At 49.8% G+C, this 214,096-nt stretch carries 156 protein-coding genes and 4 tRNA genes; 78 read left to right on the forward strand and 82 right to left on the reverse strand.

Features of this window, described 5'->3' with window-relative positions:
* Window positions 1-46 precede the first annotated feature (46 nt).
* On the reverse strand, window positions 47-325 hold the full coding sequence (locus VNQ80_RS16835; protein ID WP_325640810.1) for a transposase: 279 nt from the start codon (window positions 323-325) through the stop codon (window positions 47-49).
* A 306-nt stretch (window positions 326-631) separates the two neighbouring features.
* On the opposite strand from VNQ80_RS16835, the gene VNQ80_RS16840 reads away from it, so the two are divergent.
* The gene (locus tag VNQ80_RS16840; RefSeq protein ID WP_325640812.1) at window positions 632-1,204 is read left to right on the forward strand and encodes a hypothetical protein; all 573 of its coding nucleotides are present in this window, start codon (window positions 632-634) and stop codon (window positions 1,202-1,204) included.
* 740 nt (window positions 1,205-1,944) lie between these two features.
* Here the strand turns inward: VNQ80_RS16840 and VNQ80_RS16845 are convergent.
* Window positions 1,945-2,430, reverse strand: coding sequence for a GNAT family N-acetyltransferase (locus tag VNQ80_RS16845; protein ID WP_154194039.1), 486 nt, complete (start codon window positions 2,428-2,430; stop codon window positions 1,945-1,947).
* Window positions 2,431-2,701: 271 nt separating this feature from the next.
* On the reverse strand, window positions 2,702-3,544 hold the full coding sequence (locus VNQ80_RS16850; RefSeq protein WP_325640816.1) for a type II CAAX endopeptidase family protein: 843 nt from the start codon (window positions 3,542-3,544) through the stop codon (window positions 2,702-2,704).
* 394 nt (window positions 3,545-3,938) lie between these two features.
* On the opposite strand from VNQ80_RS16850, the gene VNQ80_RS16855 reads away from it, so the two are divergent.
* The 4 genes from VNQ80_RS16855 (at window position 3,939) to VNQ80_RS16870 (ending at window position 12,320) form a co-directional block, all read left to right on the forward strand.
* Window positions 3,939-4,805 (forward strand): alpha/beta hydrolase, encoded by an 867-nt coding sequence (locus VNQ80_RS16855; RefSeq protein ID WP_325640818.1) that lies wholly within the window; start codon window positions 3,939-3,941, stop codon window positions 4,803-4,805.
* A 270-nt stretch (window positions 4,806-5,075) separates the two neighbouring features.
* Window positions 5,076-6,605, forward strand: coding sequence for a CotH kinase family protein (locus VNQ80_RS16860; protein WP_325640820.1), 1,530 nt, complete (start codon window positions 5,076-5,078; stop codon window positions 6,603-6,605).
* A 274-nt stretch (window positions 6,606-6,879) separates the two neighbouring features.
* The gene (locus VNQ80_RS16865) at window positions 6,880-8,910 is read left to right on the forward strand and encodes a hypothetical protein (RefSeq protein WP_325640822.1); all 2,031 of its coding nucleotides are present in this window, start codon (window positions 6,880-6,882) and stop codon (window positions 8,908-8,910) included.
* A gap of 8 nt (window positions 8,911-8,918) precedes the next feature.
* Window positions 8,919-12,320, forward strand: coding sequence for a hypothetical protein (locus tag VNQ80_RS16870; protein WP_325640824.1), 3,402 nt, complete (start codon window positions 8,919-8,921; stop codon window positions 12,318-12,320).
* A gap of 65 nt (window positions 12,321-12,385) precedes the next feature.
* On the opposite strand, the gene VNQ80_RS16875 is transcribed toward VNQ80_RS16870, so the two are convergent.
* A tRNA-Thr gene (locus tag VNQ80_RS16875) sits at window positions 12,386-12,458 on the reverse strand.
* A gap of 68 nt (window positions 12,459-12,526) precedes the next feature.
* Window positions 12,527-12,943 (reverse strand): OsmC family protein, encoded by a 417-nt coding sequence (locus VNQ80_RS16880; protein WP_325640826.1) that lies wholly within the window; start codon window positions 12,941-12,943, stop codon window positions 12,527-12,529.
* A 72-nt stretch (window positions 12,944-13,015) separates the two neighbouring features.
* Here VNQ80_RS16880 and VNQ80_RS16885 point away from each other — a divergent pair, with 72 nt between their 5' ends.
* From VNQ80_RS16885 to VNQ80_RS16905, 5 genes are read left to right on the forward strand one after another with little or no spacing between them, the layout of a single operon-like run.
* On the forward strand, window positions 13,016-14,203 hold the full coding sequence (locus VNQ80_RS16885; protein WP_325640828.1) for a cysteine desulfurase family protein: 1,188 nt from the start codon (window positions 13,016-13,018) through the stop codon (window positions 14,201-14,203).
* A 48-nt stretch (window positions 14,204-14,251) separates the two neighbouring features.
* Window positions 14,252-15,451 carry a polysaccharide pyruvyl transferase family protein gene (locus tag VNQ80_RS16890; RefSeq protein WP_325640830.1) on the forward strand — a complete coding sequence of 400 codons (1,200 nt, stop codon included), beginning with the start codon at window positions 14,252-14,254 and terminating at the stop codon, window positions 15,449-15,451.
* 9 nt (window positions 15,452-15,460) lie between these two features.
* On the forward strand, window positions 15,461-16,642 hold the full coding sequence (locus VNQ80_RS16895) for a class I SAM-dependent methyltransferase (protein ID WP_325640831.1): 1,182 nt from the start codon (window positions 15,461-15,463) through the stop codon (window positions 16,640-16,642).
* A gap of 43 nt (window positions 16,643-16,685) precedes the next feature.
* Window positions 16,686-17,684, forward strand: coding sequence for an LLM class flavin-dependent oxidoreductase (locus VNQ80_RS16900; protein ID WP_325640832.1), 999 nt, complete (start codon window positions 16,686-16,688; stop codon window positions 17,682-17,684).
* Between the two features lie 30 nt (window positions 17,685-17,714).
* Window positions 17,715-19,553 (forward strand): UbiD family decarboxylase, encoded by a 1,839-nt coding sequence (locus VNQ80_RS16905; protein ID WP_325640834.1) that lies wholly within the window; start codon window positions 17,715-17,717, stop codon window positions 19,551-19,553.
* A 62-nt stretch (window positions 19,554-19,615) separates the two neighbouring features.
* Here the strand turns inward: VNQ80_RS16905 and VNQ80_RS16910 are convergent, their stop codons facing one another.
* The 3 genes from VNQ80_RS16910 to VNQ80_RS16920 form a co-directional block, all read right to left on the reverse strand.
* Entirely contained in the window at window positions 19,616-20,944 is a 1,329-nt protein-coding gene (locus VNQ80_RS16910; RefSeq protein WP_325640835.1) for an ABC transporter permease, read from the reverse strand.
* A gap of 12 nt (window positions 20,945-20,956) precedes the next feature.
* Window positions 20,957-21,874, reverse strand: coding sequence for an ATP-binding cassette domain-containing protein (locus VNQ80_RS16915; protein WP_325640836.1), 918 nt, complete (start codon window positions 21,872-21,874; stop codon window positions 20,957-20,959).
* A 79-nt stretch (window positions 21,875-21,953) separates the two neighbouring features.
* Window positions 21,954-24,962: a TonB-dependent receptor gene (locus VNQ80_RS16920; RefSeq protein ID WP_325640837.1), complete on the reverse strand. Its 3,009-nt coding sequence runs from the start codon at window positions 24,960-24,962 to the stop codon at window positions 21,954-21,956.
* A 243-nt stretch (window positions 24,963-25,205) separates the two neighbouring features.
* Between VNQ80_RS16920 and VNQ80_RS16925 the strand changes: the two genes are divergently transcribed.
* Both VNQ80_RS16925 and VNQ80_RS16930 read left to right on the forward strand, forming a co-directional pair.
* The gene (locus VNQ80_RS16925; protein ID WP_325640839.1) at window positions 25,206-25,679 is read left to right on the forward strand and encodes a hypothetical protein; all 474 of its coding nucleotides are present in this window, start codon (window positions 25,206-25,208) and stop codon (window positions 25,677-25,679) included.
* A gap of 99 nt (window positions 25,680-25,778) precedes the next feature.
* On the forward strand, window positions 25,779-26,624 hold the full coding sequence (locus tag VNQ80_RS16930; RefSeq protein WP_325640841.1) for a 3-hydroxybutyryl-CoA dehydrogenase: 846 nt from the start codon (window positions 25,779-25,781) through the stop codon (window positions 26,622-26,624).
* Window positions 26,625-26,648: 24 nt separating this feature from the next.
* Here the strand turns inward: VNQ80_RS16930 and VNQ80_RS16935 are convergent, their stop codons facing one another.
* Together VNQ80_RS16935 and VNQ80_RS16940 are read right to left on the reverse strand one after the other, a co-directional pair.
* On the reverse strand, window positions 26,649-27,245 hold the full coding sequence (locus VNQ80_RS16935) for a DUF502 domain-containing protein (protein WP_325640843.1): 597 nt from the start codon (window positions 27,243-27,245) through the stop codon (window positions 26,649-26,651).
* A 37-nt stretch (window positions 27,246-27,282) separates the two neighbouring features.
* Window positions 27,283-29,745 carry a bifunctional UDP-N-acetylmuramoyl-tripeptide:D-alanyl-D-alanine ligase/alanine racemase gene (locus VNQ80_RS16940; RefSeq protein WP_325640845.1) on the reverse strand — a complete coding sequence of 821 codons (2,463 nt, stop codon included), beginning with the start codon at window positions 29,743-29,745 and terminating at the stop codon, window positions 27,283-27,285.
* 56 nt (window positions 29,746-29,801) lie between these two features.
* Here VNQ80_RS16940 and VNQ80_RS16945 point away from each other — a divergent pair, with 56 nt between their 5' ends.
* The 3 genes from VNQ80_RS16945 (at window position 29,802) to VNQ80_RS16955 (ending at window position 31,311) form a co-directional block, all read left to right on the forward strand.
* Window positions 29,802-30,290 (forward strand): regulatory protein RecX, encoded by a 489-nt coding sequence (locus VNQ80_RS16945; RefSeq protein ID WP_325640847.1) that lies wholly within the window; start codon window positions 29,802-29,804, stop codon window positions 30,288-30,290.
* A 64-nt stretch (window positions 30,291-30,354) separates the two neighbouring features.
* Window positions 30,355-30,430 (forward strand) — tRNA-Gly (locus tag VNQ80_RS16950).
* Window positions 30,431-30,570: 140 nt separating this feature from the next.
* Entirely contained in the window at window positions 30,571-31,311 is a 741-nt protein-coding gene (locus VNQ80_RS16955; protein ID WP_325640848.1) for a DUF1080 domain-containing protein, read from the forward strand.
* 87 nt (window positions 31,312-31,398) lie between these two features.
* On the opposite strand, the gene VNQ80_RS16960 is transcribed toward VNQ80_RS16955, so the two are convergent.
* Window positions 31,399-32,568 (reverse strand): hypothetical protein, encoded by a 1,170-nt coding sequence (locus tag VNQ80_RS16960; protein ID WP_325640850.1) that lies wholly within the window; start codon window positions 32,566-32,568, stop codon window positions 31,399-31,401.
* 112 nt (window positions 32,569-32,680) lie between these two features.
* On the reverse strand, window positions 32,681-35,422 hold the full coding sequence (locus VNQ80_RS16965) for a TonB-dependent receptor (RefSeq protein WP_325640851.1): 2,742 nt from the start codon (window positions 35,420-35,422) through the stop codon (window positions 32,681-32,683).
* A 270-nt stretch (window positions 35,423-35,692) separates the two neighbouring features.
* Between VNQ80_RS16965 and VNQ80_RS16970 the strand changes: the two genes are divergently transcribed.
* From VNQ80_RS16970 to VNQ80_RS16985, 4 genes are all read left to right on the forward strand, one after another.
* The gene (locus VNQ80_RS16970; protein WP_325640852.1) at window positions 35,693-36,358 is read left to right on the forward strand and encodes an ABC transporter ATP-binding protein; all 666 of its coding nucleotides are present in this window, start codon (window positions 35,693-35,695) and stop codon (window positions 36,356-36,358) included.
* The gene (locus VNQ80_RS16975; RefSeq protein ID WP_325640854.1) at window positions 36,355-37,704 is read left to right on the forward strand and encodes an ABC transporter permease; all 1,350 of its coding nucleotides are present in this window, start codon (window positions 36,355-36,357) and stop codon (window positions 37,702-37,704) included. Before VNQ80_RS16970 ends, VNQ80_RS16975 begins: the two co-directional genes overlap by 4 nt.
* 7 nt (window positions 37,705-37,711) lie before the next feature.
* Entirely contained in the window at window positions 37,712-38,191 is a 480-nt protein-coding gene (locus tag VNQ80_RS16980; RefSeq protein WP_325640856.1) for a hypothetical protein, read from the forward strand.
* Window positions 38,192-38,315: 124 nt separating this feature from the next.
* Window positions 38,316-39,170, forward strand: coding sequence for a universal stress protein (locus VNQ80_RS16985; RefSeq protein ID WP_325640858.1), 855 nt, complete (start codon window positions 38,316-38,318; stop codon window positions 39,168-39,170).
* Between the two features lie 10 nt (window positions 39,171-39,180).
* On the opposite strand, the gene VNQ80_RS16990 is transcribed toward VNQ80_RS16985, so the two are convergent.
* The 9 genes from VNQ80_RS16990 to VNQ80_RS17030 all read right to left on the reverse strand — a co-directional run bounded on the left by VNQ80_RS16990 (window position 39,181) and on the right by VNQ80_RS17030 (window position 48,152).
* On the reverse strand, window positions 39,181-39,918 hold the full coding sequence (locus VNQ80_RS16990; protein ID WP_325640860.1) for a 16S rRNA (uracil(1498)-N(3))-methyltransferase: 738 nt from the start codon (window positions 39,916-39,918) through the stop codon (window positions 39,181-39,183).
* A complete protein-coding gene (locus VNQ80_RS16995; RefSeq protein ID WP_325640862.1) occupies window positions 39,902-41,215 on the reverse strand; it encodes a hemolysin family protein in 1,314 nt (437 codons plus the stop codon). The genes VNQ80_RS16990 and VNQ80_RS16995 overlap by 17 nt, the downstream gene beginning before the upstream one ends.
* On the reverse strand, window positions 41,215-41,766 hold the full coding sequence (locus VNQ80_RS17000; protein WP_325640864.1) for an inorganic diphosphatase: 552 nt from the start codon (window positions 41,764-41,766) through the stop codon (window positions 41,215-41,217). Before VNQ80_RS17000 ends, VNQ80_RS16995 begins: the two co-directional genes overlap by 1 nt.
* A gap of 18 nt (window positions 41,767-41,784) precedes the next feature.
* On the reverse strand, window positions 41,785-42,441 hold the full coding sequence (locus tag VNQ80_RS17005; protein ID WP_325640866.1) for a DedA family protein: 657 nt from the start codon (window positions 42,439-42,441) through the stop codon (window positions 41,785-41,787).
* 105 nt (window positions 42,442-42,546) lie between these two features.
* Window positions 42,547-42,957, reverse strand: coding sequence for an HIT family protein (locus VNQ80_RS17010; protein WP_325640868.1), 411 nt, complete (start codon window positions 42,955-42,957; stop codon window positions 42,547-42,549).
* Between the two features lie 285 nt (window positions 42,958-43,242).
* The gene (gene greA, locus VNQ80_RS17015) at window positions 43,243-43,716 is read right to left on the reverse strand and encodes a transcription elongation factor GreA (protein WP_325640870.1); all 474 of its coding nucleotides are present in this window, start codon (window positions 43,714-43,716) and stop codon (window positions 43,243-43,245) included.
* Between the two features lie 130 nt (window positions 43,717-43,846).
* The gene (locus VNQ80_RS17020; RefSeq protein ID WP_325640872.1) at window positions 43,847-44,542 is read right to left on the reverse strand and encodes a response regulator transcription factor; all 696 of its coding nucleotides are present in this window, start codon (window positions 44,540-44,542) and stop codon (window positions 43,847-43,849) included.
* Window positions 44,543-44,601: 59 nt separating this feature from the next.
* A complete protein-coding gene (locus tag VNQ80_RS17025) occupies window positions 44,602-46,269 on the reverse strand; it encodes a HAMP domain-containing sensor histidine kinase (RefSeq protein ID WP_325640874.1) in 1,668 nt (555 codons plus the stop codon).
* Window positions 46,266-48,152, reverse strand: a complete 1,887-nt coding sequence (locus VNQ80_RS17030) for a S9 family peptidase (RefSeq protein WP_325640876.1) — start codon at window positions 48,150-48,152, stop codon at window positions 46,266-46,268. The genes VNQ80_RS17025 and VNQ80_RS17030 overlap by 4 nt, the downstream gene beginning before the upstream one ends.
* A gap of 159 nt (window positions 48,153-48,311) precedes the next feature.
* On the opposite strand from VNQ80_RS17030, the gene VNQ80_RS17035 reads away from it, so the two are divergent.
* Entirely contained in the window at window positions 48,312-48,608 is a 297-nt protein-coding gene (locus VNQ80_RS17035; protein WP_325640878.1) for a DUF4286 family protein, read from the forward strand.
* 4 nt (window positions 48,609-48,612) lie between these two features.
* The gene (gene rfbC, locus VNQ80_RS17040) at window positions 48,613-49,161 is read left to right on the forward strand and encodes a dTDP-4-dehydrorhamnose 3,5-epimerase (protein WP_325640880.1); all 549 of its coding nucleotides are present in this window, start codon (window positions 48,613-48,615) and stop codon (window positions 49,159-49,161) included.
* Here rfbC and VNQ80_RS17045 read toward each other — a convergent pair.
* The 6 genes from VNQ80_RS17045 to prpB form a co-directional block, all read right to left on the reverse strand.
* Window positions 49,145-49,444 (reverse strand): DUF983 domain-containing protein, encoded by a 300-nt coding sequence (locus tag VNQ80_RS17045; RefSeq protein WP_325640882.1) that lies wholly within the window; start codon window positions 49,442-49,444, stop codon window positions 49,145-49,147. The two genes, rfbC and VNQ80_RS17045, sit on opposite strands and share 17 nt — an antisense overlap.
* Window positions 49,445-49,562: 118 nt before the next feature.
* On the reverse strand, window positions 49,563-49,841 hold the full coding sequence (locus VNQ80_RS17050; RefSeq protein ID WP_325640884.1) for a hypothetical protein: 279 nt from the start codon (window positions 49,839-49,841) through the stop codon (window positions 49,563-49,565).
* Between the two features lie 53 nt (window positions 49,842-49,894).
* Entirely contained in the window at window positions 49,895-50,593 is a 699-nt protein-coding gene (locus VNQ80_RS17055) for an RluA family pseudouridine synthase (protein ID WP_325640886.1), read from the reverse strand.
* A gap of 38 nt (window positions 50,594-50,631) precedes the next feature.
* Entirely contained in the window at window positions 50,632-52,086 is a 1,455-nt protein-coding gene (locus VNQ80_RS17060) for a bifunctional 2-methylcitrate dehydratase/aconitate hydratase (protein ID WP_325640888.1), read from the reverse strand.
* Window positions 52,087-52,136: 50 nt separating this feature from the next.
* Window positions 52,137-53,291, reverse strand: coding sequence for a bifunctional 2-methylcitrate synthase/citrate synthase (gene prpC / locus VNQ80_RS17065; protein WP_325640890.1), 1,155 nt, complete (start codon window positions 53,289-53,291; stop codon window positions 52,137-52,139).
* 87 nt (window positions 53,292-53,378) lie between these two features.
* Window positions 53,379-54,263: a methylisocitrate lyase gene (gene prpB, locus VNQ80_RS17070; protein WP_325640892.1), complete on the reverse strand. Its 885-nt coding sequence runs from the start codon at window positions 54,261-54,263 to the stop codon at window positions 53,379-53,381.
* Between the two features lie 124 nt (window positions 54,264-54,387).
* Here prpB and VNQ80_RS17075 point away from each other — a divergent pair, with 124 nt between their 5' ends.
* From VNQ80_RS17075 to VNQ80_RS17090, 4 genes are read left to right on the forward strand one after another with little or no spacing between them, the layout of a single operon-like run.
* Window positions 54,388-55,125: an electron transfer flavoprotein subunit beta/FixA family protein gene (locus VNQ80_RS17075; protein WP_325640894.1), complete on the forward strand. Its 738-nt coding sequence runs from the start codon at window positions 54,388-54,390 to the stop codon at window positions 55,123-55,125.
* A 44-nt stretch (window positions 55,126-55,169) separates the two neighbouring features.
* The gene (locus VNQ80_RS17080; protein WP_325640896.1) at window positions 55,170-56,144 is read left to right on the forward strand and encodes an electron transfer flavoprotein subunit alpha/FixB family protein; all 975 of its coding nucleotides are present in this window, start codon (window positions 55,170-55,172) and stop codon (window positions 56,142-56,144) included.
* Between the two features lie 55 nt (window positions 56,145-56,199).
* Window positions 56,200-56,811 carry a bifunctional nuclease family protein gene (locus VNQ80_RS17085; RefSeq protein WP_325640898.1) on the forward strand — a complete coding sequence of 204 codons (612 nt, stop codon included), beginning with the start codon at window positions 56,200-56,202 and terminating at the stop codon, window positions 56,809-56,811.
* Window positions 56,812-56,843: 32 nt separating this feature from the next.
* Window positions 56,844-58,091: a nucleoside permease gene (locus VNQ80_RS17090; protein ID WP_325640900.1), complete on the forward strand. Its 1,248-nt coding sequence runs from the start codon at window positions 56,844-56,846 to the stop codon at window positions 58,089-58,091.
* Here VNQ80_RS17090 and VNQ80_RS17095 read toward each other — a convergent pair.
* Together VNQ80_RS17095 and parS (VNQ80_RS17100) are read right to left on the reverse strand one after the other, a co-directional pair.
* Window positions 58,075-58,554: an RES family NAD+ phosphorylase gene (locus tag VNQ80_RS17095; protein WP_325641104.1), complete on the reverse strand. Its 480-nt coding sequence runs from the start codon at window positions 58,552-58,554 to the stop codon at window positions 58,075-58,077. The genes VNQ80_RS17090 and VNQ80_RS17095 overlap by 17 nt on opposite strands.
* Window positions 58,554-59,015 carry a type II toxin-antitoxin system Xre/ParS family antitoxin gene (gene parS, locus VNQ80_RS17100; protein WP_325640902.1) on the reverse strand — a complete coding sequence of 154 codons (462 nt, stop codon included), beginning with the start codon at window positions 59,013-59,015 and terminating at the stop codon, window positions 58,554-58,556. Before parS (VNQ80_RS17100) ends, VNQ80_RS17095 begins: the two co-directional genes overlap by 1 nt.
* Before the next feature lie 202 nt (window positions 59,016-59,217).
* On the opposite strand from parS (VNQ80_RS17100), the gene VNQ80_RS17105 reads away from it, so the two are divergent.
* The 3 genes from VNQ80_RS17105 to VNQ80_RS17115 all read left to right on the forward strand — a co-directional run bounded on the left by VNQ80_RS17105 (window position 59,218) and on the right by VNQ80_RS17115 (window position 62,124).
* Entirely contained in the window at window positions 59,218-59,880 is a 663-nt protein-coding gene (locus tag VNQ80_RS17105) for a hypothetical protein (RefSeq protein ID WP_325640904.1), read from the forward strand.
* A 59-nt stretch (window positions 59,881-59,939) separates the two neighbouring features.
* A complete protein-coding gene (locus tag VNQ80_RS17110) occupies window positions 59,940-60,686 on the forward strand; it encodes a hypothetical protein (protein WP_325640907.1) in 747 nt (248 codons plus the stop codon).
* Window positions 60,687-60,879: 193 nt separating this feature from the next.
* On the forward strand, window positions 60,880-62,124 hold the full coding sequence (locus tag VNQ80_RS17115) for a DEAD/DEAH box helicase (RefSeq protein WP_325640908.1): 1,245 nt from the start codon (window positions 60,880-60,882) through the stop codon (window positions 62,122-62,124).
* Window positions 62,125-62,166: 42 nt separating this feature from the next.
* On the opposite strand, the gene VNQ80_RS17120 is transcribed toward VNQ80_RS17115, so the two are convergent.
* Window positions 62,167-63,645: an acyl-CoA dehydrogenase family protein gene (locus tag VNQ80_RS17120; protein ID WP_325640910.1), complete on the reverse strand. Its 1,479-nt coding sequence runs from the start codon at window positions 63,643-63,645 to the stop codon at window positions 62,167-62,169.
* Window positions 63,646-63,820: 175 nt separating this feature from the next.
* Between VNQ80_RS17120 and VNQ80_RS17125 the strand changes: the two genes are divergently transcribed.
* A tRNA-Val gene (locus tag VNQ80_RS17125) sits at window positions 63,821-63,895 on the forward strand.
* 550 nt (window positions 63,896-64,445) lie between these two features.
* Here VNQ80_RS17125 and VNQ80_RS17130 read toward each other — a convergent pair.
* The 5 genes from VNQ80_RS17130 to VNQ80_RS17150 form a co-directional block, all read right to left on the reverse strand.
* The gene (locus VNQ80_RS17130; protein ID WP_325640912.1) at window positions 64,446-68,309 is read right to left on the reverse strand and encodes a PVC-type heme-binding CxxCH protein; all 3,864 of its coding nucleotides are present in this window, start codon (window positions 68,307-68,309) and stop codon (window positions 64,446-64,448) included.
* A gap of 70 nt (window positions 68,310-68,379) precedes the next feature.
* Window positions 68,380-70,068, reverse strand: a complete 1,689-nt coding sequence (locus tag VNQ80_RS17135) for a DUF4998 domain-containing protein (protein ID WP_325640914.1) — start codon at window positions 70,066-70,068, stop codon at window positions 68,380-68,382.
* A 20-nt stretch (window positions 70,069-70,088) separates the two neighbouring features.
* The gene (locus VNQ80_RS17140) at window positions 70,089-71,360 is read right to left on the reverse strand and encodes a DUF4959 domain-containing protein (RefSeq protein ID WP_325640916.1); all 1,272 of its coding nucleotides are present in this window, start codon (window positions 71,358-71,360) and stop codon (window positions 70,089-70,091) included.
* 33 nt (window positions 71,361-71,393) lie between these two features.
* Window positions 71,394-73,373, reverse strand: coding sequence for a RagB/SusD family nutrient uptake outer membrane protein (locus VNQ80_RS17145; RefSeq protein WP_325640918.1), 1,980 nt, complete (start codon window positions 73,371-73,373; stop codon window positions 71,394-71,396).
* A 38-nt stretch (window positions 73,374-73,411) separates the two neighbouring features.
* Entirely contained in the window at window positions 73,412-76,504 is a 3,093-nt protein-coding gene (locus VNQ80_RS17150; protein ID WP_325640920.1) for a TonB-dependent receptor, read from the reverse strand.
* Window positions 76,505-77,137: 633 nt separating this feature from the next.
* Here VNQ80_RS17150 and hrpB point away from each other — a divergent pair.
* From hrpB to VNQ80_RS17175, 5 genes are all read left to right on the forward strand, one after another.
* Entirely contained in the window at window positions 77,138-79,648 is a 2,511-nt protein-coding gene (hrpB, locus tag VNQ80_RS17155) for an ATP-dependent helicase HrpB (protein ID WP_325640922.1), read from the forward strand.
* A gap of 140 nt (window positions 79,649-79,788) precedes the next feature.
* Window positions 79,789-81,816, forward strand: coding sequence for a M3 family metallopeptidase (locus VNQ80_RS17160; protein WP_325640923.1), 2,028 nt, complete (start codon window positions 79,789-79,791; stop codon window positions 81,814-81,816).
* Window positions 81,817-81,835: 19 nt separating this feature from the next.
* Window positions 81,836-83,422, forward strand: a complete 1,587-nt coding sequence (locus VNQ80_RS17165) for a VCBS repeat-containing protein (RefSeq protein ID WP_325640924.1) — start codon at window positions 81,836-81,838, stop codon at window positions 83,420-83,422.
* Window positions 83,423-83,636: 214 nt separating this feature from the next.
* Window positions 83,637-86,033: an ABC transporter permease gene (locus tag VNQ80_RS17170; RefSeq protein ID WP_325640926.1), complete on the forward strand. Its 2,397-nt coding sequence runs from the start codon at window positions 83,637-83,639 to the stop codon at window positions 86,031-86,033.
* A 61-nt stretch (window positions 86,034-86,094) separates the two neighbouring features.
* Entirely contained in the window at window positions 86,095-86,601 is a 507-nt protein-coding gene (locus VNQ80_RS17175; RefSeq protein WP_325640928.1) for a pyridoxamine 5'-phosphate oxidase family protein, read from the forward strand.
* Here the strand turns inward: VNQ80_RS17175 and VNQ80_RS17180 are convergent.
* The 11 genes from VNQ80_RS17180 to VNQ80_RS17230 form a co-directional block, all read right to left on the reverse strand.
* Window positions 86,596-88,311 (reverse strand): SulP family inorganic anion transporter, encoded by a 1,716-nt coding sequence (locus VNQ80_RS17180; RefSeq protein ID WP_325641106.1) that lies wholly within the window; start codon window positions 88,309-88,311, stop codon window positions 86,596-86,598. The two genes, VNQ80_RS17175 and VNQ80_RS17180, sit on opposite strands and share 6 nt — an antisense overlap.
* A 358-nt stretch (window positions 88,312-88,669) precedes the next feature.
* The gene (locus VNQ80_RS17185) at window positions 88,670-90,619 is read right to left on the reverse strand and encodes a hypothetical protein (protein WP_325640930.1); all 1,950 of its coding nucleotides are present in this window, start codon (window positions 90,617-90,619) and stop codon (window positions 88,670-88,672) included.
* A 1-nt stretch (window position 90,620) separates the two neighbouring features.
* The gene (locus VNQ80_RS17190; protein WP_325640932.1) at window positions 90,621-91,439 is read right to left on the reverse strand and encodes an N-acetylmuramic acid 6-phosphate etherase; all 819 of its coding nucleotides are present in this window, start codon (window positions 91,437-91,439) and stop codon (window positions 90,621-90,623) included.
* A 94-nt stretch (window positions 91,440-91,533) separates the two neighbouring features.
* Entirely contained in the window at window positions 91,534-92,490 is a 957-nt protein-coding gene (locus VNQ80_RS17195; protein ID WP_325640934.1) for a hypothetical protein, read from the reverse strand.
* A 59-nt stretch (window positions 92,491-92,549) separates the two neighbouring features.
* Window positions 92,550-93,743: an AGE family epimerase/isomerase gene (locus VNQ80_RS17200; RefSeq protein ID WP_325640936.1), complete on the reverse strand. Its 1,194-nt coding sequence runs from the start codon at window positions 93,741-93,743 to the stop codon at window positions 92,550-92,552.
* 38 nt (window positions 93,744-93,781) lie between these two features.
* Complete coding sequence (locus VNQ80_RS17205) at window positions 93,782-95,914, reverse strand: hypothetical protein (RefSeq protein ID WP_325640937.1); 2,133 nt, start codon at window positions 95,912-95,914, stop codon at window positions 93,782-93,784.
* 28 nt (window positions 95,915-95,942) lie between these two features.
* The gene (locus tag VNQ80_RS17210) at window positions 95,943-97,181 is read right to left on the reverse strand and encodes a hypothetical protein (RefSeq protein ID WP_325640939.1); all 1,239 of its coding nucleotides are present in this window, start codon (window positions 97,179-97,181) and stop codon (window positions 95,943-95,945) included.
* Window positions 97,178-98,998, reverse strand: coding sequence for a sodium:solute symporter family transporter (locus VNQ80_RS17215; protein WP_325640941.1), 1,821 nt, complete (start codon window positions 98,996-98,998; stop codon window positions 97,178-97,180). Before VNQ80_RS17215 ends, VNQ80_RS17210 begins: the two co-directional genes overlap by 4 nt.
* 11 nt (window positions 98,999-99,009) lie before the next feature.
* A complete protein-coding gene (locus tag VNQ80_RS17220; RefSeq protein ID WP_325640943.1) occupies window positions 99,010-100,824 on the reverse strand; it encodes a RagB/SusD family nutrient uptake outer membrane protein in 1,815 nt (604 codons plus the stop codon).
* 18 nt (window positions 100,825-100,842) lie between these two features.
* Window positions 100,843-103,980, reverse strand: coding sequence for a TonB-dependent receptor (locus VNQ80_RS17225; protein ID WP_325640945.1), 3,138 nt, complete (start codon window positions 103,978-103,980; stop codon window positions 100,843-100,845).
* Window positions 103,981-104,138: 158 nt separating this feature from the next.
* A complete protein-coding gene (locus tag VNQ80_RS17230) occupies window positions 104,139-105,164 on the reverse strand; it encodes a LacI family DNA-binding transcriptional regulator (RefSeq protein WP_325640947.1) in 1,026 nt (341 codons plus the stop codon).
* 242 nt (window positions 105,165-105,406) lie between these two features.
* On the opposite strand from VNQ80_RS17230, the gene VNQ80_RS17235 reads away from it, so the two are divergent.
* Window positions 105,407-107,023: a beta-N-acetylhexosaminidase gene (locus VNQ80_RS17235; RefSeq protein WP_325640949.1), complete on the forward strand. Its 1,617-nt coding sequence runs from the start codon at window positions 105,407-105,409 to the stop codon at window positions 107,021-107,023.
* A gap of 159 nt (window positions 107,024-107,182) precedes the next feature.
* Here VNQ80_RS17235 and VNQ80_RS17240 read toward each other — a convergent pair whose 3' ends face one another.
* From VNQ80_RS17240 to VNQ80_RS17280, 9 genes are all read right to left on the reverse strand, one after another.
* Window positions 107,183-115,972, reverse strand: coding sequence for a neuraminidase-like domain-containing protein (locus tag VNQ80_RS17240; protein ID WP_325640951.1), 8,790 nt, complete (start codon window positions 115,970-115,972; stop codon window positions 107,183-107,185).
* A gap of 33 nt (window positions 115,973-116,005) precedes the next feature.
* The gene (locus VNQ80_RS17245) at window positions 116,006-123,895 is read right to left on the reverse strand and encodes a SpvB/TcaC N-terminal domain-containing protein (RefSeq protein WP_325640953.1); all 7,890 of its coding nucleotides are present in this window, start codon (window positions 123,893-123,895) and stop codon (window positions 116,006-116,008) included.
* 230 nt (window positions 123,896-124,125) lie between these two features.
* A complete protein-coding gene (locus VNQ80_RS17250) occupies window positions 124,126-125,967 on the reverse strand; it encodes a right-handed parallel beta-helix repeat-containing protein (protein ID WP_325640955.1) in 1,842 nt (613 codons plus the stop codon).
* On the reverse strand, window positions 125,964-127,046 hold the full coding sequence (locus tag VNQ80_RS17255) for a hypothetical protein (protein WP_325640957.1): 1,083 nt from the start codon (window positions 127,044-127,046) through the stop codon (window positions 125,964-125,966). The genes VNQ80_RS17250 and VNQ80_RS17255 overlap by 4 nt, the downstream gene beginning before the upstream one ends.
* A 12-nt stretch (window positions 127,047-127,058) precedes the next feature.
* A complete protein-coding gene (locus VNQ80_RS17260; RefSeq protein ID WP_325640959.1) occupies window positions 127,059-128,054 on the reverse strand; it encodes a BT_3987 domain-containing protein in 996 nt (331 codons plus the stop codon).
* 33 nt (window positions 128,055-128,087) lie between these two features.
* Window positions 128,088-129,794 carry a RagB/SusD family nutrient uptake outer membrane protein gene (locus VNQ80_RS17265; protein ID WP_325640961.1) on the reverse strand — a complete coding sequence of 569 codons (1,707 nt, stop codon included), beginning with the start codon at window positions 129,792-129,794 and terminating at the stop codon, window positions 128,088-128,090.
* A gap of 5 nt (window positions 129,795-129,799) precedes the next feature.
* Entirely contained in the window at window positions 129,800-133,051 is a 3,252-nt protein-coding gene (locus VNQ80_RS17270; protein WP_325640963.1) for a TonB-dependent receptor, read from the reverse strand.
* A gap of 221 nt (window positions 133,052-133,272) precedes the next feature.
* Window positions 133,273-134,442, reverse strand: coding sequence for a FecR family protein (locus VNQ80_RS17275; protein WP_325640965.1), 1,170 nt, complete (start codon window positions 134,440-134,442; stop codon window positions 133,273-133,275).
* 68 nt (window positions 134,443-134,510) lie between these two features.
* The gene (locus VNQ80_RS17280) at window positions 134,511-135,101 is read right to left on the reverse strand and encodes an RNA polymerase sigma-70 factor (RefSeq protein ID WP_325640967.1); all 591 of its coding nucleotides are present in this window, start codon (window positions 135,099-135,101) and stop codon (window positions 134,511-134,513) included.
* Between the two features lie 420 nt (window positions 135,102-135,521).
* Between VNQ80_RS17280 and VNQ80_RS17285 the strand changes: the two genes are divergently transcribed.
* From VNQ80_RS17285 to VNQ80_RS17300, 4 genes are read left to right on the forward strand one after another with little or no spacing between them, the layout of a single operon-like run.
* Window positions 135,522-135,866, forward strand: a complete 345-nt coding sequence (locus tag VNQ80_RS17285) for a YciI family protein (RefSeq protein ID WP_188506337.1) — start codon at window positions 135,522-135,524, stop codon at window positions 135,864-135,866.
* A gap of 6 nt (window positions 135,867-135,872) precedes the next feature.
* Window positions 135,873-137,126: an RNA polymerase sigma factor gene (locus VNQ80_RS17290; RefSeq protein WP_325640971.1), complete on the forward strand. Its 1,254-nt coding sequence runs from the start codon at window positions 135,873-135,875 to the stop codon at window positions 137,124-137,126.
* Window positions 137,127-137,165: 39 nt separating this feature from the next.
* Window positions 137,166-137,729 carry a hypothetical protein gene (locus VNQ80_RS17295; RefSeq protein ID WP_325640973.1) on the forward strand — a complete coding sequence of 188 codons (564 nt, stop codon included), beginning with the start codon at window positions 137,166-137,168 and terminating at the stop codon, window positions 137,727-137,729.
* Complete coding sequence (locus VNQ80_RS17300) at window positions 137,726-138,289, forward strand: hypothetical protein (protein WP_325640975.1); 564 nt, start codon at window positions 137,726-137,728, stop codon at window positions 138,287-138,289. Before VNQ80_RS17295 ends, VNQ80_RS17300 begins: the two co-directional genes overlap by 4 nt.
* Before the next feature lie 127 nt (window positions 138,290-138,416).
* Here the strand turns inward: VNQ80_RS17300 and VNQ80_RS17305 are convergent, their stop codons facing one another.
* Window positions 138,417-138,953, reverse strand: coding sequence for a YceI family protein (locus VNQ80_RS17305; RefSeq protein ID WP_325640977.1), 537 nt, complete (start codon window positions 138,951-138,953; stop codon window positions 138,417-138,419).
* A gap of 250 nt (window positions 138,954-139,203) precedes the next feature.
* Between VNQ80_RS17305 and VNQ80_RS20975 the strand changes: the two genes are divergently transcribed.
* The 4 genes from VNQ80_RS20975 to VNQ80_RS17320 all read left to right on the forward strand — a co-directional run bounded on the left by VNQ80_RS20975 (window position 139,204) and on the right by VNQ80_RS17320 (window position 140,939).
* Entirely contained in the window at window positions 139,204-139,323 is a 120-nt protein-coding gene (locus VNQ80_RS20975; RefSeq protein ID WP_414693007.1) for a PH domain-containing protein, read from the forward strand.
* Window positions 139,324-139,446: 123 nt separating this feature from the next.
* Complete coding sequence (locus VNQ80_RS17310; RefSeq protein ID WP_325640979.1) at window positions 139,447-139,665, forward strand: hypothetical protein; 219 nt, start codon at window positions 139,447-139,449, stop codon at window positions 139,663-139,665.
* Window positions 139,652-140,062 (forward strand): putative toxin-antitoxin system toxin component, PIN family, encoded by a 411-nt coding sequence (locus VNQ80_RS17315; RefSeq protein WP_325640981.1) that lies wholly within the window; start codon window positions 139,652-139,654, stop codon window positions 140,060-140,062. The genes VNQ80_RS17310 and VNQ80_RS17315 overlap by 14 nt, the downstream gene beginning before the upstream one ends.
* Window positions 140,063-140,159: 97 nt before the next feature.
* The gene (locus VNQ80_RS17320; protein WP_325640983.1) at window positions 140,160-140,939 is read left to right on the forward strand and encodes a hypothetical protein; all 780 of its coding nucleotides are present in this window, start codon (window positions 140,160-140,162) and stop codon (window positions 140,937-140,939) included.
* 60 nt (window positions 140,940-140,999) lie between these two features.
* On the opposite strand, the gene VNQ80_RS17325 is transcribed toward VNQ80_RS17320, so the two are convergent.
* Window positions 141,000-141,917, reverse strand: coding sequence for a hypothetical protein (locus tag VNQ80_RS17325; protein ID WP_325640985.1), 918 nt, complete (start codon window positions 141,915-141,917; stop codon window positions 141,000-141,002).
* 143 nt (window positions 141,918-142,060) lie between these two features.
* Window positions 142,061-142,648, reverse strand: coding sequence for a hypothetical protein (locus tag VNQ80_RS17330; protein ID WP_325640987.1), 588 nt, complete (start codon window positions 142,646-142,648; stop codon window positions 142,061-142,063).
* A gap of 191 nt (window positions 142,649-142,839) precedes the next feature.
* Between VNQ80_RS17330 and VNQ80_RS17335 the strand changes: the two genes are divergently transcribed.
* From VNQ80_RS17335 to VNQ80_RS17345, 3 genes are all read left to right on the forward strand, one after another.
* Window positions 142,840-143,319 carry a deaminase gene (locus VNQ80_RS17335; protein ID WP_325640989.1) on the forward strand — a complete coding sequence of 160 codons (480 nt, stop codon included), beginning with the start codon at window positions 142,840-142,842 and terminating at the stop codon, window positions 143,317-143,319.
* Between the two features lie 72 nt (window positions 143,320-143,391).
* Window positions 143,392-144,315 (forward strand): alpha/beta hydrolase, encoded by a 924-nt coding sequence (locus tag VNQ80_RS17340; RefSeq protein ID WP_325640991.1) that lies wholly within the window; start codon window positions 143,392-143,394, stop codon window positions 144,313-144,315.
* A gap of 73 nt (window positions 144,316-144,388) precedes the next feature.
* On the forward strand, window positions 144,389-145,357 hold the full coding sequence (locus VNQ80_RS17345) for a hypothetical protein (RefSeq protein WP_325640993.1): 969 nt from the start codon (window positions 144,389-144,391) through the stop codon (window positions 145,355-145,357).
* 36 nt (window positions 145,358-145,393) lie between these two features.
* Here VNQ80_RS17345 and VNQ80_RS17350 read toward each other — a convergent pair whose 3' ends face one another.
* A complete protein-coding gene (locus VNQ80_RS17350) occupies window positions 145,394-145,750 on the reverse strand; it encodes a DUF1801 domain-containing protein (RefSeq protein WP_325640995.1) in 357 nt (118 codons plus the stop codon).
* An 89-nt stretch (window positions 145,751-145,839) separates the two neighbouring features.
* On the opposite strand from VNQ80_RS17350, the gene mph reads away from it, so the two are divergent.
* Window positions 145,840-146,724 (forward strand): Mph(E)/Mph(G) family macrolide 2'-phosphotransferase, encoded by an 885-nt coding sequence (gene mph / locus VNQ80_RS17355; RefSeq protein ID WP_325641000.1) that lies wholly within the window; start codon window positions 145,840-145,842, stop codon window positions 146,722-146,724.
* Window positions 146,725-146,808: 84 nt separating this feature from the next.
* On the forward strand, window positions 146,809-147,843 hold the full coding sequence (gene proB, locus VNQ80_RS17360; RefSeq protein ID WP_325641002.1) for a glutamate 5-kinase: 1,035 nt from the start codon (window positions 146,809-146,811) through the stop codon (window positions 147,841-147,843).
* 51 nt (window positions 147,844-147,894) lie between these two features.
* Here the strand turns inward: proB and VNQ80_RS17365 are convergent, their stop codons facing one another.
* From VNQ80_RS17365 to VNQ80_RS17375, 3 genes are all read right to left on the reverse strand, one after another.
* The gene (locus tag VNQ80_RS17365) at window positions 147,895-148,515 is read right to left on the reverse strand and encodes a hypothetical protein (RefSeq protein WP_325641004.1); all 621 of its coding nucleotides are present in this window, start codon (window positions 148,513-148,515) and stop codon (window positions 147,895-147,897) included.
* Between the two features lie 113 nt (window positions 148,516-148,628).
* Entirely contained in the window at window positions 148,629-149,333 is a 705-nt protein-coding gene (locus VNQ80_RS17370; protein WP_325641006.1) for a hypothetical protein, read from the reverse strand.
* Between the two features lie 9 nt (window positions 149,334-149,342).
* Complete coding sequence (locus VNQ80_RS17375) at window positions 149,343-149,849, reverse strand: sigma-70 family RNA polymerase sigma factor (protein WP_325641008.1); 507 nt, start codon at window positions 149,847-149,849, stop codon at window positions 149,343-149,345.
* A gap of 316 nt (window positions 149,850-150,165) precedes the next feature.
* Here VNQ80_RS17375 and VNQ80_RS17380 point away from each other — a divergent pair, with 316 nt between their 5' ends.
* Window positions 150,166-150,768, forward strand: a complete 603-nt coding sequence (locus VNQ80_RS17380) for a DedA family protein (protein ID WP_325641010.1) — start codon at window positions 150,166-150,168, stop codon at window positions 150,766-150,768.
* Window positions 150,769-150,910: 142 nt separating this feature from the next.
* Window positions 150,911-151,447 (forward strand): GNAT family protein, encoded by a 537-nt coding sequence (locus VNQ80_RS17385; protein WP_325641012.1) that lies wholly within the window; start codon window positions 150,911-150,913, stop codon window positions 151,445-151,447.
* A 192-nt stretch (window positions 151,448-151,639) separates the two neighbouring features.
* Here the strand turns inward: VNQ80_RS17385 and VNQ80_RS17390 are convergent, their stop codons facing one another.
* Complete coding sequence (locus tag VNQ80_RS17390; protein WP_325641014.1) at window positions 151,640-153,784, reverse strand: S46 family peptidase; 2,145 nt, start codon at window positions 153,782-153,784, stop codon at window positions 151,640-151,642.
* 170 nt (window positions 153,785-153,954) lie between these two features.
* On the opposite strand from VNQ80_RS17390, the gene VNQ80_RS17395 reads away from it, so the two are divergent.
* A complete protein-coding gene (locus tag VNQ80_RS17395; protein ID WP_325641016.1) occupies window positions 153,955-155,160 on the forward strand; it encodes a DUF1343 domain-containing protein in 1,206 nt (401 codons plus the stop codon).
* A gap of 33 nt (window positions 155,161-155,193) precedes the next feature.
* Here the strand turns inward: VNQ80_RS17395 and glk are convergent, their stop codons facing one another.
* Window positions 155,194-156,237, reverse strand: coding sequence for a glucokinase (gene glk, locus VNQ80_RS17400; RefSeq protein WP_325641018.1), 1,044 nt, complete (start codon window positions 156,235-156,237; stop codon window positions 155,194-155,196).
* Between the two features lie 173 nt (window positions 156,238-156,410).
* Here glk and VNQ80_RS20980 point away from each other — a divergent pair, with 173 nt between their 5' ends.
* The 4 genes from VNQ80_RS20980 (at window position 156,411) to VNQ80_RS17415 (ending at window position 160,485) form a co-directional block, all read left to right on the forward strand.
* Window positions 156,411-156,578: a DUF488 family protein gene (locus VNQ80_RS20980; protein ID WP_414693008.1), complete on the forward strand. Its 168-nt coding sequence runs from the start codon at window positions 156,411-156,413 to the stop codon at window positions 156,576-156,578.
* A 12-nt stretch (window positions 156,579-156,590) separates the two neighbouring features.
* Window positions 156,591-156,800 carry a DUF2945 domain-containing protein gene (locus VNQ80_RS17405; protein ID WP_325641020.1) on the forward strand — a complete coding sequence of 70 codons (210 nt, stop codon included), beginning with the start codon at window positions 156,591-156,593 and terminating at the stop codon, window positions 156,798-156,800.
* Window positions 156,801-156,998: 198 nt separating this feature from the next.
* Window positions 156,999-160,124 (forward strand): GAF domain-containing protein, encoded by a 3,126-nt coding sequence (locus VNQ80_RS17410; RefSeq protein ID WP_325641022.1) that lies wholly within the window; start codon window positions 156,999-157,001, stop codon window positions 160,122-160,124.
* Between the two features lie 7 nt (window positions 160,125-160,131).
* The gene (locus VNQ80_RS17415; protein ID WP_325641023.1) at window positions 160,132-160,485 is read left to right on the forward strand and encodes a response regulator; all 354 of its coding nucleotides are present in this window, start codon (window positions 160,132-160,134) and stop codon (window positions 160,483-160,485) included.
* Window positions 160,486-160,511: 26 nt separating this feature from the next.
* Here VNQ80_RS17415 and VNQ80_RS17420 read toward each other — a convergent pair whose 3' ends face one another.
* Together VNQ80_RS17420 and VNQ80_RS17425 are read right to left on the reverse strand one after the other, a co-directional pair.
* A complete protein-coding gene (locus VNQ80_RS17420) occupies window positions 160,512-161,792 on the reverse strand; it encodes a hypothetical protein (protein WP_325641025.1) in 1,281 nt (426 codons plus the stop codon).
* Window positions 161,793-161,827: 35 nt separating this feature from the next.
* Window positions 161,828-164,860 carry a ThuA domain-containing protein gene (locus VNQ80_RS17425; protein ID WP_325641027.1) on the reverse strand — a complete coding sequence of 1,011 codons (3,033 nt, stop codon included), beginning with the start codon at window positions 164,858-164,860 and terminating at the stop codon, window positions 161,828-161,830.
* Between the two features lie 181 nt (window positions 164,861-165,041).
* On the opposite strand from VNQ80_RS17425, the gene VNQ80_RS17430 reads away from it, so the two are divergent.
* Together VNQ80_RS17430 and panD are read left to right on the forward strand one after the other, a co-directional pair.
* Window positions 165,042-166,100: a DUF6695 family protein gene (locus VNQ80_RS17430; protein ID WP_325641029.1), complete on the forward strand. Its 1,059-nt coding sequence runs from the start codon at window positions 165,042-165,044 to the stop codon at window positions 166,098-166,100.
* Between the two features lie 27 nt (window positions 166,101-166,127).
* Complete coding sequence (panD, locus tag VNQ80_RS17435; protein WP_325641031.1) at window positions 166,128-166,496, forward strand: aspartate 1-decarboxylase; 369 nt, start codon at window positions 166,128-166,130, stop codon at window positions 166,494-166,496.
* Here the strand turns inward: panD and VNQ80_RS17440 are convergent.
* Window positions 166,493-166,633, reverse strand: a complete 141-nt coding sequence (locus VNQ80_RS17440) for a hypothetical protein (RefSeq protein WP_325641034.1) — start codon at window positions 166,631-166,633, stop codon at window positions 166,493-166,495. The two genes, panD and VNQ80_RS17440, sit on opposite strands and share 4 nt — an antisense overlap.
* A 308-nt stretch (window positions 166,634-166,941) precedes the next feature.
* Here VNQ80_RS17440 and VNQ80_RS17445 point away from each other — a divergent pair, with 308 nt between their 5' ends.
* From VNQ80_RS17445 to VNQ80_RS17515, 15 genes are all read left to right on the forward strand, one after another.
* Entirely contained in the window at window positions 166,942-170,133 is a 3,192-nt protein-coding gene (locus VNQ80_RS17445; RefSeq protein ID WP_325641036.1) for a PVC-type heme-binding CxxCH protein, read from the forward strand.
* Between the two features lie 330 nt (window positions 170,134-170,463).
* The gene (locus VNQ80_RS17450; RefSeq protein ID WP_325641038.1) at window positions 170,464-173,160 is read left to right on the forward strand and encodes a c-type cytochrome; all 2,697 of its coding nucleotides are present in this window, start codon (window positions 170,464-170,466) and stop codon (window positions 173,158-173,160) included.
* 2 nt (window positions 173,161-173,162) lie between these two features.
* Window positions 173,163-174,242, forward strand: coding sequence for a DUF4432 family protein (locus VNQ80_RS17455; protein WP_325641040.1), 1,080 nt, complete (start codon window positions 173,163-173,165; stop codon window positions 174,240-174,242).
* 79 nt (window positions 174,243-174,321) lie between these two features.
* A complete protein-coding gene (locus VNQ80_RS17460; RefSeq protein ID WP_325641042.1) occupies window positions 174,322-175,539 on the forward strand; it encodes a hypothetical protein in 1,218 nt (405 codons plus the stop codon).
* A 202-nt stretch (window positions 175,540-175,741) separates the two neighbouring features.
* On the forward strand, window positions 175,742-176,779 hold the full coding sequence (locus VNQ80_RS17465; RefSeq protein WP_325641044.1) for a sugar phosphate isomerase/epimerase family protein: 1,038 nt from the start codon (window positions 175,742-175,744) through the stop codon (window positions 176,777-176,779).
* Window positions 176,780-176,802: 23 nt separating this feature from the next.
* Window positions 176,803-177,855, forward strand: coding sequence for a ThuA domain-containing protein (locus VNQ80_RS17470; protein ID WP_325641046.1), 1,053 nt, complete (start codon window positions 176,803-176,805; stop codon window positions 177,853-177,855).
* A 50-nt stretch (window positions 177,856-177,905) separates the two neighbouring features.
* On the forward strand, window positions 177,906-178,763 hold the full coding sequence (locus VNQ80_RS17475; protein ID WP_325641048.1) for a sugar phosphate isomerase/epimerase family protein: 858 nt from the start codon (window positions 177,906-177,908) through the stop codon (window positions 178,761-178,763).
* Between the two features lie 118 nt (window positions 178,764-178,881).
* Complete coding sequence (locus tag VNQ80_RS17480) at window positions 178,882-180,120, forward strand: MFS transporter (protein WP_325641050.1); 1,239 nt, start codon at window positions 178,882-178,884, stop codon at window positions 180,118-180,120.
* A gap of 132 nt (window positions 180,121-180,252) precedes the next feature.
* Window positions 180,253-181,407 carry a Gfo/Idh/MocA family oxidoreductase gene (locus tag VNQ80_RS17485; RefSeq protein ID WP_325641052.1) on the forward strand — a complete coding sequence of 385 codons (1,155 nt, stop codon included), beginning with the start codon at window positions 180,253-180,255 and terminating at the stop codon, window positions 181,405-181,407.
* Complete coding sequence (locus tag VNQ80_RS17490; protein ID WP_325641054.1) at window positions 181,404-182,171, forward strand: DUF1080 domain-containing protein; 768 nt, start codon at window positions 181,404-181,406, stop codon at window positions 182,169-182,171. The genes VNQ80_RS17485 and VNQ80_RS17490 overlap by 4 nt, the downstream gene beginning before the upstream one ends.
* A gap of 73 nt (window positions 182,172-182,244) precedes the next feature.
* Window positions 182,245-183,072, forward strand: a complete 828-nt coding sequence (locus VNQ80_RS17495; RefSeq protein WP_325641056.1) for an alpha/beta hydrolase — start codon at window positions 182,245-182,247, stop codon at window positions 183,070-183,072.
* 116 nt (window positions 183,073-183,188) lie between these two features.
* Window positions 183,189-184,199 carry a DHH family phosphoesterase gene (locus tag VNQ80_RS17500; protein WP_325641057.1) on the forward strand — a complete coding sequence of 337 codons (1,011 nt, stop codon included), beginning with the start codon at window positions 183,189-183,191 and terminating at the stop codon, window positions 184,197-184,199.
* An 18-nt stretch (window positions 184,200-184,217) separates the two neighbouring features.
* Window positions 184,218-185,186 carry an FKBP-type peptidyl-prolyl cis-trans isomerase gene (locus VNQ80_RS17505; RefSeq protein WP_325641058.1) on the forward strand — a complete coding sequence of 323 codons (969 nt, stop codon included), beginning with the start codon at window positions 184,218-184,220 and terminating at the stop codon, window positions 185,184-185,186.
* A gap of 113 nt (window positions 185,187-185,299) precedes the next feature.
* A complete protein-coding gene (locus VNQ80_RS17510; RefSeq protein WP_325641060.1) occupies window positions 185,300-186,067 on the forward strand; it encodes a TatD family hydrolase in 768 nt (255 codons plus the stop codon).
* Window positions 186,068-186,102: 35 nt separating this feature from the next.
* A complete protein-coding gene (locus VNQ80_RS17515) occupies window positions 186,103-187,125 on the forward strand; it encodes a type I asparaginase (protein WP_325641062.1) in 1,023 nt (340 codons plus the stop codon).
* Between the two features lie 8 nt (window positions 187,126-187,133).
* On the opposite strand, the gene VNQ80_RS17520 is transcribed toward VNQ80_RS17515, so the two are convergent.
* The 13 genes from VNQ80_RS17520 to VNQ80_RS17580 form a co-directional block, all read right to left on the reverse strand.
* Complete coding sequence (locus tag VNQ80_RS17520; RefSeq protein WP_325641064.1) at window positions 187,134-188,441, reverse strand: folylpolyglutamate synthase/dihydrofolate synthase family protein; 1,308 nt, start codon at window positions 188,439-188,441, stop codon at window positions 187,134-187,136.
* A 31-nt stretch (window positions 188,442-188,472) separates the two neighbouring features.
* Window positions 188,473-189,294 carry an energy transducer TonB gene (locus VNQ80_RS17525; protein WP_325641066.1) on the reverse strand — a complete coding sequence of 274 codons (822 nt, stop codon included), beginning with the start codon at window positions 189,292-189,294 and terminating at the stop codon, window positions 188,473-188,475.
* Between the two features lie 62 nt (window positions 189,295-189,356).
* Window positions 189,357-189,767: a biopolymer transporter ExbD gene (locus VNQ80_RS17530; protein ID WP_325641068.1), complete on the reverse strand. Its 411-nt coding sequence runs from the start codon at window positions 189,765-189,767 to the stop codon at window positions 189,357-189,359.
* A 37-nt stretch (window positions 189,768-189,804) separates the two neighbouring features.
* A complete protein-coding gene (locus tag VNQ80_RS17535; protein ID WP_325641070.1) occupies window positions 189,805-190,503 on the reverse strand; it encodes a MotA/TolQ/ExbB proton channel family protein in 699 nt (232 codons plus the stop codon).
* Window positions 190,504-190,548: 45 nt separating this feature from the next.
* The gene (locus VNQ80_RS17540) at window positions 190,549-191,538 is read right to left on the reverse strand and encodes an SPOR domain-containing protein (protein ID WP_325641072.1); all 990 of its coding nucleotides are present in this window, start codon (window positions 191,536-191,538) and stop codon (window positions 190,549-190,551) included.
* Window positions 191,539-191,607: 69 nt separating this feature from the next.
* Window positions 191,608-193,326, reverse strand: coding sequence for a hypothetical protein (locus tag VNQ80_RS17545; protein WP_325641074.1), 1,719 nt, complete (start codon window positions 193,324-193,326; stop codon window positions 191,608-191,610).
* Between the two features lie 37 nt (window positions 193,327-193,363).
* Entirely contained in the window at window positions 193,364-196,393 is a 3,030-nt protein-coding gene (locus VNQ80_RS17550; protein WP_325641076.1) for a tetratricopeptide repeat protein, read from the reverse strand.
* A gap of 154 nt (window positions 196,394-196,547) precedes the next feature.
* Complete coding sequence (locus VNQ80_RS17555; protein ID WP_325641078.1) at window positions 196,548-197,486, reverse strand: aspartate carbamoyltransferase catalytic subunit; 939 nt, start codon at window positions 197,484-197,486, stop codon at window positions 196,548-196,550.
* 30 nt (window positions 197,487-197,516) lie between these two features.
* Window positions 197,517-198,068 carry a bifunctional pyr operon transcriptional regulator/uracil phosphoribosyltransferase PyrR gene (gene pyrR / locus VNQ80_RS17560; RefSeq protein ID WP_325641080.1) on the reverse strand — a complete coding sequence of 184 codons (552 nt, stop codon included), beginning with the start codon at window positions 198,066-198,068 and terminating at the stop codon, window positions 197,517-197,519.
* Between the two features lie 92 nt (window positions 198,069-198,160).
* Window positions 198,161-198,625: an RES family NAD+ phosphorylase gene (locus tag VNQ80_RS17565; RefSeq protein WP_325641082.1), complete on the reverse strand. Its 465-nt coding sequence runs from the start codon at window positions 198,623-198,625 to the stop codon at window positions 198,161-198,163.
* 2 nt (window positions 198,626-198,627) lie between these two features.
* Window positions 198,628-199,065: a type II toxin-antitoxin system Xre/ParS family antitoxin gene (gene parS / locus VNQ80_RS17570; protein ID WP_325641084.1), complete on the reverse strand. Its 438-nt coding sequence runs from the start codon at window positions 199,063-199,065 to the stop codon at window positions 198,628-198,630.
* A 126-nt stretch (window positions 199,066-199,191) separates the two neighbouring features.
* Window positions 199,192-202,221 (reverse strand): DUF2723 domain-containing protein, encoded by a 3,030-nt coding sequence (locus VNQ80_RS17575; protein WP_325641086.1) that lies wholly within the window; start codon window positions 202,219-202,221, stop codon window positions 199,192-199,194.
* Window positions 202,222-202,338: 117 nt separating this feature from the next.
* Window positions 202,339-205,365 (reverse strand): DUF2723 domain-containing protein, encoded by a 3,027-nt coding sequence (locus VNQ80_RS17580; RefSeq protein ID WP_325641088.1) that lies wholly within the window; start codon window positions 205,363-205,365, stop codon window positions 202,339-202,341.
* Window positions 205,366-205,566: 201 nt separating this feature from the next.
* On the opposite strand from VNQ80_RS17580, the gene VNQ80_RS17585 reads away from it, so the two are divergent.
* The 6 genes from VNQ80_RS17585 (at window position 205,567) to VNQ80_RS17610 (ending at window position 209,868) form a co-directional block, all read left to right on the forward strand.
* Window positions 205,567-205,637: transfer RNA gene (locus VNQ80_RS17585), tRNA-Gln, on the forward strand.
* Window positions 205,638-205,752: 115 nt separating this feature from the next.
* Window positions 205,753-206,697: a ribose-phosphate pyrophosphokinase gene (locus tag VNQ80_RS17590; protein ID WP_325641090.1), complete on the forward strand. Its 945-nt coding sequence runs from the start codon at window positions 205,753-205,755 to the stop codon at window positions 206,695-206,697.
* A gap of 81 nt (window positions 206,698-206,778) precedes the next feature.
* On the forward strand, window positions 206,779-207,369 hold the full coding sequence (locus tag VNQ80_RS17595) for a 50S ribosomal protein L25/general stress protein Ctc (protein WP_325641092.1): 591 nt from the start codon (window positions 206,779-206,781) through the stop codon (window positions 207,367-207,369).
* Window positions 207,370-207,444: 75 nt separating this feature from the next.
* Complete coding sequence (gene pth, locus VNQ80_RS17600) at window positions 207,445-208,014, forward strand: aminoacyl-tRNA hydrolase (protein WP_325641094.1); 570 nt, start codon at window positions 207,445-207,447, stop codon at window positions 208,012-208,014.
* A gap of 179 nt (window positions 208,015-208,193) precedes the next feature.
* A complete protein-coding gene (locus VNQ80_RS17605) occupies window positions 208,194-209,480 on the forward strand; it encodes a citrate synthase (protein WP_325641096.1) in 1,287 nt (428 codons plus the stop codon).
* 22 nt (window positions 209,481-209,502) lie between these two features.
* The gene (locus VNQ80_RS17610; RefSeq protein ID WP_325641098.1) at window positions 209,503-209,868 is read left to right on the forward strand and encodes a DUF2200 domain-containing protein; all 366 of its coding nucleotides are present in this window, start codon (window positions 209,503-209,505) and stop codon (window positions 209,866-209,868) included.
* Between the two features lie 187 nt (window positions 209,869-210,055).
* On the opposite strand, the gene VNQ80_RS17615 is transcribed toward VNQ80_RS17610, so the two are convergent.
* Both VNQ80_RS17615 and VNQ80_RS17620 read right to left on the reverse strand, forming a co-directional pair.
* The gene (locus VNQ80_RS17615) at window positions 210,056-210,331 is read right to left on the reverse strand and encodes a hypothetical protein (RefSeq protein ID WP_325641100.1); all 276 of its coding nucleotides are present in this window, start codon (window positions 210,329-210,331) and stop codon (window positions 210,056-210,058) included.
* Between the two features lie 402 nt (window positions 210,332-210,733).
* Window positions 210,734-214,096: MBG domain-containing protein (locus VNQ80_RS17620; protein ID WP_325641102.1), on the reverse strand; the 3,363-nt coding region annotated here is incomplete at its 5' end.

Consider the following 214,096-nt stretch of genomic DNA (forward strand, 5'->3'; position numbering starts at 1 on the left):
AACTTTTTATAAGGTGGGCAAACAAGCCTGCGCTTTTCTTCCAAACTCATTTGCCCAATACTTTTTTTAAGAAATCCACCTGTATCTGCAATTCCCCGATCTTTGAATACAGTTCCTTCTCCTTGGATTCATCTTTGGCCGAAGCATGATCCTTACTGAATACCGATTCAGCTTTATCCAAAAACTCCCGCTTCCAGGTGTTGATCTGTGTAGCATGGACCTCATATTTGGCGGCCAGCTCATGGACCGTCTGCTGCTCCTTAATCGCTTCGATGGCTACCTTCGCCTTGAAGCCTGCACTGAATTTTCTGCGTTCTTTTTTCATTCTTACAACTGCTAAGTTAAACATTTAAGCAGCTGTCCAATATTTGGGGAGTACTATAGAAACACCGTTTTTCAATTACAGATAAGTGTATTCCTTTTTGCTATTGTTGTATTGCTTCTGAATTTTTATTCCGAATTACCGATACCGCTAAACACATTAACGGTACTGATGGCATTTAAGCTGATGGTTGGTTTTGCAGGGCATTATGGAAAACATCAGATAAAAGACTGACAGATTTAAACGAAAAAGTAAAAATGAAAAAGATACCGGCAATTTGTTTCAAATAGCAACATTACAGCTTAGCCTATGCCATACATCAGTAAAATTACAGATAGCGTTTGTTTCCCGGAAACCACATCTATTGCCAAAAAGGAAATGGAAAATCCTTTATTTGACATTACTGAAGAGGAAATAGGCAAAAATGCTTCATATTGCAAAGTGCTCATTAATAAAATTCTAAATCTTCCATACGCCTTGCTGCCTGACTTTTTCAGTTATCACTGTAATCTTGTTTCCGACCAGGTTAAGTGGCTCAACAAACTGGAAAAACTGATTTCAGAAAATGAAGAATTATTTGCATCTACTACCAATCGAGGCAGAATGATGAAATGCTATACCATTATAGAAAGCAAGCGAAAAGAGATTGAGTTTTCAGGATATAAACATACGGTTGCAAACCTTCCGATGCAGTACGTCAATGCTGAATGTGAGAAAAGGTATTTTTCATTCAAACAAAACCAAAAACAGAGTGGACGAATTACAGGACTACACTCAAAAAATTATTTCGAGTATTACAACAACCAACGGAGGCACCAAAGTCTGGAAGATGAAATCCCCGGCGAGGTCTACCATAGCCCCAAACGAAAGGAGGTCGCATGATGCAGCGGAAAACAGGTGCCTCCGGCGGGCGCTCGCCGCGCGGGCAGGTTAAGGTTGTTGTTTGTGGGTGGGATAACAGAAATATCTCACTTAGTTTATGAAAAATCTGTCCAATGATTGGGGGGAATTATAAAGGACGGTAAAGAATTAAGTCCCGAAACAGTAAAAACAATGCTTACACAGTCAAAGTCCGATAAACGCCCCAAACCCCACAAAAGAATAGACATTGATAAAATACTGTAAAAAAACTTTGTCCCGAAAGACCAAGTACGGACAAATTGACTTTTTTATGTTGCTGTCCTTTGCTTCCATAATCTTAAAAATTAAAGAAAATGGAAGCAATTATTTTATCAAAAGACCAATACACAGAATTGGTAGCAAGATTAGACGAAACTGTGCTATTTCGTTTTTGTCTTTAGTGTCAAAAATGGTTATAAACTCGTTCCGGAGTTCTGGAATGTCGTCAATTTTACCAACAGGTCTTTGATATGCGTAAATGTTCATAGCGCTTTTTATCTTCTTTTAAGAAATGGTTTATGTTTTTTTACTTCATTTCACCGTCTTTACTGTCGTCCAGCTTGCAGCTAACGGTTTCGGGCTTTTCGTTGGTGGGCTTTTGAAACCGTATACTGTCTGCCAGTACCAACGTTTATTAATTGCTCAAAAGTTCATATTTGCACTGTCCGCCCACTAACGCAAAACCTGTGTTATAGGGCGTTTTTCTTTTTGTCAAATCGTTGTCAAGTTAGTTTGTAAATAAATTCTTCTATTTCTGTCTGCCGTGCACTTGCAAAACCTTTGTCTGAACCAATTTTTAAAAATCCGCATTTTTCTAAAACTTTTTGCGAACCAAAATTGTCAAACGCAACTCGTCCAAAAATTGGTCTGGTTGTTTCAATGTAAAGGAAGTGTTTTAGTGCTTTTGTCGCAATACCTTTGCCCCAATATTGTTTGTCAATCCAATATGTTAACTCATTATCTCCAAACATTACAAATTTGGCAATGCTTCCTACGATTTTGTTGTCAATTATAATTGTTTGGTTATTGACTGTTGGGTCGTTTAAGAGTTTTGTAAACTTGTCTAAATAAGCAAGTTTGTTGGTGTGGTCATTAGGCATAAAAGCAGCTAAGTATCCACCTTCTTTGTCAAGTTGAATTTCAAATAAAGTGTCCAAGTCTGCGATTTCTGTTGGTCTTAATATTATGTCAAGTTTGGTGTCTGTCATTTTAGTTATGCCTCGTTGAAATTATTGTCTGTTTTTGTGTCGTTCTAAAATGTCCTATAACGTTTTGGGTATTGCCGAAGGCGGGGAAATCGAAGCGATAAGTTTCGATTTACACACTCATGCCAGTCGTTGTCAATGCCGCACCGGTGGCGCCAATCATACCTTTGCGGATAAATTCCCTTCTTTCCATAGATTAATCAGGTTTAATGAAATGAGTTAGTTGCACTTCGCTTAAACCGTAAAGGTACACCTTTAATGTTATTTATGTTAATTACACGTCCTTTAACCATCCTTGATGGTCTTCCCGCAGGGTTATTTGACGGGAGTTACTGAATTCTTGTCTCAAGAAGAAAATACAAATAATTGAGATCAATATCGCTCCAGCAGTTATTAAGATGAAGTTTGTTAAACCGCCATATAATTCTAATTGCGATTTATCGATCATTGCTTCGGTATCCATAGAATGCATCCCTATAAAAGCAAAAAGATTGTTTACCAAATGAATCAAGATTGATAATGACAATTTTCTAGTTCGGTAATATACCCAACCTGAAAGCAAGCCAATTACCAACGCACTAACAAACTGCCACGGGTTTAAATGAACGATTCCAAATAAAATACTTGATAGAATAATTGATTTAACTGGAGAATATCGTTGTAAAAGTCCCTCTAAAATAATCCCTCTAAAAATCAATTCTTCTATTATAGGCGCGGCAATGACTATCGCCAAGAAAGAATAGATACCTTTTTGATCTGCAAATTCAAGAAATATCTTTTGCACAAACTCAGGCATCGGTATTAAATTAACGATCGGCGAAGTTATGCCTGTCTGAAGCCCAATTGTAGCGAGCAAAACTAATCCCATCACCTTCATTGAACTCAGACTAAAATTATAATTATTTACTCCTGTTCGTTTATTTCTAATGAAGTGAGCAATACCGAATGGAACCCCCATTGCTAATAAATAATAAACTAAAAAAGAAATCTCCTTTCCGATCGCTTTATTGAGCACGAGATTGACGGGACTAAACACCAGTGTTGATAGTATTATTATTCCGACGATTCCCCAACTTTGTCTAATACTAGGGTAATAAGTACGTTGGTCTTCAATCATGTAATTTCATTTTAGCTTAGCGGTATATTATACAATTAGTCCACGTATAGGTAGAGAAACCGGTGATGTGAAGCTGCAGGCAGCAGGCGCCCAAAGTCGAGAAAAAGTAAAGGATAAGCTTTCGTATTGACATTGGGTTTAATGATGTTATGGTCTTTATACCACGCAAGGTAAAACATCCGGTTGAGAATTACAAATTTTGATCGCTCAGAGGTAGGTGGGCCAGGGATGTGTTAATGGCAGTTGGCAGACATCGAAAAAGACATAAATTTGAAACATTCTTCGGACTAAAATACAAAATAGCGGTGACGTGAGCCCGTTAAGAGAAAAGTGAATAATTGTATGTATTTTCGAACGATATGCCAAAGATTGGCCATTCAAGTTGAACACAGCCATGGATAGACAGATTTATAACAAGACGGTAACAGTAGACGGAGTAACCATTTTTTATCGGGAGGCGGGCAACAGTGAAAATCCAACGCTTTTGCTTTTACATGGATTCCCTACATCTTCCATCATGTTTAAAAACCTCATGGTTGCACTTTCCGACAAGTTCCACCTGATTGCGCCTGATTATCCGGGCTTTGGATTCAGTGATGTCCCGTCGATAAACGATTTCGAATATTCGTTTGAAAATATTGCGCTGTATATAGACAAGTTTATCGAAGCAGTAAAGCTAAAGTCATTTACGATATACCTACACGATTACGGAAGTTACATTGGTGCGCGCATCTGTCTGAAAAAACCCGATAGCATAGCGGGAATAATCGTACAAAACGGCAACAATTACCTTGAAGGTCATGGACCGCAATGGGAGGAATCCAAAGACTATTGGAAAAATCCCACGGAGGAAAAAAAGAAAAAGGTATACGCATTTTTGAGCGAGGAAGGAACAAAAGAACAATATTTTGCGGGGGTTCCTGAAAAGCTCCACCAAAACATAAGCCCCGAAAGCTGGATCATCGATTGGGAAAGGCTAAGCAGGCCCGGGAACCTCGACATTCAGTTTAAGTTGAATTGTACCTACCCGACAAATTTTGAGCTTTTCCCGGCAATTCAACAATATTTTCGCGTACACCAACCACCGACACTTATCATTTGGGGGAAATATGATGTATATTTTGATGTCGCGGAAGCGTATTGCTACAAGAGAGATTTACCTCATGCTCAAACCCACGTCTTGGAAGGCGGACATATGGCTTTAGAAACCAACTTTGAAGAAGTGTTAACTAGGATTAGCGAATTTATGGAAAGGCAGTAGCGCATTTGTTTTACGATTTCCTTCGTTCTGATTGTACCGTATCACTGCGCAATGGCTTGTCTGGCTTTTGCCTTAATCGTATGGATGTTCTTCTGGGGGTTTTCTAATTTGAATCGGTTTTTTATCTTGCAGAGAAAATGCGGAATCCGGTGCTCCCATAATATGGAATGGAAAAGACCGTTTTAACTATCGAATGCGTATATCTGCACAGTGAACAAATCGTTTCCGTATAAGGCTGCGCTACCAATGACTTAAAAAATTGAACAATCCATGAAAAAAGAAATTTACGGTTGGCGTTATGGGTATCTGATCGCCTTGTTTGTCGTTACCCTAGCCTGCACGAAAGATCGAACTCCTGACAACCGGTCAGAAAGCAATGATCTAATTAGCTTCGTATTCAAAAAAGAAAAAAATCCGGATTTATGGAACGACATCGAAGCAGAAATAGATGGTGACACCATTTATGCCCACACATTGGTAGGTACAGACATCACCGCCTTGATTCCGGAATTTGAACACAATGGCGTTGAGGTGGTTGTAGATGGGGTAAAACAACAGAGCGGGAACTCAACACAGGATTTCTCCCAATTGGTCACATACACCGTCGCGGCAGAGAACGGCAGCACGCGGCGTTATATCATCAAGTTTGCTGATACCGGCTTACCAGCGATTTATCTTTTCACCGATGGCAAGCCTATTGACAGTAAAGAAACTTATGTAGATGGGCAGATTAAGATTACCAATGGGTTCGAAGGCAAGGTGCTGTTCGAGGGCATCACAGAGGTTAAGGGACGCGGTAACGCCACATGGGGGATGCCCAAAAAGCCCTATCGAATAAAACTAGATGAGAAAGCCTCGCTGTTGGGTATGCCGGCAGATAAGAGTTGGGCACTACTGGCCAATTATGGCGATCAGTCATTGCTCCGAAATGAGGTGGCCTTTGAAGTAAGCCGCAGGTTAGCGCTGGAATATACGCCTCGCCAACAATTTGTCGAATTATTCCTCAATGGTGAATATATGGGCAATTATACCTTGACTGAACATATAAAAGAAGGCGAAAACCGAGTTGCTATCGATGAAGACAACGGCGGCTTTATCATCGAGGAGGACGGCTATGCAGCACAGGAGCCTTCTCATTTTTACACGCCCCGTGGTATGCCCGTCACGATAAAGTTTCCTGATGAGGATGACATCACTACGGATGAATTTCAATACATCAAAAATTATGTCACCACGTTCGAAAACAGCCTATTTATGGAAGGTGATGGGGCCGAAGCAGATTATCAACAATATTTTGATCTAGAGAGCTTTGTTACTTATTATTTGATCAATGAAATTTGTGGAAACCCCGATATGCTATGGAGCATGAGAATGTATAAAAAGAGTAGCCAAGATCCAAAGATATATGTGGGGCCGGTTTGGGACTTCGATCTGGGCTTTAATAATGACAAACGCCTGGGAGACGCCGAGAAGAAATTGATGCTCACCGAAGCCCACAATCCCAGGGTTTGGATGAACCGGCTCATGAATGATCCGGAATTTAAGAAGTTAGCCCGTGATCGTTGGAATGCCGTAAAGGAGACGGTGCAGTCTATTCCGGCATATGTTGACGAGAAAGCCGAACAAATCAAATATAGCCAAATACCCAATTTTCAGCGATGGGATGTCCTTGGCGTTAACGTCAATCAAAGTTGGTATACCGGTGAAACTCACCAAGACTATGTCAACTTTATCCGGAATTATTTGACTATTCGGGTGGCCTGGTTGGATGAAGTGATCAATGGCGAACGATTTGATTGATGTCGTCATTCGAATAAATACCTCCATCGGTTAGTGTGTTCATTCCGGATCCAGTTTAAAGGCTGTTTCTCCCGTAAAAGGAAGTAGCCCAGCTCCGCCTGTGGGCCGCTAACACCCTAAAGTTCACTTCGTGCAAGTTACGCCTTCGATGAGAAGCGATTGGCGCAAAGCAACGGGCGGTGAGCGGATACCAAACCAACGGGTAACAATTTCTACTTCCGGTTGATATACTCATACAAAAATTGGAATAAATAGGATTCTAAACAGTATGATTATGCAACAGGTTAACTATTTAGCATTATTCATGGCCGCTGTACTGCTTTACGCAGGTGGGCTCTTTGCCCAGCATCGCCCAACCGTTTCGCTTGGCGGCACCCTCGCCGGACATGGCGGCCGCAGCGACAGCACCAACCTTTTAGCTACGTCTGGAGCTACCATCGGCCTCTCTATGCCGATAATGACGCGTGAGTCGCTCTCGTTGGGTATCGGTTTGGCCGGTGATTACATGGCTGCAAAACGCGCCCCAACTTCCCCATTCCAACCGATTCCGGTAGCGGATGCCATCACACTATCGGAGGGGCTGGACAATCCCGACATGGCGCAGCGAATGCTGCGACTTGGCGTTGGACCCGAGCTCGATTTTAAACTGGGGAATAGGGTAACATTATCGCCCAAGTTCCATCTGGGCTTTGCACAGATCCAACGTGACGGGTTTTCCGTCCGGCAACGGATCGAATACCGCAAGGAGGTTTTGGAAAAAGAAATCTACGGCCAAGATCGCGTGGCATCCAACGGGCTTTTCTATGCACCAAAACTACGCCTATCCCTCCCCTTGGGCAAACGGCTGTCGGCGTGGGCAGAAGCAAATTACGCGTTCCAGCGTGTCCTCGTGACAACGCGCACGCTCAGGTTCGCGGCTGCGCCCAATGAAGAGGGCCTGTACGAATTTGGAACATGGGCGGAGGCACAAACCCAACAACAACGCCTTTCAAAAGCGTGGAATACGCTGGGGGGCCAAGCAGGCCTGTCGTATGCGATAGGAAAGGCAAAGGAACCGAAGCGAACAAATCCTCAACCTACGGCAGCGCCGCAGACACAGCCGCAACAAACACAGAAGCGACAATTGCTAGCCATGGCGCCCGAGAACAACGCGCAGTACCGTAACGCGGCAGCAATTAAATCCCTGCAGTGGCGCGTCGTTGGTACGCCGATCCCGGCACCCGCTTACGTGGTGGAACTTATCCAGCTGGATGGCAACCGCAAACCTCAACGCACCTATATCGGCAAATCCAGCAAAGCTTCGATTGCTATCACGGATTTCGCAAACGCCGACCTCCAAGAAGGCCAATATCGGTGGCGCATTACGGAAACGACCACTGGATTGGTCTCGGATGTGCGCGCGTTCAATATTTCGAACTGCGACATCAGCTTCACTATCGAAAACGACACCATCGAATGCCTGGGCTACGAAGGAAACGACCGGAAGTACCGGATTTGCTTCGATGCGTCCTATGCATCGGCATCCGGCGACCTTACCTATAATGACCCTACATCTGGATTGTTTGTTTACGACCAGCAATACAATCCCCTTACCTATACGTTGGTCGGCCAAAACACCAACTTGGTTACCCAGTCCGGCGCTTCTGCTTCTACGGAGCATTACTGTATAGAGGTAACCGTCCCTTCCGGTGTCAACACCATTGGCTTGGCGTTGCAGGGCGACGACCTTGACCCCAGCCCCGTGTTGTGCCAGCCGGGTGTCAGCATTTCCATCGACAGCCTGCCGGATTGCTTTTGCGACGATTGTGAAACGATGGAAGTGTCTTTTGAAAACTTCGAGATCAGCGCACAGAATGCACAGGGAACACAATACCTGTTTGACGGCAACATTACGGTAAACCAGCCCATATATGGCATCGAAGTGCAGGTGCTATCCTACCAGTACTCGGCAAACCCGGGTGGATGTACCACGGGCGTCAACAGTGTTGAAACATCAGGCATGATTTTATCCGGTTTATCCACCATCAATGGCTCGGGCAACCTGCAGGTTGCCAATGAATCGGCTTCCGGCAGCCCGCTTTCCAATACCTCGGCCACCAAGGTGGTACGGTACCTCAGCACCAATTCCTTGACCGGTCCAATACCGCTGAACCTGGTTATCGGACTGCCCGGCGCATTACCCGGTTTCGATGCCGATTGCTGTGCCATCTCCTATGAGGTCTGCCTCAAGGTAAATGTTCTGTACGAAGATGGCAGCTGCAAGGCCTGCGCGTTCACCCATTGTTTCCAATTTGACAACCAATAAAAAAAGTCATGAAAAAGTCTATCATATATATCCTTAGGGGCTGCTTTCTTTTGCCTTTGCTCCTTAACGCATTTGCTGGCTATAGCCAGTTGGAGATCGACGATAGTCCCGTAACGGCCTCCTGTAACCTTGGTGGTTATGGGACTGTGGTGATCAGTGCACCCCGCGAAGTACTGACCGGCGATAATATTACACTCACCACGGTGCTGCCGGGCAGCTTGCCCCCCGGCTCCACCAGCAGCATCACCATCACCCGGTCATCCAACCTTTTATATCAGGCGCACGGCGCGGTACCGATGGTGCCGGTAGCCGGCGACCCGCTGTCGCATACCAATGTTGACCCGATTATCGGCAATGATGGGCAAACATTCGATATGTTCTACCGCTTCCCCCCATACATCACGTGCAATGGCAGTGTAGGCACACTAACGGTAACGGTAACCGTGGATACCGGCGACGAACAGCTCTCGTGCACCGTGTCATTGTCCGTTACCGGTCGGGCAGCCAATTACTGGACGGCCGACAAGGCGTTCGTCCGTGGTAACCTGGCTTGTGGTGTTTCGGTATGGAAACTAACGCTGAACCACAACAACCCCAATCCGCCGGGCCTGGGCGATTACAGCATCAGCGGCACGTTTACCGAAGACCCGGCAATGACCGTGGTGAGTGGTGCAACAACCACGATTACCAATTTTCAAACGACTTCAAACGGCAGTTTCCCTTACGAAGTGCATATCCGGAACTGCGGCGAGGTGGGCAGCACCATCACCAATACGGCCGACTACCATTTCACCCTGGGCAATGGTTGCGAAACGATGACTGGAAGCGTATCGGCTGAGTCGCCCATGCTGGCCACACCGAATGTTGTTACCAACTTTGAAAAAACAGTGACCAGTGCTAACGGCGGCCCCTTCGCCCCCGGCTGTATCGGCGAATACGCCATCACGGTCAGCAATATCGGCAATGTGCCCCTAACCAATATCGAAATCACCGACGACATCAACATTCCCGGTATTACCGTCGCTGCCCCAAACATTATCGCCACCGGGTGGACTTGGACAAACAACAACGGAATATACACATTTACCAAAACGGACGGGCCGCTTCCCGTGAACGGCCAGGCCACCTTCCGCTTCCGGTTTACCATAAATCCCAATACGCCGCTGGGTACGGTCATATCCAATACGGCACACCTCAGCTACCAGGCCGAAGGATTGGGGGGCGGCGGCAATAACCCCGGCGGTGGCACCGGCGGGCCATCACCATGTCCGGGCATTAACTGCCCCGAGATAGCTGGCACGGTTGAAACCGACGAACACGAAGCCGAATTCACCGTTGAACAACCAGCGCCTGTGCCCAGCATCCGTAAATGCATCGTAAATCCTCCCAACGCGGTAAACCCACCCATTTACCAAGTAGGCAACGTCATCCATTTCAGGCTATTGATAGGCAATCTGGGTTCTGCAGACATGACAACAGTGGTTAGCGATGCACTAAATGCCAACGGGCAACACCTGCAGTTGGTACCGGGGTCTATCCAGTATGAATACTATCCGGGCCATGCTAAGGTAACTAAATGCAGCAGCCCCCTTCAGGGCGCGCCCGAACAGCCGCCGTTTAACGTCACCGCCAATACCGCCGATCTGCAACACCCGACGTGGACCATAACCAACATGCCGGGCACCTGCCAATGGGACACCGGAAACTACCTAGCCATTTACTTTGATGCGCTCATCCTGCCCCAGCTGCATGGCAATCGAACCAATACGGCCAGCCTTACCTACAACGGCTTGGAACATACCTCGAGTGCAGCCTATACCATCAACCAGTGGGGATACCTGGATGTAAACAAATATGCTGACGTGCAAACCGTTGAAAGCGGGCAGGCGTTCAACTATATTATCGAGGTCATCAACGCAGGCAGCGTACCGCTGGACCATGTGACGGTGACCGATCAATTGCCTGATTGTGCCGTGGTGCGGGGAGCGATTTCGGTGGTCGACGACCTGGGCAACGCCATCACCGCCACCTCGTCGGGCAACCTGCAAATTCAGGTTAATCCGACAGCGGCCATTCAACCGGGCGGCAAATTCATCATTACCGTGCCGGTAACCAAACAAGGCATCGGCACCTGCTGCAACGTGGCCGTGTCGGCCACGGGTAACATGACGACCGACGGAACACTGCTCGACGCCAATGATGGCAGTGAGGCAGAGCCTGCGGCCTGCGTGACCAGCACGGGTTGCTGCGAAATACCTGATTTCGACGCTACACTCGTGTACCGCAACGGCCAGTACGAGGTGCAGCTGCAAGGCGGCGCTACGCCTATACAGGAAGTGGAAATACTGATGGTCGATTACCACGTGGCTTATTCGGCGGCCGATTGCCAACCTGCCGATATGGGTAGCTTTGGGCTGCTTTCCACGAATACGAACCAGCTTGGCAGCCTCACCCTGCAGGCTGGCAGCAACAATAGCACAGCGCTGGTTTGGTCGCCCGGCTCACCAAGCGTACTCAATACCACCGTGCAGCTCGACGTGTCGCAACCGAACGTTTTAGACATCGAATGCTGTGAGGTGGAATTCTATTTCTGTCTGGTGGTGCGGGTGAAAGATGTAAATTGCAACGTGTGTGAACGGACGATTTGCTTCTCGCCCGATGCCGAGGAAAAACCGTGCGACATACGGATTGAACCGATTGGACAAGCTGAACCGCTCTGCGCCGACAGCGCCGTGACCGTAAACTGGACGGGTGGTGTCCCTTCGGGTGAGGTGGACATTATCCTGATCGACGGGCAAACAGGCGTCCCCTATCAGGTGGTGGCTTCCGGCGTCGCCGATAATGGAAGTTACACCTTCACGTTGCCTGCGGGGCTGCCCTGCGATCCGCCACGTCCATGGATCATCGTAGTAAAAGATACCCACGGCGAGTGCTTAGCAAGGAGTAACCGATTTATGGTAGCATGCTGCCAAACAGGAGATTGTGGCTGTGGCACGTGGCTCGACCATACCGTCAATATTTTTGAACATGAAGTGGCACCGCCGCGCGACCCAAGGCAAAAGATCAATGTTTCGCCGATTGCCGGCCATCAGGTTGCCTGCGGTGACAAAATCAGGCTGAAACGGCATAAGACCTATGTATTCAATGCTCCGGCTTATGCGTGCGCTCCCGACGGCTGTGAGGTCAGTTTCCAATGGGAAATCACTGGCCCGGGCGGCACGAGCCTATCGGGCAGCGGCTCATCAGTTACGAGTCATTTCGATCACGTTGGTCGCTACTACATCACTTTCGTCCCGATTTGTGGTGGGGAACGTTGCGAACCCTGTACCGTAGCGGTAGACATTCCGCGCGATTTCATTTCCGTGGACGACGCGATAGCTCCTGGGCTGCCCTTTGATAGGGATTGGTAACCCTATCGGCTATCAAAAAAGGCCGCCCTATTTCGGGGCGGCCTTTTTTACGTGGTTTAATGAAGAGCCGACGATGGGATTCGAACCTACGACCTACGCATTACGAATGCGTTGCTCTACCAGCTGAGCTACGTCGGCATCGGCGGATTTTTGCCGATGCAAACTTACATAAACTTTTTTTTTCTACAAGTATTTTCCAGCGCTCATCACTCCAATGCTGTCGTCAACTCAATTGTGGTGTCCAGTAGTTTTGAAATCGGGCAGATGGCTTTCGCCTTTTCGGCAATCTCACCAAATTCCGATTCGGAAATCCCCTCAACCGTTCCCTTCAAATCCAGCTGTATAGATGTGATGCTTCCATCTTCAAAGGTCACCTTAGCATCGGTATGGAGGTCCGTTGGTTCATATCCTTTTTCACTCAGCAAGAAACTGAGCTGCATGGTGAAACAGCCCGCATGTGCCGCTCCGATCAACTCTTCCGGGTTGGTCCCTATCCCGTCTTCAAAACGTGTTTTGTAGGAGTAAGCAGTCTGGTCCAACACGGTGCTTTGTGTGCTGACGGTACCGCTGCCGTCTTTTCCGGTGCCCTTCCAATGGGCACTCGCCTTTCTGGTAAATTTCATCGCTATCGTGTTTATACGTTAAAGTTATTCAGAAAACACCCATTGCGGTTAAATTGTTTATAAATTCGCAACATGGACAGGTTGATCTACTTTGACAACAACGCAACCACACCGCTTGACCCCGAGGTACTGGAAGCGATGATGCCCTATTTCACCACGCACTATGCCAATGCGTCCAGCCTCACACATCGTGCGGGCCGTGCAGCCGCAGCTGCGGTGGACGCTGCGCGGGAACGGGTTGCGGCACTCATCGGCGCTACACACCAGGAAATCACCTTTACGTCGGGGGCAACGGAAGCCATCAACATGGCTATCAAAGGTGTATTTGAACACTACCAAAGCAAAGGCAAACACGTGATAAGCTGCCGTACCGAACATAAAGCGGTACTGGACACGCTCGCGTACCTGGAAAAAAAAGGTGCTGAGGTTACTTATCTGCCTGTGTCAGCCGATGGCAACATCGACCTGGATGCGTTGGACTCGGCCATCCGCCCAGATACGATAATGGTGGCGCTCATGCATGCCAACAACGAAACCGGCGTACTCCATCCTATTGCACGTATCGCCGAGCTCACCACTAAACACCAGACTTTGTTTTTTTGTGACGCCACCCAAGCGGCAGGAAAAATTGAAATCGACGTGCGCGATACCGGCCCCGACCTGCTTTGCCTGAGCGCCCATAAATTCTACGGCCCGAAGGGAGCCGGTGCACTTTTCGTCCGCCGCCGTAGCAAACGTATACAAACCGGGGCATTATTGCACGGTGGTGGCCAAGAAAACAAGCGACGAGCCGGCACATTGAATGTACCCGGAATTGTCGGACTGGGTAAAGCGGCGGAAATGGCCCGGCAACGGCTTGCCGAAGAGGCACGGCGACTTGCCGCCCTGCGCGACATACTGGAAACCACGCTGGCCAAATTACCGGCCACTGTTGTAAACGGGCAGGGAGCATCGCGGCTGCCACACGTGAGCAACATCACGTTCAAGCACCTCCGTGCCGACCAGATCATGATGAGTGTACCGGATATTGCCCTGGCTTCCGGCTCAGCTTGTGTGAGCGGCACACGCGACCCTTCGCATGTGCTGATGGCCATGGGACTTTCGGCTTCAGACGCCCATGCGTCGCTGCGCTTCAGCATGGGCCGGTTCAACACCGAAGCTGAGGTCCACACCGCTATCAGACAACTCACCTCCGCCGTGGAACAATTGCGGGCTTCCTCCCCCATCTGGCAACTGCATAAAGCTGGATTGGTAAAATAACCTCCGCGTTTAGGTACGAATCTTGTTAACTCTTTTTTATTTTGCGTATTGGCTACTCAAAACCATATCTTAATCATCGGTGCGTTCGATCGTTTCAATTACGGAGACCTGCTGTTCCCGATCGTCATCGAGGCACAGCTGGCCACGTATAGGCAGTCGTTTGATGTGCGCTACTTCGGCATCATTGAAAGTGATCTAAGTGCACTGGGCGGCAAGCCAACGGAGAATATCCAGTCATTTTATCGGGCCTGCCGAGAAACCACCGGACATACCAGTGTGATCGTGGCTGGCGGCGAGGCCGTAGCGGTGACATGGAATTCGCTGCTATTAGCATTGAGCGGCACGTTTAAACGGACCCATCGCTTCCACCATTACCTCAATAAGATTATTGATCTCAACGCATTTGCCAAGTGGAAACTGCACGGCGAAACAGCACTGCCCTTCGTTTTCACGGCGTCGGACTTTGCGGGTGTAGACAGGGTAATTTTCAACTCATTGGGCGGATCGGAAATGGCCCCGGCGACGTTCGACCGGTTCGGCGAACTTCGGGATAAGTTGCGCGGTGTTGACTATTTTGCCGTGCGTGACGAGGCTACACAGCAGCATTTAACCAAGCAAGGCATCGATACGCACCTTTATCCCGATTCGGCCATCCTCATGTCCAACTTTTTTCCGGTAGCACTACTCGCCAAACGCGTATCCGCACAGGTAGCCGAATATGTCGCCGCAAACAGGCACCGATACGTGTTCTTCCAGATTAAAAATAACCACGCCAAAACAAACGAATTACAGATCGCCAAACAACTGGATGCTATTGCCTCGCAAACGGGTCTTGACCTATGCCTGTGCCCCATCGGCAAGGCCCTCAATCACGACGATCACTTGGCCTTGCAACGCATAGCCCCTTTGCTGGAACAACCCAGCACCCTGTTTGGCAAGGTAACCGTCTGGGATATCATGTACCTTATTGCCAATGCCGCTGTATACGTAGGTACTAGTTTGCACGGCGCCATAACGGCTATGAGCTTTGCTGTGCCTTACGTGGGCGTAGCAGTACCAAAGCTTCATAGTTATCTGCAAACCTGGGGAGTAGATAGCATAAACCACACCGTTCCTTTAACGGGAATATACGAGGCAGTCGACCGGGCATTAGCAATCGACCGGAAGGCACTGGAGCAATCGCGCGAAAAGCAATTGAAAGCCGCCGAAGCTTCATTTTCGCATATCCGCCAGTTGGTTTTTCCTTAACAACACGCCATGAATCGACATATCCTAACACCTGAGGTACAACGCTATTTAACCGAGCAAGAACAACGAACCCCAACAGCAATGGCGCTGCAGAAAAGCCCGTTTCCAGCTGTTTCTCCTGCCGAACTGGCGCAACAATTGGATAGCCGACAACGCTGCCGCAAAAAATTGCCGCTGTGGTATGGTACGCCGGGTATTTACTACCCCGAAAAGCTATCCATCGAACAGGCCTCCTCGCAAGTTGCGGCACGCCACAAAGCCACCCTTATTCCCGAAGGTTCCAAGGTCATCGACCTCACCGGGGGCTTCGGTGTCGACACGCTTTTCTTTGCACAACGTGCGAAAGCGGTGACCCATTGCGACACCAATGCTGCACTTTCACAAATTGCTGGCTACAATGCGTCGGTATTGGGCGTGGCAAATAGTACATTTATTGCCGGAGACGGGATCGGGCATGTACAGCACCTTCCTGTCAACACATTTAATGTAGCTTATATCGATCCGTCGCGCCGCGTGGAGCAACGCAAGGTGTTCCGGCTCGAAGACTGTGTACCCGATGTGGTCGCCATCCAGCACGAGTTGCTCCGGAGCGTATCGACGGTAATCATCAAATCTGCCCCCCTACTCGATATCGCCGCCGCCCTGCAGGTACTGGAACATGTAAGTACAGTACATATCGTCAGCACCGGCAATGAATGCAAGGAACTGCTATTCGTAATGGATCGCGGGCATACCGGTGAACCCCACTTAATAGCCACTGCATTGACCGTGGATACCACGGCATTATTCACTTTCACACCATCTGAAGAACAAATGGCCAATCCTACATACGGCTACCCGGCAGGATATCTTTATGAGCCCGATGCGGCCCTGCTCAAGTCGGGCGCATTCAAATTGGTCAGCACACGCTATGGATTGAAAAAAATCCACCGCCATACCCACCTGTATACTGCCGGCGAACCGCGCACCGATTTCATGGGGAAAATTTTCCGGGTAACCGACGTGATGGGATACGGTGATTTTAAGAAGTCGAAAGCCGCGTGGCGGGGAAACGTGAGCACGCGGAACTTCCCGCTCAAAGCAGAGGCACTACGCAAGCGGCACCGCATCGGTGAAAGCAGTGACCGCCAATTATTTTTCTGTACAGGTCTAAACGACGAGCTATTGGTCATCTTTGCATCAAAATGCTGAGTATGGTTTGCCCGTGATACCGTTATTGCGGTACTTTGCATCCATGCATAAACAACTCAAGCTTTCCGCGCTCGATCTTTCGGTTATCATCGAGGGTGGCGATGCCGCCTCGGCCATTGCCCGTACGGTTGAAGCAGCCCAACACATCGAGCAATTGGGATACGCGCGCATCTGGCTCGCCGAGCATCACAACATGGAGAATATAGCGAGTTCGGCCACCTCTGTACTGATTGGCCATGTCGCCGGCAAGACGGATAGCATCCGTGTCGGTTCGGGTGGCATCATGCTCCCCAACCACGCGCCACTGGCGATTGCCGAGCAGTTTGGCACACTCGAATCGCTCTACCCGGGCCGTATAGACCTGGGATTGGGCCGCGCGCCTGGTACCGACCAATTGACGGCTGCGGCGCTACGCCGCAACAACCTGGGCACGGCCTACCATTTCCCTTCCGATATCCGTGAACTCCAACTTTATTTCAGTGATGACAATATCGCGGGCCGTGTACGGGCCTTCCCCGGCGAGGGATTAGACGTCCCAATCTGGATATTAGGTTCGAGTACCGATAGCGCTTATCTCGCGGCCGAGCTTGGGCTACCATATGCTTTCGCCTCGCATTTTGCACCCGCACAATTCCACCGTGCAATTTCCATTTATCGGCAGCACTTCAAACCGTCGGCCAAGCTTGACAAACCGTATGTACTGGCCTGCGTGAATGTCATCGCGGCAGACACCGACGAAGAAGCGCACGTATTGGCAACCAGCATGTACCGCATGTTCCTTGGTATTGTAACCAATACCCGCCGGCCACTGCAACCGCCAGTGCCTTCTATGGATCCTTATTGGACCCCCGATGTGGAAGCGGCGGTCAAGCAAATGACCGCCTGTACGTTTATCGGAGGACCTGAAAGTTTGGCACAACAGCTTACGACCTTTGTTGAGGAGACCGATGTGGATGAGTTGATGACCACGGGCAACATCTATGACCAGGGCGCACGGTTGAAATCGTACCGTATCTTAAACGAGGTGATTAAGAAGAATTAGCCTATCTTTGCGTAAGACAATACAGACACCATGGGATATCGCAGCCTCGCCGAATGCATCAATGACTTGGAGCGCCACGGACACCTTATCCGTATCAAGCAAGAAGTAGACCCCTACTTGGAAATGGCTGCCATCCATATGCGCGTGTACGATGCGCAAGGACCGGCTTTGCTGTTTGAAAATATCAAAGGAAGTCCGTTCCCGGCCGTATCCAACCTGTTCGGTACGTTAGCACGCTCCCGTTTCATGTTCAGGGATACGCTCGAGAAGATTAAGGTACTTGTAGACGTTAAATCTGATCCGATGCGGGCACTGAAAAAACCATTTCGGTATACAAACGTAGCCACGACAGCGCTGTCTGCCCTACCTTGGAAGGTGACGCGGAATTCCCCTATTTCACATGGCACCACGCGCATCAGCCAGTTACCACAAATTGTCAATTGGCCGATGGATGGCGGCCCGTTTGTAACCATGCCCCAAGTTTATACCGAAGATGTGACCAAACCGGGCGTGATGAATGCTAACCTGGGTATGTACCGTATCCAACTGGGTGGTAACGATTATACACCCGATACGGAGGTGGGGCTCCATTACCAATTGCACCGCGGCATCGGCGTCCACCAAACGAAGGCCAACGAGCTGGGCCAACCGCTGAAGGTAAGCATCTTTGTGGGTGGTCCGCCAGCCCATGCGCTGGCCGCCGTGATGCCTTTGCCCGAAGGGCTGTCCGAATTGACTTTCGCTGGCGCACTGGGCAAGCGGCGATTCCGGTATTTTTACGATGCGGAAGGGTTCTGCATTTCCGCCGATGCGGACTTTGTTATCACCGGAACAGTGTATCCGCAAGAGAATAAACCCGAGGGACCCTTCGGTGACCATCTAGGCTATTACAGCCTGGTACATCCTTTCCCACTGATGCGTGTGCACAAGGTGTACCACCGGAAAGACCCCATATGGTCATTCACCGTGGTAGGAAGGCCGCCGCAGGAGGACACCAGTTTCGGAGCGCTGATTCACGAGATCACCGGATCAGCCATCCCGCAGGAAATCAACGGCCTCCATGCGGTACACGCTGTCGACGCTGCCGGGGTGCACCCGCTATTGTTCGCCATCGGCAGTGAACGCTATACGCCTTACATGCAGACACAACGGCCACAGGAAATCCTCACTATTGCCAATCAGATACTGGGCAAGAACCAGCTAAGCCTGGCCAAATACCTGTTCATTTCCGCCCATCAGGATAATCCACAATTAGACATCCACGATGTCACGGCTTTCTTAACACATATGTTTGAACGGATTGATTTGGAACGCGACCTCCACTTCCATACGCAAACAACCATCGATACCCTGGATTACACCGGCGATGGACTGAATGCCGGCTCCAAGGTCGTCTTTGCAGCGGTGGGCAATAAAAAGCGTGAATTGGCCACCGAATTGCCGGGTGGCTTTGCATTGCCGCAACCATTCCAGGCCTGCAAACTGGCCTTGCCGGGTATTGTGGCCGTAGAAGCGCCGGCGTACACCGACGAGGCAACCGAGAGTAGCCGTATCGAAACATGGTGCCACGAAGTCCGTGATGTCGATTTCGGGGGCATCCAATTACTGGTACTTTGTGATGATGCCGCGTTTACTGCTGCAAACGCCGACAATTTCGTTTGGATTACCTTTACGCGTAGCAACCCCTCGCACGACATCAGTGGCGTGGGCAGTTTTACCCGTCACAAACATTGGGGATGTCTTGGTCCGCTGATTATCGATGCGCGGAAAAAGCCGCACCATGCACCGGAACTCATCAAAGATACCGAAACGGAAAAACGGGTGGACGCATTGGGGGCGCAAGGTGGTCCCCTACACGGCATCATATAAAAAAAGCCCTCCACCGAGCGGCGGATGGGCTTTCAATCATATTAACACATTAAATCAAAAAATCAGCCTTTATAACGGAACCACTTGACCAGTTCCTTGTAACTGGCTTTCTTGCCGTACATAAGGATACCCACGCGGTAAATACGGCCCGCCATCCACGTGGTGAGCATGAAGCCACCGACCAGCAAGGCAAAGGACAAAACGATTTCCCATACGGGCACCCCGAATGGCACGCGGACCAACATGGCTATGGGTGATGTGAACGGTATCATGCTCAGCCAAAATGCCAATGTCCCGTGGGGATCGTTGATCAACACGCCAAACGACAAAATATACGTGAATAGTAAGGGGATGGTGATGGGAAGCATGAATTGTTGCGTTTCCGTTTCGCTGTCAACGGCTGAGCCTACCGCAGCAAACAGCGCACTGTATAACAGATATCCTCCGAAAAAATAGAGCAAAAACGTAATGATAATGGTTTGGAAATCGACTTTGCCCAGCTCTTGGGTAACCTTGTCAACCATGCCCATCTCCGAACCGACCACTGCGCTGCCACCATTGCCGGCCACCAGCTCCTGGTTTTCCACCTTCGCCACCATCGCATTGCTCCCCCCCATCAGTCCGGTACCCGCAATACCCATCAATGCCGTTGAAAGCACAATCCAGAGGATAAACTGCGTGAGGCCAACCAACCCAATGCCAAGGATTTTGCCCATCATCAATTGGAAGGGTTTTACCGACGAGATGATTACTTCTACAATCCGACTGTTTTTCTCTTCGATGATACCCCGCATTACCTGCGATCCGTATAAGAAAAGGCAGATATATACCAAAATGGAAAGCGACATAGCAATCCCCATCGCAGCGCCGGCACTGCTATCTTTCTCGCCATCTTCGGTAATCTCCTTTGCAGAAAGGCTTACGCGTGGGCTGATGCTTTCTAACGTTGCACGGTCTATTCCGGCGGCTGCATAAGCCCTATCCCGAAGCACATCTTCCAATTGGTCGGTAATCTCGTCCTGCACGCCAAAACTGGCTGTCTCTTTAGCGAAAAGCTCAACCCGCGATGACGTCGACACGTCAGCCGGGATAATCAGGAGAAAGGTCTTCCCTTCTTCGCTCAGTATCCGTTTCTTCTCGGCGGCAATATCGTCAGAGGCTTCCAAAAAAGTGATTTTTCCCGTATTCGCCATTTTGTTGGCAAAAAGGCCACTTTGGTCAATCGTGTATACGGTAGCCTCGTTACTTTCAAAGCTCTTGGCCGTAAGGTAGATCGTGAGTGCGTAGATGCCGATGAGAAACAACGGAACCAGGAAGGTCACCAATAAAAAAGACTTTTTTCTAACCCGACTCAGGTATTCGCGCTTGATGATCAATAATATCTTATTCATTAGTGGCGTCGTTTATGAATATTTCAGCTTTGCGGTTACGTGCTGTACGAAAATATCATGGATGCTTGGGATGACTTCTTTGAGTTCGTGGATTTGCACCAGTGGAATCAAATAGGCGAGCACATCGTTGATGGTCATACCGCTGGCTATCTGCAGGGTCAGTGTCGTATTATCGCCGGTTATTTCCCGACTGGTAATATCAAACAAGCCTGCCACATCCGTGAGTTGCTTTTCCTGATGGAGGTATTCTAGCCGATAGGTGTTGGTACGGTAAGTATTCTTGATTTCCTTCACCTTACCGTCAAGGATTTTCTTCGATTTATTGATGAGCACGATGCTATCACACAGTTCTTCGACCGATTCCATCCGATGGGTGGAAAAAATAATGGTCGCTCCATTGCGGTTAAGCGCAAGAATTTCTTCTTTGATGATGTTCACGTTTACCGGGTCAAACCCGGTAAACGGCTCGTCGAGGATAATCAGATCAGGCTGGTGCACTACGGTGGCCACAAACTGTACCTTTTGCTGCATCCCCTTGCTGAGATCTTCCACTTTCTTGTGCCACCAACTCTGCATTTCCATTTTCTCAAACCAGTGTTTTATGCGGTCAATTGCTTCTGTCTTTGAGAGTCCTTTCAGTTGCGCAAGGTAAAGCATCTGCTCGCCTATTTCCATCTTTTTATACAGTCCCCTTTCTTCCGGGAGATAACCGATACGGCCGATGTGATTAGGGTTCAACCGCTCGCCATCGAAGTAAATCTCCCCACCATCAGGTGCTGTAATTTGATTAATGATGCGAATTAGCGATGTTTTGCCTGCGCCATTTGGGCCCAAAAGACCGAATATGCTCCCCTGCTCTACGCGGGTGGACACATCATCCAGCGCCCGGTGGTTGGCATATTGTTTTACAATATTTCTAATTTCCAGCATAGCGTGCATTGTGGTTCTGTATATTTGACGCCCATACGCTGCACTTGTTACAAGCCCTTCGGCCGTAGTTCTTGCTTCATCAATTTAACAGCTCGTCAAACAACAGTGAAACATAATACACACCACCAACCGACGGGTTACCCCAACTGGTGGTGTACAGCTTATTGCCAATATTAGTTCCCCCTAGTTTTACAATGGATTTGATAGCAGGGATCTTCTTACTTACCTGTGCATCAAACGTAGAATAAGCAGGGATCATTGAATGCCTGCCGATATTGACGGCCGGTGTACCTATCGAGCCGTTCCATAGGAATTCCGTTTGGTGCCGGAAGGTGAGGCCAAATCCCCAGCCGGTGCGGTTGATGTCGCGATTGGAAAACCCGACATTGAACCGATATTTCGGTGAGTTGAAAAAAGTGATAAAAGCGGGGTCCTCTTCCTGCAATTCGTCGTCATTGAGCAATACATTTTGCGTCACATTGCCTGTGAGCGTGTAACCCCTTCCGATTACATAGTCTAGCCCGATGCCCCAACCGGAGTTTTTAAGCACTTGTGGTGCATTCACCGGCATGCTGTATACGTTGCGACGCGTAGGGTCGGCTAAGTCGGCAACCGATCCGTTCGGATCTTTCAACTGCACCAATACGGTTATGCCCTCGAATGTGAGAAACCGGTTGTAATAGTAGAACAAATCCAAAAATAGGCGGTTATCGATCACACTTTTATAACCTAATTCGTAAGTCTCTACCTTTTCGGGCTCCCAAGCTTTGAATTGGTAGGGCGTGATATCACCGCTTTGGATGTCGGAAAGCGCGTACACCGGGTTGCTCACCATGTTATATCGTTCGCGGAATAGTGGCAGTCCGCCGACCAGCCGCGCCTGAGGCGTCAACAGGTCGATGTATTGGTTCTGGGTGGTCGGTATGCGGAAACCCCGCTGGAATGATGCCCGGAAGTTATGGTTGTCTGCAACGGTGAGTACCCCCGATATACGAGGACTAAACTGCCCCTTGAAATTCTCGTTCTTGTCGTAACGCACGGAAGCCGTCAGCTTGAAAACATCATTGAAATTACGACCCGCTTGGACATATGCACCCCATTCGCGGATGTTGAACTCATCATCGTTATCATCGCGTGCAAAGAGCGTTCCTTCCGAATTAAGGTCGTAGACCCGATAGTTTGCCCCAGCGATCAGCTCAACGATAGCCGGATCAATCTGCTGTTTAAAATTGAACATTCCTTCAGCGTGGTACATATTGGAGCGATCGAGGAAATTGGCTCCGGCCGGGATTGCCCGCGTTTTGATATCGGCTATGGTTGCTTCGAACTCCGTGCCTCCGGGCAGGAACATGCCATCCGCCGCCGCCAATGCAGGCGTCATGGCGTCGGCCATCCACCCTTCGCGACCAGTGCCGGCATAGGTGTTGGCTGCATTTTGGGCTACACCCACCGCCGTGCCATGGTCTGCCCCACCCTGCATAGCCTGTTGGTAGGCCGTCAAAAATGCACCGGCATACTGGGTGTACGCATTTTGCACGAAGGAAGGTGCACCCGCACCGATAGCCGTTTGCAAGTATCGTTGGCTCATCAGGCTTCCCAACACGCCGAGTGCATGGGCGTCGCCCGAATTCTCCCTTGTGGTATACCCCCGCACGAAGAAATTATCACCCCTTAGCTCTGCTTTATACTGTCCCAGCGTAAAATTCTGGATATTGTATCGGTCGGCAGCGGTATACACCGTCGAGCCCTTCCCCCAGTTCGCCTGCAGGATCGCTTCTACCTGATCATTAACCCGGTAATGCAACGATGCATTGAGCTTCAGGCTCTTTGTTGGATAATCCGTCAGCTGCTGTTCGGAATAGCCCGGCGCGGGCTGATAATACTGCGGAACCATGTTCTGAAAGATATCGCGTGCCGCGTCCAGTTGTTGCAACGGATCTGCTCCGGCGATAAACTGCGGTAAGGTGGCGTTCCCAATTTCGGGAATAGCTGTAGTATATATTGCGCCCAACGCCGCAGATGACCCGTCGGAGCCGTCCCCCGGCATGCCATTGGCGTACAGAATATCATAAAGATTGGCACCCACATCGCCATACCAGTTAACCCCGTCGTACGTGGGGTTGCCTTGCGTATTGCCGATGTTGTTTTCGAGGTTGGTATTATTGGTAAGGCTTTGGTCGCGGTAATCCGTAGCCTGCCAATCTTCTGCCTTGAGGTAGGCGATATTGGCTTTAAACGCAAATTTGTCGTTGAATGCTTTTGCGAAACGTACGGCCACGTCATAAAAAGCGGTGTTCGTTTGCGTACGGTTGGATGCACTCATCAATCCGGTTTTCACATAGGCACTCAACCCTTGGTAAGTAAATGGCGATTTGCTGTTCATCAGTAGCAGGCCGTTGATGGCATTCGGGCCATACAACGCCGAGGCAGCGCCTGGCAAGAGCTCTACGCTTTCCACATCCAGCTCAGACATCCCCACCACGTTTCCTACGGCGAAGTTAAGGCCGGGGGCTTGGTTATCCATGCCGTCCACAAGCTGTACCAGCCGTGTGTTGCCGTTAGACCCAAAGCCCCGTGTATTGACCGATCGGAAGGTGAAGGACTGGGTACTCATCTCTACACCTTTCAAATTCTGTAGCGCATCGTAGAAACTGGGCTGTGGGCTCTCACGGATACCCAATACGTTCAATTTCTCGATAGAAACCGGCGATTGCATGACGCTCTCTTCGATCCGCGAAGCCGATACCACGACCTCAGAAGCCATGATAGTCTGTTCATGCAGGGTAATGGACAATGTCGACGACGACTCGGATACGGTAATCTCTTTTGATGCATAACCGATCGACGAAATCTGTAACGTGAGCGGCAATTGGTCATTTACCCGCATGGTAAATTGCCCGGCGTCATTGGTGGTGGTACCGATTACTTTTCCTTTGACCTGGATACTCACCCCGATCAGTGGTCGACCGATTGGGTCAGAAACCGTCCCAGAAACCGTTGTTTGAGCAGAAGCAGGAAGAGAAAACAAATGGAGCGCGAATAGTAACACATACCATTCGAAGCGCTTAACGATCATTATGTGTGTCATAGTGTTGTAGTTATAATGGGTTACTACAATAAGTATAATTGGATTACTACAATAATACGGAAATATTTCAACATATGTCTTAAGTTAACCGATTAACATTTTTTAACACTCCAATCGATTAAACTTTCGTGGCGCTAAACACTCTCATCAATAACAGCGCCCATCCCGTAAACGCCGAACGGCAAACAGCACGGCAAGTGGTGGCCTGCAAAACAAGAACAACAACGAATAAAGGAGGACAAGATGAAAAATGCAGCATTAATTACACTCTTGGTTTCAGCGATGGCTTTTTCAACGGTAGCCCAGGAACGCGAACAACGGATATCCAAAACCGCGGAGGAAATCGCGCAGATGCGTACAGACCGCTTGGCGGAACAACTGACCTTAACCGAGGACCAACAACAGGCGGTGTATGCACTAAGTTTGGAAAACGCAAAAAAAATGCAAGCAGCACATAAGGAACGTACTGCCAAGATGGCCGAGCAGCGTGCTGAAATGAAAGCTTCACAGGAGCGGTTGAACGAAATTCTCACCAACGAACAGCGTGAAGTGCTCAAGCAACAACAAGCGGAGCGGGCGGGGAAGATGAAATCGATGCGGGGTGCCCGGAAAAATGGCATGTTTAAAGAAGGGCGTTCCAAAAGTGGTAAGCACGACTTCCACAAAAAGGCGGACCGCGGCATGACAACGGAAGCATCGCCCGAAACAGCGAAATAACGATTCATATTTTTGGTTAAGTTTGATGATGAGCGCCCACTCCACCTTTTGGTGGATGGGCGTTTTTTACTAAGTTTGTCCAGAACCAACTGAAATACGATGCAACGAATCAGCGTTATCGGGTCGGGCACGATGGGCAGCGGTATTGCCCATACCTTTGCGCAATACGGATTTGATGTCGCCTTGGTAGACATCAGTGCAGCAGCGCTAACGAAAGCGCAGGCGACCATCGCCAGCAATCTGGACCGCCAAATCAAAAAGGAAATCATCGCTGAAACGGAAAGGGAGGATATCCTTGGCCGAATCTCCACGTATACCGATGTGGACAAAGGCGTGCGTGCCGCCGATTTGATTGTAGAGGCCGCCACCGAAAACGAGCAAGTGAAATTGTCGTTATTCGAACAAATTGACAAGCGGTGCCCACAACATACGATCCTTGCTAGTAACACATCGTCCATTTCCATCACCAAAATAGCAGCGGCTACACAACGACCGGAACAAGTGATTGGCATGCATTTTATGAACCCCGTTCCGGTAATGAAACTGGTGGAGGTCATCAAAGGTTATTCAACTTCAAACGATACGACAAACAAGGTAACCGCGCTCGCCATGCAATTGGGTAAAGTGCCCGTGGAGGTAAACGACTACCCCGGGTTTGTAGCCAACCGCATCCTGATGCCCATGATCAATGAAGCGATTTATACACTGTACGAAGGTGTTGCGGATGTAGAAGCCATAGATACCGTCATGAAGCTGGGCATGGCCCACCCCATGGGGCCGCTGCAACTGGCCGATTTCATCGGCTTAGACGTATGCCAGGCCATCTTACAGGTACTTCATGGTGGTTTTGGCAATCCCAAATACGCTCCGTGCCCGCTGCTTGTAAACATGGTAATAGCCGGCAAATTGGGTAAGAAATCTGGTCAGGGATTTTACACGTATTAGTGTGTCCCTAACGTAAGGACTCGCTCACTCCAACCCACTTACACCACCCGATACCACCAATTTCATGGCGTCCGTAGCACTCATGGCCAACGGTGTAACACGTTCGGCCTTTGCGATAACCACTTGCCCTGCAAACGAATAGGAGTAAGGAAAGTAAACAACCACTTCACCTTCCAATCCAATCTTACCCAAGTCACGTTGGGTAAGAAATCCCACTTTTTTCAACCCTGTTTCGTTCACTTCTACCAGCACCGGCTCGTTGAATTTCTTAGCGTCACCCACAAACGCTTCAGTGAAATCTTTGATGGACGAATACAAGGTATTGAACAACGGGATACGGTTGATGAGATCGTTGAACCAATTGTAAATCGGTGCGGTGACCACATTGGTAAATATCATCCCTACAATGACCAACCCTACGATAACCGTTAGTATTCCCAAGCCCGGCACGTAGAGCGGTCTGCCCGATTCGTCTTCCCAAAACCAGCTACTCAGGTTAAGCGCCGAGTCGATACTCGCTACAATCCATACAATCAGGAATAATGCACCAGCGAGCGGTAGTACCACCAGGGTCCCTTTGATCAGGTAGTTGAAAAACAGGCGTATCGTTTTATTTTTCATGCGTTAGTCGTATGTCGTTAGTCTTTTGTCTCAAGTCTCATGTCTCATAATGGTAAACGCGTTTAACACGCTGCGATATGCCGGTAAGCAATTCATAGGGTATCGTACCGATAGCAGTCGCCTGTTTCTCGATGTCATCGAACACAATCACTTCGTCGCCTACGCTGGCATCGATGTTATTCAAATCGAGCATGGTCATGTCCATACAGATATCGCCAACGGTTTGGGCTTTTGCTCCGTTTACCAACATATATCCTACCCCGTTGCCGAAACGCCGATCATAACCATCGGCATAGCCAATGTTAACCGTTGCTATAACACTGTCTTTCGTAATAAGGCCACGCCGCCCATAGCCCACAGTATCGCCTGCCGGCACTTTCCGTAACTGCGTGATGACCGTTTTCAGTACACCCGTGTGTTGCAACGGCAACCCATTTTTACCCTTATCTCCCACCCCATACAAACCAATACCCAACCTCACCATATCCAGGTGTGCCTGCGGCCAACGTTGTATGGCTGCCGAATTAGCAATGTGACGAAGTACGGGATATTCCAATGCAGCGGTCAGCCCGTCTGCAAACGTTCCGAAGGCGGCCAATTGAGCCGCCGTAAACGCATCGTGCTCCGCGTCGCCCGCGGCGGCAAGGTGTGAAAATACGGACTGAACCCTAACGGCTTCAAGTCCGCGGAGCCGCTGGCCCAACCGCACTGCATCAGCGTTAGAAAACCCCAGTCGGTGCATGCCCGTATCCACTTTAATATGGATGGGGTGCCCTTTGATTTTCCGCGACGCCAGTGTATCTACCAAGGCGTCCAGCAGCTCAAAGCTATATACTTCGGGCTCCAACTGATGCGCCAACAGCGCGTCAAAAGAAGCCGGTCTCGGATTCATCACCATAATAGGCATCCAGATACCGGCCCTACGTAGTTCCACTCCTTCATCTGCATACGCTACAGCCAGATAATCCACCCGATTAAATTGCAGCAGGCTCGCAATCTCGAAATCGCCGCTACCGTAAGAAAATGCCTTCACCATCGCCATCAATTTAACATTCCGGGGAAGCAAAGACCGGTATTGGTTCAGGTTGTGCTCCACGGCGCTCAAGTTTATCGCCAGCTCCGTATCATGCACCTTTGCCATCAACGCCGCACTGACTCGTTCAAACGCGTATCGCCTGGCACCCTTCAGCAAAATCGTTTCATCTTGAAAGGCTAAGGTGTGCAACGAAGCCAATAGGGCATCTGTATCGGCAAATGAATGGTGGGTTATCCCGCTGTACTTATCAGTGTACGAATTTAATACAGGACCTACCGTAATCAGCCGATTAATATCACTATCTAGCAGTAATTTAAATAGCTTGTTATAAACATAATCTTCATCAGATACTCCCGGAAGGTCCGACAAGACCAGCGTCCGTTTGGGATGCCGATGTTGCTGCTTCAGGAAATCAAGTGCGATGGCCAATGAAGCGAGGTCGTTGCTATAACTATCATCAATCACCGTGCAATTATTGATGCCTTTCTTCATCTCCAATCGCATCTCCACCGGTTGCAACATTGCCATCCGCTCCGTAATCACCTCCTGCCCGTAACCCATCGCCAACAATACCCCCCAGCAGCAAAGCGCATTGGCCCGCGCGGCGGCATCCGTAAACGGGATATCAATAGCAGCATATTTTCCCGCATACTGCGCCCGGATTAAGCAACGGTTATCAGCGGTCACGCTGTAACCAAGCACGGTTAGCTCAACGTTTTGCCTACCCCACGTAAGCCGTCTCCCACGGCAGGGGACAGCAACCCCGGCCGTATCATCCGGCGAATATACCGCTTGATCCGCGCCATTGAAAAGAATCAGTTTTTCCCGGATTTTCGCCTCACGGGAGACAAAGCCGTCATCGTGAGCCGGGCCCACTGTGGTCAATACGGCAATATCGGGTTGGATCATTCGATGCAGTGCCTCCATTTCACCGGGTCTGCTCACCCCCGCCTCGATGATTGCCAATTCATGCTTATCATCCATCTCCCACAGCGAAAGGGCAACTCCGATCTGGGAGTTATAACTCTTCGGGCTTCGGGCAATCCGATAATCGGGCGCTAGTAGCTGTGTTAACCATTCCTTCACAATGGTTTTACCATTACTGCCGGTGATGCCGATCACCGGATATGCAAACCTTCCCCGGTGACTTGCCGCAAGCTCCTGAAGGGCTACCAGCGTGTCTTTGACGACGATAAAATTGGCATCGCTAAATCGACCGGTGCCGTCCCAGCTGTCCGAAACAACAAAATTCCGTACACCGGCAGCATAGGTTTCGCGGATATACCGATGACCGTCGCGCCTATCCACCAATGCGAAAAAAAGCCCGTGAACCACGTTTACCAACCGACGGCTATCATACAGCAACGTGCCGATGGTTGCCGTCTCATCGGCGAAGGAGACACCTGCCGCTTGCATCATTTCCGAAACCTGCCGGATGGTATAAAATTTCGTATGCTCAGCCATGCCACGAATTTCAACATTTTTTGGGTACTGCGGGAATTTTTTACCAATTTGGTGGCATGGACGATTTATCTGGCCCAAGCCCCAAAAGACTAACGCCCTACCAAGCTAAGAGCAAGGCTGAGGCCTTTTGTGCATACCAGGAGCGCGCGCAGCAGGAGGTGCGCGATAAGCTTTACCATTGGGGGTTGTACCCGGCAGTGGTAGAGCAGGTCATTGCAGACCTGATTACGGAAGGTTTCTTAAACGAAGAGCGGTTTGCGCTGGCTTATGCATCGGGAAAGTTCCGGATGAACGGGTGGGGAAAACATAAAATAAAGCAGGGACTTACTCAAAAAGCCATATCCGCTCCCCTCATCAAGGCTGCATTGAACAGCCTGGACGAACAGGAATACCGCGAAAAACTCCTAAACTTGCTACGGGCAAAAGCCCGATTGGAAAAGGAAAAAGACCCTTATAAACGGAAAAACAAACTGGTGCGGTACGCGCTCGGCAAAGGGTATGAAAGCGAGCTCATCCTTGAGTTGTTGAATGACAACGACTTGTGATTTTTTGCAAAAATTATTTGATGGAAGCCGAAAACTCCACTATATTTGCATCCACAAACAGCAAGCGAAAGTAGCTCAGTTGGTAGAGCGCAACCTTGCCAAGGTTGAGGTCGCGAGTTCGAACCTCGTCTTTCGCTCCAAAGAAAACCCTTTTTATCATCGATAAAAAGGGTTTTTTCTTGACCAAAAATATTTCCTTTAAACATATCGCTATTTCAAAATAAGTTCGTAGTATTGATGCTTAAACGAACTATTACAAAAACATCACATTACTTTAAACATGAAAAATCCGAAAAATTGGTTAACTGTTGCTTTCGCGGTCGTATTCCTGGCTGCATGTGGGTCCGGTCAAAAAAATGAGGACGGGCAAGACTCCACGGCTGCTGAGCCTGTGGCTGAAAACGATGGCTGGGTATCGCTATTCGATGGGCAAACCACCAATGGTTGGCACACCTATTTGCGCGACACCGTTTCCGCAGCCTGGACAGCGCAGGACGGAGAACTGCGCTTCAACCCCGATGTACCCCGCGAGCAACGTGGTGATATTGTAACTGATGGAGAGTATGAAAACTTCGAACTGGAGTTGGAATGGCAGATTTCATCAGGTGGCAACAGTGGAATTATCTTCAGTGTCCATGAAGTCCCAGAATTCAGCGCGACCTACCAGACAGGTATCGAGATGCAGGTATTAGATAACATCGATGCAGGCGACAACCAAATTGAAAACCACCTCGCTGGTACGCTATATGACATGATAGGGAGCAAAGAAGTATCGCAACCCAAACCTGTAGGTGAATGGACCCAAGCGCGTATTCGCAAAAACAACGGACAGATTACCTTATGGCTGAACGGCGTGGAAACTGCCGATGTGACTATTGGAACCCCGGAATGGGAACAGGTAATCAATGCCAGCAAATTCAAGGATTGGGAAGGCTTCGCCAAATACCCCAAAGGTAAGATTGCACTGCAAGACCACGGCGACGTGGTTGCTTACCGCAATATCCGTATAAAAGAACTGTAACCGCCAACCAAACGCAAAAATCCCCAGCTGTTTACACAACTGGGGATTTTTTTTGCTGCTTAAAGCGCAATATGTAGATTCGGACAATTAATCCAACCCTACCGTCCAACCCTTAGCCCACTCCGGCACATCGATACCGGCACCGGCACCAGTGGCATCTGCCTTTTCGCTAAACACTCCGTTTATGCCAGCCTCGCTGCCATCGGTCTTTTTACCCTTGGCTTTCACAGGGACGTCGATAAAGCGAACGTCTTTCACACTCAACGAACCATCGGTTATAAACGCTATACCTTCATCGTGCTCTACGTCAATACCGGTACCCCAGTTAGCCAATACTACGTTTTCAAAATTACCTTTGGTTCCAACCCGTAATTTAAGTGCTTGGTTCTCACCGCCTGCACCGTTCCCAATCAATGTCAGGTTTTTGATGGTCGGGTTAGAAACCGGTGTAGCCGTGTGGTTATTACCGTTGTTATCGGCCTCGATGCCCCTGTTACCGTCGTTTGTGCGGATACCATACCAGTTTTCGCCATTACCGGTCCAACCTTCTGTCCAGTCGAACAAGTCGTCACCTACCAGTTCCGCATCAAAATTTGACACAATGAGGTTCTTGGCATTGACCGTGCCTCCAAACCATTCGAAACCGTCGTCAGAGCCTTCGTGTACCTGTACATTTTCAATAACGGTACCATTGCCCACGCCAAAAAGTGAAAGGCCGTTGAACTCTTTTTCGCTGGTATACGAATAACCGGAATATTCAATCCGCAAGTACTTGATTGAACCCGAATTATCACTTATGTTGTTTCCGCCGTAATCCAAATCACCAACTTCCGATTTCGCTGTTTCCCCCTTATTAATGGGAGCTGCGCCACAGAGCACCAAACCACCCCAAGCACCCGGCTGCTCTTTTTCCGCGGTGAAGACAACGGGGCTAGAAGCCGTACCTTGAACGTCGATTTGCGCTCCACGAGACACCCCGATATAGCGGACCTGATCGATGTCTTTGGCTTCTATAACCACACCTGATTTAATAACCAATTTTGCCCCTTCTTTTACCACGAGTGCACCGGTTAGTTTATACGTTCCCGATTCAAGTACAACCTCACCTTCGGCGATCTCGCCTTTTAAATCGTCACGATTAACTACAAACTCGTTATCATCGGTATCCGGTTGCGGATCGTCCTTGCTACACGAGGTAACAACCACAGCACCTACAAGGGCTGTAATGCCCATCATCCATCTAAATGTCTTTTTCATTTCCATGTTCGTTCTTTTTTTGATCTTCTTAATTTTGATACAAAACTGTATATTAATAGTAACCTAGCTGTTAATCGTATATGATAAAATTGTTAACTGGGTGTGGGGCAAATTAAAGTTGATAAGTTAGCCCTAAGGTGAAAAACCGTCCCTTTCTATACGTGAGGACCGGCACGTGCCCGCCTGCATTCTCCTGTATTCGGCGGTACTCGGGATCAAGGATATTCCGTACTACCAGATTAGCTCCGACCCGCCGGCTCACCTTGCTCCGCACGATAAAGTCGAGCATACTTACCCCTTTGTCAACCAGATTGCCCTTTTGTTCATTGCCCAATGCAAATACCTTGTCGGAGAAATACGAATATGCCACGGTAGCCGTCACATTGCTGTCATTGCGCCAGCGTTTCACATAAGTCAGGTCAGCGTTCACCAATAAATCTGAAGCCCCAGTAAATGTAGACTCGTTGTAAGTGGGACGGATATCGAACACCGTTTCACGCCTAACTTTCTCGACATCGATTTTCTGATCGGTATACATGTAGGCCACGTTCAAACCGGCAGACAGCAAATCCCGCTCCTGGTTAAAATGCACAAGGTCTTTTTTAGCCTCCAGCTCCATTCCGAAAGCGGTACCTACGTCTCCAATATTGACCCATGAAATATCGTTAGCCGTTGCGGCGATGTTGATTTCGTTAATTGGGTTTTGGATATATTTTCCAAAAGCCGCCACAGTGAGCAACTCTGACGAAGAAGGGAACATTTCCCATTTAAGATCCACGTTGTAATTATCCGAAGGGTAAAGAAACGCGTTTCCCTGCTCGGGATTGGAGCCATCATCGTAAACAAACGGCGCACGTTCCTTAAATTGGGGCAGCGTATAGGTTTTGCTGGCACCAAACCGGATGTTCTGCTTTTCATTCAGCTCATATTTCAAATTCAGACTGGGCAGTAACGGGTTTTTAGTCAACGTATTGGAATCGCCGTTGGGATAGAAAACGGTTAACCAATCGACTTTTTGTTGGATGTTTTCATAACGTACTCCGACTACTGACGTCAGCCGGTCGGTTACGTCGTATTCCAGACTCACGTAGCCCGCGTGGATCTGTTGGTCGCCATTGTACTTTTGCGGGCGGGCGCCCGAAAATGCAACCACCGTAAATAGCTGCCCATAACTTTGTGGATTATATAAGGCGTCCAAGTTGTTGGGATTTAAAACCACGGATCTACCCGTCGAAGTATGGTCGAAATTAAACTGTATGGCTTCAAACCCACGCTTTTTGTATCGCCCTTGATAACCCAGTCTGAGCATGCCCTTGGGCGATTCGGCTTGACCGATACGATAACTCCCATTAAGATTAATGGCATATTCCTGCTCATCGAGTCGCATATTGAACCGGTTGTTGTCGGTGTCATCCGTCTGTACAACGACGAACTCATTTTCATTTCGGCGTAGTAAAGTATTTTCAATCCGGTCGGGCATGATATAGCCAACCTTGTTTACCGACGCCCCCCAATCGACATCGATTCGGTCCGTCAGTCGATGTGTGCCCAGCAGTTGGTTGACAAACAACCTATTCTGCGCATAGGAGCCTAGACGCCGCAACCCGGTTCCATCTTCCGTCTTATCCCTTAAATAACCGTCATAGTTATCGTTCCATTGCTCGCTGCTGTTTACATATAGGAAATTGTAGGATAGTTTATGGTCGGTATTAAATCGATAATTGGCGTTGAACAGCGCCGTACTATTGGTATTGTAGCCGTAACGCGCTTGGTCCGTCCACCTTATTCGAGCCCCTTGGGCGCTGACATCCCGGTTAACCCCCTCACGGTATTCATAGCCATTTCCGAAGCCCGCCGTAGCGAACAAGTTAAGCCTTCCTTCACTGCCGATATTAAATGACTTTCCACCAAGCAACCGGACGTTGGCGGGATAGGGATCGCGGGAAATCGGATTCGCACTATTGGTGAAATTAAAACCACCCAGCGGGTTCTGCGGGATGATGTATTCTTTCCTTCCCCACTTGCTTCCGTTGGCCAGTAGCATGAAGTTGTCCGCCTGGGATATCGCATTGGTATTTAATGTTGATGAGAGCGAAACTTCCAGCATTCCGTTGCCCGAATAGTCCTTGGAATAGATATCGATATTGCCCCCTCCGAAGTCGCCCGACATCTCGCTGTTGTAAACCTTATCTACCGCTACGAATTCTATAACGTCCGTGGAAAACAAATCCAATGCTATATTCTTCAACCTAGGATTGTTGGATGGCAATGGTAATCCGTTCAACGATGTGGTATTGTACCGATCGCCCATACCGCGCACATATACCTGCGTACCTCCCTCCTCTTTGGAGATGCCGGACATCTTGGCCACAGCAGCTGCGGCATCGCTTGCGCCGACCCGCGATAACTCCTGGGCGCCGATGCGTTGGATTACCAAGCTAGCTTTCTTCTGATCAGCCAATAGCGCGATATCGCTTCCCCGATGGCGCGCCGTGGTCACCACCACCTCATCCATCACTTCACCCGATGCTTCCAAATTGATGTCTAATATCGTTTCGGATCCATCTTTAACAACCACGTCCTCAACGCGGATGGTGGAATAACCCACGTAACTCACCTGTAAGATGTACTGGCCTGACAGGACGCCATTGAGTAAGAATGTGCCGTTCTGATCTGAAATAGTGCCGTGCGTAGTACCGACTAAACTAACAGACGCTCCAACAATAACCTCATTGGTGGCCGCCTCCTTAATCAGCCCCTTGACTATTCCCTTCGGGACCTGCGCGTTCGCGCCGATGCCGGCCAAAAGAAGGCCGACAAGCAATAAAAATGTGTTGTTTTTGTTACGTTGCATGGTTTGACTAAAATTCTGTTGCAATAATCCTAACTTAACATTACCTGCCTGTTAATCTTAGATGAATGTATGTTTAGTTTTATGTTAAAATAATGTTATAATGCTGACTTATATATAATTACAAATAATACTTAAACTTTAAGCTTAGAATAAGCCCATCTCCCAGTGCCGGCAGATCGATCATCAACTATCACAATAAAGTTGCATTCGCATACCGCCCATTTAAACGGAATAACTTAGGTTTGCGTTGGGCAGAAAATCCAGTGTAATATGATGCAACAACACCTGTTAAAATCAGTCGCTTCCTTGAGCGGCATTGCACACCGTTATCCGGGCGGGGAAACGCTGCGGTTTGCAGACTTGGACATCCCTGTCGGGCAACATACCCTTATACTGGGTAATTCGGGCAGCGGTAAAACCACCTTATTGCATATCCTTAGCGGATTACTCCAGCCGCAAGCGGGCTCGGTGCTGATTGATGGTCAGGAACTCTATGATCTCGCTCCGCGGAAATTGGACACCTATCGTGGCCAGCGTATCGGGTTGATTTTCCAGGAAGCACACTTGGTGAAAAGCCTTACCGTAAAGGAAAATCTGCAAATCGCCCAAAGTTTCGCCGGCGCTGGGGTAGATAATACGCGTATCCAAAACGTGTTGGCACTGCTTGAACTCGGTCATAAAGCCCATAGTTACCCAAACAAATTGAGTCGCGGGCAGATACAACGGGCCGCCATCGCTAGAGCGGTTGTCAATCATCCGGCCATTTTAGTCGCCGATGAGCCGACGGCCTCACTCGACGACCACAATACCGAGCGGGTGTTGGATCTGCTCTTTACGCAAGCGGAGCAACACGGAGCAACACTAATCATTGCCACCCATGACAAACGGGTGAAAGCACGTTTTGAACATACGTATCAAGTGGGAGGTGCAGCATGAATATGCTACAGATCGCGTGGAAGAACATCCGCCAGAATCCCGCAACCTCGGTTTTAGGGATCTTGCTTACGGCATTTGGCACGGGAATTCTCTGTGTATTACTCCTCACTTCTCATCAGATTGAAGAGCAACTCGACAACAACAGCCGCGGCATCGACTTGGTAGTGGGCGCGAAAGGAAGTCCCATTCAACTTATTCTGAGCAGTATTTATCACATGGATAACCCCACTGGCAACATCAGTTTAGCCGAAGCCCAGAAATTAGCAGCCAATCCAATGGTCAAGCTTGCCGTTCCACTATCACTTGGCGACAACTTCCGGGGGCACCGGATTGTAGGGACAGATAGCACTTTCCTACAACTATATGACTTGAAGCTTGCCGATGGTCGGTTATGGGAAGACGATTTCGAGGCGGTGATCGGTGCAGAGGTCGCCCGTAAGCATGGTCTCAAGATCGGCGACACTATCTATGGCGCACACGGCCTCAGTAGTGAAGGGCATACACACGATGAACACCCCTATACCATTACCGGTATTTTAGCGTCGGGGCACCGGGTTGTCGATCGGTTGATTATCTCCAACCTTGCGAGTGTATGGCGTATGCACGGTGACCCCGGTGATTCGCCTGCTAGCGAACACGACGGAGAAATACACGATCATCATGACCATGACCACGATTTGGCAGGTGTTGAAGAGCACGAGCATCATCATGGCGAAGCACATGATCACGACCATCCGCCTGTAGACAGACCAGCCGATGAGCCCCAACTGGTTAAGAGCATGCTTGGCGATATCGGGTCGGGCGAGCGCGAAATCACCAGTATGCTCATCCAATACAGCAATCCAGCGGCCATCGGCATGTTTCCGCGGCTGGTTAACCAGCATTCGTCGATGCAAGCCGCATCCCCAGCCCTCGAGAGCGCTCGTTTATTCTCGCTGCTGGGCATCGGAATCGACTCGCTCCAGGTGCTCGCCTACGTGATTATGCTTATGGCTGCACTTAGTGTATTCATCAGTTTGTATAATGCGCTTAAAAGCAGAAAATACGATCTTGCCATCATGCGGGCACTCGGTGCATCGCAAGCAAAGCTCTTCGGCATAGTGATTGCCGAGGGAATATTGCTTACCTTTGTGGGTGCGGTAGCAGGGATTGCAATTGGACACCTTGCGCTTTACCTGATCGGGGCCAGCACAGGTAGCACGGCCACATTCTTGGAAGCTTTTGCATTGCTACCGCAAGAAGCAGTGTTGGTCATCATCGGTGTTGCGATAGGCTTTGTTGCTGCCGTAATCCCTGCAGTAAAAGCGTACAAAACATCGATATCAGCTACATTAGCAGGAAATTAGACACCCAATGAAGAAATTAATTATAATTGCGTTCATGGCAATCGGCATCCAAGCCGTCAATGCCCAGCAAAACGAGCTTTTCGGGGAAGTACCCGACCACACTCCCATGATGAACGATACGTGGGAAACCATCAATAAGTTGATGTATAAGGTAACCCATAAGGATGACCAGACCATATACACCCCACATTTTCCCGACGAACTGAAAGCGATTGATAAAAAGACAGTCACCTTACCCGGATATCTGGTTCCGTTGAACGGGGGCCGCGACCATGAGACGTTCATGCTTTCGGTTCTTCCGATTATGCAGTGCATGTTTTGCGGACAAGGGGACATCCCTCCAATGGTAGAGATTTTTATGAAAAAAGGTAAAAAGGTACGCTTTACCGAAGAACCTATTAAAATAAAAGGCACGGTACGCCTAAATGCAAACACCCAAGAGGGAAATGCAGAAATCCAAGTCATAGATGCTGAATTAATTCAGTGAACGAAGGCTTTTATAGCCGAATCTGATTACTAGCATTGTTTTAGGTGACTTCGGTCATCCCGTTAGATGTATCTTTTCATTACCATTGTCGGTGATGAAACCAAACACACTAATTAAGAGTACTATGCTTAAAAACATTTTAGTCCCTACCGATTTTTCCCACCATGCGTTAATAGCGGCGCGCTATGCAAGCCATATGGCACAACATTTCGAGTGGTCCATACACCTGATACATGCTTACACGCCGTTTTCGTCGTCTTTCGCTAACGAGAAGTTCAATCAGGAAATACTCGATCATGAAACGGAAAAAGCCCAGTCCAATATGGCGACCTTCCGTGACGAACTGAGCCAGGAGTTCCCGAACTTGGAAATCGTCACTTCATGTCTAACCGGAATGTTGGGCGATGTATTGCCAGCAATAGCAGGTGAAAGCAAAAATGAATTGATTATTATGGGCACAAAGGGTGCATCCGGACTTAAATACACCATATTGGGGAGCAATACTTTTGAAATTATCCGCAAATCCCCTATCCCCGTATTGGCCATACCGGAGACCCAGACAACCTTCCGGTGGGAAACAATCGGCTTACTGTCTAACTTCAAACAATCTGAAATCAGTGCGTTGCAATCAGCCATAGCTATAGCTGGGCTGCCCAAGAAATTACTGTTATTGCATTTGTTTGAAAAAGATAGCTATCGGGACGAAGATGACTTGACATCGTGGAAAGGCCACATTCAAGATCGCTTAGGCATCGATGAAATAGCTTATAAAACAGAAAACCTGGTCAACCGGATGGATGTCCGGGAAGATTTTTCCGACTACGTCTTTGATATGATTGAATCCGAAAACGTCGACGTATTGGTGGTGACGCAGGAAAGGAAAAGCTTCCTCACCAAACTATTTTCCAGGAGTTTGGTGAAAGCGATAGCACACCAATTGACGGTTCCTGTGTTTTTCCACAATATGCATCACCGGTAGCGTATATTTTTTATCCCCGATTTAAAATCGCTACTTCTGCACAGGCCACCAATGCGGCCGTCTCCGAACGGAGACGGGTATTTCCAAGCGTCACGCCTGTATAACCCGCTTGCGTGGCCCGTTGAATCTCAGCAACGCTGAAATCGCCCTCTGGGCCAATCAATACAACAGCCGGTTCTTCCGGCTGTAGCGTATTGCCAAGGTACTCCTTTTCTCCTTCGGCACAATGTGCAATAAAGCGCCTGGCCGAAAAGTCGTGTCCAATAAAATCATCGAATCTAATGGCGGGATTGACCTTCGGCAAGTAGGCGCTCAGCGACTGTTTCATGGCGGCTGCAACCACCTTGCGCAACCGTTCTAGTTTCACTTCCTTCCGCTCCGAATGGTCACAGATAATCGGAGTGATTTCATCCACCCCCACTTCCGTCGCTTTTTCTAGAAACCACTCCACCCGGTCTATGCTCTTTGTGGGCGCGATAGCCATATGCAGGTGGTATGGCCGTTTTCCATGGGCCAAGCTGACCTCAAGGATTTCCAGTACCGTGCGCTTAGGATGGGCATCCGTAATCACTGCCCTATAATACCCACCGTTGCCGTCTGCCAATTGTAGCTGCTGCCCTACCGACAGGCGTAGCACCCGTACCGCATGCTTGCTCTCCTCCTCGCTCAGGATAAAAGCCTTGTGTTGCGGTTGTATATCTGGGGTATAAAAAAGGTGCAAATCGCCGAGGTTATTCATCGTCGTCATCTTCGGAAACCGCAATCAGCTCCAGTTTCACGAACTCGATGTTCTGTTGGGTTTTTTTCATGATGATAAAATTGTATCCATGAAATTCCGTGTGCTCTCCTACATCTGGAATCTTATCGAACAAATCACTCACCAGGCCCGAAATGGTGTCGTAGCCGCTGCTTTCGGGCAATTCCCTAGGCAAAAACTCATTGACGTCGTGCACGTTTGCACTAGCATCCACCATATACTCCGTATCAGATATTTTCTCGACGATGGGTGTTTCCTCATCGTATTCGTCCTGGATCTCTCCTACCAATTCCTCCACGATGTCCTCCAGCGTTACCATACCCGCCGTACCGCCAAATTCATCCAACACAATGGCTATCTGTATGCGCCGCTGCTGGAATTCAGCTAAAAGGTCATTGATTTTCTTGGTTTCCGGAATAAAATAGGGTTTACGGATAATGTTTCTCAACATCAGTTCCTTCCCATTGGCTAGGATAGGCAAAATATCCTTTGTATGCACGATTCCGATGATTTGGTCGATATTATCGTCGTAAATCGGAATCCGCGAATACCCTTCCTTGGTAATGCGCTCAATGACATCTTTACCCGAGCAGTTCATTTCTATGGCAGAAATCTTGGTGCGCGGCACCATGATGTTTTTCACGATACGTTCATTAAAATCAAACACGTTCTTAATCAATTCGTGTTCAACCATATCCAACGCACCGCTTTCCCGACCCTGATCGAGCAAGTACTGCAATTCTTCCGACGAGTGGTGTGCCTCGCCTACGTTTACCGAAAATCCCATCAGCCTCAGCAACAGGTTAGCAAACCCGTTCAACACCCAGATAATGGGTCGAAACAACAAATAGAAAAACCGCAAAGGCAATGCTATGCCCATCGTGGTGCCTACGGGGCGCTGAATAGCGATCGACTTCGGCGCTAACTCTCCGAATACGATGTGCAACACCGTGATGATGCTAAATGCCAGTACGTGGCCCAAGTTCTTGGCGACCGTACCTGTAAGCTCGACATTGAACCAACCGAAGACCGTCGCGACGATATCTGTCATAACGGCTTCTCCAATCCACCCCAATGCCAAAGAAGATATCGTTATACCCAACTGGGTGGCAGCTAAATAGCCATCGAGATGGGTAGTGATGTGTTTGGCCATGAGGGCCACCTGGCTACCGGTCTTTATCTTAATCTCGATCTGGGAGGCCCTAACTTTGACAATCGCAAATTCGGCGGCTACAAAAAAACCATTTGCAAAAACCAGAAAAAATGTCCAAAAAATTTCCCAGCCCATTAGGTCATCGTTAGGTCAGCAAATTCCTTCTGGTACAAATCGATGCTTTCTTGTATAACCTGATACGCATACGAGCGACCAAAAAGACGTTCTATCGTCACATTTTTCCTTTCCAACGCCTTGTAATCCTGGAAAAAACGAACAATCTCTTTCATCGTATGTGGCGGCAGTTCGGATAAATCGTTGATGTAATTGACAGACATATCGTTTTTTGCGACAGCGATGATTTTATCATCTTGCTCGCCGTTGTCAATCATGTGCATCACCCCGATCACCTTGGCCTCAATGATACTCATCGGATACACATCGACCGAGCAAAGCACTAAAATGTCTAAAGGGTCTTTGTCATCACAGTACGTTTTTGGAATAAAACCGTAATTGGCCGGGTACATCACCGACGAAAACAGTACACGGTCCAACTTGATCAGCCCACTTTCCTTGTCGATTTCGTATTTCGCTTTCGATCCTTTGGGAATTTCAATGATGGCGTTAACGGATGATGGAACGTCATCACCGGGAGATACTTCATGCCACGGATGCAATATGCTCATTCTGTGCAGCAATTAAGGTTATTGATTCTTAGTTTCAATGTCTTTCTTGTTGTGTTGCAGCTTCCTCCTGATCAACGCAACCAATATAGGGGTAAATGAAATGATGATGAATCCAACAATAATATATTCGATATAATGGATGATTTGGGGAAATTCACGTCCCAAAAAAAAACCGGACAGCGTTAGTACCGACACCCAAATCGCACATCCAGAAACGTTATACCAAACAAATTTACGGAAATTAAGTTGCACAATACCCGCTAATATAGGAGCAAATGTACGTATTATCGGCACGAAACGACCTATAATCAATGCCGCCCCGCCATACTTATGATAAAACTCTTCGGCCATGACCACGTAGCGCCGTTTAAAGAGCCACGTATCCTTACGTTTGAAAAGCATCGGCCCCGTTCGCCAACCAAACCAATAGCCTGTAAAATTCCCCAGTACGCCCGCTGCAAACAGCCCCAAGCAAAGGGTCGTGATATCCACGCTCAACATACCCGAAGCACAGAATAGACCGGCCAAAAACAGCAGGTAATCACCCGGAAGGAAAAATCCAAAAAAAAGACCCGTCTCTGCAAAAACAACAAATATAACAAGATAGAAGCCTCCAGACATCAGCAATGCTTCCGCATCCAGCAATTGTGAAAAAGAATCCCAGAACTCTTGCATATCTATTAGTTACAAACTTACGTAAATTGCCTTTACCGCCAAAACACTTTATGGCCTTGTAATCGTGTGTTTACAATGCACACTTGTGCCAGTTGGCTTATGGCATTAGCTTTGGGTTATTTCAAGGATGGCTTGCTTTATTGCTTCTGCACTTTCTGCAAAGGCTTCTTGGCTCAGTTTAAGCTTGGGTCGGTTGAAATCGATATCGCCCACATGATCGATGGGAATCAAGTGGATATGCGCATGGGCAACTTCTAAGCCCACCACTGCAACGCCAATCCGTTCGCAGGGGTACACGCGCTTAATGCCCTGGGCAACAATCTTGGCAAAAATCCAAAGCCCCATGTATTCATCGTCCCCGATATCAAACAGGTAATCTGTTTCCCGTTTTGGGATGACCAACACGTGCCCTTTAGCGAGCGGATTGATATCTAGAAAAGCCAAGTAGTCATTGCTTTCGGCAACCTTAAACGCTGGGATTTCGCCGTCGATGATTTTCGAGAATATGGTGGGCATATTTAAATGAATGAAAATGAACAAATCGTCTTTGACAAACTTAGATAAATTATTGATATCTTGTTTGTTTTTTTGGCATCAATGAAATCGCTACGCTGAGTTCACTTTTATATGCAATATGTAATCGCGTTGCATATAAAAGCAATGCAGTGGTCCCTCCGCTGCCATTGAGCGCTTTTTCATAGCGGAAATGTAAAAAAAAGCGGCTATTTATGAAAATAGCCGCCTATGATATAGCTTCGGTATGTGCGGTTATGGCAAACCCGCACATAACCGTTACATTACTTACCTGGAAATATCCAAGATTTCAAGTTCTACCTGACCCGCCGGCACCTGTATCTGCGCCTTATCGCCAATAGACTTACCGAGTAATCCCTGTGCAATGGGCGACTTGACCGATATCTTCCCGGCCTTCAGATCGGCCTCGGTCTCAGACACCAATTGGTATGTCATTACACTCCCATTCTTCACATTTTTAAGCTTTACGATAGACAACGCCAACACTTTCGATGTATCTAAGGTAGATTCATCAATTATACGGGCATTGGCCAGGCTCTGTTCTAGCTTCGCAATTTTCGCTTCATGCAGTCCCTGGGCGTCTTTTGCCGCATCATATTCGGCATTTTCAGACAAATCCCCTTTGTCGCGCGCCTCCGCAATGGCCCTAGCAATCTTTGCCCGGCCTTCCGTTTTGAGATACTGCAACTCTTCTTTGAGTTTTTCCAATCCCTCTTTACTGTAATACGTTAATTCTGCCATAATTATGAATTAAAAATAAAGTCAAAAAAAGAAGCAAGACCATACCGTCGGAGGTATGGCCTTGCTCGAATATTACGAAGATAGGGATTACTTTTTAATAAACAAAAAAATAGTGAATACTTTTAAGCCCTTAGTTGGGATTATCCACAAACTTATACCCCATACCCCTTACGGTCTGCAAATAAGCAGGTTTATCCACATTGAGCTCTATTTTTTTACGTAGGCGCACAATGTGCATATCGAGCGTCCGGGTATTTACATTGGAGCTATAGCCCCACACGACTTGCATCAGTTCGTCCCGGCTGATAACCCTCCCTACATTCTGCAGAAAATAGAGTAAAATCCGATTTTCAAGAATGGTGAGTTCAATTTTCTTGCCATCGCGTATCAGCGAGTGGATATTGGGATGATGTTGGGTTTCACCGAAGGTGTAAAGGTCGGCTCCCTGGCTGTTCACAAAATACTTGACCTTATTCTCGATCATGGCAACAAGTACGTCCATGCTGAATGGTTTGGTGATGTAGTCCGACACACCGAAAGTGTACGCATCGATTTTGTCCACATCCTGCGATTTGGCCGTCATCATGATGATGAGGTTGGTAAATCCCGCCTCGCGCAGATCGGCACATATCTCCGCGCCCTGTTTGCCGGGCAGCATCCAATCCAGCAACACGATATCCGGCTTTTGTTCCAGTATCAACTGTTCGGCCTCATCCCCATTACCGGTTTGTACAACCACATAATTTTCCGATTCGAGGCGGTGCGCTACCAGAAAGCGTAAGTTTTCGTCATCTTCGATGATGGCTATTTTGATGTTCTTATACATATCTTTTATACCATTTCTTTTCAAGTAAAAAACAAAATCGAAAACCGATCACAAAGTAATCAGTCTAACGGAAATACGATACTAAACGTCGTACCTTTACCCAATTCACTTTCCACGGCGATATTTCCGCCCATGAAGTTAACCAATTCCCTGCAAAATGCAAGTCCCAAGCCTACGCTGCCCTTTTGGTTATATTGATTCTGTACCCGGTAAAACTTCTTGAATATATGTTCCTGCTCTTTTTTTGCAATACCGATACCTTTGTCAGAAAACCGCATAGACACCTGCCTCTTCACCTGCTTCACCGTGATATCCAACATCTTACTATCCGGTTTGGAATATTTATAGGCATTATCGATTAAATTTTGAAATATGCTCCCCAATAATACGGGGTCTACATACAACTTCTTTTTTACATCTACTTTGCACCGGATATTCAAATCATTGTACTTAATTCGGGTAGCCGCCAGCACTTTATCACAAAATTCGTGCAAATTCACCGCTTCCCGCTTCATCTTAATCGATTTATTCTCTATTTGCGTAAAAGACAGGAGTGTATTCATGAGGTTGTTCAGCTTGTCGGCTTCCTCATCCAATATCTTCCCGTAATGCCGTCGTTCATTATCCGAAAGCTGCTTAGCACTGTAAATATTGTTGCCTGCAATCTTAATTACGCTTACAGGCGTCTTAAATTCGTGCGTGAGATTGTTGATGAAATCGTATTGCAGTTTGAACATTCGCCTATTCACATAAAGATTGCGGTAAATCAAGTAGGCGACAATAGCCAACAATAGGTATATCCCAATTACCCCCGCCATAACGGGCAGGAAGCGCCTGTTTATTTCCGATCGCAAGAATGGCCGACTGGAACTGAAATAAATCTTATAGTCGGCCAATGCACCAGGCAACGGGGTTTCCGTGGTCAATAAATTCGGATCGGTATCAATCGATTCGTAGACCAAGGGTTGTATCTGTATCCGCTGGTACAACTCGGGCACCGTGTTCGTAAGCAAAAGCTTATTCGGGTTGATAAAATAGGTCAGTACATCCTGCTCGTACACAGCACCGGGCACGTGCTGCCCGTACATCAACTCCTTGTAGGTTTTGAGATCGTCGCGCCGCGGAATATTCATGTATGATATTTTCCCCGGTGTTACCGAATAGAACACCTTAAAAATGTCGTCATCGTGCAATGCTTTGGCCGTGTCTACCCGTTCGATAAAGGCAGCGAATTTCACTGCCATGTTGTTAAAATCGTCCGACAGCGACAGCGGCAATTGCCTATTATGGTTCACTGTGGTCGACAAGCTATCCGACTTACCGTGCGTACTGAACTGATAGACCCCTTTCGGATACACCACTAAGTTATTAGCAGAAAACCCATAATCGATATCCTCATTATTGCTCAACGACACGTCATAAAATACAATCCGCTCCACAAAGGGGTAAGTGAGCAATACACTATCCGCATATAAGGCCACCCCGGCCGAATCCAAATAGCCCTGGTAGAACGATATTTCGGGTATGCGGTTGTGGAAAAACTCATTGAACGGACCTATATTGTATTCGAGTACCTCCACTTTGCGCGACGAAAACTCGTTTTCGACATAGGTTACCGTGAGGTCGCGTGCGAGAAATGTGGCCACGACAAATGACGCAACAACAACGACGATAAAGGCGCTAACCAAGATATAGTTTACGCGGTACGTATTGCGTTGATGTGTCATTTCAAGTACTTTTCGAAAAAGTCGCCCAGCTCACGATAAAGCGCTATCCGGTTTCCCTCGTTGCGAAAATAACGTCCCTCTTCTTCGCGCAACATGTACGTGATGGGAATGTTACGCTTCCTAAGCTTCTGCACGAATTGATTGGTTTCATTTACGGCGCTCCGACTGTCCCGGCCGCCTTGCGCGATGAATACGGGGATATCGATATTTTCAGTATGGAACACGGGCGACATTGCCTTAATCAAGCCCGGCTCCTTCTCGGGGTTACCGATAATCTCATAGTACATTTGCAGGTAAGGTGCGAGGTGCGGCGGAATTTCCTTGAGATATGTAAATAAATTTGTAAAACCGGAGTAAGACGCTGCACAGGCGTAGAGGTCCGAATTAAAACAGGCTCCATGCAACGCAGAGTATCCACCGAAACCGGTGCCATAGATACCGATTCGCTTCGGGTCGGCTATTCCTTCTTCGATCAGCCAGCGCACGCCATCGGTGATATCATCTTGTATCTCGCCGCCCCACTCCTTGAATCCGGCCGACCAAAAGGCCTTTCCATACCCCCTTGAACCTCGGTAGTTGACCTGGAACACCGCAAACCCCCGGTTTGCAAAAAACTGCACAACAGGATTAAACCCCCATTTACTTCGGGCACTTGGCCCACCATGCGGATACACTATTACAGGCACTTTCGTGCCCTTCGCATTTGGCGGCAACGTGAGATAGCCTTGTATTTCTCGGCCATCGCGCGACTGATAAGCAATGGGTTTCATCTCAGCAAGCAAACAATCGCGCAATGCCGGACTGTTATCCGCCAGTTTCACCATTACATTGCCCGACATATCGAAGTAATAGATAGCGCCGGGATCTTCGTCGGTAAATGCCCGTACAATAAACCGATTACGGGCCGTATCGCGATCGAGTACATCGATTTCATAATCGATCAGTTTTTTACTGATAGCGTTATATACCTGTGCTGTTTTCGTGTCGAGAAAATGCCGTTGTTGTTTCCACGTGGCGTAAGTGGCATAGGCCATCTCGCCACGTTCACTGGAGTAACCACCGTGGTCGATATCGACTTCGGGGTGTCCGTAGATCACCTCAACCTCATTGCCCGTCTCCATATCGATCTCAACCAGCGCCAACTTGTCACGGTTCAAATTAGACAATGCAAATACATGACTCCGTTTTCTCGACGAAAAGCCCAGCGGCATGATCGAATTCCGAAAGCTGTTGCTCATCACCGGCCGGAACGGCTCGTTTTCCGTATCGCGGTACAACATTGTTTCCTTCACACTGTCGCTGGCTAATGCCAACCGTAATTCGCCATTCAGGTCGGCGTACCACCTAATGATATTACCGGGGTTTTTTGCAATGAGTTCTTTCTTGCAGGCATCGATGCGGAGCCGATATACGTCAAAAACAGAAGAATCCCGTTCATTGAGTGAAATCAGGAAGCTATTGTCGATAACCTTGGTGGGCAATATCCAGCGTAATTTCACGGTTGACGGGGGCATCAGGTGGCGTACCGCCAGCGTTGACCGGTTTACGGCAAACACCTGCAAGCTATCGTGCCGCTTGTCTTTGGTAAACACGAGCTCATCGTCGTTCGCCCAAAAATAAGAATGAATGCCCCAATCGGTTTCAGACGTAATGCGTTGCGGCTCCCCCTCTTCTCCAACACATATAACATAAATGTTATTCTCATCTCCATACGACCCCAAGTAGGCGATATATTCACCGTTGGGCGATATCTGGAAGTTGGTTTTCTCCGGCGCAGAAAAAAAATCCTCCACAGGAATCAACCGTCTTTTTTTGCCATCGCAACCGTTTAAGAAGCATGAGCCCGCTATAATGGCAGTCAAAAATAAAACAGTGCGCAGCATAATTACAATATTCCCTTCACTGATCAATCAAAGGTGGAAAATTTTGTGGTAAAAGGGCGCTATGCAACCTTAATTTTACACGCTTAAATATCCGCACTTAACTTTAGATATCCAATTGGCTGTTCGATTAGTTTTCTACATATTGTGTATCTTCGCGCCATGTATCTGTACAATGTCACGATCATCGTGGAAAATGACATCCGCGACGCCGTAAAACAACATCTTGACGCTGCGCTGTTTCGCAATCTAGAGCCAAGCGCACCGTTCTCGCTGTTGGAATTATTGGATTCCCCGCACGAGGGGGCTACCTATTGTGTGCAGTTGCGCTGCAACGACAGGGCTGACATTATAGCTTTCCAAACCGGCGATTTAGCCTCCCTTCAAACCGGGCTCAACGGACAGTATCCGGGCAAAGTCGTTTTTTTCGACAGTATCATGAAATACCTCAACAATTAATGGAATGACCTTTAAATCGACACCCATACCTGATCTTATTGTTATCGAGCCGCAAATCTGGCCTGACGAGCGAGGCTATTTTATCGAAACCTACAACGAAAAAGTCTTTCAAGCAAATGGCATCTGCGAAACCTTCGTGCAAGATAATCTCTCCTACTCCCATCGGGGGGTACTGCGGGGCATGCACGCCCAGGCTGGACCCCAAGCGCAAGGCAAGTTGGTCCGGGTGCTACGTGGCAGCGTGTTAGATGTTGTCGTCGATATCCGTAAGCAATCAGAAACCTACGGAAAGTCCTTTTCCATTACACTCGATGCAGGCCAAGCCAATGCCTTGTGGATACCGCCTGGCTTCCTCCACGGCTTTTTAGCACTCGAAGACCATACCGTGTTTGCCTATAAAGTAACCGGGTTTTATGACAAAAGCGGCGAAGTTGGTGTACGCTGGAACGACCCGAGCCTGCATATCAGTTGGCCCATGGCTGTCGATGAGTTAATCGTCTCGGAAAAAGATAGCCAGCTGCCATTGCTAGAAGAGATTACGAGTCCGTTTTAACCAGTTCGTCCTCATATTTAGGATCGTATTTCACCTTTGGAGTAAGGTAATGGAGCAAGATGAGGCGTGAATAGCGGTAGTTAAATGGGGCAGAAACAACGATAGCTACTAACAGCACCGTTAAATATACCCAAGGCGACTCACTTTTAGTTAGCTCGTAAGTCAGTAACCCAATGATGACCAGTTGCGCCATTGAGAGCCCATAACTCACATACATGGCTGCATAGAAATAACCCGGCTCAATTTCAAAGCGGAATCCGCAATGAGGGCATACGTCGTTCATCCGTTGCCGTTTTATCCCATACGCGTTACCTACAAACATGTGTCCAACCCGGCACTTCGGGCATTTGGACCCCATGATCGCCTTGATCCTCGAGGTACGGTGTGTCGGCATAAGCATCTTAATTCAGCACGATGGGCTCATCGTCCATGGTCACCGTCTTCTTACTGCGATATTTTTTATACCACAGCACACCCACGCCAACCGCTGCCAAATAAGGTATGGCCAACAAAAATAAAATTCCCTTATTGAGGCCTTTGCCTTGGTTGTTGCCATTTTGGGTAGCGTTTTCGGCGGTGAGCGTACACATGGCACACTGCGCGTCGGCACGATCGGGGACTACTGCTGTCAGCGTAGCCGCCAACAACATCGCTCCTAAGAAACGCTTCATGAAATTCATAGTGCAAACTTAGTTAAAGTTGCATGGATATGCAAACGATATCGGGTGCCGAATTAGCGATGCTCCTCAAAAACCTCAAATCGGTCCCAAAAGCCATCGCGGGGCAAACGGGCGACCAGCTCTATGGGTTCATCTTTTACGGGGTGTACAAAAGATAACTTCTTCGCGTGCAGACAGATCGTCCGCCGCAGGCTTCCCCTGGGATAGCCATACTTATGGTCGCCCACAATGGGACATCCCATTGAGGCCAATTGTGCGCGAATCTGGTGTGTACGGCCTGTCAACGGGTATACTTCAATGAGGAAATACCCACCCAACTCCCCCAACAATTGATAGTCCAACTCGGCGTATACCCGGCCTGGGGCCGATTCGGCGTGCACCTTGGTAATATTCTGTGTGCGGTCGCGCGACAGCCAATGCACGAGTTTCCCGCTCGGCTCTTCGGGCGGTTGGCGTACCACTGCCCAATAGGTCTTATGGATTTCCCTGTCTTTGAATAGTCGCTGCATGCGCTCCAAACCCTTGCTTGTCTTAGCAAACAGGATCAGGCCACTCACAGGCCGGTCCAGTCTGTGCACCACACCTACGAAAGCACCATTCGGCTTATCGTACTTCTTGGTGAGGTACTTATTTACCATATCTTCCAACGGTTCATCTCCGCCTGGATCGGCCTGCACCAAGTACCCTGCACGTTTGTTTACGGCAAGCAGATGATTATCTTCGTAGACGATGTCTTTATCGGTAATAGGCATATTCCAGTATCTTCACGTTACACGGCAAAGGTAAGGATTTAAGGGGTCACCATCAAGTCCACAAACTCATGCACGGGCGTGGTGGATAGGGCATCGAAATCCAGTGATAGCTCCGCTATCAGTCGCTGCTGCTTGGCTGGGAATACGCGGGCAAGATTGGTTCTGAACTTTGCTACCAACACCGGCATCCCTTCTTCACGCCGCCGTTTGTGGCCAATGGGATATTCTACCACCACTTCATCCAGCACGGTACCATCGGTTAACGTTACAGTAAGTGCGTTGGCAATCGATCGTTTTTCAGGATTGTGATAATCTTGTGTAAAATCCGTGTCCTCCCTAGCTTCCATTTTGTTGCGCAGCACGTCGATCCGGGGGTCCTTGGCGATGTGGTCTTCGTAGTCGGCCGCGGTCAGTCTGCCGAAAATCAGCGGTACAGCGATCATGTATTGGATACAGTGGTCGCGATCAGCCGGATTGTGTAATGGTCCTTTCTTATCGATGATGCGGATTGCAGCTTCATGTGTACGGATACGGATATGCTCGATGTCGGCCGCTGTCTTTCCTAGTTCATTCAGTTTATGATGTAGGGTCATGGCTGCCTCCACGGCAGTCTGGGCGTGAAATTCTGCAGGAAATGATATTTTGAAGAGCACATTCTCCATCACGTATGAACCGTATGGCCGTTGAAACTTGAATGCGCTGCCATTAAACAAAACATCGTAAAAGCCCCAGGTTTTTGCGGTGAGTACCGACGGGTATCCCATCTCCCCTGTTTTGGCTATGAGCGCCAGGCGCACAGCCCGGGAGGTTGCATCTCCCGCTGCCCAAGACTTGCGGCTCCCAGTGTTGGGAGCATGCCGATACGTGCGTAGGGAATGGCCGTCAACAAACGCTAGCGACACGGCGTTGATTAGTTCATCACGGCTCAGCCCCAAAAGTTTACCTACCACGGCCGTAGAAGCCAGTTTCACGAGGAGTACATGATCGAGACCAACCTTATTAAATGAATTTTCGAGTGCCATTACCCCCTGTATCTCGTGGGCACGTATCATCGCATCCAGCACATCATGCATAGTAATGGGGGCCTTGCCGTGGGCTACTGCCGTACGCGATAGCCAGTCCGCTGTCGCCAATATACCCCCCAGATTGTCGGACGGGTGCCCCCACTCGGCAGCTAGCCACGTGTCGTTAAAATCGAGCCAGCGGATCATCGCGCCGATATTGAAAGCGGCATGTACGGGGTCCAACTGATATGCTGTACCCGGCACTTTGGCACCGTTGGGCACCATGGTGCCCGGCACCACGGGACCCAGCAATTTAGTGCACGCCGGATAGGTCAGCGCTTCGAAGCCACAGCCAAGTGTATCCAGTAAGCAGTAATGGGCGGTTTGGAAAGCCTGTTGGCTAGTGATTTCGTAATCCAGTACATAATTAACAAGGTCAACGATCACTTGATCCGTTTCTATCGTTTCTTTCGAATGGTGTAATGACATGGGGTTATCTAATTCTAGTTTATTTCTTATCGAAAAATGTGTTTTCCACATTATCTGTTTTTCAGTGAGATAAAAGGCACGGGCTCCGGGCCGGTATAATTCGCGCTGGGCCGGATAATCTTGCCATCTTCGCGTTGTTCGATCACATGGGCGCTCCACCCCGTAACCCGTGCAATAACAAACAGCGGCGTGAAGAAGGAAGTCGGTATGCCCATGAGGTGATAGGATACCGCAGAAAACCAATCCAAATTTGGAAACATCTTCTTCTCCTCCCAAAGTAGCGTCTCCAGTCGCTCGGCAATCGAAAACAATCCCATATCGCCTGTTTCTTCCGAAAGCCGCCGTGCCACCCTTTTGATAACCGCATTCCGGGGGTCGGAAATCGTATACACTGGATGACCGAATCCAATAATCACCTCCCTGCGTGCGAGCCGTTCTTTGATGTCTTTGGCAGCCTCATCAGCGCTGGTATACCGGCTTTGGATTTCGTAGGCCACTTCGTTAGCACCGCCATGTTTAGGACCCCGGAGTGCTCCAATGCTTCCTGTCACACACGAGTAGATGTCTGACCCTGTCCCTGCGATTACGCGGCCAGTAAATGTCGATGCGTTGAATTCATGTTCAGCGTACAAGTTTAGCGAAATCGCCATAGCTTCTGTCCACGATGCCGATGGGGCCTTACCATGCAGCAAGTGCAAAAAATGGGCACCGATTGATTCATCGGCTGTTTCTACCTCGATGCGTTTGCCATGATGGGCATAATGATACCAATATAACAACGCGGAAGCATACGAAGCCAACAGCTTGTCGGCAATATCCCGTGCACCCACCGCGTTATGATCATCGCGCTCGGGATAAATAGTACCCAACACGGAGGTATACGTACGCAGCACATCCATGGGATGCGCTGCAGGCCGGATCTGCTCCAACACGCTTTTCGCTATTTGGGGCAACCCACGGAGCCCTTTTAGTTTTTGCTGGTATGCCTGCAATTGTGCTTTTGTAGGCAAACGCCCATGGATAAGCAAGTGGGCCACTTCCTCAAAAGAAGCCCCTTCCGCCAAATCGAGGATATCATAACCCCGGTAATGCAGGTCATTGCCACTCCGGCCCACCGTACATAATGCGGTATTACCTGCCGCGACGCCAGATAGGGCTACCGATTTCTTGGGCTTGAATCCCGATTGTTGGTTGCTATCACTCATACGTTATTATTTATATTTTATAATTAGGCCTCTTCCTCAAATCAAACTTACGACTAATGACTTACGACTAAAACCAATGACTTACGACTAACGCCCATACAACTCATCCAGTTTCCGTTCATAACCATAATACCCGATGCTTTCGTACAGTTCGGCACGGGTCTGCATCGTATCAAGTACATCCTTTTGTGTGCCATCTTTACGGATATGGGTATAGACATTCAATGCAGCCTTGTTGGCTGCCCGGAATGCCGACAAGGGATATAACACCAGCCCTACGCCCGCCGCTTCCAGTTCAACGACACTCCACAGCGGGGTCATACCAAATTCTGTGATGTTGGCCAGTACCGGAAGTCCAGTGGCATTTGTAAAAGCGCGGTATTGGGATAGTTCGGTTACCGCTTCGGCGAAGATAAAGTCGGCACCCGCTTTTGCATACGCCACTGCGCGCTCCACTGCCGCTTCCAACCCTTCATTCGCCAACGCATCCGTGCGAGCACCGATCGCGAAGTATTCGTCTGTACGCGCATCCACGGCAGCCTTCAACCGGTCTGCCATTTCAGAGGCGCTCACCAATTCCTTATTTGGACGATGGCCGCAGCGTTTTGCCCCTACCTGATCTTCCATATGTATCGCTGCTGCTCCGGCTTTAATCAGGCTTTTCACCGTCCGTGCCACGTTGAATGCCGACGGACCGAACCCAGTGTCTACATCCACCAATATCGGCGTATCGCATACGTTGGTAACGCGTTCCACATCGATCAGTATGTCGGACAGCTGGGTAATGCCCAAATCGGGTACCCCGAGGGAGCCTGCGGCTACGCCGCCTCCCGAAAGGTATATTGCCTTAAACCCTGCCTGCGTGGCGAGCAAGGCGTGGTTGGCATTGATAGCACCAACAATCTGTAATGGCTGCTCTGCCTGCATGGCTAAATGCCAGCGCATCCCTGCCGAAGAGGTATTTTCATTCATCGTAGCCTATTTTTCGATTTCGGTAAATATAAGGGATACGAATGACCTGGGCAAGCTGCGTCAATAAAATACTATGCTTGCATAATAAAAAAAGTTTGTCGATTTTTGTGAAAAACCAGTTGTCATGAATATATTAGTTTGCATCAGTAATGTCCCGGATACCACATCGAAGATTACGTTCACGGCCGACCACACGGCACTCAACACGACTGGCATCCAGTACATCATCAACCCATACGATGAGATCGCCCTATCCAGGGCCATCGATTTGACCGAAGGCGGCGATGGCAAGGTCACCGTTATCAACGTTGGCGACGCGGCTACCGAGGCCACCATCCGCAAAGCTTTGGCCATCGGCGCCCACGAGGCGGTACGCGTAGACGCGGCACCCCGCGACGCGTGGTTCGTAGCCCACCAGATTGCTGACTACGCTAAGAACCATTCGTTTGACCTCATCCTTACCGGCCGTGAGTCGATCGATTTCAATGGTACCCAAGTAGCTGCTTATGTTGGCGAGTTGTTGGGGATCCCTTCCGTGTCGACCGCCAAGCGCGTGGACATCGAGGGCAACAAGGCTACGGTAGAACGCGAAATCGAGGGCGGCAAAGAAGTCCTTTCCGTGCCGCTGCCGCTGGTTGTCGGTACCGCCGAAGGTGTTGCCGAACCCCGCATCCCGAATATGCGCGGCATCATGAGTGCCCGCACCAAACCGCTGGAGGTCATCCCTCCGGTATCGGTACCCGAACTCTCTCGCATCGTTAGTTACGGGTCGCCCGAACCTCGCGGCAGTGTTACGCTGGTCGATGCTGGCGAGGTAGAAAAACTGGTCGACCTGTTACACAACAAAGCACGGGTAATTTAATGTAGCAATAAACCAAATGTTAACTCACGCAAAAACAGCAGCACATGTCAGTTTTAGTATATACGGAACATACCGAAGGGAAGTTTAAAAAATCGGCATATGAGGTGGTCTCCTATGCAAAGGCAATTGCCGACCTGATGAGCACCACGGTTACCGCCGTATCTATCGGCAACGTGGATTCGGCCGAACTGGCCGCACTAGGCAATTACGGCGCTTCCAGGGTGCTTCACGTATCGTCCGAACAGCTTACACAATTCGTCAATCAGGCCTATGCTTCGGTTATCGCTGCAGCGGCGGAACACACCCAAGCCGACGTGGTGGTCATCTCCAATACGTTTAGCGGCAAAGGGCTTGCTCCGCGCGTTGCCGCCAAATTGGATGCGGCATTGGCCGACGGTGCAGTGGAACTACCCGAGGTCGATGGCAATACGCTCAAGGTGAAGAAAACGGCGTTTTCCGGGAAAGCCTTCGCCGTAACCGAACTGACCGCCCCGAAAAAAGTTGTCGCCCTCAACCCCAATGCGTTTGAGGTACGCGAAACCGGTGGCAGCGCAGAGGTGGATGCATTCACCCCTGACATCCCGACAGACGACCTCCAAGTGGTTATCCAGGACATCGTCCGCGCTACGGATAAAGTCACCCTACCCGATGCCGAGATCGTGGTCTCCGCAGGCCGCGGCCTTAAAGGCCCCGAAAACTGGGGAATGATCGAAGAGCTGGCGGACGCACTTGGCGCGGCTACCGCTTGTTCCAAACCGGTATCTGACGCCGGATGGCGCCCCCATTCGGAACATGTGGGCCAAACCGGAATAGCCGTTAGCCCTAATTTGTACATCGCCATTGGTATTTCGGGGGCCATCCAGCATTTGGCAGGTGTGAGTGCATCGAAAACCATCGTGGTCATTAACAAGGACCCCGATGCTCCCTTTTTCAAAGTAGCCGATTACGGTATCGTGGGTGATGCTTTCGAGGTTGTACCCAAACTCACGGCAGCCATAAAAGCGTATAAAGGCAACTAAACGGTTGATTTTTCGATAACAATTCGCATCTTTGTAATCCTGCATCCAATCAGGTATGAAGAAGATTAAACTAGATATCGTCGGTCTGTCTTACAGCCAAACCCAATCGGGTGCCTATGCGCTCGTGCTTGGTGAAGTGACTGGGCGCCGTCGGCTGCCTATCATCATCGGTGGGTTCGAGGCGCAGGCAATAGCCATCGAAATCGAAAAGATGAAACCCAGCCGCCCGCTTACGCACGACCTGTTCAAGGCCTTCGCCGAAACGTACCATATCCGTATCGATGAAGTTATCATCTACAACTTGGTAGACGGCATCTTCTATGCGAAAATCCTCTTCAACGATGGCCATAAACAAACCGAAATTGATGCACGGACATCGGATGCGATTGCGCTAGCGGTTCGTTTCAAAGCGCCGGTATACACCTATGAATTTATCTTGGCGTCTGCGGGTATCGTCATCGAAGGCAACGATTTTGTTTTTTTGGAAAACATCGAACCGTCCGGTACCGACACGCCGGAGACCATGGTCACGAACGATGTCAAATCTTCTTTCGCATCCATGAGCGATGAACAGTTGCAAGATACCCTGTCAAAGGCGTTGGCGGACGAGCTTTATGAGAAAGCAGCCCGGATAAGGGACGAAATCACGCGCCGAAAATCTTCGTAGATGGTGTGAGAAAGAACCGTTAGCTAGCCACCATGCCGATTAAGACGCGATTGATCGTGATGAATTTCCTCCAGTTTTTTGTGTGGGGTTCGTGGCTCATATCGCTGGGCAGCTATATGGGCGGCCAACTCGGGTTCTCCGGATTACAAATCGGATCGGTCTACTCCACCATGGGCATCGCCTCTGTTTTTATGCCCGGCTTGCTCGGCATCGTCGCCGACCGGTGGGTGAATGCGGAGCGGGTGTACGCCGCAGCACACTTCATTGCGGCTTTTGCGCTGATTGCTGCTGCAAATGTGACGGATTTCCGCGCATTTTACAGTTTCATGCTACTCAACTCACTGTTTTATATGCCAAGCCTGGGGTTGTCCAATTCGGTGTGCTACAATGTGCTTTCGCGGCGGCAGTTTGATGTAGTCAAGGCCTTCCCTCCTATCCGTGTGTGGGGTACGGTTGGCTTCATCGTGGCCATGTGGGCTGTCGACCTTTTGGGGTGGACCCAAAGTAACAACCAGTTGTACGTGTCGGCGGGGGCTGGCCTGTTTCTGGCTGGCTACGCCCTTACTGTTCCGCCATCCCCACCCTTTCTTGACGAAACCCGCAGAAAAACGCTGGTGTCTTCGTTGGGATTGGATGCATTTGTATTGCTCAAAAACCGAAACACCGCGCTGTTTTTCATTTTTTCGCTTTTATTGGGCGCTGCATTACAGATTACCAATGCATTCGGTGGCCCATTCTTAAACGACTTCAACACCACGTATCCCGACTCATTTGGCGTACAGCATCCCAATCTCCTGCTCTCTATCTCGCAGTTATCGGAGACCTTCTTTATTTTACTGATTCCCTTCTTCCTTACCCGTTTCGGTATCCGAAAGGTGATCTTATTCAGCATTATCGCATGGGTGCTCCGGTTCGGATTGTTCGGGCTCGGGAATCCGGCCGACAAACTATACCTATTAGTACTGTCCATGATCATTTACGGCATGGCATTCGATTTCTTCAATATCTCGGGCTCCTTGTATGTAGAGAAAATGGCTGAGCCAAAAATTCGCTCAAGTGCCCAAGGTCTGTTTATCATCATGACCAATGGTTTCGGCGCCATTATCGGCGGTTATGGAAGTGGGTGGGTGGTCGACCATTTCACCGGCGCCGACGGCATCCGCGACTGGCCGAGCATCTGGTTTACCTTTGCCGGCTACGCCCTGGCATTGGCCATCCTTTTCTTATTGGTATTCCGCGACCGGCAAATGGGCACCAAGCCGGCTACTTCCCCATCTTGATGTGAATGAGGCGCCCGTCTACCGGCAACTGTTCTACAGACGTCACCTGTACCAACTCGTGGTAGCCCGGATATAAGGGGTTCAATAAGCAATTGAATTCCTTGGGATTGACGGCTGATCGCACCCGGATGCCCAGGTAATCGGCATTCCGCATCAAACGGTCGCCAAGCCGTTTATTTTCCAGTTGTCCCAGTTTCATCCATTGCTTGGGATAGGCCGAATCGGGCAAGGTATAAATTAATCCCGGCTTCTCCGTCAAATCGATTTCCATGATAAACAACTTCGGTGGAATGATAGTCGCATCGAAATGTACTAGGTTTTCTAGGTAAGCCAACGAGCTGTTTTCGCTGGTGTATAGCATATAAGTACCAGGATTGTTCCAGCGCCCTCCAAATTTGTAGGCACCCATACCGGATAGGTCTGTGGTTCGTTGTTTGGTTTTGGCGATCCGGTAAAGCCGCATCACGAATAGACTCCCTCTTCAATGCGCCCCAGCACGGTATCGACCAACCCGAGACCCGTCGGCAAATGAAATAACTCCAATGGCCGCATACCGTTCATCGATCGATTGGGTGTGATTAACCAGTCGCGCACCTTGTCTTCATCCTCAAAAACAGCCACCGCATGCTCTACCACTTTGGCAATTTCAATAATGTGTGAAGACGTGTGCCTGCCCAGCCGATCGTCAGGCTGCTTGCGCTCAATAGTCTTCACCGATAGATCAAGCACTCCCTCCACAAAGTGTTTCTTTGGCACGCCGAGGAAAGAAATCAATGCATCGAGCGACTCGCGCTTTAACCCCGCGTTACTCAATTCGATGAGGTCGAACTCCGTTTTTACGGTAACGCCAAGGACGTCCTTACCGCCTAATAGCGTTGCGACATCCCAATAAACCTTCGTCTCCTTTTTATTACTCGTTGCCATACGCGACATTTTATCCAAAGGTAGGGATAATTTGTCGTATTTCAAAGTACGCATAACTGGCAAGTACGTTTCGACTCCTCGGTATACTAACCAGCCACCTACACGGCCTCAATAAAAAACTAAAAATATTTGCATTTAATATCTAAAGATACTATCTTTGGTTTAACAAATTTATTTTCTAAACCCTTAAAAAGACCAGACCATGGGAATCCAAAAATTAAAGAGAAGGAACTTCCGGCACCTAACCGACAACGAAATCGAAAATCCGTTGCTCCCCTTAGTAGAGCTGTGCTGTAGCAAAACATCGCTTGACTATGTGGTAGAAGACACGCATCGCTTCATCAGAGCGACCAGCGGAAGCAACATAGGCTTTACCGGCCGCGATTACGGTGAAATGTATTTCTTCTACGAAAGATTCTGCAAACACATCGACCTCCCCTATGTATTGATGAGTCGCTATCCCGACTGGCAACTCGCCAAAGGCAGCCCGCTCTATCGGGTCACCGTTCAAGGCCGGTCAAAAGAGGTTTATGACGGAGATATGTTCGGCGGCACCACCATGCGGTTCGATAAATTAACGCAAACGGAATTCTGGAACCTGCATCAATTCATGAAATCGTTCTTCACCTTTAAAACGCTCTTAGCATGGCAATCGGCATTAGACGACATGATGCGCTGCACATTCGGCGACGAAGCTTTCTCGCAATACAATGAAGAATCCTTCCAACTTTTCGAATACCTCGATAAACTGGGTGAGGCGATGTTCCTCGCTTATCTCATACGCGGCAAAGACTACATGTTGGGCCACTGCGCCGAACGGTATGACAATAAAAAGAAGAAACTGGTGGATGCAGACAGCGTCTGAGCGCCCAAATAGAAACTAAACAATTCATTAAGTTATAATATCCTAAACATTACATCATCATGAAAACCCAGAAAAAACTAAGTCACAAACATTTCCGTTACCTCACGAAGAAGGAGTTCAAGGATCCGCTGTATGCGATTGCTGATTTCTGCCGTTCCACCTGCTCCCTAAGCGGATATAAGGACGATATTAAAGAAATAATATCTACCTCAAACGCATTCCCACATAGGCGGAAGCCAATAGAAATCAGCAACCTTTTATTCTCGTGCAAGCAAATTGTGAAGCATATCGAACTGCTATATGTGCTATCACACAGGAAAGTTGATTGGACAGTCCGTCCCGATGTAACGTATCATAAACAAACCTTTAACCTTCATGCACATTGGGTACATGACGAGACCTTATACAATGGGGCGTACCTGAACTTTGAACGACTTAAGCTCGCTGAAATGAGAGACATCGGCATCTTCATCAAGAAATTCTTTAACTTCAAATCACTAAGAGAGTGGTATAGCACGATGGACGAAATATCGGAAACTTTTTTCGAGGAGTATTCCCTTTCAGGCTTAATTGATTATGCTGAAGACTACCCCAAGATATTTAGCTATTTGGAAAAACTAGCAGACGCTATTTTCCTAATCTACGCTACCAAAGCTAGAGAACGCATCTTCAAATACTATATAAAAGAATTTTCTTTGGAGAAATACCTTGAAAAAGAAGAACCGGAAGTCGGAGACCAACCAATGGGGCCTGCCACTTCGGCCGCGGAAAATCCGGCTACCGATGCGGCCGATGATGATGCTTAGCATCCGAAACCGGTCAATTCAATTTGCAATTATTCCCCGGGCGGCGGGCGTAGGACGTCGCTCGGGGGTGATTGCCTGCTACAAAGTACCTTTCCGGATAATTATGCGTACCTTTGCAGCCATCCGCTCAAAATATCCGTATTAGACCGGGTAGCGATGTTGTTATGTATTCAACATCTTTAATATTAACATTTTGCAATTTACATCATTGAATCTCTCCAAGCCCATTATGCAGGCCTTGGAATCCGCGGGTTATGAAACCCCCACCCCCATACAAGAACAAGCGATTCCCATTATATTACAGCGCCACGACGTATTGGCGTGTGCGCAAACGGGTACCGGCAAAACGGCTGCCTTTTCGCTGCCCATCATCGAGCAATTGTTGGTGAAGAAACATGAAGGAGCATACCGTGGGCCCAAAGCACTCATCCTTGCACCCACGCGCGAGCTTGCCATACAGATTGGTGAAAATATCGCGGTGTATGTCAGTAAGACCCACCTGCGGCATACCGTCGTATTCGGTGGCGTGTCTGTAGTCAACCAAATCAAGGAGTTACGCAGGCGTCCCGAAATATTGATAGCCACTCCCGGCAGGCTGCTCGACCTGATCAACCAACGGGAATTGTCGCTGCAGGAAGTCCGGTTCCTCGTGTTGGATGAGGCCGACCGCATGCTTGATATGGGCTTCATCAAGGATATACAGCGTGTTATTGCGATGATTCCGGCCAATCGGCAAACGTTGCTGTTCTCGGCAACCATGCCCAAAGAGATCGAGAAACTGGCCAGCGACATCCTCCGCAACCCGAAGCATATTGCTGTTGCGCCCGTGTCCTCCACGGTAGACACCATCAAACAGGCAGTCTACCCCGTAGCCAAGCCCGATAAAATCGACCTCCTGGCTCACCTTGTGCACGAGGAGCAAGGCGGTAACGTATTGGTTTTTTCCCGTACAAAACACGGGGCCGACAAAATTGTCCGCAAACTCCGGAAAGCCGGCATCACCGGTGAGGCCATCCACGGCAATAAATCCCAGCAGGCGCGTCAGAAAGCACTGAAAGCATTCAAGGCCGGCACCATCACCGTATTGGTCGCTACCGATATTGCTGCACGGGGTATCGATATTGACAAGCTGCAATTGGTGATCAATTACGACTTGCCAAACGAGCCGGAAACTTACGTACACCGCATCGGCCGTACCGGTAGGGCTGGTGAGCTCGGCACTGCCCTGTCGTTCTGCGATATCGAAGAATGCGAATACCTGTGGGACATCTGCAAGCTTATTAAGCAACAGCTGCCGATGGTAACGGATCACCCTTATGTACCCAAAAACCTAGCGGAATACGAGCAAAAACCAAAGCCGGTGTCGGCAATGGCCAATCCAAATAAAAAGCGGAACAATAAACGCAGGCGGCCGCAACGTTACCGCGCCGCCGTATAACTTCTTGTACGGTTATCGCAACAGCATGTGGAAGCGACTGGTTTAGGTAAACGAAAGCCAGTCGCTTCCATTTACATAGTCGTCAATCACCTTCACGCGATTGTCTAGGTAGAGGTTGGATACGAGGTGTGCTATATCCCGCCGCAGGTGTTCGATGCTACCGATTACCAAATCATTCCGGAAACCTTCGTTGGCGAGGGCCAACACGTAGCTTGCGGCGATAACGCGGCTGATGATTTTTCCCAAGTCAACCAACTTCCGCTGCATAAGCCCTTCGCCCGGCGCAAAGTCCAGCGTGTCTTTCACATGCACCGAGGCGTCGCGGGTAAGGTCATAGGTGGCCAGAAATGCAGCGAGGTTAGGCTCCTTACCTTTCCGCATCTTCTTCAATATCATCTCAGCAATCTGCGTATACAGCATCTCATTAGACCCTTCGAAAATCTGGAATGGCCGGCTATCTACTATACCCCGCCCGGCAATATGGCTGATCTTGTAACCATTGGCACCAGATACCTGCAGGCAGAGCTGCGCGGACTCCTGCATCAGGTCGGTCACCAACGCCTTCATCGCGTTGGCCTCAATACCTTCCATGGCCAGGTTATGGGCGATGCCACTAATCTGGCTGCTGCGGTGGCACATGGCCGAGCAGATGGTGTATGCCGCCTGGATACGCGATAGCTGGAACTGCACCGAATCCAGCGCCAGCAAGTTACTGCTGCCAACCATGCGCTGGCTGCAATGGTTAATCGCTTCGTCAAGCATCCGCTTGATGAAGCCCATCCCCATTCCCGGAAACTGCATCCTGCTGCGATGCAGGATGTCCAGCATCATCTTTATCCCCGTGCTTTCCGGCAGCAAGCGCTGCTGCCCAGGCACGCGGATATCAATCGTATTCAGCCCATAAGGGATCATGTAAAGTCCCAGGTTATTATACAGCCGTTCCACTTTGATTTGTTGGGCTGGGGCAGCGTTGTCACTGATGAAAAAATCGATGTCTCGGGCCAGCTCGCCATTGGGAAGCTGGCCACGCGCCGTCACCAACCAGAAATCGGCCTGCCCGGTAAGCCCTTGCCAGTGCTTGGTACCGGTGATGTGGTAGTCTCCACCTACCGCCCGGTATGACGTGCGCATATTTAGGGCGTCACTTCCATAATCCGGCTCGGTAATCATCAAACCGCCCATGCACTGCTGCGTCAAGAAGCGATCGAATATCGATGCCTTCACCTCTTCACTGGCATATTTGGATACCGGTTCCAAAAACAAAGCGATGTTGATGCCGAACGTGAGCGAGAGTGGTAGCGATTCGTACGAAGCAGCCGAAAGCAGCGCCAAGCATTCTTTAACAATACTCCCCCTGCCGCCGTACTCCCGCGGTATTGCTACCGACAGCGGCACTTCATCCATGATGCGGGTCCAAACTGCCGCGGGAAGCCCCCGCTGTAGGCTAAGCTGGTTGATATCTGCCTGTTCGTAAAAAGCTTCACGGAGCGCCCGCTCGAAACGTTGTATAAAAACAGCCAACTGATTCCCGTCCGCTAATTGATTCTCGTTCGCTATATGAATTGGTGATGATGTCAATGTATATCTGTGTGTTGAGTATTCTACAAATTTACGAAAATAGTTGAGCTAGCCTGCAAGCGATTCGATAAAATGATTTGCATCATCCGTAAAAAAACCTATTTTTGCGACACGTATTGGGAAATTAGCTCAGTTGGTTCAGAGCACTACCTCGACAAGGTAGGGGTCACAGGTTCGAGCCCTGTATTTCCCACGATAGTTGCTAGCCGAGTGTTATTATAGGATAATATTCAATTCGTGCAGCCATATTTGGACAGCCGCGTGTTGAGCGGACTACCTTAGTAGAGGCACCATCGCTCATAAGGCTTACGATCCCGCTTTCTACAATTCCGTTATTCAAATATCCCCTGATCAGTTCAAGCAACCCCTTATCGTCGATGTGCCAGCATAGCAGACCCATCACGTCCTGTCGAAGAACCTCTCTAGGTCAAATTCCACGACACTCGTAAACGCTGCATTCAGGTGTGACGGTATCCGGCGTACGGCTTGGTGAGCATTTTGGGCCTGAAACCGTAATTGTCTGCATTGAATACCGATTCGTAGTACGGAGACAGGTGCTGGTGGACGGCTTGCTATACCATTCTGCTGTTTAAGGCTTCCGCCCTATAGCATGTCCACCATATCTAGCGCACAATTAGGCTGCCAAGAATAGAATGCCCCCAAAAAAGTTAGACGCTTTTTTGGGGGCATTTTTTGTGAAGGTGAAAAAGAAGCACGCTGCGCTATCTGAAAGCATTTTTCTGCTATTCTACTTGTTCATCCGTTTTCAAATAAGCCATAATGTCAACGACCTGTTGCTCATCCAAGTGTTCAAAAAGACCAGGGGGCATCATAGATACAGATGACACCTCCGTTGATAGGATAGTAGACTTGTTTATTAGCACCGGTTCTGTTTGTCCAACGGTGCGAAGCGACAACTGCCGTTCGTCCTCACCAACCACATTTCCAGAATACGTCCGACCGTCACGGGTGTTGATAACCACCATCCTGTAGTCGTCCTGGATTTCTGCACTTGGTTCGAGCACATTCAATAAGATATAATTCACATCTCTTCGGTTGGAACCAGTAAGATCGGGCCCCATCACGCCCCCTTCTCCGTACATCTTGTGACAACTTCCACATGTTTGTTGAAATAAAGTCTTTCCGCGTCTCACATCAGCCTTAGCCAATGCCTCAGGGTTAAGCATCGTTTGGTATCTTTTATAGGCCGCCTTGTCACTAGCGACCGTCTCAATGGGCCCCCATACCTCAATAAAACCGCTACCAACCACGCGGAGGAGTTGTCGGGCAACATTTGCCGGCACTTCTTTTTTAGGAATTCTGTTTGCTTTGATCTCGGCAGTTAGCATGTTTCCAAACCGTGCCCGTGAAGCTAGTGTTTGTATCGCCAAAGTTTTTTCTTCCGGGGAGAAGTTAGTATAGCCGTCGATTAAAAGGCGACCTAACAGGGCGTTATCAAAGGCTGCGATTGCACGGATAGCATCTTTTCGCATGGCCGGTTCCATCAATAGCTCAGGCAAATCAGCGGCTAGCTGCTGTTGCTGCTGGGCGGTTAAGGTCTGGAGTGCTTTTTGTCGTTGTTCTAATGGGGCTTGCTTATCCCTGAGCATTTTAAAGGCCAGTTGAGTAGCCTCCCGATCGCCGAATAAGCCGGAAATTTTCACGGCGAGATTCTGTATATTTTCATTACCGTGCTGTAACTTTTCAGACACTTTCTTCCAATTAGCGGGCATTTTCAAGTCCGTCCGTCCCTCCATTCCACTGAGCATCCCGGTCAGCAAATCTTCTGTATTGCTTCGTTGCATACCTATTAGCGCAACGAGCCGTTGCAATTCGCCCCCGTCCACGGCCCGCCTAGCGATGTATTGCGTAACTACGGGTATACGAGAAACCCCGGCTAGAGCCAAGAACCTGCTAGCGTTTTCTGACATCAGCGGTTCTATACCGTACCAGATCATCTTAGGCAGATTGTGGTCTGCCTCGTCTTCGTTATGCTGCAGGAGGTTATTGGCGATGGCCCATTTTGGTTCGGCATCAATCCGCTGCAACGCAGCGGCCAGATATAGCCGGACCACCGGCGAACGGTCGCGCAGGGCCATGGACCGGAATTTTGCCAATGCTGTGGCAGAGGGCGACCGGTCTTCGCATAGCAGCTGAATAGCCCACGACCGTACATAAGGGTCTTGGTCATCCAATGACTTCTCGAGCTCACCGGGAGTCAAGCCCCCCGTTATGTGCAGCCCCCACATTGCTCTTAACCGCCAATCGGTGGTCTTATTCTTTTTAAAAATAGCCTTCAGCTGATCATAGGTGTGAGTTTGGAGCTCACCAGCAGCAGCCCGTTTCTGCAAGATGCCTCTAGCCCTCCGGGCATGCCAATCGCTGGTATTGGTCTGTAGCGCTACGAGTTGCTCATCAGTTAGGCTATTCAAGTCCTCATATCTTCCTGGAAAATCCTCTGCCAACGATTCAGAAGGCATGACACGAAAAATACGGCCGGTCTCCGAGTTCAGCACCTCCTGTCCGCAGATATCCGCATCGTGCCAATCGAGGATATACAGCCCGCCATCTGGACCGATTTCCATGCTGAAACCCACCCACTGGGCATTGTTTGCCGTCATAAACTCATCTCCGTGTAGGCCTTCATATCCTGAACCTTTGGGCACAAGTACATCGGACAGCACCGCATGCTCATGGATATTAGCCATGAAAATCCGGCCGTGCTCTTCTTTAGGAAAGGCGTCCGACTGGTATATCCTAGCTCCTCCGTGGGCGGAGCTGTGCCTATGGTCAGCAATGGTCTTGATATCTTCGTAAACGTATGGGTTGAAATGCCGCCCGCCCTGGCGGTGATAGATCCCCCCCGGTATTACATGCCATAAATGAGGGATTACACACGCCGTTATAAACAGCTGGCCCTTCGCATCGTAATCGATACCCCACGGATTGCTGAAGCCGTGTGCAACCGCCTCAAAGCGGTGCTTAACGGGATGATAACGCCAGACGCCACCGTTAATATCCACACCATCGGCTTCAAGCAGATCTTCGGGAAATGTATCGTTGTGGAAATATAGTTTGGCATCTCCGTCGGGTTTCCGGATCTTGGATGGTGTTGCAAATCCCTGTAGCCCATAAAGCCATCCATCCGGCCCCCATTGAAGGCTGTTCAGCGTTTCATGCCTGTCGCGTATGCCCCACCCGGTAAGCAAGACCTCAACATCGTCCATGTCGGCTTTATCGTCACCATCCTTGTCCGGCACAAACAACAGGTTGGGAGGGGCGCCCAGATAAAGGCCATCAAATCCCACAGCAATGGCAGCCGGGAAAGCCAGGCCTTCCATGAACACTTTCTGGCTGTCTGCCTTCCCGTCGCCATCGGTATCCTCCAGAATCAGAATACGGCTGGTGCCGGCATTGGAAAAACCGTGTCCGCGCGACTCATAATCTTTGTTTTCTGCTACCCAAAGACGTCCTTTATCGTCCCAACAAAAAGCCATCGGTTGTGTCATCATCGGCTCCGCCGCCCATACGTTCACCTCATACCCTTCTTTAACGGTCATGGCTTCGACCGCGCCCTCCGGCGTTAAAAATTTGGCATTCCGACCCTCCGCCTGTGCCAGCGACCAGAGTTCGGACACACTGTTTACGCCAGCCTTTCCTGAGAACCGGCTCCATGCTTCGTTTATCTCCATTTCCTTCCGTTCGCCCGTATATACCAACAGACGGTGTTTGATGGTCTCGACCTTCCCTTTCTCTAGATTCCAATCTTCATCACGGGTATACGAAGGACCGAGGCCAAGCTGGCTGTCTGCCCGCCATTTGTTGGGAAACCCTCGATTCTCAGGATGGTCAAAAACAGCCACATGTACCCAGTCCTCCCTGCCTTCTATTTCCATTCCGACATCTGCCCACATGGCTGCCCGTCCTTCGGCATGCTCGTTTTTGTTCCGAGCAGCATTAACGATTTCCCCCTCAATTCCCTCCTCCCAAGGCATCCGCACAAACAGGCCGCCGTAATCGTATTTGCCTATAGAAAGGTTTTCCAGCGCTTTACCTTTCCACTCCAGGTCCAGTAAGTACTGACCGCCGATCAATTGAAGGGACCAGGTTTGGGTTTCTTCCATCACGGGTGTACCCTGCTCGTCGATAAGTTGGTAAATGGTTTGCCATTTCACCGCCTCCCCGTCGTCTTCTAAGGTGCTGGATGCTATTCTTTTCCAATAATTGCCCTCCGGATTATGGAAAAAGTCTCTCCCGTTGACGCGCGTAAATCCCCAATACAAACCTGTTTGATGTTTATGGTGCCCCGGGCTGTATTCGGTTATTACGCCCTTGCCGTCAGGCGCAACAATGGGGTGGATGTACGGTCGAAAGTCGGCTTTGGCATGTTGTACCAAGATCGGTTCATCGACACCTTCCCTGAAAACGGCAATCGTTTCGTCAGCGTCATTTTTCACCAATTTCAACGGCACAGGTGTTGCCTCATCCTCGTGATCGGCCGTCTTAGACGCCGGCCCACAGGCATACAGCAAACCGCAGAAGACGGTTAATAGGACGTGTGATACACTGAATGATTGTGTGAATACACTTATCTGTTTTATTTGCATTGTAATTGAATGTTTTATCCGGGCGCATAAGCCGGGTAGCTGCCTCGCCGAAATATGTATTATTCGTTCCTTATCTCATATTGCGCTCACCTAGCTGAGCCACTTCCAGATCGTTCAAAGCCGACCCCCACACTGTTATTCCTGATACATGTGCATCATTTACGTCGTTCCATCCATTATCGTCTTTGAACAATTGGAGTTCAGAACGAAGTGCATAATCGCCATCTTTCCAGCTTGCGTCCGCACTTATGGCTTTGATCAGCTTACCGTCGAGATATATTTTAATGGCTTTTTCCAAATTGACCGAATAGACTACATGGTGCCACGTACCTCGGGTCATATTCGCACTGGCGGAGTTCCACCAGCCATTAAGGCTCAACTCACCGTTAGGGCTAATGAACAATTCGCCATTATTATTGGACTCATTGATGTCTGCTATACTGAACCATCGGAAATCAGACAAGTTAATATTCATTGCTACGGTATATTCATTCACATAATTTTCGCCTATGCCGGGCTGAATCCCATGCCGGCAGGTAAGATAGGATAATTGAGGAACAAATATCGCTTTGTCGTTGGCATGCTGTCCGGCCACTGGTCGAATCGGATTCCCCCCGTCCAAAGAAACTCCAATCAGTGGCTGACCTATGGTCGCCCCAAACAGATCAGACACATCCTCAAATAACCACATCCCAGACAGGATTAACGATCGGTAAATGTTCAAACCCCGTGTTTGGGTGGTTACCGCCGCATTTCCGGACGATGGGACAACAGTCCAATAACAGTTTGCGCTCCCCTCTTTAACAATACCTGCAACCTGAGCGGCACTTAAATCAACCGAAGATACATTTCCTACATTGAGTTCAAAAGTATTACCGCTGGCAAAATTAGAATTGGTCGATACTTTCAAGGTGTAGGATTCTATACCTTCCACCTCTGTCCAAGAAAAAGAATACGACGAAGTTTCAGATGTGTTTAAATCGATAGTGTATGCTGACGCAGGTGCTTTTAAGAAAATGACTTCGCCCGCTGATTCGGGTATCGTAATTGGAACATGCGATACCCAATCGATGGTGTCAAGTATGAACACATCATTCTTCTTTGGAACAATTCGCAACGTTAACCTTACATCAGTCGCGCTTCCCTTTGTTATATTCTCAATAATAAAACTCGGTACGTCTCCCGATTCGTCACCGGTTTGTACAGCGCCGTCCTTATCGGAGTACGCATACGAATAACCCAGGCAATCGAATGATACACCAGATAGCTTCCTTTCCCATTCGATTAGGGCAGCAGCACTTGACGTGGTTATTTTCGGAGACAAAAGTTCCATCTGTTCAAGGTCTTCCGACGTATAGGGCACCAGCGATATCTCTTTCGGGACGGACCTGTTGCCGTCTTCATCTTCCGTATATATTTTGAACGTATACTCGCCAGGCTCGGATAGCCCGGTTATGTTCACCCAAGAACAGACACTGTCTATCACTAATGGCTCATCGAAATACGCACACTCGATGACGGTTTTTTTTGCTTTGGCCAATTTCATTTGGGACGACGGAATGCGCCCATTTCTGGAGAAATCTATTTCGACCCGTTCAAACCCGATTTTCCCAGCGACCGTATCGAAGCTAGCTGGATAAATAGTTTCTTCTGTAGCAAATTCTTTCAGCGAATCGAACATATCCGTACAAGACGAATGGGTCAAAATCACTAAAATCGATAGCATTGCAGATAAGTATTCTTTCGTATGCCTTTTCATGCTATATAATATTAAATTTTTCATGGAGTACTGGTTTTTTTACCATAAAGAGTGATTTCGGACAACACCTCGGGTGTCCCGCCAAAGCCGCTAATGGCCTCATAGCGGAACCACCTGGCTGGCTTTGTAAAAGCTGGGGCCTCGGGATACATCAAAGCCATATCCCCCGCGGCACCCATCTTAGCAATTTCCAGTTCACTGATTCCCGAAGGAACGGGGATGGTATGCTGCGAGATGAACTCCCACGCTCCCGTTTCTTCATCCAGAAAATACATATTGTACCGGTTGACATTCACACCCTGATAATAGTATCCCTTAACATTCGGGTCGTAGGGTACAGCATTCAGGTCGTGCCGTTGATTGGTGACGATCCGGCTTAACTCATAATAATCTCCCAGGTCTATAATAAAGTTCCAAGGCGAATTTCCATCTGCGATTTTCCCGGTACGCCCACGCCCTCCGGTGTGCATGATATCCATAGTCTCACCAATCGAGACGATACCGTTGATCACATTCAGCGATTTTGCTTCAAATGCATCTCCAAAACACATTGGCACCCCTCCTATCATATCGTTGGCATTCGGCAACCGCCAGCCGTCTTTTTCCAGTAGGTGATCGTTCATCACTTGGATTTCTCCCACTTCAATCCCGTCCGTGATGTTACCGTACGCATCGCCGGCACGGATATTTACCGTAAGCGATTCGTCGTCAGCCAAGCGTACGTTGTCTATGATTTCTTCTACAGCAGCTTCCTTGGATGATAGCACCCATGTAACATCCCGCTTCACTCCAGCTTTATCGAAAACCATATCAACATAGATGTTCACGGTTTGTTGAAGTTCGTTCTCCCAGACGACCAGAAAGGAATTAAAAGCAGGTGTGACTTTAACCGACTTTGTGATCTGTTGCAATGCAGACTCAGCGGCCTTGACCGTTATGGATATTGAAGGAGAGCGGTTCCCCGCCCTGTCGATGGCATATAACTGGACCGTGCGTTCAAGGGTATCGGCAAAGCCATATATATCCAACGAGTCGGTAAAATACGATGCCGCAAAAACACTTTTCTTCCCGCTATTATTCACATATTCCGCATTGATGCTGATGATATCTTTATCTGGAGGCAGGCTGTAGAATACCCGTGCACCACCAACTAGCGGTTTAAATGTTATATACTCCGGCGGCGATGGTGCAACGCTATCATCTCCGACGATCTCAAACCGTTTATCTTCCTTACAAGCGACGAACGCCAGCAGGAACAGTATACATAATAAGAAATTTTTTATAATCTTCATGACGATATTCTTGATATTTACTACAAAAATTCGTTACCACCCCGGATTTTGGACCAGGTTATCATTAATGGTGAGCTCTCTCATATCGATAGGCCACAAGTAGTTTTTCCTGAAAAAACTATTCTGCTGATATACTGTCCGTACGAAGAAAGTGCCCGCGCTAGTTCCTTGATTATTCCAACCCACATTTGCTTTGGAGAACTCGGTTATCGCGCGTTTATAGCGAACAACATCCCAATATCGCTGTCCTTCAAACGCCAATTCGTTGTCCCGTTCGCGGAGGATAATCTCCAGCATGCCTTCTTTTGTGGTGTGTTTACCAACAGTTCTCGCCAGGCGGGGATCTGACCAAACCTCCTCCACATCGGGTATTCCGGCGCGCCTCCGGACTTTGTTGATCGCAGCGTAGGCTTCCTCGGTCGGCATATCGGCGTACTGAACCAACGCTTCTGCTTTCATGAGATATAGATCTGCCATGCGTATAACCGGATAGGGGTACCTTACCAACCGCGCGGCATGTCCTGCCTTCGTGTCGGGGTGTACGAATTTCTGAATACCTATTCCGGTAGTAATGTACTGTACACCAAATTTGGCATATCTGCCGCCGGGCTGTTCCGCAAACATCGAGGTAGCAATCCGGTTGGAATGTGAACGGAAATATCCACCTGTAATCCCAAGGTTGGCATAAAATCTCAATTCTCTATTTAAATACAAATTGACAACCTCAGCACCGGGCTGTAGCAGTCCCCGTGTCCGTCCATACCTCGGGTCGTCCATGGTCGGCGTGGTGGCAACATCGTATCTGGCGTTATAGTTATACGTCAGGTCTTCCTCTATCGGGAGGCCGTTGTCCGTATAATAACGTTCTGCAACGGCAAAAGTAGCACCCGAGCTGCCTAGGCACCAGTTTACGTCATAAGACCCCCCGAATGAGTCGTACCCTTCAGGCAGCGGGATATTCGTAATCGATTGCCAGTCGTCGACTCCCGCCGGATTGAGATTCGAAAACCCCCATATCGTCTCGTTGTTCCATGCATCCACAAGAAGCATTCGAAGGTCATAGAGCGTGCTCATGTTTTCAGTATTGGCATCATAGTCTTCACGGTCGTAGGTATAGATATTCTTGTCGTACCTATATAACCCCAAATTATTACGTTCGCATATCTCGATGGCTTCATTCACGGCATCCAATGCATCTTTCCATTTCTGTTTATCGTAAATCTGGGGGAAAAAAGGTCCGCCATCGACATCAAGAAATTGGCTGTAATCCGTGTTACCGTTAAAAAGCGGGCTTGCTCTAAACAATAATATGCGCGCTTTAATGGACTTCGCCACAACCTTGTCCACCTGCCCATACACATCGGCGTTTGCCCGCTCCCTCAAACCGGGGAGGGCCTCATCGATCAACCTGATAATATACTGGAAGCACTCTTCAACCTTCTTTCTACGCGGATACATGTCTTCATCGGCCGCATCGGCGGGGGTCATCTTATCCGCTATCACCACAGGTCCATAATGTTGCACCAACAAAAACGTGTAATAAGCGTGCAAGAATTTGGCTTGTGCCTTCCAGTCTGCCTTTTCTGTTTCAGACATGTCTCCCACCGCATCGATATTTGCCATGAAGAGATTGGTGTCGAATATGCCCTGGTATAAACTCTGTACGCCACCTGTACCGGACCACAACCCCAACAAGGGATTATCGACCGACTGATTCCCGCGATTAATTACATCCGCCAAAGCACGGTTGTTGATTTGATTTTCTAAATAGACCCGGTACTCATCGCCCAACGCATATTCGCCAGTTAAATGGCTATTTATTAAGGGCAACGAGTGATACACCTTTGACAAGGCGTTCCATGCCTGCTCTTTTGTCGAAAAAATGTCTTCCATGGTTACCGTGTTATCCGGAACGACCTCAAGAAAATCAGAACATGAGCCCATTAACACCGACAAATACGCGGCAAAAAATATCCATATGCTTTTCCGTATCATTGAATTTAGCTTCTTCATTTTATTATTTTTTGTCTTCAAGTTGAAGTGCTGATAAATTAAAGGGACAATTGCAGCCCAATGTTGAAGGTCCGGTTGAGCGGATAGTTCAGGCCATTGCTACCTACTTCAGGGTCCCAAAGCTTGAAGGCACTGAGTACGAAAACGTTCTCGCAGCTGAAATAAACGCGCCCGTTAAAAATAGTTTTCGGATTCACATAATTATACCCTATCTCCAACGCTTTCAATCGCAGGAAGCTCCCATCGCGCATCCACCAAGACGATGCGGTGGAATTATTCTGGATGACACCGGTAGATAGACGGGGAAATGCAGCGTGCATATTAGGATTCGTTTCACTCCAGTAACTATCAGCTACGAAAGATAGCGCATTACGCCTGTTCGTAAACGGTGTTACAGCGTTTGCATCGATGAAGAAGGACTTGCGCCCGGTACCTTGGAAGAAGAATGAAAAGTCGAACTTCTTATAACCCATGGAGGCACCGAAACCATACTGGATCTCCGGAACGCCGGGAAATCCCATCGGCACAACGTCATAACTATTGATGATCCCGTCGTTGTTTATGTCTTTGTACTTGATATCACCAGCCATATACATGCCCAAATCCTGGATGGGCGAATGGTTTATTTCAGCTTGATCGATAAACAACCTTTCGGCCACGAGTCCATACAACTGGTTTATCGGCTTACCTGTGTGTCTAAGATAGTCATACGGGTAGTTTGGCTCATCCAAATAAATGTATTCGTTTGTCGCATACGTTAGATTGGCCCGTCCGGTTAACCAGAATTCCGGGCTGAAGGAATGCTGAAAGTCGATAGAACCGTCAATCCCCCGTGATGTTGCTTTGCCCGCATTGCCGGAAGGTGAGACGCTCCAGCCCGACGTAGAAGGGATGTTGGAGCGTATACTATATATCCTGCTCCGGACATCCTTGAAAAAGTCCACATTAAGGTTTAATACGCCGTCTTTAAAAAAGCCGAGTTCCAGGCCTAAATTGACTTTATCGGAGATTTCCCAAGTCATGTCGGGGTTACCCAGACGGTTAACGTTGTAACCGCCGTAAGATGTCTGGAAGGAGTTGCCCCACGTATAAGCACCCCCACTTCCTACCGAAATATCAGAAAGGAACCAAAAGCGACCTGCCCGGCCCGCTATCGCATCATTACCGACCTTCCCGTAGGTAGCCTTCAGTTTGAAATTACTCACGACATCTTCGATAGGTTCCCAGAACGACTCATTGGAAATCAACCACCCGCCCCCCACGGATGGGAAAAAGCCGAATTTGTTCCTCCCGGTAAATTTTTCCGAGCCGTTGTACCCATATACAAACTCAAAAAAATACCGGGTATCATAAGCATAGGTGAAGCGGCCCGAATTACCGAAATTCCGCTCGGGTAATGTCTCGAAGATATCGCTGCTGTTTCCGCCGGTTAACAAGCTCTGTTCGGCCGTTAACACGGTCATCAGGCCAATATCATGCTTGCCGAAGCTATTGTCCCAGTTTAAGCGTCCTTCAAAATAATAATGGTTTGTTGCGTCCCTATACGGCTCCACTCCTCCCAGGTACGCCCGTCCGGTAGTGGGATTTGCACTAAAGAGACTGTACTCATTTAAAATGGGGTTGTATTCGTCCACCACGTAATAATAAGGCGAGTACCTACGCTTTGCCGTGTAGGAGCTCCACGTCGTAGCGGAGGCTTTGGCCTGAAATTTCAGCTTATCCACCAAGAAATCCAGATCCTGGTTCAAGGTCGCCATAGCCGTGATGGTATTATCATCCCGATTTTGGTAGCCCATCACCATTTCGGCATACGGATTCGTCATGAGCGCCCCGGCATTAAAGATGTTTCCAAACAGCGTATGTTTGGTGAAGAGATTGGCCTGGTCGGGCTCAAATACCGCCGGAAAATCGACTGGATTACTGACCATGATCATATTATATATCTCCGTTACCGAGCGATACGGGCCGGTATAACTCTCAAAACGACCACTTATCCGCGTATCGAGCGTCGTCGTTTTCGAAAGTTTAAATACAACGTTGCTTCGGAGGTTGAATCTGTTAATATTGATGTTACTGTTGAAGTTACTACGATTATCCACATTCAACAACCCTGTTTCATGATCGTAGCCCGCCGAAACATAGTACTTAGCCACGTTGCCACCGCCAGACAGGTTCACATTTCCCTTCGTGTTATTGGTGAAGGGCTTAAAGAGTTCATCAAGCCATTGTACGTTAGGATAAACCATAGGGTTCACCTCATTTTCCGTGCCTTGGATTTTTTGCTCACTATAAAAAGGGCTTTCATTAGCTGTCCTGGTTAGGAGTGCTTCGTTGTACATTTTCATATAGGTAACCCCATCAACAAATTCATTCATTCGTGTAGGTGTAGTTACCCGTGAGTCAACCCGCACGTTTATTGCAACAGGCCCCTCCTGACCTTCCTTAGTTGTTACAAGAATAATTCCGTTAGCACCTCGCGGGCCATACATCGCCGTTGCGGTAGCGTCTTTCAATACGGAAAACGACTCGATATCGTCCGGCGGTAGGCGCGCCAGATCGTTAGTTGTTGCTTCGAAACCGTCAATGAGAATTAACGGGTCGGTTTTGTAACCAAACGTTGTCACACCTCGTACAAAGAATTGTGCATTATCATTACCGGGTTCACCTGTGGTCTGATAAGAGATTACACCTGGGATCCTACCCGCAAAAGAGGCTGTCAAATTGCTGTTTGGCCCTTTCAATTCCTTTACATTCACCGTTTGGATCGACGAGATCATACTCGCCTTTTTTTGCTTTCCGAAGGCAACGACCACAACTTCATCGAGCTCTTGCTCATCTTCTTTCATCCGCAATGAAATAACCCGTGATTCCCCGACTGTTATTTTTTCTGTTTTATATCCGGTAAAGGAAAAAACAAGAACAGATGTATCGCTCGGTATCGACAAGCTAAACTCTCCATTCATGTCGGTCTGTGTACTGACGGTAGTCGCACGTACAGCTATGCTCACACCTGCCAGCGGTGAGTCGAAATTATCAAAGACCTTACCTGACACCCTGATATCTTGTGCAAAAAGCGGCAAGAAACAAGTGAGTAAAAATAAGGTTAGCAGACTATGCTTGTGTTTTTTCATAATTAAACAGAATATATTGGCTCGTTATCTATATGCGTGGGCATCTCGCTCGATATTCTTACAGAATCGCGCATAACGTCACCGCTTTTTTAACCTTTGTACTAATTTATCATTGTGAATACTATCAACCGCCAATCTATCATAATCTAGAACTAATCGGCTAGTGCGGTTCTACTAATTCAACACCTTTTCACAATTCGTTGCTTGCTTCTTATGCGCTTAACAGGCCTTGTGTTTAACATCATGTTGCTTATTGGACTTTCATAAAAAATTGTCATAGCTAGTCGTTACGTTTATATGATTACCTAGTTTCCATCTGGTTATATTAGCTAACCATCACTCGGAATTGATATAACTAATTTTAAATTATTGATTAGTAAAGTGAATATGGGTTCAAATATCGTTCGTATTTGCATTGCACCACACCTCTCCGTTAACCAATGTTGACTGTATTTTATCATTAGGGGCCTTAAAAATAAATGTATAAACCACAATTCAGGGGTATTACACCTGTTTTTTAACACAGACTGACTGTATTTTATCCGAACACTTTTAACAACAACGTTGGCCAATAATTTTTTGTTAATGTCTCGAGAGTGATGGTAATTTCTATCTTTGTCGGTTTCTGCGGTTATGCCTGTCGACTTATCACATATCGCACTTCCCATCATGGAGATCGTACCGCAATTGCGGATGCAGGTTGCTGCGCATACCAGCGTTATTGTCGGCTCACCGCCGGGGGCCGGAAAAAGTACCGTTGTACCACTCGCGCTCCTGGACGAACCGTGGTTAAAGGGGCAAAAAATCATCATGCTCGAACCACGCCGGCTGGCGGCCAGCAGCATCGCCCGCCGTATGGCGGCCCTGCTCGGCGAAAAAGCCGGTGAGACGGTGGGTTACCGGGTGCGTTTCGAAAACCAGACGTCATCGCGCACACGCATCGAGGTGGTCACAGAAGGTATCCTCACCCGCATGTTACACCACGACAACGCCCTGGATGGCGTGGGCGTGGTCATCTTCGATGAGTTCCATGAGCGGCGGCTGCATACCGACCTGTCGCTGGCGCTTTGCCGCGAAAGCCAGCAGATCCTGCGGCCTGACCTCCGCCTGCTTATTATGTCGGCAACATTAGATACCAGTGCGCTTTCCGACCTGCTCAACGCGCCGGTAGTGGAGAGCCAAGGGCGTATGTATCCCGTCACCATCATCCATACAGATGAAGTCGGACCCGATAATCTCATTAGCGAATGCGCACGTACCATCATCCGTGCATGGCGCGAACAACAGGGCGACATCCTTGCTTTCCTACCTGGCGAGGCCGAGATCCGGGCTTGTGAGCGGCTGCTCCTAGCCAACCCCGTGGGCGCTGCCATCCATCCGTTATATGGGCAACTATCACTGACGGCGCAGCACGCGGCCATCCAGCCCGACCGGGGTGGGCAGCGCAAAATCGTGTTGGCCACCTCCATTGCCGAAACGAGCCTCACCATCGAGGGTGTTGGCGTGGTGGTCGACTGTGGTTATACCCGCACCATGGTGTATGATCCTCCATCAGGCCTTTCCAGGCTCAAAACCGTACGTATTTCGCGGGATGCGGCTGATCAACGGGCCGGAAGGGCCGGGCGCCTCGGGCCGGGCACTTGCTACCGTATGTGGTCGAATGCCACCGAACAGCGCATGGCTGCTTATCGTACGCCCGAAATCCTGCAGGCCGATCTCACATCGCTGGTACTCGATACCGCCAAATGGGGAGTGCAGGACGCAACTCAGCTCGAATGGGTCACACCACCTCCGGCAAGCAGCGTAGCACAGGCACATGACCTGCTGCATACGCTCGATGCTTTACGGAACGGAAAAATTACGCCCCATGGACGCGCCATACACACCCTGCCTTGCCATCCGCGTATAGCACATATGCTGTTGGAAAGTAAAAATGTGGACCACCTTGGCCTCGCCGCTGATATTGCCGCGCTGCTAGAAGAACGCGATCCGCTGGGACGTGAAGCCGGTATTGACATCAACATCCGCATCGAAGCCCTGCGTCGGCACCGGACATACGGTAACCGTGGCAAGCGCTTCGATAACCTCGAAAAAATAGCATACGCTTACCGAAAGTTACTTGACGCCGAGGCCGATAACGGCACCGTCGATGCCCACGCCACCGGGCTCCTACTCACCTACGCCTACCCCGAGCGCATCGCTAAAGCACGGAACGACAGTCGCGGCACTTTCCAGTTGGCAAACGGCAAACGGGCGGCGGTTCCTTTGGGCGATGACCTTGCCCACGAAACATGGCTGGCCATTGCCTCGCTCGATGCCCGTGATGGGCTGGGCAAGGTATTCCTGGCGTCACCCGTTGACCCTGCAGATCTAATCCCGCGTGCCAACGAAACCGAACGTATCGTGTGGGATACAAAAAAAGGAGGTATCGTCGCCACGAAAGACAAGCGCATCGGCCACATCACCTTGCAATCCACGCCGCTTCCCCAACCCACAGATAACGCCCTGATACCTGTGCTATGCGATGCTATCCGTAACGAAGGGGCACAGTTGCTCGATTTTTCCGATACAGTAGCACAATGGCAAAACCGGGTGAACACGCTGCGGCATTGGTATCCGCGCCAAGACTGGCCCGACGTGACCACGGGAAACCTTCTGCAACACCCCGAAAACTGGCTTACCCCTTATCTTTCAGGTATCCGTAAAACGGAAGCTTTACAAAAGCTGGACATATGCAACATACTCACCCACAGCCTGTCTTACGAACAACAACAGTCACTAAATGGGCTCGCGCCGACGGGGATCGAGGTGCCTAGCGGATCGATCATCAAGCTGCGGTATTCACCCATTGGTGAACCACCCATACTGGCCGTGCGCCTACAGGAAGTTTTTGGTATGCTGGACACGCCGCTGGTAAACAACGGCCAAACACCGGTGGTGATGCACCTCCTCTCGCCCGGTTTCAAACCCGTACAGGTCACCGCGGATCTCCGCAGTTTCTGGCAAACTACCTATTTCGAGGTGCGTAAGGAGCTCAAACGTCGCTACCCTAAACATGCTTGGCCTGACGATCCGCTCCAAGCGGTCGCGGTAAGGGGTGCGCCCCGACGGAGTGGATCCACCAATTATCACCGGAATACATAGGCTCCGAGGAAATCAACACAATAACTTCACCGCGGGCTTGTGGAGTAATACGCCACTCCGTAGCACTCTTCGGCCGATTTTTAGTAAATTTGTCCATTCTTAACCGCTGTCGAGCGTGGCAGCCCCAAATTTTCGAGTACATGAGCAATCCGTTATTGAAGCCGTTTGGCACCCCTTTCGATAGTGTCCCGTTTGAGGACATAAAAACCGAACATTTCAAACCTGCCATTTTACAGTTGATTACCAATGCAAAAACGGAGATCGATGCCATTGTGGATAATCCGGAACCGGCAGACTTTGCCAATACCATTGCGGCAATGGAGTATGCCGGCAAGGCACTCAACATCGCCTCTGCCACTTTCTTTAACCTCGATGCGGCCGAGACGAACGACGAGATTCAGCAGCTGGCGCAGGAACTCTCGCCGATTCTGGCAGAATACAGCAACGACATCATGCTCAACCAGGGGCTCTTCGACCGGGTAAAACAGGTGCACGACAATACTGACTCCGCTAGCCTCACCCCCGAAGAGGAGCGATTGTTGGATAAGACATACCAAGGATTTGCGCGCAACGGGGCGCTACTCGGCGATGAAGGCAAGGAAAAGTTACGCGATATCGATAAGCAACTGGCTACGCTGACGATGAAATTCTCCCAGCACGTGCTACAGGAAACCAATGCGTACCACCTGCATGTGCAGGAAGAGGGGCAATTGGAAGGCATCCCGGAGTCCATCCGTGCAGCAGCCAAAGCGGAAGCCGAAAAGCGCAACCTGGAAGGCTGGGTATTTACCTTGCATTTCCCCAGCTATGTGCCCTTCATGAAATACGCTGCAAACCGTGCGTTGCGCGAGGAACTCTACCTCGCATCGGCCACCCGTGCCCTGAAAGACAATGCAAACAACAACGAAGGCATCGTGCGCGATATTGTCGACCTACGCCGCCGCCGGGCCAACCTGCTCGGGTTCGGCACACACGCCGACTTCGTACTGCAAGAGCGGATGGCAGCTTCTCCGACCATCGTATTGGATTTTCTGAATGAAATGCTGGTGAAAGCCAAGCCCCACGCCATTCGAGAGGTAGACCAATTGAAAGCCCTCGCCGCAAAAGACGGCATCAGCGAGATGATGCCCTATGACCATGCGTACTATGCCGAAAAGTTTCGGGAAGCGAAGTTCAACCTCTCGGAAGAGGCGCTGAAACCGTATTTTCCACTAACGCGGGTGCTCGATGCCGCCTTCGACGCGGCCAATAGGCTATACGGGCTTTCGTTTGCGGTGCGGACCGACATCCCCACTTACCATCCCGAAGTTACCGTGTACGAAGTGCTCGAAAACGGTCAGCACAAAGCACTGCTTTATACCGACTGGCATCCGCGCGAAGGCAAACGTGCCGGAGCCTGGATGACCGCCTACCGCGGCCAGTGGGTGGAAAACGGCCAACAGATACGGCCTCACATCTCCATTGTCTGTAACTTTGCCCCGCCCGTTGGCGATACACCCTCGCTCCTAACGTTCAACGAAGTGACCACGCTCTTCCACGAATTTGGCCACGCTCTGCACGGTATCCTGGCAGACACGGCCTACGAAAGTTTATCGGGCACCAACGTATACTGGGATTTCGTGGAGCTCCCTTCGCAGTTCATGGAAAACTACTGCTACGAAAAGGAATTTCTGCACTCGTTTGCCCGCCATTACCAAACCGGCGAGGTACTGCCCGAGACAGAAATCGATAAAATCGTGGCCGCGGCCAACTTTATGGAGGGCTATCAGACCATGCGGCAGCTCAGCTTCGGCCTGCTCGACATGGCCTACCATACCGGCAAACTGGCCACTGACACCCGCATCGAGCAGTTCGAGAAGGCAACCATACGCGACACACAACTATACCCCGATGTGCCCGGCACGGCGCAGAGCCCTTCTTTCTCGCATATTTTCGCTGGTGGGTACTCCGCTGGATACTACTCCTATAAGTGGGCCGAAGTGCTCGATGCCGATGCCTTCGCCTATTTCAAGGAAACCGGTATCTTCAATGCTGATACCGCCGCCAAGTTCAAAATCCTGCTCAGCAGCGGCGGAACGGTAGACCCCATGGAATTGTACATTCAATTCCGGGGGCGTAAGCCCGAACCCGACGCACTACTGAAGCGCGCCGGATTAATCGCTTCTTAACAGTAAGCACTTGCCGATTATGAAAGCCGGATTGGTCATCGTTGCGCTGTTCGCCGGGGTCGCACTGCTGGCCCTTCGGCCGATAAACCCAACGCAGACCGTAGCAGCAGCAAAACTGGCCGGGCAACCCGCCGATTCGCTGCTATCTGGCGCACAACTGGCCCTTCGGTATTGCGGGCTTTGCCATCGCTTCCCCGAGCCGGCTCTCTTAGATAAGCGCACGTGGACGAACAATGTGTTGCCGAACATGGCGCTGCGGCTCGGTATACGTGAAAACGGGCACGACCCCTATGAAGACATCGTGGCAGAAGAGCGGCCCATTCTCCGGGCGTTGAACAGTTTTCCGGACGAACCAATGCTGACCGAGCACGAATGGAAAAAAATCGTCAAATACTACCAACAGGAAGCCCCTGCGCGGCCCCTGCCCCAAAAGGAGCACGCCCCCATCCAGCCAAAGGCGCCCCTTTTTGACGTGAAGAAACTGTCGTTCGACGAAAAGCCGATGCCCCGTATCAGCATGCTTCGATACGACGCCGATACGCGCCAGCTATACGTAGGCGATGCCCAGCACATGCTGTATATCCTCAACAACGAGTTCGTATTCCAATCGGCCTGGACACTTGAAAGCACACCCGTGGCGATGGATTTTCCCAAAAATGCCCCGCCAAGATTGCTAACCATCGGTAGCTTCTCCCCTTCAGACCAGCGGCAGGGACGTCTGCTCTCCTTGGATACCGCCGGAACCGCACCACCACCGTCGTTGATCAATCTCCCCGCCTTACCACGCCCGGTACATTTCGCCAGTGCAGACCTCAACATGGATGGGAAAGAAGATTTGGTGATATGCGGCTTCGGTAACCGTGCCGGTAAACTATCGTGGTACGACGACGCTAAAGCCGACCGGGAGCATGTGTTGAAAGAGATGCCGGGCGCACTGAAGGTGGAGATAGGCGATTTCAATACGGACGGCCTACCCGACCTGATGGTGCTGATGGGCCAAGCTTGGGAACAGCTTTCCATCTTCTACAATTTGGGCGGCGGCAAGTTCCGCGAAGAACCGGTGTTGCAATTCCATCCTGCTTTTGGAGCCAGCTGGTTTGAACTTGCCGACTTCAATGGCGATGGCTATCCGGATATCCTATTAGCCAATGGCGACAATTGGGACTACTCGCGCATCAACAAAAGCTACCATGGCGTGCGCATATACCTGAATGATGGCCACTACCAGTTTGCCGAACGTTGGTTCTTCCCGCTCTATGGCGCATCGAAAGCAGTGGCAGGCGACTTCGATGGCGATGGTGACCTTGACATTGCTGCCATTTCATTCTACGCCGACAAGGGGCAGCTCCAAAACGGATTCACCTATTTCGAGCATACCAAGAAACTCGATTTCATCCCTTACGCACTACCCGATGCCATATATGGCAAATGGCTAACCATGGAAACCGCCGATTTCGACGAAGACGGCGACCTCGATATCGTACTGGGTTCATATTTGCACAATCTGGCCGAATTGGGCCTCTTCACAACCCACGGCGCTTCGGCCTTTCCTCAACTACTGGTATTGACCAACCAATTGGACAAACAACCCAACCCATATAAATAAATCACCGCAAATCAAACCGCAACTTCTCCTGTTCGCTTACGGACACCAAGTGTTCGATATCGAACACTACTTGTGTATTACGCCGGCGCATTGCGCACACAATCAACCACTTATTTTTTTGGCGTGGTTGATGCACACTTATTATCAGGATAAATGAGATAATGAAGAATCGTCTCCGCAGATTGGCAGCAACCGGAACGAAATAATGCTCCATATGATAACGAATTTTTTCAAAACCGCGTGGCGAAATGCCTTTCGGTCGAAACTGTTTACCACACTCAACATCCTTGGGCTGAGCTTGGGTTTCGCAGGGTTTATACTAGCCTACCTGTACATCAACCGCGAAACAAGCTATGACCAGTGGAATCCCCATTACGACGACATTTACCTCATCGGGTTATCTTATCAAGGAAACCACACGGATTTAACGTCTCCAGCATTAGCGATGGCCATCAAGGAGAAATTGCCCGAAGTCGATGCTGTGGGCCAGGTCGCCTACTTCCCGTGGGAGGTACCTTTTATCAGCGATGATGGCCAGACCTATGTCAAAGACTGGAAGATAGCCGACCTATCCATTGTCCGGATGTTTGGCATTGAAGCGTATAACATACCGCTAAACGACACCAGCTCTCAAATAAATCTGTTGGCTCCCGGGATCTTCAGGAAGGTCTTCCCGAAAGCTGACGAAGGCGCCTTTGAGCCCCAGCAAGTTGTACTCGATCCCTGGGGAATGACCGCGTATGATATTCACGGAGCAACGAAGTCCCGCGGGTTGTCCAACCTGACGTATGAAGCAATATTTTTAATGCCGGCAAGCCACAACAGTTCACTGGGTCAAGAAAACAAATCACAATACCAAACGTATATCCAGGTAAAACCGGGCGCGGATATTACCCAACTAAACCATAAAATTGACGAAATTTATCAGCATGAGGTTGCCAAACTCCATGAAAACAACACGATGGCTTTCGCCAAAGGCCAAACCTATCTCGACCCGCTAAAAAACCTCCATTTAAGACCACGGCACGGTTCGAATACCGGATACCTCACGGTTTGGGCATTGGGGATACTCTCCGGCGTCATCCTCCTACTGGCCGGCATTAACTTTGCCAACTTGATGATTGCACAGGCAAACAAACGTGCCAAGGAAATCGGCATAAAAAAGGTGTTTGGTGTAAGCCGTAGCCAGCTTGCCCTCCAGTTCCTGGGCGAGGTATTATTCCAGTGCCTCCTCGCTTCCGCTATAGCTTGGGGGTTGGTAGTCGGCTGCCAGCGCGCGCTACAGCAGTGGTTGGGTTATGATCTGGCAGTCTCTTCCTGGTCAGGGCAGGTTGCATGGCAATTGTTACTGGCCGCATTCGTTACCGCATTGGTGTCCGGCATCTATCCCGCCACTATCCTATCGGGTTATCACCCGGTCAACATCCTAAAGGGCAGCTTCCAGACCAGCTACCGAACGGCTTGGTTCCGTTACGCCCTGTTGACCTTCCAGTTTGTCATTGCCATTGTGTTCATCACCGGCATGTTCATCCTCCATCGGCAGCTGGATTATATGCGCCAAGGGGATAAAGGTTTCGAGCCCGAACAGGTGGTGTATATCAAGAATCTCGCGCTGTTAAACAAACCATCCGATTTCAAAGTCTACCGCGACCGGATGGCGAGCTATCCGGGTATCGCATCGATGACCGTAGCTAGCCACGTGCCCGGTGGGACTATGCCGGCAGCACGTGAGTTTCAATTCCGAGACGTAGTAAGAAAGAGCGACCACATCGGGGTGGATTTCGACTATTTTGAGACCATGGGCATAGACGTGCTGGAAGGACGATCGTTTACGGAATCATTTGCAGCCGACTCGATAAGCGGGGCGGTCATCAATGAAGCCGCCGCCCAGGCATTTGGTATGCAAAGCCCCGTTGGGCAGACCATTCGGGGTTGTGATATCGATTTCGAAGTGGTGGGCGTTGTCAAAAACAGCAAAATGCAGGGATTTGAACAATTGGCACGGCCCACGGTCTACTCCATCAACAATGCATGCGGTCAGTTTAAAACGGAAATACTTGTCAAATTAAAACCGGGTGCAAGTGGTCAAACCTTGGCAGCACTCGCTAAAGATTGGGATTCAATAAGTAAAGATTGGGAATCGGCGGTCGTATCCTCCCAAGGAAAGAACTTTCGTTATGAGTTCCTCGACCAGAAATACGCTGCGCTCCACGCCCAGCAGGAGCAACTAGAGTCGGCCTTCAGTGCATTTACCATCCTTTCTGTCGCCATCGCGGTCATGGGGCTATTCAGCATGTCGGCTTACAGTATCAGTCTCCGGCAGAAGGAAATCAGTATCCGCAAAGTATTGGGCGCATCCATTGGTCAATTGTTCATGCAGCTCAATGGCACCTTTTTCCGGATATTCCTTTTGGCCAACCTCATCGCACTCCCGTTGGCCTATGTACTTATGAACCGCTGGTTGGCAACCTTTGCCTATCGCATCGCAATGCAGTGGTGGATGTTTGCCGTGGCCGGCTTGGCTGCGGTAGTCATTGCGCTACTTACCATCAGTTGGCAAGCCATATACGCGGCAGTGGCCAATCCGGTAGATAGTTTGCGGGATGAATAGTGGTAAAAAGACAAAACAAAACAGGCTTTATAAGGTTATTCAGTAAATTAATAACCTCAAAATGAGCACAGAAAATCTGCAGTACCACGAAGCAATTGAAAAACTACGTGACCTTGTTAACAAAATTGATATCGGTATGCTATGTACATTTAACCCAAACAGCACCTATCCGCATGCCGTGCCGATGAGTAGGCAGGAGGTCGACGAAGAGGGGGCAATCTGGTTTCTATTTTCGTCAGCGAGCGATACGTACAAAAACCTCCAAGAGCGCAAAAATGTAAGCCTGCTATATGCTGACGTGGGCAACTACAACTTCCTGACCATTGATGGTACGGCTGAAATATCACAAGACAAAGCCCGCATTGAAAAGTATTGGAATAAGATGGTCGAGGCTTGGTTCGAGCAAGGAAAAGATGACCCAGCTATCCGTGTATTGAAAGTAAAACCGGCTGACGCACATTACTGGGACAACAAATCAAACAAGCTGGTCACTTTTCTAAAAGTGGCGGCAAGCGCCGTTTCCGGTAAGCAAATGGATATCGGCCGAGAGGGTGATCTCGACTTATAACGTCGAACTGCCGTTCAGCAGTTCTTTTGCACGACTGATAGCTAATTCAATGCTTCCATGGATATTATGTCGGCCCACCAACCTATAGATTCCAGCATTCAGCAGCTCCTTACGGACATCCCTATTAGCACCGGAAAGAAGTACCAAAACACCTTTTGACTGCATATCCCTACAGATTGCAGCGAGGCTGCTGATTCCTGATGCATCAATAAAAGGAACGTGCCGCATACGCAGGATCAACACACTGGGCCGCGGGGTAGTATTACTCACTACATCTTGGAATTTGCGCGAAGCGCCAAAAAACAGGGGACCATTTATTTCGTACATCATTACCCCGGCGGGAATATCAGAAAGTTCTTCTTCAAACAGCGACTCAGCCCCAACCATGCGCTTACCATCATTTTCATTAACCAAGTTGTTAGCGAGGCGAATAGCCGTAGCCTCACTCATGCGCTTCATGAAAATAAAGCTGGATAGGATCATACCGACCTCGATAGCAATGATCAAGTCAAAGAACACCGTTAGAAAAAACGTGGTCAACATTACCAGCACATCCATACGGTTGCTGCGCATCAGTCCGAAAAATTGCTTCCACTCGCCCATATGCCAGGCCACCACAACCAATATCCCCGCCAGGCAAGCCAGTGGTATCAATTTTGCAACCGGTGCAAACAACACCATAATCAGCAGCAGCATCACCGCATGAACCATGCCCGCCACCGGTGTACGCCCGCCGTTTTTGATGTTTGTCGCCGTCCGCGCTATCGCCCCGGTAGCTGGTATACCACCAAAAAGTCCGGAAAACACGTTGGCCGTTCCCTGTGCTACCAGCTCCATGTTTGAGCGATGCCTCCCCCCTATCATGCCATCGGCAACTACCGCCGATAGCAACGATTCAATCGCCCCGAGCAACGCAATGGCTATGGCGGGTTGTATTAAGGTTTTTAGCGTGGCAAAGCTAATGTCGGGCACTGCAGGAGCAGGGATTGTGCGCGGGATTTCACCATAGCGGCTCTCAATGGTCTCCAGCGGGATACCAAGAAAATAAACGAGGACGGTAGAAAGAATGATCGCCACGATAGAGCCGGGCACCTTCTTGCTAATCCGGGGAAAAAGCAGCGCAATCAATACTGTTGCGAAACCAACTGCAGCGGTCGGCCAATTTATTTCTGCAAGGTGGCGGGCATACACCTGCCACTGGTTCAAGAAATCAGCCGGCAACGAGTCGATACGGAGCCCCAGCAAATCCTTAATCTGCGACGAAAAAATAATCACGGCAATGCCACTGGTAAAGCCGACGATCAGCGGGTAAGGGACAAACTTGAGGTAATTGCCCAATCTTCCCAGCCCCATTCCAATCAACAATATCCCCGCCATGATGGTCGCTATAATCAGCCCGCCTACGCCGTGTTGCTGCACCACGCCGTAAACGATTACGATAAAAGCACCCGTAGGGCCACCGATTTGCACGCGGCTCCCTCCCAGCACGGAAATAATAAATCCGGCCACCACAGCGGTCACCAGTCCCTTATCGGGCGACACGCCCGAGGCGATGGCAAAGGCAATTGCCAAAGGCAACGCAACAATTCCAACAATCACGCCGGCAACCGCATCTTTTACTAATTGCTGCCGGGTAATCCCCGATTTCAACAGGGAGAAAAACTTGGGGGTAAACTGCGACGATTGCATTTTAAACACATCTTCAGACACGCGCAAATGTAACCTTCTTTTTCCGCTTTCCCCACTTCATTGTTACACCAAATGGAGAATCCCGTAACCGGTAAAGAGGCCCGTATGCGCGGCCCCAACCAGTCTGTCGGATAGTTTGCGGGATGAGCAGCGGTTTACATAAAAAAACCCGTCTCATTTAAAACAAGACGGGTCCGCCCCAATGGGATTAGGGGCTATCAACCTAAACCTGCTGTAAAGATAGAAAAAGTCAACCGATTGCCAAAACAAATTTTGCGAAGCTTTCTGTAAGGTTGGCCTATAAAGATATCCATACCGCCATCGCCGATGACGGTAATCGAGACCTTAATACATCGGGGGCGTAGGGTATCTATCACCTTTAACGGTTTTTTATTTTGATGGATTCGATGATCGTCTCATATACATGGTGGGGAAAACTGTTAGGTTGTCCATACCAAAAAAAAGAATCATATCCCTCATAAGTACCCGCCCTGATATGCTTACTGGTAGGCAGGTAACTTGATACATCATTGCAATAGCCTGCTACGCTCACCAACTGATCAGGCCAAAGTGACTTGATGCCCAAGCTATATTCCGTGGTGGTTTCTCTGGATAGGCCTACCAACTTCCAATTGCCTATATTGAAAGTCTGTATAAATACGGGCATTGTCTGAGGCATTTCGTTATTCTTCATGTATTGCAGCATCAAATCGGCCCAGCGAACGTTTTTTTCCGCACCAACATTCCCATCCTGCCCTTCGTTAGCCATCCGGAAATCCCTGATTTCGGCTTCGGACCGTGGGCGGCTGTCAAATCTCACCGTGTCTAAGTAAAATTCGATGGCACCGTTTATCGGCTGCAGGGCGTCGCGGTCAAGCACTGCGCCTACCTCTTTCGCCACTTTTTGCGCCGTCACATGATGGTCTACGTCAACCGGGTTAATGTCGCCGCCACAGCCTTGGAGAAACATCGCCGACCGGACCTCTGAATGGTGAATCAACAGTTCACGAGCAACACAGGGATAATTGGGACTGAGTGTAACATCCTCTTTCCCGGAGTTATCAGAAACCGGATGGCATCCCGTTAGAAATATCACATCGTCTTTAGCTAAATCATTGTATTTGATGCGGACTACGTCAAGCGCATTGTCGTACGGCGGGTCTGTCCCCGGCAAGCTTCGGTTATGGCCAATATTCACCGTTGTTCCCCCCATAAAAAGAGAGGCCGCTTGCCTAGACTCGTCGGCCTGACGCATGGCATCCATAATCCCGGTGCTTACCACCCCATGCAGGTATGCGCTATCCGGCTTTTGGCAATGGGGTCCCCAAGTAGTCCACCGCTGGGTAACGGGTGCAAAATGCGTATGCGAAGCATTGATCATCACCGCCTCCGGGGGTATTCCAAACTGCCGTTGTATTTTCTGTTTTACGGAAGTCGCGAAGTCGTCATTAAACCCACAAACATCCATCGCTATAATGGCCACCTGCGTTCTTCCTTGTTGAATGATTAATGCCCCTACGGTGAGCTGGCCTACGCTGTTGTGCGCTGCCTCGTATAATATACCCGCACTATCAACCGCCCAAAAGCCCGTTCCTGAGGCCATTACCAACCGGATATCCTGATTATACGTAATGCCGTTATGTTTGGCGACGCGTATCCATTCGCCGGTTGCCTCATACCGCAGAATTTCTTGCTTGTCCGTAAGCACATAGAGATTATGCTGGTCTGCCATGATGTCTATTGCACCCTCGCATACCGTCCACGCACTCCACTCCAGCGGGCCACGGCGAACCTTGGCTGTCCACAGTTTTCCCTTTTCATCCAATAATACCAAGCGACTATCCCAGTAGCTCAAGGCGCGGGGTATCTGTACAATTTGGCCTTTGCCCTTCCACTTTGTACGGCCGCGGGTGGAAATAGATGCTTCCAACAGTTCATTACGTGTATTCAACGCAAAGAGTTTCTTTCGGCCGGCGGCAAGCCGTTGAATCTGATCGGCATGGTCAACGGCGATCATTTCCATTTCCACTGCCTTATCTGCCAAATCAGCATACCAGACACGTCCTTCACGGACGACGAACAACTTACCGTCAGCCATCGCTGCATCGGTTGTTTCCCCTAAGTCCGAATATGCTCTCCATTCAAGGGAAAACCGCCCGTCGCGCGGCAAACCATATCCCGCCAATGCCAATGAAAGGGTCTGTTGCCCCGGCTCAATCGACGCTTGCCCTTGGCCTACCTGGTATCCATGTTGCGCATACGCCACATGAACCATAGCCATCGGTACAATCACACCGTACCCAATAAATGTAGTCCACCATCTTCTCATATTAGCTGCTTTTTGACCAGGATTCCAATGCGGATTTCACACTTCCATGGGTAAGCAATACCGCTTTGGCTGCTGCATAGTCGCTGATCCCAGCCTTTTCCATTACCATTCGCACGGCTCGGTCGGTAATTTTATCATTAATTAACGCAACGTTGACCATGTTGTTATCTTCTACCCTTCCTAACTGAATCATGGTGGTCGTACTAATGATATCGAAAACCATCTTCTGAGCGGTGCCGCACTTCATGCGTGTGCTTCCGGTAACGAATTCCGGCCCCGTTACCACCTCAACGGGAAACACCGACACTGCTGCTATAGGCGAATTTGGGTTACTCACAATGCAACCTGTGGAAATACCGTACTGCCTACACTGCTGAAGGGCAGCCAACACGAAGGGAGTCGTGCCGCTTGCCGAAATGCCTACGACAATATCACCGGGGCCAGCATTCGATTCCTGTAGCTTTGACCAAGCCTCCTCCGTGTCGTCCTCTTTCTCTTCCAACGCATCGGTTAAACGGTCCACTCCCCCGGCCAATACCACATTGAATATACCAGCGGGTAACCCATAGGTGGTGGGAAGCTCGATTACGTCCAATACCGACAGCCGACCACCGCTTCCGGCCCCAACGTAAAACAGACGTCCGCCAGCACGGACTTTTTCAACAATGGCGGCAATCAAACGGCCAAGTTGTGGTAATGCCTTATGCACTTGGACAGCAACAGACTGGTCTTCTTTATTAATCAAGCCGATCAGTTCATCAATCGTTTTATTTTCAAGTTGCCTATATTTAGACGGGCTTTCTGTAACCCTCGTTTCCATACGTCTCCTTTTTTTTAATATCATTTTAATGTTGTTGATACCGTTTGAAATAAGATCAACGCACCTAGCGCTTGCGGTGCGTATTAATACATGATCAAGGAAACCAAGATGCTAGAAACTGTTCGGTAGTACCCTCATAAGATGCTTCAGCGAGAAACTCCTCGCCCATTTGGTTTCCCCAAGAATAGTTGATGATAAGCTTTCCCCGATATTCACAAAAATCAAAATCCGAATTGTTCGTATTGTCGGCTTCAGCTATCCTCTTGCGGCAAGCTACCGTTAGCCCATCGTTGAAAATCTTCTTGTCATCAGCAGACGAACGTAATACAGGGTTCAAAGGGCTTGCTTCCCAATGTACAAAATCCCGTGAGCGGACCACCCTCATTTCAAACCCATCATTCATTTCCAAGAAGAAATTATAATAGTAGCCATCGTGGTAACGCAAACAATGTGGAGCGGTATATCGTTCCATTGCATAGTTATAATCCGGGGGTAATATATTCCAATTTTTCAGGTCTCTCGAAGTAGCAAATCGTGCCGTAAACCCAACGCCGGCCGGCGGCCCCCCGATTTCAAACATCAGCACGTATCGTTCTCCGTCGTGAATCAGCGAGGTGTTGAAAATTTCGTAACCGGGCAATTCAAAAGCAACCCAGTCGTGCCAGGTATTCAGATCGTCCGATGTAAATATGTGAATCTTATCGGCACCCCAATCATCAACGCCGGTTACAATCATGTTATTTTGACGAACGTATGCACTGCCGAGGTGAAACCCTGAAGCGAATGGCGTAGTATGACTTCCGTCAGTGTGCGAAACAAATCTAAAATAGGAATCGCCCGTTCTGTTGTTCCAATACCGCTCCCTCACATATTCGAAGCGATATACCTTCCCATCAAACACTACGGGTGTAGTTTCCACCAAATCACAATCAATCGTGCCTAGCTTTACGATTTCCACCTGCTCCATTCCGTTGGCCTGTTGCCCCACTGCCGGCGTTGCCGTCCACGCCGATGATACCACCATGAATACAAAAAATGTTGTCTTCCACATAATGTTGATTATTTTGCCTTTTTACTGGTTTTTAACTCATGTATCTGTTCTGTTTTGCCTCATACCAACCCATTGTCCGACTGCCTGTTTTTCTCAAACCAATCAATCACCCACCAACAAAACCACTCTTGTCTGGGCAAATGAAACGGACCTTTAAACAAATTCCCTTTGGCGGTCTGCGCAGGGGTACCATCCCGGTGCAAATAGCCAAACCATTCGCCGTTTAATTTATCGTGAAAATGGGCGTATGCATAGTTGTGCACCTGTTCATGTATTTTGGCATATTTCTCTTCTCCCGTAAGCAAATAGGCAAGCAAGGCGGCAATTATCAACTCGTTATGCGGCCACCAAAACTTCATGTCGTGATAATATTCTTGCACAGGTTTATGGAAAACGTCTCTGAAGTAGAAGACGCCACCATACTCCTTATCCCATGCGCGGTCCCACGTATAATCCAGTATGCGGGTACCGAGATCAATCAACCGCTTATCATTGCCAAGGTACCGCGCCTGGTTCAGTATGAACCAAGCAGCTTCAATGGCATGGCCGGGCAAAAAGGTACGGCCATCGATGTGATCAATGATACTCCCGTCAGGTGCTACCTGTTCCATTACGCAACGAAGGTCGTCCTTAACGAAATCCTGTTCAATCTCATCAATCCATTTCATAATATACGTGTCGCATCGCGGGTCGCCTATGGTATCCCGTAGCTGCTGCGCCGTATTAATGAGTATCATGGGCACGCCAATCCCCTTTGCCTGTCTCACAGTGGTAAATTTCGGCTCCAACAAACCGGGCTGTTCAGCATATGCGATACATTTCCCGAAAAGGTCGCGCGCTTTCTCCCCTATCTGGGCATCTCCACTAGCCTTTGCATACGCCGCGTACCCAATCACCGCAAACGTTTCCGAAAAAAAATACCGCCGTTTTCTGATGGGACTTCCATCGCGGGCAAGGTGGAAAAACATGCGTCCATCTGTGTCAAAGCCATATTTTTCCAAGAATTCGACCCCCATTTTCGCTCCCTGCAGCCATTCTTCGTTCTTTCCAACAGTGTTGTACAACGTAGACAGTAGCCAGATGAACCTACCCTGTATCCACACAGCCTTATCATCGTCTATCAATGTCCCGTCTCGATCTCTCATGAGCAGATAGCCGCCATATTCGCGATCGAGCGACCGCGGAAACCAGTAAGGCAACGTATCCTCAAGCAGTTGTTTTTTATAAAAATCCTTATACTTCTTAAGCTCCATCGTCAGCGTTTCTTTGTTTACAACCTGTCAGCCCCATTTCAGTTATTCATCATCTTTTCAATAAGCGGCTCGGCTTGCTTCGATACTCCGGAGGCCCCGGTAAGCTCCCAAAAACTTTCGCCGGTCTCCAACTGGACCTGCGTGGTCACTATCCAGCTTTGAATCCACCCCGTAAGCGTGCACCAGGTTCCCCAACCGATATCCGAATTGGAAGCCCAGTAATCCCATCTGTTGTAATCGAATCCACGGAACCACGCTCCGTCCAGATCCGGATGCGTTTGGCTTGTCGCCTGTACGCGTGTCATAAAATCAGAAAGCTTGTTGACCGCTGCGGTATATTTTTCGTCTTGTGTGGCCGCCGCGGCTTCTGCCAGACTGAATAAGGCGAAATTGCATGTATACAAGAGACAGGAAGCAGGTTCGCCATTCTTAAAAATCAGCGAGCCCTCGTCCGATCCGTAATCGGAGTTACTATTCAGCGCTTTGAACCGACGACCTTTGTCACCGCCGATTTCCTCCCTTATCGCGCCGCTTTCGTCTTGGTACTTGATAATTTCACTGACCAACAGGTCCAACCATTGGCGGTTTTCTTCCGTATTCTCAACCCGTACCAACCACGCCAAAGGCAGAATCATCCGGGCCCGTTGCATTTGCATACTGCTTCCCCACAGCCAGTCATTGGGGTATGCCTCCATGGTAATGCGGATAGCCTCCTTCGTCTTTTCAAGTAACGGTTTGTAACCGGTCTTATCATAAAGCCAGAGATAGCATGCCCACATCCACGATTCGAAATGCGGCGATACGTGTACCACATCCCTGTTCCCATAAGCCTGCCACCCTGCCTCCAGTACCTCCGCTTCCGCCAGCCGCTCTCCTTGGAAACCCTTTTTACCTGTCAGCCTGAAATTTGCCAGGATTCCCTCGATGATTTCGTCATCCCATTCCGCATTATTTAGATAAGCAGAAGCACCGATAGCCCCCAACAGTGTCCTCGCGTTGTCGTCGGCGTAGAAAACGTATGGGTGCGTGGTTGCCCAGCCTATCATACCGTATGATGCACTATTTGGATTATCTTTTTCATCGGCTCTCAAATTCGAGGTTTCGAATAGAAAGTCGAGCAGGTTGGCCGATCTCGCCATAAGGTCTTCGTCTCCGAGCAACCGCCCCGCGGCAGCCAGCGCCATGCTGGCCTCGCCCTGCACATCCGCCCGCATCCAATACCGGTATTGCTGGGTGCCGTCGTAATTTATCGTCGATGTATGGCCTTCCAAGATACCCATGCTTCCGTCACCCTGCGTATATTCGCTAGTTACCGGCGGGCCAACGGGCATCGTTCCGTCGCCCTGGTAATTCAACCAAGTATCTCTCCAAGAGCTATCGAGAAAGAAGTTGCCCTTCTCATACCAAGCTGCCCCTTTCTCAATGCTTGTAAGGCGCGCACTGGCTGGCAGGGGCGTATCTTTCTGGTATGCTGGTTTTACATCTTGTGGCCAATCGCCGATTTGGATATCCTTTCCACCAACTAGTTCGGAAAGGATATGTTTCCACACCACCTCGATAGACGATATGGGTCCGTATCTACCTTTCTGGAAATTGGTCAAGCCCGTGGTGCTGATTAATACGCCATCTTTCTCAAATAGAGCGGGATGCACTTCGGTGTCCGTAAGGCCAAACTCGGCTTTATCAAAGCCGACCACTTTTGCCAGTACGATTAGTGGATCATCAACCGCCACAGGCAGCACATGGCTGTGGTGTAGCCCTAACAGCGACATCGGTGGCAAGGAGCTACCAAATCGGTCCGATGTAATCACGCCACGCTCCAAGCGGGTTTCGAGCACCGTTTCACCGATTTCCAAACCTTCGTAAGCGCTGGGGTATTCGACGTATACACGGAGCGCTTTATCCTCGATTTTTTTTAACAGATCGCCGGTGATTTGCATCAGCGGGTCCCGTTCGGGGTAGCCCTTTGCAATCAAAAACACCGGTTTCCCTTCCCCCGCGGCATTTACAGCATCCAACGGATCATCAAAATGACGGACCTGAAATCCCTCGTTTACCAAAAGTTTATACAGATCATTTTCCGTATGGCCATAAAAAAATACCTCTTGGGATCGGATCCCGCTGCACGCGGCCAATAACAACCAGCACACAGCCCATTTTAACTTTATCATAATATTCTATTTTTCTGATTACTTACTTTCAAACGCCTGTTACTACATCCACTTCTTTTTCATGCAATCGATTCAACATAGCTACAGCTGCCCCAAAGATTCGTGCTTCGGCATCGGCTTCCAGGTATGACCATTTTCCGGGCCCAACTTCATAGCCACCTTCCGCAAAAGCACTTCCAGTAGGGATATAACCCACCGAACATTCGGAGTAACCGATCACAACAGTATGCTCAAATGGCGAGTGCTGTTCTATCCGCAGGGCGGTCTCAACGAATGGCTCGCCCGGGAGAAAAACCAATGCCATCTCCCCTATCCTTAGCATATTGATGACCACTGTGACGTCAGCATCAGCCAGATCAAGCCCCGGTCTTTTACTGAAGCTCAAGGATTCACTCAGCTGATACAGCCCTGTAATGGCCCCACCCCAAACATTACTTCCCGCCGTTACCTTCTGCATGATTGCTTGCGCATGTTTCACGGCATATGCTTCACCGCAGGATACGGTTGGCGGATTCACATTTCCCGCCGCACCATTCAAAAACATCGGGAACCCATTTGCTGGATTTGACTCCCACATCGCACACAACTCGCCGGGGAAATCAGGTGATACGTGCGGCGAAAGCATTTCGTGTACCGGATGGCAAACCGCATGGATGATGGACGCTACCGCATGTCGTCCGTCCGATAAAAACCGCAGTACCCGAATGCGCCGATCGATGGGCCCCTTCTCAAACAAATCGGGCGCAACCGGTTGCATACTATCAGACATGGTCACCCCATCCGGCGAGACGATGCGCCGCTGCAACGAAAAGCCATCCAGTGTTGATGTGGTTAACTCGATCGTTGATACCTCCTCCAACGACAAGATTGACGCAGATATCGTTTTGCCTATCGTTCCTTCCAGATCGGCCAACCATCGCTTATAGGGCTCTGATGCATACAGGTCGGACAATGCGAGTGATTCGGGGGCAGAATGGGTATGGGTGCATGTAATGATTACCCGCTGGGCTGGCACCGCTCCGCATGACGCAGCCTTAAACCGTTCCCACCCATATACTGCATCGCCATTGAGGCCCAGCAAATCTAACGACACCAATACGACCAGGTCAGTCCCTGCTTCCAAGGCGATAACCCTGACTTTCAGCGGTGCCCGCACCGATTCAAACGGCGCATACGTACCGTTTACTGATGATGTTAAAAAGCCCACTTCCAAGGGGGGGGTAATGTCTGACACACCTATGCCGACGCGAAATACGGTTTGACTCATCTATTAATTTTTCTTAAATTGTTGTCTCTATCAGTGAGCGCATTGAGGTATATGGCTGCGCCCTTATGGAAAATAAAAAACATCACAGCCGCGCCCAGGAGTTCATAGGCACCCCGGCTATAGTTGGCAAACCACAAATCAGTGATGCCGATAACCAGTAAACATATGGCCACAAATCCCACAATGGCCAATGCAATACCTCTCATAATGGGTTTCACGTTCGTCCGCCGGTTTCCCGCCGGTCCATGTTGCGCATACTTGCCCCAAAGACCAAGTGGCTTGACCCTGTCGTGGAAACGCTGCAACAACTGATCAGGGTCGGGCTTCGTAAACAGCGCTACCAGTACCCACAGCAAGGTGGTGGCTCCCATCACCAGTAGCGTTTGCCACCACCAAGGCAATAGCAGTTGTTCCCCCAGTGGGATGTGGAAATAAATCAGTATTTTTGGCACCAAAACAACCAAACAGAAAAATAGTGCACCGCCGAAGGAGGCAGCTATGCGCGCCTTCCCATTAAACCGCCACCACCACCACTGCGCCCAGTTGGCAGGTAGTTCCGCTGCACTTAGCTGCAGCATGAAGATCGCCACGTCTACAATGAAATGTACATGGAACACCACGGCCAGGGAAACGCCGAGGATTAGCCCCATTGCCAATTTCCCCATTCGTAAGTAATGTTTCTCGGATTGGTTCCTCACAAACCATCTCCGGTAAATATCACTTACCAATACCTGCCCACCGAAATTCAAGTTGTCTGCAACAGTAGACATCGTGGCCGCCAACATTGCCGCCACCAAAATCCCGATGGCCCCCGCCGGTAGCATCTCTTTCATCAGCATGCCATAGACCTCTTCCCGGTCGAAACCCGGCTCTCTCAATTCCGGCCAGATTACAGCTGCCGATATACTGGGCAACGTAACCAGCAAAAGCAGTATAAACATGGTAACGGCCGTCACCACGTACATGGTAAGCGCTTCTTTGGGGCTACGGGTCGATAAGATACGCTGGCCTTCCATCGCTCCGCCCATCGGCGCAGCATCCCCTCCATAGCCAATGCTTTGGCCAACCATCCAGGCCAATGCCGCCATCAAGGGAAACACCTCATGGTTCGGCGGTGGTGTAAGCCGCGTGATTTCGGGATTGGTAGCGCCAAATGTGTCTTGGATGGCCGCGACCATCTGCGTTGCTCCACCGAAATGTTGGAGGGTAAAAAACGCCAGGGTCATCGCCCCGATCATGAAAATGGTCATCTGGATGAGGTTCGAAATCACTACGCCCTTATAGCCCGAAAAGAAGACAAACACAAAGGACACCGGAACGATCAACGCCAGTGTTTCCATTTTACTGAATCCGAACGCGGGCTCCATAATCTTGCATGCCGCAAGCAAAGTGATCCCCGTCCATGCCGGCATAGCGATCAGCGACGTGCGGGTGGCAATCCATAAGCGCATGGCGTTGGCCGTGCGCGGCTTAAACCGCAGGTCGTAAAATTCCAACGACGTAAATAGGTTAAGCCTTCGCCAGAAGAATGCAAACAACACGCCGGCCAGGAACAAGGCCAACCCAAATCTACTCAGGTACCACCACGAGATGAACGCCCCGGTTACCGCCGCCAATCCACCGTATCCCGTAGCCGCATCAGGGCTAACCAGCGCAGCGCTGTACGAAACACCGTTAAGCCACCCCGGCACTTTACGCCCACCCAAAAAGAAGTTTTCCATACTTCCGGCGGCGAACTTCCTATGCCACAGCGATAGCCCGATCATCAGGGCGAAATACGCGATGATTATCCAAATATCGAGTTGACTCCAAGCCATACGTTTACACCTTAATCCCAGCCCGGATTTTGAATCAAATTAACGTTTTTCTCCGTCTCGATGAAAGGTATCGGCCAAAGGTTATGTTTTTGTTCAAATAGCCGCGATTCAACCACCGTACGCCGGTAAAAACCATCACTATCCATCGTGTATCCGGGCGTACTGATATCGATGCCATGGATAGGCCCATCATTGACCTCTTCAGCAATTTTCCATCGGATGCAGTCGAAATACCGATGCGTCTCAAAAGCCAGTTCTATCCGGCGTTCGCGCCGGATGCGTTCGCGCATCTGGTCTTTGGTCAGCCCCCCTGGCAACGCTGGTATACCCGCGCGCTCCCGGATGAAATTCACGTAGGTATACACATCGCTTACCGGTCCGGAGGCCTCGTTCAATGCCTCCGCATAATTGAGGTACTGCTCGCCAAGCCTCAAAAATATCCACGTTCTTGCCGGCCCGCTCCGTGTTGCCATATCATAATCCGGGTGTGTTAATTTCTTCATTAGGTAGCCGGTCCTCGTAAAGGCCCCTTGCCCGGGCTGACGGCCATTAGGCCCACCAAACCAAAACTTCAGTCCCTCGGTTATCATCTTATACTTTGCCCCGGTAAACGTGACGCTGGCATAGAACCTGGGTTCCCGGTCTACATACATGGTGCGCGTTCCAGCAACGTACATTGCCGTTTCTTCCGTATCATTTCCAGTTTCGCTGTATCCCGAAGCCGGATTGATAATCGGGGTCATATCGGCCTGATATCCTGTTATTGGTATTTCCCCATTGGCCATATGATAAGTATCAACCTGTTCCTGCGTTACACCTTGGTGGGGGAAAAAGGCACCTGGAATCCCCCACGGTTCGCTATAGGTATCTAAGTGGATATAAGACGGGTTATTCCGGGTAAAGAACACCTCGTCATTGAAATTCACGTAGAATGTCTCCTGGTAGTTTGCTATGGGATCATTGGATGCCGAACGATGGAGCCGGTGACCGGCAGCCTCGGCGGCATCAATGCACGCCTTGGCAGCTGCTGCCGCCGCTTCCCAACGTGCAGCAGAAAAATCCGGAAACAACTGGACGCCATCACGGTCTTTGAAGTCCGCATAATCCGGATTGCCATTCCAAAACGGGCTCGCCATGTAAAGCAACGCCCTTCCCTTGAGTGCGAGCGCGGCGACTTTCGAAGGCCTTCCCAACTCGTTTTGCTGTACAATTCGCGGTGGCAGTATATCAGCTGCCCGATCGCAGTCGTCAACGATGAACTGTACGCATTGGTCAAGAGGCATCCGCTTGAGCAATTTGAAATCTTCATTTAACCCGATAGTCCGGTCAAAGATCGGGATCGGGCCATAAATCCGAACCAATAGGAAGTGATAAAACGCCCTTAGGAAATACACTTCTCCTTTCCACTGGTTGATCATATTTGCTGGAAAGAACTCGTTGGGCTGCAGCATATGGATATATTCCAGAAAGATATTGCAGTTCCTGATCGCCTGATAATAAGGGCTCCAACCACTGGTCGTATACGTGTTCGAGCTCCAGTTACCCGCATTCATCATATTCGAAAAGAACGGCTCGTGCGTAATTTCCATTTCATCTGCCGCTCCATTGAACGGGTTGACCACGCCGTCGTTATCTACCATCATCGCTTCATTGGGCAGATTCGCGTAGATATTCGCCAAAAACTCCCTTGTAAAGCTAGGGTTGGTAAAAACCTGTTCAGGTGTAAGATCCTCGTCTGGCGTTTTGTCTAGAAAATCCTTTATGCAGGATTGCATGATGAAAAGGACAGTCATCAAGGGTATGGCTATATATTTAAACTTTTTCATAATACCGGAAATAAAGGGTTAAAAAATAACGTTAATGCCGAAATTGACATTCCGGGTGATGGGGTGGCCGCCCGTGCCGTAATTAGACTCGGGATCGATTGCCTTGATGTGGTCCCACGTATACAGGTTCGTTCCCTGAACGAAAAGCCGCAGGTTAGTGATACCAATCTTGGCGGTTAAATGCGAATCAAACGAATACCCCACTTCGGCGTTCTTTATCCGGAGATAGTTCCCGTTTTTCCGCCACAGGCTCGAATTCGTATAATTGTTCTCGCTTGCCGCACGAATGGCCGGGTAGACTGCATCCGCATTGTCTTCTCCCGGTACCCAACGGTTATCATAGTATTCTCGTAGCACGTTATATTTCCCCACGGCCGTAAAGAAGGGCCTCATCGGCCATCCCGACCCGTAAAAGAAGTCCCGGTTTGCGGCCCCCGTGAAAAACAGCGATGCATCAAACCCTTTCCAAGCCAGCGTGGTGCCGAAACCGTACATCACCAGTGGTTCGGGGCCGTACTCGCCGAAGTAGGTGATGTCTTCGAGGTCTATACGCTCGTTTCCATTAAGGTCTACATACTTAATATCCCCTGGCCCGTAGGTCCCGAAAATCGACTGTGACGGACTGTTCGCGATATCTTCCTCATCACGGAAGAAACCCTGGGCGAGGTAGCCGGATGCGGCTCCTATCGCACGGCCTCTCGGGTTGTGATGCTCAAAAATATAGGGAACATCATTCTCAATGACTTTATTCTTGGTAAACGTGAAGTTAGCCAACAGCGAATAGAAGAAACCCGATGAGGTGGTGTTCCTCACTTGAAGGCTACCTTCAAAACCCCAGTTGGAGGTAACGCCAATGTTGCCGTAAGGGATCACACCGGTAGGGTAACCGGAGTACCACGGAACGGATGAGCGCCTTAGCAGTTGGTCTTTCCGCAGTTCATAGAAATAATCCCCTTGAAAACTTACCGCGGCATTAAACAGTTCGATATCGGCGCCAACATTCGTCTTGTACGCCTTTTCCCAGGTCACGTCTTGGTTTCCAATACTTCCTTCACTTTTGCCGCCAATGCTGTTGTTTTGGTTAAGGCCATACACGTAGCCAGCTGCCGATTTGTTGTAGGAAGACAGGAACAAGAACCTGCCGCCACCGATCTGGTCGTTGCCCACCAAACCATACGAGCCTCTAAGTTTAAGCATGTTAACTACGTTTGCATTCCAAAAGTCCTCGTTCGAAACCACCCAACCGGCCCCTATCGAGGGGAAAAGCCCGTATTGCTTTCCTTTGGGGAAATTTTCGGATCCGTTGTAGCCCGCATTTAGTTCGAGGAGATACTTCGCGCCATAGTTGTAGGTAAACCGGCCCACCAACCCCTGCCTCCTTTCGGGAAGGTTGGCAAGCGAGCTTCCCGCGTTGACGTTTATAAATTCCCGCTTGTTGCCAAGAAGAAGTGCCGATACGCTATGCTGGCCAAATGTTTGATCGTAGGTAATGCTTAGATCGCCATATACCGTTTTATAGTTCTCGTTTGCCAAACCATAGCCCAAGGCCGACTCCGAGCTGACCAGCGTATAGATATCCTCACCCGTTTCACTGTCACGTGTGTAGTAATACGTTTCGGGCGACTTCGATCTGAAATTCTGTGTGATATCGACCACATCATAAGCCACCAACCCTTTAACCGCCAGCCCCGGAAGTACGGACGATAGATCCCACCTAAAATTCAAATTACTGACAATGGTGTTATAGAACTGCTTCGTATACCCCATCTGCGTGAGCAGCGTATAGGGATTGATGGCACCATCCACACCGATGGCTCCCGGCGCCGAGCCGTCGGGATTTGTGAGCGGGTACATCAACGGCGTTACCAGTTCCATGATGGCGAAGGCCGATCCCGTACCCACCCCTGGGTAATTGGTACCCGAAACGATACCCGATAACCCCAGGTTCATATCAAAGTTGGAAGCCAGCTTCATGTCGACATTGGACCTGAATTGGTACCGGTTCAACAATGCGTTTGTATTATAATCATTCAGCGAGCTCTCGTTGTAAATACCCTCTTGGAGGGTATAGCCTAGGTTTACATAGTATTTTATGTATTCGGTCCCGCCCGAGACGCCCAGGTTGTTTATACTTTGTTTGGTGGTCTCTTTCAGCACCACATCATACCAATCAACGTTGGGGTAAATATAGGGATCCGAACCGTCTCTAAACTTATTGATTTCCTCAGTAGTATACCGCGGTGCCTCGCCAACATTCGCCAATGCCTCGTTATGGAGCGAAGCATATTCATACGCGTTGATAACGTTGGGCACGCGCAACGGCGTTGCCGTGGCAAACTCCGATCGGAAAGTCACTTTCGGCTTACCGACACTGCCCCGCTTGGTTGTGATTACGATTACACCGTTAGCTCCCCTGTTTCCATACACAGCAGTTGCGGTGGCATCCTTGAGTACTGTAAAATCGGCTATTTCCTCGATATTTATGGTGTTCCAATAGTTTTGAAGTTCCCGTTCTACACCATCCACAATGACCAATGGATTCCGCCCCCCACTGATCGATGCGATCCCGCGTATATATACACTCGCCGCATCATAACCCGGTTCGCCCGACGACTGCCGGGTGATGACCCCTGCAATCTTTCCGCCAATGGTATTACTTAGTGAAGGCGTTGAAAATTTGCGGATCTCTCCAACCGATACGGATGAAACAGCCCCCACCATGGTCGTCTTTTTCTGGGTACCGAAACCCACTACCACGACCTCGTTCAACTTTTGCCCTTCTTCATCAATTTCCAGCCGGACGTTGAACTCCCGTTCTTTGCCGATAACGAGTCTTTTTGTCGTATAGCCTACATAACTGACGATCAAAGAATCCCGCTCGCTATCGGCTTCGATAAGGAACCTGCCGTCTAAGCCTGTCTTCACCTCTCTTTTAGCCGGCAGCACCTGCACGGATGCATCGACCAACAACTCTCCCGATTCATCGGACACGATGCCCCGCACGATAAAAGGCTCCTGCTGATTCTTTGCGGGCGTACCCACATCATGGCCCATTCCGGCAAATGCCAATGTGGCCACGCAACCAAACCAAATCGTCAGCAACAATCGCTTACCGACAATGGGTCGTGCTTCACTGCATTTAAGAAAAACAATCATAATGGTTAAATTATTAGTTAGTTAAAAACTTGGGTTCTTTCCGAATTTTACAGACTTTCCCTACACAATCTATCATCATTTGAATACGTATTCAATTACCTCAAAAAAAAGGGACCTTCGTCGAAAAAAGAATACGTATTCATAATAAACATAAAAAATTAACCTGCATTTCTGTTTCTTACCGTATTTCTAATCACAAGCCGCCCCTTCATAACCAGTTTCTTCGGCTTACCTATCTTCCCGTTGATCTCTTCAAGCAGGATAGCCACCGTATTATCGACCATCCCCTCCAGCGGTTGTTCCCACGTGGTGAGGTTATACGACGTCCAATTGCTCATCCGGATATTATCAAACCCAATGACCGATACATCATGCGGCACGTCAAACCCCAGGTTTCTGATTGCATCCATCACACCCAGCGCGATGATATCGTTCCCACCGAAAATGCAATCAATATCCTTGTTGTTCATCATCAATTCCTGGGCAAGCTGAAACCCGCTATCGTAGGTATAGTCGCCAGCTTCAAGATGCAGCTTGCTCACGCCATTTTCGTCGAGCACTTCCCTAAACCCACGTAGCCGATCTTGGGAAATCGAGGTGTGTGGCGGTCCAGATATATACGCGAAATGGCGATGTCCCGTTTTGAGCAAATAGGTCGCTATTTGCTTTGCCGACAGATAATTGTCGCATAAAACAACACTGTTAGCTGAGTTGTCCGCATACCGGTTGAATATCACTACGGCAATGCCATTTTCGCGGAATCTTTCCTCAGCATCTTGCGTAAGCAAGGCATCGGAGATGATCACTCCCGCTACGTTGTACTCCAAAAGTTTGTGGATTTCACTCTCCTCGATGTGCTCGTTTTCCGAATTGATAAAAATCAAATGGTAACCCAGGGCAGAGAAACGGTTATGGAAGATTTCGAGTACGGCCGAATAAAAAGGGTTACGTATCGTACGCATAACGATGCCAATCAACATACTCCGTCGAGTAATCAGACTCCTAGCATGGGCGTTGGGCCGATAATTCAATTTCCGCGCCGCCTCCATGATCTGGTTCCGCTTTTTTTCCGAAACCTTCGTGTTGCCGGCGAAGACGCGCGAAACCGTCGCTTGCGATACCCCCGCTAGCTCGGCCACATCGTGCGATGTGTAATGCTTTTTTGTTATATTAGATTTACTCATGAATTCGAATACAAAAATATATACCTGAATTGAGAAAAACAAATTTTTTAGAAATTTCCTCTACCTACTCTATTTCCTTCAGTAAATTGATTTTAAGGTTGTAAAAATAAAAATGTCCGTTTATCTTTAACGCATTCTATAACCAATTTGCATACATATGCATAGTAAAATATGGTTGGCCGCACAGGAGACGTTAATGGGAAAGCTGGCTGATATAAAATGAAAAATTAAACGATAACGATATGATGGTTAGATGCGTGTTACTATACCTCGCACTTTTTTCCAGTGCTTATGCCCAAGGGCAAGAAAACACCATTACGATGATTCCCTATCCTGATAAAGTTCGGGTTGAAAAGGGAAGTTTTAGACTTGCGGGTACGGTGACCTATGCTGTAGAAGGCGAAGCCAAGAATGAAACTGCGCACCTGGTTTCTCTGTTGGAAAAGTTGGAACTGAATGTAAAAAGCGGATCGGCTTCCGCATCAGACCTTCTTTTGAAAATTAATAGCACGTTATGTAAAAACCCAGAAGCCTATTCCTTGAATATTAATAACCAGGGCATAGTTATCGAGGCCGGAGCAAATCCAGGCCTCTTCTATGGTATCCAAACCCTAAGTCAACTGATTGCCAATACAACTAAAGATGGCAACGAATTAAACCTTCCCTTTGTCTCAATTGAAGATTCACCACGATTTACATGGAGAGCGATGGTGTTAGATGAGGCGCGTACATTCCACGGTAAGGACGTCGTCAAACAATTGATTGACGAATTGGCTGCTTTAAAAATAAATCGACTCCAATGGCATTTAACAGACGACCAAGGTTGGCGGATCCAGATTATGAAATATCCGGAGCTCGTCCACATCAATTCGCCGCTTACCTTATCCGATGACATAAGCTTGTCGGCTAATGCCCAATTGAAAAAGGGCTACTATACACAAGCGGAAGTCAGAGAAATTGTACAATATGCTAGCGAACGCTATATAACCATCATTCCTGAAATCGAAATGCCCGGCCATGCCAGCGCTGCCATCGCCACCTATCCCTATTTAGGTGTTACTAAGGAGAAGGCGTCAATACCCGTTCATGAAAAGCCAGTCAAAGTAACTAGCATTTATCCGGATATTTTTGACGTGACTGACACACGGACAATTACTTTCTTACACGATGTATTGGACGAAGTGGCTAGCTTGTTTAATGCTGAAGTTATTCATATCGGTGGTGATGAAGTCAATTTTTCTCAATGGAAGGAATCAAGCGCGGTGCTTTCGTTTATGAAAGAGAAAAATCTAGCTTCACCGGCTGCTTTACAACTGTGGTTTACCAATAAAATGTCCAACTATCTTTTAAATAAAGGCATTAGAATGATGGGCTGGAATGATATTATGGGGCAAAACCTTCATCATTATGAAAACACCTCAACCAATGACTTTAAACTAAATGACGAGCTGGCCAAGAGTACCATCGTGCATTTTTGGAAAGGAGATCCAGCGCTTATCGCGGAAACGGCCAAGAAAGGGCACGATATTGTGAATGCGCATCACTTATTTACTTACCTGGATTATACATACGAGGCCATCCCTCTTGAAAAAGCGTATGAATTTGAACCAGTTCCGTCGGATTTGCCATTAAAAGATCAGTCCAAAATCATTGGATTGAGTTGTCAAATGTGGGGCGGAAGCGTGTGTACAATAGAATCCATCGAAAAACTGCATCGGCAAATCTTTCCTAGGATTGCCGCATATGCTGAGGTCGGATGGACAAAGCCCATGCATAAAGATTTCGCTAGATTTGGTTCCGCCCTAGCGCTGTTAAAGCAAGGCTGGGACGAAAGAAATATCAGCTATCAAGAATATTAAGGTATGAAATACGAGCTGACCTAATCGACAACGAATTGCCCGATCATAAATATGTATATTTTCATCTATTGACTTGGCACGACCGGCCAAGGCGACCAACAAGGAAAGCATGCGCGACCGGATCCGACATGATCCGTATCGCGCAGCAGCCCTTCGCTGTTAGGCGATTTGATACGCCACGTACAGCACAATATCCAGCAGTTTGTCCGTGTCAAACGCCGCTACCGGTCCTGTCGGCGGTGGCGTCGGCGCGAGGTCACCAGATGCTTTCACTTTAACCACATGGTCTTTGATGACGCCGGCGTTCAGCAAATTACCAAGGTCTTTTGCATACAGGTTCCCTAAAGCGGCATCCCGCGTAAATCCAGTTTGATCGACACCATTGAGGCTGATGCTGACACCATTTACCGTTTGCCCTTCGGGCGTCACCAGAATCAACTTGGATTTAGTCACCTTGAGCGGCTTCCCATTCAGGAACAAGGGGAAGTGCTTTTGCGCGATTTGCAACAGCACCTCTGTATCGGTCGGTTGCACAGTGAGCCGGTGAAAATCCGTCGAAAACTCTTGCCTGAGGCTGATCGACCGCGACATCGGATTGTCCTTGAGGATTTGGGTCAACGTACCTTCTATGGTATCGTTTTGTTCCTCTACCTTATCCCGGAAAAGCTCATCGTATTCTGCCGTATAGTTGATATGGATAATGACATCGTTGATGGTCTGGTAATCAAACTGTCTGAATGATTTTGGCAGGTCAAGTTTCCATGAGCTGATGGCTCCGGCGCCTTCAAATGGCATGTACCTGTCGTCCCTGAAATTAAGCTGAAACACACCGGCATCTTGCTGTGCCGTACTGGTAGCAATCACGGTCGTACGCGATTTTGGCACATCTTTCAACTCCGCATTGCCCAGTTTAGCCTCCATCCGTACCAGACTTGAAGTCAACGAGAGCGTCGCCCCGACATTGGTGTATGGTCCGGTGATACATGGGATGGTCAGCCGTACCGATTGTATTTTCCTTCTATACTGGCCGGGGTAAAACAGGTCAAAGTACACTTCCGGAATACTGAACGCACAGGTACCGGTTTGTTTAAGTGTTAACAGCGCGGCTGGGTCAAGCTGCGTAAGCGAAAAAGCCTGGTCGATTTCATTTTTACGGTAATTGGTTTCCAAGTACCTGCGTTCCATGGCGTGCAGCGCCATCAGCAGCTGTTCTCCGGCCAGCAAGCCACCTTTCGTCGATTCAAAATAAGAACCATCGATAAAGAAGGTGTTGTCGTCACGCTCATACCGGTAAGCCTGCTCGGCCAAGCGAGCAATCGCCAACGCATTGTTGTAGGCTTCTTTATACACCCGTTGCATGGTCGTAGACAGCCAGGTGTGCAGCCCCAGGTTGGAGAATTTCTCTCCATAGAAATCCAGCACTTCCTGGTTTTGTTCGATTTGCTTCTGGTGGTTTTGCCGCGCTTCAATTAGGATATCCCTTTTTATTTCGGCGGCAACCAGATTTTTTTCCGTTTGGGTCTTTTCGTACACCAGCAGCTTTTTCTGGTGGTTCCACCCTGCCGACCTGCGGTCGAATCCGGCCTCAAGCCCAGATGACGCTGCCAGCTTATCCGCAAAAAGGGCTGTACTCCGTATCCCCTCCGCAAATCCTTTCACACTCTCGCTCAGCTCTTGCCCGCCATACTTCATGGCAAATGGCGAACCGATCTGTGGAATGAGGCCAAATACCCCATTCAGGTTCCATAGCGGAATAGCAATGCCATTGATGATAGACGAGGTATGGACACCCACTTGTTGCGCGATTTCCCATCCGCTCGTCCGTTCCGCAATCAGCCCTTCGTAATACCCAATTTGATAGTTCAACGCCTCCAGCCGGTCGTTCAATACCTTGATGCCTTCTTCGGCCGTCTTGATCTCGAGTTCGCGGCTTTTTGCCGATAGCTCCAGTATGTTCTGCTGTTGTGTGGCACGAAGCAGCGACAGCTCCTCCCCGTCTCGGCGCTCCATGGCGCCTAGCAAGGATGATCCAAAACCCTGCACCACGGAGGTGAATGCTTTTGCCCGTTCTAAAATATAGGTAAAGCGATAGGGCGGCAGATTACCTGCTGTTGCCTGAAGTATATCGTCTAACGAGAGCCCAGCTGCTTTTGCACGAACCAATAACCGGGGATCGATTTCAGGTGCAAACAGCGCCAGTTGCCGCCGCTGCCCGAGTATGTTCATACAATTGCGGATTTTGAAAAGACGGTCGTCCACGCGGTCGTAGTAAGCCAGCAAATCTTTGTTTCCGGGAACGCAGAACACCGGCGACACGTGACGTATGATGCTGAAACCAAATGACGGGATCCGGAATTTACCTTTTACGTAGATGGATTCCTTTTTCCAATCCAGCGTTCTGCCCACACCTTTGGCGAAAGCGCCTGTAAACGCATCGTCTACCGGCTTCACGGTCACCTCCGGCAGCAGTTTCTCCCGCAGCCCCTGCAGGTCCTTGTATTCGCTGGCCGACACATCGTATGACATGGTCTTCAGCGAAGCCGATTTCGAATCAGCATACCGGGCAAGGACCTTATGCGTGGCCGATGCGAATGCGGCCTTCGTTTTCGTCGCTTTTGCGCCAACGGCAATTGATTTGGCCGGTGTCCGCACAATCGTATAGCTCTCCAGTTCGGCTAAAAACTCACTGCCCTTATTCAGTAGCGGTTGGATGGTGGCGTAGTTTTTCGGTGAAACTTTCCCCTCACCGCAGTCGCCGATCTGGGCCGGCCGGTCGCCCAGGATTTCCTTCGCCATAACATACAGGAGCGTCGCTTCATTGACCGATTCCATGGTGTCTTGGGTAAACAGTTGGTCGCCCCAATCCAACAGGTTATCGATGTATTTCATCACGATACTCTTCTGGTAAGCACTCATACGGAGGCGGGCAATGGCGTGCGGGTTGAACGGATCCTTCTTATACGCTTCGATCGCTGCTTTGTCATTGAGCTGATCCCGGAACGTCTGCACGTCTATTTCCCTGAATTCCAAGTACTGCCAGTTCCTATCGAGCTCCATTTTACGCTTTAGCGCTGCCGTTGCACCCGCAGGGTACGTCACCACCTCGGTAGACCCGGGATTAAAAATATAGTGATACCATTTCTGCGCATCCGCATACTTGCCCTGGCTGTTCAGGTGGTTGGCCAGCAAGAAGGGGATGTGCATGAAAATCTCCCGATAATAAGTCCCATAAGCACCCTTCCAGTCTATCTTATTGCTGATCACTTTATTGACCACGCCCGAGCCGCTCGGCAGGCTTATCGGCGCACTCAGCTCTTTCAAGGCTTTCTGCGTGGCAATATCGAGGGCCGTATCCACGCCGCTTGTAAACAACGTCCGCGTCAATGTTTCGCTCAGCGTGGTACCTATGCGTTTTAAGATGAAGCCATTTCCTTCGGCGGGCGTGCCCTGCAGAAGCAACAGATCACCATTCGCATCAATGATCGCGTCGCTGAATGCACCGTTTACGATCTGTATCTGGCTCCCGCTCCGAAGGGTTGCAACCGCATTCTGGCGGATGTTGTCAAACGAGTAATTTAGCGTATCCTGCCGCCAAAGCCGGTTAAGCAGCGTGTCTGACTTGGTCGTATTGGTGATCAAGCTGCCATACGCATACGTGTCAAACACTTGCGTGCCGGGAGCCGATGCCCGGTACAGCGAATTGCCCGACCGGGTGATGAGCTTAGCGGTTTTGTTTTTTACAAAATACCACGATTCCCTGACCGGATCGTTTGTGAAATCGCTCATCTGGGCACCATTATTCTGCACATTGAGGTTGTAGAAGTCGATGGCAGCCCGCATCTGGAAGCCTGCCCCGGTCAATATCAACCGGCCCGTCGAATCTACGTACGGATAGACCTGATCCCATAAAAAACCCTTCAATGTATATTCGTCCACGGGCTCGTAGTGTGGCGACAACGCGTACCGGGGCGTTTTCAGTTTGCGCACGGCATCGTTTAAGTCGGACCAGTCAAAGAACGGAAACGACCGAAGCGCGTCGTGCAGCGACCCCGTGAAGTCATCTACTTCATAGCGGTCGGCCAACGGGTCTTGGATCACCCCGTTTCCTTCAAACGGGTAGCAATCCCTCAAATCAAGCTTCTGTGGTGGGGTCCATGTTCCATCCAGTTTGAGTGTCGTAAACTCAATGGATACCTTGTGGCTGTAGCCGGTAAAGATCGACCGGTTGTTATCAAATACCGTATTGCCCAAGGTCGTTATCCGTGTCCAGAATACGTGTAGCCTGCCGTTGTAAGTGATCGGTGCCACTTTCCGCACGGGTATCTGCACATTGATTTTCTGCCAGGGTTCCCACACCACGCCGCGGTCATCCCGTTGTTCAGCGTAGTAGAGGTTTTCCACCCGCCGGTAGTAATATACGGGCGGTTCATCGGCTGTTACGCCGAATAAATGCAGCACGTCCGTAGCCGACCCACCATCTTTTTCATGGTATGAGCCCGCTATCTTTACATGTGCCACTTCGTCAAACCCACGTAGGTAACGGCCATAGGCATCCAATACGTTATCGGCATTGATCTCCTTTTGCAAGAGGTCCGACTCGAGTTCCTTGAACAGTGGCGTTTTATCATCCCGCAGGTCCGGCTCGATATAATTTTCCGGATAGAGAAATACTTTACGATTAGCCTCCCACACCCGGTAATTTCTGCGCCATTCCCACTCATCGGCGGGAATATCGTTGGGCCGCACATGGATCCGGCCCGACGTACCGGGTTCCTGGGCATCCTGCTCCAGGTTCAATAAGATGCGGTGGATGTAAAGTTGCAGACTCATGGTCGCGGCCACCAGCCGGGATGTCCTCGAACAACCTTCCAGTTCGGTGTCGATCAGGAAATAATGGTACAGATCGTTCGTATCCTCAAACTGCGGAAAACCCGAATGGATGAGGTAAGTGGTAAGGGCCGACCTTTTCTTTCCGCGGAGTGCATCCTGGTAGTCTTCCAATTTCCCCTTCCGCTCCGCTTCATCGGGATATTTGCTGCGAAAAGCGGCAAGGATCTCTAACATGGCTTCATTTAATGTGTCGTAATCGGTCGCTACAATTTTCGCCAGCGTGCCGCCGCCAATACCGATGTAGCCGCATACCGCCGTACAGTCGCGGTAGAACGCCAGTGCAGCAATCGCATCGGTAAAGCCCCCTGCGAGGGGATGGATGCCGGTGAGCAGTTCTTCCTTCGTTGCCAGCAGGTGGGCTAACAGGTCTTGGTCGGCATCCTGGAATTGGTTGGCTGCCGAGAAGTCAAGGAGTAAGGTATTCAGATCGGCTGTATTGCTACTGCCATCTTCCTCCACTTTTATAAAGGATGCATACGAATGGATACGACGTATGCTTTGGAGCGTCAGTGATTCCATATCCGTTATGCCAAACAACGCCGGATTAGCAGCGATGAATGATATGGCATCGGCTGTGAACTTCTTCTTGCCCTTGAATAACACGCTTAACGGGAGCAGGCTGTCGATCAGCCCTTTCAATGCCACGGAAGGGTCGGTATTGTTTTGCAGTTCAAGGGTCAACGCATCATTGTCAAGGTCATATCCTATCACCGCTACGATTGCCCGCACGGTGGGCTCAGCGAGGCTTAGCCTGCCCGACAGGTGGAATGGGATCAAGTGTGCCGCATGGTACGGGAGCAGTACGTTTCTCAAGTCCGGCTCCGCAACGGCAATCCCCGCCGGTACCGTAATGGCGTCAGCCGGGTTGAAATCCGCTTTCAGACGGTAGCTCGTCCCGTCTGGCGACCGTTCTATGATTGTCGTATTGCTGTTGATGATTTCCCTCGACTGCGCTTCGGTGACGCCATCCACATAGGCGAAAACCGTATCGGCAAAAACCAATTGATTTGCTTCGGTTAGCTGTTGAAGGATTTCCTTCGCGGTATCCGCTGACGACAAATAGCTGGCGGCATCCACTACGTTTCCGGTTTTCAGGATGAAATGCAGATCATCCAGTGAGTATCCGGAGGTTTTCCACCACTGGTGCAGTGCCAGCAGGTTATCCACCTGGTCGGCATGCTCCAGGTACCCCGCTGTAAACACAGATGAAAGTGCCATCAGCCCAAACAGATCGTTCACGGTGAGTTTCAACCGTTCGGCGAGTATGCTGTGGCGGTATAGCAACGACAAGTTCGCTGCTGTAAGCAGAAAACCCCGCTCACTTTCTGTAGTAGCATCCAGGGCGGTTATGCCCAACGGCACGGCCAGGTGCCGGATCAATGTCAGCACCTCGTCGTCCGAGCGGTTCAAGGCCACTGATAGCCTGAACGCGGAGAACACCGCATCCGTGGATGACTGGTCTATGGCCAGCGCGGGGTGAATGAGCTTGATGGAAGGTTTCGGATACGTGCCATCTTCCGCTACCACATCGAGGTGGTTAAACAAACGGTCGAAGTATGGAGCAGGCAGGAGGTGGATGATTCCCGCGAGTTCGTCAACCGTGAGGCCCAATTCTGCTTTTATACGCAGCCATTGCCCCAGCGCCGTGATTACATCGGGCGTTAAGTCGGTTCCCACCCCCATGTCCTTGGCCATCCCGATCAGCCCATCCAACTCAGCGATGGTGACGCCGGTCTTCCGCCATAGCCGGATGAAGCGGTGCAGGCGGTCCAGACTGGCATAGGTGAGGTTCTTTACCCTTTCGATATCGTTCTGTATACTATCGGCGTTTTTCTTTTCGCTTTGGATCACGATGTTATCGGTACCATTGTCCGTCACGTAACCGATTTTCAAGATTACGCCCAGCTCTTTCCGGTTCAACCCGGTCGGCTTCAACAGATCCTGCGCATTGAAAGGCGATATTTTCCCACCGGAAAGGGTAAAATTCAAGCCGTATACACGCTTGATAAATTCGGGGGTTGCGTCGGCCGAAGTAATCAGTTGATACACCTTATCTGAAAGATTGAACCGAGCTTGTGCAATTTCCGATTGCGGCCGTTGCACGAGGCGGCCAATATCTTCCCTGGTTTTTTCAAAATGGCCCAGATAGGTTTGTACGGCTTCCAGCGGCAAATGGAAGGGCTGCTTGAAGGCATACACCCCATTTTTCCATGCACCCGGTTTCTCCAGCGCCATTTCATTTTTATAGACCCACGTTTCTACGGCCGCCCGGTCATTCAGGTTACCGGTGTATCCTTTCTTCTGCGCAATGTATGCTTCGAGTATCTCATTGATGATGTCCAGGTAGGGAACCAATGCCGTGGTATTTTCACAACTCAATTCGAGCGTCCATAAATCGGGTCGCCGGGTTTTGATATTGAGCACGTGGCTCGCATTTGTTCCGGTAAAGTGCTTGGTAATCACATAACGGTCTACAAACTGCATCAGATCGACGAAATAGGCAGCTGGCGAGTAGATGGACTGGCAGTCGCTGCAATCGCAGAACGCCAGTTCACCGAACAAGTCCTGGTAGCCCGGAATGTCCCGCAGGTAATCTTTGATGGATGTGCCCAGGTTGCCAACTTTGGTCCAGTCGAAGCTACCCGTGAGCATATCCAGGATGGAGCCCATTACGCCCGTTGTACGGATAATGGCCATATGGGCCTGCTCATAATACCGGGTAGCCACGGCCCTGTCGAGTTTGGTTGTTTTGACAAAATCGTCCAGCGTTACGGCTGTTATATGAAAAGCCGCATGGTAACCCGCCGCCATGATTTTCTGGGTATCGGCCACATCTTGGGTAAAGGAATAGATACGTTGCTGGGCTTTCACATTGCTGAGCACCATCGTTTTTTCGGCAGCAGAAAACCCATTCAGATTGAGGAGTTTCAAATCTTCGCTATCGTGTTTGTACTCCAGTGAAAGGAAGTGCACGTCCTCATTTTGTTTTTGGAATCGTTCAATGAGCCCCACCCGATCGGTAATAACCTTGCCCTTGTCGGCTGGTTTGATTGCGTTGTCGTTCAACACGGCGCCCAGTTGCAAGCCGGGATTGGTTTTCACGAGGACGTCTATTTCTTCATACTGCTTCTTTAGGGTGTCGACCTGTTTGGTGGTCAACCCCGTCGTATCCAGTTCATCAAAGGCATGCACACCGAATAGGGTCGCATTTTTCTTAGCAAGTGGCTCAAGGCCCTTGATATTTTTCTGCAGCTCGTCGGGAACAACGCGGGCCGTATCATGGAGCAGTGATGCCTCGGGGTAGAGATGCGCTATTTTTTTGGTTAGGAATTCGGCATAGTCATCGGAGGTGACCCCCTCGCCCAGGTCTGTTTTGGACGCTTCCAACCACGTCTTCCATTCGGCCTTATCTATCTTCACCAAATCAGACAAGGCCGTCGGTTTGGCCTGTTTATCTATTTCCGCTGCCAGCGCGAAGCTGCCATCCACAAGCTGGTACAAGCCTGCGGCCAATTCCAGCTTATCCCCTTCCGCCCGCGTAATGGTTTTTGCGCTCACCAGGCTTTCAATCTGTTCGTTTTCGAGGTTATCCAGCCGGATTTCACTACTGAATAGCTTTTCCGTTTTGGCATCAGCAATGCCGGTTATGGCATTCAGCCGGTATAATTTGGCTTTCTGCAGGTCTTGCTGAAACAACGGGTTGAGGAACACGGGCACGTCTGCCAGCAACACGTTATCGATGTTGCCCAGATTGGGCATCCCGGAGACGGCAGTTTCCAGTTCCTTCCTTTTCGCGGCCGGTAACTTGTCTGTTAATACCGCTTTAGACAACGCCGATTTCACGTCCAGCACACCTAATTTCGCCGCTGAAAATTCCACGCGCTTCAATCCGGCCTTTATTTCGGCCGGCGCGTCTTTCAGCTTTTCTTCCACATTATTTTTTAGCTTAAGGCTTGCCGCCTCGCTTAATTTACCGAATAAGGCCTTATGCTGTTTTTGGATAGCACCCGGCGTAAGGGTGGCCAGTTGTTCCAGTTGGAGAAGCTCTTGCTTGTTCATGATTGTTTTATTAATTTCTTTAAACTTATTTTTTTACCAAATCGCTCCGATTAAGCCGGCTATCCCACCAACGGCAAGTATGCCCCATCCAACCGGGTTTGACACTAATCCAAAGGCAACCAGTCCACCGCCTACAACCGCCCCTACACCCAAACCGGTTGCTGTTCCAGCCGCGATTCCAGCCCCTCTTCCGTACTCCGGTGTAACCCGCGACTCCACATAATCACCTGCGTAGTTTGCAACCATTGCCGTGCCTGTGAGGGCCACAGCGGGTCCCGAAGCCGTATTGGTAAGCACCATGGTACCCAGGCCGACACCCGCCGCATCGCCAACCAAGACACCATATTCGCCCTGTTCAAAATGAACAGCGGCCGAATAACCCGAGAGAACCACCATGCCGACACCTCCGCCCACCCTAACTGCGCCACTGCCGAAACTCATTAACCTTGAAGCACCCGTTGCACCAAAATACCCACCTCCCAAGTCGGCAGCACCAAGCAGGTATGCCGACCCGCCAACGAATTCCGTCGCTCCAGCCGTCATTCCGATTGTTCTTACGTAAGGATTTTCAATATCGCTAGAAACCACGATGGTAAGTATACCTGACACTTTTGCAAACTGGCCCATTAGTCCCCCGGCCAATTGAATCCTTGGGATTTCCCTCGACATCTGCACTGTCCCTTCGGGGTTCGGGTGCGCAGGGGTTCTCGAGGGTTCTAGGCCGTTCGAGGTGACAGGTGTCATTGACGTACCAGCCCGGATCGCCAAGGAATCGGAGGTCGGATGCCAGATATCGTCAAAATGAGCCTGGTTGAAGCGCGAACTCCTCCAATTCAAATCGGGATTGTACCGCGCATCATACGGTTGCCCCGTAACCGGATCTACCCCTGAAGAATAGCCCAACCTTCTGGCCGTGGCTTCCGCGACATCTTCCAAAACCGTATCTTCCATAATATATCCCGGTCGCCGTGCCGCATCGGCCAATCCGCCACCGGGCTCATTAGACCAAAGATTATAAGGACCCTGAAGGGGCTCTCCGGGCGTAAATTGTCTGGGAATACCAGCCCGTTGCCTAGCGATTTGGTTTACAGATCCCGCCGTGGGGCGTGCGCTTTCCTGTACGACTGTTCTTGCGGGTTCGGCTACATTTATCGGGGCCGTTCGCTCTTCCGGTTCCCCGGGTGCCGTTTCCGGTGCCGCAACTTCTGGTGTTGCGGGCGGTGGTGTCTCTTCCCTTTCAGCTTCAGGTGCTACAGTATCCGGAGCGGGCTCCGGCGATCTTTCCGCTGTAGGCCGAGCGGGCCTCGGGGATGAACGCCTGGTTGGCGCAGGCCTGCTGGGCGCTACCGGTTCTTCTTCAACAATGATCAGCGGTGTAGTTCGGGGTCGAATTCCATAACTGCCGTATTCGATGTTATAAATCGCCTCCAAATCAGTCCGTTCATATTGATTCGTGTCTACACTGGCGCCTATGATTTCGCCAAACTCATCCCGGATAACCCCTAATCTGACATCCGTTTGGAATACACCCGATAAACTAGGTTCGAGCACGGACCCTGAAAAAAATTCGGTGATGCCTCCATATTCGTTGGCTTCTTGACCCGTTGCCGACAGATTAACCCGCGCAAAAACCTGGCGTATAAGTTCGTTGTGGTCGGTACTCTGCAATCCGTTCGGGTCCACCACGTTTACGGGGTTATTATGCACGTAGAGATATAAGTTTTCCGAATCTTCGGGGCCGATAGGATCGGGATTAATCCAGCCGCCCATCCAGTGGGCATAATATCGGTAGCCGAAATAATACAGGCCGGTAACGTCGTCCCGTTCCTTGCCGGAGTAGCGGTACGCTTTCAAGTCGATGTCTCGCTTGTTTCTGCCGGCTATAAAGGACGTGCCACCGTAGGGGAAATATTCTTCATAGGTAATCACATCGCCGTTTTCATCCAGTTCCAATGCGGAAGAACCGAGATGGTTTGCCAGCTGGTAATGGATTTTCTTTTGGGTTACATCGTCGGTTTCCCGTGCCTGGGTGTCTTTTTCCCATGCATGCATGCGTGCAATGGTATGGTCACCAACGGCGATGGTTGACGTAAAGCGTTTCAGTATTTCTGTTCCGCCACGGACCATGCGTTTTATTTCACAACCATCGAGGTATATTTTCTCTGTAAGTTCAACCGTGCCGTTGGCCACATCAACCACGCGCTGGCTGATTTTGCGCACCCGCATACCGTCACCGCCATACACATAATATTCTTCGTCGTTAGGCTTGCCTTGGGCGGATCGGTCTATAATGACCGCTTTGGCTATGTTATTTCTATAATTCCATTCCAAGCTCCGCAAGTGGGGCATGTGTGTGCAGTTGCCAGCGGCGTCAAAGCGGCTCTCGGGATTGGAAACGGAAACGCCATTCAAATCGAGCAACGGCAGTGACCGGTTTGAACTGGCAGAAGTCCAGATTTGCCTGGTCCAGTTCTGGGATACCCCGGTATGTTTTATCGATTTAATATTACCGGCCTCGTCATAAGCGTACATGCGGGTATACCGTTCAACGGCCGCCCCGTTGTTGAGCGTAATATGCCGGGTTCCCTTCCCCCAATCGGCCGGAACGCCTGCTTGGCCGCTTCGGTCGGCGTAGTCGTTCTGCAACAATCCCTGGTGTACCCTGCCAGTAGCCGAAATGAGTTGGTACAAGGCGTCGTATTCAAATTCGGAATGGGCCGATACGTTCAGCCCCTCCATTACGCGCGGGCTTGCGGCCGCAGCCTGCTGGGCCTCATCCACCAAGTGGACGAGGTTGCCCATCGGGTCGTAGGTGTAATGGATATCCTGGTAGGTACGTGGCGTTGCGCCCGTTCTGCTGGCTCGTAACCGCTTCATCCGGAACGTTTCCGTATCGTAGGTATAGGCAATTCCCACATCGTTTCCAAGCAGCACCTGCTGCCTCATGCCTTTGGCATCGTAGCTGGCACTTTTGAGTATTTCCACGTTGCTCAGTACACCGTCTACGGTAGACAGGTGTATTTTCTGGAGCGTGCCGCCTTGATTAAACACATACCTTCTCGTCGTCTGATCGGGCAATTGCTGTTCAATTGGGCGGCCCAAGCCGTCGTACTCGTACCTGGAGGTAAACACATCGGTCGATAGGCCAACAGCCGCCGGATTTACCCAATCCGGCTCACTGGTAAACTGGCTGAGCAACCTGCGCTCGGTATGCAATGGCAGCATTCCGGGAGCCGCTAGCTTCAACTCCTGCACCCCCGCCTGGTCGTAGTGGATCACCAGGCACCCCCTAAGATTCTTCCGTTTTGCCTGGGCAACCGGGCTGTCTTCCCCGTAGACAAATCGCTCCGTGGTGTGGTTGAGACCCAGCGCACCGTCCACACGCACCTGCGTTACGCGATCCAGCGCATCGTAGCGGGTACGTTGGTGTACACCGCGGCCGTCCCAAAGGTGGATGGTTTGGTCGTTATTATTATGGAAACTCCACCGTTCACCGGCATCCATACTGCTTTCGTAAATCACACGCCCCAGCATGTCCCTCTTGTACACAAAAGCTTCTAATCCACGGGCATCCGTAATTTGTGTGGGGTTTCCCTTGATGTCAAATATGGTTTCAATCGCCCTCACCGTACCGTCGTTGTTGGTTGCTGTGCGTACGATGTCCCTGCCCAACGGATCGAATTGTATAGTGGCAGGTGTTTCCTTATGCGCGAGGCTTTTATCCAGTGCCATTCGCTCGGGCGTGCCTACGGGCTGTACTTCCTTGAACACTTTGTACATAGACCTTTCGATCGTGTCATTCTGATCGAAAGATTTCACTTCCCAAGGTGTAAACAACGTTTCTGAGAACGTGGCATCGGGGAAGTCGGTTCGGTACATCCTCCCTACCGCATCGTAATATTGATGTATGGATACGCCATAGCTTTCCAACAGGGTATCGTCTTCAAACACGTGCGTACCCGAGTGAAATGGCTCAAACTGCCGTACAGGCAGTTGTTTGTTGTTGTAAACCACATGGCCACCCACCAACCAGCGGTCTGTGGCGTGTGCCAACAGGGGTTCACCGCCCGCATCGGTATCAACGGTACCGTCCGGTTTCCGTTCAATCGCAGGCCCCGGTTCCACTTTTCGCTTATTTTGTATGATACGGCCAAAACCGTCCTGGTAATCCAAGTCGATTTGTATAATGGGTGTGAGGTTTACATTGCCTTTGCCGTCATGCAATAAGTTTTCATTTGTAAGGCGTATGCTCCGCAACGGAATGCTATGCAGATCGTAGTATAGGAATGTGGACGTGTTTTGCAAATACAATTCCGGATGGGCAATGATGTGGTCAAACGATTCATCACTGCGCGGGCTATAGTCACTAATCGCTGCATGGCCATACCGCTCGTCCGTCCCGTTGTAAAGAACCGTACCCTGGTAAGTTGCCACGACTGGAACACCTAATGCATCATACAAAACCTCAGATACATTATCGTTTGCATCGGTGAGGCGGCAGGGTTCAATGAGGTTGTAATCCATCGCCCCTTTGGTTTCATTCCCCAGCGGGTCTGTGGTTTCAACAATGGCCAAGAAATAGCTATCGTACTGATAGGTTGTGAAAATTCCCGGCTGTTTTTCTACTTTGTCAACAGAATAAAATCCGGATTGATCATTGAAATGGTTTATTGCCGTGCGTTGCCACCAGTACCCGTCTTTTTGAATGTAATTGCCTTCATCCGCCTGGGATAACATCGCAGGAGTCACTTTTCCACTGAATGCGTCGTCGATTAATCCATCATCAAAACAAGCGATTTCGTCGTGATGGGCCAGTGCCACGTCACCTGTTTGCCCAAGCGGCAAAACCGCCGTCTGTGCATCGTTCCAGAAGTAAGTCCTGCTCCACCCGATCTGCCGGGCCGTGGCACCCAAAACGGCAGCATCACCCCATTTCAATAGCTCGTGGGGGTTTCGTGCGATAGGATTCACTTCATAGCTTTTCGATTCGTATAGGATTCCCGTTCGATACGCGTCGGGGGTATTTATTTTCAGGAATTGACGGAGGTCTACGGTAATGTAGTCCTTTGCTTGCAGCTGGTGTATGCCGGGTGCAGTGTTTCTCCGTGCATAGGCAACGCTCATTTGCTTTGTCATATTCCCGAATTCGTCAACTTCCAATGACAGGTGATGGGTTACCTTGGGATCGTCGGGAGCGCGGTCGTACGTTATTTCCAGTACTTCGGTCCGGTAGGTATAGCAACTACCATGGTGCTTTGCGGCAGTCGGTTGGATGGTTCGAATCGCATAGTTCGTTTGGGTAACGGTATATGGATGCTCTTCCAATTCGCCGTCCGGCTTTACGCCGTATACTTCTTGCCGCATCAACTTACCAGCCAGGCTGCTGTACCCCTTGATGAAGTCATTTTCCGATTGTGCGCCATTGTGTTCAAAAAACGGCGGCGGCAACGACGGTTGGTTACCGTCTTTACGGTAGTATTGGTATGTTTTCCTCGCATCCCAGCCAAACAAGCCCGGGTGCAGCCATGTTTTGGTGCATGATGGCTGTGTGTAATCGGTATTATGGACGGATACATCGGTCTCCTGGGTCTCCACATCGTATTGTTCCACGCGGCCAAAACAAACGAAATGCCGTTCGTTGCCATTGTAATGTCCATCGTAATAATGGTAAGTGGTGGCTATCCGGCTATTGGCAATAGTATCGATGATGATCCGCTGATTCGCCACCGTAAAATGAGACGGGATTTTGGATATCCAGGGCTTACCCTTCCGTTGCGATTCGAGGTAATGTGCGCCTGAAAACCCGTAGTTGATCTGCGTAAGGCATCCCATGCCGTTGTCCAGCTGCATCATTAACCGCGGCTTTTCCCCACCGGTCAATTTAAGGTACTGCATGGCTGAACCAGCAGCATAGCATAACGAGTTTGACCAGACGAGGCACGGCGTACCATCGCCGAGCAAATCCAAAATCTGTGCACTGCTCAGCAAATCGATATAAGGTAACCCGGTTATCCGCCCCCCTTCAACAAAGCCATTCCCCGATGCGTTGTACCAATACCTGATCTCACCGCGTCCCAGGTAGATCAAGTCGGCAGTACCGCTACCATCCAGGTCGAAAAAACGTATTCTACTCGCGTCAAACCCGCTGTCAAAATCGATTACGGGCGCGTCTTCCATCAAAACCGACTTACCGAAGCGTCCATTGCCCAGGTTAGGGAAATATTCCGCCCGTCCGTTCTTAATCCGTACTTGATCCGGAAGGCCGTCGCCCGTCATGTCTGCCATGAAATAATCCAATGGCAGGTTATTTCCCAATGTAGGTGCATAGGCAGCCCCATTGGAAAGCGGTTTTGCAAATTCAAATGGCTTACCAAACCCTTCTTTCCCATCAAACGGATAGCAAGTGAGTTTATCTTCGGTTTCAACGATAAGGTCTGCAAATCCATCCGCATTTACATCCATGAACTTGGCGTTGCTCACCTGTGGAATATTCCTGAAGGGCGTAAAGCCTGTCCACGCTTCTTTGTGGGTATCATATTCGTAATAGCCTGCGGTTCTGCCCTGCAGGGTAAACAGATTCAGGTTACCGTCTTGGTCGAAGTCGCCCAGGGCGTAGGTTCCCATGCGTTGCGATGGTTTAGCGATGACGGTTTCTTGCTTATCAAAAAATCCATTGCCCCTATTCCGCTTGTAGTACCAATTGTTGGCCGTTTCGGTCAAAATGCCGGGCAGCCCCTCTCCAAACAGGTCAGCAAACCGCGTTTCCGTACCATTAAATCCCTGCGGCACGTTGCTATTGCTTTCCACCGCACACGGGCTGAACGATGTCTCCGGTTTGGGTGCTGTATAGGTGAATCGGAGGGGCGGAAGTGCTTTTTCCGTATATGTACCCTGCGTCAGGTCGCGCTTCACCCCCATGAATGCCAGTTGTTGTATGGTCGTGCCCAGCGGGCTTTCGTTGTAGTCTATCTCAAAAACACCGGTGAGGGAAGGCTTTGCGGATAATTCGGGAATGTTGTGATAACTCAATATACGCCTGCATAGCCGATATGTGCGGATTTCAAATCCGGGATGGTACATCGAAAAGGGATCGCGCCGGATTGCCCATTTCTGTGCAGGTGCGGTGGTCTCATAAGGCCGCGGGGCATATTCACCGTAATCAAATACCACCTCAAAAAGCCACTTGTTGGCCGGGGGGGCCGGCTTACCCGGCAGCAGCGGAATGGAGTTGCCATAAACAATCCGCTCGGGATATTTTTGGACGAAACCGGCTACACTTCCCTTTTTCACCCGATGGTATTCCGATGGCATTTGCGCATCGACGTTATCTGCATTTTCGCCCTTGTATTTGTACCACACGGCATTGCCGCGGTTATCGTACTGTTCTTCCAGCAGCCACCTAAAAACCTGTTCGTCTTTTTCGGGGTTGGTTATCCTTCCATACTGCACACCGTATACCGAAACGACACCATCACCCGCTACCGTACGCCAGTGTATGGCATGGTTATCTTTTTTGACCCATTTTTCAAACCGTGTAAACCCTTCCTCCACTGTTTGGCGATAGTCATAAATCCAGTATTCGGGTGTTTCTGCTGTTTTTTGTATCCATTCGGTGCCCGCCTGTATCAATGCCGGAACCAGTGAAGTGCCGCCACCGAAGGCATAGCTGTCTGTCCCATCGTATTTCGGAAGTCCTTTTTTGGTATCAATCGCGATGAAGGGAATACCCGAAAGCGACCAACCGATCCCGAATGCGGAATTCCGGGACGAGGAGCTATAAGCTAAGCCCAGGCTTGGGCCGAAATCAGCTCTTCCCGTGGGTAATGGAATCTCCACGCTTCCGGTTACCCCACCGTTCGCCGGGTTCACATCAAGTTGATGTTTCAGCTGGAGGTCCTGGATATTTATCTTTTTGAAATCCATAATCTATCATGGGTTTATTGCAAAGGCTAAATTGAGCATTGTCAGACGAGCAACCAATACCTAAATTGGTGTATTTTACTTACACACTGACCGTTACCGGGGAGGCTACCTTATTGCATGAGGGTATGCGTAGCGCACAAAAAAACCCGTCTCGTTTAAAACAAGACGGGTCCGCGGCAGATTTCATACTTCCAAGGGCAAGCAATACCGCTGGAGGAGGCAACAATGCGTCACTTAAACACCCGCTGCCCTCGCTGGGTGATTTCCCGCTTACGCATGTGTTCAAAATGGATGGACTTCCCCAAAAAGTCATCGTCTGCGTCGTTGTCCGCCAATGTAACCGCGTCGCAACCATCCAGATAAATACCGACCGGGCGGTAAAACGGCTCATAGTCAAACGTCCGTAACAGGCGGTTCTTTGCAAATACCAACCCCGAAACCGATCGTGCATACAAGATGGCGTGGTCGTAGTGCCTGAAAGTATTTTCCATGATCCGGATGTTCCGGTGAAAGGCCGGGAAATCCGACCGATCCGGCCGGATAGACGGCGTTATTGTGATGACGCCTTCTCCCCACCCCCACGGGCTGTCGATGATGTTGTTTCCAGACGTATAGCAGTTTTCGAATACGTTATTGGAGATCAGCACGTCGCGTACCCCGCCCGCTTCGTACCAAAGGTCGGTGTCGCCCTCAATAAGAATGGCTGCACCGGCGGTATTGAAGTAATTATGCTCGATCACCACTTTTCCAGCCGTGGTCACCAGTATCCCACGCGCCCGGTGCCGCTTCAGCACCCGGCAATTACGGATGAAGACATCAGGGTTACGATCGGCGTTTTCGAGTAGGTCGCCTGCCGATACCGCGCCCCGGTGGGGTCGGTCGAAGGTTACCCGGTACCCCACCACCTTTCCGGCATGCCACACGGTTTCCTGTCCGACCACCCGTATCGAATCCTTTGGCTGCATGGTTAACGTGTCGATTACCCATGCTATTTCCCCCTCGTCAAAACCAATGTAGCGTGCGTTCGGTTTCACCATGACCGACCGATCGTCGGTCACCGAATCGACGGGTGCATACATCCCGTGCACATTGGTAAAGTCATCGCCGGCACCGGTCATGGTCACGCCGTCCATCGCTATCGTCCCTTTGCAGCCGTTAAAATGCGTGGCATCAGCAATCACACTGAACACCCTTCCTTTCGCTTCATTGGCTATGATTTGCACGTTTTTAAGGAAGATGTCGGTGCTCCGATAACCGCTCACCCCACAACTCAATGTGTGATAGATGGTTACATCGGCTATCTCAACACGCTCACTATTGATTACCAGGATACCATCGGTAATATAAGCGCCATGGTAAAGTGCTACAAAGGTACCCACTTCGGGTTTAACCTTTGGCCTGAAATGGAACCGCACCAAATCGCCATCCAACTTGCTCACGGAGGCGCCGGGGAGATCGCCCAACGGGTTATCCCGCGTTTGGTAAACGATTTCCTTCCTATCTTTGTCGTAAAGGTTGTTGTAATTTTTGGTGATCGGACTCCGCCAGCCTTCCCCCAGGAAAAAAATCGAGTCGCCTACGATCTCATACGGATAGGCCCGGCTATCGATCGACATATCCACGTAGTCGTCTGCAATCGATACGATCTGTCCCTGCGAGATGAAGGGCCGATCCCAGTCGATACTGAACCCCTCCAGCCGGATATCGGTTGCGTGGTCGATCCGGAACGGCATCATCCGGCCGTGGAAGACAAAGGCGGTGCCCGCACCCGTTACCGTCACGTTTTTCATTCCGGTCAGATCGAATGCTACCGAGGGGGCAAACAAAGCTTCATCGCGGTGGTGGGGCCAAAAGTCATAACGCCCCGCCGGGAAGACCAAATGGACGGGGTGGTCGCGGTGCGTCCGTAACCATTTACGGATCAAGGGTTCCACATTCAATCGTGTATTGGGCATCAGGCCGCTATCCGCTACGCGAATTACGACCGGTGCCATTTCCGAAGCCACCGCGGTCTTCCCCAAGCCGAACATCAGGCCAGCGGTAATCAAGCAAAAAATACCCAAGCTTTTCATTCTTTTGTAAAGGTTATGGTATACCGGAGACCTGTGCGCTGGCCACTTGCCGCATCGATTCCCGCGGTATACAGTTCAACTTGTTTTCCCGTCCGATGGGCATTGCCATCCTCGCTATCTACCTGCCAATTGTAAAATGATGTGATATCAGGAAAGGTGAAATCCCGTTCGGTCCAGTTCTGCCGTTCCATATCAGTAGCAAAACTGATGAATGAACGCCCTGATGGCGCGTTGCCGATGCAAACGAAGCGGTCGAGATAGGTATTGTAGACCACATTCGCTATATTTACGTAAGGGATGACGATGGTCTCCTTGCCCCCTATACCCGGTTGATCCCATCTGCCCGCGTAGAATTTTTTCCACTTTCCGGGTGCCAACCGGTCGTTCAGCGCACAACGGGCCACCGAGATATCCTGTTGGGTGCGGTTGAGCGTAGTCAACGAATAGTATCCCCGTTTGTAATAGATGTATGCATAACCGTCGCCCGGCACGAAAAAGCTGATGTCGCCCACACCGTAATATTGGCTATTGGCGGGTGGTGGCGATGACTTATCCTGCGTCACGACATCGCCCTCGTAGGTCCAGGTGCTTCCTTGGTCATGCGATACAGCCAATCCCAGCCGGCGCTCTTTAGCTTCCGAATCCCATCCGTTCATGTAGTTGTATTCGCTATAAGCAATCGAGTAAAAAATACCGGTAGCCTCATCCACCCACAATCCCATCAGCCAATAGTAGCACCATTCGTTGCCCTCGGTCCGTAGGTATGGAAAGTTAGCAGCCATCCGGGGTTGGGGCAACTCCGAGAGGTCGCCCAGGCCACTGCCCTTATACAGTGCCCACCCGTTCCACCGATCGTCATCAGCGTTGTTCCAGGGTGTGCCCGCATTACCGAGCATGTACAAATCCCCTTGGTAACGAGCAATACCCGGCAGCTGGTCGAGCGTGTACGGCTGGGCAGCGGGCTGGCTCACCTGCCAGCCCACCCGCAATTCCTTTTCATGGTCAACAGCAGGGCTCTCCGTCGGCTTTCCGCACGAGAAAAGGCCTAACGCCAGCAGGAGCAGAACGTATCTATTCATATCCCCTCCGTGCTAAAAGGCGCCAAGCTCGGCTACCGACGTTACTGATCCTACCCCGTGTATCCCCGTAACGATAAATTTGAAATAACGGGCATCCACCGGTGCATCGAATGCCAAACGTATCCAGTTGCCTGCCGCCACTCCGTCGGGATTCGGAATATCGGTAAACGTTTTGGCCGGTTCCCAGCTTGTCCCGTCCGCCGATACTTCCACCGTCACGTCCCGGGGCTGCCCGTTCGTATACTCGTCCCAGAACGTTCGGTTCATAAACGAAACGCCGTGCAATGTCTGCGATGCTTTCATGTCAATGACGATGTGATGGGGCAATGGCAGTTCGCCACCCATCCATTTGCTCACCCAAAAGGTATAGAAATTGCCGTCGAGCACCGAATTGGCGTGCCCTTCGGCCCCTCCTTCCCACGGATCGTGGGAGGAGTACGACGCCACTTCCCAGCCCGAGCGATCGAGGTCTTCGTGGTACACCGGCGGCGCGGGGGCCACCGTCACCACGACATACAACGTATGGATATCTTCGGCATACCGGCCAACCTGCCCGGACACGTCAGCTATCCGGATGGGCAGCAGATAGGCCGCATCGTTTTCGAGGTGCTGCGGGTCGATCACCAACTTGCCCACTGCCGAATTGACCTTCCCGGCGGGAATGTCCAGTTCTGTGTCCAGGAGCGCCAATGCTTCCGATGGCAATAGCGGGTAGTCAGTCCGGTTTGCAGCGTTATAGGCCGCTACTGCCTCTTCGGCCACTTCGAAGCGTACCGTTATAGTACTGGCGGGCACGTCGAATCCGCCTACTGCCGCCCCGAAGGCCACCGTATCGGGTTCCGTGTCGCCCGTCGTGAAACCAACGGCGAGCGTACCCCTTGCCGCCTGTGGGATATAGAGCATTTGGTAGCTGTCCCTGTCTTCAATGGTTACTTGTTTATCGCACGCGGTCATTACCTGTGCAACGCAGGCCATTAGCATGATGGCCCATTTTGTGATATCTTTCATCTTGTTATCCTTCTCATTACGTAAATCAAAAGACTACCAACCCGGATTCTGTATCAGCACGCCGCCGCTTTTTTCGACCTCCAGCTGCGGAATGGGGAATAAATAGTGCTTGGTCCGATCAAATACACGGTTGCCCCATACCGGGTAGGTGATGTCACCGGCGGCCGATACGTTGATGCGACGTACGGCATGGTTATCCACCACTTCCGCGATCTGCCACCGTCTTACATCAAAAAAACGGTGGTTTTCCATGGCCAGTTCAATCTTGCGCTCATGCCGGATCCGGTCGCGCATGCTTTCCTTACTCAGCCCGGCCGGCAGATTGGGCAAACCTGCCCGTCTGCGCAATACATTCACGGCATCGTAAACGGCGTCATCGGGTGCACCCAGCCGCTCATTGCGGGCCTCCGCGTAGTTCAGGTACAGCTCGGAGAGGCGGAACAAAACGAACCGGCGCTCCGCCATGCCCGTTCCGGTATAGAGGTTATGGTCTTCCAGGGTATATTTCCGCCAAAAGTAGTTCACCCGGGGCTTGTCGGTCGAATAGTCCATTCCACCGGGTGCCACATTCACCGGGCGCCCCTTCCACATTGCGCCATGGTAGAGCACCGTTTGGTAGAACCGGTCGTCGCGGTTTTCAAACGGGCGCTGCGGATCGTAGCCTGAAGCCGGATTGATAGTCTGCGTTCCATCGGATGCGTACCCCAGCACGGGCAATTCGCCGGCTTTGGTTTCATAGGCATCCACAAAGTCCTGGAGGGGTCCTTCGCCGTACCATCCCCCCTGGCCCAGTGAGCTGGCCCAAAAATCCCAATAGCTGCCATTACCTTCAAAGGGGCCAAAACTAGACCAGAGCGTTTCGGGGTTGCGCATTTCCAAAAAAATGCGCTCATACGCCTTTCTTCCACCATTGTCGGTCAGCGAGAGGGCATATCCGTTCGCCTCGGCATCCTGGATGGCTTCCCATGCCGCGTCTTCGGCCCGTTCCCAGCGGGTCGCATCGCCCGCCGGATTGGAAAGCGGGCTCGCAAAATACAACAGCAAACGCGCCCGGATCGCCTCTACGGCAACCGAAGTTATGCGTCCGAAGTCCGAGTCGGGATGGCTTGGCGGCAAGAGGCCTTCCGTGGCGCGCAAATCGGCGTCGATCTGGTCCACGAGCTCAGGTAGGGGCTTACGTGGCAGGTACACGTTTTCACTACCTCCCGGCAACAACGGGTCGGTCAATACCGGTACCTCACCCCACATCGTATACAGCAAGAAATAATAGTATGCCCGTAATGCATACGCTTCCCCCAGCAGTCGTTGTTTACGCACGCTGGCCGACTGCCCCGAGACTTCTTCCGGAATCCGGTCGTAGTTTTTCAAGAAGATGTTGATCCGCCGGATCGACTGGTAATACGCCGGCCACGCCCAGAATAACGGAAAAGATACGGAGTTCCAGTTCCCGTTATTGAAATCCATCGTCGACAGCGCATGCCCCCACATCTGGGCAGATTCGTCGGTTGCCGAGCCCAAGTTGAAATAACTCGATCCGCTATTCGTGGTGCGATATACCAGTTGAGGCACTTCCCGGTACGCATTGTTTAAGAAGGCTTCGGCATTATTCAGATTGGAGAACACTTTTTCCTCGTCTATGATGTCGCTGGGCGACCGCTCCAAATAGTCCTGTTCACATCCGGCAAACAGCAGCACGCATAGCACCGATACGCCGGATAGGTATTGATATATTGTCTTCATCTTCGTTATAACCTAATGTTTAACCCAAAATTGAAAATCCGCTGGATGGGGTACGGCAAATTATCGGTACCACTTACCTCCGGATCGCGGTCTTTGACCCATAGCCGATCCCAGATCGCGAGGTTCTGGCCGTTAACAAACACGCGCATCGCGCTGATTCCCCTATGTTTAAGCCATTCGCTATGCAACGCATACCCAATTTCGGCATTACGCAGTTTGAGATAGTCGGTCTGGAAATTATAAAAGTCTGACATCAACGTGTTGTTTGATGAGTTTTTCGCCACCGGCACTTTAGCGTTTTCCTGATTTTCTTGCGTCCACCGTTGCAAGATGATCTGATCCAGCGGCTTCGGCACATAGCGGGCGGTGCCGCCTCCTGCACCGTTCAGCAATAACGAGAAATCAATGGATTTATAAGACCCGCCCAACGATATGCCGCCCATGTAACGCGGTACGTTTTGTACCAGGATGGGTACGCGGTCAAATGCGTCGATCACGCCATCGCTGTTCACATCCAGGTATTTGATGTCGCCGGGTATCAACTTATTGTCAAACTGTTGCCGGGCGCTGTTATCGATATCGTCTTGCGAAATGAAATAGCCGATAGATCGGTACCCCAGCGTGTAGCCGATTTCATAGCCCCGCAGGTCTTGGTAGGGGAATGCCGGATTAGGCTGGTCGTTTTCCACGACTCGGTTGCGGGCATAGGTAAATTGCAGGGTACCGAATAATCCGAAGTCAGACCAACGTTTGTTGAACCGCAGCTCGCCGTCTATTCCTTTATTCACCACCTCGCCGGCATTCAACGGTGCCAGCGTTGATATGCCCAGGTAGTCAGGTACAGTGCCCGGGGTTGTCAAGATATTCGAACGCCGCTCATGGAAGACATCAAACGTCAATTGCAGCATGTCTTGTTTCAACACCGAAAGCTCAAAGCCTACATTCGCCTTGCGGGCCTGCTCCCACGTTACGAACGGATTGCCCACGCGAGATTCGTTATACCCGGGCCTCCACGTTGGGCTCAATCCCAGCCCATAGCCACCGCCTGCCGCAAAATCACTGAGGTACAACCACCGCTGGCCGCCGATTTTATCGTTCCCCACCAAGCCGTACGAGCCCCTTATTTTTAGGAAATTCAGCCCGGGCGTCTCTTTCAGGAAGGCCTCATCGCTAGCCACCCATCCAACGGATACCGCGGGAAAAAAGCCATAACGTTCACCCTTCGGGAAGTTTTCGGAGCCGTTGTAAGAAAGGTTCGCTTCGAGGAAATATTTCGCATCGTAGCTGTACGTGGTACGGGCACTCACGCCTTGGTAGGCGTAGGGAAGCTCGTGGTTATAGATCCGCAGGGTCCGATTTCCCAACACTTGCGCCGCGAATTGATGGCGATCCCACCCTTGTTCGTACTGCAACCTGAAGTCGAGATAATTGGACCGTTCGATGTCGTTGTTCCCCGATGTCGCCAGCGTGGTCGCGATCCGCGTCTGTTGGTACATGGGCAATCCATCCATATCCAACCCGCGGTACCAATACGAATCAAATTCCTGGTTCCGCAATGTTCGGTTGAAGTTGTTGTTTTCGAAACTGAAAAACCCTTGGGCAGACAAACCATCCAGCAGGAAATCCAGGCTATGCTGGGCCGAAATCGTTCCATACATCACGTTGGTTGAGTTCTCATAGTAACCACTTTGCGTAACCAGCCCGTAAGGGTTGCGCCAGAATGGGATTTCGACATTGCTGGCCGCTCCTAGTGTCCCGTCGGGGTTAAAGATCGGCAGCGCAAAGGGTGGCATATTGTTAAGTAGGCTAAACACTTCCTGGAAACCCGAAGACGGGCCGAGGCGCCGTTCGAGGCGCCCGGCGAGGTCCACCTGCAACTGCAGTCCTTTCGTGGCCTGGATATCGATGTTCGAGCGGAAGTTATAGCGCGAGAAACCGTTCTTTTTCCCATAGTTTTCATAAAACAGATCATCGTGCTTCAACAAGGCGCCCTGCGAAATATGGCTGCCTGACACGAAATACCGCACGCGGTTGGTACTCCCTGAAATATTGAGGTTATACTGCCCCTGCCATGCATTTTTCTCCAGTATCTCGTCAAACCAATTGACTTCCGGGTATAGGAACAGATCCGAACCCGACCGTACGATTTCCAATGCCTCCTCGCTGAATCGAGGCTCGGAATTGTTATTCGTATCGTATTCATTAAAATACAATGCACTCTGGTAGGTACTAATCGGCTTGGGTAGTCGAACAACCTGTTGCAGTGCTTGCTGCGTGGTAAAATCGATGACCGGTTTCTGGCCATCGCGACCCCGTTTGGTGGTCACCACAATTACGCCGTTGGCACCTTGGATACCGTATAATGCCGAAGATGAAGCATCTTTCAGGATGGAAACCGATTCCACTTCGTTGGGATCGATTTGGCTGAAACTGCCTTGGCCCCGCGGTAACCCATCGATCACGATCAACGGTGCCGTATTCGAGCCATAGGTAGCAATACCCCTAATGTAGAGCGATGCTGCATCGTCGCCCGGTTGCCCGGACGACTGCACGCTGATCAAACCCGGCAGCCGGCCGGCCAACGCGTTGTTGAGGTTTGCAACGGGGCTCTGCCGAAGCTCTTTGGTCTGGATGGTGGCCATAGCCCCGGTTACCGATCGTTTGGCTTGCCTAAAGTTCATCCCCACAACCACCACCTCATCCAAGTCGCTCACGGCCGCTCGCATCGTCACCTGCATCGCTCCCGTAGCAGGCACTGCCCACGTTTCGGTATAATAACCGATGAGCGAAAAAGCCAGCGAGTCCGCGCCGTCGGGCAGTGCCAGCTGAAACTGGCCGTCCTCATCGGTTGTCGTGGCCACGGTCGGCGTTCCGGCTACTGACACAGTCACGCCCGAAAGCGGAAGGCGCTGATCATCAACGACGGTGCCGGTTGCCCGCCGTTCCTGCTGCCGTTCGGCAACGGGTGGCGCGGCGGCCACAACGACCACGCCATCGTCAAGGGTCCACACCAGTGGCAATCCAGCAAGCATGCTATCCATTGCTTCAGCAATCGGTTTATTTGTTACGTTTACCGTGACTTTTTGTAAGGCAATGTCACGGCCGTTCAAGAAGTAGGTAACGCCAGACTGCTGCTTCACCTGCTTCATCACTTCAGCCAGGGGCTTTTCCTTCGCCCGGATGGTAAGCAACTGGGCATAAGAAGCGGCATACACATGCACGGTAAATACACAGGTTAAAAGTAAGGCAAGTTTCATAACGAGTAGCCATCTTGTGGTTAAGGGCCAACACATGCCCTTAACACATAAAGAATAATTCATATGTTTGTAACGTTTGGTAAAAAAATAAGACTGTTTACGCCAAGCATTGCCGGGTGGTGCGCCAACACCATCCGGTTTTTTTCGGTACATTCAGAGCACCGAATCAGGTAAATATCCGTTATATCATAATCGTCGTCATTAAATAGTTATTAAATTGGTTATGGAATGACCGTCAGTACTTTCCGGTCGTTTACTGCTTCCTCGATGCGGAAATTAACCCCGCTGCGCTTGAGTAGGCTCAGCACCTGCGACAATGATTTATCCCTACCAATCTCTCCAAAAAAAGAGGTATTGGGTGGCGCTCCCTCGTAAACCACATCCACATCATACCACCGGCCCAACTGCTTGATGGCCTTGGTCAGCTCGGTATCATTAAAGATGAACATCCCCTGCCTCCAAGCGGTAAAATCCGTTACTGCTACATCGTTGATAGCCGTCTGCTTTGCGTTGACAATGCTCTGTTGGCCAGGTCTTAGCCGATGCGCTGAGCTGGAGTGATGATTGCTGACCGTTACAGACCCATTCACCAGCGTGGTCTCCACCTGCCCTTCTTCCGGGTACCCATAGATATTGAACGCGGTGCCCAATACGGTTACCGTTTGCCCTGCCGTATGTACCGAAAACGGTACGGCATCCGGTTCAACCTCAAAATAGCCTTCACCCACCAAGACGACGCTTCGCCGCTCATCCCCAAAACGCATGGGATATTTCAATGTCGATCCGGCGTTGAGCCACACGCGCGAACCATCGGAAAACGTCACTGCATACTGTCCGCCCGCTGGCGTCGACAACACCAAGGTATCCGCAGTTGTAGGCAAAGTCTCATCGGTTTCGCGCACAACCACGCTCCCGTTTTCGTAACGCACCCCTTTGTTGACCACGATACCGCCCTGCTTGCCGCTCAACGTTATGCGCTCGCCATTGGGCAACATGAGGTAGGCCTTATTTCTCCCAGGCAGCGCATCGCTTCCAAATTCGGATGCCAAGGCCGGGGCAGACGGTTGGTTGGGTCCACCGGCAAACCACCATAGGCCAATGGCCAGTGCCAGCATCGCCGCAGCCGCCGGAAAAAGCATCCGCCGAAGCTTCGGCCGGGCCATGCGCCTTCGGATTGTTGAAAAAGACCGGGCAAGCTCTTGCTTAACAGCCGGATCTTCCAAAAAATCGTCCGAAACCGGTTCAACCAGCGACTCGTGCGCCAGCTCGTCCCAGCGCATCCTATTGGACTCGTCTTCTAGGAGCACACGAAGCTCGGTAAGCTCATCCGCGGTCAACTCATGGGTTAGATACTTCCTGAAAAGGCGTGCTAATGCTCGTTCTTGTGCCAAAGGTTCTCCTGTCTTTTAAAGATAAGACACCTAACCCTGGGCCAACATCTGCTCGGTGAGAAAAAAAATTAAAAATAGGGCAATCCGGCGATCAGCATCAAACCGACCACCCCATCATATCGTAAGCGCTGTTCGATAAAGCGCAAAGCCTTAACCATGTGGTCGTTTATGGTGGATGTGGAAATCCCCAGTTCGCGGCTCACCTGTTCGTAGGTTTTGCCTTCGTGTTTGCATCGTATATAAACCATCCGTCGCTTGGGAGGAAGTGCGTTCACCGCATTATCATATAGCCGTTCCAGTTCTTTGGCAATCATCCCCTCCTCAATGTGCGAATACCCGTCGGGCGCCTCAGCAGCCAGTGATGAAACCACTTTCGCATCCAATACCACACGTCTTGAAAAATTAAGTGCCATGTGTTTGGTAATGGTAAAAAGATAGGCTGCAAACGACGATTCGACGTGGATTGATTTCCGCTTTTCCCAGATTTTAAAAAAAACATCCTGAAGGAGCTCTTGCGCCACATCACGATCCTTCACCAGTTTAATCAGGTTTCCATACAACCGGCCAGCATAGCGATCGTACAACGCAGCAAATGCCTGTTCGTTTCCATCACGAATCTGCTCCAGGAGGACGATATCGAGCTGCTTGGCATAATCCATTTCTTTGCACCTACTCAGTTTTCGTTGGTTTACGCAAAGCTAGCCAATTTCCGGTTAACCTAAGTTCGATTGCGTCAGAAAACTTGAATTCGCTGGCATTCGTGGGCGGGAGTGGCTATACATATCCTTAACTTTTTCATAAACTGATTGCTTGTTTCCTATTGGTTTAATGTCGTTTATATCACGAAATTATTAATTCAGTAAATAATACCATTATCAGGTTTATCACCTAATATCACGACTATGTTTTGCCGCCCGCTGCTGGTCCCGCGGCGACAGCACCCTTCCAGTTGAAGGAATTATTCTCCAAATAGCTAAAATCACGTACCTTGCCGGGAAGATTGAAAATAATTGTCCCCAAAAGCAGATGCCGGTTGTCTCGGGTATAAACAAAATTTAAAAACAAAAAATTCAGCAGCAATGAAAGAGTTTTTGATGTTGATCCGCGAAGACGCCAATTACGGCGAACTATCGGCGGAAGAAATGCAGGCCTGTATCGAGAAGCACTACCGATGGGTAGAAACGCTCCGGGAAAAGGGCCAATTCAAGGAAGCGCAGCCGTTGGAAGCCGGAGGTGCCCACATCCGAGGCAAGCAGCGGATTGTATCCGACGGCCCTTTCTTGGAAGGCAAGGAATGCGTCAGCGGTTATTACATCCTGCTGGCCGAATCGCTGGAAGAAGCCATCGAGATTGCCAAGGGAAACCCCGATCTGGATTGGGACCGCGCGGTGGAAGTCCGCGAAATCATGCCCATGGAAGATTGATCAACCATGGACACTAGCGGACAACTTGCGGCGCACTTTTTCCGTGAACACTCGGGCAGGATGGTAGCATCCCTTGCCCGGGTGTATGGCATGACGCACTTGGACACCATTCTCGATGCCGTGCAGGACACGTTCGAGACGGCCGTGACAAACTGGCGTTACCACGGCCCACCCGACCATCCGCGTGCATGGCTTTCGCAGGTCGCCCGCAACAAGCTCATCAATGCCCTGAAGCGCCAGGCGCGGCACAGTCATGCCACCGAAGCGGAAGCTCCATTGCTTGCCCTATCCACGACCGATCCGGACCCGGTGCTGGCAGACGAAGCGCCTACAGACGGCCAGATCCAACTGCTCGTGGCCTGCTGCCATCCGGTGCTGAGCGAGCGTGACCGCATCCTCATCACCTTACACATCCTTTGCGGCTTTGGGGTACCCGAGCTGGCCAATGCCCTTCAGCTAAACCAAGAGGCGGTAAAGAAGGCCTTGCAGCGCTGCAAGGCCCTCCTCCGGCAGAAGTCGCCCAAGTTGGGCCAATATTCGCTTGCCGCCGCAGCCCAGCAATTGCCCACCGTTTGCACCATCCTTTACCTCCTATTCAACGAAGGGTATAAAGCCACCCGCAACAGCAAAGGCATCGACTTCGACCTGTGCTATGAAGCCCTGCGCCTAGCGAAGCTGGTTCGTCCCGTGGCGACTCCCGAAGCCGAAGTGGATGCCTTACTCGCGTTGATGTTCTTCGGTGTTGCCCGCTTTCCCGCCCGCCTGGCAGCCTACGGCGATTGGATACCGTTGGAAGAACAGGACCGGTCGCTTTGGAACACGGCATTGATCGCCGAAGGATTCCATTACCTCGACCAGGCAAAGCGGAGCGGCTACGCAGGCCGGTATTACCTGGAAGCGCTGATCGCGTCGCTCCACTGCGCCGCACCCCATTTCGCGGCGACCGATTGGAAAACCATCCATGACCTATACCAGTTATTGGAAAACATCGAACCCGCCTCCACGCTTATCCGGCTAAACCGGCTCATCGCCCAAAGTTATGCCCAGGGGCCACTGCCAGTCATCACTGAACTGGCCACCTTTACCGTCGACGGAAGCCCCGGCGCCGCATTTCTCCTTGCCGCCACGAAAGGGCATGTTTACCAGCGTGCCGGGCATGCCGCGCAGGCCCGTGCAGCTTATGAAGAGGCCCTACACCTCGCCCAGAATCCGCTGGATAGCCAGCTTATCCGAAAGCGGATGGAAGCGACCATTTTGTGACCAAATAAGGGCAAAGGGCCTCCAAAAAATGACGATTTCATGGGGGAAAAAAAATCCCTACCTTTATGGGCGAAGGCACACCGTTATGACCAACCACACGCCATGTTGAGACCTATATTGTCCCTTATACTGTCCATGTCGTGCTTTACCGCATCGGCGCAGAAAACACAAAAGCTGCTTGTCGTTGAAAACAGAGAAAACGACTCGGGGCACCAATACCTGACGGCCTACACATTCAAAGACGGCCTATTCACGTCTAAGGATACGATTTTTGAAAATCCGCCGGGGCCTCCCTATATCTCCTTCCACTTGGGCAGTTCATCTTGGCATAAAAACCGGTATGTCATTGGCGGTAACGGGGCCGTCATTGACATCGAAAGCAGGGAACTTATCTGGGAGAATAGCGATCCGGAAGATCGATTCATCGAAGCCCTGGGCGATACCCTGGTGTATACCGGAATTTTATTTCCTCGATCTGGCCACGTTACAATATCATCGATCCGAAGCAGGGTCCATATGGTGCAGGTACAGCCGTTTATTCGTTACCTTTGGCAGCTTACATTACAGGTAAAGATACAGCACATCATTTTTACACAACCATGAAGACGAAAAGCAACCCTTCACTTTATGCACTATTGATTTGGAATGTCCTATTGACTGCTTATCTGGTGTATACCCACGTTTACACGGATAATACCACGGTAACCGAGCGGCTAGACATTGTCAGCAAAGACCAAATCCCGCTTTTAAGCCTCTCCAATGCTGACCTATTTCCGGACCCCATCATCGATGGCAAGACCCACAAACGTGCGGTATCGCCCAGCGGGATGGTTTTCTTCAATGAAGATGGCAATGAAGTGGGTGGTATGGCGTTTTCAACACGAGATTCCACTTCGTTAAACGCATTTGTGTTGGACTATTCCAATGCCGATGCCATCGGCATGCTTGTACATGAAGATAAAGGCAGCGGCTCCCACCGTGCAGCCATCCAAATCAACGATAAGGGCGAAACACCTGGCGCAGGCACCCATCGCATCTCGTTGCAAAACGAAAACGGCACCGCGGGTCTTTTCATCATGGATCGGAAAGGCCAGGTCGTCGTCGAGCTATCGGTAGACTCGTTGGGCAAACCGAAGCTGTTGCTGCCGCAGATAACACAATGATAAGTTAAGACGTTTCATTCAGCGATTTCTCTTGAAACGTTTTGAAGCGAGCTCTGGGAGTTTCTGATGCAGTTCCGCTAAACTGCTTCCGCCACTATCCGCTGCATGCACCACGGCGCCACAGCAGCTATGGTTGCTTACTAACAGGCACCACCAATTCTACCGCGATGACTTCGCCAATCCGCTTTTTCTCGAGGTGGTAGTCGGTTCTCTTCAATTCGAACCTGCCGCGGAATACCCCTTCATCGCCCGATCCGTCAAATGTAAATGGGATGGCAATCTCCCGGGTAACGTCCTTGATGGTCAGGTTTCCGTTGGCCACAAAACCATTTTCCGTAGGCGTAACCGTATGGGAGGCGAAGCGGATGGTGGGATATTTCTCCGCATCCAGGAAGTCCGCCGCCTTGGCATGCCGGTTTTTGAGGCCGAGGCCAGTGCTTATCGTGTTCACATCCACGGTGACATCGAATTTGGAATTTGCCAGGTCTAAGCGATTGAACTCGATGGTACCTTTCAGACCTTTCAATGTACCCGAAGCTCCCTTGGTGCTGAACTTAACCGCATAGTCGCCTTCTTTTACCTGCCACCCAACAAAATAGGCCGACGTAAATGCCGAAAGCAGCAATAAGCAGACCATGCCGGAATAAAGGATCTTCTTTTTCATCGTGTTGGCGTTATTTTGTGATTACAAACTTAGCTAAATTACCGATATAGGCCCTGCAACCAACCGGCAATTATTCGGCGCCTTGCTAAACATTACAGCCCCGGGGCAGTCACATTGCCCCGGGGCTGCGGTAGGCGCGGGATGCTTTATCTTCTCCGTCTTTTCATCAGCTGTTTACTTATCGCGTTTTTAATCGTATCGATCGTCGTATTTCTACGCATAAAAAAAAGGCGCCACATGACGTTAACGAATTAGCGATCGGCTCGAAATTTTTTACAACAGGTTTGACAGCGTTGTCATATCGCCGGAGGATAAAGCAGGGTTTATTGCGGAATTGACAAAATTGAATCCGGAAATCGAGGCGGTGTAAATTGATTACCCCCTTCTTTATCGGGGTGGTATTTTAGATTGCCTCGAATTTGGCGGAGAGTTGAGGTTTATTAAAACATTTTGTAAATTTGTGTAAATGCATTTGACAGAAAGGAACATTATTATGGATCGCATCGTATTAGAGGTTGATAGTGCGTTGGCCCGAGTTTGGAGAAACAGTACTCCTGCGCTCAAGGCAGAATATGAGCGTAAAATAGCTGATATACTCAGAGAATTGAAGGAAGCCGAATTTGATAAACTGTTGGACAAAGCCGGGAGAACAACAAAAAAAAACAGGTTAACCGAAACCAAACTAAACCAATTACTTAGTGAAGAGGATTAAGTTATTTGTATTTGATACCAACACACTAATCAGTTCGTTTCTATTGCCCAATTCTGTGGCTAGACATGCACTAAACCGCGCCCGGAGATTGGGGCATATAGTCTTGTCAAAAGCAACTGCCGACGAGTTTAAAGGTGTATTTGTTCGCCCAAAATTCGATCGGTATCTCCCACTCGCTGTTCGGCTAGAGATTATCGAGAGTTTCGATTCATTGGCAGTATACATTAACCCACACCATATTGTAACGGATTGCCGAGATCCGAAGGATAATAAATTTCTAGAAATCGCATTGAGTGCTAAAGCGAGTGCAATCATTACCGGAGATCAAGATTTACTCGTGCTCCATCCGTATAAAGACATTCCAATTATCAATGCCGCTGCGTTTCTGGAACAATAAATACCCTAAGTTGAAGAGCGCCTACATCGGGGAATTCAATATGTAGCATTATTGTAGTACGATTCGTCTATATAGACGATGACCAGTGTCTTATCCAATGAGATGTAAACATGATATCCGCTTATTAGCCGTATTGACAACTGGCTTGTTGATTGCCGGATGTGAAAAAAAAGATCTTGCACCGAACCCGGAAGAACATGAAGAATTTCTGAGGCTGGCCTACGCGGCCGATGAGGACGTTTTCCCGAGAGGTTTTTATAGCGAAGAAGACCAAACAAGCACTACGTATTATGTCAATACCATAAGCATAGCACCCCCACCCGATCGGGGAAATGAATGGATAGAATTGCATACCGATGATGAGCATCAAGCGCAAACATGGGTGGAATTGACTAGAACGAACTCCTCGGCGCAAACAGTTCAACAGGGGTCGTCACAAGCGGCTAAATACTTCGAATATCCGGCCTTGATGACCAACGGTCATATGATCCGTTTCCGGGTACATAGGTCCACCTACTTTGAGCCACTGCTGGACAAATTCAATGGGGATAAAACCATAGGCCGCTATAACGGCGTGATGGATATGGCATCGGTAGCCGAGCTGATACAGTACCTTTGGGTGAACTATAATATGAATTTGGGGGGATACCAGATCGGTGGTAATCGGGTTTTGGAAACCGAAGGCGCGGAAGAAGAGACGACCTATTCATACCGTATCAGATTGCTTTCCATCACTTACGGCGACTGGGGGCTCCATGACGTAATCTATGTAAACGACCACTATTTTAGCCTTTCGAAAGCGACGGGCATACTTCGGCACGACAAAACTGTGGAGGTCGCGAAAATCCGTGGACACTATAATGAAGGAGGATTGTAAATCAAAGCAATGGATCCGGCCAGGAACGTAACCCCAGGCAAATGACGTTTACGCCGTACATCAAGGCAAATCATGCAAAGAATCGGCTGAAATGCCATGGATAGGCCCGATATATTTTCTGGCAACAACCAGGTTGGAGAACTTGATATGATGAGAACCCCCCGGCGGTGTCGTATCATCGTAAAATTGGATCCAAAGGTAATTGATATTCAGTTGCTCCGTTGTCCTCCAACGAAACCCATCAAACGGCTGTCCTGCCTCATCGTTGAGCCAAGAGTCCATGTCCCAATACCCATTCGGAAAACCGGGGCCCCAATGCCCTACTTCGATGCCGTCTTGCCAGATCTTTAATTCGCCGTTATATGCCGTGGCCGGGTGGTTAAGTTTGATCATCAGCTCAACGCACATCCAGGTGTCCCAAATTAACTGCCTGGCCCGTGGGCTGCCGTTGACCATATCGTTTCCATAGCATTTGCCGCGGGCACCAGCCCGCATGTCTCCCCAATACAGGTAAGTGTCCATATTCGGTGCATTAACAGGCTCGTAGCCTATTGCAATACGCGTATCGCCCATTCCGCAGGTACCCGCAGCGGGCTTTGGGTATGGGAGGGCCGGCTGGTATCCTCCGATCCAGACCGACTCATGATGGATGTATCCTTTTGAACTCGAAGGATACTTTACATAGTACCGCACATAAATGACGCTGTCAAATCCCGGGTCGAATCTTTTGTAAAGATGCCCGCCGTCATTTTCACCTCCTTGATTTGTCATCACGAGAGCGACAACGCCCTTAGCCGGAACATCCACCGTATCAAGGCGCATTCCTTCGCCATTGAGCACATCGTTATACCTGGCTTGTATATTAGCCAAGCCATCACTGAATTTCTCTGTGAAAAGAACGTCGCGATCTTGTTCGATACCGATATCTCCGGGGTATTTCTCTGCGAGTGAACCGGCGGTGCTGCCAGTCGTAAGCATGCTTAAGGAACCAAAAACAGCAAGACCATTTAGGATTGCAAAGCAAATAATTGGCACCCATTTCTTAGTTTTCAAGACAACGTATTTTATTTCTTAGTAAAGTTACTAAGAAAAATAAATCCTTCATCTTGTTCTCGGTCGCTTTATTTTTCGGTTGACAGCTTTTCGACAAAGCTGTTTCCCAATGGCGACAGCTCGTAGCCTACACGGTGGCTTATGGTCAAGCCTAAGTTTTTCAGTTTCCGTATATTCAGCTTTAGCCATTCCTTTTCAAAGCCTGTAAGCTTTGCAATACCCAAGGCGTGTAAATTGGGGTTATCTTTGATTGCCAATAGAATTTTTCTCGTCCAATGCCCTTGTCTGCTGTGGTTGTCCAACCGTGCTAACTTCGTTTTTAAATCGGCAAAATGCTGTGCTGATAGGTCCGTTTGCGCGCTTAGTTTTATTCGTGGATCGGCGGAATGATAACGAACAGTTATTTTAAAAATCGTCGCGGTAGTGTTGTGTGTAAACGATTCTAGCAATTGTTGTTTATCTCTAAAACCTGCCTCCAAAGCGTCTTTGTCGGTGATTTCATTTTCGCTGACCGTTTTAACTTTACAGATTTCAACCAGGCCGACAGCTGTGTGTAAAAGGCTTCCGCTTTTTACAGAAGCCTTTTCCCACCTGCGGAACGCCAACGTGATTTTCCCCGATTGAATGCCTTGAAGATGTATCGCTTTAAATAGCATAATTACAAACGCCTTGTAGATGCGTTCAAACTTAACGATTTATCAAATCTATTCAACTCAAACTTATACAAAGTTAGGTCTAAATACAAACGGAAATAGCGTATCATAAAAAAGATTCGATTTCAGCAGCGCGTTGGGATTGTGGAGCCATTTTGTTTAACTTTGGGTAATATCGATAAATTAAACTGGCTATGTCGCACGAACTTCATCTTCATTATCTGCAACGTTGCGTCGAATTGGCAACACAGGCGCTAGAGGAGGGTAATGACCCGTTTGGCTCGTTGCTTTTATCCGCCGAAGGCGAGGTGTTGTTCGAAGACTATAACCATACGGCTACTGGCAATAAGATGCTGCATCCCGAATTAGCCATTGCAGTGTGGGCCGCTACAAACTTGAGTGAAGAAGAAAGGGCTACCGCTGTGGTATATACGTCGGGCGAGCATTGCGCCATGTGTGCCGCTGCACACGCTTGGGTAGGCTTAGGAAAGATTGTTTTTGCAAGTTCATCTGAGCAACTTGGCAAATGGATGGTCGAATTTCAAAGGGAACCTATACCAATCGCTCCCCTACGCATAAAGGATGTAGTCCCTGCCATAGAAACAGAAGGTCCCTTTCCAGAATTTTCCGACATGCTCCGCGAGCTGCATCGAAAGAACAACAAGTCGCGCTAGTAAAGAAAAAACCATAATTCCAACTACTGGAACGGCAACGCGAAGGCTGCGGCTTCGGTAAATTAACCATATATGACAGCACCAGATCATATCCATTACACAATATACCAACCGCCCGGAACGGCAATCAAGGCGGCCGTCCTCATCCTGCATGGCATGCAAGAACATAGCGGCCGGTATGAAAGCTTCGCTAATTATTTAAAAATGCATGGCTATGCCGTACTGACGTATGACCACATTGGGCACGGGCACACGGCCAAAGCAACCGCTGAATTGGGCTTTTTCCGTAGGGATGATCCCGGCGGACGCCTGATGGAGGATGCGGAACGGATGTTGCACTTCATGACGCAGTGTTTCGCCGGTGAAAAGCTGGTCTTGATGGGGCATTCCATGGGTTCGTTTATTGCCCGTCTCCTATTAAAGAAATTTCCGCAATATTTTGCTGGAGCAATTCTAATGGGAACAGGCGGACCAAATCCATTAGCCGCCCTTTTTCGTCCAGTATTAGCGATGGCTAATCTGATCGCACCGCGGCGCCGGAGCAAGCAACTCAATGAACTCTTTTTACAGATCAACAACAGAAAATTCAGGCATGAGACCCCGGTTGACGGAACGAATTGGCTAAGTGCTGACCTAGCCAATCGAAAAGCGTTCCTGCATGATGAGCTATGCGGGGTAAACTTTAGCAACAACGCGTTCTTTGGCCTCATCTCCATCAACGTGGAAGCGACCAAATCAAAGTGGGCTGAAAACCTTTCCAAAAACATGCCCTTGCTTTTTGTAAGCGGTGCAAACGATCCGATCGGAGACTTCGGAAAAGGCGTGGTAAAAACCGTGCAGGCGTTACGGAAATGCGGCTTTGAGCGGGTTGAGCTAAAATTGTACCCCGGCATGCGCCATGAGGTACTCAACGAGGGTGATCGGAAACTGGTTTTCGACGACATCGTCGCATGGCTGGATAAAACCGCAGTACGGTCTCCGCAACCAAAGGAATGAAATTCTCCTTGTTTTCCGGGATTGACCGAACGTGAATGGCTCACTACCTTTGTTTTTTATAGATTGAGGTCTTATGAATACAAAAGTAAAAGCAATTGCAATCGGTTTGGCTACTATTTTTGGTATCTGGTCATGTGCTAAAAAAGACGATGGCCCCTCCGGCAACAATGGTGGTGCGAATGGAGGTTTAACCGGAAAACTCATTTACTCGTTTGTTGGAAATGTATATCAGTTGGATTTACAGACCAACCGCCAAAGCACCTATTTCACATACAACACGTATGGTTTCAACAGCTGGGACATGAGCTGGGACGAACAATTCAGACTGGCCACTGAACGGGAAGCAGGTGTGTTTGATGTTGCTAAAGTGACGTTGATACGCAATGCCGATGGAACTATCGTGGATGAATTCGACTACGACTCCCCGTACGGCACAAACACCAAAATAGCGGCTCTTCTCTCACACGATAACACGAAAGTGATGTACCACCCAACATTTGACAATGGTATTGTCATCACCGATTTAGACGGCAACGTGTTAACCCATTTGGAAGGTGTAAATGTGGGAACGGATCCCGTGGCGTTTGGGATTAGCGACGAGGTATTGTGGCTCCCCGATAACAGTATTTTGTTTACGCTGGACGAAAGGTATATCGCGAAATCCGACCCGCCATACAACAGCCTGTCCTTGGTAAAAGAAATGCCATACACACAATGGGGGAACCTGAGAGTAAATAAGCAAGGCACACAGCTGGCCCTGATGGTGAGCAACCATATTTACGTGATGGACATAGACGGCGGCAATTTGAGGCAGGTAACGGAAAGCAGCGGTGGGGAAATCCATGCCGATTTCTCTCCCGACGGAAATCACTTATTGGTAGCTAAAAAAATCGGGCCTACATTTTTTTACTGGAATCTCGCCGTGATACCAAATGACGGCCAGCTCCATAACATGGACAGCGGAAAAGAGGTTATTATCATCCAGCCGGAAGGAGAAAACACCCTGCCAGCGGTTGACGGCGGCACATTCTGGATTGAATAGTCGATAGGTATATTTTAAAACCTACCGGGTACGCTCCTATTTATCCCGGCTCCGCTGAAACGCCAAGCCACAGTCAAGAATCCAGTTGATGGCGTCGACCGGAAGATCGGACTCGGGGTTGAGCCGCAGGATTCTCATCCGTTTCCGGCTTTCCTGTTCGAGCAATGGGTGGTCAATGTATTTACCATCGGCCATGCTCAAGTAAGGTTGGCCATCCCTCCGATCAATCCGCAGGTAACAGAACATCTTGCCCCGGAAATAGAAAAACGGCATGTTGTATTTCCAGTGTTCGGTAATCGCCGGGTCCCTGGATAGGATGATTTCCCGCATTGCCAATAACACCTCGCGGATGGCATCGGTTTGCCGATAATAGAATTCGTCAAGTACGTTCATCTCACAAAAGTAACAGCAATTTGATAAACTTCTAATTTGTTTAGTATTTTTGGAAAATCGCGGCGGGAATATGTCCCCTACTTTTGAAGATGACACAGAAAGATATCCAATTACTGGCTGAAGCCCATGGTTTGCAGCTCACCAACGAGATGACATTCAACGAAATGGGTATCGACTTCAAAGTCGGCTTTGCTACGGATAAAAACGGACAGCAGTGGATCCTTCGTATCCCCCGCCGGGGCGACTTGGGCGAGCAGATAGCAAAGGAAAAAAAGATATTGCAACTGGTTCGGAAGCACCTTCCGATACAGGTGCCGGATTGGCAAATTGCCACGCCACAGCTGGTCGCATACCCATTATTGAAGGAAAAGCCTGCGCTGACCTTCGACGCGATTACCTACGAAGTGACCTGGAATATCGACAAGGATAGCCCAAACTACGTACCTTCATTGGCCAATACATTGGTAGCATTACAGGACATTCCGGTGGAAGAAGTTGTAGGACGCGGCTTGCGGGTGATGGAACCACAGGATCTGAGACCAGAGATTTCAAGCCGTTTGCAGCTGGTGAAAGCGGAACTCGGTATAAGCAGGGCGTTGGAACTGCGCTATCGTAAATGGTTGGACAATGATGCGCTTTGGCCGGATTTCACGACTTTTATCCATGGTGACCTATATGCGGGCCACATATTGGCATCGGAAGATGGTGTTGTATCGGGCATGATCGATTGGTCAACAGCACATACGGGCGACCCCGCGTTGGATTTCTCCGGCCATGTCAGTGTTTTTGGCGAAGAAAGTCTCAAAGCCCTAATTTCCGAATTCGAAAAACGAGGTGGCCGGGTTTGGGATCGCCTTTTTGACCAGGCCGTAGAACGGGCCGCCGCAGCGCCTTTGGCGTATGGGTTCTTTGCCGTGGAGACACGAATCGACCAACACATCGCTGGGGCGAAAGCACAGTTAGGCGTCGGGTAAGAACAGTGACATGCGTCTGGTACCCGAACGCATGATTGATAATCACCCAAAATTTGCGAAATTAGCAGTCGTTTTCCATAGCTCATGAAGAAACCCATTATCGTCATCAAATTTGGCTCCGCGTCGATTACCACGGCAGACGGAGCGATAGACGAACAGATTATCGTAGAAATAGCGCGGCAGACGGCCAAACTAAAGGAACATTATAACATCGTGATCGTGTCATCCGGTGCTGTAGCAGCGGGAAAAGCCTACATCCCTCAATACAAGGGTACATTGCCGGAGCGGAAAGCAGCTGCAGCAATCGGCAACCCCTTACTGATTGGCATCTACGCCACGTATTTCAAACCGTATAAAACCGCCTTAGCACAAAGCCTCTGTGAACGACAGCATTTTGCCAACCGCGCCCAATTCGTTCAATTGAAAAACACCTACGAAACACTGTGGCGCAACAACATCATCCCTATTGCGAATGAAAACGATGTGGTCAGCAACAAAGAGCTGAAGTTTTCTGACAACGACGAGCTTGCCACACTAATTGCCGTAGGGTTCGGTGCCGAAAAAATCCTGTTCAGTACATCGGTGCCGGGTGTATTGGATACAGCCGGACAGCTCATCCGCGAAATCCCGGTAATCGACAAGCAAATACTGTCGTTAGCCAGGAAGGAGAAATCAACGGTGGGCTTGGGTGGCATGACCTCCAAACTGAATTTCGCCAGGATAGCCAACCAGTTGGGTATCGAAGCGGTCATTTTTGGCATGGATACTGAAAATGCCATCCTGAAGGCTGCAGCAGGTGAAATTGGTACCTGCTGCCGGGCAAAACCCAAGAAAATATCATCACGCCATAAGTGGATGGCGACCGGTAGCCTCATTTCCGGTAAAGTGGTCGTCGACAAAGGTGCACTGGAAGCATTGAAAAAACGCCGAAGCCTGCTAGCTGTCGGGGTCACGAGCGTGATCGGCGGGTTTATGACGGGCGAGGTTTTCCAAATAGCGGATGAAGAGGGATTGATACACGCAGTGGCTAAGTCAAAGATCGATTCAGCAGTGATTGAACATGCCAACAACAAAACGAATATAGAAATTGCGCATGCAGACGACATCGTCCTCTTATAACACAAACTCCACGGTTCAATCTGTGCTGAATTCCGAGCTAAACGACGTGGACTAATCGCAATCTGGAACCATACCCATCGTCAATCCGGTTGGGGACCACACGGGCACTAAACGCATGGTACAGCCGTCGCCGCCGCTGGGGTCCCCGCCCTCAACTTCGCGTGAGGTACGAAAGGCCAACTTTAGCGTCGACCCGGCCGGAAACACGTCCGTGCTTTCATTGAACAAAACATCGACATCTGCGAAAACGTACCGCTCACGGACATCACCGGAAAACGATATCGTTTGCGCCGCATTTTCAAACATCCCGGAAATGTCACCTTCAATAACCCGCAAAACCGCTCCTGGACTTTCCAAAAGGAAATTTCCGCCGTGGTCGCGGCCCCGTATTTTGAGGTTAATCTCACCTTCATCCCCGAAATTGGCCTGAAAAACAAGCGAAACAGAATCTGCCGTTTGCTCAATAGCGGAAACGGTTGCGTTTCCTTTCCAAGTATATCGCAACGAGCCGTCGATAAATAGTTCGCCCGTCGCATCGCCCAGATAGGGCGTGCCGCCAAATTGATCGCCAAAGCGGCTTTGGGCTGGTTGCGGTTTTTCGCTCTTACTACAACCCATAAACACAATAATAGCTAGTACTGCAGCAAAAGAGGCTAAAACATTTGTTGTCATAAATTATCTCCCGCTACAAATATAAACGCTGCACCTGTGGGCCACAATGCTGGAAAACCAGTATTTATTAGAACACCAACATCAAAATAGGCAAGTTTATCGCTCGGGTAGCATTAAACAAAATCCCGAAAATCCTTGACAGCCTTGATGTGTTCCTCTATGGCTTTAATTTTATTGAAATAGCTTTTTTTGTACATGAAATAGGAGATTATAATGGCCAGCACAATGGATATAATCAACCTGGGCAGGATGTCAATCAATTGCTGGAATTGGTAACCATCGATAAACAGGTAGAGGGAGACCATACCAAAGGGGATTAACGACAGGCCGACAAGCCGTTCTCTGGTGACCAATAAACGAAAGCGATCTATTTTAAGCGCGAAATCGGTGATGGAGTCTACCGCCAGATCGATCTGCTTTATCAACGCAATCTTATAAATCGCTGTACTAATTTTGGCGAGCAGGCTGAGCAGCAGGATGATATAGCCGGCCATGGCCGTAGCGGACGAAAGGGCTCTATCTGTCAGGAATAAAAGCGCGACAAGCAGGACGATGACGAACAAAAGACCAGTGTATTCGTTCTTGAGCAGCGTGGAAAGATAACCGTTTGATTTATCCAGGGAGGCGAACTCAGCATCATGCTCACCGGGATAAGCAATGGAAAACCGCGTTTGTCCCTTTTTGATACGCGTGGTAGGGTATCCGCCTGCATTATCCGAAGTAGCGGGTTTGGCATGCTGCCCGGTACCGTGATTGGCTTGTTCCGCATCCGGCGGGCCAGACGCTTGCCAAAGCTTTTTCATTTCATGGAGTTCCATTGTCTTTCCTTATACATTACTGAGCACAGCGGCTTGTTTCCTTAATTTTTCTTTTATACGGGCTAGTTTGGTACCTACATTGCTTTCGGAAATCCCCAGCATATCCGCTATTTCCCGATAAGGGTAGTCATCCAAGTAAAGCACAATCAATGCTTTCTCCATCGCAGGCAGCGATGCGATCAGCTCGTACATCAGTTCGTACTTTTCTTGTGCAACAACTGACGTCGCGGGATGTACATCCGGCAACTCAGCTACACTGGTCACGATGTTTTTTTTACTTTTCCGCTGAAAAGTAATCGCCGTGTTCAGCGCGATTCTATAAAGCCACGTACTGAATGTGGCAGCATGCCGGTACCTCGGATATGCGCTCCATGCCTGCAATACAATCTCTTGGAACAAATCCTGACGGCTGTCGGTATCGTGCTCATATACCCTGCACACTTTATAAATCAATCGCTCATTGGCCGATATTAAGCCGAGGAAGTCGTTGGTATATGATTCGGTATTTGCTGGCATTCCCTCTTGTTATATTCCTATTAGTCGCGAAAGCTAATGAAAAATCACACTTCGGAGCGAAATTTTCAAAAAGGCAATTTTCATCATTATTAGAAGCCATTGGATTGAGTAGACGTTGAAGTTTCGAAAAAAACTTCATGTACATTTGAAAAGCACAAGGTGCTTTACCAACCGGTTCGACCGGGATGGGAAATGGCTTAATCGTATCGCAGCACGCCATTCCGGTTGCTTCCGGCATGCTTGGTGGACTGCGGCAGAGGCAGAAGGATGATAAAATCCCTACCTTTGACGGCATAATGAACAATAATAAATGTAGATGTTTGATGCGGAGGCGTTAATTCAATTTGGTGGGCTACTGGTCATTCTCCTAGCAATTTATGCCCAGACCGGTATTTTTTTCTGTTTCTTTCTTCCGAGCGGAGCACCCCTTTTTATGGCGGGGGTATTAATTGCTAATGGCTCGTTTGACCATAGTCTTTTCACGCTATGCACCATGGGCACCCTGGCCGCCTTACTGGGCAACATCACTGGGTATGCCATCGGTTATAAGGCGGGTCCGCTTTTATACCGCAAGCCCGATTCCGGATTTTTCAAAAAGCAGCATCTAACGGCTGCCGAGAACTTCTACAACAAATACGGTGCTTGGGCGCTATCCATAGGTGTGTTTTTTCCGTTGATTCGCACGTTTGGACCCTTAGTTGCAGGTGCTATTCAACTGAAATTTAGCCGCGTTGTACTATTTACCTTTCTGGGTTCACTTGGCTGGATCCTTTCGTTTGCAACTGCCGGCTATCTGATAGGAAGTATGCCGTTTTTACGTCCTTACCTCAATTATGTTGTCGCTGGTATCATCATACTTGTCACCGTACCAGTGGTAACTAACATCATCCGGGGATTTAAAAGGAAGAAACATGGTTAACCGGATTCCAACGCACTGCCACGCGCGGATGCGATCGTAGATTGAAAGCCATCATTCGGCTTCAGGTTCTTGTGCTTATAAGTTGATTATCGCATCGTGATTTAATCGGCTTTCTTATTTTTGCAAATCAGCATTGAAATTAATGGAATTGCCTTTCCCATTATTAACAACTACAAGGTTACGACTGCGACAAATCGAATCCTCCGATATTGCGCATATATACCGAGGCCTCTCCGACCCGAAAGTAATAAAATATTACGGTGTGAGCTTCGACTCCCTACAAGCCACACAGGAACAGATGGAGTGGTTCCGGAACCTCGAACAAAATAAAACAGGCATCTGGTGGGCTATTTGTTCGCCGGATAACCGGATATTTTATGGTGCCGGAGGCTTTAACGGCATAAGCCGGGAACACCGAAAAGCTGAAATCGGATTTTGGCTGCTGCCTGACTTTTGGGGACAAGGCTTTATGCAGGAAGCATTCCCACTGATTTGCGGTTATGGATTTGAGCGCCTCGGCTTAAACCGAATTGAAGGGTTTGTTGACAGTGAAAACCTGAATTGCAAACGGGCCATCGAAAAGTTGGGATTTATACACGAAGGAACGATGCGGGAATGCGAGTTTAAAGAAGGCAGGTACCTAAACGTAGACATCTACTCGAAACTGAAAAAAAAATAACCCCAGCTCCTTTATGAAAAACGAGCCGGGGTATAAAACATCTCTTGTGGAGATGCCGCCCCAATGGGGTTAGGGGCTATCAACCTAAACCTGCTGTAAATATAGCGAAAGTAATTCGCTCGCCAAAACGATTTCTTAAAAAAACTCAGCTATTCACCTCCGCCATTTTAACTTGCCGGGCATCTTTTTACATCAATCTGCTAGCGTCATTTCGTCGACCAAATGGCCTGCACCAGCGAACTTGTCGATAACAAAGAGCACGTAACGTATATCGACCGCGATGGTACGCTGCAGCTCGTCATCGAAGATGACATCGCCGGCCATGGCTTCGATGTTGCCGTCAAATGCGATACCGATCAGTTCACCTTTGCCGTTCAGCACGGGCGAGCCGGAGTTACCACCCGTGATGTCATTGTCCGTCAGGAAATTGATGGGCAGGTTGCCTTCGCGGTCGGCATAGCGCCCGTAATCACGCTGTTCGTACAATTCCCTCAACCGATCGGGAAGGTCAAATTCCTCGTCGCCGGGTTGGTACTTGGCAATGGTGCCTTTCAGTGTCGTGAAATAATTGGCGCTGGCATCGTTGCTGGGATCGGGCGGCAACGGATTGATTTTGCCGTAGGTGAGACGCAGCGTGCTGTTTGCATCTGGATAATATTTCTTTTTCGGATTCCGTTTGCGCGTTCCCTCCACATACAGGCGGAAGGCCCGCTGGAAGCGCCCTTGAAGCTCTTGCTCCTCAGGCGACGTTTGCCGGTAGCGGTTGAGTAGCGCGGTCGACAGCTTATACAGCGGATCGTTCTGCAGGGCGAGCGTATCGGGCTGGGCTAGAAACCCATCAACCCGCTCGCGGCTTGCGAAGAGACTGGTTTGGAATGCTGCGTCGATGTATCCCGACAAATCGCCATGATGCTGTTGATAAAGCGAATCGATATACGGCGGAACGCCGCCCTCGGTCGCTTTTTCGGCATACAGGTTCAACAGTGCGGCCAGTACATCGCGCTCCAAGGGCAAGTATAGATCGCCATACGTGCCCTCTAGGTTAGCGTTAATCCGCTCGGCAACTTCTTTACGCTTGGCGTCATTCTGGGCGGCATAGTACGCCAGCGCATTGCCCAACGAATACGGCAACGCCGCGAAGGTACTGGATCGCAGCAGTCCAACCAGGTAATTGTCGTGCCGGGCTCCCAGATCGGTTTCCTTATAATAGTTGTTGATGTCGTTGATGACCGAACCGTACCGTTCGCGGTTACGCCGCTTGTGCGCCCACTTGTCGAACCGGGATTCTTCAGCCGCTTTGATACTGGCGGTGCGGTGCTGGGTGAGCGCGTCGATCATCCCCTGCCGGTTTTTCCAGTAATTGGCGACCTGCGAATACTTGGACGCGTAGTCGAGCTTGACTTTCGGGTCGGCGTCCATGTACTTCTTCATTTGGTCCATGCCGACCTTGGAGGCTTCCACCCAGGCCGGATAGGCAAAGTTCACGTTCTGTTCTACCCCACCCGACGGCATCCAACGGTTCGTACGGCCCGGATAACCCAGGATCATCGCGAAGTCATTTTCGGTATACCCGTTCAAGCTGACCGTGAGGTGGTGCTTCGGCTTCAGCGGCACATTGCCTGCCGAATACGGGGCCGGATTGCCGTCTTTATCCGCATATACCCGGAACAGGGAGAAGTCGCCGGTATGGCGGGGCCACTCCCAATTGTCCGTATCGCCCCCGAACTTGCCAATACTGTTCGGCGGTGTACCCACCAGCCGCACGTCGGGATAGTCCTGATATACGAAGTAATAGTATTCATTGCCCTCGTAAAACGAGCGGACGGAAACCGTGTATTTTCCACCTTCGTTGTTTTCCTGCTCGATTTTGGCAATCTCGCGATTGATGGCCTTTTCGCGCTCGGCTTCACTCACCGCATCATCCACAACGCCGAGTATCCGCTGGGTAACATCGTCCATGCGGACAAAAAAGCGCACAGAGAGTTCGTCGGGCTTGAGCTCCTGCTGCTTTGTAGCTGCCCAAAATCCATTGGTGAGATAGTTGTTCTCTGGCGAGGAAAGCGCTGCGATGGCGCCGTAGCCGCAATGGTGATTTGTCAACACCAAGCCCTGCCCCGAAACAATCTCAGCAGTGCATCCGCCACCGAACTGTACGATGGCGTCTTTGATGCTGGAATGGTTGATGCTGTAGATTTCTTCGGCAGTGAGCTGAAGACCCATCTTCTGCATATCGCGCTCGTTGAGGCGCTCCAAGTGCATAAGAAACCACATACCTTCGTCGGCAAACGCGCTGAATCTTACGGATACAACCAGTATTAATACAATGATTTTTTTCATCACAAATCGAATAGTGTTTTGCATATATGTTCGCTATGCTTCCGAAGGGCTCGGAAGTTCATGTGCGTGGGCAAAGCTACGGATACCCCGCCAATCATACAATAGCGCAGCCTCCGGATTTTCGGGGCAAAATTTAAATCCATACCTTTAACCAAACGAACGATGACACGATGACTAGATTACTTTGTACGTTGTTGGGGCTGTTGATAAGCTTAAACGCATTGCATGCCCAATTAAAATATGCCAACGATTTTATCGAAACCGGTGCTGAACAAACTGCACGCTACATTGATAAACTCAAGGGTAAGCGGGTTGCCTTGGTGGCCAACCAAACCAGTGTAATCGGCAGCACGCATCTACTGGATAGCCTATTAAAACGGGGCATAAGTGTGACCAAGGTTTTCGGCCCGGAGCATGGCTTCCGGGGGAATGCGAGTAATGGTACCGAGGTTTCAGACGAGGTCGATCCGGCCACGGGTGTGAAGATCATATCCCTTTACGGAAAAAAGAAAAAGCCAAGCAAAGAAGACCTAGCCGACGTGGATATCGTCGTCTTCGACATCCAGGACGTGGGCTGTAGATTCTATACCAACATCAATACGTTGAGGGACGTGATGGAGTCTTGCGCAAAATATGGCAAAGAACTGATGATTCTCGACCGACCAAATCCAAATGCCTATTTGATAGATGGCCCTATTTTGGATATGGACCTGAAATCCGGAATCGGACAGTTTCCCATACCGATAAGCCATGGCTTGACCGTAGCGGAATTTGCACAGATGGTAAATGGCGAAGGATGGCTCGAAAATAACCTAAAATGCAAACTTGATATCATAAAAAACGCCAACTACCATCATGGCTTGTTGTACAAGCTACCTGTAAACCCATCGCCGAACCTTAATACGGAAGCCAGCATCCTCCTCTATCCGTCTACATGCCTCTTTGAAGGTGTAGCGCTGAACCATGGTCGCGGTACGGATTATCCTTTTACGGTAATCGGCGGGCCGCTATTTAAAGGAATATACGACTTTTCTTTTACGCCCGTGTCCAAGCCGGGTATGGCCGAAGATCCCATTTACCAGAACCAAACCTGCTATGGCTTGGACTTACGTGATTATGACCTGGAAGAACTGGTTAAGTCCGGAAAAATAAACCTGGCGTGGATGATCGAACTGTATTCCAAATTTCCGGATAAAGCTAAATTTTTCGATCGGAGCATCCATAGGCAAATCGGCAACATAGATTACCTCGCCGGCGTTGCTGAGTTCAAGAAGCAAATCGCGTCTGGCAAATCGGAAGCGGAAATCCGCAAGACTTGGGAACCTGGCTTGGATGCCTATAAAAAGATGAGGAAGAAATATCTACTCTATGAATAGCATAGCCATTCCCACACGGACCGAAGATAAAAGTTATTCGGGCTGTCGTCCATAGGCACCATAAAAGGCGGCACCGATGAGCGCAGCCTTGCTATTCAATATCACTTTTATAGGTACGTTCTCCAACAATTCTTCCATATCAGCGTTTCGGACAAACTGCTGGCGGAACAGTGTTTTTCGCAACAACGGGTAAATCCGGGGCGGTATGCCACCACCGAGCAGGATGCCACCTGTGGCCTTGTGTTTAAGCGCCAAGCTTGCTGCTTCTCGCCCCATATAGCTCACAAACAACGCCATCGCCTCGATACAGGTGGCGTCTAATTCACGCATGGCCGCATGGCTGACCACGGCCGCTGGATTACTGTCATTCTTGAAATTTTCGGTTAGCCAAGCCGGCTCTTTATGCCCCTTTACATCGCGAAGAAAACGGTAAATACGGTAAATACCGGGACCCGAAACTACGTGTTCCCAACTCACGATACCGAGTTCGTCTTTCAGATGCGCATAAAGCTCCAAATCAAGCGCTGTTTGGGGTGCAAAATCACTGTGTCCACCCTCTGTGGCAAATGGCCGGTAAGCATGGCCATCCCAAAAAAGTCCGGCCTCACCCAGCCCCGTGCCCGGAGCCAAGATGGCCATGTTGCCTATGGAGCGTTCTCCACGGTCAAATATAGTGGCTACATCATCCTGAACCAGTCCCGCAAGTCCGTATGCAGTGGCCTCCAGGTCGTTGATAAGCACAACCTGGTCAATGCCAAAATGACGTTGCAATTGATGGCCGTCGAGCTCCCAAGCCAAGTTAGTCAACTTCACTTGGTTGTTCGAGACAGGACCAGCAACACCGATGGATAACACAGAAGGGGTCTCTTGATCGCCGTCGAGAAATTTTGCAACCATCTCCTCAAAGGTAGCCCCTCCCTTTGAAGGAACGGTAGCCTCCCGCAAAAGTACGGGTGCATCGTCTTGTACTTCAAATAAACCCAAACTGGTTTTGGTGCCACCAATGTCTGCTGCTAGGATATTTTCCCCATGAAAATCGGGTTTCCCACGTTGGGGTAAATGCAGTGAATAACTCATGGTTCCTCTTAATTAAGTGTGATAGCGATATCTTTACCCGTCTAATATACTTATTAATAACAATGATACCAACACAAACAATCCCGCCAATCGTCCGTTAGCTAGTTGTGAAACCATTCGAAAAACAGGTCGTATATACCGTCGGACATTCCAATCACAGTTTGGACGACTTTATGGCGATGCTGCAATCTTTTGCCATCAAAACCTTGGTTGATATACGAAGATTTCCGGGTTCGCGGAAATATCCACGGTTTAACCAGGAAAGTCTGGAACCTATACGACTCCCGCAAGGACCGTGGGCGATCGCGTCGTCTATTCAGACGATTAGTATAAAATCATAGAAAACTGTCATCATGGCTAAAAAGTTTAAAGTCGGCGACAAAGTACGCTGGAATTCGGAAGCCGGTCACGTATCAGACACCATCATCAAGGTGCACACCACGGATTTCGATTACAAAGGTTATACCCATCATGCTACCGACGCAGATCCACAGTATGAGATCAAAAGCGACAAATCGGATCATATCGCTGCGCACAAAGGCACTGCCCTGACCAAAAAATAAAAGTGGATGATCCCAAACTTTTAGCGAAATTAATGGTTTTTTCTTACGTTTATTGAAATCATTATAAAGGTAAAATAGCTAATGAAAAGACGATTGAGTTTCTTGTGATTTTCTGATTTTTAATTAAAAGTTTTGCTTACGGATATATTTCCCGTACGACTGCTATTTTTACGAACTACATATTCAAATCAGGAAATAATGGAGCTGGAAGAAGAGCATGGCGACACAAGAGAAAAGGGGGTGCAGAAGGCTTTGCGCCGAAGTGAAGAACGATTAGCGGAAAGCAACGATCTCCTAAGAGCTACCATCGACAGCTCGATGGACATGATCCAGGTGTTTAAGGCCGTGCGGAATAAACAGCACGAAATAGTAGATTTTATTTGGGTATTGAACAACAAGGCTGCAGAAACCGTATACGGTGATGTTATTGGGAAGAGCCTGTTGACCCTTAACCCCGGCGTAATAACAGAAGGTATCTTTGATGCATTCAAAGAAGTAGTGGAAACTGGAATTCCGCAACAATATGAAAAGCATTATTTACATGAACAATTTGACGGTTGGTTTCACCAATCCATCGTGAAGCTGCACGATGGTGTGACCACAACAACGGCCACCATCACCGAACGCAAAGAGGCGGAAGAAGAAGTCATCAGGCTAAAAGATGAAATAGCACAGCGGGCCACCGATAAATACTATTCGCTTTTTAATTCCATCGACGACAGTTTTCATATCATTGAACTTACTTTTGATGAGTGGGGCCGAGTTGCAGATTTTCGCTATCTCGAAACCAATCAGGCATTTCAACAACACTTCGGCCTAAAAAATGTATCGGGAAAGCTTGCAAGTGAGGCGACCCCCGGAGTAGAAGACGATTGGATGGACGCGTGTGCGAAAATAGTTCGGACAGGCGAGCCGTTGCGTATAGCGCATTACAATACACTTACCGACCGATGGTATTCTACGTATGGGTTTCGGATTTCAAGCAAAGGTAACCCACAGATTGCTGTACTTTCTACTGATATCACAGAGCGGAAACGCCACAAACAGCGCCAGACCTATCTGGTAAAACTCACCAACGCCCTTAGTCCGCTTGCTGACGCAGCAGAAATTGAAGGTATTGCTTGCCGGTTACTTGGTGAGGAACTTAAAGCAGGTAGGGTGTTTTATTCAGCAATCAACGAACCGGAAAATCAGGTGAAAATAACCCAGGATTACCGCAGCGAAAGTTTGCCCTCATTAGCCGGAACACATCCGCTGTCTACTTATTCTTGGGCAATACCGCTTTATTACGAAGGAAACCCCATCATCATTAACGATGTATACCATACGGATTTAATTCCGCCTGCCGACTTGCCGGCCATGGAAAAGAACCAGGTTATTTCATGTGGCGTCACCCCTATTATTAAAAATGGCGTTTTGGTCGGTACGCTTACGGCCTCCGAACCTACCCCCCGCAAATGGAGGGAATACGAAGTAGCGCTGCTTACGGAAACGGCAGAACGCATTTGGGATGCGACAGAAAGAGTTAAAGCTGAAAAACGATCAGCAAAAGAGCTGGAAGATTCTAAAAAACTGCAGGAAATCAGCAAGCACTTGATTGAAGCAGATGACGTTGACTCGTTGTACGATGCATTGTTGATGTCTGCTATTGAAATCATGGACGCAGATTGCGCAAGCATACAAGTGCTGCTACCTGAAAAAACGGAATTGTATCTGTTGGCGCACACGGGGTTCCATCCAAATTCAGCAGCACATTGGGAATACGTGGGGATAAACTCTTCGTCTACTTGTGGAAAAGCGCTGTCATCGGGCGAACGGGTTGTCGTAAGTGATATCGAGGACTCATTTGTAAAATCAGGCAAGGAGGACTTCAATGCTTATCGTCAATCTGGTATCTCCGCTATACAATCGACGCCGCTCATCAGCCGTACCGGAAATCGGGTCGGTATGATTTCAACGCATTGGAAACACGTACATACGCCTTCCGCCCGTCAGTTAAATTTGTTCGATGTGCTTGCACGGCAAGCGGCAGACCTCATCGAAAGAAGACAGACGGAAAATGCGTTGCTGGTCAACGAAGAGCGCATGCGTTTCTTGAAAGAAGCTTACCAGTCGGTAGTTGATGGAAAATCGCTCGCGGAGTCTCTCCATATACTATCGAAACTTGCAGTCAAGGAAACATCCGGTGAAGCAAGAACGGCCTTTTATGTCGCCAACGCTCAAGGGACCGAACTACATACCATCCGTGGTGCCGGTAATATGCCAGCCGAATATGCCGATGAAATAGACGGTTTTCTTATCGGCTTCGACTCACTTGCCTGCGGGCTGGCAGTCCCCACCGGCGAGCCGGTTATTACAACAGATGTGCGTGGAGAACCCCTATGGGAACCGTGGCTGTTCATTGCTGAAAAATATGATTATCGTGGCTGTTGGTCTTTCCCCATTAAAACAAAAGACAACCAAGCCATGGGCGCTTTTGCCATGTATTTCAGAGATCCACGCAAGGCAAGCTTTAAGGATATCGTACTGGCCGATATCGTGACGCAAAGTGCTGCCTTGATTATTTCCAACTATACCGATATCCAAGAGCGCGAACGTGCAGAACAGGCATTGCGTGAAAGTGAAGCCCAGTTAAGGCAGTCGTTGAAATTGCGCGATGAATTTATAGGCGTGGCTAGCCATGAGCTCAAAACGCCGGTGACCAGCATGAAAGCTTATGCAGAAATTGTACAGGAAAGACTGGATGAAATAGGCCTTAAAGATGACGTGGATTTACTTTCGAAACTCAATACGCAGGTAGATCGTCTCACCGCATTGATCAACAACTTATTGGATACAACCAAGATTTCGGAAGGTCAATTGCAATTGAGCCCCGAAGAACTTAACATCAATGAGCTTCTGCACGAACGGATTGGAGAAATTGAACGAACATGCAATCACCGGTTTAACGCGCAGCTACAGGACATACCAACGGTTATGGCCGACCCCGAGCGCATTGGGCAGGTGGTTACCAACCTGTTATCAAATGCCGTCAAATATTCACCAAAAGGCTCAACAATTTCGGTTGCCAGCACGCGGGGCCCTGATGGAATTGTTGTGAGCGTACGGGATAATGGGTATGGTATTCCCAAAGCCGACCTCAAAAAAGTATTCGATAAGTTTTTCAGGGTGACCGCCAACAACATGGATACGTTTCCGGGAATGGGGTTGGGCCTATATATAGCGGCACAAATCATTCAGAAACATCGGGGAACGATTTCTGCACAGAGCACCGTGGGCAATGGCTCTATTTTTTCATTTACATTACCTTACCACAACAATTAGTTTTTTTATGAAACGTATCGTATTGATAGAGGATGACGACGCAATCAGGGATATTTTTCAAATTGTTTTCACAGCGAATGACATTGAATTGGTCAGTTTTGAAAATGGCGATAAGATAGTCGATAATGATATCGATGCACCGGATTTGTTTATATTGGACAAGCAAATATCTGGCACAGATGGGCTTGAGGTGTGTCGCTTCATTAAAAACAGCCAAAAGTATAAAAATGTACCCGTCCTTATGCTTTCCGCCAATCCGGATATCATTAAACTAGCGCAAGAAGCCGGTGCCGATGGCGCTATTCCAAAACCATTCTCGCTACAGCCCATGCGGGAAACTGTATTGAGTTTTATTAAATAGGGTACGTTGGCGAATTGATCGTTGGATTACCGATTATTCGGATATTCCGCTATCCACCGAAACCGGGTATTTATTAAATGAAACGATTCCAGGTCACGCTGCTGTAGCTTAATCTCAACGGAATCATATCCCATCATACCATGCAGCTTGAGCAAGCTCGACGCCTGTTCAAACTGGAATGTGCCCTTTTCCCGCATAGTTCCCGCACTGATCACCAGCCTATGCGCTGTCGTATCCCAAGCCACCGGATAATAGGCAACTGAATCGTTCATGAACTTAACATGGATATGGTCAGGGAAATCGGTAATGAGCTGCCGCCAGCGGCTGCCATCTGTGGTGAGCGGCGCAAGGGTATCCCCATTGCGTATAAATTCGGTAACATCGTAAATCCCATACATGGGCGATCGCGCTCGCTGATCACCAGTGGTCTTCACCCGCTCGAAACAGACCACAGCATTTCCGATAACCACCAGACCGATAAAAAGTATCTTGATTACCAAGGAAGTATTTCGTATCCACCGCGTGCGTAAATATTGCCGCCGTGGGCGAGGTTGTGTTGGCTTGTTCAAAAGCAATACACGCGCCAACCGATTCGCATCGGGCAGCACAAGAAAAACGGCCATAACGAACAAGAGCGATGAATACAGCTTTACGGGGATATGGAACGTGAAGTTCATCACCGCGACGTTAAGCATCACGACCGCCGCCAACAATGCACCTAGGGTAGTCGTCTTACGGAAAAACAACAATATCCCCGCAGTCACCTCCGCAAAGCCTGTGAATGCACTGAATGCACGGGAGTAACCCACATAGGACCATGCCAATCCCATCGGCGTTTTGGCGCCAAAGGGTTCTGTTAATTCGAACAGGCTGGGCGATGGCATCTGCAAATGGAATACCTTGATCATGCCATAAAAAACGAGCACACTACCCAGGTAATACCTCACCAGCACCCGCAGCCAATGGAACAAGGTGGGATAGGATAGCTTATGCCGGTCTACGAAACTCCAAAGCAAAGTACCGAACAAGGCCAGCACCGCAATAGTCAATAGGAACACATAATCGTAGATCTTGTCGCCGCTGCCGCCATGAAAAAGTGTTATTGGTTCTGGCAAGCGAAGAATGTGGCTACCCACCCATGCGACAATGGCGTGCCAGGCCCTTGAATACCATTGTGCCATGACGTGGATACCAGGCCCCTTTTCAAACGGGAACGGCAAAATATACAGCAGGAAAAACACCGCGGCAAACCGAAACGCAACGCGATGCCCGAGTGGCCAATGTGCTCGAAACTCCCGCTCATTCATGGTTTATCGTCTTCCGTAAGTATTACGCCGTACGTCTATTTGTCGGTTTTCAACTTCAGATCGACCGTCTTCGACCCGGTCAGCGGCTTAACGCCCATGCCCGGTGAGTTGGTATATTGTGCATGGATGCGCAACACGGTTTCTTTATCACCTGCTGTTACATCTTTTGCAACAACGGCACCGGTTGCCGGCAGCGACTTGCGTTTGGCCGCTTCGTCATCGGCCAATGACATAATCCAACGTACGATTTGACGTGCCTCCGCCTCTTTCATATCGGGGTGAGCAGCCATGGCTACCTCGCCCCACACACCGCTCCCACCCTGCATAATCTTTTCGGTCAGGTAGGAAGGGGCGTCTTTCTGGTTTCGATAACGCGATGCAACTTGCATATAAGAGGGGCCGACACTAGGCTCGTCTATTTTATGGCACGATTGGCAGTCGGAGGCCATCATCAAACTACGCCCCAATACAATCTCCGAAACCTGCTGATGTCCCAAAGACGCACCAGCCATATCCGCACCGGAGATATAGTCGATTGCCACGACCAGGTTGGCCGTATCGATTGCACGACCGTGGTCGTCCACACTAACCGTGTAGCCGATATGTTCGCCCGGCGTATAAAATCCGGTCGTGTTGGTAAGCACAATATCCACCAGCGGGTTGTCGTTGCCAGCGTAAACCGACACCGGATTGCTCTCCGCTTGCCCTTTGCCATCAGAAACCGTGACACTGATGCTGTACTCTCCACGGTTCTCCAAGGTATAGCTAAGCGTAGGTTCATTTGTTTCGTGGGTAATATCGCCGATTTTCCACGTATAGGTCAGCTGGTCGTTTTCATTATCACTAGCGGTAACCGTAGCGTTTACGGTGAAAGGCGTGGCACCATTGGTTTTCTCCACTTCGATATCACCTACCTGTGGCGGAAGATTACCCGCGATATAATCAATGCGCGAAATACCTGCGTCATCGTTCTTGGCAAACCATCCCCGCCCGTATTCCAACACATAAATTCTGCCGTCTTTCCCGACTTCCATATCAATGGGATTGGCAAAAGAGGCATCTTCCACAAACGGCTCCATTTTGTCGAAATCACCATTCGGCAACAGTGTAACTGCCTTAACCCATCCGCGAATCCAATCGTAAATAATCAGTTTCCCATCGTAATAGTCTGGATAACGGGTCTCCTTAGGGAACATGTCGGTATAATATACCGGACCAGCCATGGCATTGCGCCCGCCGGTGCCCACCTGTGGGAATTGAGGCGATGCCGCATACGGATACCAGATAAATGCGGGTTGTGCCGGCGGCAGCACCTGCAAGCCGGTATTATTAGGTGAACTGTTTTCAGGATTTGCCGCATCAAATGGTTCACCATATTCGCCCGTATCATAATTAAACGGCCGATACGCATAGTTATCGCCCACAAATAATGGCCACCCGAAGAATCCGGCCTTACGAGCCTGGTTTACCTCGTCGTATCCCCGCGGCCCACGTGTAGCCAAACTATCGTTGGCCGCATCGGGGCCTACTTCACCCCAATAGAGGAATCCTGTTTTCTGGTCGATTGAAATGCGGTACGGATTACGATTGCCCATCACATATATCTCGGGCCGGGCTTTCGCCGTCCCTTCGGCGAATAGGTTACCATCGGGTATCTCATAAGTGCCATCGGCCTGCACGTCGATGCGGAGAATCTTACCCCGTAGGTCGTTGGTATTGCCGGCCGACCGGCGTGCATCATATTGCTCGTAGCCGGGGCGGCCATCCAACGGTGCAAAACCGCGGTTCTTATATTTTGAAGGGTCCGGTTGATCGAACGGCGTTGAATTGTCACCAGTAGACAAATAGAGCAATCCATCACCACCGAACGCAATCGACCCGCCCGTATGGCAGCAAATCTGACGTTGTGAGTAGAACTGAAGGATGATCTGCTCCGATGCCATATCGAGCTTGCCATCGTCGTAAACAAATCGCGATAAGCGGTTTACCGACGTATCGACAGGGCTATAAAAAGCGTAAAGATATTTGTTCGTTTCGTAGTCAGGATCCAACGCGAGTCCCATGAAACCTTCTTCGGCATTGACATTTGGCACACCCGATTGATGATACACATCTAGGAAACCGACCTGTTTTACCGTTTGGCTCTCTTGCTCGAAGAGCATCAGCTCGCCCCGTCGTTGGGCCACAAGGATATCGTAGCTCGGCAAAATTGCCATCTCCGTCGGCTCGAAAAGTCCGCCAGTATGCAGTTGCTTCTTCACGAAACGTTGTGGATTGGGTGGAAGCTGCGTTTTGACCTTGTTATAATTGAGCTTCAAATTTTTACCAACAGCATATTTGATGCCCCCCAATATCATCTTGAGGTGCAGCGAATCACTGAAAGACGCTTCGGAGTGCCCCAGGGCTGTATAGAACGAACGCCCGCCATCATACTCATGGTACCACACCATCGGATGGTCGTCGCCATTGTCGCCCCCTTTGTAGCTATCTTCGTCAATCGTAACCAACACGTTGGTTTCCGAACTGAGATTTTTGAAGTTATACCATTCGTCATCGTAGCGGAAAGTGCTCGGAAGGCCTTCGGTAGCCGGATGAAGCGAATCGACCACATGAAACGCAGCTTCCTGCGGATGTGGATGGCCTTTGAAATAACCGCCCACCAACCGGCCAAACCAGCCCCAGTCATACTCGGTGTCTGATGCGGCGTGGATACCTACAAAACCACCACCAGCTTGAATATACCGTTCAAAGGCAGCCTCCTGGTAATGGTTAAGGACATCGCCCGTAGTGCTTAGGAAGATAACTGCCGAATAGTTTTTCAAGCTGTCATCATTGAACCATTCCGCATTGGTGGTCGTATCAATAGCATACCCGTTTTCGCCAGCAAGCTTAATCAAAGCAGCATTCCCCGCGGGGATAGATTCATGATAAAAAGCCGCTGTTTTGCTAAATACCAATAAACGCGGTGGCCCACTCCGCTTATTGCAGGAATAGCTGGCAATTAATAAGATAACCGATAAAAAAAACAATAAAGATTTCGTTGTACCTTGGTGACTGATTCTTTCCATATTTGGGTCCATTACATATAGGATTGCAAAAATGGCAAATTTTACCATATTTTCGTGATAAATATTAAATTGATTTAGTAAGTTTCCCAATACAAAAGCGCAGCATATGCCAATAAGCATGAATTCCCAATTGTTTACAGATTTTGACGGTTATTTCACCGCCGAGGAAAAAAAACCGTGAATGGAGGGTAAGTTGGAAGAAAACCAAGATTTGGCGTTGGTTATGGCCTGGCCTGACCAAACCGCCCGTGGCGATGAACGGTGGATGGCTATACTTAAACAACTTGGTGTCGTAAAAAACCTGAACTTCAAAGTGGGCCATGCCGCTATCGTATTGGTACACCGGCAGACGGGCGCGTTGGCTTATTTTGATTTTGGTAGGTACATCACACCGCGTGGGTATGGACGCGCGCGCTCCGTTGAATCTGACCCTCGCCTTGCATTAGAGACCCGTGCACAGATCGATAGCGGGCATATTACCAATCTAAACGCTATCTTGGATGAACTATCCCAAATAGAAGATGCTACCCATGGCGGTGGAAGATTATTTTTTGCTATTGCCCAGGGCCTTTCCTATACCGCAGCACACCGGTTTGCCAACCAACTCGTGGAACAGGGCCCTATAAAATATGGAGCCATCGCTACTGGAAATAACAGTTGTTCGCGTTATGTAGCGCAAGTGCTATTGGCAGGGTTGGGAAACCAGCATCCTGCACGGCGGCGGATTGCCCTGCCGGAAAGCATCAAGCCCAGCCCGATGAGCAACGTGGTGAACGCCTCGCCCGACAGGACGGTATATTGCTACCACGAAGGAAAGCTGGAGGCCCAACAGATGAACCGCTGGCGTTCGCTTGGCTTCCAAATCGACCAATTGCTGCACAACCTTTCAACCGCCAAATCCAAGGACCTTCCCTGCGACCGTGAACCAGGCAGTATAGCCGAACCACAACGGCCGAAAACAGTTCCCGCAACTGCGCAATGGCTGGGTGGCATTGGAGAAGGAGCTTGGTTTATCCTAGACCGCGATATGGATAGCGATGCGCTCGTGGTCACCAAATACGCGGCAAACGGCCACCAAGAATACAGGGTAGCATGCACCAGCAACCACCCTATAAATCCGGACATGCCTCACCAATTCACCTACCACTGCCACCACAAACACCATGTAATAAGACAGTACGGCAAGGAAATTGTACTAGAAACCACGGACAAGCCAAATAAGCAGGCGAAGACAGCATAACAACAGTTAAGGAAACACACAAACAATATGGAGTTAACTATTTTAAAATCAAAAATTCACACGGTTAAAGTAACAGAAGCAAATGTAGCATACAACGGATCTATAACCGTGGATGCCGATTTGTTGGACGCAGCTCAAATAAAGAAATACGAACAAGTGTATGTCAACAACGCCATAAACGGCAGCCGTATCATGACTTACGTACTTCCCGGCAAACGTGGTAGCGGTGAAGTATGCATGAACGGCGGTGCCGCGCTACATGCGAAAGTAGGCGACACGGTCCATATCCTTAGCTTCTTCAAGGTTACCGAAGAAGAGGCCGACCGTTATCAACCGGTATTGGTGTTTACCAAAGACAACAACCAGATCGATAAGGTAGATAAATACAACTATTAATAGTAATCGTCATGAGAAGAGGGTGTCTCGATGGTTTCTTCTGAGACCCCTCCCTTCTTGCTCCGAAACAGCCTGCCGCCGCGACAACCTATCCGCTCTTCTCTTCCCGCAATTGCCATCGGAAGGGCGGGCGTCATTTCACACCATTATAATTTGCATATCAACGCTTCTTTAGCTACGTTTGTTTAGCTTAGATGACCAAGTATTCTATTCGCTAGGGAAACCGGAAGTGTGGGTGTGAAGATGGCCGCGGGAGGTGATCCTGTTCGTTGAAATTGGTCATAAAAACGCGTACCGTTCAGGACAGTACAGGATGATGTTTCCCCACAAAAAAAGTAGCATTGTAATCTCCAATTAGCGACTGTATGATGTTATTCGACCCAATTGTAACACGTAAGCAATAGCGATTTGGATTAATGAAAACGTCAATAAACGTATTAATTCAGTGAACATTCAACATAGCATAAGCGGCCACTTAAGATCGCTGGTTTTCGCGGGCATGTTGGTTACGGTCTCCTGTACCTTCCAATGCAGCGCCCCCACCCCCACCCCACTGACACTCCATCATGGGGACCACATTATCCTAGTGGGTAATAACCTCGGATCGCGGATGATGAACTATGGGCATTTCGAAACTGAGATGCACCTGCGGTACCCCGACAGCCTCCTATATATCCGCAACATGTGCGATGCCGGTAATACGCCTGGCTTCCGGCCGCATTCGGGTCGCCCCTCCCCTTGGGCATTCCCCGGTGCCGACACACTGCAATCTGATGTAGACTTGCTGAATGACCCCGATATGCAGGGGCACTGGGAAATGCCGGATGAGTGGCTGACCCGACACAAGGCAGATATCATTATCGGGTTTTTCGGTTATGTCGAGTCCTTCCGCGGTGAGGAAGGACTGAAACGCTACCGCGAAGAGCTCGACGCTTTCATCAAATACACGCTGCAACAGCATTATAATGGCTCCACGCCCCCCCAACTGGCCATCGTATCGCCCATTGCCTTTGAAGATCGTTCGGGAGACCACGACCTACCGGATGGCACCGCGGAAAACAAGCGCCTGGCGATGTATACCGAAGCCATGGCTGAAGTGGCCCGAGACAATGGCGTCCTTTTCGTGGATATGTACCGGCCCTTCAGCAAACTGTTTCGCCGCAACGGCGACCCGCTGACCATCGATGGCTCGCAGCTCAACGATGCCGGATACCGCGAATTTTCCGCACGGTTGGCCGATGCAGTGTTCGGCCGGATAAAGGAAACCGACGCTACCCACCGCCAACTGGTCCACGGGGCGGTGATGGAAAAGAATTGGCTCTGGTTTCAGGATTTCAAGCACCCCAACGGCGTGCAGGCATTCGGGCGCCGCTACGACCCCTTCGGTCCGGACAACTACCCGGCCGAATTTGCTAAGATTCGCGAGATGACGGCCATCCGCGACCAAGCCATCTGGAAAGCGGTACAGGGGGTGCGGATGAACCTCGACAGTGCCGATGCGACTACGACCCCGCTGCCCAAGGTAGAAACCAACTACCTGCCGCGCAATACCGATGCGCCGCTGCCTAAATACCTGTACGGCGCGGAAGCCCTCGACAAATTCCACATGGCACCGGGCTATGAAATAGACTTGTTTGCCTCCGAACAGGAATTCCCCGACCTACAGAAGCCGGTACAGCTCACATTCGACAACAAGGGCCGCCTGTGGGTAGCCACCATGCCCTCCTACCCACATTGGAAACCGGGCGACCCCAAACCGCACGACAAGCTGCTGATACTGGAGGATACTGACAATGACGGAAAGGCCGACAAGCAGACCATCTTTGCTGATGGCCTACACCTGCCCATGGGATTCGAGCTTGCCGCAGAGGGTGTTTATGTATCTCAAGGAACCAATATGGTCCTTCTTTCGGATACCGATGGCGACGATAGGGCAGACAAGCAAGAAATCCTGCTGAGTGGCTTCGACGACCACGACACCCACCACGCACACCATGCCTATACGAGCGACCCCTCGGGCGCCATTTACATGGGCCAAGGGGTGTTCCTACTGAGCGATATCGAAACATCTTACGGGCAGGTGCGCGGCACCAACGGCGGCTTTTTCCGTTATAACCCCGCCCGCCATAAACTGGAATATACCGCCCAGCTTTCCATCCCCAACCCATGGGGCATCGCCTTCGATGAATGGGGACAGAATTTCTATGCAGAAACGTCGGGGCCCGATGTGACCTGGATGATGCCAGGGTCGCTGAAACCAATCTATGGGAAAGCAAACCCGAAGGCAAGGAATCTGATTGAGAACGCCCACCGCGTACGGCCCACATCGGGCCTGGAGTTCATATCGAGCCGCCACTTCCCCGATGATGTGCAAGGCGATATGCTCATCAACAACACCATCGGCTTCCTGGGCATGAAACAGCACGCCATGGCCGAAGACGGCACGGGTTACCGTAGCCACCACCGGCAGGACCTGATGCGGTCTGACGACCCGAACTTCCGGCCCGTCGATATGGAATTTGCACCAGATGGCTCCCTATATGTCGTCGATTGGCACAATGTGCTCATTGGGCACATGCAGCACAACCAGCGCGACCCGCTACGCGACCATACCCATGGCCGGATATACCGGATTACGTACCCGTCGCGGCCGCTGGTCGAACCGGCTACCATCGCAGATGCCGATATCGCCACCCTGCTGGATAACCTGAAACTGCCCGAATACCGTACCCGTTACCGCACACGGCGCGAACTCCGGGGCCGCGACGCCGATGAGGTACTTAAGCAGCTTGGTCCATGGCTCGACGGCCTGGACCGAAGTGCCCCCCGGTATGAACACCACCTGCTCGAAGGCCTCTGGGTAAGTTGGGGGCTCAACCGTGTAGACCAGACGCTACTGCGCAAACTGTTGCATGCCAGCGATCACCGTGTACGCGCAGCGGCTGTACGGGTGTTGCGTTACACCGGCCATCAGGTGAAGGATCAAGCGGAATTGTTGCAAGAGGCTGCCGCCGACCAACATGGACGGGTACGCCTGGAAGCGATCGTGGCAGCCTCGTGGCTCGATAAAGAAAAAACATCACCGATCTTGGAGGAAGCCGCCAAACATCCGATCGACAGTTGGATGGGCGATGCCTACCAAACGGCGGCCACCCGCTTGGGAAACCCGGCTACTCCGGTTGAAACCGAGGCAGCCGTGGATGCAAATACCGACCTGAAAGGCGCCGACTTGGCCCGCTATAAACAGGGCCAATTAATCTTTCAGCGCGAAGGCTTTTGCATGACGTGCCACCAAGCCGATGGCAAGGGACTGCCCAACTCAGGGTTTCCGCCGCTCGCCGGCACCCGGTGGGTGCTCGATGACGACGCCCGCTTGATTAAGCTCACGCTGAAAGGCTTACACGGGCCCATTGAGGTGCTGGGGAAAAAATACCCCGGCCAGGTGCCGATGACACCCTTCGGCGGCCTGCTCAACGACGAAGAGGTAGCTGCAGTGCTTACTTATGTGAAGAATGCTTTCGGCAATAAAGGAACACCGGTCGATGCCGGCGAAGTGAAGGCCATCCGTGCAGCCATTGCCGATAAAAAAGGCTTCTACTCGCCGGAGGAGCTACTTAAGGAACACCCGCTGAAATAACAACATTCCTGAAACCGACGTGTAGGGCTACGCATAGCCATAACCGGCTATTCAGGACAGTACAGGATGAAATTTTACGCTAAACGTAGTAGCATTGTGGACACCAGTAAGCTGTTATTTTATGTTACCCAGTACCAAGTACAATACGAAAATGGCGTTGCCAACACTACGAAAGCCAATCGTCGAGAGAAATCTTCAAGGGTATCCTCCCTTCGCGAGAATCGGATTTTTCACGTTCGGGTAATAAATCAATTGCGTTGAAGTGACGAATTGGTGACAGGCAACGACATTCAACGTATTTGTTACACGTATTTCATGCTAAACAGATATATGCAAACATTCATTAGAAAAAAAACAGGCTTCATCGCCGTATGCATCTCGTTATTAACGGTAACGGCGTGCCAAACTGAAGACACCGAAAAAGAATCCGCAGCCAAAAAGCCGAAGGTGGAAAAAATCACGGTAGCCACCGATTTCGTGGTGGAGCACCTCTACAGCCCCTCCGAAAACAAAAAGGGATCTTGGGTAGCCATGACGTTTGACGACAAAGGGCGGATGATTACGTCTGACCAATATGGTGCCCTATACCGCTTGGAAATGCCGGAAATCGGCTCCGATACGCTCACCAGCGAACCGCAGCAGCTTGTTTTCCCAGACGATCAATGGGAAAACGATAGCACCCAAACGAAAATAGGTATGGGGTATGCCCAAGGCCTACTTTGGGCGTATAATAGCCTGTATGTGGTGGTAAACCATAATGGGGGTTCCAACATGGAAAAAAGCAGTGGCCTGTATCGACTGAGAGACACTGACAACGACGACCAGTTTGACGAAATCACCCAGCTAAAGGTGTTCGACGGCCACGGCGAACACGGCCCACACAGTATCATCCTCGCGCCGGATGGCGAATCACTTTACCTGGTATTGGGTAATCATACGGATGTGCCCAAAATGGACAGCTACCTGTTACCATCAAATTGGAATGAAGATAACATCTTTCAACGAATAACGGATCCGCGTGGGCATGCTACTGATCGAATGGCTCCCGGTGGGTTCGTTGTAAAGACAGATTCGCTAGGAAAAGAATGGCAATTGGTAGCCGGTGGATTCCGCAATACCTTTGATATCACATTCAATAATGATGGCGAACTCTTCGCCTACGATTCGGACATGGAATGGGATTTTGGCATGCCTTGGTATCGCCCTACCCGTTTGCTGCACGTTACTAAAGGAGCAGAATTCGGATGGCGCACCGGCAACAGCAAATGGGCGACCTATTATCCCGATAACCTACCGACATTACTCAACATCGGCCAAGGCTCACCAACCAACCTCATGTATGGCGGAAAAGCGAAATTCCCGGATAAATACCGCAACAGCTTGTTTGCATTTGATTGGAGCTTCGGCATTATCTATGCAGTGAATTTAAAACAACAAGGTGCCTCATACAGCGTATCTGCAGAGGAATTCCTTTCGGGGGTACCATTGCCGCTGACCGATGGTGAAATCGGTCCGGATGGGTCGTTGTATTTCCTTGCCGGCGGACGGCGATTGGAGTCGGACCTTTACCGCGTTTCATATAAGGACTACGAAAAAATCAAAGACAAACCTTTGAAAAGTGGTGATATCACCAAGGAAATGGCAATCCGGAGGAAAATCGAAAGCCACTTCGAATCTGCCCTGGACACGAATGTCATCAATGAAGTATGGCCATACCTAAACCATAACGACCGCCACATACGTTACGCCGCGACCGTAGCATTGATGCACCAGCCGGTAACCACCTGGGGCAAAAAGGCCTTCCGCGAACGGAACATCCGAACGGTAAACCATGCCATGTTGGCAATGGCCAAAATGGGCGACTCTTCGCTTCAACCTGTCCTATTGCGTAAGTTGATGACCATCGATTTCGGCCGGATATCAAAAGAAAATAAAATCGCATTGTTACGCGCCGTTGAAGTATCCTTGTACCGGATGGGCAATGTACAGCCAGAGATCACCAATAGACTGATTGGCTACTTTGCCGACCACTACCCGGCGAACGACAATGCGCTAAATCGCGAACTAAGCAAAATACTGATCCATATCGGTGCGCCTTATGCCACGGAAAGAACACTCGCGCTCCTCGAAAATGGTGAAGACGACTCAACGACGGTAGAACCGACATTGACCAGTTCGTCAGACCTGATTTTGCGTAATCCGGATTACGGAATGACCATTGCCAATACGCTAGCCAAAACACCACCGGCCCAACAGATTTACTTTGCCACCACACTAAGCAAAGCCACGGCAGGATGGACTCCAGCGTTGTATGAGCGCTACTTCAGTTGGTTCCATGATGCATTTGGCTACAACGGGGGCAACAGCTATGTAGGTTTTGTTGATGCCGCGCGGAAAAGTGCACTGGAAAAAGTGTCAGACGACCAACGTGAACACTACAACATAATTTCCGGCGATTCGCTCTTGACCGAATCGGGCAAAGACCTATTGGTCGATATCGTTCCTCCTAAAGGCCCCGGCAGAAATTGGAAAATCGAGGATGCCCTGAAAACCATCGAAGAGGACGAAACTAAAGAAGACCGTAGCTTTGAAAATGGTAAGTCGCTATTTGCAGCCGTAAGGTGCGCTTCCTGCCACACAATACAGGGCGAAGGCGGCGCCATTGGACCTGACCTTACCCAACTGGGCACCCGTTTTTCGGTGCGGGATATGCTTACGGCCATCATCGATCCGGGTGATGCGATTTCCGATCAATACGGAAGCAAAGTGTTCGTGCTAAACGACGGTACGTCAGTTATGGGTAGGTTAATTAATGAGAACGAGGAAGTCTATTCCATATCCCAAAACCCATATGCGCCCCAAGAATTGAGGGAGATAGCGAAGAAAGACGTGGCAGAAGTGAGGGAGTCTAAAATATCGATCATGCCGCCGGGCTCGTTGAACGTGCTAAATCCCGAAGAGTTGAAAGACCTGATGGCTTACCTCATGTCGGGGGGCAACGAAAATAACTCGGTTTATAAAAAATGATAATGGATAACGGCCGGGCAAAGGACTGGGCAGAAAAGATTTCCAACCCCATACAGGTGGGCGGTATCGAAACGGCTGTACTGGACAACGGTGCAGGGCGGGGAACGCGGATTGCTTGGATTAATACAGGTACTGGGCTCCGGTATAAAGTGGTTATCGACCGCGGATTGGATATTGCTGACGCGCAGTACAACGCCCACAACTTAGCATGGATAAGCCACCTTGGCGTAACCGCACCGAGTCTCCGTCCCTATCGGGGTATCGAGTGGCTACATGGATTCGGGGGTGGGTTATTAACCACGTGTGGCCTCGACCACATTGGTGGGCCCGAATCTGACGCCACGGGGGAACGAGGGCTCCATAGCCAATATAGCGGTATCCCCGCTACCATTGAATCCATCATCCAACCCGATCCCACGACCGGCCAACTGGACATGCAGATTACCGGGGTTATCAAGCAATCGCAACCCCTCGGTACGCAACTCACGCTACGCCGCACCATCAGTGGCCGACTCGGCGAAGCGGCCATTCGTATCGATGATGAAGTCGTCAATACGGGAAATACGCCGGCACCGCATATGCTGCTTTACCACATGAACCTCGGATGGCCATTGGTGGATGAAGATGTGGATATCTGCTGGCAAGGATCGTGGACATCACGGGAAGGAAGTGAAAAAGCCAAGATTTTCAAAGAAGGTTTGCCTTTTAAAAAAGGGAAACCGCCGCTGGAAGAGCATATCGGTGGCGGCGAGGAAGCCGCATTTATTGATATCGCCGCTGATGCCGATGGTCGCTGCCATTGTGGAATATACAATCACCACTTGGGAATCGCATTGGCAATTGAATTTAAAAAATCTCAGCTGCCCTGGATGACCAACTGGCAACACTGGGGGCCCGGCGAATATGTGGTAGGGCTAGAACCCGGCACCCACCCCCCAATAGGGCAGTCTAAAGCTCGACGGGATGGGTCGCTGATTTTATTGCAACCAAACGAACGGCGCCATTATGGGATAACCATTCGAATACACGACAACCCGGATGATATTGCCCACTTTTTAGCGCAAACAGGTTATCGCCGATAAGCAAAGAGCATGAAGTGACGTCCTGATACGCTCAGTGTCACAGGAAGAATAATAAGACAAAAAATAAAAAAGATAGATTATGAACACGAAACAGTTAATTCGCGATGCATTTGATTCCGGTTCCGGTATATTGCGGCTGGCACCCACGTGGGTCCCGCGCTCCTTTTGCGTACCAGGGCGGCGCATTAAGCTCCACCCAGATGATTATTATGTACTCGGCGGGGTCCGGGGCGGTATAGACGAACGTTGGTTGTCGTCGACCACCCCGGCAGAGAATGGGCCGCTTACCGGCGAACACGAAGGGCTGAGCCAAGTAGTCTACGAGGGTGATGGAAAAACAAATAAGCTACTGCTGCGCGATGCCGTAGACGAGCTACAGGGCGAACTGATTGGATCGCGGATTTGGGACGAGCACCGCAGCTGGCCAATGTATTCTAAATTTTTCGACAATATGGGTCCCCTACCCCATCACGTGCACCACAATGATGAGAAGGCGGCTCTCGTTGGACAAAAAGGAAAGCCCGAAGCCTACTACTTCCCCCCGCAACTGAATAACCATGGCGGCGATTACCCGTATACCTTTATAGGCTTAGCCCCCGGAACAACCAAAGCACAAATACGTGAGTGTTTGGTGAACTTTACGAAGGGCGACAATAAAATTACCAATTACTCGCAAGCTTACCGTCTGGAGCCGGGAACAGGATGGGACGTTCCCCCCGGCCTGCTGCATGCGCCAGGTAGCCTGTGCACGTACGAACCCCAAAAAGCATCAGACGTATTCGCCATGTACCAGTCGCTGGTCAACGAGGCCATTATCCCAGAGGAACTGCTGTGGAAATGTACTCCCGAAGACCGACTGGGCGACTTTGACGAGTTGATCGACGTACTCGATTGGGAGCTCAACCTGGACCCCAACACCATGCAGAACCGATTTATGGCACCCCTGTCCGTACGTAACGAAGCTGAAATGAACGCTGCAGGTTACTCGGAAAAATGGATCTGCTACAAATCAGATGCATTCAGTGCCAAGGAACTGACCGTATTCCCGGGTGCAACGGTGACCATTCATGATGCTGCGGCTTATGGCATGATCATGATGCAAGGCCATGGTAAAATGGGTGTGTGGGATATTGAAACACCGGCGCTTATCCGTTACGGCCAGCTGACTTATGACGAATACTTCGTGAGCGAACCGGCCGCACAAGCGGGAGTTAAGATTACCAACTTATCGAAAACCGACCCCATTGTGATGTTGAAACACTTTGGACCCGGAAATCCAGACTTGGTAATATCGTAACAGGTAAAGCGCTTTATTTTTTTAATTTCCACTCAACGTGTGCGCACTGGCAGCGGAGAAATTGGCAACTTCCTTTTATATATGCAACACGGTTATATTGCTTATAAAAGCAAACTTAGCGTAGCGATTTCATTGATGCCAAAAAAACAAACAAGATATCAATAATTTATCTAAGTTTACCTTTCATTAATAGTAATAAGATATGGACACGACGAATAATTTTCCAAAATTACACAATGCAACCTGGCCAGGTATCGTGGGCAAGGGCGCAGATTCAGAACCGGTAATTCCCTTTGACGACCTGCTTGCCTATACCGCAGCAGCGGAAGTTGATGGGGTTAAGTTCGACGGGGTTGACGTCGGATTGCTGGAGCCGCACGTCGATATCAATGGGGGCGCTGATGAAGTGAAGCGCCTAGCCGATAAAGTGGGCAGCCATGGACTAAACATCGGTTCTCTTGTTGCTCCCATTTGGGCCGGATCGGCCATCGGTAGCGAAGAAAACAGAAAGACATTTGTGGAAATGGTGCGGAAAGCATGCCAGTTCGGCCAGCAATTGCGCGAACAGGGTATTCGCCCCTATGGAGTGGTCCGCATTGACTCATCATGCTCGCCGGCAGCTTGGGCTGAAGATCCGGCAGGCAATACAAAACTCATCGCGGAAACATTCAGGGCCGCCTGCGACGTGGCAGCGGATTATGGCGAACAGCTGGCCGCAGAAGGTGAAATCTGCTGGGGTGGTATGCATAGCTGGCGCGCGATGTTAGACACCCTGGAAGCAGTTGATAGGCCAAATATGGGCTTCCAGGCCGACATGTCGCATACGTTCCTATACCTACTGGGTTATAACAAACCAGAAGACCGGATCCTCCCTGCCGATTTCGAATGGAGCGACCGTGCCACCCTTACCGAAGGACTGAAAACACTTACCCGCGCACTACGCCCATGGACAATCGATTTCCACGTAGCACAGAACGATGGTACGGTATTCGGGTCGGGCTCGCACGATAAAACGGGACGTCACTGCCTACCTAATGACCCGAACGGTAAGTTAAACATCGCCGAAGACGCTGGCCACTGGCTGCGGGATGAGCAAGGTCAGCTTACCAAAAAATTCAAGCATATCTGCTGGGATGGTTGCATGTTTCCCAATGCGGTGCTCAACAAACAAGAGACATGGAATGACATACTGGCGGCGCTCGTGAGCGTGCGCGATGCACATGGATGGCAAGAAGGATAACACCCCAACGCAATACTGGAGTCATGCAAAATAAACTTAGCGCTTTCTGCTGTTCATTTGTGGTCTTATGGTTCGGTTTCATCTGCTGCGCGGGTGAAACCACTTCAAATTCCGAGCAGCAGGCCCAACAATCGGAAGAGTGGGTTACCTATACGGGCAATACCGGTCCGGGAAAAGGTAAACATATCGTACTGATCAGTGGAGACGAGGAATACCGTTCGGAAGAAGCGCTGCCCATGCTCGCACAGATCCTCGCTAAGCGGTTAGGGTTTACGTGTACCGTGTTGTTTTCGCTAGACCCGCAGAGCGGTGTAATCGACCCCAATCAACAGACCAACATTCCGGGGCTCGAAGCCCTCGAAAATGCTGATTTGATGGTGATCTTCACTCGCTTTCGTGAGCTACCTCCGGAGCAGATGCGCTATATCGATGATTACCTCATGGCTGGCAAACCTGTAATCGGCCTCCGGACAGCTACACACGCTTTCCATTATTCCAGAAATAAGGAAGATCAGTACGCCAAGTATGACTTCCAGAGTGGTGTGCCGGGATGGGAAAACGGATTCGGTAGCATCGTCCTCGGCGAAACTTGGGTAAGCCACCACGGCGACCATGGAAACGAAGGCACACGGGCCGTCATCAACGAAACCCATGCCGCGCACCCCATTTTAAAGGGCGTTGCCGACATCTGGGGGCCAACGGATGTATATACCGTTGGGGCACTGAACGATGCAACGGTTTTACTGTATGGACAGTCAACAAGTGGCATGAGCGCGGATGCACCAATCAATACCGAAAAGGAAATGATGCCTATCGCGTGGACGCGGACATACCAGCTGCCTGGTGGGAACGCAGGGAAGGCATTTACAACTACCATGGGCGCATCGATCGACTTCCAAAGTGCGGATTTGCGGCGATTGCTGGTAAATGCTTGTTTCTGGGCTACCGGATTGGAAACGGCCGCCACGCAACAGGTGGATGTATCGGTTGTTTCACCGTACTCCCCTACCATGTTTGGATTTGATGAATTTAAGCGCGGGCAGTTCCCTGTGGATTTCCGGTTGGAGAGAGATTGAGGTCACCATCGCCCCATTACGGTTGTGAGATAACTTTTATAGCAAAAAATATGTTAAAAATAGGAGTCAATACATTTCTGCTCACATCACCATTTACCAGCGAGCAGGTGGATATCTTCGGGCAATTTAAAGCTTGGGGATGCGACGCGGTTGAAATAGCCGTGGAAGACGCTGCCTATGTCGATGCAGGCATTATTAGACAGGCGCTTGATGAACATGGCCTTACCTGCTCATCGGTATGCGCGGCCATGGGCCCCGGGCGGGATTTGCGTGGCACGCCTGCTGAACAGCAGGCAGCTGTGGAATACATCACGCAAGCCATGGAATTTATGGCACAAATCGATTGCCCGGTTATGGTCGGACCGCTGTACTCCACAGTAGGACGAGCCGAACAAACACCGCGAGATGAATACCGCAAACAGTGGGATACCGTAGTACCGCACCTGCAACGCTTAGCCGTTCGGGCCGACGGACTGGGGGTCAAGCTAGCATTGGAGCCGCTAAACCGCTATGAAACCGACTTTATCAATACCTGCGAACAGGCAGTTGCACTGGTAGACGACGTCGGCCATCAAGCCATCGGCATCTTGCTTGATACCTACCATATGAACATCGAAGAAAAAGACTCGGCAGCTGCAATCCGGAAAGCCGCCCATCGACTGTTACACGTTCATGCGTGTGGCTGTGACCGGGGAGCACCGGGCGGTGACCATATCGACTGGGATAGCATACGCGAGGCACTGAAGGAAGTCAATTACCGCGGAAGCCTAGTCATCGAGTCGTTTACGCCGGCGGTCAAAGTGATCGCCAAAGCCGCATCCATTTGGCGCGATTTCGAGCCTTCTCGCGAAGATATTGCGATCAAAGGAACCGCATTTTTACGTAACCATTTTATGACCGGTTTTTAAATTTATAAACAAAATTTAGAAACTGACAATAAACATTGTATTTTCAACGCTTCATTTACATTAAGAATTGGTATTAGAAAAAAAACAATCAGTATTAACCAGTTAAAACATTAAAACAATGAACGAAAACATTAACAGAAGTGCCCTATTCAATGGCTCTTGTTTCGCGCTGATTACGACGGCTTTTACGTTTTCAATTAGAGCCGGGATTCTGCCACAGCTTGGCGAGCAGTTTAATCTGACCGATACGCAACTTGGATTTATCAACTCCATGTTTTTCTTCGGCTTTCCGATTTCCATGATATTGGGCGGGCTGTTTTACCACACCTTCGGCCCCAAAAACATCATGCGAGTGGCCTTTATTGCGCATACCATTGGTATTATAATGACCATTTATGCGGACGGTTATACCACACTCCTGCTGTCTACTTTATTCATCGGTTTTGGAAATGGATGTACCGAGGCTGCGTGTAACCCGATGATCGCCGATATGTATTCTGGCGTGAAAATGGACAAAATGCTCAATAGGTTCCACATGTGGTTCCCCGGCGGTATCCTGTTGGGTGCGCTGATCTCCCAAGCCATGACCAGCATGAACTTAGGCTGGGAACTCCAAATGTGGATTACCATGGTACCTACTGTTATCTATGCGTTCCTGTTTTTTGGCAAAGCATTTCCCAAACCGCTGGTGGAAGGTGCCACATCGTTGGGGCAGAATATCCGCGCCATGTTTACCCCTACCTTCCTGTTTATTTTCTTCTGCATGTTCCTCACAGCAATTTCCGAATTCGGCCCCAATCAATGGGTTAGCGTGATCATGGCAGCTAGTGGTGCGGAACCGATGTTGATCTTGGCCTTGACCAGTGGATTGATGGCCGTAGGCCGTTTCTTCGCCGGGCCGGTGGTAGCAGCACTCGGTCAAACAGGTGTATTACTCGGCGGCGCCATTTTAACGGCTATCGGCATCTATATGTTTAGTAGCGTAACGGGCCCAATGGCCTACGTAGCGACGGTTATTTTTGCGATCGGTATCTGTTATTTCTGGCCGGTGATGGTGGGTGCAGCAGCACAACGCGTACCCAAAAGCGGCGCGCTGGGAATGTCCATTATTGGTGGTGCTGGCATGTTTTCGTCGGCCATCTTCCAACCGATTATCGGAAACTGGATTGATAGTGCCCGTGCAAAAAATGCGGCTGCGGGATTGACCGATAATGCACTTGAACTAGCCACCGGTCAGGATGCAATGTTGAAGATGCTTTCGTTCCCGGCTATTCTAATTGTATTATTTCTCATTTTCTTCTTTTGGCAGAAGAATGTAAAGACAACGTCTGAAGAAAGACCAACCGCTGCGGCATAAATAAGCGACTTTATAGCTACAGCCCCGAACAACCTCGTGCTTCGTTCGGATTAACAGCGGTAACAGAATATTACACTGGTAATGGCGATTTTAATCGGCAAAGGGCAAGTTATTTACTAATAAATTAGCATTATGGATAAAAAAAAGGAGTTAAGAATAGGTTTGATCGGTTGCGGCTTTATGGGCCGCACCCACTCAAACGGGTATAATCGCATACAAAACTTTTTTCCCGACCTGCAATACCGGCCCGTACTTCAGGCCGTGTGCTCACGGCGCGAAGAAAAAGTGAAGGCCTTTGCTGCCCAATGGGGATACGCATCGTACGAGACGGACTGGCGCAAACTGATTGCTCGCGACGATATCGATGCCGTGGATATTTGTACACCCAACCACCTGCATGCGGAAATTGCCATCGCAGCAGCCGAAGCGGGGAAAATGGTATTGACTGAAAAACCTCTGGCACGGACCTTAGATGAATCCAAAGCCATGGTTGATGCCGTCGAGAAAGCTGGCGTAGCCAATACGGTATGGTACAACTACCGGCGGCTGCCCGCCGTTACGCTGGCCAAGAAAATAATCGAATCCGGTAAGCTAGGAAAGATCTTTCACTACCGGGCCAATTTCTTGCAAGACTGGACCATCAACGCCGATTTGCCGCAGGGCGGTGACGCCGCATGGCGTATGGATGTGGATGTGGCCGGATCTGGCGTAACCGGCGATCTTTTGGCCCATTGTATAGACACAGCCATGTGGCTCAACGGTGGTATCAGCGAAGTATCGGCAATGACCGAAACGTTTGTAAAACAACGGGTTCACCTCGATACCGGCAAACTACAGGATGTCGGCATCGACGATGCCTGTATATTCCATTGCCGGTTTTCTAACGGGTCTTTGGGCTTATTCGAATCCACTCGATACGCTCGGGGCCATAAAGCACTGTATACGTTCGAAATCAATGGCGAAAACGGATCACTCAGGTGGGACCTGCACGACTTGAATCGATTGGAATATTTTGACAATGAATGCGACTCCGATGTAAAGGGTTGGAGCTCCATCCACGTAACCAACGGCGACCACCCCTACATGGATAAATGGTGGGTACCCGGACTGGGAATTGGGTACGAACACAGTTTTATTCACCAAGCGGCGGATTTCCTCAAAAGCTTGGAAACGGGTGAACCGTGCCAACCGGATTTTAAAAATGCGTATGAAACGCAGAAGGTATGCGATGCCGTAATCGAATCGGCAAACGCACGAGCTTGGAAAAATACAAACATAGCATTATGAAGGCATTGACAATCGGTACGGTTACCTTATCCGTCTTGGTAATGGCGTCTTGCGGCGCAGGTAATTCACAACAAAATGCAGGGGACTCATCCGACTCCGCGGAATACATGGAACTGTTTGATGGTTCCAGCCTAACGGGCTGGCGCGGCGACACCAGCCTGTGGCGGGCCGAAGGTGGCGCCCTCGTAGGCGAAATCGTACCCGGCGAGGAGTTAGCCAACAACTCATTCATCATCTGGGACGGTGGCCAACCTGCGGATTTCGAATTGATCGCCGAATACCGGATGACCGGCAATGGCAACAGTGGAATTAACTACCGGAGCGAGGAACTCGCCGAGCCTCTTTTTGCGCTAAAAGGCTATCAGGCAGACATCGATGCGGCAAATACGTATACGGGGCAAAATTACGAAGAGCGGGGACGTACCATCCTGGCATTCCCCGGGCAACACATGAGGCTCCCGGAAGTATCAGGAAGTGTCAGCGACTACGCCAAAGGAAACATATGGACAGCCGGAGAAGAAGTCGAGTCATTGGGCGATCGTGACTCCCTACGATTGCTTATTAAGGAAAACGATTGGAATGAAATCCGGATTGTTGCAAAAGGCAATCAATTGGAACATTACATCAACGGCACACTCATGAGTAAAGTCGTTGACGATGATTCGGCCAACCGGAAACTTGAGGGGATGCTCGGCTTCCAGGTACACGTGGGCCCGCCCATGAAAATTGAATATCGAAACATTCGGTTGAAAAACCTCGATTAAGCTTCAGTTACAACGATGGGGCCCGTTAAAACCAATACGCCCCATCGTTGTTAACAAAAGAAACGCTTTTATTATGCCAGTCATTCAAAATAAATCAGCAAACCAGGAAATAAGCATCAATTACGTCGATTACGGAAGCGGGCAACCAATCATCCTCATCCACGGTTGGCCCTTAAGCCACAAGGCATGGGAAAAGCAAATTACCGCACTGGTAAACCGGGGATATCGTGTAATCGCATACGATAGACGCGGATTCGGTCAATCCGATGCCCCTTGGGAAGGTTATGACTACGACACGTTGGCAAGTGACCTGCATGCACTGATTATGCAATTGGATCTCCAACAGGTCAACTTGGTTGGCTTTTCGATGGGCGGTGGAGAAGTAATTCGATACCTCACACGGTACGGTGCGGAAAAGATCAACAAAATAGCGCTTGTTGCATCAATCATTCCACTCGTTAAACAAAAAGCCGATAATCCCGACGGCGTACCCGAAGCTGGTCTTAACGACATTTTGAATGCATTGAAAACGGACCGTCTGAATTTCCTATCCAACTTCCACCCCGCTTTCTATAACTATAAAAGCGATGGCAATCCCGTCAGCAAGCAGCAATTGAAATACGATTTCAGCATTTCGTCGCACGCTGCTCCCCAAGCCACTGTCGGTGCCGCGATAGCGTGGATGGATACCGATTTTCGCTCGGAGTGCAAGCAAATTACCGTACCGACCCTGATCATCCATGGAAAAGCGGACGAAACGGTTCCGATAGCGACATCAGCGAACCAAGCAGCAGCACTGATTCCAGACAGCACACTCGTGGTTTATGACGATGCTCCCCATGGGCTGAACATTACGCATGCCGACCGACTGAATAATGATTTGGTGGCGTTCTTTGGATAACTGCAACGACAGCACACAAAATATAGGCGGATACCTGTAATTTTATAGTTGTTTTCATACCCAAAAATTCCGTAATCGGATTTTTTGTAGTAGGTTTGCAACCTTTTAGCAGTTGAATGTTTACACCGGAAACGCTTAGGGAGGAACTGGCCAAACCGAGGCAAATTGTTATTACCACACATCACAAACCCGATGGCGATGCATTGGGTTCTTCGCTGGCCGTGTACCATTGGCTGAAAGCCAGCGGCCACACAGTCAATGTGATCGTGCCATCAGACTTCCCCCTTTTCCTCGACTGGATGCCTGGCCGGCAACACATCATCATTTATACGGCAAATAAAGCAGCTAGCGACACACTCATAGCGGCTGCCGACATCATATTCTGTTTGGATTTCAATGGGTTGCCCCGTATCCACGCGATGGCCGACAGTGTGAGAAGTGCAAATGGGGTAAAGATCATGATCGACCACCACCTGGACCCCGAGGGTTTCGATAACTACCGGCATTGGGATAGCAGCGCTGCAGCAACCGCACAATTGGTTTATGATTTTATCGTTAACGTCATGGGCGACCACAGTGCAATTACCCCGGAAATCGCCACCTGCCTATACACCGGGATCATGACCGACACAGGATCCTTCCGATTCCAGACCACCACGCCATCGGTACACCTCATCGCGGCCGACCTGATCGCCTTGGGTGCCAAAAATTGGGAGATCCACGAACATGTATACAACAGCTACACGGAGAATCGATTGAAATTCCTCGGATTCTGTCTCCTAAATCGCCTCGAAGTAATGCACGAGTACCGAACAGCGTTATTCAGTATTTCGCGTCAAGACCTCGACCGATTTAACATCGCTACAGGCGATACGGAAGGACTGGTAAACTACGCATTGGCGATTAGCGGGATGAAACTTGCCGCATTGATCGTCGACCGTACCGATCAGGTTAAACTTTCCTTGCGGTCTATCGGGGATTTTCCTTGCAATGAAGTATGCAGAGACCACTTCAACGGCGGCGGACACCGCAACGCAGCAGGTGGAAATTCCAACGAACCGCTCCCGGATGTCGTACAAAAATTCAAAGCTTTATTACCGGAATATAAAACACGTTTAGTACAATAATTAATCACAGACAACAACATGAAGAAATCAATTTTTAGTTTAGGGCTTGCCATAGCGATATTGGGTAGCGCCTGCCAGCAGTTCGAGAAGGGAGACGGTGGCCTAGAATACAAGATCGTGAAAGACAACGGACAGCCCAAGGCGCAAACGGGCGATTTACTTTCCGTGCATCTGATCGTCAAGACAGACCGGGACTCCCTACTCCAAAGCACATACGATATAGGGCTACCCCAAATCATCAACATTGCACCCGACTCCACCCCAGGACTTTATCCTGGTGACTATAACTCCATGTTCCGCATGCTGGGTGAAGGCGACAGTGCCGTGTTTAAACTCGACCTTGATACCATGGCGACGCAAACAATGCGGCCTAAGCCGGAGTTTGCCGAAAAGTATATCGTTTTCAACGTTAAAGTAAACAAACATTTCAAGAAGGGCGACTTGACCGACAGTGCACTGTATGCCGAAGTGAATACATATTTTGATGCGGAAATTGAAAAACTGAAGGCATCAGAAGAAAGTAAAATTGCCAGCTACATCAAGAACAACAAACTCGAACCGCTGAAGACGGCTTCAGGACTGCAGTACATCATCGTGGAAGAAGGTACAGGTGAAAAACCGGCTGCGGGCGACACGGTACAGGTGAACTATACCGGCGCATTGGTCGCTACGGGCAAGGTATTTGATACCTCGATTAAAGAGGTAGCCGAAGAAAACGACATGTTCAATGCAATGCGACCTTATGAACCGGCAAAATTCGCAATCGGTGTACGGCAAGTTATACCGGGCTGGGACGAAGGCCTGCTACTGCTCCCGAAAGGAAGCAAAGCCAAACTTATTATCCCTTCCGAATTGGCTTATGGTGAAAATGGCGATGGTCGTGGTGTCATTCCGCCATTTGCCCCGTTGGTGTTCGATATCGAGTTGATCGATATCCTGAAGCCTGTCGAACCCGACTCCACGGCACAGGATAGTAACGAAGAATAGCCATCAAAAAATGCGCCCTCCCATACGGAGGGCGTTTTTTGTTTTATGACCGCCGATAGCTTGATTTTGAAGGACGAGTTAGCTAAGTTTGCAACGCACCCCCACAAAGAACAATGGAACTTACAGACACCCATACCCACTTGTATTACCTTTATGGCACACCCGAGTTGGCTTCACAAATGCAACGGTGTTTTGATAATGGGGTGAAATATTGCCTGCTCCCCAATGTGAATAGCGAATCTATTCCGAAGGTATTGGGCACCATAGCCGCATACCCCAATAACTGCTTTGCAATGATGGGCCTGCACCCGTGTGATGTCAAGGCGAACTACCGACAGGAATTGCTTCCAATTGAACAGGCTATTTCTAAAAATAAAATCTACGGAATTGGTGAAATAGGCATTGATTTGCATTGGGACAAAACGACATTACCTTTGCAACAAGAGGCCTTCCGTATCCAGACCGGCTGGGCAAAAGAGGCTCGATTACCCGTCTCCATCCATTGCCGGAACGCATTTGATGAGCTTTTCGAACTATTAGAGGAAGTCCAAGATGGCCGGTTGACAGGTGTGCTGCATTGTTTTACCGGAAACACCGAACAGGCCAAACGGGCAATTGACCTGGGTTTACACCTCGGCATTGGCGGAGTGGTGACTTACAAAAATGCAGGACTCGACAAGGTGGTGACCGAACTTGACCTTCGGCATCTGGTATTGGAGACCGACGCCCCTTACTTGGCGCCCGTGCCTCACCGCGGAAAAAAGAATGAAAGCAGCTACTTACTTGATATTGCACAAAAAATTGCAGATTTACACGGGATTGCTGTCGAAACCGTGGCAACAACAACGACTGAAAATGCCAAACGGATATTCGGGATTTAAGCCGGCTTCACCGAGCACTTGCTAACGCTAATTAAATGAACAATGTTTTCGTAATCTATACGGGTGGCACCATCGGGATGGTCAAAGATGAGCGGGATGGCACATTTATGCCTTTTGACTTCGACCTGATTGCCAAAAATATTCCCGAATTAGCCCGGCTCAATTACAACCTGACCGTGCATTCATTTACGCCAATCATCGACTCCTCCAATATGCAACCCGCAATCTGGGTGGAAATGGCAAATATCATTAAAGACAACTACGATGCTTACGATGGGTTCGTTATTCTCCACGGCTCCGATACGATGGCTTTTTCGGCTTCCGCACTAAGTTTCATGCTGGAAGGGCTGCAGAAACCGGTCATCCTTTCCGGATCACAGTTGCCCATCGGAGAAATCCGTACCGATGCCCGGGAAAACCTGATTACTGCATTGGAACTTGCCTCGGCAAAAAAGAAAGATAAATCGCTCATCCATGAGGTGTGCATTTTCTTCGACAATAAACTCTTCCGGGGCAACAGGTCGTTTAAATACAATTCCGCTAAATTTGAAGCATTTCGATCACCCAATTATCCCGTATTAGTAGAGGCGGGCGTACACCTCAAATACAACCGTGGTGCCCTGATAGACAATAGCGACAAGGAGTTCATCCTACATACCGCATTAGATAACGCGGTCTCGGTACTCAAGCTGTATCCCGGCATCAGCCAAGAGATCGTCCGTGCGGTGTTGGAATCCCCCGCACGATCGGTCATCATGGAAACGTTCGGATCGGGCAACACCACCACCAATCGGTGGTTTCTCGACCTGATCGACAGCGCCATACGCGACGGGAAAAACATCCTCAACATCTCGCAGTGCAAAGTGGGCAGCGTAGAACTAGGACGTTATGAAACCAGCAAGTACTTAAAAGAAATGGGCGTAATCAGTGGGTACGACATGACCTTTGAAGCTGCGGTTACCAAACTCATGTACCTGCAGGGAGAATTCAAACAGCAAAGCGACGTGGCGTACTGGGCGGAACAAAATATCCGTGGTGAAATGACCGTGACCGTATAACGTGATAACTATGCACGGAAACCTTCAGCCACCAGTGCGTCAGCCACGATGAAGGTACTCCCACCGATAAATATGAAGTCGGCCGCCGATGCCGACTGTTTTGCAGCAGTAATAGCTTCAGCTACGGTAACAAATGCTTCGCCGACCAACCCATGGTTGGCTGCAGCGATACACAGTTCCTGCGCGGGCAGCGCCCTCGGCATAGCTACCTGACAGAAATAATAACAAGCATCTTTGGGCAACATCGGAAGTATACGATCGGGATCTTTGTCGCGCATCATACCGATGACCATGTGGAGGGTGCGGTGGGACGTAACCGCAATATTGGCAAGAACCTCCCGCCAGCCATCGATATTATGGCCCGTATCACAGATGACCAACGGATGGGTAGCCAGCGTCTGCCAGCGCCCCATAAGACCGGTAAGCCGCTGCACGTGTGCCAATGCATCTATTACGTCAGCATCGGGAATGCGGAAACCCTGTTGCCGCAATTCATCCACCGCACACAGCACCGCCGGCAGGTTCTTGGCCTGATAGCTCCCTACCAAATCTAACGCGTAACTGGTGCTTTCCCCCGAATGCCGCGAACTAGCGCTTAGGTTGAGGTATTGCCCGGTCCGGCCCAGATTAGCCACTTGCCATTGCTCAGACGCGAACAGCAATCGACTACCTCTATCGGCCGCAACACCCTCAAAAACATCCGCCACCGCTGCCTGCCGCTCGCCGACTATCGCGGGTATTCCCCGTTTGATAATCCCTGCCTTTTCACCCGCTATTTCAGGGAGCGTATCCCCAAGCATTGCCGTATGGTCATAGCCAATATTCGTTATGACCGAGAGCAGCGGTGTAATGATGTTTGTCGAATCTAACCGTCCGCCCAGACCCGTCTCCACTACGGCAATATCCACTTCGGCTTCCGCGAAATAAGCAAATGCCATGGCTACCGTTACCTCGAAGAATGAGGGTTGAATCGTCTCCATCAAGTATTGATGGTCATTGACGAATGCCGCAACCCAAGCCTGGGGAATCGGCGCACCGTTCACACGAATACGCTCACGGAAGTCCAACAAGTGGGGCGACGTATATAAGCCGGTCTTATAGCCTGCCTGCTGCAGCACAGCCGCCAGCATGTGCGACGTCGAACCCTTGCCGTTGGTACCGGCGATGTGAATCGATTTGAATCGTTCATAAGGGTTGCCAAGGGCCTCACAAAGTCGGTACGTATTGGTAAGGTCTTTCTTGAATGCCGATGCGCCATCGCGCGTAAACATGGGCAAACGCGCGTAGAGATAATCAACCGCTTCCTCGTAATTCATGGCGGATGGTAGTCGACGATTTACTTTAGAGTTACTTTAGCTTGAACCGGAAAGGAATCAATCCGCGTTGCTCACGCGGTGCACGCTCGATCTCGTTAAATCGGGCACCCCGTACCGCACGTTCGCACTTATCCCACAAGGCTTTATCCGTGAGTGTTGTTCCCTTTAAACTTACCCTGGCGAACGTAATCCGGCCATCCCGCGCAACGCGCACTTCCACCATCACCACACCGGCCTGCTGGCCGTTGTCTTCGATATTGGGCGGTACCGCCCACCCCCGATTTTGGATCGAAAGTCCGATGTCACCATCGCCCGATCCACCTTCACCATAATTCGGCGCAAGCGGATCGCCTTGGTTACTGCCTTGGTTACCACCTTCCTTACCGGTGCCATCTCCCCTACCGGTCGAATTATTACGTTTCCCGGTATATAATGCGTTGGGATTAATAGCGGGTTTACTCTCCTCCTTCACGGCCGTGGCTACCTCCGCATTGGCTTTTTTGGGCTCATTTGCAACCACTGCCGGGGCATCTTCCATATCCTGTGTGGCCACGCTTTGTTCGGTCACTTGCTGCGAGGGTGTCTCTTGGATTTCTTGTTGCGGATCAATTTTATCGGGACGCACATTATTGGCATTAGGATCCATCGACGCCTCGTCAACCGTCATATAATCATCGCCCATCCCCACATCCGAGGTGCCGTAATTAACAATAATGCCCCCTGTACCGATATCGGGAAAGGCCGACCCGATCATGATAATGAAACTGAGAATCACCAATCCCCCCATGATGCCGCTGGATATCCATAGCGCCTTGGGATAATTGTTGTCCTCATGTGAATGATAATAACCCATCTTACCTCGTTATCTTCTACGTTACCTTTAAGATGCTTAATTTAATCGAATTCCATAATCATTTATCGTTCGCGCAATGGCTCGGTAGCTAACACCAGCCGTATCTTCAGTTTGTTGGCTACGTCCATGACCGAAATCACATTCTGGATAGGCACCGTACTGTCGGCGTATAGCATCACGGTAAGTTCCTCACCCGGTTGCACGTACGCTTGTAGGGCACTCAGTAAATTTTCATAGGGCACTTCCTCCTTATCGAGATAGTACTTCAAATCTTGGGTAACCGACACCGTAACCGTCTTTTTCGCCACCGATTGCTCGCCGGCGCTTGAACGCGGCAATAGCAACTTCACCACTTGCGGATTCGAAACTGCCGACGCCAACAGGAAAAACAACATCAGAAAAAACATGATGTCGTTCAGGGAGTCCGTAAAGACCCTCACCTCCGATTTATTTCGCTTCGCTCTTAAGTTCATTCGTAAATCACCTTTCTAATAGCTTCATCACTCGGATTTATGAGCCGGGTTCGTCCAATAAATCAACAAATTCAATGGCATCCGTTTCTATGCGGAGAATCAGGCGCTCAAGCATGGTGTTCAACCAATGGTAACCAGCAAATGCCAAGATACCAATCGTCAACCCCGCAGCCGAAGCGATCATCTTCACGTACAAGCCCCCAGACACGCTCGCTATATCGATACCACCTGCTGCCTCTACATCCCGGAAGATGATAATAACACCGAAAATCGTTCCCACGAAACCCAACATCGGGGCTACGCCGGCGATGATACTCAATAGGTTCAGGTTTTTTTCTAACCGCGCAACTTCCAGCTTGCCGATATTCTCTATGGCACCCTCAATATCTTTGATGGGCCTACCAATACGCAACAACCCTTTTTCAAGCATCCGCCCCAATGCACTGTTGCTCGCCCGGCAAACCGACAATGCCGAATCCAACCGTCCGGAAAGTACGCTTTGCTTGACGTGCGACATCAGGCTCGGGTCGTACTTCGAGGCCTTTTTGATGGTGATGTAACGTTCTATAAACACGACAAGTGTAGCAAAAAGCAAGATCAAAAGGGGAATCATGATCCACCCTGCCTTGAAAAGCAAGCCGATAAGGCTGATTTTCTCGTTTGCGAGTTCTACCGTCTGCTGTGCCGCCCCCGCTAACGTGTCAAGCGGATAAATAGTGTCTTGTAAAAGTGACATAAATTATTGTATGATTTTTCTGTGTTGTTTTATTACTATGTAATCCTAATTATGCGCTATTTTTGCTATCCATGCACCAGGCTCAAAAGTTTTCTGTACCCGTGCCAGCTCCTTATAAGCTTCTTCCTCAGTGGCAAAAGAGCCCCAGCTAATCTTCTTCCGGTTGCCTGGCATCCGGCTATCAATAGCATGGAGGCTGTATCCTTTTGCTTTCATCTCGGCCACGAACTTATCCGCCTGTCGCATCGTGGCAAATGAACCCACGATGATTTCGTAAGTTACCGACGGCTTGGCCACCGGTGTACTCGTTGCTGACACACTGTCTGCCGGTAAGGAATCGACGGTAACGGTCTCGAAGCCCGTATCAGCTACCGCAGAATCCTGATCGGCTTCGACCAGTGGAATCGCTTCTTCGGATGGGGCTGGAAGGTTAACCTGGTTGTCCGGCACCGTCGCATGTTCAACACGCGTACTGCCAAGCCACTCGATTTTGAATGTAAAAACCGCCACCGCGGCAACGGCAATTACCATCGCTGCTACTGCCCCCCCGATAATCCACGGCGTATAACGCCTTCCACCAGTGTTTCCACTCGAAACAACCAACGCTTCCACCGGTATATCGATGGGCGCTCCCGTTTCGGATATGCGGGCCGCAGGCGGCTGGGCTGCAATCGGCTTCGCAGCAAGTCCGTCAATTTCAAAAGGCTTGAATATAAAGGATGCGCCATCAGCAAGCAAATAGCCAAGCCCATCCAGCAGCGCTTCCCCATTCCGGCTGATGGTGTCCATGATGCCCTTCACCGCGTTTTCTAACAGCGCTGTAGCCGCATAACCATCCAATTGTCGCTGCGTTTCAAGGTAGGTCGTTAGCAGAAACGCATCGGTATCGCTGTCAACAAGCTCTATGTAATCTGCAGGTGGAAGAAAAACAGCCTTGTCAACGTCATATGAAGCCGGATAGTGTGCTTTTCGGAATACCCCGATGCCCGGCACACCAACCGCCGGGTACCGTCTCAACAGATTCGCTATACTCACACCCAAATTCATATATTCATTTCCTTACTCAACCTCAAACTACAAAGCTACCACCTTCAACGCGTAACATCAAAATGAAAAATTAACACCACCGATTACGTTCATGCCCAAACGTGGGTAAAACAGGTAGCGTTCATAATTGGAGCCCACCATGTTATTCAATCGCAAATAAATGCCTATGCGGTCTGTGGCACGGTATTCCGCTCCGGCACTAAGGTCGGCAAACGACGGAATGGTTGTCTTACGCATTCCGGTGGTACCCACCTCGGTAATCGCATAACCGGATAGGTCGATGTCGGCATCCTGCACCAGCCCATAGGTCTGCCCGTGGAACAGGAGCTCCCCATCTATATAAAGCTTATCGCTGATGTTGAAACGGGCGTTGGCCGCCAACCGCATCTTGGGCATATACCAAGCTTCTTCCTGTTGCTGTAGATCAAATTCATTGAAGTTAACACGGCCGCCCACTGTTACAACCTCAGAGAGGCGCACATTTAATTCACCTTCCAACCCGATAACGGTACTCGCGTCTTCACCGTCTTCATACAACAGGTTAAATGCATAAGGCGTGCCCGGAGCTACCGCGTAAAACGGCATACTTTCGATACGGCGATAAGAAGCCGTGACCTTGTAACCGAACGTCGCTCCTGCGTTCCCTTTGATGCCGCCGAATACATTCATGCGGTCTACCGAATTACGTATACCATTCGTCGTGCCGAGCGCCGTCAACCAAGGGTTCTCGCGCGTCAACGTTTTGAAAGAGGTCTTGTTTACGTCGCCGTTAATGCCTCCAAAGATATGCGCATACTTCGGTACCAACGCAAAATCCACTTCAGCTGATGGGAAAATGTTGGTACGCGTTGAATCACCGAATTCCGCGACGAAATTAGCACCCAGCGTGATGTTGTAATTGGGTCCCTGGAACCTGATATACGGATTAACACGACCAATATGGTTGGCAAGGCTATACGATGCATCTTTCACCGTGGTGAAGTCGCCCGAAACGTTGAGCCCAACGTTAAACACGTTAATCTGTTTATTAATGTACCCTGCCAATGCGAACGAATTCTCCTTGGTATCATACGCATTGCCATAAGCATACGCGTCCGCCTTTAGTGAATAATCAAAAGCATCCGTGGCCGCATCATCGTAATTACTGGTAATTTCACCGGTAAAATAAATATCGCTGAATGCTTGAGTTGCCGGGTCAGCATTCAACGACATACCGTCTGTATCTGCCACCGTGCCATAAAAACGGGTACCGTAGCGTTTGAATCCTACCTCGCCATCTAACGTAATCGGACCGTAAACCGTGCGACCGAACACACCGACATGTTGCGAAGAAAACTGCTGACCTTCGAATGTCCCCTTCTGGTTCAAATGCTTTACATAGCCACCCAACCGGGTATCTACCCAATAGTCCGAACTGAGGTAAACTTCGCCCAATAGGGTTCCTAGATTGCCCGCACCTATTTTAACGTAATTATTGGTCAATTCTTGGCTTCTCGAAAATGGCATCTCCTGGATAGTCAGTTGTTTCGTACCCGTATTGATGTCGAGCTTTTTATCGATGATGCCGTAGCTAAACGCAGGTTGGTATTGCCTTTTGTTTGTCATATCCGGGCTTTGCCGAATCTTCACCGCATCGGCCAATATCGGCCGATAATCACGCACCACATCAATGGAATCGATGGTAGCTGGCGGGTCTTCCCGCCGTGTCTCCTCCTGTGCGTATCCAACCATCAGCACCCCGCATAAAACGCCGGTGAGTATAAACCTATATCGCATTGATTTCTGAAAGATCATAAGCCGTAAAAAACTCCTGTTACTTATTGTTCAATTTCTGTAAACGCTCCTTGGCTGATGGAATGATATCATCTTCGCCTTCATAATTTTCGATGACACTCTCCAACGTGCTCTTTGCCTGGAAATCGTCCCCTTTACCAGCGTAGGCATCTGCAAGTAGGATAAAGCTCTTGGCCACCCAATACTCATACGACCCCAGGTTGTTGATTACATCGAATGCAGATTCAATGGCTTTGTCGTATTCGCCAGCTTCATATTGTAACTGGCCCACACGGTAGCGGGATTCGGCACCCACCACCGTCTGGCTTTTCAGCGCTGCAAGATTAAGTTCTTTCATCGCCGGTGGAACGTCACCCTTTCTCAACAATGCGCGGGCGGTGTATAAATGTGCTTTCGCGATATCTTCTTCCGATGAGCGGTCATACGCTTTGATCAAATCGGCATATTTCATCACTTGCTCCATATCGCCGATCTTATCGTAGCATACCATCAGGTTATTAACCGCAAACCCATAGTTCGCCTTGTATTCGGAGGTTAGCTCCAATTTCTTCAGGTGCACAATGGCCTCGTTGTACTCCTCAAGCCCTAAATACAGCTCCGATACAGTGAGTAACGTATTTTCTGTATACTGGCTGGTCCAGTCGTTAAGTATAATATTAAGATCGTGCAGTGCCTCCTTCGGATGTCCGGTGCGATAATAGCTCACGCCCCGGATATAACGGGCATGCTTTTCCCGTAAAGGATTTGGAAATTTATCGAAATATGCATTGATGGCCTCTACGGATGCCTGGTACTCTCCTCTGGCAAATAACGTATGGGCCGCCTGGAAAGCAAGGTCATCCTGTTCCGCTTTCGAAAGATCGCCGATGTTGGTGCTGGTCGCATAATTGATGTAAGCCGAGGCATCACCGCGCTCCAAGAAAATATTTTCAATGGAACGCAACGCCTGCCGCGCCTCATCGGTGGTCGAATGCTCCTCTACCACCTTTCTGAAGGTAGCCATCGCAGCCTCCGTATCGTCGTTGTTATATTGCACTAAGCCTATGGTCATCAACGCCCGCGGCGCATAGCTGCTGCGTGGATATTGCTCAATCATCTGTTGCAGGCCCGTAATTGCCGTTTCATAATCACCCATAGTGAAATAGGTGTACGGCACTTCGAATGCAACGTCGTCTGCATAATTGGAATTTGGGAATTGCTCAACAACGGAGTGTAACGTGCTGAGCTTTGCGGCATTGTTGCCCTGCAGTCCCTGGATGATCCCGCGCTGGAAAAGTGCGTAGTCCTGACTTTGCGCCTTACTATTGATCAAACGGTCATAGTATTGCATCGCCCGACCGTAATTACGCATTGAAAAGTACGAGTCGCCCAAGCGTGCAATAGCATCATTCCGTACATTGGTTTCAATGGAATTTCCGCCCGTCGAAAGGAAGCGTTCGAAATAATTGGCAGCCGTGTTGAAGCTGTTATTACGGAAAGCCGCATAAGCCAACGCGTAGTTCGCATAGCTGTACACATCCGTCTCGCGGGCTGCTGGTAGCCGTAGAAATCGCGAAAATGCCTGTACGGCCTCGCCGTACTTACGCACCTCATACATCGCTTCAGCTTTCCAATAGGTAGCCAACGCAGCAACGCGGGCGTCGATAGGGAACTGTTCAGATCGCATAAACAGTGAAATACTGTTCTCAAAGGCACGCTCATTGTAAAATTCGAGTCCACGGTAGTAAGTCACCCGTTGGTACGCAGCGTCGGCCTCCGGGCCGCGATTTTTTATGGCTTCAAGAATATCCACCGCAGCACGGTAATTACTGGTGCCCAGTAAAGTTTCGGCATACAATGTCTGCGCTTCTTCCAACCGCTTGGTATTAGGGTAAGTATCGAGATATTCCTTAGCTGCCTCAAGCGCCACTTGGTGGAAATCAAGTTCGGACGATAGCTTGGCGTAATTAAACAGTCCTTCTTCTTTCAACGCCGGATCGAAGTCGAGCTTTGATGCCCTGAAAAAGGCGTTACGCGCACTTTGTTTATTACCGGTCTTCAAAAACGCATCGCCCAGCGCAATCATGGCACTTTGGTAATAGGCGTCGGGGTCTTCCATCTTTTCCAACTCCGATATGGCTCGCTCGTAGTCACCCGTCTTATAAGCGATGTAACCGATTTGGTAGCTATCTTGGTTATTCTGTGTTTTACCCTGGTCGCCTGCCTGGAATTTGTCGTAGTATGCAGATGCCTTCTCGAAATCGTTCTTGGCAAAATAAGTGGCCGCCAAGATGCGGAACATGTCGGTTTCATGCGCCTGGTCCGTGCGTTCCAAAATTGGCAGCGCATAATCCAGCACATCGTCATAGCGATTATCGAGGTAATAGAGTGCAGTGATGTAATACGGATAAGTAGCCTCGTACGTCTTCGACCCCTTCAGTTTTTCAAATTCGGCCAAGGCCGTCTTGAATTCGCGATCTAGGTAACACAGGTAAGCGTAATAGTAAATGGACGCTTCTTGGTATACACCACCTTCATCTTTCAGTTGCTCAAAAAGTGGTTTAGCAGCCGCATAATCGTCTGTCATAAAAAACGAATACGCCATCTTATACCGAAACTCTTTGCTCTCCAAGCCAGCCAGGTTCCGGCTATCCAGCTTGGTGAACCATTCCAGCGCCTGCTTATAATCTTTCTTAGCGAAATACGATCGGCCTACTTGAAAGTAAGCCGCTTTTGAATTTGCGCTGGCTGGGTAGTCTTTAATATATCGCAAAAAGTGGCTTTCGGCATCCGACTCGCCGAGTTCCAACGCGCATATCGCCTGGTAAAACCGTGCATTTTCTTTCAACAACGTCAACTCGACATGTTCGTCTTGCTGCAATGTCGACGCTATCCGGATAGCCTCTACTTGGTCGAAATGTTTCGCAGCCGCAGCATATTTCCCTTTTTCATACAATTCCATCCCCGTTTTGTAAGCCTGATTGACCTCCTGCCACGCACTTTGTTGCGCAAATGCAACCGACGCTACTAAACTGAATGTGATAACTAACTGATAAACCCGATTAAACATGCTGTCAAATTATGCTACTGTTTTTTCCTTCAATCCCACGCAAAGTTGGGGCCATAAAATATACCCTACCCAATATAACCTGCTAAATTAACGGTAAACGGAGAAGTTTTCCTCAAAAGTTGTCCACAAATGTTGATAACGTCGTTTAGACACCCTATCCGCGCTTGCCGGCGAGGAGGTAGAGCACCGCCATCCGGACCGCTACCCCGTTTTCTACCTGATCCAAAATAATGGAGTGGTGGCTATCGGCCACATCGCTGGTGATTTCCACTCCCCGATTGATTGGCCCGGGATGCATGATGGTAATCTCCTTGTCGAGCGAATCGAGCAATCGCTTATTCAGTCCATACAGCATCGAGTACTCCCGTAGCGACGGGAAATAAGCGATGTCTTGGCGTTCCAACTGGATGCGAAGCATGTTGGCAACATCGCACCAATTAAGCGCTTTTCGCAGGTCATATTCGACTTTTACGCCCAACGACCCGATATACCTCGGTATTAAGGTGGTAGGTCCGCATACCATCACTTCCGCGCCCAATTTACGCAAGCAGAGGATGTTGGAGAGCGCCACCCGCGAATGGAGAATGTCGCCGATAATGGCGATCTTTTTGCCCGAGACGTCCCCTAGCCGCTCACGGATGGAAAAAGCATCCAGCAACGCCTGCGTAGGGTGCTCATGGGCACCATCTCCGGCATTCACAAGCTGTGCATCAACGTGCTTACTGAGAAAAATACCCGCACCGGGATAAGGATGGCGCATCACAACCATGTCGACTTTCATCGCCAAAATATTATTCACCGTATCAATGAGCGTTTCGCCTTTACTCACCGAGGAAGAAGAAGCTGCGAAATTGATGATATCTGCCGACAACCGCTTCTCGGCCAACTCGAATGACAGCCGTGTACGCGTGGAATTCTCGAAAAACACATTCGCAATCGTAATATCCCGCAGCGATGGCACCTTCTTGATTGGCCGGTTAAGCACATCCTTGAAATTGTCAGCAGTTTCGAAAATAAGCTCGATATCGGTTGCTTGGAGATCCTTAATCCCCAACAGGTGTTCGGTACTGAGTTGCCTAGCTGATGCTGTCATTGCTTACTTAAAGCGCCTTCATTGAGGCTGCTAACTATCTTTTTCTGTCAATAATTCAATCCGGTCATACGCATCCACGTCGTTCCAACTGACGATCACCCGTTGGGAATCAATGGAGTCTACTTGGATGCCGATATAATCCGGTTCAATGGGCAGCTGTCGTGAAAATCGGCGATCCACCAACACCAGCAACTCGATCTTCTCGGGTCTGCCGAATGCTTGGAGCGCGTCCATGGCAGCGCGTATCGTACGGCCGGTCCAAAGTACATCATCCATCAGGATGACTTTTTTGCCCTCTACGATAAAATCCATAGTGGTGCTACTGGGCACCAACAAGCCACTGTCTTTACGTCGGAAATCATCACGGAAAAAAGTGATGTCCAGTTCGCCATAGGCAACCTCCGACAAGCCCGGGATCTGCTTCAACTCCTCAACAATACGCCTACCGAGGTATATGCCACGCGGCTGGATACCCACGATAACAGAGTCGGAAAAATCGAGGTGATCTTCTATCAATTGATGGCACAGCCGCTGGATGGTGATTTGGAACTTTTGGCCTTCCAATAATATGGATCGTTTCATCTGAGCTGAACTTTCAAATTGGACACGGAATATGGATGCAAAACTACTATATTTTTTTGACTTACGGGGCCTGAAGGGGAGATTTTTGCAGGCTACACCAACCGATCCGAAAGCCGTGCATCGATATCGAATATCACCGGTTTGTGGAACCTGACTTCCTTGAAATGGGCTGCCTGTGGATTGATGATGACATTGCGTTCGGCCGGCACAATTGCTGATGGCACCGAAAACGCGACAAACGTCCCTTCGGTAAGAATTTGCTTACCCAACCACTGGGAATAATCGAAGTTATCCGCCCAGCCATCCACCATCCGCGATTCGTCCACATGGTACACCAAGTCTCCCCTATCCGGTATTTCGATGGAGAGCAGCATCAAACCGGCCACGTCTTCCTTTCCCCGCGCATGCACAAACTTCTCCAACAGTGCCAACGAAATATGTGCACTGGTATAAAGGCATGCCACGCCCTTCGGGTTCCATCGACCGCCGTATAGCCGGGCACCTATCCCCGTTTTGTCCGTAACATAATGGTGGTAAGCCAACCGGTAGACTGTCATGGCTAGTTGTAAACCCCGTGTACCATACGACCGAGCTCATCCAGGATAAGCTGCACACCGCCGAATGACCGAAGGGCTTCAAAACCGATTTCACTGCCGTGGATATTCTTTGGCGCACGGAGCCACGCTTCAAAACGCGCCGTACTGCCGAAAACGGAATGCCCGATATCGGCTAACGCATCGATTTGATATAAGTGCTCTGCGTGCAAACCCTCGAACGGTTTATGGTCTTTGAGGTAACGCTGCAACGTACGGTCACTGATATGCAGCATATCGGCCCACTCCTGTTGTGTGAACAACAATTTCTTGCTAAGGGCTTCGAATTTCGAAACCGCAAACGAGCTTACGTTGGCAGACGATAGGTACATCGCGGCTGGCTCTGCCGCCATAAGCGGGTTGTCAGTGGGTAAATCGGGCTTATCGTAGCGGATATTTTTCATTATTACGTCTTTTGTTACTCAAAGGTACGACAAATATCCCGGTTTTCCAATTCGGTGTTATTTTTTATCTGTACCGCAAGCCTGCTGCGCCGTAGTTGATCAATTACGCAGTAAAAAGCAACGATCTCAAGTTTGTCGTTCAAGAAATAGTCGTCGATAGGTGTCAAACAACGCCTGCAGTTCTTTGTGTCGTTGCGCTTCACCGTGCAGTGCAGTGGCACGGGCAAATTGCTGCAAAGCATAGAGGCTGCTGTGTATCCCCATCCCCTCGGGTTGCCCCAGTTGATGGGTCTCGGCAATGGTCGCGTAATAAGCGAGCTGCTCGGCCAAGAATCGGCGATTACGATCTACAATCACATTCGCTTTATCGGTTTCGCCCAATGTGTACAGTTGGTCGGTCAATATCGGATACCGCACAGCGACGTCTACCTGACCGATGTGTTCGGGCAATACAGATACTGCCCGGTTCACCACGTCACGGGCAGCATCCGCATTGCCTTCGGCGATCAGCATTTCTGCCGTATCGGAGAAAATCTTCACTGTTTCTGCCACCATACCGCGGGAAGTCGGGTCTAAGTAACCAGCACCTTTCATATTGCCCCAGCGATACTTTTGCATGATAGCCTGATACGTAGCGTCAGTGTTGACCAAGCGTTCACGCGCTTCCCGGTCAGACCGCGCTTCGATCGGCATAAGCCGCAGTGCAAAACCTTCGGACACCAAGTAATCTTCCAGTCCAAGCCGCTGGCTTTCCGGAACCGTGAAGGCAAAATAGACCGGCCTTTCCCAATCGTTGTGCACCAAGAGATCCATCATAACGAGCTCCGCGCGTGTAACGATGTCTTGGTTGTAGGTCCACTCCATGGTATCGACCACCTGACCCTGCCATTTTGTGGGAACAACGCCGTTCGCCAATACCTGTTGGCGGTCTACCGTGAGGGCAAACCGCTTTGTAGGTAGGAAATTCCGGGACGACCCATCCGCATACTGCAACTGATCGTTTGGATGATCAGAAAGCAGCAGGGCCAGTATGTTCTCCAGCTCGATGGAGTCCTGGATACCATAATCGTAATATTGCAGGTAATCTCGCGTGCCCTTTACGTATTGGCTGCTTTCCAAGGTCAGCGGCAATGCCGGTGCGTCATTAATGGAAAACTTCAGCTGGTCAACGGCCCAGTCCATCCCCAGCAAACTAAGATTGATGACCCGCACATCGGTCCGCACGCCTTCCACTTCCTGCAAATACCAGAGTGGAAAGGTATCGTTATCGATGTACGTAAACAAGATCGCATTCGGCGCACAAGACTCCAGGTAATTGCGGGCCATATCACGCGCCATGTACCTATCCGATCGGTTGTGATCGTCCCAATTCTGGTACGCTAGCAATGCAGGTGCCATCATCCCGCCGAGAACAACAGCCATGGCCACCGCAGCACGGGGCCGGAAACGGGCACGCAGCGCTTCAACTAGGCCAGCTACACCGATGCCAATCCAAATTGCGAATGCATAAAACGACCCCACGTAGGCATAATCACGTTCGCGGGGTTGTAGGGGCGACTGATTAAGATAAAACACAATAGCCAGGCCCGTAAAGAAGAACAACAAGCCGATGACGGCGGCATCCTTTCGGCTACGCCGTACCTGCCACACCAGTCCAACCAACCCCAAGATCAGCGGCAGGAAATAGTAGGTGTTCCGCGAGGGATCGTTTTGAACAGCCTGCGGTAACGCGTTTTGCCCGCCCAATCGCCATTGGTCAACGGGTTTGATACCGCTTATCCAATTGCCCTCCGTTCGCCCTGCAAATCGTGCCTCTACATCGTTTTGCCTACCGGCAAAATTCCACATAAAATAACGCCAGTACATGTGCCCCATTTGGTATGTCGAAAAGAACCGCAAGTTGTCCATAAATCGCGGTTGTTCACCGTCTTCCAGCCCCAACCACAATCGGTAGGCGTAAGGGTGGTTATCCCGATTGCTGTAAGTACGCGGAAAAAATGTTGCGCGGTCATGGATCGGCCGGTCGGCCGTACCTGAAACTTCGTACTTATCCGCTCCCTTGCGGTACTCGTTGGTCCCGCCTTCAATATCAACGACCTGCGAATCAAAATATGGCCCATTGAGCAGCGGTTCGCTGCCGAACTGGCCGCGGTTTAAGTACCACAGAAAAGAGAATATATCGTCGGGGTGGCTGTTATTCAACGAGGGATTGGCATTGGCCCGGATAAGCACCATCGCAAATGAACCATAGCCAAAGATGATAACCCCCAAACACACCAGCGCGATGTGAAGTATCGGCCTGGCCTTTTGCATGGCGTACCAAATCCCGTAAGCGATACCGCCAACCAGCAGTAGCGCGAACACGATCGCTCCCACACCGAAACCCATACCCAATGTATTAACAAAAAACAGGTCCGTATATGCGGCCAACTTAACCAAGTACTGGATAATGCCCCATAATATCACGGCCAGGATAGCGCACCCCACCAACAGCGCTTTTGCCATCCCCCCAGCAGTAACGCGAGAGGCCCTACGGAAGTACACCACCAACGCCAGCACCGGTATGGTGAGCAGATTGAGCAGATGCACCCCGATGGATAAGCCCATCACATAGGCTATGAACACCAGCCACCGGTCGGCACCCGGCTCATCAGCCCGTACTTCCCATTTGAGAATGGCCCAGAATACCACCGCTGTGCAGAGTGATGATAGGGCATACACCTCAGATTCAACAGCCGAAAACCAGAACGAATCGGTAAAGGCATAAGCCATGGCGCCGACCAGGCCCGCACCCATAATCTGCATCAGTTGCACCGTTGTGGGCACACTGGTCCGTTTGCACACCAGTTTACGCACCAGCGCGGTAATGGTCCAAAAAAGGAAAACGATGGTAACGCCACTGGATAGCGCGGATCCGAAATTCATCCAGTACGCCACGCGATCGGGATTGCCGAATGCTAAGTCGGCGAACAGGTTCTGGATCATTAGGAACAGTGGTGCACCGGGCTGATGCACAATCTGCATTCGTTCGGCTGCCGCGATAAACTCGCCGGTATCCCACCAACTGGTCGTGGGCTCCATCGTCAACACATACGTTGCTGTGGCCATTGCTCCACACAACCAGCCAAGAAAATTGTTGGTTTTTTGGTAATTCATAGCTCAAAATGGTCGTTCATCTTTTAAAGATAAACGACCAAGCCCAATTACCGGCTATCGAAACGGGGTTTTAACAAAATTTAACATCCCATCGGGCGGCCGCCAAAACCGTGTTCGCTACGGGTTGGTCGGCAATCCGCCGAAAAATCGGGTTTCATACTGGCTGAATATTCCCGATACACGGGTGGCCAATTCATCTTGGCCATATTCCTGTGCGGCTGCGGAAAACCGATTCATCGTAAACATGGTGTACTGGATATTTTGCATTTCGAGGTTGGGCTTGGTTTCCGCGATGGCAGCATAATACGCGAGTTGCCCTTCAAGGTAGTCAACACTGCGTTCAATGAGTGCATTCGCTTTATCAGTCTCCCCAACCGCGTACAAGTTCTCGGCAATGAATGAATAGCCATAAGCATCCATAATACGGTAAATACGTTCCGGCATACTTTCCAGCGCATTGTTCAGGAGTTCCTTCGCCTGCTCTGTTTTGCCCGCGGCAATGAGTGCTTCCGCCGGTGCGGCATAGATACTGTTCAAAATCAGGCTGATCATCCGGTACGATTCAGGGTCGATGTATGAGGCATTCTTAATATTGCCCCATTCGTACTTGTTCATTACATGATCATACACCGCATCCGCATGGATCAATCCCTGTGACGTATTGGGCTCCATATTTATCGGCATCAAGCGGAGCGCAAAACCCTCGGAAACAAGGTAGTCATCCAGCCCCATGAAATTTTCACTTGGCACGGTACTGGCAAAATAGACCGGCCGTTCCCAGTTATTGTTTACCAAAAGGGCCATAATGGCCAACTCCGCACGCGAAACGTAATTACGGTTGTATGTCCACTGCATCGTTTCTGCAATACTATCCTGCCACATTTCCGGCACTACGTTGTTCCGGATTACGGCCTCCTTGTCGATAGTCAACCGAAGATTCTTCGTCGGCAAAAAGTTTTCCGGCTGTTCACTCTGCATTGGCCGTTTATCATTCGGATTATCCGACAGCATCAATGCAACGATATCTTTCAATTCTACAGCACCCGCAATATTCGCATCCTGATAATAAATAACATCCCGAACACCTTTCACATATTTCGCCTCGGGGATATTAATCGGGAGTCCGTCGGCCTCATTTACCTTCTTGGTCATCTGCCGCACATACCAGTCGGCACTCAGCAAGCTGAGGTTCACCACTCGTACATCCGGGCGCACGTTTTCTACCTCTTGCGCGTACCACAAAGGGTAGGTATCGTTGTCACCGTAAGTAAACAAAATCGCATTCGGTGCGCACGACTCAAGGTAATCTTTGGCGATATCTCGGGCGAGGAATTTCTCCGAGCGGTCGTGGTCGTCCCATCCATCTTTGGCCAATATTACCGGTCCGGCCAGTAGGCCGATTGCGGTAGCCACACTTGCCGCCGTCTTGGCGTTCAGCTTTTTCAGCCATTCACTGATGCCGATCACACCCAATCCAATCCAAATGGTAAAGGCATAGAACGAGCCGGCGTAGGCATAGTCCCGCTCCCGGGGTTGCAGCGGGTTTTGGTTGAGATAAAGCACAATGGCCAATCCCGTAAAGAAAAATAGCAGCCCTACCACGCCCGCATCCTTTTGGCGACGCTTAAAATGCCAGAAGGCACCAATTAGCCCCAAAATAAGGGGTAAGAAATAGAACCGGTTGTGCGACGGGTCGGTCTTCAGCGATTCGGGCAATGCATTTTGCCCCCCTACGTGCAGCTGGTCGACGAATTTGATACCACTAATCCAGTTGCCCGTGGTAAAATCGCCGTGTCCTTGTTGATCATTTTGCCGGCCCACGAAATTCCATAAAAAGTACCTGCCATACATATGCCCCACCTGGTAACTGAAGAAAAACCGCAAGTTGTCAGCGAAGGTTGGTTGTTCGTTCTCACCAAGATTGAGGTAATTCCGGTAATACTGCTGATGTGAGGCCTCCCGGCTGCTATGGAGTCGGGGGAAAATCGTTTCGCGGTCGTACACGTAGTCAAAGTTGCGACCGGCCACTTCGTACTTTGCATCCCCCTTTCGATAAATGTTGCTGCCGTAACTGATATCAACAGGCCGGGAGTCGAAATAAGGCCCCTTGACAAGTGGACTGTCGCCGTATTGTTCGCGGTTGAGGTAACTGAGAAAAGAAAACGCATTGTCCGGATCACTGTTATTCAATGTTGGGTCCGCCTTGGCGCGGATGAGGATCATGGTGAAGGAACTGTAACCAAACGCAATGAAAGCGAACGACAGCAATATGATATTAAGCAACGGCTTTGCCCGTTGGATAGAATACCATATCCCATAAGCGGTTCCACCGACCACCAACAGTGCAAATATGACCACCCCTGTGCCAAACCCCATGCCCAGGGTGTTCACAAAGAACAGGTCAAAATATGCGGCGAATTTAATAAGGTACTGGATGACACCCCAGAGAACAACAGCTACTACCACGCAGCCGATAAGCAATGCTTTGACCGCGCCGCTGCTGGTCGCTTGCTTCGTGCGCCGGAAATAGATCACCAGTGCTATGGCTGGGATGGCTAATAAGTTCAACAGGTGGACACCAATGGAAAGCCCCATGATGTAAGCGATAAACAACAACCACCGGTCCGCTCGCGGTTCATCGGCATGGGCCTCCCATTTCAGGATGGCCCAGAACACCACCGCGGTACAAAGAGACGACATCGCATAAACTTCCGACTCGACCGCCGAGAACCAAAAGGTATCGGTAAAGGTATACGCTAATGCACCAACCGCACCTGCCCCCATAATCTGGATCAACCCGGCCTGGGAGAGTTCGGTACCCGGCTTCCACAACGCCTTACGGGCCAATGCGGTGATGGTCCAAAACAAAAACAGGATGGTCAATCCGCTGGATACCGCCGAACCAATATTCATCCAATAGGCTATGCGCTCGGGATTGCCGAAGGCCAGGTTGGAAAAGACATTCTGCAGCATCAGGAACAGCGGAGCACCGGGTTGGTGCACGATCTGCATCTTGTATGCCGATGCAATAAACTCACCGGTATCCCAGAAACTGGTGGTCCGCTCCACGGTCATCACATAGACAATCGTGGCAATCAATCCACATGCCCAACCTAAAATGTTGTTGATTTTATTGTAGTTCATATCGTTTTTCGCGTACATTCCCTGTAAATTCACGCCCCGAAAATAAAGAATAGTATGTTAACAGCGACATAATATTTAGATTTTTAACACATTGCGCATGCAATCAGCACATTCCGCTAAAAAACAAAATATTTTTGCATTAATTATTCCTTCCCCCTATATTTGCAAACCCATTCGAAAGGGTGGTACAGCAGTTCGGATTGCCCGATAGTATAATGGTAGTACGACAGATTTTGGTTCTGTTTGTCTAGGTTCGAATCCTGGTCGGGCAACAAAAAGAAAATTACGGATTGTCGGTTGGCAATCCGTAATTTTTTAATGTATATTTATCGCAGGAATAGTACAATACCCCAATCCATTGCTAACCCACAAAACAACAACAACACCATGCCACTGCAATTCAATCCGGTGAAACTTTTTTCGGGCACCGGTACCACCGAATTAGCCAAAAAAATAGCGACCGCCTACGGTAAGGATCTCGGCGAAATGACGGTCTCTTGCTTCAGTGACGGCGAAATCCAGCCGTTTTACAATGAGTCGGTCCGCGGATGCGACGTATTCCTTATCCAGTCGACCAACCAGCCGAGCGACAACCTGTTCGAACTCTTGCTGATGATCGATGCCGCCAAACGGGCATCGGCCCATTACATCACGGCAGTAGTCCCTTATTTCGGTTTCGCCCGCCAAGACCGCAAAGATAAACCCCGGGTGGCTATCGGGGCCAAAATGATTGCTAATCTCATCACGGCGGCCGGCGCGCACCGGTTCATGACGATGGACCTCCACGCCGCGCAAATTCAGGGCTTTTTTGACATCCCGGTAGACCACCTGGATGCTTCGGTGATTTTTGTGCCCCACATCAAATCCCTCAACCTGCCGAATCTTACCATCGCATCGCCGGATATGGGCGGATCGTACCGTGCACGTACATTTGCCAAGTATTTTAACGCTGAGGTGGTGATTTGCGACAAACAACGTAAACGCGCAAACGAAATCGAGTCCATGTCCATTATCGGCGATGTGACCGGCCAAGATATTGTATTAATAGACGACATCTGCGATACCGCCCGCACGTTATCCAAGGCTGCATCGCTCATTATGGAAAACGGAGCAGCCAGCGTACGTGCCGTATGTACCCACCCCGTGCTCTCGGGCGAAGCCTACGACACCATTGAAAAGTCGAAACTCACCGAACTAATCGTCACCGACACCATCCCCTTGAAACGTCAAAGCGAAAAAATCAAGGTGCTTTCCACCGCCGGCCTGTTCGCCAATGCAATCAAGAATGTCAACGAACACGGCTCCATCAGCGATCTGTTTAAAGTGGATTAACGAACAGACACATTCATTTCAAAAAATTAAAAATATTGCATACCTTTGCGGCCTTAATTTTACAAATAATTCAATCACAAAATGAAATCAATTGCTATTAGCGGTTCTCTGAGAGAGAACGTAGGGAAACGTGACGCGAAAGAGCTGCGCTACCAGGGTAAGGTACCCGCTGTACTCTATGGTGGCAAAGAACAATACCACTTTTCTGTGTCCGCAACTGATTTGAAGCCGGTCATCTACACACCGGATGTTCATTTCATCGACCTTGATGTCGACGGCAAGAAATTCCAAGCCATTCTTCAGGATGCCCAGTACCATCCGCTTACGGATCAGGTGCGCCATGTCGATTTCCTCGAGCTGAACGACAGCAAAGAGGTGGCACTGAATATCCCCATCAAGCTCACGGGCGCTTCGCCAGGAGTGAAATCCGGCGGTAAGTTGGTGCAGAAACTGCGTAGCCTACGGGTTAAAGCACTCCCTAAGAATATGCCACAGCATATCGAAGTGAGCCTTGAAACGCTTGAAGTAGGTAGCTCCGTGCGCGTGGAAAATGTACAAGTAGAAAACGGCAAAGTACTCAACAACGCTGATGACACTATCGTTTCGGTCATCATGTCGCGTGCGTTGCGTCAAGCGGAACAAGAAGCCGCTAAGGCCGAAGGGAAAAAATAAAAATCGGCAATCCATACCGATAACTGAAAAAGCATCAGCCACCACGCTGGTGCTTTTTTGTATGTTTGCATCCATATGGCAGCAAAAAAACAATTGATTGTCGGCCTTGGCAACATCGGCCGCGAGTATGCCGACACCCGGCACAATATCGGTTTCATGATTGCCGACGAACTGGCCAGACAAGCCGGCACCACTTTTTCAACACTACGGTATGCCTATTATACCGAATACCGCCACCGAGGTAATAGCGTATACCTCATCAAGCCCACCACCTACATGAACTTAAGCGGCAAAGCGGTCAACTATTGGATGCACGAGCTGAAAATACCCCTTCAGGACGTATTGGTTATCGTGGATGAAATCGCCCTGCCATTCGGCAAGATCCGCTTGCGCGCCAAGGGCAGCAGCGCGGGGCACAACGGCTTAAAGAGTATCGAAACGCTATGCGGCGGCCAAGGCTACCCACGGCTACGTTTCGGCATAGGCAATGATTTTCCGAAAGGCCGACAAGTCGATTACGTGCTCAGTGGCTTTGACGATGATGAGCTGATGGACCTCCCCGCGTTGATAGACCGTTCCACGCAGGTGGTCAATAGCTTTGTCCACATCGGTGTGGAGCTAACGATGACCCAATTCAACGGATAAATCCGTTGCTTTCCTGCTAAGTAAGTAATCGACGGCAACCGTGCTTAGACCGATACTGCTGAGCACCCATGAACGCTGTTAAAACAGAGAAATCACGAATAACTCCGTGTTCATATAGGCGATAATAAGTTGCAATTAAACGCTAATTTTTCTATGTTTGCACTTCATCCGAATAAAATATGTCAGAAAAAGCTTCCATATCAATAAACGGTAAATCTCACGAGTTGCCTGTAGTTACGGGTACAGAAAATGAACAGGCCATCGATATCTCTAAACTGCGTGCCGTATCTGGAGCAATTACCCTCGACCCCGGTTTCAAAAATACCGGTGCTACGCAAAGTGCGATTACTTTTTTGGATGGCGAGCAGGGCATTTTGCACTATCGTGGATATCCAATCGAGCAGCTCGCCGAGCAGTCGACGTTTTTGGAAGTAGCCTATTTGCTGATATATGGGGATTTACCTTCCGCGGACACCTTAGCCGATTTCAGAAGCAAAATCAGCAGGCACACGCTGATCCATGAAGACATGAAGAAGTTCTTCGATGGCTTCCCATCGAAGTCGCACCCCATGGGACAGCTATCCTGCTTGGTGGGTGCACTTTCGGCATTTTATCCGGAATCACTCGATCCCAATCCCAGCGAGGAGGATGAGAACCTAACCATCATGAAGCTGCTGGCCAAGATGCCAACCATCGTGTCGTGGATATACAAGAAATCACTCGGCCATCCTGTTATCTATCCAAGGAACGAGCTCAACTATGTCCATAATTTCATGAACATGACTTTTGGCCAGATCACGGAGGACACCACAATCGATCCGGCGGTGGTGCGCGCCATGCACAAGCTCTTGATTCTGCATGCCGACCATGAACAGAACTGCTCGGCATCCACGGTACGTATCGTCGGCTCATCCAACGCCAACCTATACGCTTCCATATCGGCAGGCATATCGGCGCTTTGGGGCCCGTTACATGGCGGAGCCAACCAAGCGGTCATCGAAATGCTCGAAAACATCCGGAATGACGGTGGCAATAGTGCAAAATGGCTGGCCAAGGCAAAAGACAAGAACGATCCGTTCCGGCTAATGGGCTTCGGCCACCGCGTATATAAAAACTTCGACCCGCGGGCCAAGATCATCAAAAAAGCGTGCGACGATGTGCTTGAGAAATTAGGCATCGACGATCCGGTATTGAATATTGCCAAAGAACTTGAGGAAGCCGCTTTGAAAGACCAGTATTTTGTAGACCGGAAATTGTATCCGAACGTTGATTTCTATTCAGGCATCATCTACCGTGCCTTGGGCTTCCCTACCGACATGTTTACGGTACTCTTCGCCTTGGGCCGCTTACCTGGATGGATTGCGCAATGGAAGGAGATGAGGGCCAACCGGGAACCTATCGGACGCCCCCGGCAAATCTATACCGGCAGCACGAAGCGAGATTATATTCCGCTCGATAAGCGGTAGCGGCGAATCAAATTGAAAAGCCATGGCAACGAAAGCGGAAAATATACAACGGGTATACAAAATGTCCTTTGCGAGTGTCTATCCGCATTATGTTACCAAAGCAGAAAAAAAAGGCCGTACCAAGGGGGAAGTTGACGAAATTATCTATTGGCTCACCAGCTATGATGAGCAAAGCTTAACGCAACATATCAACGACAAAACCAATATTGAAACATTTTTCGCCGAGGCTCCGCAAATCAATCCAAATGCGTCAAAAATCACCGGCGTTATCTGTGGCTACCGGATAGAGGAAATCGAAGACCCGTTGATGCAGAAAATCCGTTACCTGGATAAATTGATCGATGAATTGGCCAAAGGAAAGGCCATGGATAAAATACTACGGAAGTAAGGTAAAGTTCCCGTCAACGGTCAGGCGTGTTCGAGACCGACCCCGAGGATTATTGCCCGTGCCGGGCGCACAAAAAATAGGGTTCCTAAATGAAAAACAACCTTCTTTAAAAATTTTAAAGTTGACCGTAAATTAATTGGTTGCAACTTCAGTAAAATACACGTAAAAAATACTCGAAATAAAAGTACTACATTTTCTTAACTACTTTCCAAATAGCTTGTGCATGGTCATACCTAAGAAGCCACCTCTTCTTTGAAATTTTAGTGCCTTTAGTTGTGGTATATCCCTCAACGTAAACGACCACCTCTTCGGCATTTAATGGTTCCATTTCGGCATCTGCTAGCGCACCATCACTAAATTCGGCAACAATTAACACCGAAGTACTTTGCAAGGCAATCTTGAAATTAAATATTGCAGGGCATCCCGGATATATGTGCGTGTCTTGAAAGCTGGTTTTATTCATCTTTAAAACGTTTTTACTTCATTTAACCGTTAACTCTTATATCAAATTCATTGCCACATCAATTCGTTTAACCCAGATTATTGCCTCGCTCGCCTGGCCGCATCGAGAAGAGTTTGAAGCAGTTTCAGCACGTAATAGAAGTGCTAAGAATATTCTGGGTTTAAATTATGGCGTACCACTGGAGGGCCGGTTGATCCCGGCCGATTCGGACAAACTCCTGATCATCAACTACCCAATTGATTCGGCCGATACTTATAGGAGGCGGCTCTCCCTGATATCCCGATCGGCCGTTATCCAAGTTCAAGTTTTTCGACGAGTACCTGATACGTATAGGGTGGTGATATTGATATGCAGATCGAGCGGATGGCTTACTAATAATTGATGAACAAGTACTTACTTCCACTAGTACCTTAATACAAAATACCCTTGCCGGTATTCCGTGCCGCCGCCCGTACCGATCTCCACCACATAAAAGTAAGTCCCCGCAGGTAGTTTCTGCTGCCCCGGGCCGATGCCGCGGAATGCTATTCGGTCGTTATCGTAGCCGCTGGCTTCCCATACGATTGTGCCGTTGCGGTTGGCCACGCTCACCCGGTTGTCCGGGTAGTCTCGTATCCCCTCGATCATCAGAAATTCGTTGATGCCGTCGCCGTTCGGCGAAACCGCCGGATGAACCCGTACCGGGAAATCCGAGGCCGGATCAACCACCCGGAGGGTCACCGTCACCGGTTCGGCCGCCTCGTGGTTTCCGTCACCCGCTTGCGCGGCGGTTATATTTATTGTACCTAACCGGTGGATGTGCAGCATGGTGCCCCCCACTGTGGCCACCTGCCCGTCGTCGATTGCCAGGTACACAGGCAGGCCGCTGCTCGTGCGAACATCCAGCTGCAAGCTGCCCACCGCACGGTTTACCTCCACCGGTGCGGTGAACGTAATCGCCTGCATGGCTTTCCCAACAGCCAGTACCCGGCTCATTTCCGGGCGGTTTGCATAATTACTGTTTTCCGGCACCGTGGCCGTGATTTCCGCTTCCCCGGCACCAACGATGCGGATCAATCCGCTATCCCCGATTTCCGCCACCGCGGGGTTGCTGCTTGTGTAGGTAATCGCCTCTCCACTGCTGGCAGTTGCCGCTGGGGTGAAATCCACATCGCCGTAGGTCTTCGGCCCAAGCACCGGGAAACGCAGTGTACGCATCCCCGGCGTAATATCTAGCGTCGCCGTCAGCACTAGGCCCTCATAGTTCGCCCCGCCATCGATGGTCGCCGTTACCGTCTGACTGCCAACTTTCGTACGGCCATTACCTGTATAGCTTACCGACGTGCCAGCAGGTAGCTCCCCTTCAATCGAAAGGGATTTCGCCGTCCCGTCATACACAAACGAACGGTCTTCAAAAGCGACTGTCAGTGTACTCGAAGTCTTGATTTCCAATTCCGCACCGTTGTAAGTAAGTGTATAGTTACTGCTCAGGGCCAATGTGCCCTGGTTGATGGCATAAGTGCCCACGGCTTCGCCCGGCTCGCGCACCAATGCACCGCGGAACCCGTCGCCTCCGACCAGTGCCGGAGACACTCCATAGGTCAGCCCCGGATCGGACTGCCCGAATACTTTCGTCTGGCCGTCTACCGTGACCGTAACATCAAGTGGCGTTATCCTGAAGCCCGAACCGATGTAATCTACCGTATAATTCGTGCCAGCGTCCAGCGTACCCTGCGTGATCGCATAGGTACCGACATCTTCTCCCCTCACGCGTTCCAATCCGCCCATCAAGATACGCTCATCATCGTCCCCTTCAAAACCCGTGGCCTCGAAGGTTAACGCTGGATCATCTGATCCGTATACTTTGCCCTGTCCAGCAGTCACGGTAACAGTTAGCGGGCGTGGCATAATACGGCCTTCCGTAATAGCGGAAACAGCGGTTAGGATATAGTTGCTGACATCGGGACCGGCTAACTTTAAATCCGTGACCGTAACAATTTTCTCCGTACCGGCGTTGCTGTCATCGTACTTCGCCGTACCGCTCACCGTAATCAAGTCAGCATCGACGATACCTGACAGACGGTAATGGCCTGCGGCTAATGTCGCGGTTGGTGTGCCATCGTATATTTTCGTGATTGGCGAATCGGTATTTACCGATACTGTCAATAGTTTGGGTGTAATCTCGCCCGTTGTCATCACCTCGGTATCCGCTATAATGCTATAGTTAGCCGCATCGGCACCGCCCAACTCAAAATCCGTAACCCATACTTCCTTATCGGTTCCGGCATTTATATCGCGGTAAACTGCTGTGCCACTAACCGTCACGTCACTGCCATGTACCAAGCCTTCGAGCCTATAATTGGCTGCCACCAATGTAGCGGCATTGTTCGCGTCATACACTTTTGTGATAGCAGGATAATTATTCACCACCACGGTCAGTGGCTTCCGTTGGATGGTAAAGTCCGCTCCGCTATAATTGACGGTATAGTTACCATTGGCAGCCAGCGTGCCTTGGGTAATACCATAAACACCCGGCGTTTCACCCCGTACACGGGATAATGCACCGGAAAATATGCGTTCATCGTCTCCCCGCTTAAAGCCAGTGACGTTGTAGGTCAATACCGAGTCGTCCGAGCCATATACCTTATGCTGCCCGCCATCGGCTGTTACCGTGAGTTCAGCGCTATGGATATGGAATACCTCTTCAGCTTGGGTAATGGTATAGTTAATCCCGGCAGATAGATCTCCCCCGTTAATTGCATAGGCACCTGCGTCCTCGCCAGCTTCCCGCGATAGGGATCCGATAAGTACCGCCTCGCTGTCATCAAATTGCCAGCCAGACACGGTGTACGTAAGTGTGGAGTCATTTTCTCCATACACCTTGCCTTGCTCGCGATCCGGCGTAACCGTCAAAGTCTGCGGTGTGATGGTAAAATCGGCTCCGATGTAGTCCAAGGTGTAATTGGGCCCAGCGGTCAATGTACCTATGCCAATGGCATAGGTTCTTACGTCTTCACCAGGAATCCGAGACAATTCACCTACGACACGATGCTGATCCTCAACTTTAGCGAAGCCCGTTGCTTCATAGGCAAGCACGGGATCCTTTTCCCCATATTGTTTGCCCTGCCCCATGGCCGCAGCAATCATCAACGGTCGTTGTGTGATGCTGCCTGTGGTACTGCCAGAAGTGGTTGTTAACGTATAATTGCCAGCATCGTTTCCATCCAATAGCAACTCAGCCAAGGTAATGGTTTTATCCTTGTTGGCATGCTCGCTGTCGTATACCGCCGAACCGCTCGCCGTCACGTCGTCGTTACCGATTACACCGTCCAAGCGGTAATTGCCGGCGGTAAGCGTAGCGGTAGGCGTGCCATCGTATACTTTCGTGATCAACGGACTGGCATCCAGCGACACCACCAAGGGCCTCGCCGTGATGCTGCCCGTCGTCGTGGTAGAGGTTGTAGTAATGCTATAGTTGGCCGCATCTACACCGCCCAGTTCGAAATCCTTAACCCATATTTCCTTATTGGTTCCGGCATTTTTATCGCGGTACAACGTCGTGCCACTCACCGTCACCGTTTCGCCAGTCAGTATGCCGCTAAGTTCGTAATTATCAGTAGCAAGCGTAGCCGCATCCGAGCCGTCATACACTTTCGTGATCAGTGGATCAGCAGACAACGAAACGGTCAGCTCCCTGGCCATGATATCGCCGGTGGTAGTCGCTGATACCGTTGAAAGCGCATAGTTGGCGTGATCAGCACCGTCCAGCACGAAGTCCGTCACCGT

Source organism: Parapedobacter sp. (assembly GCF_035556095.1).
GTDB lineage: Bacteria > Bacteroidota > Bacteroidia > Sphingobacteriales > Sphingobacteriaceae > Parapedobacter.

Coding starts and splice junctions, on each gene's coding strand:
- VNQ80_RS16835 (WP_325640810.1), bottom strand. CDS start 325: ATGAAAAAAGAACGCAGAAAATTCAGTGCAGGCTTCAAGGCGAAGGTA.
- VNQ80_RS16840 (WP_325640812.1), top strand. CDS start 632: ATGCCATACATCAGTAAAATTACAGATAGCGTTTGTTTCCCGGAAACC.
- VNQ80_RS16845 (WP_154194039.1), bottom strand. CDS start 2,430: ATGACAGACACCAAACTTGACATAATATTAAGACCAACAGAAATCGCA.
- VNQ80_RS16850 (WP_325640816.1), bottom strand. CDS start 3,544: ATGATTGAAGACCAACGTACTTATTACCCTAGTATTAGACAAAGTTGG.
- VNQ80_RS16855 (WP_325640818.1), top strand. CDS start 3,939: ATGGATAGACAGATTTATAACAAGACGGTAACAGTAGACGGAGTAACC.
- VNQ80_RS16860 (WP_325640820.1), top strand. CDS start 5,076: ATGAAAAAAGAAATTTACGGTTGGCGTTATGGGTATCTGATCGCCTTG.
- VNQ80_RS16865 (WP_325640822.1), top strand. CDS start 6,880: ATGCAACAGGTTAACTATTTAGCATTATTCATGGCCGCTGTACTGCTT.
- VNQ80_RS16870 (WP_325640824.1), top strand. CDS start 8,919: ATGAAAAAGTCTATCATATATATCCTTAGGGGCTGCTTTCTTTTGCCT.
- VNQ80_RS16880 (WP_325640826.1), bottom strand. CDS start 12,943: ATGAAATTTACCAGAAAGGCGAGTGCCCATTGGAAGGGCACCGGAAAA.
- VNQ80_RS16885 (WP_325640828.1), top strand. CDS start 13,016: ATGGACAGGTTGATCTACTTTGACAACAACGCAACCACACCGCTTGAC.
- VNQ80_RS16895 (WP_325640831.1), top strand. CDS start 15,461: ATGAATCGACATATCCTAACACCTGAGGTACAACGCTATTTAACCGAG.
- VNQ80_RS16900 (WP_325640832.1), top strand. CDS start 16,686: ATGCATAAACAACTCAAGCTTTCCGCGCTCGATCTTTCGGTTATCATC.
- VNQ80_RS16905 (WP_325640834.1), top strand. CDS start 17,715: ATGGGATATCGCAGCCTCGCCGAATGCATCAATGACTTGGAGCGCCAC.
- VNQ80_RS16910 (WP_325640835.1), bottom strand. CDS start 20,944: ATGAATAAGATATTATTGATCATCAAGCGCGAATACCTGAGTCGGGTT.
- VNQ80_RS16915 (WP_325640836.1), bottom strand. CDS start 21,874: ATGCTGGAAATTAGAAATATTGTAAAACAATATGCCAACCACCGGGCG.
- VNQ80_RS16920 (WP_325640837.1), bottom strand. CDS start 24,962: ATGACACACATAATGATCGTTAAGCGCTTCGAATGGTATGTGTTACTA.
- VNQ80_RS16925 (WP_325640839.1), top strand. CDS start 25,206: ATGAAAAATGCAGCATTAATTACACTCTTGGTTTCAGCGATGGCTTTT.
- VNQ80_RS16930 (WP_325640841.1), top strand. CDS start 25,779: ATGCAACGAATCAGCGTTATCGGGTCGGGCACGATGGGCAGCGGTATT.
- VNQ80_RS16935 (WP_325640843.1), bottom strand. CDS start 27,245: ATGAAAAATAAAACGATACGCCTGTTTTTCAACTACCTGATCAAAGGG.
- VNQ80_RS16940 (WP_325640845.1), bottom strand. CDS start 29,745: ATGGCTGAGCATACGAAATTTTATACCATCCGGCAGGTTTCGGAAATG.
- VNQ80_RS16945 (WP_325640847.1), top strand. CDS start 29,802: ATGGACGATTTATCTGGCCCAAGCCCCAAAAGACTAACGCCCTACCAA.
- VNQ80_RS16955 (WP_325640848.1), top strand. CDS start 30,571: ATGAAAAATCCGAAAAATTGGTTAACTGTTGCTTTCGCGGTCGTATTC.
- VNQ80_RS16960 (WP_325640850.1), bottom strand. CDS start 32,568: ATGAAAAAGACATTTAGATGGATGATGGGCATTACAGCCCTTGTAGGT.
- VNQ80_RS16965 (WP_325640851.1), bottom strand. CDS start 35,422: ATGCAACGTAACAAAAACAACACATTTTTATTGCTTGTCGGCCTTCTT.
- VNQ80_RS16970 (WP_325640852.1), top strand. CDS start 35,693: ATGATGCAACAACACCTGTTAAAATCAGTCGCTTCCTTGAGCGGCATT.
- VNQ80_RS16975 (WP_325640854.1), top strand. CDS start 36,355: ATGAATATGCTACAGATCGCGTGGAAGAACATCCGCCAGAATCCCGCA.
- VNQ80_RS16980 (WP_325640856.1), top strand. CDS start 37,712: ATGAAGAAATTAATTATAATTGCGTTCATGGCAATCGGCATCCAAGCC.
- VNQ80_RS16985 (WP_325640858.1), top strand. CDS start 38,316: ATGCTTAAAAACATTTTAGTCCCTACCGATTTTTCCCACCATGCGTTA.
- VNQ80_RS16990 (WP_325640860.1), bottom strand. CDS start 39,918: ATGACGACGATGAATAACCTCGGCGATTTGCACCTTTTTTATACCCCA.
- VNQ80_RS16995 (WP_325640862.1), bottom strand. CDS start 41,215: ATGGGCTGGGAAATTTTTTGGACATTTTTTCTGGTTTTTGCAAATGGT.
- VNQ80_RS17000 (WP_325640864.1), bottom strand. CDS start 41,766: ATGAGCATATTGCATCCGTGGCATGAAGTATCTCCCGGTGATGACGTT.
- VNQ80_RS17005 (WP_325640866.1), bottom strand. CDS start 42,441: ATGCAAGAGTTCTGGGATTCTTTTTCACAATTGCTGGATGCGGAAGCA.
- VNQ80_RS17010 (WP_325640868.1), bottom strand. CDS start 42,957: ATGCCCACCATATTCTCGAAAATCATCGACGGCGAAATCCCAGCGTTT.
- greA (WP_325640870.1), bottom strand. CDS start 43,716: ATGGCAGAATTAACGTATTACAGTAAAGAGGGATTGGAAAAACTCAAA.
- VNQ80_RS17020 (WP_325640872.1), bottom strand. CDS start 44,542: ATGTATAAGAACATCAAAATAGCCATCATCGAAGATGACGAAAACTTA.
- VNQ80_RS17025 (WP_325640874.1), bottom strand. CDS start 46,269: ATGACACATCAACGCAATACGTACCGCGTAAACTATATCTTGGTTAGC.
- VNQ80_RS17030 (WP_325640876.1), bottom strand. CDS start 48,152: ATGCTGCGCACTGTTTTATTTTTGACTGCCATTATAGCGGGCTCATGC.
- VNQ80_RS17035 (WP_325640878.1), top strand. CDS start 48,312: ATGTATCTGTACAATGTCACGATCATCGTGGAAAATGACATCCGCGAC.
- rfbC (WP_325640880.1), top strand. CDS start 48,613: ATGACCTTTAAATCGACACCCATACCTGATCTTATTGTTATCGAGCCG.
- VNQ80_RS17045 (WP_325640882.1), bottom strand. CDS start 49,444: ATGAACGACGTATGCCCTCATTGCGGATTCCGCTTTGAAATTGAGCCG.
- VNQ80_RS17050 (WP_325640884.1), bottom strand. CDS start 49,841: ATGAATTTCATGAAGCGTTTCTTAGGAGCGATGTTGTTGGCGGCTACG.
- VNQ80_RS17055 (WP_325640886.1), bottom strand. CDS start 50,593: ATGCCTATTACCGATAAAGACATCGTCTACGAAGATAATCATCTGCTT.
- VNQ80_RS17060 (WP_325640888.1), bottom strand. CDS start 52,086: ATGTCATTACACCATTCGAAAGAAACGATAGAAACGGATCAAGTGATC.
- prpC (WP_325640890.1), bottom strand. CDS start 53,291: ATGAGTGATAGCAACCAACAATCGGGATTCAAGCCCAAGAAATCGGTA.
- prpB (WP_325640892.1), bottom strand. CDS start 54,263: ATGAATGAAAATACCTCTTCGGCAGGGATGCGCTGGCATTTAGCCATG.
- VNQ80_RS17075 (WP_325640894.1), top strand. CDS start 54,388: ATGAATATATTAGTTTGCATCAGTAATGTCCCGGATACCACATCGAAG.
- VNQ80_RS17080 (WP_325640896.1), top strand. CDS start 55,170: ATGTCAGTTTTAGTATATACGGAACATACCGAAGGGAAGTTTAAAAAA.
- VNQ80_RS17085 (WP_325640898.1), top strand. CDS start 56,200: ATGAAGAAGATTAAACTAGATATCGTCGGTCTGTCTTACAGCCAAACC.
- VNQ80_RS17090 (WP_325640900.1), top strand. CDS start 56,844: ATGCCGATTAAGACGCGATTGATCGTGATGAATTTCCTCCAGTTTTTT.
- VNQ80_RS17095 (WP_325641104.1), bottom strand. CDS start 58,554: ATGCGGCTTTACCGGATCGCCAAAACCAAACAACGAACCACAGACCTA.
- parS (WP_325640902.1), bottom strand. CDS start 59,015: ATGGCAACGAGTAATAAAAAGGAGACGAAGGTTTATTGGGATGTCGCA.
- VNQ80_RS17105 (WP_325640904.1), top strand. CDS start 59,218: ATGGGAATCCAAAAATTAAAGAGAAGGAACTTCCGGCACCTAACCGAC.
- VNQ80_RS17110 (WP_325640907.1), top strand. CDS start 59,940: ATGAAAACCCAGAAAAAACTAAGTCACAAACATTTCCGTTACCTCACG.
- VNQ80_RS17130 (WP_325640912.1), bottom strand. CDS start 68,309: ATGCAAATAAAACAGATAAGTGTATTCACACAATCATTCAGTGTATCA.
- VNQ80_RS17135 (WP_325640914.1), bottom strand. CDS start 70,068: ATGAAAAGGCATACGAAAGAATACTTATCTGCAATGCTATCGATTTTA.
- VNQ80_RS17140 (WP_325640916.1), bottom strand. CDS start 71,360: ATGAAGATTATAAAAAATTTCTTATTATGTATACTGTTCCTGCTGGCG.
- VNQ80_RS17145 (WP_325640918.1), bottom strand. CDS start 73,373: ATGAAGAAGCTAAATTCAATGATACGGAAAAGCATATGGATATTTTTT.
- VNQ80_RS17150 (WP_325640920.1), bottom strand. CDS start 76,504: ATGAAAAAACACAAGCATAGTCTGCTAACCTTATTTTTACTCACTTGT.
- hrpB (WP_325640922.1), top strand. CDS start 77,138: ATGCCTGTCGACTTATCACATATCGCACTTCCCATCATGGAGATCGTA.
- VNQ80_RS17160 (WP_325640923.1), top strand. CDS start 79,789: ATGAGCAATCCGTTATTGAAGCCGTTTGGCACCCCTTTCGATAGTGTC.
- VNQ80_RS17165 (WP_325640924.1), top strand. CDS start 81,836: ATGAAAGCCGGATTGGTCATCGTTGCGCTGTTCGCCGGGGTCGCACTG.
- VNQ80_RS17170 (WP_325640926.1), top strand. CDS start 83,637: ATGATAACGAATTTTTTCAAAACCGCGTGGCGAAATGCCTTTCGGTCG.
- VNQ80_RS17175 (WP_325640928.1), top strand. CDS start 86,095: ATGAGCACAGAAAATCTGCAGTACCACGAAGCAATTGAAAAACTACGT.
- VNQ80_RS17185 (WP_325640930.1), bottom strand. CDS start 90,619: ATGAGAAGATGGTGGACTACATTTATTGGGTACGGTGTGATTGTACCG.
- VNQ80_RS17190 (WP_325640932.1), bottom strand. CDS start 91,439: ATGGAAACGAGGGTTACAGAAAGCCCGTCTAAATATAGGCAACTTGAA.
- VNQ80_RS17195 (WP_325640934.1), bottom strand. CDS start 92,490: ATGTGGAAGACAACATTTTTTGTATTCATGGTGGTATCATCGGCGTGG.
- VNQ80_RS17200 (WP_325640936.1), bottom strand. CDS start 93,743: ATGGAGCTTAAGAAGTATAAGGATTTTTATAAAAAACAACTGCTTGAG.
- VNQ80_RS17205 (WP_325640937.1), bottom strand. CDS start 95,914: ATGATAAAGTTAAAATGGGCTGTGTGCTGGTTGTTATTGGCCGCGTGC.
- VNQ80_RS17210 (WP_325640939.1), bottom strand. CDS start 97,181: ATGAGTCAAACCGTATTTCGCGTCGGCATAGGTGTGTCAGACATTACC.
- VNQ80_RS17215 (WP_325640941.1), bottom strand. CDS start 98,998: ATGGCTTGGAGTCAACTCGATATTTGGATAATCATCGCGTATTTCGCC.
- VNQ80_RS17220 (WP_325640943.1), bottom strand. CDS start 100,824: ATGAAAAAGTTTAAATATATAGCCATACCCTTGATGACTGTCCTTTTC.
- VNQ80_RS17225 (WP_325640945.1), bottom strand. CDS start 103,980: ATGATTGTTTTTCTTAAATGCAGTGAAGCACGACCCATTGTCGGTAAG.
- VNQ80_RS17230 (WP_325640947.1), bottom strand. CDS start 105,164: ATGAGTAAATCTAATATAACAAAAAAGCATTACACATCGCACGATGTG.
- VNQ80_RS17235 (WP_325640949.1), top strand. CDS start 105,407: ATGATGGTTAGATGCGTGTTACTATACCTCGCACTTTTTTCCAGTGCT.
- VNQ80_RS17240 (WP_325640951.1), bottom strand. CDS start 115,972: ATGAACAAGCAAGAGCTTCTCCAACTGGAACAACTGGCCACCCTTACG.
- VNQ80_RS17245 (WP_325640953.1), bottom strand. CDS start 123,895: ATGGATTTCAAAAAGATAAATATCCAGGACCTCCAGCTGAAACATCAA.
- VNQ80_RS17250 (WP_325640955.1), bottom strand. CDS start 125,967: ATGAAAAGCTTGGGTATTTTTTGCTTGATTACCGCTGGCCTGATGTTC.
- VNQ80_RS17255 (WP_325640957.1), bottom strand. CDS start 127,046: ATGAATAGATACGTTCTGCTCCTGCTGGCGTTAGGCCTTTTCTCGTGC.
- VNQ80_RS17260 (WP_325640959.1), bottom strand. CDS start 128,054: ATGAAAGATATCACAAAATGGGCCATCATGCTAATGGCCTGCGTTGCA.
- VNQ80_RS17265 (WP_325640961.1), bottom strand. CDS start 129,794: ATGAAGACAATATATCAATACCTATCCGGCGTATCGGTGCTATGCGTG.
- VNQ80_RS17270 (WP_325640963.1), bottom strand. CDS start 133,051: ATGAAACTTGCCTTACTTTTAACCTGTGTATTTACCGTGCATGTGTAT.
- VNQ80_RS17280 (WP_325640967.1), bottom strand. CDS start 135,101: ATGGATTATGCCAAGCAGCTCGATATCGTCCTCCTGGAGCAGATTCGT.
- VNQ80_RS17285 (WP_188506337.1), top strand. CDS start 135,522: ATGAAAGAGTTTTTGATGTTGATCCGCGAAGACGCCAATTACGGCGAA.
- VNQ80_RS17290 (WP_325640971.1), top strand. CDS start 135,873: ATGGACACTAGCGGACAACTTGCGGCGCACTTTTTCCGTGAACACTCG.
- VNQ80_RS17295 (WP_325640973.1), top strand. CDS start 137,166: ATGGGGGAAAAAAAATCCCTACCTTTATGGGCGAAGGCACACCGTTAT.
- VNQ80_RS17300 (WP_325640975.1), top strand. CDS start 137,726: ATGAAGACGAAAAGCAACCCTTCACTTTATGCACTATTGATTTGGAAT.
- VNQ80_RS17305 (WP_325640977.1), bottom strand. CDS start 138,953: ATGAAAAAGAAGATCCTTTATTCCGGCATGGTCTGCTTATTGCTGCTT.
- VNQ80_RS17310 (WP_325640979.1), top strand. CDS start 139,447: ATGGATCGCATCGTATTAGAGGTTGATAGTGCGTTGGCCCGAGTTTGG.
- VNQ80_RS17320 (WP_325640983.1), top strand. CDS start 140,160: ATGAGATGTAAACATGATATCCGCTTATTAGCCGTATTGACAACTGGC.
- VNQ80_RS17325 (WP_325640985.1), bottom strand. CDS start 141,917: ATGCTTACGACTGGCAGCACCGCCGGTTCACTCGCAGAGAAATACCCC.
- VNQ80_RS17330 (WP_325640987.1), bottom strand. CDS start 142,648: ATGCTATTTAAAGCGATACATCTTCAAGGCATTCAATCGGGGAAAATC.
- VNQ80_RS17335 (WP_325640989.1), top strand. CDS start 142,840: ATGTCGCACGAACTTCATCTTCATTATCTGCAACGTTGCGTCGAATTG.
- VNQ80_RS17340 (WP_325640991.1), top strand. CDS start 143,392: ATGACAGCACCAGATCATATCCATTACACAATATACCAACCGCCCGGA.
- VNQ80_RS17345 (WP_325640993.1), top strand. CDS start 144,389: ATGAATACAAAAGTAAAAGCAATTGCAATCGGTTTGGCTACTATTTTT.
- VNQ80_RS17350 (WP_325640995.1), bottom strand. CDS start 145,750: ATGAACGTACTTGACGAATTCTATTATCGGCAAACCGATGCCATCCGC.
- mph (WP_325641000.1), top strand. CDS start 145,840: ATGACACAGAAAGATATCCAATTACTGGCTGAAGCCCATGGTTTGCAG.
- proB (WP_325641002.1), top strand. CDS start 146,809: ATGAAGAAACCCATTATCGTCATCAAATTTGGCTCCGCGTCGATTACC.
- VNQ80_RS17365 (WP_325641004.1), bottom strand. CDS start 148,515: ATGACAACAAATGTTTTAGCCTCTTTTGCTGCAGTACTAGCTATTATT.
- VNQ80_RS17370 (WP_325641006.1), bottom strand. CDS start 149,333: ATGGAACTCCATGAAATGAAAAAGCTTTGGCAAGCGTCTGGCCCGCCG.
- VNQ80_RS17375 (WP_325641008.1), bottom strand. CDS start 149,849: ATGCCAGCAAATACCGAATCATATACCAACGACTTCCTCGGCTTAATA.
- VNQ80_RS17380 (WP_325641010.1), top strand. CDS start 150,166: ATGTTTGATGCGGAGGCGTTAATTCAATTTGGTGGGCTACTGGTCATT.
- VNQ80_RS17385 (WP_325641012.1), top strand. CDS start 150,911: ATGGAATTGCCTTTCCCATTATTAACAACTACAAGGTTACGACTGCGA.
- VNQ80_RS17390 (WP_325641014.1), bottom strand. CDS start 153,784: ATGAAAAAAATCATTGTATTAATACTGGTTGTATCCGTAAGATTCAGC.
- VNQ80_RS17395 (WP_325641016.1), top strand. CDS start 153,955: ATGACTAGATTACTTTGTACGTTGTTGGGGCTGTTGATAAGCTTAAAC.
- glk (WP_325641018.1), bottom strand. CDS start 156,237: ATGAGTTATTCACTGCATTTACCCCAACGTGGGAAACCCGATTTTCAT.
- VNQ80_RS20980 (WP_414693008.1), top strand. CDS start 156,411: ATGGCGATGCTGCAATCTTTTGCCATCAAAACCTTGGTTGATATACGA.
- VNQ80_RS17405 (WP_325641020.1), top strand. CDS start 156,591: ATGGCTAAAAAGTTTAAAGTCGGCGACAAAGTACGCTGGAATTCGGAA.
- VNQ80_RS17410 (WP_325641022.1), top strand. CDS start 156,999: ATGGAGCTGGAAGAAGAGCATGGCGACACAAGAGAAAAGGGGGTGCAG.
- VNQ80_RS17415 (WP_325641023.1), top strand. CDS start 160,132: ATGAAACGTATCGTATTGATAGAGGATGACGACGCAATCAGGGATATT.
- VNQ80_RS17420 (WP_325641025.1), bottom strand. CDS start 161,792: ATGAATGAGCGGGAGTTTCGAGCACATTGGCCACTCGGGCATCGCGTT.
- VNQ80_RS17425 (WP_325641027.1), bottom strand. CDS start 164,860: ATGGAAAGAATCAGTCACCAAGGTACAACGAAATCTTTATTGTTTTTT.
- VNQ80_RS17430 (WP_325641029.1), top strand. CDS start 165,042: ATGGAGGGTAAGTTGGAAGAAAACCAAGATTTGGCGTTGGTTATGGCC.
- panD (WP_325641031.1), top strand. CDS start 166,128: ATGGAGTTAACTATTTTAAAATCAAAAATTCACACGGTTAAAGTAACA.
- VNQ80_RS17440 (WP_325641034.1), bottom strand. CDS start 166,633: ATGACGCCCGCCCTTCCGATGGCAATTGCGGGAAGAGAAGAGCGGATA.
- VNQ80_RS17450 (WP_325641038.1), top strand. CDS start 170,464: ATGCAAACATTCATTAGAAAAAAAACAGGCTTCATCGCCGTATGCATC.
- VNQ80_RS17455 (WP_325641040.1), top strand. CDS start 173,163: ATGGATAACGGCCGGGCAAAGGACTGGGCAGAAAAGATTTCCAACCCC.
- VNQ80_RS17460 (WP_325641042.1), top strand. CDS start 174,322: ATGAACACGAAACAGTTAATTCGCGATGCATTTGATTCCGGTTCCGGT.
- VNQ80_RS17465 (WP_325641044.1), top strand. CDS start 175,742: ATGGACACGACGAATAATTTTCCAAAATTACACAATGCAACCTGGCCA.
- VNQ80_RS17470 (WP_325641046.1), top strand. CDS start 176,803: ATGCAAAATAAACTTAGCGCTTTCTGCTGTTCATTTGTGGTCTTATGG.
- VNQ80_RS17475 (WP_325641048.1), top strand. CDS start 177,906: ATGTTAAAAATAGGAGTCAATACATTTCTGCTCACATCACCATTTACC.
- VNQ80_RS17480 (WP_325641050.1), top strand. CDS start 178,882: ATGAACGAAAACATTAACAGAAGTGCCCTATTCAATGGCTCTTGTTTC.
- VNQ80_RS17485 (WP_325641052.1), top strand. CDS start 180,253: ATGGATAAAAAAAAGGAGTTAAGAATAGGTTTGATCGGTTGCGGCTTT.
- VNQ80_RS17490 (WP_325641054.1), top strand. CDS start 181,404: ATGAAGGCATTGACAATCGGTACGGTTACCTTATCCGTCTTGGTAATG.
- VNQ80_RS17495 (WP_325641056.1), top strand. CDS start 182,245: ATGCCAGTCATTCAAAATAAATCAGCAAACCAGGAAATAAGCATCAAT.
- VNQ80_RS17500 (WP_325641057.1), top strand. CDS start 183,189: ATGTTTACACCGGAAACGCTTAGGGAGGAACTGGCCAAACCGAGGCAA.
- VNQ80_RS17505 (WP_325641058.1), top strand. CDS start 184,218: ATGAAGAAATCAATTTTTAGTTTAGGGCTTGCCATAGCGATATTGGGT.
- VNQ80_RS17510 (WP_325641060.1), top strand. CDS start 185,300: ATGGAACTTACAGACACCCATACCCACTTGTATTACCTTTATGGCACA.
- VNQ80_RS17515 (WP_325641062.1), top strand. CDS start 186,103: ATGAACAATGTTTTCGTAATCTATACGGGTGGCACCATCGGGATGGTC.
- VNQ80_RS17520 (WP_325641064.1), bottom strand. CDS start 188,441: ATGAATTACGAGGAAGCGGTTGATTATCTCTACGCGCGTTTGCCCATG.
- VNQ80_RS17525 (WP_325641066.1), bottom strand. CDS start 189,294: ATGGGTTATTATCATTCACATGAGGACAACAATTATCCCAAGGCGCTA.
- VNQ80_RS17530 (WP_325641068.1), bottom strand. CDS start 189,767: ATGAACTTAAGAGCGAAGCGAAATAAATCGGAGGTGAGGGTCTTTACG.
- VNQ80_RS17535 (WP_325641070.1), bottom strand. CDS start 190,503: ATGTCACTTTTACAAGACACTATTTATCCGCTTGACACGTTAGCGGGG.
- VNQ80_RS17545 (WP_325641074.1), bottom strand. CDS start 193,326: ATGCGATATAGGTTTATACTCACCGGCGTTTTATGCGGGGTGCTGATG.
- VNQ80_RS17550 (WP_325641076.1), bottom strand. CDS start 196,393: ATGTTTAATCGGGTTTATCAGTTAGTTATCACATTCAGTTTAGTAGCG.
- VNQ80_RS17555 (WP_325641078.1), bottom strand. CDS start 197,486: ATGACAGCATCAGCTAGGCAACTCAGTACCGAACACCTGTTGGGGATT.
- pyrR (WP_325641080.1), bottom strand. CDS start 198,068: ATGAAACGATCCATATTATTGGAAGGCCAAAAGTTCCAAATCACCATC.
- VNQ80_RS17565 (WP_325641082.1), bottom strand. CDS start 198,625: ATGACAGTCTACCGGTTGGCTTACCACCATTATGTTACGGACAAAACG.
- parS (WP_325641084.1), bottom strand. CDS start 199,065: ATGAAAAATATCCGCTACGATAAGCCCGATTTACCCACTGACAACCCG.
- VNQ80_RS17575 (WP_325641086.1), bottom strand. CDS start 202,221: ATGAATTACCAAAAAACCAACAATTTTCTTGGCTGGTTGTGTGGAGCA.
- VNQ80_RS17580 (WP_325641088.1), bottom strand. CDS start 205,365: ATGAACTACAATAAAATCAACAACATTTTAGGTTGGGCATGTGGATTG.
- VNQ80_RS17590 (WP_325641090.1), top strand. CDS start 205,753: ATGCCACTGCAATTCAATCCGGTGAAACTTTTTTCGGGCACCGGTACC.
- VNQ80_RS17595 (WP_325641092.1), top strand. CDS start 206,779: ATGAAATCAATTGCTATTAGCGGTTCTCTGAGAGAGAACGTAGGGAAA.
- pth (WP_325641094.1), top strand. CDS start 207,445: ATGGCAGCAAAAAAACAATTGATTGTCGGCCTTGGCAACATCGGCCGC.
- VNQ80_RS17605 (WP_325641096.1), top strand. CDS start 208,194: ATGTCAGAAAAAGCTTCCATATCAATAAACGGTAAATCTCACGAGTTG.
- VNQ80_RS17610 (WP_325641098.1), top strand. CDS start 209,503: ATGGCAACGAAAGCGGAAAATATACAACGGGTATACAAAATGTCCTTT.
- VNQ80_RS17615 (WP_325641100.1), bottom strand. CDS start 210,331: ATGAATAAAACCAGCTTTCAAGACACGCACATATATCCGGGATGCCCT.